The organism is Gilvimarinus agarilyticus (genome assembly GCF_000832015.1).
Lineage (GTDB): Bacteria > Pseudomonadota > Gammaproteobacteria > Pseudomonadales > Cellvibrionaceae > Gilvimarinus > Gilvimarinus agarilyticus.
In genome coordinates, this window is sequence record NZ_JXCJ01000001.1 from 227,003 (window position 1) to 457,688 (window position 230,686).

At 54.3% G+C, this 230,686-nt stretch carries 215 protein-coding genes and 1 other RNA gene (2 of these 216 cut by a window edge); 92 read left to right on the forward strand and 124 right to left on the reverse strand.

The window, feature by feature from the left end:
• A protein-coding gene (locus SD69_RS01000) for an MliC family protein (protein ID WP_041521721.1) crosses the window boundary here: on the reverse strand, positions 1–233 show its 5' end (the start). 346 nt of this gene lie to the left of the window's left edge; the window shows 233 of its 579 coding nt (coding positions 1–233); its start codon is at positions 231–233; the stop codon falls past the left edge of the window.
• A gap of 524 nt (positions 234–757) precedes the next feature.
• Between SD69_RS01000 and SD69_RS01005 the strand changes: the two genes are divergently transcribed.
• Complete coding sequence (locus SD69_RS01005) at positions 758–1,912, forward strand: AraC family transcriptional regulator (RefSeq protein ID WP_041521722.1); 1,155 nt, start codon at positions 758–760, stop codon at positions 1,910–1,912.
• 439 nt (positions 1,913–2,351) lie between these two features.
• On the opposite strand, the gene SD69_RS01010 is transcribed toward SD69_RS01005, so the two are convergent.
• The 9 genes from SD69_RS01010 to SD69_RS01050 all read right to left on the reverse strand — a co-directional run bounded on the left by SD69_RS01010 (position 2,352) and on the right by SD69_RS01050 (position 13,868).
• On the reverse strand, positions 2,352–3,494 hold the full coding sequence (locus tag SD69_RS01010) for an AraC family transcriptional regulator (protein ID WP_041521723.1): 1,143 nt from the start codon (positions 3,492–3,494) through the stop codon (positions 2,352–2,354).
• Positions 3,495–3,510: 16 nt separating this feature from the next.
• A complete protein-coding gene (locus tag SD69_RS01015; protein WP_084591448.1) occupies positions 3,511–4,320 on the reverse strand; it encodes a cupin-like domain-containing protein in 810 nt (269 codons plus the stop codon).
• Positions 4,321–4,340: 20 nt separating this feature from the next.
• Complete coding sequence (locus SD69_RS01020; RefSeq protein WP_041521724.1) at positions 4,341–5,024, reverse strand: DUF6445 family protein; 684 nt, start codon at positions 5,022–5,024, stop codon at positions 4,341–4,343.
• A 28-nt stretch (positions 5,025–5,052) separates the two neighbouring features.
• The gene (locus SD69_RS01025; RefSeq protein ID WP_041521725.1) at positions 5,053–6,537 is read right to left on the reverse strand and encodes a tryptophan halogenase family protein; all 1,485 of its coding nucleotides are present in this window, start codon (positions 6,535–6,537) and stop codon (positions 5,053–5,055) included.
• 86 nt (positions 6,538–6,623) lie between these two features.
• A complete protein-coding gene (locus tag SD69_RS01030) occupies positions 6,624–8,171 on the reverse strand; it encodes a tryptophan halogenase family protein (RefSeq protein ID WP_041521726.1) in 1,548 nt (515 codons plus the stop codon).
• Positions 8,172–8,204: 33 nt separating this feature from the next.
• Entirely contained in the window at positions 8,205–9,155 is a 951-nt protein-coding gene (locus tag SD69_RS01035) for a cupin-like domain-containing protein (RefSeq protein WP_198144038.1), read from the reverse strand.
• Positions 9,156–9,217: 62 nt separating this feature from the next.
• The gene (locus SD69_RS01040; protein WP_041521727.1) at positions 9,218–9,946 is read right to left on the reverse strand and encodes a SapC family protein; all 729 of its coding nucleotides are present in this window, start codon (positions 9,944–9,946) and stop codon (positions 9,218–9,220) included.
• 201 nt (positions 9,947–10,147) lie between these two features.
• Positions 10,148–13,180, reverse strand: coding sequence for a TonB-dependent receptor (locus SD69_RS01045; protein ID WP_052480782.1), 3,033 nt, complete (start codon positions 13,178–13,180; stop codon positions 10,148–10,150).
• Positions 13,181–13,616: 436 nt separating this feature from the next.
• On the reverse strand, positions 13,617–13,868 hold the full coding sequence (locus tag SD69_RS01050) for a GlsB/YeaQ/YmgE family stress response membrane protein (RefSeq protein ID WP_041521728.1): 252 nt from the start codon (positions 13,866–13,868) through the stop codon (positions 13,617–13,619).
• A 260-nt stretch (positions 13,869–14,128) separates the two neighbouring features.
• On the opposite strand from SD69_RS01050, the gene SD69_RS17920 reads away from it, so the two are divergent.
• Positions 14,129–15,421 carry a DUF3300 domain-containing protein gene (locus SD69_RS17920; RefSeq protein ID WP_052480783.1) on the forward strand — a complete coding sequence of 431 codons (1,293 nt, stop codon included), beginning with the start codon at positions 14,129–14,131 and terminating at the stop codon, positions 15,419–15,421.
• A gap of 11 nt (positions 15,422–15,432) precedes the next feature.
• Here SD69_RS17920 and SD69_RS01060 read toward each other — a convergent pair whose 3' ends face one another.
• The 3 genes from SD69_RS01060 to gmk form a co-directional block, all read right to left on the reverse strand.
• A complete protein-coding gene (locus SD69_RS01060; RefSeq protein ID WP_041521729.1) occupies positions 15,433–17,547 on the reverse strand; it encodes a RelA/SpoT family protein in 2,115 nt (704 codons plus the stop codon).
• Between the two features lie 39 nt (positions 17,548–17,586).
• Positions 17,587–17,847: a DNA-directed RNA polymerase subunit omega gene (rpoZ, locus tag SD69_RS01065; protein WP_041521730.1), complete on the reverse strand. Its 261-nt coding sequence runs from the start codon at positions 17,845–17,847 to the stop codon at positions 17,587–17,589.
• A 190-nt stretch (positions 17,848–18,037) separates the two neighbouring features.
• Positions 18,038–18,655 (reverse strand): guanylate kinase, encoded by a 618-nt coding sequence (gmk, locus tag SD69_RS01070; protein WP_041521731.1) that lies wholly within the window; start codon positions 18,653–18,655, stop codon positions 18,038–18,040.
• Between the two features lie 95 nt (positions 18,656–18,750).
• Between gmk and SD69_RS01075 the strand changes: the two genes are divergently transcribed.
• Both SD69_RS01075 and SD69_RS01080 read left to right on the forward strand, forming a co-directional pair.
• Positions 18,751–18,960 (forward strand): hypothetical protein, encoded by a 210-nt coding sequence (locus tag SD69_RS01075; protein ID WP_041521732.1) that lies wholly within the window; start codon positions 18,751–18,753, stop codon positions 18,958–18,960.
• A gap of 253 nt (positions 18,961–19,213) precedes the next feature.
• On the forward strand, positions 19,214–20,116 hold the full coding sequence (locus SD69_RS01080; RefSeq protein ID WP_041521733.1) for an aspartyl/asparaginyl beta-hydroxylase domain-containing protein: 903 nt from the start codon (positions 19,214–19,216) through the stop codon (positions 20,114–20,116).
• A 21-nt stretch (positions 20,117–20,137) separates the two neighbouring features.
• Here the strand turns inward: SD69_RS01080 and SD69_RS01085 are convergent, their stop codons facing one another.
• From SD69_RS01085 to SD69_RS01095, 3 genes are all read right to left on the reverse strand, one after another.
• Positions 20,138–21,067, reverse strand: coding sequence for an SMP-30/gluconolactonase/LRE family protein (locus SD69_RS01085; RefSeq protein WP_084591450.1), 930 nt, complete (start codon positions 21,065–21,067; stop codon positions 20,138–20,140).
• A gap of 63 nt (positions 21,068–21,130) precedes the next feature.
• The gene (locus SD69_RS01090; RefSeq protein ID WP_052480784.1) at positions 21,131–23,548 is read right to left on the reverse strand and encodes a beta-N-acetylhexosaminidase; all 2,418 of its coding nucleotides are present in this window, start codon (positions 23,546–23,548) and stop codon (positions 21,131–21,133) included.
• Positions 23,539–24,786, reverse strand: a complete 1,248-nt coding sequence (locus tag SD69_RS01095) for an amino acid deaminase (protein ID WP_041521734.1) — start codon at positions 24,784–24,786, stop codon at positions 23,539–23,541. Before SD69_RS01095 ends, SD69_RS01090 begins: the two co-directional genes overlap by 10 nt.
• 302 nt (positions 24,787–25,088) lie before the next feature.
• Here SD69_RS01095 and SD69_RS01100 point away from each other — a divergent pair, with 302 nt between their 5' ends.
• The 7 genes from SD69_RS01100 (at position 25,089) to SD69_RS01130 (ending at position 31,830) form a co-directional block, all read left to right on the forward strand.
• The gene (locus SD69_RS01100; RefSeq protein WP_041521735.1) at positions 25,089–25,955 is read left to right on the forward strand and encodes a MurR/RpiR family transcriptional regulator; all 867 of its coding nucleotides are present in this window, start codon (positions 25,089–25,091) and stop codon (positions 25,953–25,955) included.
• 64 nt (positions 25,956–26,019) lie between these two features.
• On the forward strand, positions 26,020–27,501 hold the full coding sequence (locus SD69_RS01105; protein ID WP_041521736.1) for an N-acyl-D-amino-acid deacylase family protein: 1,482 nt from the start codon (positions 26,020–26,022) through the stop codon (positions 27,499–27,501).
• On the forward strand, positions 27,491–27,880 hold the full coding sequence (locus tag SD69_RS01110) for a RidA family protein (protein ID WP_041521737.1): 390 nt from the start codon (positions 27,491–27,493) through the stop codon (positions 27,878–27,880). The genes SD69_RS01105 and SD69_RS01110 overlap by 11 nt, the downstream gene beginning before the upstream one ends.
• Positions 27,881–27,971: 91 nt before the next feature.
• Complete coding sequence (locus SD69_RS01115; RefSeq protein WP_052480785.1) at positions 27,972–29,417, forward strand: sodium:solute symporter family protein; 1,446 nt, start codon at positions 27,972–27,974, stop codon at positions 29,415–29,417.
• A gap of 64 nt (positions 29,418–29,481) precedes the next feature.
• Positions 29,482–29,907 (forward strand): DUF488 domain-containing protein, encoded by a 426-nt coding sequence (locus tag SD69_RS01120; RefSeq protein ID WP_041521738.1) that lies wholly within the window; start codon positions 29,482–29,484, stop codon positions 29,905–29,907.
• A 326-nt stretch (positions 29,908–30,233) separates the two neighbouring features.
• Positions 30,234–31,313, forward strand: coding sequence for a Fic family protein (locus SD69_RS01125; RefSeq protein WP_041521739.1), 1,080 nt, complete (start codon positions 30,234–30,236; stop codon positions 31,311–31,313).
• Positions 31,314–31,404: 91 nt separating this feature from the next.
• A complete protein-coding gene (locus tag SD69_RS01130; protein ID WP_041521740.1) occupies positions 31,405–31,830 on the forward strand; it encodes an FKBP-type peptidyl-prolyl cis-trans isomerase in 426 nt (141 codons plus the stop codon).
• A 40-nt stretch (positions 31,831–31,870) separates the two neighbouring features.
• Here the strand turns inward: SD69_RS01130 and SD69_RS01135 are convergent, their stop codons facing one another.
• Positions 31,871–32,764, reverse strand: a complete 894-nt coding sequence (locus SD69_RS01135; protein ID WP_041521741.1) for a LysR family transcriptional regulator — start codon at positions 32,762–32,764, stop codon at positions 31,871–31,873.
• A gap of 122 nt (positions 32,765–32,886) precedes the next feature.
• Between SD69_RS01135 and SD69_RS01140 the strand changes: the two genes are divergently transcribed.
• The 8 genes from SD69_RS01140 (at position 32,887) to SD69_RS01175 (ending at position 41,518) form a co-directional block, all read left to right on the forward strand.
• Positions 32,887–33,870 carry an LLM class oxidoreductase gene (locus SD69_RS01140; protein WP_041521742.1) on the forward strand — a complete coding sequence of 328 codons (984 nt, stop codon included), beginning with the start codon at positions 32,887–32,889 and terminating at the stop codon, positions 33,868–33,870.
• 68 nt (positions 33,871–33,938) lie between these two features.
• Positions 33,939–34,928 (forward strand): zinc-dependent alcohol dehydrogenase family protein, encoded by a 990-nt coding sequence (locus SD69_RS01145; protein WP_041521743.1) that lies wholly within the window; start codon positions 33,939–33,941, stop codon positions 34,926–34,928.
• A 24-nt stretch (positions 34,929–34,952) separates the two neighbouring features.
• A complete protein-coding gene (locus tag SD69_RS01150) occupies positions 34,953–35,753 on the forward strand; it encodes an SDR family NAD(P)-dependent oxidoreductase (protein WP_041521744.1) in 801 nt (266 codons plus the stop codon).
• A 282-nt stretch (positions 35,754–36,035) separates the two neighbouring features.
• Positions 36,036–37,082, forward strand: coding sequence for an isopenicillin N synthase family dioxygenase (locus SD69_RS01155; protein WP_041521745.1), 1,047 nt, complete (start codon positions 36,036–36,038; stop codon positions 37,080–37,082).
• A gap of 4 nt (positions 37,083–37,086) precedes the next feature.
• Complete coding sequence (locus tag SD69_RS01160) at positions 37,087–38,061, forward strand: hypothetical protein (protein WP_041521746.1); 975 nt, start codon at positions 37,087–37,089, stop codon at positions 38,059–38,061.
• 24 nt (positions 38,062–38,085) lie between these two features.
• A complete protein-coding gene (locus SD69_RS01165) occupies positions 38,086–39,159 on the forward strand; it encodes a putative urea ABC transporter substrate-binding protein (RefSeq protein ID WP_041521747.1) in 1,074 nt (357 codons plus the stop codon).
• A gap of 138 nt (positions 39,160–39,297) precedes the next feature.
• Positions 39,298–39,525: a helix-turn-helix domain-containing protein gene (locus SD69_RS01170; RefSeq protein ID WP_041521748.1), complete on the forward strand. Its 228-nt coding sequence runs from the start codon at positions 39,298–39,300 to the stop codon at positions 39,523–39,525.
• Positions 39,518–41,518 (forward strand): DUF2075 domain-containing protein, encoded by a 2,001-nt coding sequence (locus SD69_RS01175; RefSeq protein WP_052480786.1) that lies wholly within the window; start codon positions 39,518–39,520, stop codon positions 41,516–41,518. Before SD69_RS01170 ends, SD69_RS01175 begins: the two co-directional genes overlap by 8 nt.
• Positions 41,519–41,608: 90 nt before the next feature.
• Here the strand turns inward: SD69_RS01175 and SD69_RS01180 are convergent, their stop codons facing one another.
• Positions 41,609–42,475, reverse strand: coding sequence for a YicC/YloC family endoribonuclease (locus SD69_RS01180; protein WP_041521749.1), 867 nt, complete (start codon positions 42,473–42,475; stop codon positions 41,609–41,611).
• Between the two features lie 163 nt (positions 42,476–42,638).
• Here SD69_RS01180 and rph point away from each other — a divergent pair, with 163 nt between their 5' ends.
• The gene (gene rph / locus SD69_RS01185) at positions 42,639–43,358 is read left to right on the forward strand and encodes a ribonuclease PH (protein WP_041521750.1); all 720 of its coding nucleotides are present in this window, start codon (positions 42,639–42,641) and stop codon (positions 43,356–43,358) included.
• Positions 43,359–43,441: 83 nt separating this feature from the next.
• Here the strand turns inward: rph and SD69_RS01190 are convergent, their stop codons facing one another.
• Entirely contained in the window at positions 43,442–44,212 is a 771-nt protein-coding gene (locus SD69_RS01190) for an exodeoxyribonuclease III (RefSeq protein ID WP_041521751.1), read from the reverse strand.
• A 209-nt stretch (positions 44,213–44,421) separates the two neighbouring features.
• On the opposite strand from SD69_RS01190, the gene pyrE reads away from it, so the two are divergent.
• Together pyrE and SD69_RS01200 are read left to right on the forward strand one after the other, a co-directional pair.
• Positions 44,422–45,063, forward strand: a complete 642-nt coding sequence (gene pyrE / locus SD69_RS01195; RefSeq protein ID WP_041521752.1) for an orotate phosphoribosyltransferase — start codon at positions 44,422–44,424, stop codon at positions 45,061–45,063.
• A gap of 29 nt (positions 45,064–45,092) precedes the next feature.
• A complete protein-coding gene (locus SD69_RS01200) occupies positions 45,093–45,719 on the forward strand; it encodes a hypothetical protein (RefSeq protein ID WP_041521753.1) in 627 nt (208 codons plus the stop codon).
• Between the two features lie 30 nt (positions 45,720–45,749).
• Here the strand turns inward: SD69_RS01200 and slmA are convergent, their stop codons facing one another.
• The 4 genes from slmA to coaBC form a co-directional block, all read right to left on the reverse strand.
• Positions 45,750–46,364: a nucleoid occlusion factor SlmA gene (gene slmA / locus SD69_RS01205; RefSeq protein ID WP_041521754.1), complete on the reverse strand. Its 615-nt coding sequence runs from the start codon at positions 46,362–46,364 to the stop codon at positions 45,750–45,752.
• Positions 46,365–46,548: 184 nt separating this feature from the next.
• On the reverse strand, positions 46,549–47,457 hold the full coding sequence (gene argB, locus SD69_RS01210; protein ID WP_041521755.1) for an acetylglutamate kinase: 909 nt from the start codon (positions 47,455–47,457) through the stop codon (positions 46,549–46,551).
• A gap of 2 nt (positions 47,458–47,459) precedes the next feature.
• Positions 47,460–49,997 carry a phosphomannomutase/phosphoglucomutase gene (locus SD69_RS01215; RefSeq protein ID WP_041521756.1) on the reverse strand — a complete coding sequence of 846 codons (2,538 nt, stop codon included), beginning with the start codon at positions 49,995–49,997 and terminating at the stop codon, positions 47,460–47,462.
• 50 nt (positions 49,998–50,047) lie between these two features.
• Positions 50,048–51,241 carry a bifunctional phosphopantothenoylcysteine decarboxylase/phosphopantothenate--cysteine ligase CoaBC gene (coaBC, locus tag SD69_RS01220; protein WP_041521757.1) on the reverse strand — a complete coding sequence of 398 codons (1,194 nt, stop codon included), beginning with the start codon at positions 51,239–51,241 and terminating at the stop codon, positions 50,048–50,050.
• Between the two features lie 172 nt (positions 51,242–51,413).
• Between coaBC and radC the strand changes: the two genes are divergently transcribed.
• The 3 genes from radC to rpmG all read left to right on the forward strand — a co-directional run bounded on the left by radC (position 51,414) and on the right by rpmG (position 52,828).
• On the forward strand, positions 51,414–52,088 hold the full coding sequence (gene radC / locus SD69_RS01225) for a RadC family protein (protein WP_041521758.1): 675 nt from the start codon (positions 51,414–51,416) through the stop codon (positions 52,086–52,088).
• A 332-nt stretch (positions 52,089–52,420) separates the two neighbouring features.
• Positions 52,421–52,657 (forward strand): 50S ribosomal protein L28, encoded by a 237-nt coding sequence (rpmB, locus tag SD69_RS01230; RefSeq protein ID WP_041521759.1) that lies wholly within the window; start codon positions 52,421–52,423, stop codon positions 52,655–52,657.
• A gap of 15 nt (positions 52,658–52,672) precedes the next feature.
• Positions 52,673–52,828, forward strand: coding sequence for a 50S ribosomal protein L33 (rpmG, locus tag SD69_RS01235; RefSeq protein WP_041521760.1), 156 nt, complete (start codon positions 52,673–52,675; stop codon positions 52,826–52,828).
• A 136-nt stretch (positions 52,829–52,964) separates the two neighbouring features.
• On the opposite strand, the gene rpiA is transcribed toward rpmG, so the two are convergent.
• Entirely contained in the window at positions 52,965–53,639 is a 675-nt protein-coding gene (rpiA, locus tag SD69_RS01240) for a ribose-5-phosphate isomerase RpiA (RefSeq protein WP_041521761.1), read from the reverse strand.
• A gap of 197 nt (positions 53,640–53,836) precedes the next feature.
• Between rpiA and ilvA the strand changes: the two genes are divergently transcribed.
• The gene (gene ilvA / locus SD69_RS01245; RefSeq protein ID WP_041521762.1) at positions 53,837–55,351 is read left to right on the forward strand and encodes a threonine ammonia-lyase, biosynthetic; all 1,515 of its coding nucleotides are present in this window, start codon (positions 53,837–53,839) and stop codon (positions 55,349–55,351) included.
• 412 nt (positions 55,352–55,763) lie between these two features.
• On the opposite strand, the gene SD69_RS01250 is transcribed toward ilvA, so the two are convergent.
• The 4 genes from SD69_RS01250 to SD69_RS01260 all read right to left on the reverse strand — a co-directional run bounded on the left by SD69_RS01250 (position 55,764) and on the right by SD69_RS01260 (position 57,380).
• Positions 55,764–56,366 (reverse strand): 5-formyltetrahydrofolate cyclo-ligase, encoded by a 603-nt coding sequence (locus SD69_RS01250; protein WP_041521763.1) that lies wholly within the window; start codon positions 56,364–56,366, stop codon positions 55,764–55,766.
• 51 nt (positions 56,367–56,417) lie between these two features.
• Positions 56,418–56,595, reverse strand: a non-coding RNA gene (ssrS, locus tag SD69_RS18310) — 6S RNA.
• Positions 56,596–56,820: 225 nt separating this feature from the next.
• Positions 56,821–57,123 (reverse strand): cell division protein ZapA, encoded by a 303-nt coding sequence (locus SD69_RS01255; protein ID WP_041521764.1) that lies wholly within the window; start codon positions 57,121–57,123, stop codon positions 56,821–56,823.
• Positions 57,124–57,173: 50 nt separating this feature from the next.
• On the reverse strand, positions 57,174–57,380 hold the full coding sequence (locus SD69_RS01260) for a TIGR02449 family protein (protein ID WP_041521765.1): 207 nt from the start codon (positions 57,378–57,380) through the stop codon (positions 57,174–57,176).
• A gap of 207 nt (positions 57,381–57,587) precedes the next feature.
• Between SD69_RS01260 and SD69_RS01265 the strand changes: the two genes are divergently transcribed.
• The 11 genes from SD69_RS01265 to hisF all read left to right on the forward strand — a co-directional run bounded on the left by SD69_RS01265 (position 57,588) and on the right by hisF (position 66,095).
• Positions 57,588–58,178 (forward strand): UPF0149 family protein, encoded by a 591-nt coding sequence (locus SD69_RS01265; RefSeq protein ID WP_052480787.1) that lies wholly within the window; start codon positions 57,588–57,590, stop codon positions 58,176–58,178.
• Between the two features lie 21 nt (positions 58,179–58,199).
• Positions 58,200–59,534 (forward strand): Xaa-Pro aminopeptidase, encoded by a 1,335-nt coding sequence (gene pepP / locus SD69_RS01270; RefSeq protein WP_041521766.1) that lies wholly within the window; start codon positions 58,200–58,202, stop codon positions 59,532–59,534.
• Positions 59,535–59,536: 2 nt separating this feature from the next.
• The gene (gene ubiH, locus SD69_RS01275; RefSeq protein WP_041521767.1) at positions 59,537–60,763 is read left to right on the forward strand and encodes a 2-octaprenyl-6-methoxyphenyl hydroxylase; all 1,227 of its coding nucleotides are present in this window, start codon (positions 59,537–59,539) and stop codon (positions 60,761–60,763) included.
• On the forward strand, positions 60,756–61,967 hold the full coding sequence (locus SD69_RS01280; RefSeq protein ID WP_041521768.1) for a UbiH/UbiF/VisC/COQ6 family ubiquinone biosynthesis hydroxylase: 1,212 nt from the start codon (positions 60,756–60,758) through the stop codon (positions 61,965–61,967). The genes ubiH and SD69_RS01280 overlap by 8 nt, the downstream gene beginning before the upstream one ends.
• A 46-nt stretch (positions 61,968–62,013) precedes the next feature.
• The gene (locus SD69_RS01285; protein ID WP_041524294.1) at positions 62,014–62,355 is read left to right on the forward strand and encodes a hypothetical protein; all 342 of its coding nucleotides are present in this window, start codon (positions 62,014–62,016) and stop codon (positions 62,353–62,355) included.
• Positions 62,356–62,527: 172 nt separating this feature from the next.
• The gene (locus SD69_RS01290; RefSeq protein ID WP_041521769.1) at positions 62,528–62,740 is read left to right on the forward strand and encodes a cold-shock protein; all 213 of its coding nucleotides are present in this window, start codon (positions 62,528–62,530) and stop codon (positions 62,738–62,740) included.
• Positions 62,741–62,850: 110 nt separating this feature from the next.
• Complete coding sequence (locus SD69_RS01295) at positions 62,851–63,168, forward strand: DUF3301 domain-containing protein (RefSeq protein WP_052480788.1); 318 nt, start codon at positions 62,851–62,853, stop codon at positions 63,166–63,168.
• Positions 63,169–63,315: 147 nt separating this feature from the next.
• Positions 63,316–63,909 carry an imidazoleglycerol-phosphate dehydratase HisB gene (gene hisB, locus SD69_RS01300; protein WP_041521770.1) on the forward strand — a complete coding sequence of 198 codons (594 nt, stop codon included), beginning with the start codon at positions 63,316–63,318 and terminating at the stop codon, positions 63,907–63,909.
• 9 nt (positions 63,910–63,918) lie between these two features.
• Complete coding sequence (gene hisH / locus SD69_RS01305) at positions 63,919–64,563, forward strand: imidazole glycerol phosphate synthase subunit HisH (RefSeq protein WP_041521771.1); 645 nt, start codon at positions 63,919–63,921, stop codon at positions 64,561–64,563.
• A gap of 20 nt (positions 64,564–64,583) precedes the next feature.
• Positions 64,584–65,318, forward strand: coding sequence for a 1-(5-phosphoribosyl)-5-[(5-phosphoribosylamino)methylideneamino]imidazole-4-carboxamide isomerase (gene hisA, locus SD69_RS01310; RefSeq protein WP_041521772.1), 735 nt, complete (start codon positions 64,584–64,586; stop codon positions 65,316–65,318).
• 3 nt (positions 65,319–65,321) lie between these two features.
• Entirely contained in the window at positions 65,322–66,095 is a 774-nt protein-coding gene (hisF, locus tag SD69_RS01315; protein ID WP_041521773.1) for an imidazole glycerol phosphate synthase subunit HisF, read from the forward strand.
• A gap of 183 nt (positions 66,096–66,278) precedes the next feature.
• Here hisF and SD69_RS01320 read toward each other — a convergent pair whose 3' ends face one another.
• The 5 genes from SD69_RS01320 to gpmI form a co-directional block, all read right to left on the reverse strand.
• Positions 66,279–66,503 (reverse strand): DUF6316 family protein, encoded by a 225-nt coding sequence (locus tag SD69_RS01320; RefSeq protein WP_232301127.1) that lies wholly within the window; start codon positions 66,501–66,503, stop codon positions 66,279–66,281.
• Between the two features lie 116 nt (positions 66,504–66,619).
• The gene (locus SD69_RS01325; protein WP_052480789.1) at positions 66,620–67,552 is read right to left on the reverse strand and encodes a divergent polysaccharide deacetylase family protein; all 933 of its coding nucleotides are present in this window, start codon (positions 67,550–67,552) and stop codon (positions 66,620–66,622) included.
• Positions 67,549–68,964: a S41 family peptidase gene (locus SD69_RS01330; RefSeq protein ID WP_041521774.1), complete on the reverse strand. Its 1,416-nt coding sequence runs from the start codon at positions 68,962–68,964 to the stop codon at positions 67,549–67,551. Before SD69_RS01330 ends, SD69_RS01325 begins: the two co-directional genes overlap by 4 nt.
• Positions 68,965–69,017: 53 nt before the next feature.
• Complete coding sequence (locus tag SD69_RS01335) at positions 69,018–70,175, reverse strand: murein hydrolase activator EnvC family protein (protein WP_198144039.1); 1,158 nt, start codon at positions 70,173–70,175, stop codon at positions 69,018–69,020.
• Between the two features lie 59 nt (positions 70,176–70,234).
• Entirely contained in the window at positions 70,235–71,785 is a 1,551-nt protein-coding gene (gene gpmI / locus SD69_RS01340) for a 2,3-bisphosphoglycerate-independent phosphoglycerate mutase (RefSeq protein ID WP_041521775.1), read from the reverse strand.
• Between the two features lie 249 nt (positions 71,786–72,034).
• Here gpmI and SD69_RS01345 point away from each other — a divergent pair, with 249 nt between their 5' ends.
• From SD69_RS01345 to ppx, 4 genes are all read left to right on the forward strand, one after another.
• Positions 72,035–72,442 (forward strand): rhodanese-like domain-containing protein, encoded by a 408-nt coding sequence (locus SD69_RS01345; protein WP_332307903.1) that lies wholly within the window; start codon positions 72,035–72,037, stop codon positions 72,440–72,442.
• Positions 72,443–72,453: 11 nt separating this feature from the next.
• On the forward strand, positions 72,454–72,711 hold the full coding sequence (gene grxC / locus SD69_RS01350; protein ID WP_041521776.1) for a glutaredoxin 3: 258 nt from the start codon (positions 72,454–72,456) through the stop codon (positions 72,709–72,711).
• A 34-nt stretch (positions 72,712–72,745) separates the two neighbouring features.
• Positions 72,746–73,252 (forward strand): protein-export chaperone SecB, encoded by a 507-nt coding sequence (gene secB / locus SD69_RS01355; protein ID WP_041521777.1) that lies wholly within the window; start codon positions 72,746–72,748, stop codon positions 73,250–73,252.
• A 194-nt stretch (positions 73,253–73,446) separates the two neighbouring features.
• Positions 73,447–74,958, forward strand: coding sequence for an exopolyphosphatase (gene ppx, locus SD69_RS01360; RefSeq protein ID WP_041521778.1), 1,512 nt, complete (start codon positions 73,447–73,449; stop codon positions 74,956–74,958).
• Here the strand turns inward: ppx and SD69_RS01365 are convergent.
• The 8 genes from SD69_RS01365 to SD69_RS01400 form a co-directional block, all read right to left on the reverse strand.
• Complete coding sequence (locus SD69_RS01365; RefSeq protein ID WP_198144040.1) at positions 74,955–76,595, reverse strand: DUF4124 domain-containing protein; 1,641 nt, start codon at positions 76,593–76,595, stop codon at positions 74,955–74,957. The two genes, ppx and SD69_RS01365, sit on opposite strands and share 4 nt — an antisense overlap.
• Positions 76,596–76,632: 37 nt before the next feature.
• On the reverse strand, positions 76,633–78,687 hold the full coding sequence (gene ppk1, locus SD69_RS01370) for a polyphosphate kinase 1 (RefSeq protein WP_052480791.1): 2,055 nt from the start codon (positions 78,685–78,687) through the stop codon (positions 76,633–76,635).
• Positions 78,688–78,807: 120 nt separating this feature from the next.
• Entirely contained in the window at positions 78,808–79,116 is a 309-nt protein-coding gene (locus SD69_RS01375) for a DUF4156 domain-containing protein (protein ID WP_041521781.1), read from the reverse strand.
• Positions 79,117–79,157: 41 nt separating this feature from the next.
• Entirely contained in the window at positions 79,158–80,000 is an 843-nt protein-coding gene (gene metF / locus SD69_RS01380) for a methylenetetrahydrofolate reductase [NAD(P)H] (RefSeq protein ID WP_041521782.1), read from the reverse strand.
• Between the two features lie 61 nt (positions 80,001–80,061).
• A complete protein-coding gene (gene ahcY / locus SD69_RS01385) occupies positions 80,062–81,462 on the reverse strand; it encodes an adenosylhomocysteinase (RefSeq protein ID WP_041521783.1) in 1,401 nt (466 codons plus the stop codon).
• A 61-nt stretch (positions 81,463–81,523) separates the two neighbouring features.
• Positions 81,524–81,781 carry a four helix bundle protein gene (locus tag SD69_RS01390; protein WP_041521784.1) on the reverse strand — a complete coding sequence of 86 codons (258 nt, stop codon included), beginning with the start codon at positions 81,779–81,781 and terminating at the stop codon, positions 81,524–81,526.
• A gap of 147 nt (positions 81,782–81,928) precedes the next feature.
• On the reverse strand, positions 81,929–83,083 hold the full coding sequence (metK, locus tag SD69_RS01395) for a methionine adenosyltransferase (protein ID WP_041521785.1): 1,155 nt from the start codon (positions 83,081–83,083) through the stop codon (positions 81,929–81,931).
• 29 nt (positions 83,084–83,112) lie between these two features.
• Positions 83,113–84,123, reverse strand: a complete 1,011-nt coding sequence (locus tag SD69_RS01400) for an ArsR/SmtB family transcription factor (RefSeq protein WP_052480793.1) — start codon at positions 84,121–84,123, stop codon at positions 83,113–83,115.
• A 272-nt stretch (positions 84,124–84,395) separates the two neighbouring features.
• On the opposite strand from SD69_RS01400, the gene tkt reads away from it, so the two are divergent.
• The 4 genes from tkt (at position 84,396) to cspE (ending at position 89,725) form a co-directional block, all read left to right on the forward strand.
• Positions 84,396–86,396: a transketolase gene (gene tkt / locus SD69_RS01405; RefSeq protein WP_041521786.1), complete on the forward strand. Its 2,001-nt coding sequence runs from the start codon at positions 84,396–84,398 to the stop codon at positions 86,394–86,396.
• Positions 86,397–86,514: 118 nt separating this feature from the next.
• The gene (locus SD69_RS01410) at positions 86,515–87,690 is read left to right on the forward strand and encodes a phosphoglycerate kinase (protein ID WP_041521787.1); all 1,176 of its coding nucleotides are present in this window, start codon (positions 86,515–86,517) and stop codon (positions 87,688–87,690) included.
• 232 nt (positions 87,691–87,922) lie between these two features.
• Complete coding sequence (locus SD69_RS01415) at positions 87,923–89,215, forward strand: radical SAM/SPASM domain-containing protein (protein ID WP_041521788.1); 1,293 nt, start codon at positions 87,923–87,925, stop codon at positions 89,213–89,215.
• Between the two features lie 300 nt (positions 89,216–89,515).
• Positions 89,516–89,725: a transcription antiterminator/RNA stability regulator CspE gene (cspE, locus tag SD69_RS01420; RefSeq protein WP_041521789.1), complete on the forward strand. Its 210-nt coding sequence runs from the start codon at positions 89,516–89,518 to the stop codon at positions 89,723–89,725.
• 83 nt (positions 89,726–89,808) lie between these two features.
• Here the strand turns inward: cspE and SD69_RS01425 are convergent, their stop codons facing one another.
• A complete protein-coding gene (locus SD69_RS01425; protein WP_041521790.1) occupies positions 89,809–90,879 on the reverse strand; it encodes a CNNM domain-containing protein in 1,071 nt (356 codons plus the stop codon).
• A 175-nt stretch (positions 90,880–91,054) separates the two neighbouring features.
• Between SD69_RS01425 and SD69_RS01430 the strand changes: the two genes are divergently transcribed.
• A complete protein-coding gene (locus tag SD69_RS01430) occupies positions 91,055–91,609 on the forward strand; it encodes a YbhB/YbcL family Raf kinase inhibitor-like protein (RefSeq protein WP_041521791.1) in 555 nt (184 codons plus the stop codon).
• A 73-nt stretch (positions 91,610–91,682) separates the two neighbouring features.
• On the opposite strand, the gene SD69_RS01435 is transcribed toward SD69_RS01430, so the two are convergent.
• On the reverse strand, positions 91,683–93,155 hold the full coding sequence (locus SD69_RS01435; protein WP_232301128.1) for a glycosyl hydrolase: 1,473 nt from the start codon (positions 93,153–93,155) through the stop codon (positions 91,683–91,685).
• A gap of 282 nt (positions 93,156–93,437) precedes the next feature.
• Between SD69_RS01435 and SD69_RS01440 the strand changes: the two genes are divergently transcribed.
• Positions 93,438–95,507: a putative bifunctional diguanylate cyclase/phosphodiesterase gene (locus tag SD69_RS01440; RefSeq protein ID WP_041521792.1), complete on the forward strand. Its 2,070-nt coding sequence runs from the start codon at positions 93,438–93,440 to the stop codon at positions 95,505–95,507.
• 47 nt (positions 95,508–95,554) lie between these two features.
• Here SD69_RS01440 and SD69_RS01445 read toward each other — a convergent pair whose 3' ends face one another.
• Complete coding sequence (locus tag SD69_RS01445) at positions 95,555–96,238, reverse strand: HAD family hydrolase (RefSeq protein WP_052480794.1); 684 nt, start codon at positions 96,236–96,238, stop codon at positions 95,555–95,557.
• A gap of 15 nt (positions 96,239–96,253) precedes the next feature.
• Positions 96,254–97,051: an AfsA-related hotdog domain-containing protein gene (locus SD69_RS01450; RefSeq protein WP_041521793.1), complete on the reverse strand. Its 798-nt coding sequence runs from the start codon at positions 97,049–97,051 to the stop codon at positions 96,254–96,256.
• 268 nt (positions 97,052–97,319) lie between these two features.
• Between SD69_RS01450 and SD69_RS01455 the strand changes: the two genes are divergently transcribed.
• The 4 genes from SD69_RS01455 to SD69_RS01470 all read left to right on the forward strand — a co-directional run bounded on the left by SD69_RS01455 (position 97,320) and on the right by SD69_RS01470 (position 100,628).
• Positions 97,320–98,081 carry a substrate-binding periplasmic protein gene (locus tag SD69_RS01455; RefSeq protein WP_041521794.1) on the forward strand — a complete coding sequence of 254 codons (762 nt, stop codon included), beginning with the start codon at positions 97,320–97,322 and terminating at the stop codon, positions 98,079–98,081.
• 9 nt (positions 98,082–98,090) lie between these two features.
• Complete coding sequence (locus SD69_RS17925; RefSeq protein WP_052480795.1) at positions 98,091–99,638, forward strand: sensor histidine kinase; 1,548 nt, start codon at positions 98,091–98,093, stop codon at positions 99,636–99,638.
• Positions 99,616–100,035, forward strand: coding sequence for a response regulator (locus tag SD69_RS01465; RefSeq protein ID WP_041521795.1), 420 nt, complete (start codon positions 99,616–99,618; stop codon positions 100,033–100,035). Before SD69_RS17925 ends, SD69_RS01465 begins: the two co-directional genes overlap by 23 nt.
• Positions 100,036–100,238: 203 nt before the next feature.
• On the forward strand, positions 100,239–100,628 hold the full coding sequence (locus SD69_RS01470; RefSeq protein ID WP_041521796.1) for a RidA family protein: 390 nt from the start codon (positions 100,239–100,241) through the stop codon (positions 100,626–100,628).
• 18 nt (positions 100,629–100,646) lie between these two features.
• Here SD69_RS01470 and SD69_RS01475 read toward each other — a convergent pair whose 3' ends face one another.
• Complete coding sequence (locus SD69_RS01475; protein ID WP_041521797.1) at positions 100,647–101,495, reverse strand: SDR family oxidoreductase; 849 nt, start codon at positions 101,493–101,495, stop codon at positions 100,647–100,649.
• Between the two features lie 51 nt (positions 101,496–101,546).
• Between SD69_RS01475 and SD69_RS01480 the strand changes: the two genes are divergently transcribed.
• From SD69_RS01480 to SD69_RS01490, 3 genes are all read left to right on the forward strand, one after another.
• Positions 101,547–102,482, forward strand: coding sequence for a hydrogen peroxide-inducible genes activator (locus SD69_RS01480; RefSeq protein ID WP_041521798.1), 936 nt, complete (start codon positions 101,547–101,549; stop codon positions 102,480–102,482).
• A 2-nt stretch (positions 102,483–102,484) separates the two neighbouring features.
• Positions 102,485–104,575 (forward strand): ATP-dependent DNA helicase RecG, encoded by a 2,091-nt coding sequence (gene recG, locus SD69_RS01485; RefSeq protein ID WP_041521799.1) that lies wholly within the window; start codon positions 102,485–102,487, stop codon positions 104,573–104,575.
• A 142-nt stretch (positions 104,576–104,717) separates the two neighbouring features.
• Complete coding sequence (locus SD69_RS01490) at positions 104,718–106,124, forward strand: aminoacyl-tRNA deacylase and HDOD domain-containing protein (RefSeq protein ID WP_041521800.1); 1,407 nt, start codon at positions 104,718–104,720, stop codon at positions 106,122–106,124.
• A 78-nt stretch (positions 106,125–106,202) separates the two neighbouring features.
• Here SD69_RS01490 and SD69_RS01495 read toward each other — a convergent pair whose 3' ends face one another.
• Complete coding sequence (locus SD69_RS01495; RefSeq protein WP_041521801.1) at positions 106,203–107,456, reverse strand: dicarboxylate/amino acid:cation symporter; 1,254 nt, start codon at positions 107,454–107,456, stop codon at positions 106,203–106,205.
• Positions 107,457–107,596: 140 nt separating this feature from the next.
• On the opposite strand from SD69_RS01495, the gene SD69_RS01500 reads away from it, so the two are divergent.
• From SD69_RS01500 to SD69_RS01550, 11 genes are all read left to right on the forward strand, one after another.
• Positions 107,597–108,196, forward strand: a complete 600-nt coding sequence (locus tag SD69_RS01500) for a chorismate--pyruvate lyase family protein (RefSeq protein WP_041521802.1) — start codon at positions 107,597–107,599, stop codon at positions 108,194–108,196.
• A gap of 4 nt (positions 108,197–108,200) precedes the next feature.
• Complete coding sequence (gene ubiA / locus SD69_RS01505; RefSeq protein ID WP_041521803.1) at positions 108,201–109,070, forward strand: 4-hydroxybenzoate octaprenyltransferase; 870 nt, start codon at positions 108,201–108,203, stop codon at positions 109,068–109,070.
• A gap of 194 nt (positions 109,071–109,264) precedes the next feature.
• A complete protein-coding gene (phoB, locus tag SD69_RS01510; protein WP_041521804.1) occupies positions 109,265–109,963 on the forward strand; it encodes a phosphate regulon transcriptional regulator PhoB in 699 nt (232 codons plus the stop codon).
• A 30-nt stretch (positions 109,964–109,993) separates the two neighbouring features.
• On the forward strand, positions 109,994–111,280 hold the full coding sequence (gene phoR, locus SD69_RS01515) for a phosphate regulon sensor histidine kinase PhoR (RefSeq protein ID WP_041521805.1): 1,287 nt from the start codon (positions 109,994–109,996) through the stop codon (positions 111,278–111,280).
• Between the two features lie 81 nt (positions 111,281–111,361).
• The gene (locus SD69_RS01520; protein ID WP_052480796.1) at positions 111,362–112,348 is read left to right on the forward strand and encodes a cellulase family glycosylhydrolase; all 987 of its coding nucleotides are present in this window, start codon (positions 111,362–111,364) and stop codon (positions 112,346–112,348) included.
• Positions 112,349–112,378: 30 nt separating this feature from the next.
• The gene (locus tag SD69_RS01525) at positions 112,379–112,657 is read left to right on the forward strand and encodes a hypothetical protein (RefSeq protein WP_041521806.1); all 279 of its coding nucleotides are present in this window, start codon (positions 112,379–112,381) and stop codon (positions 112,655–112,657) included.
• Positions 112,658–112,665: 8 nt separating this feature from the next.
• Positions 112,666–113,094 carry a hypothetical protein gene (locus tag SD69_RS01530; protein ID WP_041521807.1) on the forward strand — a complete coding sequence of 143 codons (429 nt, stop codon included), beginning with the start codon at positions 112,666–112,668 and terminating at the stop codon, positions 113,092–113,094.
• 12 nt (positions 113,095–113,106) lie between these two features.
• The gene (locus tag SD69_RS01535; RefSeq protein WP_041521808.1) at positions 113,107–114,936 is read left to right on the forward strand and encodes a DUF885 domain-containing protein; all 1,830 of its coding nucleotides are present in this window, start codon (positions 113,107–113,109) and stop codon (positions 114,934–114,936) included.
• Positions 114,937–114,995: 59 nt separating this feature from the next.
• Positions 114,996–115,439, forward strand: coding sequence for a hypothetical protein (locus SD69_RS01540; RefSeq protein WP_041521809.1), 444 nt, complete (start codon positions 114,996–114,998; stop codon positions 115,437–115,439).
• 98 nt (positions 115,440–115,537) lie between these two features.
• The gene (locus SD69_RS01545; protein ID WP_052480797.1) at positions 115,538–116,482 is read left to right on the forward strand and encodes a GGDEF domain-containing protein; all 945 of its coding nucleotides are present in this window, start codon (positions 115,538–115,540) and stop codon (positions 116,480–116,482) included.
• A 62-nt stretch (positions 116,483–116,544) separates the two neighbouring features.
• Positions 116,545–116,997, forward strand: a complete 453-nt coding sequence (locus SD69_RS01550; protein WP_041521810.1) for a DUF2147 domain-containing protein — start codon at positions 116,545–116,547, stop codon at positions 116,995–116,997.
• A gap of 113 nt (positions 116,998–117,110) precedes the next feature.
• Here the strand turns inward: SD69_RS01550 and SD69_RS01555 are convergent, their stop codons facing one another.
• The 8 genes from SD69_RS01555 to SD69_RS01590 form a co-directional block, all read right to left on the reverse strand.
• Positions 117,111–117,962 carry a MipA/OmpV family protein gene (locus SD69_RS01555; RefSeq protein WP_041521811.1) on the reverse strand — a complete coding sequence of 284 codons (852 nt, stop codon included), beginning with the start codon at positions 117,960–117,962 and terminating at the stop codon, positions 117,111–117,113.
• The gene (gene hslO / locus SD69_RS01560; protein WP_041521812.1) at positions 117,962–118,837 is read right to left on the reverse strand and encodes an Hsp33 family molecular chaperone HslO; all 876 of its coding nucleotides are present in this window, start codon (positions 118,835–118,837) and stop codon (positions 117,962–117,964) included. The genes SD69_RS01555 and hslO overlap by 1 nt, the downstream gene beginning before the upstream one ends.
• A gap of 68 nt (positions 118,838–118,905) precedes the next feature.
• A complete protein-coding gene (locus tag SD69_RS01565) occupies positions 118,906–119,313 on the reverse strand; it encodes an RNA-binding S4 domain-containing protein (protein ID WP_041521813.1) in 408 nt (135 codons plus the stop codon).
• Complete coding sequence (gene yrfG / locus SD69_RS01570; protein WP_041521814.1) at positions 119,306–119,968, reverse strand: GMP/IMP nucleotidase; 663 nt, start codon at positions 119,966–119,968, stop codon at positions 119,306–119,308. Before yrfG ends, SD69_RS01565 begins: the two co-directional genes overlap by 8 nt.
• A 91-nt stretch (positions 119,969–120,059) precedes the next feature.
• The gene (locus tag SD69_RS01575; RefSeq protein ID WP_041521815.1) at positions 120,060–121,133 is read right to left on the reverse strand and encodes an efflux RND transporter periplasmic adaptor subunit; all 1,074 of its coding nucleotides are present in this window, start codon (positions 121,131–121,133) and stop codon (positions 120,060–120,062) included.
• Positions 121,134–121,173: 40 nt separating this feature from the next.
• Positions 121,174–122,433, reverse strand: a complete 1,260-nt coding sequence (locus SD69_RS01580; RefSeq protein WP_041521816.1) for an ABC transporter permease — start codon at positions 122,431–122,433, stop codon at positions 121,174–121,176.
• A gap of 23 nt (positions 122,434–122,456) precedes the next feature.
• Positions 122,457–123,695 carry an ABC transporter permease gene (locus SD69_RS01585; RefSeq protein ID WP_041521817.1) on the reverse strand — a complete coding sequence of 413 codons (1,239 nt, stop codon included), beginning with the start codon at positions 123,693–123,695 and terminating at the stop codon, positions 122,457–122,459.
• Positions 123,696–123,697: 2 nt separating this feature from the next.
• Positions 123,698–124,399: an ABC transporter ATP-binding protein gene (locus SD69_RS01590; RefSeq protein WP_041521818.1), complete on the reverse strand. Its 702-nt coding sequence runs from the start codon at positions 124,397–124,399 to the stop codon at positions 123,698–123,700.
• Positions 124,400–124,730: 331 nt separating this feature from the next.
• Between SD69_RS01590 and nudE the strand changes: the two genes are divergently transcribed.
• From nudE to SD69_RS01605, 3 genes are all read left to right on the forward strand, one after another.
• On the forward strand, positions 124,731–125,279 hold the full coding sequence (gene nudE / locus SD69_RS01595) for an ADP compounds hydrolase NudE (RefSeq protein ID WP_041521819.1): 549 nt from the start codon (positions 124,731–124,733) through the stop codon (positions 125,277–125,279).
• The gene (locus SD69_RS01600; protein ID WP_041521820.1) at positions 125,272–126,135 is read left to right on the forward strand and encodes a 3'(2'),5'-bisphosphate nucleotidase CysQ family protein; all 864 of its coding nucleotides are present in this window, start codon (positions 125,272–125,274) and stop codon (positions 126,133–126,135) included. The genes nudE and SD69_RS01600 overlap by 8 nt, the downstream gene beginning before the upstream one ends.
• Positions 126,136–126,321: 186 nt before the next feature.
• On the forward strand, positions 126,322–126,561 hold the full coding sequence (locus SD69_RS01605; protein WP_052480798.1) for a hypothetical protein: 240 nt from the start codon (positions 126,322–126,324) through the stop codon (positions 126,559–126,561).
• Between the two features lie 22 nt (positions 126,562–126,583).
• Here SD69_RS01605 and SD69_RS01610 read toward each other — a convergent pair whose 3' ends face one another.
• From SD69_RS01610 to moaA, 3 genes are read right to left on the reverse strand one after another with little or no spacing between them, the layout of a single operon-like run.
• Complete coding sequence (locus SD69_RS01610) at positions 126,584–127,804, reverse strand: molybdopterin molybdotransferase MoeA (RefSeq protein ID WP_041521821.1); 1,221 nt, start codon at positions 127,802–127,804, stop codon at positions 126,584–126,586.
• Positions 127,804–128,307, reverse strand: a complete 504-nt coding sequence (gene moaB / locus SD69_RS01615; protein WP_041521822.1) for a molybdenum cofactor biosynthesis protein B — start codon at positions 128,305–128,307, stop codon at positions 127,804–127,806. Before moaB ends, SD69_RS01610 begins: the two co-directional genes overlap by 1 nt.
• Positions 128,308–128,331: 24 nt before the next feature.
• A complete protein-coding gene (gene moaA, locus SD69_RS01620; RefSeq protein WP_041524307.1) occupies positions 128,332–129,369 on the reverse strand; it encodes a GTP 3',8-cyclase MoaA in 1,038 nt (345 codons plus the stop codon).
• Positions 129,370–129,907: 538 nt separating this feature from the next.
• Between moaA and cobA the strand changes: the two genes are divergently transcribed.
• The 3 genes from cobA to nirD are packed head-to-tail and all read left to right on the forward strand — an operon-like array spanning position 129,908 to position 133,699.
• Positions 129,908–130,747: a uroporphyrinogen-III C-methyltransferase gene (cobA, locus tag SD69_RS01630; RefSeq protein WP_041521824.1), complete on the forward strand. Its 840-nt coding sequence runs from the start codon at positions 129,908–129,910 to the stop codon at positions 130,745–130,747.
• Positions 130,748–130,787: 40 nt separating this feature from the next.
• Positions 130,788–133,331 carry a nitrite reductase large subunit NirB gene (gene nirB, locus SD69_RS01635; protein WP_041521825.1) on the forward strand — a complete coding sequence of 848 codons (2,544 nt, stop codon included), beginning with the start codon at positions 130,788–130,790 and terminating at the stop codon, positions 133,329–133,331.
• 14 nt (positions 133,332–133,345) lie between these two features.
• On the forward strand, positions 133,346–133,699 hold the full coding sequence (nirD, locus tag SD69_RS01640; RefSeq protein ID WP_052480799.1) for a nitrite reductase small subunit NirD: 354 nt from the start codon (positions 133,346–133,348) through the stop codon (positions 133,697–133,699).
• Positions 133,700–133,835: 136 nt separating this feature from the next.
• On the opposite strand, the gene SD69_RS01645 is transcribed toward nirD, so the two are convergent.
• The gene (locus SD69_RS01645; protein ID WP_041521826.1) at positions 133,836–134,072 is read right to left on the reverse strand and encodes a hypothetical protein; all 237 of its coding nucleotides are present in this window, start codon (positions 134,070–134,072) and stop codon (positions 133,836–133,838) included.
• 173 nt (positions 134,073–134,245) lie between these two features.
• On the opposite strand from SD69_RS01645, the gene SD69_RS01650 reads away from it, so the two are divergent.
• The 3 genes from SD69_RS01650 (at position 134,246) to SD69_RS18315 (ending at position 135,951) form a co-directional block, all read left to right on the forward strand.
• On the forward strand, positions 134,246–134,905 hold the full coding sequence (locus tag SD69_RS01650) for an HAD family hydrolase (protein ID WP_041521827.1): 660 nt from the start codon (positions 134,246–134,248) through the stop codon (positions 134,903–134,905).
• A 198-nt stretch (positions 134,906–135,103) separates the two neighbouring features.
• Complete coding sequence (locus SD69_RS01655) at positions 135,104–135,667, forward strand: type 1 glutamine amidotransferase domain-containing protein (protein ID WP_041521828.1); 564 nt, start codon at positions 135,104–135,106, stop codon at positions 135,665–135,667.
• Positions 135,668–135,792: 125 nt separating this feature from the next.
• Positions 135,793–135,951, forward strand: coding sequence for a YqaE/Pmp3 family membrane protein (locus SD69_RS18315; protein ID WP_041521829.1), 159 nt, complete (start codon positions 135,793–135,795; stop codon positions 135,949–135,951).
• Positions 135,952–136,002: 51 nt separating this feature from the next.
• Here SD69_RS18315 and SD69_RS01665 read toward each other — a convergent pair whose 3' ends face one another.
• Together SD69_RS01665 and mutM are read right to left on the reverse strand one after the other, a co-directional pair.
• Entirely contained in the window at positions 136,003–136,455 is a 453-nt protein-coding gene (locus SD69_RS01665) for a DUF2059 domain-containing protein (RefSeq protein WP_041521830.1), read from the reverse strand.
• A 193-nt stretch (positions 136,456–136,648) separates the two neighbouring features.
• Entirely contained in the window at positions 136,649–137,461 is an 813-nt protein-coding gene (gene mutM, locus SD69_RS01670) for a bifunctional DNA-formamidopyrimidine glycosylase/DNA-(apurinic or apyrimidinic site) lyase (RefSeq protein ID WP_041521831.1), read from the reverse strand.
• A gap of 180 nt (positions 137,462–137,641) precedes the next feature.
• On the opposite strand from mutM, the gene SD69_RS01675 reads away from it, so the two are divergent.
• On the forward strand, positions 137,642–139,624 hold the full coding sequence (locus tag SD69_RS01675; RefSeq protein ID WP_041521832.1) for a hydantoinase/oxoprolinase family protein: 1,983 nt from the start codon (positions 137,642–137,644) through the stop codon (positions 139,622–139,624).
• A gap of 9 nt (positions 139,625–139,633) precedes the next feature.
• Here the strand turns inward: SD69_RS01675 and SD69_RS01680 are convergent, their stop codons facing one another.
• Complete coding sequence (locus tag SD69_RS01680) at positions 139,634–140,614, reverse strand: alpha/beta hydrolase (RefSeq protein WP_052480800.1); 981 nt, start codon at positions 140,612–140,614, stop codon at positions 139,634–139,636.
• 217 nt (positions 140,615–140,831) lie between these two features.
• On the opposite strand from SD69_RS01680, the gene SD69_RS01685 reads away from it, so the two are divergent.
• Both SD69_RS01685 and SD69_RS01690 read left to right on the forward strand, forming a co-directional pair.
• Positions 140,832–141,560, forward strand: a complete 729-nt coding sequence (locus SD69_RS01685) for an SIMPL domain-containing protein (protein WP_232301129.1) — start codon at positions 140,832–140,834, stop codon at positions 141,558–141,560.
• Between the two features lie 23 nt (positions 141,561–141,583).
• The gene (locus tag SD69_RS01690; protein ID WP_041521833.1) at positions 141,584–142,018 is read left to right on the forward strand and encodes an MgtC/SapB family protein; all 435 of its coding nucleotides are present in this window, start codon (positions 141,584–141,586) and stop codon (positions 142,016–142,018) included.
• Here SD69_RS01690 and SD69_RS01695 read toward each other — a convergent pair.
• Genes SD69_RS01695 through SD69_RS01720 form a run of 6 tightly spaced genes read right to left on the reverse strand, consistent with a single transcriptional unit; the run spans position 142,015 to position 146,027 of the window.
• The gene (locus tag SD69_RS01695; protein ID WP_041521834.1) at positions 142,015–143,298 is read right to left on the reverse strand and encodes a glycosyltransferase; all 1,284 of its coding nucleotides are present in this window, start codon (positions 143,296–143,298) and stop codon (positions 142,015–142,017) included. The genes SD69_RS01690 and SD69_RS01695 overlap by 4 nt on opposite strands.
• Complete coding sequence (locus SD69_RS01700; RefSeq protein WP_041524311.1) at positions 143,299–144,288, reverse strand: lipid A deacylase LpxR family protein; 990 nt, start codon at positions 144,286–144,288, stop codon at positions 143,299–143,301.
• A gap of 17 nt (positions 144,289–144,305) precedes the next feature.
• A complete protein-coding gene (locus SD69_RS01705; protein ID WP_041521835.1) occupies positions 144,306–144,620 on the reverse strand; it encodes a DUF3144 domain-containing protein in 315 nt (104 codons plus the stop codon).
• A 27-nt stretch (positions 144,621–144,647) separates the two neighbouring features.
• Positions 144,648–145,052, reverse strand: coding sequence for a nuclear transport factor 2 family protein (locus tag SD69_RS01710; protein WP_052480802.1), 405 nt, complete (start codon positions 145,050–145,052; stop codon positions 144,648–144,650).
• Positions 145,053–145,063: 11 nt separating this feature from the next.
• Complete coding sequence (locus SD69_RS01715; protein WP_041521836.1) at positions 145,064–145,252, reverse strand: hypothetical protein; 189 nt, start codon at positions 145,250–145,252, stop codon at positions 145,064–145,066.
• Positions 145,245–146,027 (reverse strand): hypothetical protein, encoded by a 783-nt coding sequence (locus SD69_RS01720; protein ID WP_041521837.1) that lies wholly within the window; start codon positions 146,025–146,027, stop codon positions 145,245–145,247. Before SD69_RS01720 ends, SD69_RS01715 begins: the two co-directional genes overlap by 8 nt.
• 253 nt (positions 146,028–146,280) lie before the next feature.
• Here SD69_RS01720 and SD69_RS01725 point away from each other — a divergent pair, with 253 nt between their 5' ends.
• Positions 146,281–148,617, forward strand: a complete 2,337-nt coding sequence (locus tag SD69_RS01725) for a Tex family protein (protein ID WP_041521838.1) — start codon at positions 146,281–146,283, stop codon at positions 148,615–148,617.
• Positions 148,618–148,738: 121 nt separating this feature from the next.
• Here SD69_RS01725 and SD69_RS01730 read toward each other — a convergent pair whose 3' ends face one another.
• From SD69_RS01730 to SD69_RS01840, 23 genes are all read right to left on the reverse strand, one after another.
• A complete protein-coding gene (locus tag SD69_RS01730) occupies positions 148,739–149,170 on the reverse strand; it encodes an FAD-binding oxidoreductase (protein ID WP_332307904.1) in 432 nt (143 codons plus the stop codon).
• 40 nt (positions 149,171–149,210) lie between these two features.
• The gene (locus SD69_RS01735; RefSeq protein ID WP_041521839.1) at positions 149,211–149,606 is read right to left on the reverse strand and encodes a VOC family protein; all 396 of its coding nucleotides are present in this window, start codon (positions 149,604–149,606) and stop codon (positions 149,211–149,213) included.
• Between the two features lie 51 nt (positions 149,607–149,657).
• Positions 149,658–150,878 (reverse strand): nucleoside recognition domain-containing protein, encoded by a 1,221-nt coding sequence (locus SD69_RS01740; RefSeq protein ID WP_041521840.1) that lies wholly within the window; start codon positions 150,876–150,878, stop codon positions 149,658–149,660.
• Positions 150,879–151,023: 145 nt separating this feature from the next.
• On the reverse strand, positions 151,024–153,456 hold the full coding sequence (locus SD69_RS01745; RefSeq protein WP_084591453.1) for a ThuA domain-containing protein: 2,433 nt from the start codon (positions 153,454–153,456) through the stop codon (positions 151,024–151,026).
• A 246-nt stretch (positions 153,457–153,702) separates the two neighbouring features.
• On the reverse strand, positions 153,703–154,554 hold the full coding sequence (locus SD69_RS01750) for an amidohydrolase family protein (protein ID WP_052480803.1): 852 nt from the start codon (positions 154,552–154,554) through the stop codon (positions 153,703–153,705).
• A 2-nt stretch (positions 154,555–154,556) separates the two neighbouring features.
• Positions 154,557–155,600, reverse strand: coding sequence for an aldo/keto reductase (locus SD69_RS01755; RefSeq protein ID WP_041521841.1), 1,044 nt, complete (start codon positions 155,598–155,600; stop codon positions 154,557–154,559).
• A gap of 69 nt (positions 155,601–155,669) precedes the next feature.
• The gene (locus SD69_RS01760) at positions 155,670–156,341 is read right to left on the reverse strand and encodes a hypothetical protein (RefSeq protein ID WP_041521842.1); all 672 of its coding nucleotides are present in this window, start codon (positions 156,339–156,341) and stop codon (positions 155,670–155,672) included.
• A gap of 282 nt (positions 156,342–156,623) precedes the next feature.
• Positions 156,624–157,583 (reverse strand): AgmX/PglI C-terminal domain-containing protein, encoded by a 960-nt coding sequence (locus SD69_RS18665; protein WP_052480804.1) that lies wholly within the window; start codon positions 157,581–157,583, stop codon positions 156,624–156,626.
• Position 157,584: 1 nt separating this feature from the next.
• On the reverse strand, positions 157,585–158,136 hold the full coding sequence (locus tag SD69_RS01770; RefSeq protein ID WP_232301130.1) for an ExbD/TolR family protein: 552 nt from the start codon (positions 158,134–158,136) through the stop codon (positions 157,585–157,587).
• Complete coding sequence (locus tag SD69_RS01775; RefSeq protein WP_041521843.1) at positions 158,133–158,702, reverse strand: ExbD/TolR family protein; 570 nt, start codon at positions 158,700–158,702, stop codon at positions 158,133–158,135. Before SD69_RS01775 ends, SD69_RS01770 begins: the two co-directional genes overlap by 4 nt.
• A 9-nt stretch (positions 158,703–158,711) precedes the next feature.
• Entirely contained in the window at positions 158,712–159,377 is a 666-nt protein-coding gene (locus tag SD69_RS01780; RefSeq protein WP_041521844.1) for a MotA/TolQ/ExbB proton channel family protein, read from the reverse strand.
• A gap of 162 nt (positions 159,378–159,539) precedes the next feature.
• Positions 159,540–159,884: a hypothetical protein gene (locus SD69_RS01785; RefSeq protein ID WP_052480805.1), complete on the reverse strand. Its 345-nt coding sequence runs from the start codon at positions 159,882–159,884 to the stop codon at positions 159,540–159,542.
• Positions 159,881–160,609, reverse strand: coding sequence for a tetratricopeptide repeat protein (locus SD69_RS17930; RefSeq protein WP_052480806.1), 729 nt, complete (start codon positions 160,607–160,609; stop codon positions 159,881–159,883). Before SD69_RS17930 ends, SD69_RS01785 begins: the two co-directional genes overlap by 4 nt.
• Positions 160,596–163,568, reverse strand: coding sequence for a tetratricopeptide repeat protein (locus tag SD69_RS01795; RefSeq protein WP_052480807.1), 2,973 nt, complete (start codon positions 163,566–163,568; stop codon positions 160,596–160,598). The genes SD69_RS17930 and SD69_RS01795 overlap by 14 nt, the downstream gene beginning before the upstream one ends.
• On the reverse strand, positions 163,565–165,499 hold the full coding sequence (locus SD69_RS01800) for a coiled-coil domain-containing protein (protein WP_041521845.1): 1,935 nt from the start codon (positions 165,497–165,499) through the stop codon (positions 163,565–163,567). Before SD69_RS01800 ends, SD69_RS01795 begins: the two co-directional genes overlap by 4 nt.
• Positions 165,487–166,014 carry an AraC family transcriptional regulator gene (locus SD69_RS01805; protein WP_232301131.1) on the reverse strand — a complete coding sequence of 176 codons (528 nt, stop codon included), beginning with the start codon at positions 166,012–166,014 and terminating at the stop codon, positions 165,487–165,489. Before SD69_RS01805 ends, SD69_RS01800 begins: the two co-directional genes overlap by 13 nt.
• A 116-nt stretch (positions 166,015–166,130) precedes the next feature.
• The gene (locus SD69_RS01810; RefSeq protein WP_232301132.1) at positions 166,131–167,147 is read right to left on the reverse strand and encodes an FAD:protein FMN transferase; all 1,017 of its coding nucleotides are present in this window, start codon (positions 167,145–167,147) and stop codon (positions 166,131–166,133) included.
• A gap of 75 nt (positions 167,148–167,222) precedes the next feature.
• A complete protein-coding gene (locus SD69_RS01815; RefSeq protein ID WP_052480808.1) occupies positions 167,223–169,622 on the reverse strand; it encodes a putative bifunctional diguanylate cyclase/phosphodiesterase in 2,400 nt (799 codons plus the stop codon).
• Between the two features lie 127 nt (positions 169,623–169,749).
• Positions 169,750–171,258, reverse strand: a complete 1,509-nt coding sequence (locus tag SD69_RS01820; RefSeq protein WP_041521846.1) for a GGDEF domain-containing protein — start codon at positions 171,256–171,258, stop codon at positions 169,750–169,752.
• Entirely contained in the window at positions 171,258–179,789 is an 8,532-nt protein-coding gene (locus SD69_RS01825; protein WP_157471589.1) for a putative Ig domain-containing protein, read from the reverse strand. Before SD69_RS01825 ends, SD69_RS01820 begins: the two co-directional genes overlap by 1 nt.
• 106 nt (positions 179,790–179,895) lie before the next feature.
• Positions 179,896–180,747 (reverse strand): efflux RND transporter periplasmic adaptor subunit, encoded by an 852-nt coding sequence (locus SD69_RS01830; RefSeq protein ID WP_084591455.1) that lies wholly within the window; start codon positions 180,745–180,747, stop codon positions 179,896–179,898.
• Between the two features lie 176 nt (positions 180,748–180,923).
• The gene (locus SD69_RS01835; RefSeq protein ID WP_232301133.1) at positions 180,924–183,107 is read right to left on the reverse strand and encodes an HlyD family efflux transporter periplasmic adaptor subunit; all 2,184 of its coding nucleotides are present in this window, start codon (positions 183,105–183,107) and stop codon (positions 180,924–180,926) included.
• 8 nt (positions 183,108–183,115) lie between these two features.
• Positions 183,116–184,801: an efflux RND transporter periplasmic adaptor subunit gene (locus SD69_RS01840; RefSeq protein WP_041521848.1), complete on the reverse strand. Its 1,686-nt coding sequence runs from the start codon at positions 184,799–184,801 to the stop codon at positions 183,116–183,118.
• Between the two features lie 214 nt (positions 184,802–185,015).
• Between SD69_RS01840 and SD69_RS01845 the strand changes: the two genes are divergently transcribed.
• Positions 185,016–186,122, forward strand: a complete 1,107-nt coding sequence (locus SD69_RS01845) for a BamA/TamA family outer membrane protein (protein WP_041521849.1) — start codon at positions 185,016–185,018, stop codon at positions 186,120–186,122.
• A gap of 29 nt (positions 186,123–186,151) precedes the next feature.
• Here SD69_RS01845 and SD69_RS01850 read toward each other — a convergent pair whose 3' ends face one another.
• From SD69_RS01850 to gspC, 12 genes are all read right to left on the reverse strand, one after another.
• A complete protein-coding gene (locus tag SD69_RS01850) occupies positions 186,152–186,907 on the reverse strand; it encodes a type II secretion system protein N (protein WP_041521850.1) in 756 nt (251 codons plus the stop codon).
• Positions 186,908–186,964: 57 nt separating this feature from the next.
• Positions 186,965–187,450 (reverse strand): type II secretion system protein GspM, encoded by a 486-nt coding sequence (gene gspM / locus SD69_RS01855; protein WP_041521851.1) that lies wholly within the window; start codon positions 187,448–187,450, stop codon positions 186,965–186,967.
• 2 nt (positions 187,451–187,452) lie between these two features.
• Positions 187,453–188,706 (reverse strand): type II secretion system protein GspL, encoded by a 1,254-nt coding sequence (gene gspL, locus SD69_RS01860; RefSeq protein WP_052480809.1) that lies wholly within the window; start codon positions 188,704–188,706, stop codon positions 187,453–187,455.
• On the reverse strand, positions 188,699–189,784 hold the full coding sequence (gene gspK / locus SD69_RS01865; protein ID WP_052480810.1) for a type II secretion system minor pseudopilin GspK: 1,086 nt from the start codon (positions 189,782–189,784) through the stop codon (positions 188,699–188,701). The genes gspL and gspK overlap by 8 nt, the downstream gene beginning before the upstream one ends.
• On the reverse strand, positions 189,768–190,469 hold the full coding sequence (gene gspJ, locus SD69_RS01870; RefSeq protein WP_041521852.1) for a type II secretion system minor pseudopilin GspJ: 702 nt from the start codon (positions 190,467–190,469) through the stop codon (positions 189,768–189,770). The genes gspK and gspJ overlap by 17 nt, the downstream gene beginning before the upstream one ends.
• On the reverse strand, positions 190,462–190,836 hold the full coding sequence (gene gspI / locus SD69_RS01875; protein WP_041521853.1) for a type II secretion system minor pseudopilin GspI: 375 nt from the start codon (positions 190,834–190,836) through the stop codon (positions 190,462–190,464). The genes gspJ and gspI overlap by 8 nt, the downstream gene beginning before the upstream one ends.
• A complete protein-coding gene (locus tag SD69_RS01880; protein WP_041521854.1) occupies positions 190,833–191,387 on the reverse strand; it encodes a prepilin-type N-terminal cleavage/methylation domain-containing protein in 555 nt (184 codons plus the stop codon). Before SD69_RS01880 ends, gspI begins: the two co-directional genes overlap by 4 nt.
• 4 nt (positions 191,388–191,391) lie before the next feature.
• Positions 191,392–191,835, reverse strand: coding sequence for a type II secretion system major pseudopilin GspG (gene gspG / locus SD69_RS01885; RefSeq protein ID WP_041521855.1), 444 nt, complete (start codon positions 191,833–191,835; stop codon positions 191,392–191,394).
• 102 nt (positions 191,836–191,937) lie between these two features.
• Entirely contained in the window at positions 191,938–193,176 is a 1,239-nt protein-coding gene (gene gspF / locus SD69_RS01890; protein WP_041521856.1) for a type II secretion system inner membrane protein GspF, read from the reverse strand.
• Between the two features lie 15 nt (positions 193,177–193,191).
• Positions 193,192–194,718: a type II secretion system ATPase GspE gene (gene gspE, locus SD69_RS01895; RefSeq protein WP_041524328.1), complete on the reverse strand. Its 1,527-nt coding sequence runs from the start codon at positions 194,716–194,718 to the stop codon at positions 193,192–193,194.
• A gap of 33 nt (positions 194,719–194,751) precedes the next feature.
• On the reverse strand, positions 194,752–196,809 hold the full coding sequence (gene gspD, locus SD69_RS01900; RefSeq protein ID WP_232301134.1) for a type II secretion system secretin GspD: 2,058 nt from the start codon (positions 196,807–196,809) through the stop codon (positions 194,752–194,754).
• A gap of 12 nt (positions 196,810–196,821) precedes the next feature.
• The gene (gspC, locus tag SD69_RS01905) at positions 196,822–197,865 is read right to left on the reverse strand and encodes a type II secretion system protein GspC (RefSeq protein ID WP_052480812.1); all 1,044 of its coding nucleotides are present in this window, start codon (positions 197,863–197,865) and stop codon (positions 196,822–196,824) included.
• 446 nt (positions 197,866–198,311) lie between these two features.
• Here gspC and SD69_RS01910 point away from each other — a divergent pair, with 446 nt between their 5' ends.
• From SD69_RS01910 to SD69_RS01925, 4 genes are all read left to right on the forward strand, one after another.
• Positions 198,312–199,052 (forward strand): polysaccharide lyase, encoded by a 741-nt coding sequence (locus SD69_RS01910; RefSeq protein ID WP_041521857.1) that lies wholly within the window; start codon positions 198,312–198,314, stop codon positions 199,050–199,052.
• On the forward strand, positions 199,052–200,197 hold the full coding sequence (locus tag SD69_RS01915) for a GNAT family N-acetyltransferase (RefSeq protein ID WP_041521858.1): 1,146 nt from the start codon (positions 199,052–199,054) through the stop codon (positions 200,195–200,197). The genes SD69_RS01910 and SD69_RS01915 overlap by 1 nt, the downstream gene beginning before the upstream one ends.
• 2 nt (positions 200,198–200,199) lie before the next feature.
• Positions 200,200–201,039 (forward strand): CPBP family intramembrane glutamic endopeptidase, encoded by an 840-nt coding sequence (locus SD69_RS01920; RefSeq protein WP_041521859.1) that lies wholly within the window; start codon positions 200,200–200,202, stop codon positions 201,037–201,039.
• Positions 201,040–201,149: 110 nt separating this feature from the next.
• A complete protein-coding gene (locus SD69_RS01925; protein WP_041521860.1) occupies positions 201,150–201,872 on the forward strand; it encodes a YebC/PmpR family DNA-binding transcriptional regulator in 723 nt (240 codons plus the stop codon).
• 136 nt (positions 201,873–202,008) lie between these two features.
• On the opposite strand, the gene sodC is transcribed toward SD69_RS01925, so the two are convergent.
• The 8 genes from sodC to SD69_RS01965 form a co-directional block, all read right to left on the reverse strand.
• Positions 202,009–202,521 (reverse strand): superoxide dismutase family protein, encoded by a 513-nt coding sequence (gene sodC, locus SD69_RS01930; protein ID WP_084591456.1) that lies wholly within the window; start codon positions 202,519–202,521, stop codon positions 202,009–202,011.
• A gap of 327 nt (positions 202,522–202,848) precedes the next feature.
• Complete coding sequence (locus SD69_RS01935) at positions 202,849–204,315, reverse strand: MFS transporter (RefSeq protein WP_041521861.1); 1,467 nt, start codon at positions 204,313–204,315, stop codon at positions 202,849–202,851.
• Between the two features lie 292 nt (positions 204,316–204,607).
• Positions 204,608–205,540, reverse strand: coding sequence for an OmpA family protein (locus SD69_RS01940; RefSeq protein ID WP_052480813.1), 933 nt, complete (start codon positions 205,538–205,540; stop codon positions 204,608–204,610).
• A gap of 27 nt (positions 205,541–205,567) precedes the next feature.
• A complete protein-coding gene (locus SD69_RS01945) occupies positions 205,568–205,939 on the reverse strand; it encodes a DUF4398 domain-containing protein (protein ID WP_041521863.1) in 372 nt (123 codons plus the stop codon).
• A 171-nt stretch (positions 205,940–206,110) separates the two neighbouring features.
• The gene (locus tag SD69_RS01950; protein ID WP_052480814.1) at positions 206,111–207,487 is read right to left on the reverse strand and encodes a TolC family protein; all 1,377 of its coding nucleotides are present in this window, start codon (positions 207,485–207,487) and stop codon (positions 206,111–206,113) included.
• A gap of 2 nt (positions 207,488–207,489) precedes the next feature.
• A complete protein-coding gene (locus SD69_RS01955) occupies positions 207,490–209,505 on the reverse strand; it encodes a MacB family efflux pump subunit (RefSeq protein WP_084591457.1) in 2,016 nt (671 codons plus the stop codon).
• Entirely contained in the window at positions 209,417–210,616 is a 1,200-nt protein-coding gene (locus SD69_RS01960) for an efflux RND transporter periplasmic adaptor subunit (protein ID WP_232301135.1), read from the reverse strand. Before SD69_RS01960 ends, SD69_RS01955 begins: the two co-directional genes overlap by 89 nt.
• Before the next feature lie 190 nt (positions 210,617–210,806).
• Entirely contained in the window at positions 210,807–212,063 is a 1,257-nt protein-coding gene (locus tag SD69_RS01965; RefSeq protein ID WP_052480815.1) for a lytic polysaccharide monooxygenase, read from the reverse strand.
• 280 nt (positions 212,064–212,343) lie between these two features.
• Here SD69_RS01965 and SD69_RS01970 point away from each other — a divergent pair, with 280 nt between their 5' ends.
• The 3 genes from SD69_RS01970 to SD69_RS01980 all read left to right on the forward strand — a co-directional run bounded on the left by SD69_RS01970 (position 212,344) and on the right by SD69_RS01980 (position 214,732).
• Entirely contained in the window at positions 212,344–213,393 is a 1,050-nt protein-coding gene (locus SD69_RS01970) for an AraC family transcriptional regulator (protein ID WP_041521864.1), read from the forward strand.
• A 122-nt stretch (positions 213,394–213,515) separates the two neighbouring features.
• Positions 213,516–214,259: a DUF1330 domain-containing protein gene (locus tag SD69_RS01975; protein ID WP_041521865.1), complete on the forward strand. Its 744-nt coding sequence runs from the start codon at positions 213,516–213,518 to the stop codon at positions 214,257–214,259.
• Positions 214,259–214,732: a hypothetical protein gene (locus tag SD69_RS01980; protein ID WP_041521866.1), complete on the forward strand. Its 474-nt coding sequence runs from the start codon at positions 214,259–214,261 to the stop codon at positions 214,730–214,732. Before SD69_RS01975 ends, SD69_RS01980 begins: the two co-directional genes overlap by 1 nt.
• Positions 214,733–214,747: 15 nt before the next feature.
• On the opposite strand, the gene SD69_RS01985 is transcribed toward SD69_RS01980, so the two are convergent.
• The 4 genes from SD69_RS01985 to SD69_RS02000 form a co-directional block, all read right to left on the reverse strand.
• A complete protein-coding gene (locus SD69_RS01985) occupies positions 214,748–215,233 on the reverse strand; it encodes a nucleoside deaminase (protein WP_052480816.1) in 486 nt (161 codons plus the stop codon).
• 18 nt (positions 215,234–215,251) lie between these two features.
• The gene (locus SD69_RS01990; RefSeq protein ID WP_041521867.1) at positions 215,252–216,067 is read right to left on the reverse strand and encodes a response regulator; all 816 of its coding nucleotides are present in this window, start codon (positions 216,065–216,067) and stop codon (positions 215,252–215,254) included.
• Positions 216,068–216,125: 58 nt separating this feature from the next.
• On the reverse strand, positions 216,126–216,899 hold the full coding sequence (gene yaaA, locus SD69_RS01995; RefSeq protein WP_041521868.1) for a peroxide stress protein YaaA: 774 nt from the start codon (positions 216,897–216,899) through the stop codon (positions 216,126–216,128).
• Positions 216,900–216,975: 76 nt separating this feature from the next.
• The gene (locus tag SD69_RS02000) at positions 216,976–217,452 is read right to left on the reverse strand and encodes a DUF4265 domain-containing protein (protein WP_041521869.1); all 477 of its coding nucleotides are present in this window, start codon (positions 217,450–217,452) and stop codon (positions 216,976–216,978) included.
• 109 nt (positions 217,453–217,561) lie between these two features.
• Between SD69_RS02000 and SD69_RS02005 the strand changes: the two genes are divergently transcribed.
• The 6 genes from SD69_RS02005 (at position 217,562) to SD69_RS02030 (ending at position 222,822) form a co-directional block, all read left to right on the forward strand.
• Positions 217,562–218,845, forward strand: a complete 1,284-nt coding sequence (locus SD69_RS02005; RefSeq protein ID WP_041521870.1) for a M48 family metalloprotease — start codon at positions 217,562–217,564, stop codon at positions 218,843–218,845.
• Between the two features lie 95 nt (positions 218,846–218,940).
• On the forward strand, positions 218,941–219,522 hold the full coding sequence (locus tag SD69_RS02010; protein WP_052481332.1) for a TRAP transporter small permease subunit: 582 nt from the start codon (positions 218,941–218,943) through the stop codon (positions 219,520–219,522).
• Positions 219,512–220,900, forward strand: coding sequence for a TRAP transporter large permease (locus SD69_RS02015; RefSeq protein ID WP_041521871.1), 1,389 nt, complete (start codon positions 219,512–219,514; stop codon positions 220,898–220,900). Before SD69_RS02010 ends, SD69_RS02015 begins: the two co-directional genes overlap by 11 nt.
• A gap of 178 nt (positions 220,901–221,078) precedes the next feature.
• Entirely contained in the window at positions 221,079–221,474 is a 396-nt protein-coding gene (locus tag SD69_RS02020) for an acyl-CoA thioesterase (protein ID WP_041524338.1), read from the forward strand.
• 152 nt (positions 221,475–221,626) lie between these two features.
• Positions 221,627–222,190 (forward strand): cytochrome b, encoded by a 564-nt coding sequence (locus SD69_RS02025; protein ID WP_041521872.1) that lies wholly within the window; start codon positions 221,627–221,629, stop codon positions 222,188–222,190.
• A 29-nt stretch (positions 222,191–222,219) separates the two neighbouring features.
• On the forward strand, positions 222,220–222,822 hold the full coding sequence (locus SD69_RS02030) for a YceI family protein (protein WP_232301136.1): 603 nt from the start codon (positions 222,220–222,222) through the stop codon (positions 222,820–222,822).
• Positions 222,823–223,174: 352 nt separating this feature from the next.
• Here SD69_RS02030 and SD69_RS02035 read toward each other — a convergent pair whose 3' ends face one another.
• From SD69_RS02035 to SD69_RS02080, 9 genes are all read right to left on the reverse strand, one after another.
• Entirely contained in the window at positions 223,175–223,825 is a 651-nt protein-coding gene (locus tag SD69_RS02035) for a peroxiredoxin-like family protein (protein ID WP_041521873.1), read from the reverse strand.
• A 147-nt stretch (positions 223,826–223,972) separates the two neighbouring features.
• Positions 223,973–224,377, reverse strand: coding sequence for a hypothetical protein (locus SD69_RS02040; RefSeq protein WP_041521874.1), 405 nt, complete (start codon positions 224,375–224,377; stop codon positions 223,973–223,975).
• A gap of 81 nt (positions 224,378–224,458) precedes the next feature.
• On the reverse strand, positions 224,459–224,686 hold the full coding sequence (locus SD69_RS02045) for a hypothetical protein (protein ID WP_041521875.1): 228 nt from the start codon (positions 224,684–224,686) through the stop codon (positions 224,459–224,461).
• Positions 224,683–226,131 (reverse strand): FAD-dependent monooxygenase, encoded by a 1,449-nt coding sequence (locus SD69_RS02050; RefSeq protein WP_041521876.1) that lies wholly within the window; start codon positions 226,129–226,131, stop codon positions 224,683–224,685. The genes SD69_RS02045 and SD69_RS02050 overlap by 4 nt, the downstream gene beginning before the upstream one ends.
• 609 nt (positions 226,132–226,740) lie before the next feature.
• A complete protein-coding gene (locus SD69_RS02060; RefSeq protein ID WP_041521878.1) occupies positions 226,741–227,262 on the reverse strand; it encodes a hypothetical protein in 522 nt (173 codons plus the stop codon).
• Between the two features lie 60 nt (positions 227,263–227,322).
• Positions 227,323–228,021 carry a hypothetical protein gene (locus SD69_RS02065; RefSeq protein ID WP_041521879.1) on the reverse strand — a complete coding sequence of 233 codons (699 nt, stop codon included), beginning with the start codon at positions 228,019–228,021 and terminating at the stop codon, positions 227,323–227,325.
• Between the two features lie 37 nt (positions 228,022–228,058).
• Complete coding sequence (locus tag SD69_RS02070) at positions 228,059–228,430, reverse strand: hypothetical protein (protein ID WP_041521880.1); 372 nt, start codon at positions 228,428–228,430, stop codon at positions 228,059–228,061.
• A 146-nt stretch (positions 228,431–228,576) separates the two neighbouring features.
• On the reverse strand, positions 228,577–229,302 hold the full coding sequence (locus tag SD69_RS02075; RefSeq protein ID WP_041521881.1) for a TrmH family RNA methyltransferase: 726 nt from the start codon (positions 229,300–229,302) through the stop codon (positions 228,577–228,579).
• Positions 229,299–230,686 carry the 3' portion of an NAD(P)/FAD-dependent oxidoreductase gene (locus tag SD69_RS02080; protein WP_041521882.1) on the reverse strand. 274 nt of this gene lie beyond the right edge of the window, so only the last 1,388 of its 1,662 coding nucleotides appear in the window; its start codon lies off the right edge, out of view; it ends in the stop codon at positions 229,299–229,301. Before SD69_RS02080 ends, SD69_RS02075 begins: the two co-directional genes overlap by 4 nt.

Consider the following 230,686-nt stretch of genomic DNA (forward strand, 5'->3'; position numbering starts at 1 on the left):
GCCGCTTCGGCGGCGCCCGGTGCCCGGCGGCAGGTGTTACAGCCATCAAAAAAGCTGTTACAGCTTTCGGGGATTATCTCGCGCCAACTCGTGGCATCGTAGGCCGCCGCCTCTGTGGCAGTGGCAGCCTTAGGCTGGGGCGGTGGCGCAACCGCGCTGTCTTGTTCAGAGCAAGCCGCTAGCAACGCAACAACCACTAAAGTTAAGGTAAGGGGTAAAGAGAAAAACTTCATGCTCCATTCCTTCGGTTGGATATATTTCATGCTTAGCACTTGAGCAAATAGCGCACTAGCGCTTAAGCGTCGTATCGTTCGCTTAAGCGAATTTACCACCTGTGAGCTTAGCTTGTTTTGCCAGAACTGGCAGTATTTTCCATCCCCCAATGAATMCCAGCCGCCACTCAACCGTAAATGGCAGATTATTGTCTGTTATCGCGTGCCCCCTACAAGTATCTGGTTGGTTTTACCTACCTTTTACCACTGACTGCTCCGGCTAGGCTCGCTTGTGCCAGAACCCGCCATACGATGTGTCGCCAGCACTGACCGACAATAACCGCTGGCGCCGTATCGTCCCGGCCGGTGCGCACGTGCTGTAAAAGTCGTTGGCGCGACCAAGATCAGCTAAGACGGACTATAGCAGCGTTAAGCTGCTGGTTATTTGCCATTGCGAAGCCTTACATTTCACTTATACTATGACAAAACACAATAAAAGCTAGATCTACTAGACCTGACATTACTTAAAATAAGCTGCCCTCTGCATGGATACTCATATCTTTAATATTCACGACGTCGTGCTGTTAATGACGATGATCGAGTGCGTACTGCTTGCACTGTTTCAATGGGCGCTGCCTGTTACCACTAAACGTCTGGCGAGTGCGCTACTTATTAGCTTTTTACTAATCACCGGGATTCAGTCGCTCTGTATTCTGGTGTTATGGAACGATGCCGTCCATATAGGCACTTTTTTTGATCTGCATATTGTCCCTTACTTACTGACCTTTGCCGTGCTCACCAAAGGGCCCGCACTGTTCTTTTATGTTTTGTCGCTAACTCAGCACTCCTTTGTCCTTAAGCGTAAATACCTAACGCATCTGGCACCTGTCGCAGCCGCCTGGCTGTGTCTGGCGGCTTTTTCGATCGATAGCGATGATCTCCGCTGGCGCAGCGCCACTGCCACCGCGACCTCGCAGCAAATCGTTAACTACCTATGGCACGCCACTAAGCTGGTGCCCTTTATTTATGGTTTGGCGGCGATCTACGTCATCAGCCACTACTATAGCAAGCTCAAAGAGCAGTACTCCTCAATTCCTACCAGTGAGCCTAGCTGGCTGTCGGTGCTGACCATCGGTTTCTCGCTAAGCTGGGCTTTCTCAATTTTTGTGCATATCGGCGCACAGTTTGTATCGACCGAGGCCTCAGACTGGCTTGGCATATCAGAGAACTACCTGATTTTTATCTTAATCAACGGCCTGTTCACCTACAGCCTGGCCTACGCCCACAATGTGCAAACCACTAAGGCCGAGGAAGTCACCAAAGCCCCTGTGGCAGACCGCCCCGATGAGGACGCCATCCAGAAGGTTAAAGCCGGCATGGAGGAGCAACAACTGTTCTTAGAGCACAACCTCAATATTGAAGAGTTCTCGGCCCGAATTGATCTGCCCATACGAGATGTATCCGGCGTCATCAATAAGCACTTTGGCACCAACTTCTTCGAGTTTATGAACTCCTACCGGGTAGACGAGGCCAAGCGCTTGCTCGCCGACCCAGCCTCGAAAGACAAAACCATCTTAGACATTCTGCTACAGGCGGGCTTTAACAGTAAGTCGGCTTTTCACCGTTTTTTTAAGCGCTTGGTGGGAATGTCACCATCGGAGTTTCGTAAACAGGCGATACAATCCGGCAAAGCCGCTTAACTGTCTAAGTTTAAAGCTACTCTAGATTAGTAAAGGGTGGGCGAACTAGCGCGCAGAGGGGGTAAAAAGGCCCCCTCAAAGAGGGGGCAATCACATGAAGGAGAGTTGGAAATATTCACATATTGCCAAGCTCACACCGACAGCCACCTGACCTGCCGCCGGCCGAACACGAGTAAAAACCGGAGTTACCGGCTGCCCTTTCACTCGTATGAGTATAGATTGACACTCCTTTACAGCCATTTCGTCCCACCTTTAAAAATCCCTCAAGATGGGAACCTCAACCCGCCGGTGAATCGCCCGAAGCCCAGTACTGGCAAGACCAGAACCACTTTCTCCACGAGAAGTGGGATACTCAAAATCGGCCTGATTACCTACTGCGCCCCCTTAACCGGGGCGGTTCAGACAGCGCAGCGAAAAACATAGCCACAGTACGGGAAGGTTACTTAGCCGGGGGCGCCGCGCGCTGAGCACGGCGACGAAAATCGCTCGGAGAGGTGCCCACTAAACGGTTAAAAAAGCGGTGAAAAGAGGACTTATTATTAAAGCCAGACGCTAAGAGCACATCCAGAATGGTCATATCATTGGCTTTGGGGTCGGATAACAGGCGCTTGGCCTCTTCAATACGGTGCTGATTAATAAACTCAAAGAAGCGCGTGCCCAAGTGGCGGTTAATCGCGTGTGACACGGTGCGCACCGGCAAGCCTATTTTCTCAGAAAACTGATCAATATTAATACTCGGCTGTAAATGCAAACGCTGAGTTTGAATCCCCTGCTCGATCACCTGAAGTACTTCATCGGATACGGCATCCTCTTCTTCAGGGTGCGCCTCTGACTGCAACCGAATGAACCTCCCCGTATAGATAAGGCTAATAAAGATGAGGCCGTTCATCAATAAAAAGCGAATGAAATTGTGAGATGTACCTACCGTATCGGCAAACACTCCTCCCACCAAATCAGCGCTAACCACCACCACAATCGACCAGGCCCAGCTAATCAAAAAACACACGCTAAGCACCGCCATCCAGGTAATCTCGGAGCCCGGCAACTGCGACATATGTTGTTTCGCGCGATGCATATAAAAGTACAGCGTTGAAATCGACCACATAGCATAGATCACCGAGATCATGCTGGAGGAATACCACAAAAAACTCGCCAGAGTACTGATACTCGAGCCACCTAAACGCTGCTGTAAATCAGAGCTCACCAACCCCGTCGCGATCACTACGACGACTGCCATCACCGCTGGTACCGCGTGTAGCAAGTGAATTGGGCGCAGCGGCACACTGCTGTACAGGAGAGAGCGAACATAAAAGTAAAACAGCGGGCCACGCACAAAATGACTCAAACAAAAGGTCAGCGGCAGAAAGTGCTCCCGAACTAACGTCGGCATGGGGAAATACGGATTCCACATGATTAGATTAGTAATCATATCGAGCATTACCACAATCAAGAATGCCACCAGCAAATAGCTGGCGCGCTTTCCAGTACCGGGCTGGGCGTAGCGGTAAGAAGCAATTAAAATCGCTTCAAAAATAGTGATAATCAAAAATATATCGTGGACGTTAAATATACGTGCATCCATAGGGATGGGCTCATTATTATTCGTTAAAAGTAGGAGTAGCTCCTTGCCACCAAAAATTTACTAAAATATTTACGTCGCTTATTGACTCAACGTTATGCCACCAGCATTTCGGCATATATAAAGCATCGCCTGCATCCAGTTCGGCAACCTGCGCTGTCTCTATTGCTTTTCGGAATTTCGGGTATTGAGTAAAATCTGGTCTTTGCAGGTTCACCACACTAATAGGCCTACCGCCAGGCGTATCCTGCCTATGAGTGATGTATAGGTTCTCTTCTTGCTCTGGCGGAAAAAGTGTAAAACGGCGGCGCCCCACTGCAACACAAGCAACATTCTCAAAATTGTCATTATGGGTAGCCACATTGACAGAATTACCGACCCAAATATTCGGCTGTATCTGGACAGGAAGCTCGCCTATAACACACTCACGCTCTAAACCCGGCAGGTACTCTGATATTTTTTTCGAACCTATGTAAAATGCGGGGGGGTTATCCCGCCCTTCAAGCTCACGCAGAATTTTTAGAGCATCAGACAAATAGCCTTTCATATGCTCAAAGTTAAAGCGATCCATAGTGTCGCGATAAAATAACCGACCTTGCTCCTGTGGGGCAGCAATCATTGCATCGAATACCAACCCCGAGTCGAATTGCGATAGGTATTCCGCCAAGCGAGCAAAAGAGTGCTTTCCGGCCTCAACCAAGGGCCAATGCTCTACCATTTTTTTGATTATGAAGGGCTTTTCATGCAGGAGCAATGCAGCCCTTTCAGCTTCTGACAAGGAGCACCAATTATCCACCGAAGCAACACGAGCTAACTGAGTACCTGACACAGACCTGACCTATAAAACTATTACTGGAAATTAATAAATATATTTGCCGTCAACCTACCGCTGGTAGGATCAGAGTTAATGTCCGCACTTGGGTTTATCAACCCTGAATGCAGCAGGTTACCCGGGTACAGCAACATTCGACCTTGTTTATAGGGTATCGAATGAATCAACTCAAAATGATCGTTAGTCTCCTTTACATACTTACTCTCTGGCACACCAAACTGATCCATATGGCGTTTCGCTGCTTCAACAAATAACGGGTAGCGGGAGGCATTAATACGCTCAAAGCCAGTGGGGATATGCCTAAAAAATCCTGTTCCGCCGTGCTCCCCATCCGATAAATAATGCAACACGGCATAATAATGATCGAGCTTAGTATCAAAATGGGGCACACGCTGCAGCTTAGATAAATACCGCTCCGGGGTACTTACCAGCGAATACAACCCATAGTGGCCAGACTCGCTTATACCCGGCGAAAAACCATACACATTACGCATGATCGGCTCTAACGTCTCAAGTACGCTTTTGATATACAACGGCGGAAGTGGCGCCCTCACACCGGGGTAACCACCGGCGGGAGCGGCAGCGAAGGCTTTTTCCTCGGGGGCAACCTGCTTCAGCTCATCAGCGGACCAAAAAAAGTCATCAAATACAATCACCGGTGTTTTTTCTCGCCCAACATAGGTGACCGAGTAATCGCTCATACGCTACACCACTGACACAACAGCACTATTAACCCTTGGTTTTACAATAAAAATCGAGAAATTTCTGATGCGATGGCAGCTTATCGACATTGGCTCGCATCCCCTTTCTTAACGACGATAAAAAATCCTCTAGCTCTTTATCACTCATGACATCGGCGATTGGATGATACGACGCCGGCATAATCCCCTGCCCCATCATAACCTGCATCCAGGATTCCTCACCAAACAGCTCATTATCCACCTTAAATACCTTGCCCGAATCGCGAAACAACGAAATTTTTTGCTTTAATGCGGCGGGGACGTCCATGTTTTTGCAGTAACGCCAAAAAGCGGTATCTTCCCGCTCAGTGACCTTGTAATGCAAGATAATGAAATCTCTCGTTCTCTCGACCTCGATTTTATTCTGAGCATTAAACTCATCAACATCCGACTGCTGCACACCATTTGACGGAAATAGTTGCATAAACCGAATTAAGCTTCGCTGAATCATATGGATACTGGTGGACTCTAGCGGTTCTAAGAACCCACTCGCCAAACCCAGAGCCAAGCAGTTTTTATTCCAGTGTTTACGGCGCGTACCTGTGCGAAAACGAATGGGTTTTATGTCATTTAGCGTACTACCGGCAATATTACTGCGTAGCAACTCTGCCGCTGCATCGTCCTCTAAATACTTACTGCTATAGACCAGGCCATTCCCAACCCTAGTCTGAAGAGGAATGCGCCATTGCCAACCTGCATCATGAGCGATAGAGCGGGTATAGGGGATAGGCTCGTCAAGCGATTCGGTTTGTACCGCCATAGCGCGATCACAGGGCAGCCAATGCGACCAGTCTTCGAAACCGGTATTTAAGGCACCCTCAATGAGTAACGCCCTAAACCCTGTGCAATCAATAAAGAAGTCGCCGGTAACCTGCTCGCCCGAGGCAAGGCTTAAGGATGCAATGTCGCCGGTTTCCGAATTTAAATTTACCTGAGTGATCTTACCCTCTTGCCGGCTTGCACCCCAGCCTTCACTCAGTCTTCGCAAGTAGGCCGCATACCGCCCGGCGTCCATATGATATGCGTAATTCATCCCACCTTTGGGTAAAACGGCAAACTTATCTTCACGAGCGGCCAATATCTCGGCGCAGTAGTCGCCATAGGGATAATCAATACCACGGTTTTTTCCGGCCAACCAAAAATGAATAAAACTACAAGCCCAACAATCCTTACCCGCGTAGCCGAAAGAGTGTAAGTACTCGTGGTCTTTTTTTCGCCAGTTTTGAAATGATATCCCAAGCTTAAAGGTGCCGTTGACCTCAGCCATAAACTCGCGCTCATCAATGCCCAGGATATTATGAAAAGTCAATAAAGGAGGAATCGTGGCCTCGCCCACCCCCACAGTGGGTATTTCATCAGATTCAATTAATACAGTCTCGATGGTTTTCCCCATAGTTTTGGAAAGCAATGCAGCGGCCATCCAACCGGCCGTTCCACCACCTGCGATGACGACTTTTTTAACATTATTTTTCATGGCATCCTCTGAATAACCGTTCTGCCAGTTTTGTCGAGCGCATTAAAATTCGCAACAATACTGAGCAGCCACTCAATGTTTGCAAGCTAGCTCTCGGATATCTTTTCCAATAACGCTCTATTTGGCTGCAAACCACGAATTAGCTTGTTAATTTTATTTTGATTTTCTTGAAATAACGTTAGCGCTTTGGCACTTTGCTCGGGAGAGCTCCTACGCGAGTCAAGATCGACACACAAGTCAGGTCGCATACCATAAAGGATGTACTGAAAACTTGCCGAGGGAAACAACTCTGACCTGGCCAGGTCATCCCCAAGCCAAGGCGGCCGCTCGCCCCAAAGCGTTAAAAGATCGTTTAGCGAGTCTGGTATCGTTTCCTGGCTACGCTGATCGAGCCAATAGTCACTGTCGTCCCGCTTGCTTAGTGCGTAGTGCAGCTTCAAAAAGTCAACGACTCGCTCCCAGTGCCGAGTGAATTTCGTGTTAAAGCGACGGGCTACAATCCCCATAGAGTGTCGGGTGCTTGGCAGCTCTTCGGCCAGCATTTGTGCCGATCGCTCGACCAACACCAGCGCAGTAGCCTCCAAAGGCTCGATAAACCCTGCGGACAAGCCAATAGCTACACAGTTTTTATACCAAAATGTTTCTCGGTATCCTGGCTTAAACTTTATATGCCGAAGCGCAAGCTGCTCTGCACCAGCCGCACCTAAGCCAGGCTTAAGGTACGAGCGCAACGTATTTTCTGCTACAACCTCACTCGCGTGGGCACTGGAATACACATAACCTACACCTCGACGGTTTGGCAACGCAATATCCCACACCCACCCCGATGTCTGCGCCGTACCTACAGTGCAAGAGGCAATGCCATCATCCGTGTTCTGGTAGTGTGCCTGAGTAGCAATCGCACTATCGTTAATCAGCACATGACTGAGATCCCGACTAGGAATGCCACAGTGTTCACCTAATAACAACGACTTAAAACCACTGCAATCGACAAATAAGTCGCCGTTAATACTATGCTCTGTATCTAACCTTAACTCACGAATATAACCGTCTTCATCATTATTAACACAGATAACGTTGGCGTACTGGTGTTCGACACCTAACACTTTCACACAATGTTCTCGTAAAATTTCAGAAAATTTTACAGAGTCGAGGTGGTACCCGTAATTAAGAACATACGCGTAATCGGGTGTCGTCAATTGCTTGGGTGCAAGTCCCAGCTCACAAACGGCCTGCTGTGCACAGACCGCATTAGCAAAACTTGTTTGCTCTTTGAATTGGTTCCAGTATGACGCAAGGTTAATGGCGCCGTACTCGCTTGGAAGCGTAAAAGGATGAAAGTAGCTTTCACCCGCCCCATACGTCCAGCCAGTAAACTTTGAACCCTGCTTAAAACTCACGTTACAGGCCCGAATAAAATCGCCTTCTTTAATCCCTATTTTTTTTAGCGTATCACGCATAGAGGGCCAGGTTCCCTCACCAACGCCGATGGGGGCCATATTGGGCGACTCCACAACAACTATGTTGATACCATTCTCGCTATCAACATTGTGCTCTGCGGCCAGAAGCCCGGCCGTTAGCCAACCTGCTGTACCACCACCAAGAATCACAATTTTTTTTATGGAGTCGGTCATGTTATTTCTATTGCCGGGGTTATTATTAAATAACTAACGATTGAGCTTTTTGGAAAAGTTTAGCCACCCAAGTCTTGCAGCGCGCTCATTTTTGGGGTCAAGTACGCCCCTCACGCCGTCGGGGATATGATCCTGCGCTTTAGCTTCTTCGCCAAAAACATAATAATCAAACATAGCCCGCCACGCCTTCCGCTGCGACTCTGGAAGGCCTCGCAGGGCTAATATAGCATGCTCTAGTGCTAAATCTGGCGACCCTTTGTACTCCGGAACTTTACGCCACCAATAATTAACAAGCATATTTACCTTATCGACACCTTTGACATGATGCCACCAAAGCGACGGTATATATATCGCATCGCCAGGCTCTAGTACGCACTCTAGCGATTGGTTCAATGCTTCTGAAAAACCAGGAAACCTTTGCAAATCCGGACAATCAAAATCGACCAGGCTAATAGGTCGGCCAGACGGTGTTTGATCCACCGGGCCCAAATACAGATTTTTAATTTGCTCGGGCGGAAACAACGTAAATCTTCGCTTACCACTCACACAGCAGGCTATGTTATCGGGGCTGTCATTATGAGCCGCGATTGTAGTTTCATTTCCCAACCAGAAATTGACTGTTGGCTTTACCACCCCAAGATCAATGTCATTGCTTGACCTAAAACCTGGCAACCAGTGGTCCACCAAGCTCGAGCCTATATATAAAGCTCTCTCTTGCCCTATGGCCAGCTGCTTTAATATTTTCTCAAGTTGCGCCACTCCCCGGTCAAAGGTATACCCGGAAAAGTCTGCGTTATAACCAATCTTAGGCTCATCGGGATCACGCCCTGAGTAGACCGTTAGGGGCAGGTGCGCATCAAACTGCTTTAAGTAGCTGAACAGCTCCTCTGCGGAGCCACGTGCCGCCTTAACCGCTGGCCACTCACTGACTAAGCCTTTGAGCTTAACCGGCGAATCGGACGCAAAAACTTCTTGCAAGTCCACTAGCGAAAACTCGCCGGTGCAATCAATACTCGTTATTGCCTTTGGCTTATCGATCACGACAGTTAGGAGGCCAAACTTGCTTTCGTTGTCAGCTTTGACTTTCGGTTAATAAGCTTTCGAATATTGGCCACCGAGGCGATTGCCATATATAAGGGCTCAAGAAAATCTTGCTCAAAAAATGTATGAAAATCCGTTGCGTCCAGTAATTTTAGCTTGTCTTCATTGACGGCGTAAAATCCCATCAACTGACCTTGGGTGCCATTCTCCAGGGTAATATCAACCGTTACCGGCTCCAATAAATTCAACTCGCTAACGGCTGCCATAAATTTATCATTGTGCTCAACCCAGACATGAATGGCCTCAAGCATGCCAGATACTCGCTCAAGATACTCGGTTGGCGCACCATGCTCTTCGAACAAAGCCACACCATCAGAGTCACTTACTTTAGGGTGATCGAGGTCAATATTTACCAAACGCTTTTTTTCTTCTCCATATAGGCCAATCGAGAACGGAATCCGCTGCATCATTAACGGGATGTAAGCGGCGTCCCATTGCTCACTTTCGCCAAGAAATAGATTTTCACCTTGCTCTAAACCAAACAATGCGGCCGGTATAAATTTTTCACTATTGGCGTCTTTATGAAATAGGATTGGATAATCAGCTTGAACGCTGCGAAACTCTGCGGGATAGGTGGGTGACCACATGACATTATCACCCAAGGCACTTGAATAGCGAGCTTTGACTTTTAAGTGCTTATGCTTATCGGCAGTCAACAATACAGTGTTGGCCATAATGCCACTCCTTCATTATCATTTTATTTAAGCGATTTGGTAATAATTTTGGCAAAAAACTCCCAACGCCAAATAACCATTACCAAATAGCTTCACTATACATCAATACCTCATATTAAAGAAAAGCCGCTAACAAGTTAGCGGCTTTCCCTGCGCCAGAGATGCCTCGCCCAGTGGCTTAGCATCCCTATCAAGCACTATTTAGAAGGTATAACGTGCACCAATATTGTAGCGTGCATAACCTTCATAATAGCCAAGCACCTGGTCTGTAGAGCGACCATAGTTACGTCCGGCTTCTTCAGTGATATTTAACCCCTCAGCAAAAATCGACAGGTTATCGGTTAGCTCGTAGCTAATATTCATATCAATTTGACTGTATTCGTCAACATAGATCGGGTTGTTACCCGTACCTGATACCCCTGAAGCCAAAAACGAATCACGCCAATTGTATGCCACACGAGCCTGGAAACCGTGCTTCTCGTAGAAGGCGATAAAGTTAGCCGTATCACTAACACCGGTGATCGAGAACTGTGGATCATTCAACACCATGTTGTCGAAGGCGGTATCGGCATCAACCATTGTGTAGTTGGCAATCACGCCAAAACCGGTATCCCAGAAGTTGTGTTGAACGGCCAGCTCCCAGCCGTCGATGCTAACTACACGATCAGAGTTAGCCGTTTCAGTGACATCCACGGGCGTATTCATATCTTCACCCGGAATACCCACGATCACGATATTGCCACTGGCATCCAGGTAGGCGGTATCAGGGTCGGCATAATTATCGTAGATATACTCGCGAATCAGCACGGCATCACGCCCGACAGCGGCAACCGCCTCGTCGTAACGCGGGCCCATGGCAGGGTGTGGCGTGTTATCCAGCAGGCCGTTCTCTTCAACAACACGAGACCCAATAAAGTTTTCAACCTCTTTCTCGAAGTAACCTACCGACACATAGCTGGCGTCGCCGTAGTACCACTCGACCGACAAATCGATGTTATCCGCCTTGTAAGGCTCAAGCCCTGGGGCACCCCGACTTGCCTCAGCGGCATCTATACGAGGGTTATCCGCATAACTTGTACCACCGCGCATATCCAACCAATTAGGGCGGGCGATGCTCTGACCATAAGAGGCGCGCAAAATTACGTCCTCTACCACTTCTAATCTGGCGTCAATCGATGGCAGCAAGAAGTCGTATTCTCCCGTATCGATTATGCCCGAAGGCTCACCCACCATTGGCATAGAGAATTCGTTCGCCGATACCCAGCGAATAGGGCCGTAATCTTGAGCGGTAGCGGGAGTTTCAATCTCGGTGGATTCATAGCGCAAACCGGCATTTAAACCAAAAGGCATGCTGGCGATTTCGCTATCAAAGTTAATTTGTACGTATGCGGCGTCGGAGTTTTCTTTAACGCCGTTGTACTGATCAGGCGCTTTAGCACAGTACCAGGTAGAACCATCGGCACAATCGCCAGTACCGGCACCATCGTCATAGTTTGCCGCGGCAAAGTCACGCACATCGTAAAAGTCAAAAGAGAAACGTTGGTTTAACGGCATATTGTTGCTACCACCCAAAAAGGCGATATCTTCGGCGGAGGTTTCGCCGTAAGAGCCGTTAAAGCGATCGAGAATAGTCTCTGGGGTAAACCATTCGGCGGGCATATCACCCGCCTCGCCCAAACCGCCCCAGGTTTCACGCTGTACGTTTGAGAAAGCTGATTGATAATCGCTCTCGGTACGTGCCACCCCAAACTTTAAACGTAGTGAGTCGTTAAACTCCCACTCACCGTCGATTTGAATCTGGTCGATATCGTGCTTCATCTGACTGTTACGGAAGTAACTACCCGATACTTGCAAGTCTTCTGGACGAAGAGCGGTGCCACCGGCGCCATCCAGCACATCCAGAACCAACACCGGCATCTCGCCGGCCACGTTAACGGTCGAGCGATCACGCACATAAGCCGATACCGCAATACCTACGCTATTACCGAACTCATTACCCGGGCTGGCCTCTGCGGTTGAGCTATGAACATCCAGGCTCAAAGTCAGTGGATCAATGGGGTTCCACTCGATATTAAAGCCAATAGAGTCATTTTCATAAGATACTGCCTGCTCGCCCACGCCCATTGGCAAATCGCCATCGGTCATGTCTTCTGAGTACAGTAACGGGGTTTGCACACCGGGAGATTCCGCGTCGCTAAAGATGGTGCTTTGACCACCAAAGTTAAACCAACCACCGATGTCGTTATAAGTCGAGCTAATGTCGTTTTCGCTATAGGTGTAATCCAGAGTGGCCGTCAGGTTATCTGTAGGCGCAAACTGTAAAGTCAGCTGGCCGTTAATACGCTCGCGCTCAAACTCGGTAAACACGTAGCCCATTTGCTGTGGCGTCGAGTAAATATCATCGGGTGACGGCTGGTTTTGGTGGTTGCCGTTCAGGAAGTCAATACCGCCCCAGTCATGATCCACCCCTGCTTGACCACCCCAGTCCTGCACTACCGTACCGGGAAATGAGCGCCAGCCCGTACCGATTTGCGCTGCCGCCGAGCCACCTTTACGCTCTTGATAGCTACCGGTAACAGCCACACCAAACATGCCATCGTTAAACGAGTTGGAGTAAATACCAGAGATTTCCGGCGTCAGCTCTGAGTCAGTGGATGACTCATCCCACACGCCTTTAACGCCAATAGAGGCGCGAGTATCGTTTTCCAGTGGACGTGGCGTCACGATGTTGATGGTGGCACCCATACCGCCGGGAGCAACATCGGCGCGAGAGGTTTTATACACCTCTACTGCGGACACGCCCTCTGAGGCGATATTGCCAAAATCAAACGAGCGAGAGCCAGAGGCTGAAGTCGCATCGATAGTGGCACCCGGCATTTGGCGGCCATTGAGGGTCACCAGGTTAAAATCTGGCCCCAAGCCACGCACTGTGACTTTAGAGCCTTCGCCATCGCGACGATCAATCGAGACACCGGTAATCCGCTGCAGCGATTCCGCCAGGTTAGTATCGGGGAACTTACCAATATCTTCGGCCGAGATCGCATCGACAACACCACTGGCGTCGCGTTTAAGATCCATGGAGCGCTCAAGACTGGCGCGAATACCGGTGACAATCACCTCTTCGAGCATTTCGTCGTCATTTTGAGCGTGGGCAATATTTGCCATCCCGGCGAGCGTGCATGACGCAACCGCAGTGGCGATAAGATTTCTTCTAAACTTGTGTTTGGTCATCATGAAGCTGATCCTCAAATACATTTATTTTTATAGCGAGCCAACTGTTGTTAGCCTATCCCCAGCCAATATCGCGCTTTTGTCGCAAAAGCGTCGTCCCACTTTGACAGGTAGCGATAACATGGCGTGTCTCACTTTGCTAAACCCAAAGCGGGACACAATATTTCCTTTATTTTCAGCCAGTTATCTTGTACTACAATTAAAGTGAGCCGGAGAAAAATAATACATGGGACGCGGGTTAAACGGTGTAAAGTTAAGTTCGAGATAGTGTTTTTGGCGGTAAATAGCCGGCATCTGGATGATTAGACAATGTGCGCGATGCATGGGTAATAAGCAATATTTTTTCTGTTTTGCGAGCCAGTACACAGGTCAACACACCTATGCGACCAAACAAACACGCCGACAGCCGACGCCGGAGAAACCCGGCGCCAACGTAAGCCTAAGCCCTCTTTACCAAACCAACAATAAAAAGGAGCAGCACCGCACCAATGGTTGCGGTAATAATCGCACCAATTAAGCCGCCGGCCGAAATGCCCAGCAGTGAAAATACAAAGCCGCCAATAACGGCTCCGACGATCCCAACGATAATATTGCCCAGCAGACCAAAGCCGCCGCCTTTCATCAGTAGCCCAGCCAACCAGCCGGCCACTGCGCCAATCAAGAGAAAAATAATCAAACCCGTGATGTCCATAGCATTACCCTTTTATTTGTAGGATGTATAACGAGGCTGTACTAACAACACGCAACCCCAGTTGATATATAGCACAGCCATATACCGAACCTATGTCTGGGTTAAATCGATTACCTATTATGCTCGTGACCGTTATTCCCTCTGGGGATTGTTCAGCCTTTTATTATGTCCAAGCATTGCCAGGCCATTCAGGCGGTATTAAGTTAGCCGCGTTACACTGTGACTCTAGCCTGCACCTAATAGGCACCCGGAGGCCCACGATGATGTCCATAAAGCACCTTTTACAGCGCTCAGCCGCCACAGCACTGCTGTTATTCGCCACACTCGCAAGCGCTGCCGAGCCGGTGAGCGACGAGAAGCTGCAGCAGCTGCTCGCCCCCATCGCCCTCTACCCCGACACCGTGCTCACCCACGTTTTAATTGCCTCCACTTACCCGCTTGAAATTGTGCAGGCCGACCGCTGGGCCAGACAGCACGACGACTTAAGCAGCGAAGAGGCGGTTAATCGCGCTCAAAATGAGCCCTGGGATCCCAGTGTAAAAGCGCTGCTGGCCTTTCCGGACCTGCTCGCACGGCTAAGTGAAGACTTACTTTGGTCACAGGAGCTGGGGGAAGCATTTTTAGCCGATGAAGAGCGCACACTCGAGGCGGTACAGGCGCTGCGCCAACAGGCGTGGGACAACGGCAGCCTGCAGCAAATGGAGCACCAAACTGTGGTGCGCGAAGAGAAGCAAATTGTAATTCAACCGGTACAGCGCGAGGTAGTATACGTGCCGTATTACGATACCCGCACCGTGTATGGCGCCTGGCGCTGGTCCGCTTACCCACCGGTTTATTGGCCGCAACCACCGCGCTACCGCAGCGGTTTTTACTGGGGTGTATCTGCCCCGGTGGGCGATTGGTTTTATTTTAGCGGCTTTTACTGGCCCAGCCGTACGGTGGTGATTAACGTTAATCGCCCTTACTATTACGGCTCACACCGCCACTATGGTTACCACCGGGAGTACACCCAACACTGGCGACACGACCACAACCATCGCCGCAATGTGCATTACCGCCAACCGTGGGCCGGCGCTCGTGACACCCACCCGCAGCGCGGGCGCAATATAAGCGACCGCCAGCGCGAGCAGGTGACGCGCCAATTGCGACACCACTCTAGCCGGTTGAATGCGCTTGGCGGCACCAGTGCCACTCGCTCGCCCAATACCGTAAAACGCACTGCGGCGCCCCAGGCCCAGCCGCAAACCAGCGTTAGGCGCCACACTACCCAGACAAGCCGCCCCGCGGCCCGGGCGGCGGGAGACAATAGCCGCGCAGAAGCCAATCGCACAGCCACAAGCCGTGCAACGCCGCGCACCCAGTATCAGCAGCCACGGACGAGCCCGTCCACCATTCAGCGACAACCCGGCAACAGCCGCCCGGCATACAGCGGCTCGCCCCGTAACACCATCGAGCGGCGCGCCACCCCCAGCAGCGGTGGCAGCCGCGCCGCGCCACAACGGCAGGCGCCAAGCACAACGGGGGGCAATCGGGGAGGAAGGATCAGGGACTAGTACGCACCGCGCTAGTTTTTACTGCGCTGAATCCGGATGACAAAACTAAGGTTGCGGATACGGCGCATGATATTGGCCAAATGAATCCGGTTTTGCACGCCGATGCATAAACTAATCACGCTGTTGTGCGCGTCTCGTTCATTGACGTGAATATTTTCGATATTACCGCCCTGCTCGGTAATACGCGTCGCCAAGGTGGCGATAATCCCACGCTCGGACTCAACCTCCACCCTAATATCCACCAAGAACTCGCCTGACACCGTAGGCGCCCAGTTCACGTGGCTGATTTTCTCGGGGTTGTGGCGAATCTCGGCCAGGTTATGGCATGTCTCCTGATGAATCACCAGACCTTTACCCGAGCTAATATGACCGATAATCGGGTCACCGGGTATCGGTCGGCAGCAGCGGGCAAAGGTAATCAACACGCCGTCAGAGCTATCGATGGTGAGCGGCGAATAGATGCTACCGCCGCGCGGGGTAATATCGGCATCGGGCTGTAATAGCTTGGTCACCGCGTAGGCGATACGATTACCAAGGCCAATATCCTCATAAAGCGCATCGAGCGAAGCCAGGCCGGTAGAGCTAAGCAGTTTTTCAGTTTGCTCGTCGGTCAACTCATCAACGTTTAAATCGATATCCGCCAGTGCCCGGGCCAGCATACGCTTACCTAAGGTAACCGAGTGGTGATGGCGCTGATGCTTAAGGTAATGGCGAATGGCACTGCGCGCTTTACCGGAGATAGCAAAGTTTAACCAGGTTGGGTTGGGCTGAGCCCCTGAGGCAGTAATAATGGTGACTTTTTGCCCGCTTTGCAGCGGCTGAGACAGCGGCGCCAGGCGGCCGTTAATACGGCACGCGACGCAGGAGTTGCCAATATCCGTGTGTACCGCGTAGGCAAAATCCACCGCCGTGGCGCCGTGTGGCAACTCGACAATCTTGCCTTTGGGGGTAAACACGTAGACTTCGTCGGGGAATAAATCGATTTTTACATTCTCGATAAACTCCAACGAGTCACCGGCGCGGCGCTGCATCTCCAGCAGGCCTTGCACCCACTGCCGGGCGCGGTTGTGGCTACCACTCAAGGCTTCATCGCTATTCGATTTGTACAAAAAGTGCGCCGCGATGCCGGTATTGGCCATCTCGTCCATCTCTTTGGTACGAATTTGCACCTCGATGGGCACGCCGTGCATCCCCACCAACACCGTATGCAGCGACTGATAGCCGTTGGCCTTGGGGATGGCGATATAATCTTTAAACTCTCCGGCCACAGGCTTATATTGGTTGTGAATCACCCCCAGCGCCCGGTAACAGGCGTCTACGCTATCGACAATAATGCGAAACGCGTAAACGTCCATAATCTCTTTAAAAAACTTTTTCTTCTGCCGCATTTTTTGATAAATGCTGTACAGGTGCTTTTCGCGGCCAATCACCACGGCGTTGACCTTTTCGCGGCCTAAGCGCTTCTCAAGCGCCGCCTGAATTTGCTCGACCAGCTCTTTGCGGTTGCCGCGGGCCGTTTTTAGCGCCGCCTGCATGCGCGTAGCACGCAGTGGATACATGGCGTAAAACCCGCGGTCTTCAAACTCCAGGCGCAAGTCGTTCATGCCCAGGCGATGGGCAATGGGGGCGTAAATCTCGAGGGTCTCTTTGGCGATGCGGCGCTTTTTGTGGGGAGGCATCGCCCCAAGGGTACGCATGTTATGCAGGCGGTCGGCCAGTTTGACCAAAATAACCCGCAGGTCATCGGCCATGGCCAGTGCCATTTTCTGGAAGTTTTCGGCTTGTTTTTCAGCCTGAGATTCAAATTCGATCTGGGTGAGCTTACTGACACCGTCCACCAGCTCGGCAACAGCGTCGCCAAATTGCTTGGCGATGGCTTTTTTGGCAATGCCGGTATCTTCGATCACATCGTGCAGCATAGCGGCCATCAAGCTCTGATGGTCCATATGCATGCCGCTTAGGATATCCGCTACCGCAAGCGGGTGAGTAATATAGGCCTCACCCGAGCGGCGCATCTGGCCGTCGTGCGCCTGCTCGGCGTAATAGTAGGCGCGCTTGACCTGGTCAATTTGCGAGGGTTCCAAATAAGACGAAAGCCGATGGCTCAGTGCCTCAATGGTTAACAACGCTATCCTCCCAAATTTGCGGGATAACCCGCGTAATACTTAAATGTGCGATTCGAAATTGTGGTGCTCTTCAACCCGTGGGGCCGGTGCTGGCTCATCACGCTCCAGCAGGATGCTGGCATCAATAAAACCTTCTTCGATCTCGCGCAGCGCGATGACGGTAGGCTTGTCGTTTTCTTCAGCAACATGAGGCTCTTTGCCGCCCACGGCCAATTGGCGTGCGCGCTTGCTGCTTACCATCACCAGCTCAAAGCGGTTGTCTACGTGATCCAAGCAATCTTCAACAGTAATACGTGCCATAAGTTTTCCGTCGATTTCTGTCAGTCTAAAATTTCTGTCAACCTACCTAAAAGTAGGCGGGGCAGCCGGTGCACCCAACAGGGGGTATTATGCGGTACAAACGCGCCAAGAGCCAGAGTCGGCGCTAGGCGGGGGCGATATTGTACACAAAATATCCAGCGTGGGAAGCGCTAAAACCCAAACCCGCCCATTATTTCGCCAGCAGGGCGCTCAACAACTCGCCGTGGCGTTCGGCCTGAAACTGCTGGCGCAAGTGCTGGCTGGTAATTAACGCCTGAAATTGCGCCAAGGCGATGGTGAAATCGTCATTAATAATGAGGTAATCGGCCTCCACATAATGGGAGATCTCATTCATCGCCTCCTCCATACGCGCGGCAATAACCTCTGGGTCATCTTGCCCACGGCCGGTTAAACGCTGGCGCAGGCAGGGCAGCGACGGAGGCAATATAAACAAGCTCACGGTATCGGGCATCAGCCGGCGCACTTGTTCGGCGCCCTGCCAATCGATCTCCAATATCACATCGATACCGGAGTTTAAGGTCCGCTCAACCCACTGCTGGCTCGTGCCGTAAAGGTTACCAAACACTCGGGCATGTTCTAGAAAGGCGCCCTGCTCCAGCATCGCCTCAAACGCTTCGTGGCTGGTAAAGTGGTAATCGGCGCCCTCAACCTCACCGGGCCGCTTAACCCGGGTAGTGTGCGAGACCGACACACACACCTCGGGGTTAGACTCCACCAGAGCGCGAACCAAACTGGTTTTACCGGCACCAGAAGGAGCCGATACGGTGTATAAGATGCCTTTACTCATATGTCATATCCAGATTGTAACCGACGCCTACGCGTAAAAACGTTATTATGGCACAAGCCCAACGGCGCCGAACACCGCCACTTAAGGAGGTCAACATGAGCCAAACCCTAACCCTTGACGAATGTGCCGCACAGCTAGGTACCAGCCGTAACTTTGTCGACACCATGGTCGCAAAAGGTCGACTGCACCCCAACGCGAACGGCAAGGTCCCGGCGAACGAGCTAGAAGCGTTTTCTGAACTGCTCAACAAGCTACGCGGCGGCGGCATTGCCGCCATGGTGGATGCCGTCGATAACGACTTATAACCACTGCACGGTAAAGAGTTAACCTTAACTATTTTTTGCCAACCGCTACTGCCAGAGCCTCTGAGCATCGGTTATTATGGCGCTTTAGGATTTAGCGCCGCAAAGTTAAGCGCCGCCCACTGATTTTTACTGTTTAATTTCGCAACAACAATAATGATCCCCACCGCGAGCTAGGCGCCCCAACACTCTGGGCGGGCCCAATAACATCTGGCAAAAAGTACGGGGAATCACGCGAAGCAAAAGGAGATGATCCATGGGGATTATTGTTTTTGTTATTTTTGTTGTCTGCGCTTGTTACGTGCAACTGCGCGGCAGAGTGCGCCACGAAAAGCTCACCCGCCGGCTTACCGATCACTCCAATCTAATGGCGCCGCTCAACTGCCTGTTTTATGCGTTCTCCAGAGAAAAAAGCACGCCCTATCTGGATGTCAGCCACTTTCCCGAGCTGCAAAGCCTGCAAGACAACTGGCAAACCATTCGCGACGAAGCGCTGGCGCTAAACAGCGAGGCGCACATAAAAGCCTCGGACGATCTGGATGACTTAGGCTTTAACTCATTTTTTCGCACCGGCTGGAAGCGATTTTACTTAAGCTGGTATGGCGACCCGGTTAAATCCGCCGCACGCCTGTGCCCTAAAACCATAGAGTTGCTGCAAGCCCAGCCCTCCGTCAAGGGCGCCATGTTTGCCATGCTGCCACCGGGCGCCACCTTGGTAAAACACCGCGACCCGTATGCCGGCTCACTGCGTTACCACTTGGGGCTGGTGACCCCTAACGATGACAGGTGCTTTATTAACGTGGATGGTGAAAATTACAGTTGGCGCGATGGCGAAGCCGTTATGTTTGATGAGACCTACATCCACTACGCCGAAAACACCACAGACCAAAACCGTATCGTGCTTTTTTTAGATATTAAACGCCCGGTAACCTTTGCCCCCATTGACTGGATCAACCGGGGCTTTTCACGTGTGGTTATGTCGGCTTCGGCCACCAAAAACATGCCCGGCGATAAAGTCGGCTTTTTAAATCGTATTTTCGGCTCTGTGTATCAGGTGCGCATTTTAGGCAAAAAGCTAAAAGCCTATAACCGGCGCTTGTACTACGCGCTGGAATACACCTTGTATGCGTTATTGGTGTACTGGTTATTTTTTGCCTAAGTGTATATAAATACACAGCTATCACTGACGATGCATTTTTTCCCAATCGCTGCCCGGCACATCATTCACAAACGACTCAATCGTGCCGCGCTTTTGCATGGTAACAAACGCACGCTTGCCATCATGGCCGCCAAACGCAATGTTAGTCGGGTGCTGACCGGTTAAGGGGATGGTGCGCAGCAACTCACCGCTGGGTGATAAAACAGCTACCTCGCCTGCACCGTAGCGGGCGATATAAAGATTGCCAGCCACGTCCACACTCATGCCGTCCATACCAAAATCGGCAAAGCTGTAAAACAGCTGTTTATTGGTCACATCCCCCTCGGGGCTTACGTCATAACGCCATACATTGCGCTGTACACTTTCGTTTACGTATAACACTCGGCCATCGGGGCTCAGCTCAATACCGTTGGTGGTGCCCATCCCGGCCTCCAGTAATTGTGCTGTCCCATCGGTACCGATGCGCCAAAGCTGACCGGTGCTATCGGCCCAGTTGGGGTCGCTGGCGTAAATCACACCACTGTCGGCCAGCACAATATCGTTGGGCTGGTTCATGCTGGCATCGTGGGCAAAAACACTCACGCTATTATCGATAGCGCTAACTTTTAAAATATTGTGGTTAACGTAATCGGCAATAAACATATCACCGGCGGCGTTAAAGCGAATGGCATTACCAATGCTATCGCCGTTAAGACTTATAAAAACCTCGGCACTATTTTTTTCAGACATAACACCGATGGTGCCCTGGCGCTCAAGGTTTACCGCGTAGATGTTACCGGCACTATCGACGGCTGGCCCCTCTACCCCGCTGGTAAAGCTATGTTCTGGCAACCAGTCTTCGGTACCTGTAGCCGGTGGTGTAGCGGTGCAGGCCGTTTGCGTTTGCGTCACCAGCACCAGCACCAGCACCAGCACCAGCGCCAACAGTTTAAGCGTTGTTATTTTATTCATGTTAACCCTTTTACCTTATACACGCGCCAATCGGCCGCGCATTCTTATAAACCACTTTCTGCGCTAATGCGCCAACCAACCCATAACGACGCGCGCCGGCGCGACAATCATTTCATCCTGAATCTGCATCGCTTGCTGTAATTCACGGTAGGCTCGGGAGCGCTCGTCATCGCCCAGCGGTTTCCCCTCTGCTAGTGCCGTTAGTATTGTTAAACCCCACTCACTCACTTGCTGTAATGTTTGCGTTACACCTAATAAATTCGCCGGGTCGTTTTTTTCTAGCAGCTTACGCAAAGCCTTAGCATCCTTCTGCCAACTGCTCAGCTGTGCTTGTGCGGCCACCAGCGCGGCGGTGTTATCTGTATCACTCAGCCAGCGCTTGGCATCGGTGGAAAATTTTTGTGTAGCGCGGCTTTCGGCCGGTAAAACATCCACAAGGTTTTTGAGTGAGTCGCGGCGTGAATAAGTACCGTGAGTCGATTTCTCGTGGTGACGGTGATAATACTGGGCCGGCTCTAGTGCACGGCTTATGTTTAGCACCAGCGCCTGCTGGGGTTCGGGCACTACGGCTGCCAAACCGTCCCGCCACTGGGCAAAGTGTTGCAAACCGACCACCTCCGCCGACCACCCGGAGACTTTATCTAAACGCTGGTACATAAAATCCGCATCGCGTAAATCTTTACTCGACCACAAGCGCTCGGCCACCACAAAACCGCGCGGCCAAAGGCGCACATCAATGTTGTGTTCGTCCACCATCTCGGCCCACAAAGCGGCTTCTCCGCCTAGCAACAAATCGTGGTTCTCTGGGCTGATAATATCTTTGGCAATCGCTGTGGGCAGCTCACTTCCATCGCGTTCACTACTGGCAATTAACTCGCCGGTTAAGGTGTAGGGCGCGTTGGCTGCCAACACCGGTCCCGTTAGCGCATCGCCATCAATGGTTAAGTTCGCTCGCAACGGTCCCATCCAACTATCCAGCGCAAAACTCAATCGCTCGTCTTGCCACTGCAAATCTCGCACGCTGGCGCGCGACTTACCGTTAAAGTCGACAAACCCGCGCAGTGAGTCGCCGCTACTAATCACACTGACAGTACCGGCCACCGCGCTGCCGCGTTTGCGCGGCATGGTAAAGCGCCAACTGCGCCAGGGCTCTCCAGGGTGCGCTTGGGTATCAATATCGAGCGGTTGCGGCTCAAGCTGTACCCGGTAATGGTACGCCGAACTTTGCGGCTGATCGAGGTAAAAGCCCGTGGATAAAAGCGCAGGGAAGCCGGCATTAATGGCGCGCCCCAAGGCATCGGGGCCCTGCCAACTTTGCACCAAGGTACCCGCGGGTAGATCTTTGTGCAGCACTTCGTCCCAGCCGATCATGGCGCGATCAAGCCCTGTTAAAATGCTCGCCAAGCGGCCATTAAAATAAGCGTGCAAGGCGTGTTCATCCGCGAGGTTTTGCTCGGCCATAAATGCCTGAATTTTCGCGTTGTTTTGCCAGTGCTCCGGGTCGACTTCGTCGCCACCGATATGTACATAGCCAAACGGGAACAGCTCGGTTACCTCTTGCAATATGGCTTTGGCAAAGGTGTAGACGTCTTCATTGGCGGGGTTAAGCAGCGGCTTGTGCACGCCCCAGCGATCTTCCGGCAGGTAAGGTCCAGGGGCGGACATTAACTCGGGGTAGGCTACCGCAATGGCGCTGGCATGACCCGGCATATCAACCTCGGGCAGCACGTAAATACCACGGGCCTTGGCGTAAGCAATAACCTCTTTAATTTGCTGCCGGGTATAAAACTCACCATCAGAGGCAAGCTCGGTCAACTTGGGATAAGCGCGCGATTCAAAACGCCAGCCCTGATCGTCGGTAAGGTGCCAGTGCAACACATTTAATTTGGCCGCGGCCATGCCATCGATTTGGCGCTTAATGGTAGCGACAGATATAAAGTGGCGTACGGAATCCAGCAATAAGCCGCGCCAGGCAAACCGGGGCGCATCATCGATAACAACATAAGGCAAGCTAACCGAACCAGCGGCGCCCGTTAACTGTGCCAATGTAGCAAGCCCGCGCAACACCCCGACATCTGTACGTGCCGCCAGAGTAATACCGGCTCCGTTTACGGTTAACCGGTAGGCCTCATCGGCGGTATCTAACTCGGTATTTGGAGCTGTTATGGGAGCGGTATTTTCAGCCGCTAACGATTGCAGCCTAATCAGTATCGGCCTCGCCTCTGGTGCAACACCTGGGCGCTGCGCCAAAGTGGTGTTTAATCGTTGTAGCGCAGCTTTTACCCGGGGCGTTGCCCTATCAGCTACCGCAAATTGCAGCGGCGCACTAATCTTTAAGTGGCCCTCGGCATGCTCAATGGTTTGCGGGTAAGGCATTAACGGCAAAAAGTCAGGGCTATTGTCGGCCTGCGCCACTGGAGCGGCGTGTAGCAAAATCATGGCGGCCACCATTAAACCGCGCGGCAAGATTTTTAAAAGCATGTGTCTACCTGCTCCAGTAAGTTGTATTGATCATCAATCACGTTCAGCTTGCGCCATTTGTCGAAGGTTAAGCACGGGTGTGAGGTCGATAGTGCAATAATGTCACCCACCTGAAGATCCGCTTTAGGGTCAAAACGCATAGCGCTGTGCTGATCCATAATATGGAACACTTCCCAGTCGGGGTCGGCAGCTACCGGCGTTTGCTGCCCCGGCCGGTAGTGCAAACTCGGCTGCGGTAGGCCGGCATCAAACGCGGCGTCGCGCTTGCCCACGGTTAAAATGGCCAGGCCCGGCTCAGGTATCGACTGCACATACACCCAAATCTCTAAGGCCGATTGCAAATCACCACTCACCGCGCAACTATCGCCCAAGCGCTCGCGCACTTTTTGCTGGGCTTCCATATAAATGCCCTGATCGTGAATCAAGTAGCAGCCAGGGCGAATCACAGGCACAAACAGGTTCGTGTCTACCTCGGCAAAAACCTCGCACACGATGTCATACCAGGCCGAACCGGCGCCGGTTAAAATGGCTTTATCACAGTCAAACTGGCCGCGCTGCATAAGCTGCTCGGCCATGTTGCGCACCTTAAGTAAATGCTCGCGAATTTTGTTAGGCGCATCGGCGCCGCCAATAACGCCCTCATAGGTTTCAATGCCCACTAGCGCCAAATTTGGCTCGCGCGCAATAGCGGCGCTTACGGCATCTACTTGCTCCTGAGTGCGGCAGCCGCAACGGCCACCGCTAACGCCAATCTCAATCAGTACCTTTAACGTCACGTTATGTTCGGCAAAAAAGCGCCCCAGCTGAGCCACATTGGCAACCGAATCAACCAGGCAATAAAACTCAAACGAGGGGTTGGCCAGCATTGAGGCCACCAGCGCCATATTGCCACGGCCAACCAATTGATTGGCCATTAGCACCCGGCTAATACCGGCGCGATACGCCGCGGCGGCTTGATGCGCTGTTGCCAGCGTAAGCCCCCAGGCGCCGGCGTCGCGCTGGCGCTGAAAAAACGCCGGCGTCATTGTTGTTTTGCCGTGGGGGGCTAGCTGCACGCCGCGCGATGCGGCAAATTGCCGCATCCACTGGATATTGTTGTCCAACCGCGACTGATAGATAATCGCGGCAGGCAAACTAATCGCTTCGCTCAGCAGGTTAACCGCACGATCGCTGGCGAGATTAACGGACGCGCCTTTTTCGAGACCAAAGGCGGATTGGACAGCAGGATTGTCACTCATGAAAGGCCTATTTATTACTCAAGATCGCAATACATTGTCGCGGGATAAGAGGCTTAAAACACCCTCAGCACCTTATTACTTTAGTCGCTCTGAAAGGCGCCGCTCCAGTGTTTTACGTTTTGACGTCAGCCGCAATGATAATAAATATCCTTATTTTTAGTCAATCTTTGATACTTACAATCACTGCAGTTATACTTGCTTTGGCGTATTCTCATATCTAGGGCTAGTCCCTGGCACTGGCGCGCTTAATTGGCGCCCGCATGCCCCAAAGCAGCAATAAAAGATATGAAAGGATACCCAACGTGACCCATGAACCCGATATTGTCTCGCGTATTAGCACTATGTTTGGCCAGCTGCGTGGCGCCGAGCAAAAAATAGCCCGAGTGGTACTGGACGATATGACCTTTGCCGCGCACGCCAACATAAGCGAGCTGGCAGAGCGCGCTGGCGTTAGTGAGGCGACGATTACGCGTTTTGCCCGCGCGGTTGATTGCACCAATGTGCGCGATTTAAAGCTACGCTTGGCGCAGTCGCTGGCGGTAGGCCAACGCTTTTATACCGACGCCAAAATTGAGCCCAGCGCCACTCACGGCGTATACGAAGCCGTGAAAAACTCGCTGGAGCACAACGCCGGATTAATGACAGAGGGGGTTATACGCGGCGCCATCGAGCTGATATCGCCCGCCAGGCAAGTGTTGATTTTTGGTGTGGGCGGCGGCTCTACCATCATGGCGCAAGAGTTTCAGTACCGCCTGTTTCGATTAGGCTTTAGTGCAGCCGCCTACTCGGACCCAATGCTAATGCGCATGGCGGCGGCATCGGTAGACAGTAATGATGTGGTGATTTGCCTATCGGTGGGCGGTTACAGCCCCGATGTGCAAGACGCGATGGAAATCGCGCAAGAGTACGGCGCACGCGCGCTGGGTATTACCACCAAAAATTCACCGCTGGGTCGCGGCGTCGACCAGCTGGTTCCCATCGAGACGATGGAAACCGACTTTATTTTTAAACCCAGTGCTTCGCGCTACGTGATGCTGGCGGCCATCGATGTTTTGGCAACCGAGCTCGCCACCCGCCACAAACGCAAAAGCCGGGAAACGCTCAGGCGTATTAAACACACTCTGGATAACCACAAGCAGGGTCAGGATCGCTTACCGCTAGGAGACTGACCCCGCCGCCGGCGCCCCGAGTGTATCAACCAGAAGTAACCCAGGGACGGAATGTGAGTTTACTATGACACTTGATACCGTTATTCGCGGCGCCCACATTGTTGACGGCAGCGGCGGCCCTATTTACACCGCCGATGTCGGCATCCTTAATGGTCGCATCCACGACATTGCCATCAACCTTAAAAGCGACGCCCACGAGGTTATCGACGCGGCCGGCCTGCACCTGGCACCGGGCTTTATCGATGTGCACACCCACGATGACATCAACGTTATCGACGCCCCGACCATGCCCACCAAAATCAGCCAGGGCGTTACCACGGTTATTGTCGGCAACTGCGGCATCAGTGCCAGCCCGGTGCGCTTAAACCGAGCCCCGCCCGACCCGCTCAACTTACTTGGCCAGCAAGCCGACTTTTGTTACCCAAACTTTAGCGACTACGCCAGCGCCGTCACGCGTGCCCAACCCAGTATCAACGTGGGTGCGCTGGTGGGCCACACCGCCATTCGCAACAACCACATGAGTGAGCTTAACCGCAGCGCCACCGCGCAAGAGTTAACCGCCATGTGCGCCGATTTGCGTCAGGCTATGGCCGACGGCGCGCTGGGCATGAGCTCGGGGCTCGCCTACGCCAGCGCTAAACAATCGGATATCGCCGAGGTGAAAGCCATGGTGGCCGAGCTGGGCCGCGCCGGCGGTATTTACACCACTCATTTGCGCACCGAGTTTGACGGCATTCTCGAGGCCATGGACGAAGCCTTTATTACATCCGAGCACGGCAAAGTACCGCTGGTCATCTCGCACTTAAAATGCGCCGGCAAAGGCAACTGGGGCCGCAGCGAGCAACTGCTTAATACACTCGAGTACGCCGCCAAAAAACAAACCGTCGCCTGTGATTGCTACCCCTACGCCGCCAGCTCCAGCACCCTCGATTTAGCCCAGGTAACCAGCGATACGCGCATTTTTATTACCTGGTCAGAGCCTGAGCCGGAACAGGCCGGGCGCGACTTACACGAAATTGCCGAGCACTGGCAGTGCGATTTACTAAGCGCGGCCAGACGCCTGCAACCGGCCGGCGCGGTTTATTACTGCATGGACGAGCAAGACGTGCGCAACATCCTGCGTTACAAGCGCACCATGATCGGCTCGGACGGCTTACCCAAAGACCCGCACCCGCACCCGCGTTTATGGGGCACCTTCCCCCGGGTACTGGGCCACTACAGCCGCGACACAGGTTTACTACCATTAAACGAGGCGGTACACAAAATGAGCGGCTTAAGCGCAACACAATTTCAGCTTAACGAGCGCGGTGAAATTAAACCGGGCAACTGGGCCGACCTAGTGTTATTTGATTATCAAAACGTGCGCGATTTGGCCACCTTTGAAAACCCCAAACAAGCCGCCAGTGGTATCGAGCGGGTATGGGTCAACGGGGTACTAAGTTATCAGCCCGGGCAAACCGTACCCGGTCGCGCCGGACAATTTTTATTCCGTCAGCCACAGGTTGCTGACACATTTATAGCAGAGGAGAAACTTTGTGAGCATTAAACGTTATGGCGCTGAGGGCAGCACCGGTACCGGCGGGCAACACCTGCCCTTTTCTCACGCCGCTGGCGCCGATGGCTGGCTGTATGTCTCGGGGCAAACCCCGATGCTGGACGGCGAAGTGGTCGAGGGCAGCGTGGTGGAACAATCACAACTGGCCATCGACAATTGCCTAAAGATTATGCGCAACGCCGGGTACGACCGCGAACACGTGGTGCACCTGACGGTAATCTTAACCGACGCCCGTTATTTTCAATCGTTTAATAAAGTCTTTAAAGAAAACTTTGGCGACCATCCGCCCGCGCGCATTTGCTCGGTGTGCGACCTGGTCGTCGACTGTAAAGTAGAAGTGGGCGTTATCTGCTACAAAAAACCAGAATAACATTGCCACCTTAATAGGTCGGGCGCGATTTAGCGCCGACCTATTGCCACTAATAAATGATTAATCAGCGCACCCTTATGAATAAAACGCTATGAATACCACTCTATTTCTTACCGCTTTAGCCGTTTACATTCTCGCCCTTATCGCCCTGAGTATTTTTGTTTCACGACGCAATAAAAGTGGCGAGGACTTTTTACTGGCCGGACGCGGCCTGCCTATTTTTCTGACTATTGGCACCACCGTTGCCACCATGGTGGGCACCGGGTCATCCATGGGCGCCGTGGGGTTTGGCTACGCCAACGGCTGGGGCGGAACCCTTTACGGCATTGGCGGGGCGATTGGTATTTTATTGCTGGGGCTGTGGTTTGCACCGGTACGCGCGCTGCGCTTTATGACCATGAGTGAAGAGATTTGTTACTACGTGGGCGCCAACAAGCTGGTTAAAAATATCGTTGCTGTGCTTATTTTTATCGCGAGTATCGGCTGGCTGGGCGCGCATATTTTGGGTGGCGGCCTATACCTTGCCTGGATTGCGGATATCGATTTGCAGTGGGCCAAAATTATTATCGCCGTGAGCTTTGCCATTTACGTCATTATCGGCGGCTATAATGCGGTGGTCTGGACCGACACCTTACAGGCCATTATTTTATTCGTTGGCTTTATTTTAATGGCGCTGTTCGCCGTTGATCAGGTGGGCGGCTGGGACGCCCTAATGAGCGCGCAACCCGACGCCAACGTCTCGTTTTTAGCGCTAGAATCCATTGGCATGGTGCACGGTATTTCTCTTATCGCAGTAATCGCTGTGGGCGTGCTGGCCACACCGTCGTTTCGCCAACGCATTTACTCGGCGCACAACGTAAGCTCGGTGCGTAAATCGTTCTACACCTCCGGCACTTTGTATTTAGCCTTCTCGTGTGTGCCGGCCATTATCGGTATGGGCGCCTACGCCCTAAACCCCGAGCTGGATAACCGCAACTTTGCCTTCCCTTATTTAGCAGCCGAAGTATTACCACTGCCCATTGGGGTACTGGTGTTAATCGCCGGCTTGTCGGCCACCATGTCCAGCGCCAGCTCCGACGCCATCGCCGGGGTATCCATTTTACTGCGCGATATTTTTAGCCTGGTGACCGGCCGTATGCCCGCGCGCGATAAAGTGGTTGGCTACTCGCGCCTGTCGCTGGTGGTGATCATCTTTATTGCCTTGAGTTTTGCGCTACTGTCCGACGATATTATCGGCTACATCACCACCATGATCGCCACCGTTATGGCCGGCTTATTCGTTTGCGGCTTACTGGGGCGTTTTTGGCCGCGCTTTAACTGGGCCGGCGCACTGGCGGCGTTGCTGGCCGCCTCTGTCACTTCGCTGATCGTCGCCAATTTTTATCGCGACTTTTGGGGAAACCCGGTGATTCCCGCCGTTATGGCCTCGCTGCTGGCGGGCGTGATTGTTACCTTGCTAACCCCCGCCGATGCCCTCAACCGCGAGCAGGCACTGGCACAGCTCGAGCATGAACGCGAACAAATGGAGTCGGTTTGAGCCGGCACCGCCGCAGCGGTTAGACTAGGGCCTGTTAACGCACACGAGTAAACGAGGAGCCCACATGAAACCCGTCGTCGCCATTAAACGGGCATACGACAGCCCCAGCCAGCAAGACGGCATCCGCATTCTGGTGGATCGCCTCTGGCCCCGGGGCCGCCAGCGCGACGAGCTGGAGATCGACGACTGGTATCAGGACGCCGCCCCCTCGAGCGGCCTGCGCCAGTGCTGGCACCGCGACGAACTTACCCCCGAGGCCTTTGGCCACGCCTACCGCCACGAGCTGCACAGCAACCCCCAGTGCCTTACCCCGCTGCTGCGCCACACCCGAAACGGCACTCTCACGCTACTCACAGCCAGCCGCGACCCGGCCAAGTCGCACCTGCCCATACTGCGCCAATGTCTGGTGGAAGCCATCGATGAGGAAGACCAACAGTTTCAAAGCGAGGCCAGCTCGCCTACCTGTTACCGTGGCGCAACAAAGCCATAGCCCCGGCCCTACCGTTTTATTACTCAATTGCGCCAAAGTGTCCTCGGCCCCAGAACAAAGGGCAAGCTCCTGACGCAAATACGTCACGTAAAGCCAAGGCTTGCGTCTATTACCCGACATTGATGCCATTCAGCCTGGGCTCACCGACACCCCAGCCAGTCACCCAGTAATTTTTTGTAGAGAAAACCAAAAAAACTAACTCTGTCGTGCTTTATAAACATAGAAAACCAAGAAAAATATACATATCAGTACAATATGTATAGAATTTACAAAAATATATACACATTGTGCCGCCATTGCTCAATCTAACGCCGAAGGTCTCATCGATGGAGTTTCATCCACCTTTACTCCCCTTGCCCAATATCACTGAGCTGGAGACCCGGGCAGTACTAAAAAAAACCGCCGAAGCGCACCGGTTTCTGGCAGAGCTAAAAGGCGTAGCGGCCACCATTCCCAACGAAGCTATCTTGATTAATACACTGAGTTTGCAAGAGGCTAAAGACAGCTCTGAGATTGAGAACATCATCACCACTCACGATGAGCTCTACAAGGCGAGCGTGTTTGAAGAAAACCTACTCAACCCGGCAGCTAAAGAGGTGCAAGACTACGCGGTCGCCCTCAGGCAAGGATTTCAGGTGGTGCGCCACCAAAAATTGATTCGGCTGTCAGATATTCAGACCATTCAGCAAACCCTGGGAAAAAACAAAGCGGGGTTTCGTCGCCTGCCGGATACCGAACTTAAAAGCTCCAAAACCGGCGAGGTCATCTACACCCCACCGCAGCACGCCGAAGACATCGACCGGTTAATGAATAATTTGGTGGCGTATATCAACGACGACGGACTCTGCGATGCCGACCCGCTGGTTAAAATGGCGATTATTCACCACCAATTTGAAAGTATTCATCCCTTTTACGATGGCAACGGCCGGACCGGCCGTATTCTGAACATGCTTTATCTGGTAGCAAAAGACTTGCTTAACCTGCCTGTGCTGTACTTAAGCCGGTTTCTTATCCATCACAAGGCCGACTATTATCGCCATCTCCAGGCAGTGCGAGAAACCGGCCACTGGGAGCCCTGGCTACTGGATATGCTCGAGGGTGTTTCCGGTACAGCGCAAAGTACCATCGAGCTGATTACCGAAATCAAAAAGCTGATGAAGGCCTACAAGCATCGCCTACGTGAGGAGCTGCCCAAAATTTACCGACAGGAGTTGTTAAACAATGTGTTTAGCCACCCCTACACCAAGATCGAGTTTGTGGTGGAGGAGCTATCCGTTTCCCGAATCACCGCGACCAAGTACCTTGAGCAGCTTGTAGAGCACCAATTTTTGGAAAAACAAAAAATTGGCCGCGCTAACTACTACATCAACAGTCCTCTGTGCCGCCTACTAACCACGCACAGCTGACTTAAACCACCTGCAGACGACGACTGGTTCGTGCCGCTATTAATACAACCCGTAACATCAATTTTAAAACCACTTAATGAACCAATAAGTTATGAGCAAAAAGAAACTTAACAAAGGCTCCTCCGGCCAAAACCGTGCCGCCAGCGAGAACTACATAGATAAGTACCGCCAAAAAGAGGGCGTGCAAGAAACCGCCACCGGCCTTCTTTACCGTGAGCTGGAAGCAGGCGACGGCATGACCCCCACCGAAGCCGACACGGTCGAGGTCAACCAGCGCATTCAGTTAGTGGGTGGTAAAATTATTGGCGATACCTATAAAGAAGGAATCCCCGACGAGTTCACCATGAAAGAGGCCATACCCGGTATTCGCGAGGGCCTGCAACTGATGCAAGAGGGCGCCCGCTACGAGTTTGTCGTGCCGCCCGAACTGGCGTGGGGCAAAAAAGGCGTAGGTAATAAAATCGGGCCCAATGCGGTACTGATATTTGATTTGCGGTTATTGAAGGTGGTTTTTTAAGTTGTGACTCAAGAGGGGCGACGACGGCCCATAGAGATACTCACGACTCCCAATAGGGCTTCTCCCCAAACACTCCGGCAAAATAATCGATAAAGGCGCGCACTTTGGGGGCCAGCTGGCGCGAACTGGGGTAGACCGCCCAGAGTGAGGTGTTGGACACCAACGGGTAGTCTTTTAGGATGTGCACCAGCTCGCCGCTGCGCAATTGTTGGTAGGCACTCCAGCTGGAATTGATGGTGATGCCAATGCCCTGTACACAGGCGTCGCGCACGGCTTCGCCGTTGTCGGTGCGCAACTTGCCTTTAATTTTGAGCGCAATTGGCCCCTTTGGCCCGGTAAAACGCCAGGTGTCTAATCCTGCGAGTGTCAGACACTGGTGCTGTGCCAACTCGTGCGGCGTTTGCGGTATGCCAAACTCCTTTAGGTAGGCAGGCGCGGCGCAGAGTATTCGATTATCCGACGCCAGCCTGCGGGCGATAAGGCTGGAGCTTTTCAACTCGGCGTTGCGGATGGCAATATCGAAACCGCCTTCAACCAAATCCACAATCGCGTCGGAGAATCGGCAGTCGATCGTTAGGTTGGGGTAGGCTTGCATAAAACCTTTCATTTGCGGCATTAAGTGCATACGCCCGAATGAGGCCGGCGCGGTGATGCGCAAGGTGCCGCTGGGGTCGTGATTGCCTCGGCCTATGGCGGCCTCGGCGGCATCGACGCTGGCGAGCACATCTTCGGCGTGAGGTAAAAACGCTTCGCCATCTTCGGTGAGTGATACATGCCGGGTGGTGCGGTGCACTAACCGCGTTGCCAAACTCTTCTCTAGTTTGTTGATATAAGCACTGGCCACCGCCGGCGACAGATTTTGCTCTTCGCCAGCCTGACTTATGTTGTGTGTGCTCGCCACGCGAACGAACAGGCGTAAATGCTCAATATTCATAGAATTATCAACAAAATCTAAAAAGTGATTGTATAAAATACGGCATTATCAATAATTACAACAGGAAATATACTGGCCTCCATCGATAAACGCAAAGCTTTGCGAGCCGAAGGAGCCAAGCTGTGAATACGTTCAGCCCCATCGCCAACTCATTTCAGGCGCTAAACGCGGCCTATGCCCGCGTGTTTCGATCCTCGCGTTTAACCTTAGGTTTAGTAGCGCCGTTGGAGCACTACCCGGACAACCCGGTACCGGCGATGCAGGCGCATATCGAGCGTACCCGGCTGGCCGAGCAACTGGGCTTTGCCGCGCTTTGGCTGCGCGATGTGCCCTTTAATGTGCCCTCGTTTGGCGATGCCGGTCAGATCTATGACCCCTTTGTGTACCTGGGTTTTCTCGCCGCACAAACCTCTGACATCGCTTTGGGGGTATCCAGTATTGTACTGCCGCTGCGCCATCCCGCCCATGTGGCAAAAGCGGCGGCCAGTGTGGATCAGTTAAGCGGTGGCCGCCTGCTGTTGGGTGTGGCCTCGGGCGACCGGCCGCAAGAATATCCAGCAATGAATTTACCCTTCGCCGACCGCGGAGCGCGCTTTCGCGATGCTTTGCACTACATACAGAGCGCCTGGCAAAACCCCGCACACGTAAATAACCGCTACGGCCAACTGAGCCCGGAGCTGGAATTACTACCCAAGCCCGCCGCGCACGAGGTGCCATTGCTAATTACCGGCGCCAGCCAGCAGGCGCCCGAATGGATTGCGCAAAACGGCCACGGCTGGATGCTTTATCCGCGCGCCACTGACCAGCAAAAAAACATCATTGACGTGTGGCGGTCACGGGTAGATGCGACCGGCGGACCTGCCAAGCCGGTGATGCAACCGCTGTATATCGACTTGGCTGAAAACCCGGACGCAAAACCTCAGACGATGCACTTGGGCATGCACGTGGGCAGCCACCATTTAGCGGAGCACCTGCATGCACTGCAAGACATCGGTATTAATCATGTCGCGCTTAATCTGCGCTTCAACCGCACCCCTATTGAAGCGACGCTAGAGGTTTTGGCCCGCGATGTATTGCCCGAATTCCCCAGCGTGCCATCGACATAAACGGCGCAAGCCGGCACGCAACCTCTGTACACACCATGTCATTTATTAATCAATTGTAGGAGAGCACCATGCAAGCAATGACCTTAACCCAGTACGGCAGCAGTGAGCATTTTACCTTGAGCGAGATCGCCAAGCCCGACGTTAAGCCCGGCCATGTTTTGGTGAGTATCGCCGCCACCAGTGTTAACCCCGTGGACTACAAAATTCGCACCGCCGGGGACGACTTACCCTTTGCCCCGGCTCTTCCCGCCGTGCTGGGAATGGACTTTGCCGGTACCGTTGAAGCTGTCGGGGAAGGTGTGACCAATTTTGCCGTAGGGGACGAAGTTTACGGCTGCGCCGGTGGTCTGGCGGACTTACCCGGCACTCTGACCGAATACATCGTCGCCGATGCACGCCTGATGGCGCACAAGCCCAAAACTCTAAGCATGACCGAGGCTGCCGCTTTACCCTTGGTGAGCATCACCGCCTTTGAAGGGCTTGCTCGCGCCGGAGTCAGTGCCGGGCAAAAAGTATTGGTACACGGTGGCTCGGGTGGTGTCGGGCACATTGCCACTCAGCTGGCCAAGCAGTTAGGGGCCAAGGTCTACGCTACCGGTGGCGGCGATAAGCAGTTGCAGCTGATTGAATCCTTCGGCGCGATAGGCATTAACTACAAAACCCATACGGTGGATGAGTATGTCGAGCAGCACACCGCAGGAAAAGGCTTTGATGTTATTTACGACACTGTCGGCGATGCCAACCTGCTCAACTCGTTTCAGGCGATTGCGCTCAATGGCCAGATCGCGACCACCTCAACCATGTCGGAAGTCGACCTGACTCTGGCCCATATTAAAGGCGCCAGCATGCACATTGTGTTTATGTTATTGCCGATGCTGCACAACGTCGGGCGCGAGCGCCACGGTGAAATTTTAACGCGGGTAGCGCGCATTGTGGATGCCGGTGAGCTTAAGCCGGTACTAACCGAGCAGCAATTTACCCTGGCCGAAACCGCCGCCGCGCACGATTACGCCGAAAGTGGGCAAGGCATGGGGAAAGTGGTTATTACCATTTCGTAGTGACCCGTACATACGGAGAGCAGCATGAGCAAAGCGATTCTGATAACCGGAGCGACCGACGGCATTGGTTTGTTAACCGCGCAAAAGTTAGCGGCACTTGGTCACTCGCTGCTAATTCACGGGCGCAATGAGGCCAAGTTAAACGCCGCCGCAAACACCTTGCGCGAGTGTGGTGCGGTATCCATTCGCACCTACCGGGCAGACTTTTCCGATCTGGCCGAGGTAGCGGCCATGGCGCAACACATTACAAGCCAGAGCATAGCGCTGGATGTGATTATCAATAACGCCGGCGTTTACAAAATCGCCCAACCGCTTAATGCCAGCGGCCAGGATATTCGCTTTGTGGTAAACACCCTCGCCCCCTACCTATTAACCACCTGCCTGTTGCCACTAATGTCAGCCAACGCTCGGGTCATCAATTTATCATCCGCCGCACAGGCGTCGGTAGATTTACACGCGTTGACAGCCAAGACGGCGTTGAACGACGATTTTGCAGCCTACGCACAAAGCAAGCTGGCGCTCACCATGTGGTCGCGCCAGCTTGGTCTAGAGCTTAAGAACAAGGGGCCGGCGATTATTGCGGTTAACCCAGGCTCTTTTCTCGCCAGCAAAATGGTGAAAGAAGGCTTTGGTGTCGTTGGGAATAATTTAAATATAGGCGCCGATATTTTGCTAAAGGCCACTTTAAGCCCAGACTTTGCGCAGGCGTCCGGGCTTTACTTTGATAACGACACAGGCCGGTTTTCATCGCCTCATGCCGACGCGCTGGACGAGAAAAAGTGCCAAGCACTGATTCGCACAATACAGCAAATGCTTCATTCTTAGCAGGCGCTCGCCTCCCTCTTTTACACACTAAAGCCGTTAACCAACCCTTTATAGTGCACGGGCCTGTGTCCGTGCACTGCATTAGCACCAACACAAACGCCGCAGGCGTAAAGCGACGCTCATTAACTAAAAGCAGATCAATCGCTTAGGCGCATTTATGATTATTGGCACAAGCACTGCATAAACTAAAGCAACTCACTTCCGGGACGACCCGGAGCGGTAGTACCGCTTTTTTGTCTGGACGACCAGACGACATTTTGAATTATTATTCAGGAGGTTGTCGTGGCATCCAGTAACACACCCAGCTCCCATACAGCGTTTACCGAGCTGCCTAAGGTCGATATTAGTGGCTTGCGCTCTAGCGACTTGCAAGATCGCTTAACGGTTGCCGAACAGCTAGGCAAAGCAGCTCGCGAAGTAGGCTTCTTATACATTACCGGTCACGGTATCGATCCCGCCTTAAGCGAAAACCTAAAAGCACGCACACGCGACTTTTTTGCTCAGCCACTAGCGCAGAAAATGCGCTACTACATTGGTCAATCGGTTAATCACAGCGGTTATGTCCCCGAAGGAGAAGAGCAATTTGGCGACGGCAACATCGACCACAAAGAAACCTACGACGTTAATTTTGATTACCTCCCGGAGGCCGGGCGCAGACCCATGCTGGGGCCCACCCAGTGGCCCGATGACGACGCCTTTAAGCGCGATGTAAAAGCCTATTACGACGCGGCCCTTAACGTTAGCCAAAGCTTGTTTCGGGGTTTTGCCCTAGCCCTTGGCCTGCCTGAAGACACACTGACAAAGTTAGTGACAACGCCACCCAGCCAGTTGCGCTTAATCCACTACCCGTTTAACGCCAGCGCACCACAAGATCGGCCCGGCATTGGCGCCCATACCGATTACGAATGCTTTACCATTTTATTGCCCACCGCACCGGGGCTAGAGGTACTTAACGGCGCCGGTGAGTGGATTGACGTACCTCTGGTGGATAATGCCTTTGTCATTAACATTGGCGATATGCTGGAAGTACTCAGCAATGGCGAATTTGTCGCCACCTCACACCGGGTACGCAAAGTACAAGAAGAGCGTTACTCGTTTCCGCTGTTTTGCGCGTGTGATTACGACACCGTTATATCCCCGCTGCTCGCTGCCAAAGAGGCTGACGACCAAAACCGCTATGCCGCTATTAACTGTGGCGAGCACCTTTACGCGCAAACTATTCAAACTTTTCAGTACTTAAAAACCAAACTCGACCAGGGCGAAATACAAATGCCCGAGGGCTCCAAGGGTCTATCCAGTTTTGGCTACCACAGCGAAGCACAAGGATAACCCCATGCACCTACTTGAGCTCATTAAACACCATGCCACACAAGCCCAAAACGGCGTACCCGACTGGATGCTGGGCTACTACAAGCGTAGTGCCATTAGCTTTGCCGATGGCACTACCGATATAGCCACCCACGTGTGCTGGTTGCAAAGCCGCAACTTTACCATCGATTTGCGCCTACCCATTAATAACCAACAGGTTAGCGCCAAACCGCTGGAGCAATACACCGAGAATGAGCTGCGCACACTGGGTAATTATGAAGGCTGGGAGGCGCCCTGCGAATGGGACGGCACCGCCTTAAGCTGGCTTAACGACACCTCACTGCAATACCACAACCGCTGGACCGAACCCGGCATATTACATCGCATTGGCAACTGCATGATCGAGCTGTGCCCCAGCAACGCCTACGTCGAGGATTGGCGTTTACAACCCTCCGGCCCGGGCCCACTGGTTGGTCTTCGCTTAATCGATGACACCTGCCTTGACAGCAACAGCGTACTGCACCGCGGCGGTGGTTTAATTGTCTGTGGCGATTATGCCGCACTGGTACTCGGGCGGCCGGACAGCCAAGCTGACGCCGGCCACAGCGCACAACCGGCCAATCAGTTTCGCGAAGCCTTAGTCGCGGCGCAGGGCAATACCAGCGCCCTCAAACCACTGCTGCAATTTGAAACATCCGTGGCTCACGGTTCGCTGAGTGATGGTTATAAAATACAACTTACCACCTGCCCCCACCGCAACGGCCAATCGTTACTCCCACTCGACGGCTTCGAGTTCGACGAGATCGGGCAACAAGTACTGCACCGATTTACCGACGAGCACGGCCGCGCTCGCCTACGGCGTTTTAGTATCGACACGATCGAAGCCGATTGTCATTACTCGCAAGCAACCCCCACAACGCACGATGCAAAATCTTGGCTCTCGCAGGAAGCGGAAACCCTAACGCGATACACCCAACCGCTGTTCAGTCATTCACTTTAACTTTTTATTGACAGGTAACCGCTTATGACTCAGAAAAAATCATTTATCTACTCGATTATTACCGCCGTGCTACTGGTGTTTAGTGTAGCCACACACGCCGCCGAGAAAAAAACCTCATTTAAAGTCGCCTGGTCTATTTACGCCGGCTGGATGCCCTGGGCCTACGCCAACGACAAAGGCATTGTAAAAAAATGGGCCGACAAATACGGCATCGAGATCGAAGTGGTGCAGATGAACGACTACATCGAATCCATCAACCAGTTCACCGCCGGCGAGTTTGACGCCTGCGCCATGACCAATATGGATGCCCTGACCATTCCCGCCGCTTACGGTGTAGATACCACTGGCCTAATTTTGGGTGATTACTCTAACGGTAACGATGGCCTCGTGATCAAAGAAGGCGACAGTGTCGAAGATATTAAAGGCCACAACGTCAACTTGGTCGAGCTGTCCGTATCGCATTACTTTTTGGCCCGCGCGCTGGATATGCACGGCATGTCTGAGCGAGACGTTACCGTGGTAAACACCTCCGACGCCGACGCGGTTTCTACCTTTATGACAGATGACGTCACCGTAGCCGCCGTGTGGAACCCACAACTGGGTATTATTTTAGATGAAGCGCCTAAAGCCACCGAGGTGTTTACCTCCAAAGAGATCCCCGGTGAAATCATCGACATGATGGCTGCCAATACCGAGGTTCTGGAAGCCAACCCCGAATTAGGTAAAGCGCTGGTAGGCGCTTGGTTTGAAACCCTGGCCCTCATGCAGGGTGACAGCGCCGAGGCCATAGCCGCCCGCACTTACATGGCCGAGCAAGCCGGCACCGACTTAGCAGGCTACGAGGCACAGCTCGACGACACCATGCTGTTCTACACGCCGGAATCCGCTTACGAATTTGCCAGCAATAAAGACCTGATCGGCTTTATGGATAAAGTCCGCCAGTTCTCATTCGATAAAGGCCTACTGGGCGAAGGCAGCCCTAGCCCCGATGTCATCGGCATGCAATTCGGTGACGACTCCGTACTCGGCGACAAAAGCAATATCAAGCTCCGCTTTGATACCACTTACGTCAAAATGGCCGCCGACGGCGAGCTGTAAGCCCTTAAGCCGCCGGGTTCATCGGCGGCTTAGCTTCTAGCGAACTTTCCAGCTTTAACCCTAACCGAGAGAGTGTGACTTATAGTCCGTAGACTTATTGTCTACACACAAAGATGATCTGATCATAAGGAGAGACCTATGTCAGATCATCTACTCGCTGCCATTGGCGGCAAAATAAAAGAAAAGCGCCTGAATAAAAACCTCTCTCAAGAGGCATTAGCATCACGCGCTGAGCTCGATCGCACCTACATTAGCGGTGTTGAGCGCGGCAAACGCAACGTCAGCCTACTGAACCTTTTTAAAATAGCCCAAGCCCTAGAAATACAAGCCACGGAACTGATTGACATTGGTGTAACCAATGATTAATCCAGCCATGTACGCTAGTGACTTTCAGTCATTTCTCCACGAGCCCACTGACTCAATCCTAGGGAAATTAAGCACGGCCCACACTCAAACTCTGCAAAATATCGCCACCCGAGCCTGGGCGGAAGAAATTGAGGTACTGAAAGAAACACTAAAAACCTTAGAGAACAGAGACACTTACATTCTTCTCGAAATGTACATTCCAAGAATAGGCCGACGCGCCGATGTTATTTTAATTGTCAGTGGAGTGATTTTTGTTATTGAGTTTAAGGTAGGTGCCAAGAAATTTCTCCCAGAGGACCTACGGCAATGTCATGGCTATGCTCTCGATTTAAAAAACTTTCATAAGGGCAGCCACGATAAAAAAATTGTCCCGATACTAGTAGCCACACAGGCCAAAGAAAGCGAAATGATTCTTTCGCTGGACTCAGACGGCGTCGCAAGAGTTATCAGTGCACCGCCTTCACAGCTGTTAAAAGCCATTCACAGTGTGACCGAATCCGCCAAAAGCCATGACTTCAACATTCAAGACTGGGAGAGCTCGGGCTATCTTCCTACTCCCACTATTATTGAAGCCGCGCAAGCACTCTACAGCTCGCATAATGTCGCCGATATAACACGAAGCGAAGCCGATAAAACCTGCATTGTTACCACAAGCAATAAAATCAATGACATTATTCAATACAGCAAAGACAACAAGAGGAAATCCATTTGTTTTGTGACAGGCGTCCCGGGTGCCGGAAAAACTCTGGTCGGCCTAAATGTAGCCAGCCAACATTCAAACCCCAATGATTCACTCTACTCCGTATTTCTTAGCGGCAATGGACCCTTGGTATCTGTCCTGCAGGAGGCATTAGCTAGGGATCAGAAAAAGAGGGTACAAATCACCATTAAGGATGCCCGCCGAAAAACTGAACAAATGATTCAGAATATTCATCGATTTCGTGACGCACACCTCGACGGAAGTAGACCTCCAGAGCAGGTGGCGATTTTTGACGAGGCACAACGAGTATGGGACAAAAGACAAACCAGCTCGTTTATGCAGCGCAAGCGTAAAAAACCAAAATTCTCAATGTCAGAGCCGGAACTTTTAATTGAGTTTATGGATCGCCATAGAGAATGGTCAGTTATCGTGGCACTTATTGGCGGCGGACAAGAGATAAACACCGGAGAAATCGGCCTTTCAGGCTGGGTCGAAGCATTGGAAGACAGATTCAAACATTGGGATATTTACTATTCGAGCAAACTGTTCAATGGTAATTACATTACTGACGGCCTTGATAGTTCATCATTCTCTAAATCTCAATCAATTAATGACTTGCACTTGGCGACCTCAATGCGCTCATTTAGAGCCGAGCACTTGTCCAACGCAATACATCACCTTGTCGACGGTAACGCCTCAACTGCCAAGTCGGAGATAGTTCAACTAATAGACCAATACCCTGTTCGCATAACTCGAGACTTTGAGAAAGCCAAGCAATGGGTTAGAGATCAACAAAGGGGCAACGAATCGGCTGGCATGCTAGCATCTTCCGGCGCAACCCGCCTGAAATCAGAAGGCATTTATGTAAAAAATGAAATCGACCCCAGAAACTGGTTTCTAAACCCATTTGAAGATGTGCGATCTTCTAACTTTCTTGAGGACGTAGCTACCGAATTTCAAGTTCAAGGGCTAGAGCTTGACTGGTGTTTAGTCGCATGGGATGCGGACTATCGGTTCGTGAACGGCGCTTTTGAGCATTGGCAGTTCAAGGGCACAAAATGGCAAAAACGCAATAATTCTGACAGCCAACGGTACTTAAAAAATGCCTATAGAGTTCTACTTACAAGAGCGAGGCAAGGTATGGTGATTTACGTTCCCGAGGGCAATGCACAAGATGGGACTCGATGCCCTTCATACTATGACGGTATTTACGATTACCTGTTGTCGTGCGGTATTGAATCATTATGCTTAAAAGCTAACGACAAAAGCTACGAAAAAGAAGTCACTCTTTAATTTTACATTCAAGCCGTTAACTGAGGCTAAGTTACTAGATTAGCCCCTCACTCAGCCGAGGGGGCATGCCCCCCCATAAACGTCGCCCATCTACTCAATATTTTGCACCTGCTCCCGCATTTGCTCGATAAGCACTTTTAACTCTACCGCCGCCTGGGTGGTTTCACTGACGACGGATTTACTGGAGAGGGTGTTGGCCTCTCGGTTGAGCTCTTGCATTAAAAAGTCGAGCCGGCGGCCGAGGGAGTTTTTTTGTTTTAAGGTGCGGCGCACTTCGGTAATGTGCGTATCCAAACGGTCGAGTTCTTCATCGACGTCGGCCTTTTGCGCCATCAGTACGATTTCTTGCTCTAAGCGATCCGGGTCTAACTCTACATCCAATGCGGCGATTTTTGTTTGCAGTTTTTCGCGCTGGGCTTGCAGTATGCCAGGCAATTGTTCACGCACGCTAACCACTTCGGCGGCGATGGCATCCAGTCGCTGGTTAATGTAGACAGCAAGCTCGGCCCCCTCACGTTCGCGATTGTCGATAAGCTGATCGAGAGCCTCTGAGAATAAGGCGAGCGATTGCTGGTGCAGCGCGTCGCGGTCTAGCTCGCGTACGATTTGTACGCCGGGCCAACGCAATACCTCAAGTGGGTTTACTGGCGCGCAGTTATCCATTTGCGCACCGATACGACGACAGGCATCGGCCACTTGCGCCAGGCGATCGGGGTCTAACCCGATGCTGGTATCGCCGCCTTGCTCGGGCTGTAAGTGAATGGTGGCCTCTAATTTACCGCGCTGGAGTTTTTTGCGCACGGTCTCGCGCAGGGCGGTTTCGATTTCACGGAACTCTTCGGGTAGGCGCAGGTGCATTTCAAGGTAGCGGTGGTTAACGCTGCGCACCTCCCACACTAGGGTGTATTCGGGGGATTTAACTTCGGCCCGGGCAAATCCGGTCATACTGCGTGGCATGGATGATCCCTTTCTTGAGTACGACTAATCATGTGCCGCCACCAAACCTTAATAACGCGGGCGGGGCCCTTTGTCCGGCGGCGGTAAAACGTTAACATAAGCGCTGATGTTAACACATGCCATCAGGCAACCGCCTGAGTTTGCTAACCGACAGGACTATTATATGCAGCGCCCTAGTGGACGACTTCCGCACGAATTACGCCCTATCACCATTACCCGCCACTACACTAAGCACGCCGAAGGGTCGGTGCTGGTAGAGTTCGGCGACACCAAGGTGTTGTGCAACGCCAGTGTGGTGCCCGGCGTACCCCCGTTTTTGCGCGGTCAGGGCCAGGGTTGGCTGACGGCCGAGTACGGTATGCTGCCCCGCTCGACCGGCAGCCGCATGGGGCGCGAGGCGGCCCGCGGTAAGCAAGGCGGCCGCACGGTTGAGATTCAGCGCCTGATTGGCCGCTCGCTGCGCGCCGCGGTGGATTTAAACCAGCTGGGTGAAAACACCATTCATATCGATTGCGATGTGATTCAGGCCGACGGCGGCACCCGCACGGCGTCTATCACCGGTGCTTGGGTGGCGTTAGCCGATGCCATTGCCCACCTGGAGGCCAAACAACTGGTTACCGGCAAGCCAATGCTACGGGCCATTGCCTCAGTGTCTGTAGGAATTTATCAGGGCGAGCCGGTGCTGGATTTGGATTACCCAGAGGATTCAAACGCCGATACGGACATGAATGTAGTGATTGCCGATGATGGCGGTATGATCGAGATTCAAGGTACCGCAGAGGCCGAGCCATTCACCGAAGAGCAGTTCGCGGCAATGCTGAAGCTGGCCAAGCAGGGAATTGCGGAGCTGAACCGCTTACAAAAAGCGGCGCTGGAAGGATAGGGCGCTATTGGTACAAAAAGGGGAGGCGTTTATCGCCTCCCCTTTTTTGTCTGCAGTGTTCACCTAACGCGTCTTAACCACCGTTATAGCTCGATATCGTAATCGACAATCACCGGTAGATGGCTAGAGAACTGGCCGTTTTTGTAGATCGCACCATACTCGACCCGCTGCCCCAAATTGTTCGAGGCCACTTGTAGATCAGTACGCCAGCCCGGGCCGGTACCAATGGTACCGCTGGGCCACCAGCTGTACTCATCCGGGTCGCGAATCGCACGACGAAAGGCATCGACGTAGCCAATTTGGTTAAACAGCTGGCTCAACCATTGACGCTCGTGGGGTAAAAAGCCCGACTCGCTTTGCAGTACATCGGAGTCGGTAACATCGCGAGGCGTATGCGCCATCTGCCAGTTACCGCAAAAAATGTACTCGCGGCGCTTGCGGGTGATTTTATCCATGTGTGCCTGTAAGTCGTCAAAGAAGTTTATTTTAACCTCTTGCGACTCGACCTCGGAGCTTGCGCTGGGCGCCAACAACGAGCCGATACTCATGTGCTCGTAATCAACCTGCAGGTAGCGCCCTTCCATATCGACACCCGACGAAAAGCCCAACCCAAAAATCAGTGCTTTGGGTTGTTTACGGGTGTAGATCGCTACACCGTTGTAATGCGGCGTACCGGAATCGAAGAAATAGGCAAAATAGCCCTCGGGATGAAAGATGTCATCATCCAGCTCGTACTCGAGCGCCCGCAGATCCTGCAGGCAGATGACGTCCGCATCCTGATTGTCCAGCCAATCGTATAGGCCGCGCTGCGCCGCTTGAAAAATACCGTCGACGCTCAGACTGATAACTCTCATGTTAGCCCCTTTATTGCGGACTGTGTATGATACCCGAGCTTGGAACGATTGTGTTAGTTGCCGCCCGTGCAACCGCCATTATGCCGGTGTTTTTTAGCAAAACTTATTGTTGTTGGCTAAATTTTCACCAGCGCAGATTGATTCTGCACAACTCGTCCGCTCGTTTATAATAGCTTGTTTTAGCCGCTCCATCATAGGAACCTACCCATATGCACGATTATCAGCGCGAATTCATCCAGCAGGCCATCGACAATCAGGCGCTTCAATTTGGTGAGTTTACGCTCAAGTCGGGCCGGGTGAGTCCCTATTTTTTTAATGCCGGGCGGTTTTTTCAAAGCGGCGGCGGGCTGGCCAAAATGGGGCGCTTTTACGCCCAGGCACTAATCGACAGCGGGGTCGCCTACGATTTAATTTTTGGCCCCGCGTACAAAGGCATTCCACTGGCCAGCGCCACCGCAGTTGCCCTGGCGGAGCATCACGGCCAGGATGTACCTTACTGCTTTAACCGCAAAGAAGCCAAAGACCATGGTGAGGGTGGCTCGCTGGTCGGCGCACCGCTCACCGGGCGCACCGTGATTGTCGATGACGTGATCACCGCCGGCACGGCGATTCGCGAGGTGATGGACATTATCGCCCAATCCGAGGCGACGCCGGCGGCGGTGGTTATCGGGGTCGACCGCCAGGAAAAGGGCCGCTCTGAGCTATCCGCCATTCAGGAGGTCGAGCAAACCTATAACATTCCGGTGGTGAGCATTGTTAATCTGGGTGATATTATCCATTACCTAGAGCAGAAAGGCGGTGAGAATAAGCTAGACGCTATTAAGGCGTATCGCGACCAATACGGCGTTTAACCGCGCCGGGCAGCACCAAGGAGCACACTATGATTGCAACACTCGGCGGCCGAATCAGTACGGCCGTGCTGCTAGCGCTAGCGCTAGCAAGCCCCACGTTAATGGCCGCCGAGGACGACTCGGGCCCGGACAGTGTGCTGTTCCGCTATAAAAATAGTGAGGGCAACCTGGTGGTGCAACAGAGTATTCCTCCCGATGCCGCCGCCCGCGGCTACGAGATTATTACCAGCAACGGGCGCGTGCTTAACACCGTCAAGGCCTCACCTAAAGGCGCCGATGCCGTTAAAGCCGCCGAGCGGATGCGCCGCGAGGCCGAGTTGGCTGAGTGGGATGCGCGGTTAAAGCGCCGCTTTAGCACGGTAAAAGACATCGAGTCGGCCAAGCAGCGCAGCTTAACTGAGCTGCGTGGCAACCTCAGCATTTTGCGCGCAAACCTGAGCGGCGTAACCTTACAATTAGAAGAGCAACAACGACGCGCCGGCATTATGGAACGCAATGGTCAGCCCGTTTCGGAGGCTTTGGAAAACAATATTGCGGCGCTGGAAGCCGAGCTGGTTGAGATCAACAAACAAATTGCTCTGCGCACTGAGGCGCTGGAAGGGGCGTCGGATAAATACGACCGGGATATCGAACGCTTCAAAGAGATTAACTCTTAGCCAGCAGCGCCGCTGCTGGCCCTCGTTTTATCAAACGGGTGGCGTGCTCGCGCGCATTAACCCCCTGGCAATTACCGCCCACTGATCGTCCCAGTACTCGGTGGGCAAGCGGCGAAACTCGCTGCGCACAAATTGCGTAATACGGCCATCGGCCAAACTCATCAGCATATTGGCCGCCGCCGATAACGGCAGGTTAGGCCGCAGCCCCTCGCGCAATTCCGCCTCGCGAATAATCTGTTTTAACTGCGTCTCTACCCGCTCAAATAATTGCGCGATACGGTTGCGCAAGCGCTCCGTCTCGCCGGTTAAGGCATCACCGGTAAGCAAACGGGTAATGCCCGGGTTGCGCTCGGTAAAGGTCAGCAATAAATACAGGATTTTTTCCAGCCGGTGCAGCGCTTGAGGCTCTTCGCTTAAAATCAGCTTAATGCGGCTAAAGATGGTTTCTTCGATAAACTCAATCAGCCCCTCAAACATCTTCGACTTGCTGGGGAAGTGGCGGTACAGCGCCGCCTCGGACACGCCCACCTCGCGCGCCAACGCCGCGGTTGTAATGCGCGCGCCGGGGCTGGCCTCCAGCATAGCCGCTAATGACTCGAGTATCTGCTGACGCCGGGATACCTTTTGACTGTTCTTGGTGCTCATAGCGCGACTGCTCTTGTGGTTTACGCCTGCGTGAGGGCGGCTACAGGTCGGTTTTCGTTGGCCGTGCTTACGGTACTGTAAAAGCTACGGGCACTAGAGTGACTAACCGTAGGTTAGCCCCCAAGCTCTACTGCCCGTGCTGCCTGACTATTCTAGCGGCCCCCGCGGGCCGGTTTCCAGCGTTTTAGGCAGGCATGGTTTTATTGGTAATTAAGGTACCCACACCAATATCGGTAAAGATCTCCAGCAGCACGGCGTGCGAGACGCGGCCATCGACGATGTGAGCGCTGGTGACACCGCATTTAACCGCGTCGAGTGCGCAGGCAATTTTTGGCAGCATGCCGCCGTAAATGGTGCCGTCGGCAATCAGCTCGTCTACCTGAGAGGTCGACAAGCCGGTGAGAATCTCACCTTCTTTGTTCAGCAAACCGGCAACGTTGGTTAACAGCATGAGTTTTTCGGCCTGTAACACCTCGGCAATTTTGCCGGCGACTAAGTCGGCGTTGATATTGTACGAGGCTCCGTCTTTACCCACGCCAATCGGCGCAATCACCGGAATAAAGTCGCTGTTTAACAGCATGTCGATAACGGATTTATTAATCGAGGCCACTTCGCCCACGTGGCCGATATCGATAATCTCAGAGGCGGCCACCTCGGGGCTGGCGGCTTTTACTTCGAGCTTTTTGGCTCGAATCAACTGGCCGTCTTTGCCGGTTACGCCGATAGCCTCACCGCCGTTGCGGTTAATTAAGCTTACAATTTGCTTGTTAACCGTGCCGCCCAACACCATTTCAACCACATCCATGGTTTTACTATCGGTAACGCGCATGCCGTTAACAAATTCGGAATCGATGTTAAGCTTTTTTAGCAGATCGCCAATTTGTGGGCCGCCGCCGTGCACCACAATCGGGTTCATGCCTACCAGCTTCATCATAACGATATCGCGGGCAAAACTATTTTGCAGCTCTTCGTCGACCATGGCGTTGCCGCCAAATTTAACCACAATAGTTTTGCCGGTAAAACGCTGAATATAAGGCAGCGCTTCGGTCAGCACCTGGGCAATATTCATCGCCGCGTCGCGATTCAATGACATAGTTAGAAGTCCAGTTGTAGAGTGTTGTCTATTTTCTTAAGCTCGCGCTTAAACAGTAGCTTAAGTTTTTCCAGTACCGCGTCGGATTCCGCCTCAAAACGCAGGGTAATCTCGGCGCCGGTATTCGAGGCGCGCACCAACCCCCAACCTTTCGAGAAGTCGACCCGCAGGCCATCAATGGTGGTTGCCTTACCGTTTTGAAACTCGCCCTGGGCAATGAGTTTTTCCACCAGCGCAAATTTTTCGGCCTCGGGCACCGCCACCCGAATCTCGGGGGTAGACGGCAAGGTGGGGAAGGCGGCAAACACGTCGTCGATGGATTGATCCCGCAGGGTGATAATCTCTAAAAGGCGCGCGGCAGTATACAGACCATCGTCAAAGCCGTACCAGCGCTCTTTGATAAAGATATGGCCGGAGTACTCGCCCCCCAGCAATGCGCCGGTCTCGGCCATTTTTTGTTTCATGTGCGAGTGACCGGTCTTCCACATGATGGGGCGGCCACCGTAACCCGAGACGATTTGGTTGAGTTGTTTTGAGCATTTCACATCAAACAGGACATCGGCGCCCGGGTTGCGCGACAGAATGTCTTTGGCAAACAACATCAACAAATGATCGGGCCAAATAATTTTACCCGCCGGCGTTACCACCACTAAACGGTCGCCATCACCGTCAAACGCCACCCCGATATCGGCATCCGTCTCGCGCACTTTGGCCAGTAAATCTTGCAGATTGGCCTCGATACTCGGATCCGGGTTGTGATTTGGGAAGCTGCCATCGAGCTCACAGTGCAGCGGAATAACATCGCAACCGAGCTCTTCGAATAATGCCGGGGCCACCACACCGGTAACCGCATTGCCGGCATCAACCACAATGCGGATATCACCGGCGAGCGCCACATCAGAGAAAATCCGGTCGATATAATCGGCCACTATCTCTATATGCTGCTCCTGGCCATCGCCCGTCAGATATTTGCCCGCCGAGATGCGTGAGCGAATGTCTTTAATTGCTCCATCTGACAAGGTTTGGCCATTAATAACCATTTTAAAGCCGTTGTACTGCGCTGCATTATGGCTTGCGGTGACCATCACTCCGCTGCTGGTTTCATCCAGCACAAAGGTTGCAAAATGCATTAGCGGGGTGGGCACCACGCCGATATTAATAACGTTACACCCGCTGGCCAGCAAACCCTCAATTAATTGCTCGCACAACTCAGGGCTATGGCTACGGGCATCGCGGGCGACAATAATGCTGCTCTCGCCCTGCTCTTGCACCTCGGTGCCAAGGGCCATGCCGATATCGCGCGCAAGTGCCGGGGTAATTCCCTCGGGGCCTACTTTGCCGCGAATGTCATAAGCGCGAAACACCTCGTCCGGCACCTCGCGCCCTTCGGGGACGGGCGCCGGCGCCGGCGTGCGCGGAGCACTGTTATCCAGCCCGAGAATGTCTTCGTCTTCTTCAATTACTTCAATATCAAGAATATCCTGACGCAGTGCGCCGCCATCAAAGCTTTCGGGCTCGGTATCCTCTGGCGTTTTAGGCGCGGCCTGAGCATCGACGTACTGCTTGGGCAAGGTAAGTCCTTCACCGGCTGGCGCTTGTTTTGGCCGAACCAGCAAGCGGCTTAACAGCAGCGATGCCACCAGCCCCAAGGTTACCGCCAGGCTCAACACCAGTATCCACATGCCCGGCAACTCTTTGGATTGGCGCACCAGCGCCGCAGATGGGGTGTACTCTACACTTAGATAACTGCTGCCAACCTGGTGCGTGGCAGCCGGTGCCGCCTGGCCGGCGCCATCGATACGCAATGCAAAGGGTTTAGAGCTGGAGAACCGCTGATGCAACACCAGTTTACCGCTGCTGTCTTCGCCCGCATCGATTATGTTATTGATACCATCGCCCGAATAGCTCGCCAGCAATGCTCCCACCGCTTTGCCTTCACCCTCGGCGGGTACTGCACTGGCATATTGCAAATGCCAAACATCGTCGATGGGTGCAGCCTCGGGGAGCACTTCGCGTCGGCGCACCGCGCGCCGAATTAAATCTAACTCGGCGTAGCGCAGTGGCGCTTGATGCTCGGGCTGGATACTCGCCTCACCCGGCCTAAACGCCCGCAGCGCAATTAAATCCACACTGCCTGCGGCCAAACGCGAGGTAATGTTAACCACGGCTTCCGGGTCATCACCTTGCAGTGCGGCGAGTAGCTCGGGGCTTTGCGCCCATTGCTGCACCTCGGCCTTGCGCTCGGCCAAATAGTTCTCGATCGCCGAGGCAGCCTGCCGGGCGCGCTCTTCGGCCGCCTGCTGTACCCGGTCCCGCTCGGTCTGTACTACCATCGACTCGTACAGCACAAAACCCAGCAGTACATTCACGGCAATGGTAACGCCCACTAAAATAAACAGCAGCCGGTGCCGCTTTTTATAAAGCTGTTGCTGCGCCTCTTGAGCCCGCCGCTCAGCGCGAGTCATGCGTGGTTTAGCGGCGCCATCGTCGTGGGATTCGGTGGCGCTGTCAGCATGATCTGAAACCGGCTTTTTACTCATTGGAGGCGTCCTTTAACCTTTTTATTAATCTATGTCGTCGATACACCGAGCTACAAACGCTCGGCCAACCGAGAGATAAGCTCGCGCGCTAACTGCGCTTTACTTTGCTGCTCAAAGCGCGTCTCGCCCCGCCGGTCTATTAGGGTCACGGCATTGTCGTCGCTATTAAAGCCTATACCAGGGGCGCTGATATCGTTGGCAATAATACAATCGACTTTTTTACGCGCCAATTTGGCCCGAGCATAGTCTAAAACCTGCTCGGACTCTGCGGCAAATGCCACGGTAAAAGGAGCCTGCCCCTGTGCCGCCACGGCGGCAATGATGTCGGGGTTTTTCACCAGTTCGAGGGTCATGGTATCGGCATCAGACTTTTTAAGCTTTTGCTCCGCTACGGTAGCCGGACGAAAATCCGCCACCGCCGCCGCACCGATAAAAAGATCGGCTTTTGGGCTGAATTCAAGGCAAGCCTGGAGCATGTCATCGGCCGACACGACATTCACTAGCTCGACCCGCTCGGGCGCTGCCAACTGGCAAGGCCCACTGATAAGTATGGTGCGCGCGCCGGCCTCGGCTGCGGCCGCCGCAAGTGCATAGCCCATTTTGCCCGAGCTATAGTTACTTAAATAGCGCACCGGGTCGATGGCTTCGCGAGTGGGGCCGGCGGTGATCACCACAGTTTTACCGGTCAGCGCTTCGGTGCTAAACAAAAGTTCCAGATGCCCCGCCAGCTCGACAGGCTCAAGCATGCGCCCGGGGCCAAATTCACCGCAGGCCTGTTCACCACTGCCGGGGCCCAGCACGATAAAGTCACGCTGGCGCAGACGAGTCATATTGGCGACCGTGCTCGGTGCGTCCCACATGGCCTGATTCATGGCCGGGGCAATGGCAATAGGTGAACGCGTTGCCAAACATATAGTAGAGAGTAGATCATCGCCCATACCGCCACTCAAGCGCGCTAAGAAATCGGCGCTGGCCGGTGCGATGAGCGTTAAATCCGCCCATCGCGCCAGCTCAATATGCCCCATGGCGGCCTCGGCCTCAGGGTCCAGCAAAGAGGTGTGCACTGGGTTACCCGATAGCGCCTGCAGCGTCAGCGGGGTTATAAACTCGCACGCGGCCATGGTCATTACCACCCGTACACTAGCGCCCGTGCGGCGCAGCTCACGTACTAGCTCGGCGGTTTTATAGGCCGCGATACCGCCGGTCACGCCGAGCAATATACGCTTGTTCTGTAGAGTGGACATCCCAAACTCCATCGACCGGTAGGCTGTAGAAGGTATCAGTTTAGCGGGTCGATGCCGGTAAACTTGACCGCAAACGACAAAGATACCATTCTTGAGGGTAATTTCGTATATCGAGGCGCCAGGAAAGCGCCACCCGGCGCAACGCCGCAGCCAACGACAGGGAGTCAAAACGATGGCAATTCACCAGTGGCCCGAACAGGAACGCCCACGTGAGAAGCTACTGCAACGTGGCCCTGCGAGCCTTTCCGACGCCGAGCTGCTCGCTATTTTTTTACGCACTGGCTGCGCCGGCAAATCAGCGGTCGACCTTGCCCGCGAGTTATTGCAGGAATTTGGCGGCTTGCGACCACTGCTGGAGGCACCCCAAGCGGCTTTTTGCCGTGGCCTTGGGCTGGGCTCCGCCAAATATGCCCAACTGCAGGCCGTACTCGAGATGGCCCGCCGCCACCTCAGCGAAACCCTCACCACCGGCGACGCCCTGACCAGCCCCGAGCTGGTACGACGCTTTTTAGTGTCGCAGCTGCGCCACAGCCAGCGGGAGGTTTTTGCCCTGCTGATGCTCGATAACCAGCACCGGCTTATTCGCTACGAGCCTTTATTTTTTGGCACTCTCGACTCCGCCAGCGTTTACCCCCGCGAGGTAGTTAAGCTGGCGCTGGCCAATAACTGCGCCGCAGTTATATTGGCCCACAACCACCCCTCGGGAGTAGCCGAACCCAGCCAGGCCGACCGGCACATAACCGAGCGCTTAATTAAAGCCCTGGAATTGGTGGGAGTCAGGGTGTTGGATCATATGATCGTCGGCGATGGCGAGGTCAGCTCGTTTGCCGAACTGGGGCTGCTATAACCTAAGTGGCATCGCCCAATTTACGTCAGATAAGAGACGAATTCGGCCGATTGGTTAAAATTTCGCACTTTTCTGATCAAAAAAGCAACTAGGCGTTGATATTGGGGGGCGCTTTTGGTATAAAACGCGGCTCTTTGCGGCCGGGTTGTTCGGCTGACCCTAAATATCGGGATTGTGCCGGTGCCGTCACAGGTAAATGGCGCATCAAACAACCCGCACAGGCTAGCCGCGATTGGATAAAACAGGCTGCTCAATGAATTCTGCTCTGGGCTGCTGTCGGCCTGTTGAAGGCAAGCAGCTCGGCGCGATTAATCAGGTTAAGAGGCAAAACAATGTCTAAGGTATGTCAGGTTACCGGCAAGCGTCCCGTAACCGGAAACAATGTTTCTCACGCAAAGAACCACACCAAGCGTCGTTTTTTGCCAAACTTGCACTCACACCGTTTCTGGGTTGAAGCAGAAAAGCGCTTCGTGAAACTGCGTGTTTCTGCAAAAGGTATGCGAGTGATCGACAAGCGTGGTATCGAGTCAGTATTGGCCGAGCTGCGTGCTCGCGGTGAAAAAATCTAATTTAGGAGATATATCATGCGCGAGAAGATTCGTCTGAATTCGTCTGCAGGTACTGGTCACTTTTACACGACCGACAAGAACAAACGCACCATGCCCGAAAAAATGGAGATCAAAAAATACGATCCCGTTGTTCGCAAGCACGTGATGTACAAAGAAGGCAAAATCAAGTAATTCGATTTTACCTTTGCACAAAAAAGCCCGGCCAGCGATGGTCGGGCTTTTTTTGTACTTAAAGTCTGAGGTCGGACGTCTGTCGTCTGAAGCGGGCACTTTTCCCGTCAGACCCCAGACGTCAATCATCCGGCTATTATTTCGGATATATCGTCTCTACCCCTTCCGCGCGCCCCAGCAGCAGCACATCGGCACCGCGCTGAGCGAACAAGCCGCTCGCTACCACGCCGGTTATCTGATTAATGGTGGTCTCCAGCGCTTTCGGGTCAACGATCGACAGCTGGTGCACATCGAGAATGACGTTACCATTGTCGGTGACCACACCCTCGCGGTATACCGGGTTACCGCCAAGCTTAACCAACTCGCGGGCCACATAAGAGCGCGCCATAGGAATCACCTCGACCGGCAGCGGAAACTCGCCCAGCACATCCACCCACTTGCTGCCATCGGCAATACAGACAAACTCTCGGGCTACCGCCGCGACGATTTTCTCCCGTGTTAAAGCCGCGCCGCCACCTTTAATTAGCGCCAGTTGGGCGTTCGACTCGTCGGCGCCGTCGACGTAAGCGACCAACTCACTCACGCTGTTTAAATCCAGCACTTCGATGCCCAGCGTCTCAAGCCGCTTAGCCGAGGCATCGGAGCTCGCCACCGCGCCGGCAAAGTCATCTTTAAGTTCGCCCAGCATGTCGATAAAAAAGTTAGCCGTCGAGCCGGTGCCCACGCCTAAAATGCTATCGGCTTGCAGCTTGGGGGAAATGTACTCAATGGCCGCGCGGGCCACTGCTTGCTTGAGTTGATCTTGGTTCATGACAGCCTCGCGAGTGTGTATCGACGGGCGTATTATACGGGCTTTAACTTGGCTATTTCACGCTAATTCAGCCGTTGCCAGCGCTCGGCGGAGGTAGATTCGCCCACGCCTGGGTGACGGCGGATGTCAGCCACGGTTAAATTGTTTATGATGGGCGGCTTTCCACCCACTTGCTGCAACCCAACATAGACTTAGCCATGCCGGACTCTTACATAAAACGCATTCTTAATGCTCGCATTTACGATCTCGCGGTCGAGACGCCGCTGGAGCAGGCGCGCCTGTTATCACAACGCACCGATAACAACGTGTTGCTCAAGCGCGAAGATCTGCAGCCAGTGTTCTCGTTTAAAATTCGCGGCGCCTACAATAAGCTGCTGCAGCTAACCGACGAAGAGCGCAAGCGCGGCGTTATTGCCGCCTCCGCGGGCAACCACGCGCAAGGGCTGGCACTGGGCGCGCAACACCTGGGCGTAAAAGCCACGATCGTGATGCCGCGCACGACTCCGGCTATTAAAGTAGATGCCGTACGCGCCCGAGGCGCCAAGGTCGTGCTGCACGGCGATAATTTTGACGAGGCCTCCAAGCACTCGCAAAAATTGGTTGAAGAAAAAAACCTCACCTATATTCACCCGTTTGACGACGCCGATGTGATTGCCGGGCAAGGAACCGTGGCCATGGAGATTTTGCGCCAGTACCCGAAACACATAGACGCGATTTTTGTTCCGGTAGGCGGCGGCGGCCTGGGTGCTGGGGTCGCGGCTTACGTAAAATACGTGCGCCCAGATGTTAAAGTCTTTGCCGTCGAGTCGGCCGAGTCGGCCTGCCTCGCGGCCGCGCTCGAGAGCGGTCGCCGGGTAAAACTGCCGCAGGTGGGTATTTTTGCCGACGGCGTGGCCGTGGCACAAATCGGCAAAGAGACCTTTCGCGTTCTAAAAGAAACCATCGACGGCGTAATTACCGTTAATACCGACGAGATTTGCGCCGGCATTAAAGACATCTTCGAAGACACCCGCTCAATTGCCGAGCCCGCAGGCGGCGTGAGCGTGGCCGGCCTTAAAAAATACGTCGCAGAGAACAACATCAGCGGGCAAACTCTGGTGGCTATCGACAGCGGTGCCAACATCAACTTTGATCGCCTGCGCTATATCTCCGAGCGCACCGAAATTGGCGAAAAACGCGAAGCCATTTTGGCAGTGACCATCCCCGAGCGCCCCGGCGCCTACAAAGATTTTTGCCGCGCCCTGGGGCGACGCAACATCACCGAGTTTAACTACCGCTTTGCCGACTCCGACCAGGCACGTATTTTTGTCGGTATTCAAGTAGGCACCGACCCAAGCGATCGAGAAGAGTTAGTGAGTGATCTGCGGGCAAAAGGCTACGATCTTGTGGACATGACCGACAACGAAATGGCCAAGCTGCACATTCGTTACATGGTTGGCGGCCACGCGATGCAAGTGTCGGAAGAGATGGTGTTTCGCTTCGAGTTCCCCGAGCGCCCCGGCGCCCTGCTGACCTTTTTAACCGAAGTGGCCGGGCGCTGGAATATCTCGCTGTTTCACTACCGCAATCACGGCTCTGCTTACGGCCGTGTATTGGTCGGCATGCAAGTGCCCGAGGCCGAGCGCGCGCAAGTGAAAAAGTTTTTGGCCGAGATTAACTATCCGTTTTGGGATGAGACAGATAACGAAGCGTATCAGTACTTTTTGGCTTGATCGGGTTACGGGTTACGGGTTACGGGTTACGGGTTACGAATAAATTGTAGCGCTCCGTCCCCCCCCACACTACGGAGCACTAAGCCCCTGCAGTCAACCGAACGTAGGCCTATTTTAGGGGGTAAGCATGGATGCGTGCGCAAGTATCGTCAGGACAGGGAGAAGTTGAATGCAGTAGGCAGAGAGGCCGGCCTGGGCTGCGCCCTGTCGATACGGCCCGCCAAAATAGGCTGGAGTGAGAGAATCCGAAGGGCTGAGATGCCGGGGTGCGCTTTTTCGTCCCTTTTTCGTCGCATTACAAAAAGGGACTCGCCCGCCCGGCGACTGAGGGCAAACAAGCTGAAGGCTGCTCCATCAGCATATCGTCTGACACCCACCCCCGAAAAACGCGACAGTGATGCGAAACGCCCCGTCACCGAATCGCAATATACTCCCGCTCGGTGGCAATACCGTCGAGCGGCACATCCCAGCTGGCAAGCTCTAGCGCATCCACCTCTTGGCAACTGTGCGCCACCCCCACTAAACGCGGACGCTTAAAACCCTTAGCGCGGCGCTTGGCGGCAAAGGTGGTGTCATAAAAGCCACCGCCCATACCCAACCGTCCGCCTGTGCGATCAAACCCCACCAGCGGCAGTAAAACGACATCTAAATGACGGTTGTTGAGCGGCGCCCGCACCGGGCCGACGGGCTCGGGAATACCAAAACGGTTCGGCGCAAAACGGGTGCGGAGAGCAAAAGGGGTAAACCACAGGCGGCGCTTTAGCCACGGGTGGAGCACAGGTAAGTAGCAACGCTTATGATGTTGCCATGCGCGGGCCGCCACCGGGCGCGGGTCTATCTCACCGTCACTGGGCCAATACAGAGCAATTCGCTTAGCGCTATTAAACCAGGGCTGTAATTGTAGTTGGCGCAGTAAGCCCGCACTGGCTTTAGCTTGGGCTGCAGGCGATAGAGCGCGACGGCGTGCACGCAGTAGTCGGCGCAGCTCACGGCGGTTGCCGGTGGTGGCAGACATTACGGGAGCGTCAGGTGCAGAAAAATGGATGCGGGTCATAGGCAAGAAATTAAAAACCCCAAGATGCCGCTGTCAAGTTGGCCTTGAACCCTAGAGTTCAAGGGGTGGCGCCTGCGATGTTATTAGGCTTTCCGTCGTGCGGACATGCTCACAAACACCGGCGAGGCACTACCTGGTACAGCAGTATCGGCTCAAGGACTTAGTCGACTGGCGCACATCCCAGGGTGTGTATTTATTATAACGCACATTAGGGGTACAACCCAAAGACTTCTGCCGCCAGCAATACCTGGCAGGCTGTTGTAAAACCCCTTGGATGCTCCGCGTGCAGCCGCTGTGCACTGTCTCGACGGACAGGGTGGCTCTCTTTGCTAGAGACAAGCGCGGCAGATGTGCGCTTCAGACCTCGCCCTACGGGGCTTCCAGGCTGGGTACGTAAGGGGTTTTCAACAGCCTGCTAGTGTTTATCAGAGAGCTGATCCAGCTGCGCTTCGATTTTATCTTGCATACGATCGAGAGCCGCCTGATTAACCCCCGTGCTATCGCTTGCCTGCTGCGCCAACAGCAGCTCGTGGCTAAGGTTAAGCGCCGCCATCACGGCGATTCGCTCGAGGCCAACCACCCCGCCGGCGCTTTTAATCATACGCATGCGCTCATCCAGTACCTGGGCCGATTGCACCAGCGCCACACGCTCTTCGGCCGGGCAGGCCACTTGATAGTCTTTATCGAGAATTTTTACACTGACGGTTTCGTTACTCACCGGAATTACCTCTCACTGCGATCACCGTGACGCACTAGTAGCGCGACCCGCTACTGCGCCTCCAGGCTTTTTAGCCGGGTGATCATGGCTTCGACGCGGGTGCGCGCCAGCTCGTTTTTCTCTACCAGACGCACGCGCTCTTGCTGCCACTCGCTTTCGCGCGTTTTGAGGGCAGTGTTTTCCTGCTGCAGGCGACTGCACTGGCGAAGCAGTTCATCCAGCTTAGCTTCCAGGGTAAATAATAGATCTTCAGACATAGCGGCAGGKGACCAATTGGGCTTCAGGGCTTACTATATTGCGCCCTTGGCAGAGGGTCAAATGTTGTTGATGTAACTTCGAGCTATTGCACAAACAGGCCCTGTTACAGAAGGATTTTTTCACTTTTTCGGGTAATTCATCTCGCGCCAATCGGGCCGCGGGCAGCACTCGTGATAGCATGTGCGCAGTAAACAGAGGGTTTAGCCATGACAGAAATTGAACGATCGGAAAGTGAATTTGACCGCTGGGATGAATTACTCGACCCGCTGGGCGCCGTTAATAGCCCCGCCGAGTTACAGGGCATGCTGTGCGGCCGACTGTGTGGCAACCCGCTAAACGAGGCCGATTGGCTGCGTTTGGTTGAAGATTTTATGGCGCTAACCGAAACACCCGACAGCGCCACCGTAGATGAACTTATCAAGCTGCTAAAAGACACCAAAGGGCAGCTGCAGGGCGAGGGCTTTAGCTTTGCGTTGTTTTTACCCGACGACGAGCAGAGCATGTCCGAGCGGGTGGAGGCTTTATCTCAGTGGTGCCACGGCTTTTTATCGGGTTTTGGCGCCGCCGGCGTAGTGGAGCGCGGCGACCTGCCCGAAGAGGTTAACGACACCCTGAGCGACTTTGCCGCTATCGTCCAGATTGAAGCCGATGATAACGACGCCGCCAGCGGCGAGTCCGACTTTTTAGAGGTAGCCGAGTACGTGCGGTTATCATCGCTCAGTTTGTTTCAGGCGTTTGGCGAGCAGGCACCCGATGAGCCAGGAAGCGCCACCCAAAGCCCCACCACACTTCACTAATACCAGCCACCTGAGGTTTGCATGCGCATTACCAAAGCCGAATTCAGCCGTCGCCGCAAAGCGCTGATGGACGTCATGGAGCCCAACAGCATTGCCATTGTACCGGCGGCCCCCGAGTGCACCCGCTCGCGCGATACCGAGTACCCCTACCGTCCGGACAGTGACTTCTTTTACCTTAGCGGATTTCACGAGCCCGAGGCGGTGATTGCGCTAATTCCCGGGCGCGAGCACGGCGAGTTTGTGCTGTTCTGCCGTGATCGCGATCCGGAGCGAGAAATTTGGGACGGCTACCGCGCAGGCCCGGACGGCGCCTGCCGTGAGTTTGGCGCCGACGACGCTTTCCCCATCGACGATATCGACGATATTCTGCCGGGCTTACTGGAAGGGCGCGAGCGGGTTTACTACGCCATGGGCAAAGACGCTGGCTTTGACCGTCAGGTGATGGAGTGGGTTAACACCATTCGCGCCAAAGTGCGCTCGGGCGCCACGCCCCCCGGCGAGTTTTTAGACCTCTCGCACTTTTTACACGACAACCGGCTGTACAAAAGCGCCGCCGAAGCGCGCGTAATGGCCGAGGCGGGCGAGATCTCGGCCCGCGCCCACATGCGCGCCATGCGCTATTGCCAGCCAGGCGTGATGGAGTACCAACTCGAGGCCGAAATTCTGCACGAATTTGCCATGGCCGGCGCTCGCCACCCCGCTTACAGCACCATTGTCGGGGGCGGCAAAAACGGCTGTATTTTGCACTACATCGAGAACGACGCCGCCCTTAAAGCGGGTGACTTAGTCCTGATTGACGCCGGCTGCGAGCTCGAAGGCTACGCCGCCGACATTACCCGCACTTTTCCGGTAAGCGGCACTTTTAGCCCAGAGCAAAAAGCCCTGTACGAGATCGTGCTGGCCGCGCAAGACGCCGCCATGACCACCTTAAAGCCCGGCGCGCACTGGAATGAGCCCCACGAAGTATCCGTACGGGTAATTACCGAAGGTCTGTTAACGCTTGGGTTATTAGACGGCGAGTTAGACACCTTAATCGACGAGGGCGCCTACCGCCGCTTTTACATGCACCGCATCGGTCACTGGCTGGGCATGGACGTGCACGATGTGGGCGATTACAAAGTCGGCGGCGAGTGGCGGGTACTCGAACCCGGCATGGCCATGACCGTTGAGCCAGGTATTTACGTGGCGCCCGACGACGAACAAGTGGCCAAAAAATGGCGAGGTATGGGCATTCGTATCGAAGACGACGTCATTATCACCAAAGACGGCTGTGATGTACTGACCGACACCGTGCCCAAAACCATCGACGCCATCGAGGCACTGATGGCCGAGGCCAGCCGCGACCGGAGCGCCTAAACATGCGCACGCCTGAGCCCACAGTAGAGCTTGCGGTAGTCGGTGCCGGCCCCGCTGGCGCCTGCCTGGCGCTGCTGTGTGCCCGGGCTCGGCCCGACTGGCGTATCGCCATTGTCGACCCCCAGCCCAGCGTGCCAGACAACGGCCCTTACCACCCAAGCTTTGACGCCCGCGCCACCGCGCTATCGGCCGGTAGTGTGCAATTGTTCGAGCAGCTTGGCCTGTGGCAAGACTTAACAACACACAGTACCGCCATCAGCGCCGTGCATGTGTCCGATCGCGGCTACCTGCCCGGCCAATTGCTGGACGCCTCAGCCACCGGTATGGCAACTCAAGGTTATGTGGTACCCAACACCTGGCTCGGGCGCGTCTTGCTGCGCGCGCTTAACGCACAGCCCAACATCCAACTGCATCAGGCGCAGGCCACCGGGTTTCAGCCACTGGCCGGCGCCGGCCTCTTAAGCCTGGATAACCACCTAGCCCCGCTTACAGCACAACTAACCGCACTGGCCGACGGCGCCAACTCTCCCCTGCGTCAAGCACTGGGCATTACCAGCGACGACAACCCCTATTACCAAAGCGCCATTATCGCCAATGTACGCGTAGCCAAGCCTCACCAAGGCGTCGCTTACGAGCGCTTTACTGACACCGGACCGCTGGCGCTACTGCCATTGGGGCAATCCCCCCAAGCGCGCGAGATGGCTATGGTCTGGACACTGCCAACCCACAGGGCTGAGGCTATACAGCAAGCACCCGAACCCGAATTTTTAACGCGCCTGCAGCAGCACTTTGGCCACCGTCTGGGACGCTTTGAAGCGGTCAGCGAACGCCATTGCTACCCGCTGGTACTGCGTCAGGCGCGCGAGCAGGTGCGCTCAAATCTGGTATTGGTGGGTAATGCCGCGCATTTTTTGCACCCGGTGGCCGGCCAGGGCTTTAATCTAGCGCTGCGCGACTGCGCCACTCTGTCGCACACCATTAGCCAAAGCGGCACCCCGGGCTCACTTGCGTTACTACAGCATTATCTCCGCCAGCGCGCGCAAGATCAGGCTATTACCACCCGCGCCGGAGACGCCATGGTGCGACTGTTTAGCAGCAAAGCGCTGCCCGCCGTCACGCTGCGCCACCTAGGGCTGCTCAGCCTGGAGCTGGTCCCCGCGCTGCGCTCGGCGTTTGGCAAGCAGATGATGGGCCTTAACCGAGCGCCACTGGAGGCTCACAATGGCTAATGCCGAATACGACATAATTGTGGTGGGCGCCGGTGTCGTCGGCGCCAGCATGGCGGCCTATCTGAGTAAAACACTGACCGCCGATACCCGCGTTGCGCTGGTGGCACCGCCCGCCCCGGCAACCGATAACGAGCCCTTTGATGCCCGGGTAGTCGCCCTGACCGAAGCGTCGCGTCAACTATTTGAGCAACTGGATGTGTGGCGTAACGTTGCCAGTCAGCGCGCCTGCCCCTACCACGATATGCAGGTATGGGACGGTGAGGGCTCGGGCCATATTGAATTTAATGCCGCCGATGTAGCGCGCGACAGCCTGGGCCACATTGTCGAGCACCGGGTGTTAAACCAAGCGCTGGAGCGCGCTTTAGAGCTCACTCGGGTACAGCGCTGGCAGCAGCCGGTCAGCGCTTTACTGCGCGACAACCATGGTGCGGTTAGCGGGGTCGAGCTGGATTCGGGCGAGACTCTGGCCGCACCACTCACGATTGCCGCCGATGGCGCCCGCTCTAAGCTGCGCGAGTTGGCCGGCATTGCCGAGCGTCAGTGGTCTTACCAGCAAAGCGCGATCGTCGCCACTGTACGCTGCGAAAAGCCCCACAAGTTTACCGCCCGACAGCGCTTTATGAGCACCGGCCCACTGGCACTGCTACCGTTAATTGAGGCGCCCGAAGCCAACAGCGGCTATCACTGCTCGATTGTCTGGTCCGCCGACCAAGGCTTTGCCGATACTCTGATGGCGCAAGATGACGCCGCCTTTTGCGCGTCGCTCGAGCGCCACTTTGAGAGCCGCCTCGGCGCTATCGAGCATGTCAGCAAGCGCCACGCCTTTGCCCTGCATCAGCGCCATGCCAAACAGTACGTACAGCCGGGGCTTGCACTGATCGGCGATGCCGCCCACAGTATTCACCCTCTGGCGGGTCAGGGGGTAAATCTGGGGCTGCTGGATGTTGCTTGCCTCGGCCACGAGTTACAGCGCGCCGGCGCTCGCGGGTTAGCAGCCGACGAGTACAGTACCCTGCGCCGCTACGAGCGCCAGCGCATGGGCCACAATCTAACCATGATGGCCGCCATGGAGAGCTTTAAGCGAGTATTTGGCAGCCGCCAACCGGCCCTCACGCTGATGCGCAACCGGGCCTTAAGCGGGGTGAACTCGCAGCCGGCGTTAAAAAGCTTTTTAGCCCAACAGGCGATGGGCCTGTCGTTGTAACCACTCGATGTCACCACGCGATTCTTTTAGCCAAGAGCCATTCGTCATGATCAAACACAAAATCCCCCCCCTGCTTAACGCCTTACTGTTGCTGTGGTTAGTGGCCAGTGCCGGGGTGCTGGCCAGTGAGCTTGAGTTGGCCACGGTGTTTGCCGCAGCCCTGACGTTGGTGATTGCGGTATTTGTGTGGCGGCGCCAGCGCTGGGGCTACTTTGCCGCGGCGGCTTGGGGGCTGGCCTGTTACCAGCTGGCCAAAGAGGGGCTTGCGCTGGAGCAAGTGAAGCGCGCTGCCATGTTAGGGGGCTTTTTTGTGGTGCCAACCGCACTGTATTTGCACGAAATCTTTTGCCGTCGCCCCAAAACAAAACACCACTCGCCCGATTCATAATAACGCTTTTTAATCGCCGTAAAATCGCCTTTGTGGCTATTGAAACAGCCATAATGAAGTGCTTTAATTTTGAGCAGTGGCGCCAATCAAGCTCTACACACTAGGGCGGTATTGGCGCTGCGCACTTACTGTTGGGTCAGCCGGGCTGGCGAGTGAAGCAAACGAGGGCGTTATGTCAGATCAATTGGTCTCTGGTGTTGTTAAATGGTTTAATGACGCAAAAGGTTATGGATTTATCGAACGCGAAGGCGGAGCGGATGTGTTTGTACACTTTCGCGCCATTAACGGCACGGGCCGACGCACCCTGTTAGAGGGGCAAAATGTGACCTTTGAAGTGGTGCAGGGCCAAAAAGGCCCGCAGGCAGAAAACGTTACCGCGGTTTAAGCCTTAACCCACCTCTGCGTGCGTATGAGCTAGATGTACGCACACCCATAATACCAGCGCCTCGCGACTGCACCCAGTGCGGTTGCGGGGCGCCTTACTGTTTGTGAGTTATGTCCAATCTGAGTGTTGTTATCTGGTGGTTTGTCATTATTGCCGTGGGCTACTACTGGTGGCGCGCCTTGCAATCTAAGGCGGTAGCGCTCGGCTACGCACAACGTCACTGCAAAGAGATGGACGTACAGATGCTGGACCAGAGCGTGTATTTACGCCGTCTGTGGTTTAAGCGCAACCGCCGCGGGGCGCTCTCGTTATGGCGCGCCTTCTATTTTGAATTTACCTCCACCGGCGAAGATCGCTACAGCGGCCGCGTGGTGATGTTGGGCCGCCGGGTCGAGGCGGTGCAACTGGACCCGCACCGGGTGCACTAACAAACGCTAGGCGCCGGCACCATTCCCCTCAAAGACGGCTAAATTTGCCGCAAACCGTGAATTATTGGCCACTTGCCGATATAATTCGCGCTTTGTCCCCACTGCGGACAGACCTTAGCAGCCCAACTGCCATTTCGGAGAACACCCATGTCAGAGCGCCAGGCGCAAGTATCACGCGATACGCTGGAAACCCAGATCAGTGTCGAGCTCGATCTCGACGGTACCGGCTGCGGCACATTCGATACCGGCGTGCCCTTTTTGGAGCACATGATGGATCAGATCGCCCGCCACGGGATGATCGATCTTAATGTTACCTGCCGCGGCGATAATCATATTGACGATCACCACAGCGTAGAAGACATCGGCATCACCATCGGCCAGGCCATTGCCCGCGCCGTGGGTGACAAAAAAGGCATTCGCCGCTACGGCTACGCCTATGTGCCACTGGACGAGGCCCTGTCGCGGGTGGTGATCGATTTTTCCGGGCGCCCCAGCCTGATTATGAAAGTGCCTTTTACCCAGAAACGTATTGGCGCGTTTGATACCGAGCTGTTCTCTGAGTTTTTTCACGGTTTTGTCAATCACGCTCAGGTAACGCTGCACATCGATTGCCTGCGCGGCGACAACGCGCACCACCAGATCGAGACCGTGTTTAAAGCGTTTGGCCGCGCGTTGCGTATGGCACTTGAGCCAGATCCACGCATGGCCGGCATCATGCCCTCCACCAAAGGCAGTTTATAAGCAGGTTCTATGAGCGAAACAGTTGCGGTTATTGACTACGGCATGGGCAACCTGCACTCGGTTGCCAGCGCCCTGGGCAAAGTGTGCGATCACACAATCATTGTTACCAGCGATCCGGCCGAGATCGCCAGCGCCGACCGGGTGATATTCCCGGGGGTAGGCGCCATTGGCGATTGCATGGGCGAGATCAAACGCCTCGGCTTTGATGCGGTGTTGCGCGAGCAAGTCGCGAGCGGTAAACCGGTGCTGGGCATTTGCGTTGGCATGCAGGCTTTAATGAGCAATAGCGCCGAGAGCGGCGGCACCGAGTGCATCGATTTATTTCCCGGTAGCGTCGAGTTTTTTGGCAACCAGCTAAAAGGCGATCAGGGCGAAACCTTAAAAGTGCCGCACATGGGCTGGAACCAGGTGCACCACAACGATCACCCGCTGTGGGCCGACATCCCGCAAGATAGCCGCTTTTACTTTGTACACAGCTACTATGTGCAAAGCGCCAACAGCGAGCAGGTAATGGCCAGCTGCCACTACGGCGTCAGCTTTGCCGCTGCCGTGGGTTACAACAACTTATTTGCCGTGCAGTTCCACCCCGAAAAAAGCCACACCGCCGGTCTACAGTTACTTCACAATTTTGTCCGCTGGAACGGTCAGAGCTAACGTCTTAAGAGAGAGTAAACATGTTAATTATCCCCGCCATCGATTTAAAAGACGGCCAGTGTGTACGTTTGCGCCAAGGCCTGATGGACGACTCTACGGTTTTCTCTGACGACCCGGTGGCGGTTGCCGCCCAGTGGGTCGAGGCCGGCTGCCGCCGCCTGCACCTGGTGGACTTAAACGGTGCATTTGCCGGCGCGCCGGTTAACGGTGACGTGGTGACCGCCATTGCCAAAGCGTACCCCAAACTGCCCATTCAAATCGGCGGCGGCATCCGCAGCAAAGAAACGATCGAACACTACTTAAACGCCGGCGTGCAATACGTAATTATCGGTACCAAAGCGGTAAAAGAGCCCGAGTTTATTACTGATATTTGCCGTGAATTTGCCGGCCATATTATTGTTGGTCTGGACGCTAAAGACGGCTGGGTAGCGACGGATGGTTGGGCCGAAGTCTCTAACGTAAAAGCAACGGACTTAGCCAAGCGCTTTGAAGCCGACGGTGTTAGCTCGATTGTGTACACCGATATCGCCCGCGACGGCATGATGCAGGGCGTCAACGTCGAGGCCACCGTTACCATGGCACAGGCGTCGAGCATCCCGGTGATTGCCTCGGGCGGTATTACTAACATGGACGACATTCGCGCACTGAGTGCGGTTAGCGACCAAGGTATTTGCGGCGCCATTACCGGCCGCGCGATTTACGAAGGCACACTGGATGTCGCCGAAGCACAACAGTATTGCGACGGCACGGAGTAAGTTATGGGTTTGGCTAAACGCATTATCCCTTGCCTTGATGTGGACAATGGCCGCGTGGTTAAAGGCGTGCAGTTTGTCGATATTCGCGATGCCGGCGATCCGGTCGAGATCGCCAAGCGCTACAACGAGGCCGGTGCCGACGAGATTACCTTTCTCGACATTACCGCCAGCCATCAAGGCCGCGACACCACCGTACACACGGTAGAGCGCATCGCCAGTGAAGTGTTTATTCCGCTCACCGTGGGCGGCGGTATTCGCAGCAACGATGATATTCGCCGCATGCTTAACGCCGGCGCCGATAAAGTCGGCATTAACTCGGCGGCGGTACACAACCCGGATTTTGTTAAAGCCGCCAGCGACCGCTTTGGTGCCCAGTGTATTGTGGTGGCGATTGACGCGAAACAAGTGAGTGCGCCGGGCGAGCGTTTGCGCTGGGAGATTTTTACTCACGGAGGCCGCAAGCCCACCGGTATCGATGCCGTAGAGTGGGCCGCACGCATGAGCGATTATGGCGCCGGCGAAATCCTGCTTACCAGCATGGATCGCGACGGCACCAAGAATGGGTTTGATCTACCCCTCACAAGTGCCATTAGCGCGGCAGTGCCGATACCGGTTATTGCCTCCGGCGGCGTGGGCAACTTGCAACATTTAGTGGATGGCGTTACCGAAGGCCACGCCGACGCGGTATTGGCCGCGAGCATTTTTCATTTTGGTGAGTACTCGGTACTAGAGGCAAAAGAGTACATGCAAGAGCGCGGCATTGAGGTGCGTTTGTAAGCGACCTGTTGCGCTCATGACGGGGCAAAGAGAACCGTTAATGTTAAAGCCGCGCAGGATGCGCTAGCGATAGCCTTTCAAGTGCAGACTTGCAGAATGTGACACCATGCAGGCCGGCAACGAGCCTGCTAAAGGGCAAGCGCGGGGCACGGCGTAATTTAAACCTGCCGCGCCCAAAGCTTGTTAGGCGGCTCGGTAGCGCTCGATGATTTTAGCGGCCTCTGGCGCCGAGGCGCAGATATAGTCGATGAACTCGCCTACGCCTATTTCAGCATCGCGACGGTTATCGAACGGACCGATATCAACGCCCTCACGGGTTTGGTAGTACCAGTAACCTGACTTTTCTAAAAAGCGGCCGCTGCGCTCGGGAACACTACCCTGCTCACCTTCTCTGTGTATCTCGGTCATAGTTTTCACCTGCTGTTTTATTCAATCCTTGTAATGGGCCGCAAAAAGCGCGCCCGTATCGCTTACTACCTGCATTATGGTGCAAATTCATCCAAGTGTGTGTGAAATTGTACCTATCACCCCGATTTACTTATACCGTGTTTATCTAGTATTACAGCGGGCTGATAACGCCAGTTTATCAAATTTCCCCAACTCCACCAGCGGCTATTGGCTAGAACGACTGGGAAATACCGATTAGGCGGTCGATAATCGCGCAAACTATTGGGTGCCAATGGGCAACTTCCACTCCCAGCTAACGCCTGCCGCGTTAGCTGAGAAACACTGACCAAGCGTACTGATTGCCCGGCCAACAGGTTCCCCGCCTGCTCCAGCACCTCCAGTGTTTCTGGGTACGGGTGGCCAATGGCGATCGCCGAGCCGCGCTGGCGCGCCAGCTCGATGGCCCGAACCAGCTGCTGACGAATATGCTCGGGGTCGCGCACATGATCTAAAAACACGTCGCGCTCTGCGTTTCTTAGGCCGTAGCTCTTCGCCACCTCGCCGGCAACACTGGCCGAAGTGGTACGGCTATCAACAAAAAACAAATCGCGCCGCTCAAGCTCACCCATAATCCAGCCCATAGGCTGAGCATGCTCGGTAAGCGCACTGCCCATGTGATTGTTTACGCCTACCACCTCCGGCAGCGTCATCAAACTGTGGCGTAAGTTATTCAGCAACTCATCCCGGGGCATCCCCAGCTCTAGCGCTCCCGGCCCAAGTGGTAAGCCGCGCTGGTTAGCCATCGGCGCGTGCAGTATTAGCTCTTTGCCCTGTGTGTGAGCAAAAGTCGCCAGCTCGCGACTGTGAGGTGTCAGGGGGAGTAAAGCGAGGGTATAAGCACCCTTTAGCACGGCGGTACGGCGCCCAAGCGAAAGGTTATAGCCTATATCGTCGATGATAATGGCGAGCTTGGCATCAGGCTCGGCCACGGCTTGAGCACTAAAGGCCAGCGGCAGCAATAAGCTCGCCGCCATACGGGCGAGCATTGCGCCAAAGCGGGTTTCGCTCACGGCGCCTCTTGCAGGTTGCCAGAGCTTTCGGTAGCCGCTTTGGGGGGCGCGATACCGGCGCCATCTTGCGGCTCGGCCAGCGCAGGCTGACGCAAAATATTCAGCCCTTTTAGCAGGTTCAGGGCCTCGTGCAGCTGGTTGTCGTTGCTTAGCAGTGACTGCTGAGCACTGCGGGCTTCGTCGCGGGTTTTACTGTCGCTCTCTTCGGCCCCATTGTCGTTACCCAAGTGTCCGGCCAGGTCGGCCTCCGTGGTGCGCAAGCGGGGTTTTACTGCGGTGACTTTGGCGCGCTCTACCATCACATCGGGCTCTATGCCCTGAGCCTGAATCGAGCGACCACTGGGAGTGTAGTAGCGCGCGGTGGTCAGCTTAATGGCGCGGCTATCCGAGATGGGCACAACGGTTTGCACCGAGCCTTTACCAAAGCTACGCGTACCCATAATCACAGCCCGCCCCTGATCTTGCAGGGCTCCTGCGACAATTTCCGAGGCCGACGCCGAGCCGTCGTTAATCAGTACCACCACCGGCAAACCGTGGGTTAAGTCGCCGGCACTGGCTTCGTAGCGGCTGTAGCTGGATGATAAGCGCCCCTCGGTGTACACCACCAAACCGCCATCCATAAAGGCGTTGGCGACATCCACAGATGCTTGCAACACACCGCCCGGGTTGTTCCGCAAATCGAGGATGACGCCTTTAATATTACTCTGCTCACCCAGAGTTTTCGTCAGACGGCTGGTTACGTCATCGCCGGTGCCAATTTGAAACTGGGCAATGCGCAGATACAAAAAGTCGTCATCGAGAATCTTAGTGCGCACACTGCGCACTTTAATAATGTCGCGCTCGATGATGAGTTCAAAGGGTTGATCAACCCCTTCACGGACAATAGTCAGCGTTAGTGGGCTGCCTTTGGGGCCGCGCATAAGGGCCACCGCCTCGTTCAGGCTAAGGCCTTTTACGGGTTTTTCGTCCAACCGGATAATTAAATCGCCCGCCTCTATGCCGGCTTTTTGCGCGGGGGTGTCATCAATCGGGGAGATCACTTTAACAAAGCCATTCTCCATGCCCACTTCAATCCCCAAGCCACCAAACTCACCCGAGGTATTCACTTGTAAATCCTCAAACGACTCGGCGTCGAGGTACGCCGAGTGTGGGTCCAGCTCAGCCATCATGCCTTTGATGGCATACTCCAACAATTCGGAATCACTGAGCTCTTCAACATAGCTGCTGCGAATGTGGTCGTAAACGCGGGTAAACGTGCGCAAATCTTCCAGCGGCAATAACCCTTGCGGCTCGGCCTGAGTGTCCTCCGCCATGCCTAAATCAGCGGTAGACTCCTGTGCGATTGCCGGTAGCGACAAAAAACCGGTCAAAGCCAACAGGCTGACAAATCGTTGGCAACTGGCAAACAGCATGTGTTTCTCCTGCAGGTGAGCGTGTGGCTCTTTTGCGTTAATGGGTAAGCGACTCACGCCCGCGCCAGCCAGGCACTGGGGTTGGTGGGTTGGCCCTTGTGGCGTATCTCAAAGTACAGGCCGCTGTAGCTTTGCCCGCCCGTATTACCGACCCGGGCAATCACTTCGCCACCGGTCACCCGATCACCTGGACGCTTTAATAAGGTTTGATTGTGCGCGTACAGGCTCATGTAACCCTCGCCGTGATCGACGATAATAAGCAAACCCTGCCCGCGCAAATACTCGGCAAAAATAACCCGCCCGCTGTGTACTGCCAACACCGGGCTGCCGGGGCGCGCATCAATGACGACCCCTTCCCAGCTTAGCTGGTTGCCCACCCGGTCGCTGCCAAACTTGTGCCGCAGCTTACCGTCGGCCGGCCAGGGCAATTTACCACGCAAACCGCTAAATGCGGCGCCGGCGGGCGCAGCCTGACCGAAAGTGGCGGTCATCTCATCAAGCAGAGCTTGTAATCGCTGGCCATTTTGCCGCTCGGCGACCAGTTTAGCGTCTTTGCTGTCGATGATTTTGCCAAGCTTGGCCAGGGTACTGGAGCGCTCTTGCTGTTGTTGCAGCAACTGCTGCTGCTTAGCGCTTAATTGATCGCGACGCTGACGTAAGCCATCGCGCTGGGCGACAATTTTAGGTTCGAGCTCACTGAGCTCTGCCAAGGTCGCCAAATAAGATTTGAGCTTGTCGTTACGCGCTTGCAGTAAATAATCGTGGTATTTACTCAGGCGAGTAATACGCTCGGGGGACTGTTGATTTAGCAGCAGGCGCAAAGGACTTTGCGGGCCGGATTGATAGGCGCTGCGTACCTGACTGGCTATTTGACTGCGCTGCGCCTGACGGCTGCGCTCAAGTTGCCGTTGTTGTTGTTGCAGCGATTGCAAATCGGCATCCTGGGTTTCGATTTCGTCACTGATGGTCTCGACTTTTTCTTCCAGCTCGCCGATCTGAGTCTCGGATGTCTCTAACTCTTGCTGCAGCTTGCCGCGCTGCCCCTTAACATCGTCCAACTCTTTTTTTAGCGTTTCGATGTTCTCGCGCAATAACTCAAGCTTTTTTTGGTACTCGGCGGCATCATCAGCGGCCTGCACCGGAACCACGAGTGCCACCACACTGACAAGCAATAGAGATCTTAGCGCCCGGGTTACGGGCGCCAGAAACATGGTGCTCACTTTGCAGGCTTGCACAGGCATACGCACGAAACGCCGCGGTCTCAGCCGAACTACTCGGTTAGAGTAATCAGATTGCGACCGGTCATCTCCTCGGGCTGGTTCATACCCATCAGGTGCAACATGGTCGGTGCCACGTCGGCCAGTGAGCCGCCCTCAGCAATAGCACCCTTGCGCGCACTGACAAATACCAATGGTACCGGCAGCGTAGAATGCTGAGTGCTAACCTGACCCGAATCCGGGTCAAACATCTCTTCACAGTTACCGTGATCGGCGGTTAGCAGCACTTCACCGCCGGCTTTTTCGGCCGCCTCTAGCACCCGGCCCACACACTCATCCACCGCCTCTACGGCGGCCACGGCGGCTTCAAAAATACCCGAGTGGCCCACCATATCGCCGTTGGCGTAGTTACAAATTACCGCGTCATATTTACCGGACTCTATCGCCTCAACCAGCTTATCGGTTACTTCAGGGGCGCTCATTTCGGGCTTCAGATCGTACGTAGCCACATCGGGTGACGGGATCAAAATGCGGTCTTCACCTTCAAATACAGCCTCTTTACCACCGTTAAAAAAGAAGGTGACGTGAGCGTATTTTTCGGTTTCGGCAATGCGCAGCTGGGTCTTACCCTGATTTTGCATATACTCGCCAAACGAATTCACCAAATCTTGCGGCGGGAAGGCGGTGCTGGCTTTGATGTCGGCGGCATACTCGGTGGTCATCACAAAGTCGGCCAACTGCGGTACCAGCTTGCGCTCAAAGCCATCAAACTCGGGCTCGATCAAAGCGCGGGTAATCTCGCGGGCGCGATCGGGGCGGAAATTCATAAAGATAACCGAGTCGCCATCGTTGATAGTGGCAACCTCTTCACCCTCACCGCAAATAACCGTGGCGCTGACAAACTCGTCGTTTTCGTCACGGGCATAGGCCGCTTCCAGGCCGGCTACCGCTGTTTCGGCGTCGTATTCGGCATCGCCGGTAACCATCACGTTATAGCACTTCTCGACACGGTCCCAGCGGTTATCGCGGTCCATCGCAAAGTAGCGGCCGCAAATACTGGCCACGCGCCCGGTGCCCAGCTCGGCAAACAGCGCTTCGGCTTTGGCCAGCGGCTGTTCGGCGCTGCGTGGCGGCGTGTCGCGACCGTCCAAAAAGGCGTGCAGATAAACCTGTTTTGCACCGCGGCCTACAGCGGCGCGAATCATGGCGTAGATGTGATCCTCGTGCGCATGCACCCCGCCAGAAGACAGTAGACCGATAATATGCACGGCTTTATCGGCGGCCGTAGCCTTATCGATGGCGTTGGCGTAAGCGGCATTGGTGGCAAACTCGCCATCCTCGATCGCCTTATTAATACGGGTGAAGTTCTGATACACAACACGGCCGGCACCCAAGGTCATGTGGCCCACTTCACTGTTGCCCATCTGGCCTTCGGGCAAGCCCACTGCCAAACCAGAAGTGCCTATCAGGCTCTTGGGGCAATTGTTCCAAATGCGATCCCAAACGGGTGTTGTGGCGCTGTAAATCGCGTTATGTTCGGTGTTTTCCGAGTGGCCGAATCCGTCAAGGATCAGCAAAACCATGGGTTTTTTCTTGGCAGTCATAGGTAGTCGTCGCTTATGTATCGTACAAATTAGACAGGCATAAAGCTCAGTTAGCCCTGTGGGCCAGAGGCGGCACCGCGTAACAGGGCCACCTAAAGAACAATATTCTAACCGCTATGGGGCCACAACTCTATGGGGGAAGCCGCCGGATGCTGAGAAAATAGCCGATCATGGTGTATACTCCCCGCCTTTGTCGCCATAGGGCTCTGTGCTCTGGGCAAACACAGCTCAATAACCAAAGGTGGTTCGGTGGAGATAATTGCTTTTCTCAATCAGGAGTGGATGCTGGTCAGTACATTGGCAGCACTTATTCTTATTTACGGGTGGCGCGAGCGGGTCAAGAACGGCCAGCCGGTTACCACGGCGCAAGCCACAGCTTTGATTAACGCCGATAGCGCCATCTGGCTGGATGTGCGCGAGAGCAAAGAGTTTGAAGCCGGCCATATCGTCGAGGCCATTAACATCCCGCACGGCAAAGTCGCCGAGCGCTTGAACGAGCTGGACAAATACCGCGATAAAACCATTATTGTGGTCGATAAGCTCGGCCAGCACGCCGGCAGCATAGGCCGCATGCTAGGCACCAAAGAATTTGATGTACGCCGCCTCAGTGGCGGCATCAGCGAGTGGCAGAACCAAGGTCTGCCACTGGTAAAATAGTGAGGCTCGTTATGGCTAACGTTGTGATGTACACCACCGCCATTTGCCCATTTTGCGTCAATGCCAAGCGCTTACTGGCCAGCAAAGGCATTAGCAATATTACTGAAATACGCGTCGACCGCGAGCCGGCCAAACGCAAAGAAATGATGGCCAAAAGCGGCCAGCACACAGTTCCACAGATCTGGATTGGCGAGCGCCACGTCGGCGGCTTTACCGATCTCTGGGCCTTGGATAAACGCGGTGAACTGGACCCTTTACTGGCCTCCTGAAACACCCCCATTTGCAGACTAAAGAGACAGAACTATGTCAGAAGAAAACTCTACTCCAGAAGCCGCCGGCGAACAAAAAGCAAGCCCGGCATTTGCCATTAAGCGCGTCTACCTTAAAGACCTGTCGTTTGAAACCCCCATGGGGCTTGAGGCGTTTAATCAACAACACCCCCCTAAAGTTGAGCAAGAGCTGAACGTACAAGTAGCCAAAATCGATGAGGCCCACCACGAGGTTGTACTGCTGCTGACAGTGACTGCCAAGATCGAAGAACGCACCGCGTTCCTGATTGAGGTGAAACAAGCCGGAGTGTTTAACATTACCGGCCTGAGCGGCGCACAAATGGCTCAAACCATTAACTCTACGTGCCCGAATATCCTGTTCCCTTACGCCCGCGAAACCATCGATAGTATATTGTCTCGCGGCACATTTGCCGCACTGATGCTGCCGCCGATCAATTTTGACGCCGTATTTGCGCAAGCCATTGCGCAGCAACAGCAACAACAGCAGGCCGCCAGCGAAAGCGCACAGACCGACGCTTAATTGCCCGGCACAACTGTCTAAAAAACCCACAGCTTGCTGTGGGCTTTTTTTTGCCCCTGATATGTGCGGCGCTCGGCAAACGGCAACACATCTGCGTATACTCTTAACAGGAGTTTTCTGGTTACCAGGTGCGCAACGCATTCAACTGCAGCGCTCTTGCGATATTTTAATTTCTTATATAAGAGTTAGTGCCAATGTTTAACCTCTCTCGCATTTTAGAGTCCGGAGCGAGCCAAATCGCCGCCATAGACCTGGGCTCCAATAGCTTTCATATGATTATCGCGCGCTGGGAGAATCAACAACTCACGCTGCAGGACAAACTGCGTGAGCCCGTACGTATGGGCTGGGGGCTTGAGGAAGACGGCAGCCTGAGCGAGGAGGCACGCGACCGCGCACTGGCCTGTCTGGAGCGCTTTGGCGAGCGGCTGCGTAACTTTCCCTCTGGTAGCGTGCGGGCCGTGGGCACCAAGACATTGCGCTCGATTAGCGACTCCAAAGAATTTTTACGCCTCGCGCAGGAAAAGCTCGGCCACCCGGTAGAAATTATTTCGGGCGATGAAGAGGCACGCCTGATTTACCTGGGAGTCGCTCACTCGATTGCGCCGGATGAAAAGAGCCGGCTGGTAATCGACATTGGCGGCGGCAGCACCGAGGTGATTGTCGGCACTGGCATGCAGCCCACCGTCAAAGAAAGCCTGAGCATGGGCTGTGTTGCCATGACCAAACGCTTTTTTAGCGACGGCAAAGTTACCGACAAGTCGATCAAAAAGGCCCTGATTGCCGCCGGCCAGGAAATCGCCCCTGTCGCTGACGAATACAGCGAAAAGCCCTGGCAAGAAGTGCTGGGAGCGTCCGGCACTATCAAAGCGGTCGCCAATGTGTGTTTGGCCGCCGGCTGGAGCAGCGGTGAAATTAGCAAAAAATCACTCGATAAAATTATTGCCGCTTACGCCAAGCACGGCGCCACCGACCTCGCCTTGAGTGGCGTATCAGATGACCGGCAGCCGGTTTTTTTAGGGGGTGTGATTGTCTTAGCGGCACTGTTTGAAACACTCGACATCGATACCATGTTGGCCTCCGACTGGGCTCTGCGCGAAGGCTTGCTGTACGACTTAAAAGGCCGCCTGGAAGATCACGATATCCGTCAAGCCAGCATCGTCGGCTTGGCCACGCGCTTTCATGTCAATTTAGCCAAAGCTGACCGGGTGGCCTTAACCGCGCAACAGCTGTTGGCCCAAGTTAGCGACGACTGGTCACTGGAGCCGGTAGATGCCGGCAAAATGTTGAGCTGGGCCGCGCACTTAGCGCCGGTGGGCCTCGACATCTCACACAGCGACTATCACAAGCACAGCGCTTATATCGTCGAGCACGTGGATATTGCAGGCTGCTCGCGCGCCGAACAAACACAATTGTCGCTGCTCGCGCGCGCCCACCGCAAAAGCCTGCCAGGCAAACAATTGTCAGAGCACGGCGACGACCTACTGCACTTAGCTATGTTGCTGCGACTTGCGGTTATCTTTAACCGCACCCGCCGCCACAGCCTCCCTGAAGGCATTGTGTTAAGCGCCAAGAAAAAGAAAAAGCTCAGCCTCCACTTGCCACAACACTGGCTGGAAGCCAACCCCCTGGCGTTGGCCGACTTAGAGTCAGAGGCTAACTATTTAAGTAACGCCGGCTACCAGCTGCAAATCGTTAGCGATGACTAATACCGTGTAAAACTCGAAAGCTGTTGGTAAAAGTTGACGGCATTTAAATTGCCGAGCTCGGCCGATTTTTTTGCATCACGGTATGCGGCCGGATAGTCCTGCAAATGAAAGTAGGTACCCGCGCGCTCTAAGTAGGCATCCCGATGCTCTGGGTTACGGCTGATAAAATCGTCCCAATAGTCAACGATCTCGGTTAACCTTGCCTGACGAAACAAGGCAAAATCCATTAATTCGAAGTAACGAAAATTATCAGGCTTGAGCTTCATTAACGCGACAAGCAGCTGCTCTGCCTCACTGTTTTCATCAAGCGCCAAATGCGCCATGGTGGATTTAAACAACGCTTGCTCGTCATACCGCGATGGCTGACTCTGGGTGATGATTTTAGCCTGGTCTTTGTCAAAGCCGGTAAAATCCGGGCGGGTGGTCTTCCCGCAAAGCCTGACCCTAAAGCGCTCTATGTGCTCATCGATCCCGTCAAGCGCATGCGCCCGCTCCACATCAACCAGCGCATCGCTAAAGCGTCCTCCGGTGTAGTACAAAGACTTAGACCGCCAGTAAAGGTAGTCAGACGTATCGGGCTGGTAATAAGCGGCACGGGTAAAGTCATCGGCCGCCTTGCGATACAAACCCAGTCGGTATTTTGCTTTGCCGCGCATGTAAAAGACGGGCGGGTTCGGGCCAGACTCCAGCGCCAGATTAAATGCCTCTATCGCCGCCTCGTACTCATTGCTGCGATAGAGCAGATTGCCCAACACATATGGCTCAAAGCCTTGCAGCTGAAGAAGCTTAGGGTTGGCGTTGGCATCAAACTCGGACTCCGCCAGAAACGCCCGAATCTCTGCCCCCGAGCCGCCCCACTTAGGGTTTAGCAAGTTCAGGTAATAGCGCCGGGCGAGGTAATTATTGGGGTAGTACTCATTAGCGCGCGCTAAGGCCTCTTGGGCCGAAGGCATATCGCGGCCAGGCATCGCCATATTAATCTGCAAGTAGTAACCCACCAGTGCCTCTGGGTTAAGCGCTAACGCTTGGGAGATATCTTCTTGGGCCTTGGCAAAGTAGCGCTTCATTTCACGCACTTGATACTGCGTAAGATCGCGGCTCCAGCCACCACCGCGGGCCTGCCACCCTAAGTCGCCGCGATAGACGGCCCGAGCCAAATAAGCTTGATAAGCCTTCGGGCTGTGCGCCAACCATTGTTCAAACACCGCATCTATATCATCGCCGACGAGATCGCGAAATGCGTAGTAAGCCGCTCGCAGCGAGTGCTCGTAAGCAATGTCCGCTTGCACTTCTTGTAGCCTAAGGTGCAACTGCTGATTTAACTGGTCAAAGTCACGGGCACTAAACAGGCGACGCAACATCAGGACATCACTGTAACCGGGGCGGGAGTAGGTAACCGACTCGGGCGACGCTGAGGGTTTAGACGGTAGAGTGATCGCCGTGGCAGGTAAGGTATGAGGTCGGGAGGGGGTTTGTGCAGGAGTCGACTCAGCGGGTAAATCCGCACTTACTTCACCGGCTGGGGGTTTATCGCTGTAGCTTACCCGGCCATTTTCATCCGTCCATTGATAAATAGCCGCGGATGCCTGCCCCGCAAACATCCCCAGCAGTAACACCCCTAATCGTAATAACGCCATATTCATCTTCCCTGAAAGCCAAACCGGAGACTATACGCTAGGTAGCCAGCGTCCACTGCTCCAATAATTTATCTTGCGCACTGATAGGCTCTTGCCCCTCTTCAGGTTGCATATGAACATAGCTACCATCGCTTTGCAAAATCCACGAGTGAGTATTATCGGCCAAATAGAGCTTCATGTCGGCAATAATTTGGTCGCGTATCTTTTTTACTTTTACCGGAAAGCAAGTTTCTACCCGGTGAAACATATTGCGAATCATCCAGTCGGCACTGGAGCAAAACACTTGCGGGTGGCCTTGGTTTTCAAAATAGAACACCCGAGTGTGCTCTAAAAAGCGGCCTACGACTGAGCGCACCTGAATATTTTCGGATTGCCCCACAACCCCTGGGCGCAGCTGACAGACACCGCGCACAATTAAATCAATTTGCACACCGGCGTTAGACGCCTCGTACAGAGCAAGTACCAGCTGCTCTTCATAAAGAGAATTCATTTTAGCAATAATGCGCGCCGGAATACCTTTTTTGGCATTTTCGGTTTCTTGCTGAATATACTTCAGCATACCTTTATGCAAAGTAAACGGCGCGTACATCAGCTCGCTCATTTTTGACGCTTTGCCCATACTGGAGAGCTGAATAAAAATCCGGTACACATCGGCGCAAATATCGGTATCGGAAGTCATCAAGCCGTAATCGGTATAGAGCTTGGTGGTTTTGGGGTGATAGTTACCCGTACCCAAATGCACATAGTAGCGCAGTTTTTTCTCTTCGCGCCGAGCCACCAACAACATTTTGGCGTGAGTTTTATAGCCCACTACGCCGTAAATGACGTGAATGCCGTAGCGTTGCAACCGCTCTGCCAGAGCAACGTTTTGCTCTTCATCAAAACGCGCTCGCAACTCGACAATAGCGGTGACCTCTTTGCCAGCTTTGGCCGCGGCCACCAACGCATCAACCACCGGAGAATTAGAGCCCGTGCGGTACAAGGTTTGCTTAATAGCCAGTACGTGCGGGTCTACCGCGGCCTCGCGTAAAAAGTCCACCACAGATTGAAATGAATCGAACGGGTGATGCAGTAAAATGTCGTTCTTTTTAAGCGCCTGGAAATAATTGTCGGCTCGCTTAGGCAACTTGGGCATCGACTGCACAAAAGGCTTAAAAAACAGTTCGGAGTCATCCACCAAATCAAACAGGTCAGACAAGCGATTTAAGTTAACCGGGCCATCAACGCGGTATAAATCTCGTTTATGGATCTCGCAGCGACTGAGCAAAAACTCTTCGATATCAGCCGGGCAGGTGCCGGTGATCTCCAGCCTAACTTCATCGCCGTACTGGCGATAAACCAACTCACCCTGAACAGCACGCAGCAAATCATCGGTTTCCTCTTCATCGAGAAAAATATCGGAATTGCGCGTTAGGCGAAACTGGAAGCAGTCAATAACTTCCATACCGACAAAGATCTCCCCCATAAAGTGATGAATAATGGAGGACATAAACACAAACTCACGGCCGGCTTTAGCGACTCCGTCGGGAAGCGCCACCATGTTGGGAAGCGAGCGAGGTACCTGCACAATCGCCCGGCCCGAGTTACGGCCAAAAGCATCTTTACCGTCGAGCTTGACGATGAAGTTAAGCGACTTGTTTAAAATCCGCGGAAACGGGTGCGCCGGATCCAGCCCGATGGGGCTTAACAGCGGCAGAACTTCGGTAGAAAAATAGTCGCGCAAGTAGGCAACTTGCGTTTCAGTCCACTCGTCGCGACGTACAATATAAATATCGCGTTCACGCAACAGTGGGATAATTTCTTTGTTGAGTATACTGTACTGCTCGGTCACCAATTGGTGAGAGATTTGGGCAATGGCCGCCAGATTATCGGCATGACCCAGCCCGTCAGAAGGTATAGCACTGGTACCTACTTCTAACATCTGCACTAACCCACCGACCCGAACCTCAAAAAACTCATCCAGATTGGTGGAAAATATACACAAAAAACGCAGGCGCTCTAGCAGCGGTAGGGTACGATCGTAAGACTGATATAAGACCCGCCGATTAAACTCCAGCAGGCTTAACTCGCGATTGAAAAACTGCTCTGACACAACAACCTCCTGTTGGGGCCCAGGCACGCACTGGGCGCCGAAAACACATCGCCTCAGAATATGACCAAATTATGACAGAAATAAGTCAGGCAGGCGCGATTTCCCTCAATGAACCCCCGTTTATTGGCAGCGATACACGGTAAAGTGCTGGCGACCATCGACGATACTGGACGAGGGCACCACGGTATCGCCCCCCAGTTGTGCCGCCTCGTTGCGGGCCATGGTGGCCAACTCTTCGCTCATTTTTCCTTCACTGCGAGTAAAGGGCCCCATACCATCCATCACGCTGGCGGTCACGTGGCTTATTTGCTTGCACTGGGTAATATCCTGAGGCGCCGCCAGGGTAACCTGACGGGCGTCTTCTTCCAGCTCAACCCAACTGCAGCTTGCCATCAGGCAAACAGAGGCCAGCAACAACGAGTTTTTCATGGTTAGCTCCTATTCGATGACCAACATAAACGCTGTGGCGCTTAGTCTTCCAGCCCCAGGTTCGTCACTATCCGCGAGATGGGCTCGGCTTGATTCATGGTGTAAAAGTGCAAACCGGGCGCCCCGCCCTCTAATAAAGTCTCACACAACTCGGTAATCAATTCTTCACCAAAGTCGCGCAGCGCCTCGGCGTCGTGCTCGTAGCTTTCCAGTCGCTTGCGCAGCCAGCGGGGTATATCCGCGCCGCAAGAGTCGGAAAAACGCATGAGATTACGGAAGTTAATAATAGGCATTATGCCGGGATAAATCGGCTTATCGATACCCACCTTAGCGCACTGATCCATGAAATAGAAATAGGCATCAGGGTTAAAAAAGTACTGGGTAATGGCATTGTCAGCGCCGGCATCAAACTTACCCTTTAAATAACGGACATCGTCTTCATAGCTCTTGGCCTGCGGGTGTACCTCTGGGTACGCCGCTACCTCCAGCTCAAAAGTGTCGCCAAAGTGCTCGCGAATAAACGCCACCAGCTCGTTCGCGTAAACCAGCTGGTACGAGCCACCCACGCCCGAAGGCATATCGCCGCGCAAGGCCACGATACGCTCGACACCGGCGTCGCGGTACTCACTAAGCAACTGTTTAATGGTTTGCTCGTCGTCACCGCCAAAAGACAAGTGCGGCGCTACCGGCGCATCCAACGCATTAAACTGCTTTACCAGATTTTTGGTGTTATCACGGGTCGAGCCACCAGCCCCGTAAGTCACCGAAAAAAAGTCGGGTTCGAACTCGGCTAACGCATCGCGCACGCCCGCAAGCTTAACCCGCCCTTCATCGGTTTTGGGCGGGAAGAACTCAAAACTGAGGCGTAAAGAATCTTCACTCATAATCGTTTCCTATGGTTCTGCGTCAGACATCCGACGCCAGACGTCTGACGTACTTCACCAATTAATATTTATAACTCTCAGGCTTGTAGGGGCCGTTAACTGCGACACCGATGTATTCGGCCTGCTCTGGGCGCAGCTGGGTGATAACACCACCAAAACCTTCAACCATATGGCGCGCCACCTCTTCGTCGAGCTGCTTAGGCAATACTTTTACGTACACAGAGGCGGGCTTGTCAGCCACCGATAAATCGGCAAATTTGTGATCGTATAAGTAGATTTGCGCCAGCACTTGGTTGGCAAACGAGCCATCCATAATACGCGATGGGTGACCGGTGGCATTGCCCAGGTTCACTAAGCGGCCTTCGGACAACAACAATAGGTGATCGCCCGCTTTGCGGTCGCGGTAGATCTTGTGAACCTGAGGTTTCACCTCTTCCCACTCCCAGTTTTCACGCATGTAAGCGGTATCGATTTCGTTATCAAAGTGGCCGATGTTACAGACCACAGCCCCGTTTTTTAGGGTTTGCAGCATGGCCGCGTCACACACATTAGAGTTACCGGTAGTGGTGACCAACAGATCGGTTTTACCTAACACTTCAAGGTTGATGTCCGCAGCGTTGCCAGTGTTAACACCGTCATTGTAAGGGGACACCACTTCGTAGCCATCCATACACGCCTGCATGGCGCAGATCGGATCGATCTCGGTGACTTTTACAATCATGCCTTCCTGACGCAGCGATGCCGCCGAGCCTTTACCCACATCACCGTAACCAATCACCAGGGCTTTTTTACCCGACAACAAGTGATCAGTGCCGCGCTTGATGGCGTCGTTCAGGCTGTGGCGACAGCCGTATTTGTTGTCATTTTTGCTTTTGGTAACAGCATCGTTAACATTAATGGCCGGAACTTTAAGCGTGCCTTTCTTCAGCATATCTTGCAGGCGGTGCACACCGGTCGTAGTTTCTTCCGAAATGCCGTGAATGTTATCGAGCATAGCCGGGTACTTCTCGTGCACCAGCTGAGTTAAGTCGCCGCCGTCATCCAAAATGATATTGGCATCCCACACCTCGCCGTCTTTTAGTACGGTTTGCTCGATACACCACCAAAACTCTTCCTCAGTTTCGCCCTTCCAGGCAAATACCGGAATGCCGGCAGCGGCAATAGCCGCAGCGGCGTGATCTTGCGTCGAGAAAATATTACAGCTTGACCAACGGACTTCGGCACCCAAAGCGATCAGAGTTTCGATCAACACCGCCGTTTGAATGGTCATGTGAATACAACCCATGATCTTAGCGCCCGCCAGAGGCTGCTGCGCCGCATACTGCGTGCGCAGCGCCATCAGCGCAGGCATTTCGCCCTCGGCGATATCTATTTCACGGCGACCCCACAAGGCCAGTTTTTGAAATTCTTCGGCAGAGCCGGCAGCGACTTTGTAGTCGGTAAAATTGGTTGTAATAGTCATTGTTCCTCCGGTGTACGGGTTATGGAGAACGGGGAACGAACCCGAACTCCAGAAGTTTGTTTTAAAGCCTAGCTTTTCTAGCGTTTATCAATGCCGATAGTTTGGCATAGACACGCTCCATGTCTTCGCTCAGCGTGCCGGCCTGTATAAACGTCAGTTGCTCACAAATAATGTTTTGTGTTTCTAATTCGGCCAACGAGCCTCTAGCAATATAAAGAAAACGTAAAAATTCTTTATCGCCGTCGCGAGCTGAGCCCTCCGCGATATTACTAGCCACGCTAACAGCAGCGCGACGCATTTGGCCTATTAGCCCAAACAACTCTTCTTTGGGCTAATCTCCTGTCAACTCATAAACTCTCTTGACTAACGCAATGGAGTCTTGCCAAACAGTCAGCTGCGTGTGCCGCCTTTTAACACTGCGTCCCTGCATTTCCGTTCTCCCTTGGCCGTTGTCCGTTCCCCTCTCTTAAAGGTACTTCTTCAACAACCCAGCCTTATCGGTTTTCTCCCAGGTAAAGTCGGGCAGCTCGCGGCCAAAGTGGCCGTAGGCGGCAGTTTGACGATAAATAGGGCGCTTGAGGTCGAGCATTGCGATCAGCCCGCGCGGGCGCAGATCAAAATGTTCACGCACTAAAGTGGCAATTTCCGCATCGGGCAACTTGCCTGTACCAAAGGTGTTAATGGAGATAGACGTAGGCTCCGCGACACCGATGGCGTAGGAAACCTGAATTTCACAGCGGCTGGCGAGGCCCGCAGCGACAATATTTTTCGCAACATAACGGCCGGCATAGGCGGCCGAACGATCCACCTTGGAGGGGTCTTTACCAGAGAATGCACCCCCGCCGTGACGGGCCATACCACCGTAGGTATCGACGATGATTTTACGCCCTGTTAAGCCGCAATCACCTACCGGGCCGCCAATAATAAACTGGCCGGTGGGGTTAATGTGGTACAGGGTTTCATCGTGCAGCCACTCGCCGGGCAACACGGGCTTAATAATCTCTTCCCGCACCGCCTCTTGAAGGTCGGCCAGATTAACGCTCGGATCGTGCTGAGTGGATAACACCACAGCATCAACCGCCACCGGCTTACCGTTTTCATAGCGCAACGTCACCTGGCTTTTCGCATCGGGGCGCAGCCAATCGAGCTTACCGTTTTTGCGCAGCTCGGCCTGTTTTTCTACCAAGCGGTGGGCAAAATAGATAGGCGCCGGCATCAGCACGTCGGTTTCATCCGAGGCGTAGCCAAACATCAATCCCTGATCGCCCGCCCCCAAATCTTTTTGCTCAGCTTCATCCACGCCCACAGCAATATCGGCCGACTGCTTACCAATAGCATTCAGCACAGCGCACGAGGCGCCGTCAAAGCCAACGTCTGAGCTATCGTAACCGATGTCCAAAATCACCTGGCGGATCAAGTCCTCCAGGTCAACATAGGTAGAGGTGCGGACTTCACCGGCGACAATAGCCATCCCGGTTTTTACCAGAGTCTCTACCGCTACGCGGGATTCCGGGTCATCTTTTAAAATCGCATCCAGTACCGCGTCGGATATTTGATCCGCCAGCTTATCGGGATGGCCTTCCGAAACCGACTCGGAAGTAAATAGTGCGTATTCGGCCATAGCGTAGCTCCTGCCAAGCAAATAAAAAATTAAATAGAGGGTTTAAAAAATTGTCGCAGCTGTACCTGAAACCCATTGCGCAGCGCGATGTACAAACTCTGGCCTTCGTTAAGGCCGGCCTCGCGGGCCCAGCCGGTAAAATCGGCCGGTTCAAAGCCTTGCCATAAATCACCACAATTAGCGCGCGCCCAATCTTGCTCGTGTCGGCATAAATCCGTCACCAGTAGAGCGCCACCCGGGGCCAGTGCTTCACTTAAGTCTTTAAAAATATCCAACGGCGAAGGCGTGTGGTGCAACACCATATTCATCACGATGCAATCGGCCAGCACCCGATGCTCGGCCAAGCTCGCCGTGTTACCCAAAATAAACTCGACATTGACCAAACCTGCCGCCTCGGCCGAGGCGCGCGAATGCGCCAGCATTTCATCGGCGTTATCCAGGGCCACCACATGGCTAAAACGCTTTGCCAATACCGGCAAAAACTCGCCCTGCCCAGGCCCCACCTCCAGCGCCAATTGGCGACTGGGCAACGGTGTGTTGTTTAACAATTGTGACACCTGCTCACCGTACACTGGGAAGCTGGCGATCAAATCTTGCTGGGCGCGAAATTTGTCGGCATTGGCGGCAAAAAACTGCTGCGAGGCGCTGGCTCGCTCGCTGGCGATCGCGGCACACTGGGTGCGGATGTCGGCGCGCAGCGCCAGCCGGTCGACGCTGATAAACAGCGCCTGCTGCAAATCCGCCAGCGGCTGCTCGGGGGCAAGCATAGCGCGGCGGTAAAAAATCGAGTTGCCCTCGCGCCGGGTGGTGGTTAACCCCGCCCCGGTTAGCAGCTTTAAATGATGGCTCATACCCGACTGGCCCACATCAAAGATGCGCGCCAACTCGGAAACCCCATAGGAGTTTTGCGCCAATACGGCCAGAATCTCCAGCCGCAGCGGATCGGCCGCCGCCTTTAACGGCGTGACCAGCGACTCTGAGTCCAGCTCCGTGCTGGTGGGGGTATCGGCCGCGGCCGCTAATGCGAGTGAGTTTGTCATGGCGGCATAATAACAGCGCAACCAATCTATATCAAAATATTTTGATATAGATTGGCATAATTACCCCAAATTGCCGCCATAAACGCCCGCGCCTTTACTGATGGCGCCGGTTGCGAGAGAATACCGCACCATTTGTGGCGCCTCCGGACGGGATACGAGACCAACACCCCGCCCGCTAGCCCAGATAAGACAAGGTTGCGCAAAACTGATTTAGGCCCGTTAGAGGTCATTTCTGAACTCACACCAGCTACTTTTAAGGAGCCTTGACCCCTATGCCGTCTCGCTACGAACTTGCTAACGCCATCCGTGTACTTAGTATGGATGCCGTCCAAAAAGCCCAAAGTGGCCACCCAGGTGCCCCTATGGGCATGGCCGATATCGCCGAAGTCCTGTGGAACGACTTTTTACAGCACAACCCAGCCAACCCTAACTGGAACGACCGCGACCGCTTTGTGCTGTCTAACGGCCACGGCTCGATGTTGGTCTACTCGCTGCTGCATTTGTCTGGCTACGATTTGCCGATGGAAGAGCTGAAAAACTTCCGCCAGCTGCACTCAAAAACCCCGGGTCACCCAGAGCTGGGCTACACCCCCGGTGTTGAAATCACCACCGGCCCGCTGGGCCAGGGTATCAGTACCGCCGTAGGTATGGCGCTGGCCGAGCGTATGCTGGGCGCACAATTTAACCGCGATGGCCACGACATCGTCGACCACTACACCTATTGCTTTATGGGCGATGGCTGCATGATGGAAGGCGTATCACACGAAACTTGCTCGCTGGCCGGCACCCTGGGCCTTGGCAAGCTGATCGCCTTTTGGGACGACAACGGCATCTCGATCGACGGCCACGTAGAGGGCTGGTTTACCGACGACACCCCTAAGCGCTTTGAGTCGTATGGCTGGCACGTTATCTCTCACGTAGACGGCCACGACCCCGAAKCCATCAAGCTGGCCATTGAAGCGGCCCAGGCCGAAGATCAAAAGCCAACCCTGATTTGCTGCAAAACCACCATCGGTTTTGGCTCGCCTAACAAATCTGGCTCGCACGACTGTCACGGCGCCCCGCTGGGTGACGATGAAGTGGCCGCGACCCGCAAGTTCCTCAACTGGGAGCCGGGTGCGTTTGAAATCCCCGCCGATGTTTACGCCGGTTGGGACGCCAAAGAAAAAGGCGCAAGCGCCGAGAAAAGCTGGAACGAGAAGTTCGAGGCCTATAAAGCCGCCTACCCAGAAGACGCCGCCGAGTACGAGCGCCGCGTTATCAAAGGTGAGCTGCCTGCCGACTTTGCGGCAAACGCCGATGCTTTTATCCAGGAGTGTCACAAAAACCCGCAAAAACTGGCCTCGCGTAAAGCCTCGCAAAACACCATTGCCGCCTACAACAAACTGCTGCCAGAAATGGTCGGCGGCTCGGCGGATTTGGCCGGCTCTAACCTCACCATGTGGGAAGGCTCCAAGCCCGTTAGCGGCGTTAACGCCGATGGCAACTACATCTATTACGGTGTACGCGAATTCGGCATGAGCACCATCATGAACGGTATGAGCGCGCACGGCGGCTTTATCAACTACGGCGCCACCTTCTTAATGTTCCAACAGTACGCCGCCAACGCGGTGCGCATGTCGGCCCTGATGAAGCTGCGCAACGTATTTGTTTACACCCACGACTCTATTGGTCAGGGTGAAGACGGCCCCACGCACCAGCCGATTGAAGTACTCGGCACACTGCGCATGACACCAAATCTAAACACCTGGCGCCCCTGTGACGCCACCGAAACCGCGGTAGCCTGGAAATCGGCCATCGAAGAAACCGACCGTCCCAGCGCACTGGTGTTTTCCCGTCAGGGCATCGATACCGTCGAGCGTGCCGACGATCAAGTGGCCAACATCGCCAAAGGTGGCTACATTCTTAAAGATTGCGCCGGCACCCCCGACGTGATTCTGATTGCCACCGGCTCAGAAGTACCGGTTACCGTTGAAGCGGCCGATAAACTGAGCGCCAGCGGCAAAAAAGTACGTGTGGTGTCTATGCCAAGCACCAGCCTGTTTGATCAGCAAGACGCCGAGTACCGTCAGTCGGTACTACCGTTAGAAGTCTCAGCGCGAGTAGCGGTAGAAACCGCACACGTCGACTTCTGGTGGAAGTACGTGGGCATCGACGGCCGCGTTGTGGGCATGAACAGCTTCGGTGAATCCGCTAAGGGCCCAGACCTTCTGGAGTACTTTGGCTTTACCGTTGACAACATTGTTGCCACCGCAGAAGAACTGCTCGACTAAGCCTTACGGCTCGCCACACCGCACTCTGGCGGTGTGGCACTTTCCCCCCTATTGTTCTACTGACACTCTGTGCTATTTAATTTTAGTCGCGTAAGCGCATCACTATTTGGAGCTACACATGAACGTAAAATTGATGAGCGATCAGGATCTGGCTGGCAAACGCGTCCTGATTCGTCAAGACCTTAACGTCCCCCTGGAAGACGGCAACATCACCAGCACGGTGCGTATTTTAGCCTCGATTCCCACCATCAAAGCGGCACTGGATGCCGGCGCGAAAGTGATGCTGATGTCGCACCTGGGCCGCCCGGAAGAAGGCAGCTATGACGAGTCTGCCTCACTGGCACCAGTAGCCGCCGAGCTTGGCAAGCAGTTAGGCCGCGACGTACCCCTGATTAAAGATTGGGTCGATGGCGTCGACCTGGGCAGTGCCGACGTAGTACTGCTGGAAAACGTCCGCTTCAACGCCGGCGAAAAAGCCAACGATGAATCTCTGGCGAAAAAAATGGCCGCGCTATGTGACGTGTTTGTCATGGACGCTTTTGGCACGGCCCACCGCGCCCAAGCCTCGACCCACGGTGTTGCCAAATACGCGCCCATCGCCTGCGCCGGCCCGTTGCTCGCCAGCGAGCTGGACGCTTTGGGCAAAGCGCTGGATAACCCAGCTCGCCCGCTGGTCGCCATCGTCGGCGGCTCTAAAGTATCAAGCAAATTAAGCGTGCTGGATGCGCTGTCTAAAATTGCCGACACCCTCGTAGTTGGCGGCGGCATCTCTAACACGTTTGTTGCCTCGGCCGGCAACGAAGTGGGCAACTCTTTGTACGAGGAAGACTTGATCCCCGAAGCCAAGCGCCTGCGCGAAACCACCGACGTGATTTTTGCCACCGACGTGCGCACCACCAAAGACGGCTTTAGCGACTGGAGCCACGACAGCAAAACCGAAGTCAAAGACGCCAGCGAAATCCAGGCCGACGAAGAGATCATCGATTACGGTCCGGAGACGGCGGCACGGGTTGCCGAGATTATCAAAAACGCCAAAACCGTTTTGTGGAATGGCCCCTGCGGCGTATTTGAATACGACGCCTTTGCCAAAGGCACCGAAGTGATCTCACGCGCCATTGCCGAGAGCGAAGCCTTCTCGGTCGCCGGCGGTGGCGATACGCTGGCCGCGATCGACAAGTGGAACCTGGCCGACAAAATCAGCTACGTCTCTACCGGCGGCGGCGCGTTTTTAGAATTCGTCGAAGGCAAAAAACTGCCGGCGGTTGAAATTTTAGAAGAGCGTGCTAAAGGTTAAGCGTTCACCAGCCCGCATAAAAAGGCGAGCCCAATGGCTCGCCTTTTTATTGCCCGCGCACCATGCGCGTTGCAACATTAAGCGGCCATATGCGCGCGTTCACAACTTTGCAGCTTATTTGAGCGTAATATATCCCCATTGAGAGATATGAAGAGTCCGATAGCGACTAGCCGGCGTGAATGACTGGTACGGCCTCACGCTCACTACACCGCAAAACACAAGGACGACAGGTATGAGCAACGCCACTCCAGCGTTAAACGAAACCGTATTCAAGCTTAAATCGTTAAATGCCCACCTTAACGAGCTAGAAACTTTACTCGGCAAAGAACATTTGCTGTCTGTCCCTACCCACCTCGAAATAGACTTTTTGAGTGAGTGTAACTTACGCTGCCAAATGTGCCATCAAGCCAAATATGTCATGCCACACGGTAAACTCACAGAGCTCCAGCTCAACAAACTCATTGATCGGCTACCCTATATAGAAACTGCCATGATTGCCGGACTTGGCGAACCACTACTCTATAAGAAGATAGGAGATTTTTTGCCATTCTTAAGAAGGTACGCGGTACAGTCTCATTTGTTCACCAACGGCATGCTAATCGATAAACACCTAGACACCCTAAAAAACCTTAACAAGATAAGCATTAGTTTTGACGGAGACAACAAAGACACATTTGAATTTCTACGCAGCCGGGCAGATTTCGATAAGATAGTTAAGAATATGGCGGCCCTTCGGTCGACCTCAAGCGACCTATGCCTGGCAACCAGTACCGTCATCTCCAGCAAAAATATCAATGAGATTGTTGGGATCGTAAAAATTGCGATAGAGGTAGGCCTTAACGAAGTCCATTTAAGCCCAGTGGATCACACCCCGTCGTTAGAATTAAAGAAGACGGACATTGCCAACTTTACAGCGCAAATAGAACAAGCGCAGCAACTTGCTCAAAGCGCTAATTTAACAATATTCAATAATATTAAAACAGAAGATTTTCGCGAAGACAGAAATTCAGAGATATCAAAAGAAGACAAACAAAACGTTAGCGAACTGTTTCCTGACTCTCCGCCCACACCACAAAATCCCCAAGAGAAGGACGAGGATCTGGACGCTATCAAAATACTAAGTTCAAACGGCGTCTTCGTACACGAGTTACCTGCTGCCGAGGAGCGCATTGAGCTAGAGCATCGTTACCGCAAGCTCAAAACCCGTTATAACGAGCTGTTTAAAGTCGCATTAAGCGAACCGAATCGCCTAAAAATACCCGACTGTTCAGCTCCCTGGAAATACACCTTTGCACGCAGCAACGGACAAGCCAGGCTTTGTCCGTACGCGGATATTGATGTGGGAAAAGTAGAAGATGTCCTGGGAGCTGACTATAACTCACCACTATTAGAAAAAATAAGGCGCTCGTTGGCTGACAAGCGTCCTCTTTTAGCCGTCTGTCAAAACTGTACCGACGACCACCGCAAGTTTCGCGGCAAAGAGACAAAATCTTACTTAAATAGCTTAATTGCGAGTATCAAATAGCGACCAAAGGACACATCTAACAGAATGTTTTGCGGTAGGTGGGCTCTACTACCTATATAACTCACCTGCGACCGTGGCCCGACAACGCTATCACACTAATTTATTTTGTAAAAATAAGACTAGACAACCCGGAATAATCGCTATACAGTGCTCACCAGCTAGAGATCGACCTTGCGTTTAGTTCTACATTTCGACGTTTTATTCGTAACACCTCGTCCTGCAGTTTTAAATATCAGTCTACCTTTTATGCTATTCAAGCCTCTTATGGGCACTTTTATATCTAAATTTCAGGATGTTGTTATGTCTACTACTCAAGGAACCGTTAAGTGGTTCAACGAAGCAAAAGGTTTTGGTTTTATCGAGCAGAGCTCGGGCGGCCCAGATGTATTTGCTCACTTTAGCGCCATTTCTGGCTCGGGCTTTAAAACTCTGGCCGAAGGCCAGCGCGTTGAGTTCACCGTAACTCAAGGCCAAAAAGGTCCTCAAGCTGAGAACATTGTTGCGGTATAAGTAACTCTGTCGCGCTAGAGCAAAAAAGCAAACCGCGAGGTTTGCTTTTTTTATGCCTGTCGTTTGGGTAATACCCCAAGAGCTTAATCATCCAGGCTTGGGTCGGTTTCGATATCGGCGTCGCTTTTGCGTGCCTGCCGACGCCAGTGCCTTCTGGCCAACTCCTGCATGTCGCGCGTTTTATCATTCTCGTCGACGATCTCGCGCCCCAACAGTGCCTCCAACACATCCTCCAGGGTGATAATCCCCTGCACATCACCAAACTCGGTGACCACCAGCACCATATGGGTCTTTTTGCGTAAAAACTCCTCCAGCGCCTGAGTCAATTGCATACCCCCTAACAGCGCCGGCAGCTCGCGGCGATACTGTGTAAGCGGGGTATCCGTTTCATTGCGCGCTTGCGCCAAGAGTAAGTCACTAAGCAACACCAAACCGGTTATGTTATCGGCCGTTTCGGCGTAAATAGGAATACGCGAAAAAGGGATACTATTGTGACGGGTCAGCACATCGCCCACGCTGTCCGCTTCGTTCTCACTGAACAGCACCGTGCGCGGTGTCATGACTTCGCGAATGCTGGTTTGACGCAGCGCTAACAGATTTTTAACCACCATGCTTTCACTTTCATCCAGGTGTCCTTCGGCGCTACTAATGTCTGCGGCAATCGCCAGCTCCTGTCGGTTAAGCCCGCTACCGGAGCGCTCGCCCCGGGTGATCAAGCGAGTTAACTTTTCTGACAATACAATAAAGGGATAGAGCAACTTGATAAGATAATGCAAGCCAAAAGCGGTAACGGGAGCGAGCGAGCGCCAGTAGTATGCCCCCAGTGTTTTGGGAATAATTTCCGATAGTACTAAAATCAGCAGCGTTAACACCGCCGAAAAGGCACCCAGATAGGCACTGCCGAACACAATCGTGGCCTGAGCACCAGCCCCGGCAGCACCAATGGTGTGAGCAATTGTGTTAAGCGTCAGAATAGCGGCTAGCGGGCGCTCTACGTCTTCGCTTAATTTGCTCAGTAACTGCCCCGAGCGGCGTCCCTCTTGGGCCATTAAAGCCGTGTACGAAGGCGTAACACTTAACAAGACAGCCTCGGCGACTGAGCATAAGAATGACACGCCCAGCGCCAGGGCGATGTATAACAGCAGCAGCGTCATGCCGGAGCCTCGGTGAGTTATAGAGGAGCTTAGCCTAGCAGCCGCCGTGCGCAGTGAAAAGCGCGAGGGCTATTGAGATCGTGTTTTATGAGCAGGATAATAACCCAGACAACTTCAGGGCCTGGCGGGAAGCTTGCGCAAAGCCCCACACTCGCGATAACACATAGAGGTGATTATGCAAACACGACAACTACTAACGGGCGCGACGGCGCTGTTATTGAGCGCCACTGCACTGGCCGACTCGTTTACTTTGAGTAGCCCTACTATCAGCGATGGCGACACCTTGAGCACAGCTCAGGTCTTTAATGGCTTTGGCTGCAGCGGCGAGAATACCTCTCCGGCACTACAGTGGAGCGGCGCACCCGAGGGCACCAAAAGCTTCGCGCTCACGGTATACGACCCGGATGCACCTACAGGCTCAGGCTGGTGGCACTGGCAGGTGATTAATATTCCCGCCGAAGTTGACTCGCTGGCCGCCAATGCCGGGAGCGCCGATGGCGAGATGCTGCCCGAAGGGGCACGCCAGGGGCCATCGGATTACGGCGTAAAAGCGTTTGGCGGTGCCTGCCCGCCCGAGGGGGACGAACCCCACCGCTACCAGTTTACCCTCTACGCGCTGGGCACCGAGACTTTGCAAGTGCCAGACAACGCCAGCGCCGCCTTGATTGGCTTTATGATTAACGCTAACACGTTAGGCGAGGCAAGCTTTACCGCGAAGTATGGAAGGTAAATTTCGGGGAACGGGGAACGGCCTGCGGGGGTGTTTATCGTTCCCCGTAGACCGTCCCCCGTCAGCCGGCTAATCAAAACTCCGGCAGCTCATCCAGCGTCACTACCTGTTCATGCCCATACACATGTCGCTTGTGGGCGTCGGTATTGTAATACTCGCCCGTCCAAAAGTTGCTGGAGTGATCGTCGGTAGTGTCGAGGGCGCCGTCGTTCCAGACCATAAACCACAGCCACCACGCACCGTCCGCCTGCATTTGATCCGGGTCGGGGATGTTGCTGTTCTCGCTCAGAGCCACCATCTTTGCTTGCTGCGGATAGGCTTTGGTTACCGTGTAATAACCTATTTGCGATTCGGTATTGCGTTCACCGTCGTAAATATCGGTGCTGACAATATCCACCACGTCATCGCCGGGGTACCAAATGGCATTTTGCCCATTCCACACCCAAATTAAATTGTTTAGGCCGTGGTGGCGAGTGAGGCGATCGTACAAATAGCGCCACAATAGCGTTTGCGCATAGGCCGCCGGCACACCATCGGTACGCTCGCGCCCCCACCAAAACCAACCCCCGGCGGCTTCGTGCAGTGGCCGCCACAGGACCGGGACTCCGGCGTTAGCTAACGTTTGTAATTCGCCGGCGATTAAATCTACGTCTCGCGCTATCGCTTCAAAAGCGTCACTCTGGGTATCCAGCTCACCGTTTTTAACCGGTATTTCAAAGCGGGTGTTTTTGCTAGCGTCACTCTGGCCAACGTAAAAGCTATTTGTCTCACCGGAAGGATCCCGCCAATGCCAGGCAAAAGTGACAATACCGCCATTATTCCAGTGCTCGATAGCCTCTTGAGTCTGCGACAAACCCGAAACATTGTCCTGAGCGCCATAATTCATAAAGTCGTAACCCATAATCGCCGGGGCTTTACCGGTAACGTCAATAACCCGCTGGCGCATATCGATGCGGTCGTCCCAGGTTAAATCCATCTGGCCTGAGAGCATTTTGTTACCCCACATACTGTTTAAATAGGTAAACACGGCCTGAGCTTTGGCACTTGCGTCGGCGGTAACCAATCTTGGTGATAGTTCGGTTTGTTGCCGGCTGGTATTGCCGGGGCAAAAGTCACGCGCGATACAATAACTACCCTCTGTGTCACCCCAGTCACTCAGCTCAGAGGCGCAATAGGTGATCTCCTCTTTACCGACTTTACAGTGATTAAAGCTACCCACACCCGGATCCGCAGAAGACTGATACACAATGCAGCTACGGCCATTTTCCCAGCCCCAGCCGCTGGCAGCGTCATCGTAGCGACAATAAGGTGAGCCATCGCTGGCGGCATTCGGTATCACCCCCGGGACAACCGTCGCAGAGCTAACCGATGAAGCACTGCTGGCCGTCTCACTCGCCTGGTCGCTGGAGCTTGTCGCCAGGCTGCTGGATGACGCCTGCCGGGACGCTGCACTGGAGGCGGCCGTCCCTCCACTGCTGCCGCAGGCTGTGATAAAACTACCGGATAAAAAGACGAGTAAAACCGAAAAGCGGATTATCATGGGCATGAGATCTCTTAGCGCAACCCAAGGTGTAGCTCCTACACCGATTTGGCTGCATTCATTATTGTTGGGCGCTCGATAACGGAGCAAAAGCCACACCGATTGTAACCGATTACATTTGTATTTCAAGCCCTACACTGGCTAGCCGGTCAGGCTCTCCCTCCTAACCCACTCCCTTTATGACACCCTTGCCCGGCGGCAAAATTACCCTCTCGATGGTCGCAATTTAACGCGTAAGCCGCTACATTACACATACGCTGCTTGGCTTGTTTTAACGTGAGACGCTGCATGGGAACACCTCTTAAAGTACTGTTTGTCGAAGACTCAGAGCTCGACACTGAGCTAACCACCGCCGAGTTAACTCGCGGAGGGTTTTCCCCGCAGGTACTGCAAGTAGAAACGCGCGATGAAATGCACTCAGCGTTAAACGATCGGCAGTGGGACCTTATAATCTGCGATTACCGCATGCCCCGCTTTAGTGCAGAGGCGGCCCTCGACACTCTTAAAGCCAGCGGCCAAGATTTACCTTTTATTATTACCTCGGGGGCGGTTACCGCCGAAGATGTAGTGAGCCTGCTCAAGCAGGGCGCTCACGATTTTATGGACAAAAGCGCACTGGCGCGTTTAGTCCCCGCCATCGAGCGCGAACTGCGCGACGCCAATGTGCGCAAACAACGCCGCCAAGCAGAGGCGCGGGTGCGCATTTTATCTCAGGCCGTTGAACAGAGCCCGGTGTCGGTGGTCATTACCGACCCCAAGGGTAAAATTGAGTACGTAAACCCGTGCTTCGAAAACACCACGGGCTACAGCGCCAGTGAATCGCTGGGGCGTCCATTCGACTTCACGTTTCTCGATGACGAGCGCGAGCAGCTAATTCAGCAGCTTTGTAATACCGTCAGTCAAGGTGAACAGTGGCGCCAGGAAATATGCAGTGTCAGAGCCAACGGCGAATTAATTTGGGAGAATGTTAAAGTATCCCCGCTCACCGATATCGATAACAACCTAACTCATTACATCGCGGTAAAAGAAGACATCACCGTGCGCCGCAATTACGAGCAACAATTGCTGCGCCAGGCCCGCTACGACGATTTGACCGATTTACCCAACCGAACTCTGATGATTGAAAATATCATCCGGGCACTGCAAGAGGCTGAGCAACACCAGCGGCAAGTTGCTATTTTAGGCATTGATCTCGATCATTTTAAAAATGTCAACGACAGCGTCGGCCATAGTATTGGTGATTTTTTACTCAAAGAAGCCGCCAACCGTCTGAGTCGCTGTATCCGGCCCGGCGACACACTGGCCCGAATGGGCGGTGATGAATATGTGGTTTTACTTCCCGACCTTGAGAATAAAGACACCGCCGCCCACATTGCGCAGCAGATAGTGGCGCAGTTTACCGAGCCGTTTTTTATTATCGGCCGCAACTACTATGTTACTTGCAGCGTCGGAATTGCCTTATACCCCAATGACGCCAGCAACCCTCACCTACTGTTACGCAACGCCGACCTGGCCATGTATCAGTGCAAAGACAACGGCCGCAACCAGTTTCAATTTTTTACTCAGGATATTAACGATCAATTAGTAGAGCGGCTTGAGCTTGAAAATCAATTGCGCAGTGTTGTAAACCGCAACGAGTTAGTGTTGCACTATCAACCTATTTACAACCTGAAAAACAATACTATTATCGGCTTTGAAGCATTGGTTCGCTGGCATCAGCCCAATGGCACGCTACGCATGCCGAACAACTTTATTCCCGCCGCCGAAAGAATCGGCGTTATTGAAGAGATTGATGGCTGGGTATTGCAAAACGCCTGCCGGGAAGTCGGCAAGTTGTTAAGAGAACACCAACCGCCATTAAGGCTCGCCATCAATATTTCGTCTCGGCAATTAGAGCTGCCAGATTTTGCGCAGTTTGTGCGCGAGCAGCTCCATATCAATCGCATACCGGCCGATCAACTAGAGCTAGAGATTACCGAGCGAGTACTAATTAACGATGATAAGGCGACCAACGATAATATCAACGCCCTGGCTGAGCTCGGGGTACGCTTTTCCGTCGACGATTTTGGCACCGGCTACTCCTCGCTCGGGTACCTACAACGCTACCCTTTAAGCACCTTAAAAATAGACCGCAGCTTTGTTTCAGGCATCAACCAAAACGACAACGCCTTACAATTAGTAAAAACCATACTGGTGCTCGCACAGGGACTAGGTATGTCCACTGTCGCTGAGGGCATAGAGGATGAACAGCAGCGCGCCCTGCTGTTGCAGGTCGGCTGCGAACAGGCGCAAGGATTCCTACTCAGCATCCCTGAAGCCATAGATGAAATAAAACAAAAAATTGATCAACAACTATAATCAATCGAGCCTCTACACCAAAGTGCAAAGACCCGATTGGCTAACGCTTACACATCAGCGATTAAACGCCATCCCAGTTTTTTAGTTTGAGCCGGCGATAAACGACCACCGGCCACTACCACCGGATTCCCCACGACACTGAGCATTGGGATATCAGACACATCGTCACCGTAAGCATAACTGACTTCAGCGATCCCCTGACTAGCAAGCAAAGACCGTATCGCATCACGCTTTCCGGCTCCCACCATTGGCGGCGCCGTTAGATAACCTGTTACGACACCCTCCTGCTGCTCAAGTTGTGTGGCCAATATTTGCGTTACCCCCAGCTCGCGGGCAATGGGGCTCAACACAGCTGGAAACGACCCCGAAACGAACACGACTTGATAACCGGCACGTTGGTGCTGGCGGAGCTCATCAAGCACAGGCTGACAATAAAACTCCGAAGCCGATCGACAATGCCGAAACCAGCGCTCGCCCGCCTGAGAGAGGGCCGTCACCGAACGTCCGGCAAAATGCCGATAGTAGAGTTTATTGACTGTTTCCCAACACGCATGCGAGTGAAGGTGCGTGTGTAAATCGGCCCGATAACTGGACTCTGCATTCAGATCTGGATATAAGTCGTACCAAAAATCCTGAAAGCTCAACATGCTGTTGATTCTAATAAGCGTATTGTCTACATCAAAAAAGGCGTAACCACGCTTGGGATTAACGAACGTTTGACTATTACTCATAACAATTCCCTCACGCTATAGTGATGTATGGCCAGCTAAAATCTCAGCTTGTTCTAACTCCGCGGCTATCGCAGCAACAAACTGACGATGGGTTTTTACCGATTGCATCCGCTCCTGTTTAACCAGCCGTGCTTTCTCCATGGCCGAAAACGACATCGTAAACTCGGCCACGGTACGGCCCGACTGCTCAACTGAGGTGACCGCTGCAAACTTCAAAAACTTTGGGTTATCAACCGAACACTCGGTAATGTGAGTTCGAATCGTGGCGTTAACGGGGAACGCATAATGGCTATAAGCCACCGACAACGCGTTAAAAACAAAACTGTAATCGATGACTGACTTAGGCATAAGGTACGCCTCGGTAACCACCAGCATCGCCTGACGCGCCGCTTCAATAATCACCATTCCCTGTACGTGCTGGCCACTCAAATGGTCCTGCATTAATTCACAGTCTTCATCAATCATCAGCGCCAACTCATACTCAGTTGCCGATACCGGGCGTGGCATAGACACCAAGATATTGCACACCTCAGCTTTATGCGACATCGCCGTACTGGCGCGTACAGGTAAGTTATGCCAGAGCGAAAAATCAAATCCAGAAACATTGCTTGATTGGCTAGCGGCTGCCAATAAGCGCTCACGGCTTAGCTCGCCAATCCCTTGCCCCGGAACCAAGACCGTTCGCTCCTGGTTACCTAAGATATGCACCGGCAAGCTCAGCAAGCCGTGCAGTTGCGAAACCGTAATGGCCTCTTTTTGTGCGATATAAGGAGTAAACTTGTCACCAACCACTAATAAAATACGATCGTTCATGGTATTACCTCATTCATATAAAGGGACGAACTTCAAGGAACGGCCTATTCACGCCGGTATGGCGTGGCCGCTTTTTGATCGTAGCTAGAGCTGTGCCGCTTCAGTATTAACACCGGCTAATACCGCGCAGGGCTGCTGAGAAAGTACAAATGAATAGATCGGGGTTGGGGTGATTTAGCGTGGGAACTGACGGACTGGAAAAGTCGCGTTATACTGGGAAGATGACAGTACAAGAGCCCTTCAACCCGCAACATACAGGCACAAGCTAATGAATAATAATGATTTTTTTCAAGTGGTTAAGCACCTGCTGGGCTTTATCCTGAGTGCCTTTTTGGTACTGATAGCACCACACGCACAAGCCGACAGTGAGCCCAGAGCCGCCATTAAAATCGTCACTATTGCGGCACCACCCTGGGCCTCAGCAACACCGTCGACCGGCGAGATGAACGGCGCGTTTATCGATATTGTCAAAGCATTGACTGAGCGCACCGGTTATCAGTTTGATATTACGCTCGCCCCTTTTGCCCGGGCCGCGCGAGAAATCGAGCGAGGCACGCAAGACTGCACCATCCTGGCCCCCCTCGATACAGATAAAGTGGTTGCCGGAGAACTAACGTTTCATCACCCTTTAGGCGCTATTCCAAACAAGAGTGTTTCACTTAAGGAATACGAGGATCTAGCGGGGCAAAGAATTTCGGTATTGCGTGGAGGCTCACTCAACGAGCGCTTTGATAACGATAACGACTTAGAGAAAGTCTTTGATACCGATTATGCCACCGGTTTACGTAAAGTTGCCCGTCACCGGGTAGATGTCGTCGTCGGTGCGATTCCAACTCTGATGTATATTGCGCGCTTAGAGGGTATTACCGACTCTCTCGGCCCCCCTTTAGTCATGCAAACTATTCCGCTGATTTTTCAGTGTTCTAAAGCGTCAGAACGGCTAAATGCTATGCCGGCCATTAATCAGGCACTTATCGACATGCGCACAGAGGGCGCTCTTGTCACCATTCAAAAACAACACGAATTGTAACCATTTATAATGGTTAAACAGCCACATCATAACCCGCCGTTAACTGGTGATCGTATTGGCCGACGCCTGTTGTTTGCCATTGTGTTGTTTAGCTCGTTCGTCACACTGGTAGCGACAGCCTTTCAGTTGTTTGTCGATTTTCAGCGTGACGTAGGACAAATTAAAACTCGCTTGGATGACGTACAAAGCAGTTATTTGGCCAGCATCAGTGCCAGCATGTGGAATCTCGATCCGCATCAGCTAAAAATACAAATGGAGGGAATTCGGCAACTGCCCGGGGTGGTGGCGGTTGCCATTTACGAAGACCCGACAGGCGTGTCTCAGCCCTTAACTATTGTACTGGGCGAGTTCACTCGGCACAGGGTTATTAATCGTGACTATAAGATTATTCATCACGGACAGAGTGGCGAGAGAGTGATTGGCACGCTGCGGGTACAGGCATCACTCAAAGAGGTCTATTCTCGTCTTTGGGAAAAGTTAATTGTAATACTCTTCACACAGGGCATTAAAACTTTTTTAGTGTCACTGTTTATTTTGTTTATCGTCCATCGGCTTATTACTAAACATCTGGTGCGAATAGCGCAACATGTGAATCAATTTACTGTAGATAATTCAACCTCACCGCTCACGCTAAAACGTACCGATAAGCATCGTAACGATGAGCTCGATCAAGTGGCTAGCGCATTCAACCGATTGAGCGAAAACTTAACCCAAGCCTATGATCGTATGCGTCAAGCCAATGATGCTTTGGCCCGCGATGTACTGGCCCGCCGAAAAGCGGAAGAAGAAGTAAGGTACCTCAATACCATTTTGGAAGATCGCGTTAAACAACGCACCTCAGAGCTGCAAGCCGCCAACGAAGAGCTAGCCAGTTTTTGCTATTCCGTATCACACGATTTACGCGCGCCCCTGAGACGAATAGAAGGGTTTCGTCGCATGCTGGTAAACGATTGCTGTGATTTATTACCCGAGCAAAGTCAGCATTACCTAGGCCGTATAGAGGCCGGCACGCGAGAAATGGCCGAAATGATCGATAGTTTTTTACGATTATCCCGCGCCACTCTCGGTGAGCTGCAACGCGAACCGATCGATGTAAGCTCGCAAACCCGCCAGCTATTTACCGAGTTACGAGAGCGCGAAACCGAGCGAGATATCAGCCTGATTATTCAACCTAACCTGCAAACGCTGGCCGACCGACGTTTTTTTACCATGTTAATGGCAAACTTATTAGAGAACGCCATTAAATACACACGCTTTAAAGCACATGCGCAAATAGAAGTTGGCCAATGTCTTTATCGAGGGCGAGAGGTATTTTATATTCGCGATAATGGCGCAGGCTTCGATATGGACTATGCTGAACGGTTATTCGCGCCCTTCTCCCGCCTGCACAAAGCCGATGAATTTGAAGGCACGGGTGTTGGGTTGGCCACGGTACAGCGGATTATTAGCCGTCACGGTGGGCAGATCTGGGCAGAAGCCGCTCCCGATAAAGGCGCTACGTTTTATTTTTGTTTCACGGAGGAAGACAAACACTATGAGCACAATACTACTGGTTGAAGATAATGCTGACGACGCCGAGCTGGCGCTTATAGGACTCAAACATGTTAGCGACCGGTACCATATCGAGCTGGCAACCGATGGCAAACAGGCGCTTGAATTTCTTTACGCCGAGGGCCGCTATAGCCACAGGTCAGGCGAAGACGCGCCCGTTTTGGTTCTGCTGGATATAAACCTCCCCAACGGCAACGGCTTGAGCATTTTACAGCGGATGCGCGCCTCCAAGGAGTACCACAACACGCCCGTGTTGATTTTGACCAGCTCTGACGACTTAATCGATATTGCCCAAACCCGTCAGTTTGGCGCCAACAGTTACCTGCAAAAATCCGTCGACTTTGGGCATTTCACCTCTCGCCTTCATCAAGAGCTTGATCACTGGTTAACGCGCGCTCATTAACCAATGGCAGCATTAAGTGTCATGCAGCGCAGCGAACGCTGTTGTTTCATGCAAAATTCAACCATCAATTAACAGACTCTGGCTTTGGCGACAGCGAAGAGCAACACCTCAGTAATGCCCGCCTTTACCTACCCTATACCCTTGGCCCCTGGCAAGCTCACGGTTTATACTTACTGGCTTTCTCCTATACAGCAAGGATCATCATGCCTAACAAAGCAATCATCCACACAGACCAGGCACCCGAGGCAATTGGGACTTACTCACAGGCCGTCAAGGTCAATGGAACCGTCTATTTGTCCGGCCAGATTCCATTGATCCCGGAGACCATGGAGATGGTACAGGGTGATTTTGCCGCCGAGGCCAATCAGGTTTTTAAAAACCTCGCCGCCGTCTGCGAGGCCGCCGGTGGCAGTTTACAAGACATTGTTAAACTCAACATTTACCTCACCGATTTGAGCAACTTCCCTATCGTCAACGAGGTAATGGCAAGCTACTTCGACGAGCCCTACCCGGCTCGCGCCGCCATCGGCATCAGCCAGTTGCCTAAAGGCGCTCAAGTTGAAGCCGACGGCATTATGGTAACGGCGGGCTAAACAGGCAAAGGGCTTCGTTTAACCACCCACGGTATCCGGCGCGCCTAACAGCTCGGCAAACCCTTCGCGATAATCCCGATAACGCAATTGGTAACCGCTGGCACACAGCCGCCGGTTATCGATGCGCTTATTCATACCATCGGCCGGCACGGCACCGGGCAAGCTCACCCCCACACGCTGTGCAATGTAAGTCACCACCTCTGAATAAGGGGTCGGCTCGCTATCGCTCACCAGGTATAGCGGTTGCGGCACGGCTGTACTCAGCAGCAAATGCGCCATAAACCCGGCGGCATCGTCGGCGTGAATGCGATTGGTCCACGAAGGCTTCGGAGCCGCTCGCCCTTCACGCACATTATCAATAAGCCGACTGCGCCCCGGCCCGTAAATGCCCGATAAACGCAACACGCTCAGGGGTAATTCGGCGTGGCGCAGGACATTCTCGGCCGCCAGCACTTGCTCGCCGTTATAGCGCACAGGATGAGGCGCTGTAGCTTCATCAACCCACTCGCCTGCGTTTTCGCCGTAAACGGCCGTGCTGGATACAAACAACACACGACGAGGGCACTGTTTTGCCGCAGCCAGAGCCCGCACCAGCGTTTTACACGGCTGTACGTAGCCTTGGCGGTAGCCGGCCTCGCTGCGAGCGGCGGGCGTTAAGGTGAGCACAATATGGTCAAACCCCTCCGCCACCAGCTCGGTCATAGCTTGCTCATCGGCTGCATCCAGTGCGCGGTACTGCAGAGCGCCGGCCGACGCGGGCGGGTGTCGGCGCACCCCGGTAGTGGCAATGTGGCTGTCGCTCAGAGCGTCCGCCAAACGCCGCCCTAAATCACCACAACCGATTATTAATAGTTTTTCGCTATCCATTTTGCTAGTGTACCCATCACGATGACTTTTGCAGCCCACAGGACCTGAACCATGACTCTGACAGAATTGCGCTATATCGTCACCCTGGCTCAGGAGCAACACTTCGGCCGTGCCGCCGAACGCTGCTTTGTCAGCCAGCCCACCTTGAGTATTGCCGTTAAAAAGCTTGAGGAGGAACTCGGTGTATCGCTGTTTGAGCGCTCCAAATCGCGGGTTTCCGCCACACCTCTAGGCGAGAAGATCGTCGCCCAGGCCAATCTAGTACTCGAGCAGTCAGCCGCCATTAAGGACATTGCTAACGAGGGCAAAGACCAGCTATCCAGCCCCCTCAGCATTGGCGCGATTTTTACCATTGGGCCTTACTTACTGCCAAGCTTTATCCCCGAGCTGCAAAAAGAAGTAAGCAAAATGCCCCTGTACGTCGAGGAGAGCTACACCGGCACTCTGCGCACTAAGCTGCGCAAAGGTGAGCTAGACGTAATTATCGTCGCGCTGCCCTTTACCGAGGCCGACGTGGTTACCCAGCCATTGTACGACGAGCCTTTTGTGGTGCTGATGCGCAAAGATCACCCGCTGGCGCAACACGACAGCATCGACCCCACAGCACTGGACTCCGAAGAGGTGTTACTGCTGGGCGAAGGCCACTGCTTTCGCGATCAGGTGCTGGAAACGTGCCCACATCTTAAGGCCTCGGTAGAGGGGCACAGCGGTGGAGTGCACACCGCCGCCGAGGGCAGCTCGCTCGAGACGCTGCGCCACATGGTCGCCTCGGGTCTGGGCATCACCATCTTACCTGTATCCGCCGCCGGCATTAGCCGCTACAGCGAAGAGGTACTGGTTACCCGCCCCTTTAACGACCCGGCCCCGAGCCGCACCGTCGCGTTAGCGTGGCGCGCCAGCTTTCCGCGCTTTAAAGCGGTGGATGCGTTGCGCACCGCCATTCGCCACTGTCAGCGCGACAACCCGCTCATCACCCTGCGTAACTGAGCATGAACGGCTCTGCGGATACTCTGGCGAATCTGCCGGTAACCAGCCTCTCGGGGGTTGGACCGGCGCTGGCCGAAAAACTCGCCAAACTCGGCATTCGCACCGTCCAGCAACTGCTGTTTCATCTGCCGTCGCGCTATCTCGACCGCACACGGGTACAACCCATTGGCGCGTTGCAACCGGGTGTTAGCGCTGTTATTGAGGCCGAAGTGCGCGCCGCTGACGTGGTGTACGGACGGCGTCGCTCGCTGGTGTGCCGGGTACAAGACAACACCGGCACCCTCACCTTGCGTTTTTTTCACTTTACCGGCGCGCAAAAGCAGCGTTTAACCAGCGGCGCGCGGTTGCGCTGCTTTGCCGAGGCCCGCCGCGGTGCCAGCGGTCTGGAGATGGTGCACCCAGAATATGAGCTATTAGCCGAAGGCGATCACAAACCCCTCGCCCAGAGCTTAACGCCCCATTACCCCACCACTGACGGCCTAACTCAGCCGCGCCTGCGCAGCCTGACGCAACAGGCTCTGACCATGCTGGAGCGCTATCAGCTAGAAGAGCTCCTGCCCGAGCGCGTGCGTAAAACTCTCGACCAAATACCGCTGGCCGAGGCCCTGAGCTTGCTGCATAACCCACCCAAAGACGTCGACCTACATCGGCTGGCCGAGGGCATCCACCCCTTTCAGCAGCGTTTGGCGTTTGAAGAGCTACTCGCCCATCAACTGAGTATGTTGCAGTTTCGCCAGGGCATTCGCAGCCAAAAGGCGCTGCCACTACACCCGACCCCAGAGCTGCAACAAGCGTTTCTCGCCCAACTCCCCTTCGATTTAACAGGTGCTCAGGAAAGAGTAAGTACTGACATACAAAACGACTTAGCGCGTGCCGAGCCGATGCTGCGGCTGGTTCAGGGGGATGTCGGCTCGGGCAAGACCGTGGTTGCCGCACTGGCCGCATTAGCGGCCGTGGCTGCCGGCAAACAGGCGGCAATAATGGCTCCCACCGAGATTTTGGCCGAGCAGCACCGGGTTAACTTTAGCGCCTGGCTCGCGCCTTTGGGTATTCACGTTGGCTGGCTGAGCGGCAAACTTGGGCAAAAGGCCCGTCGCGAACAGCTGGCCAACATCGCCAGCGGCGAAGCGCAGGTGGTGGTGGGCACCCACGCGCTATTTCAGGAAGAGGTGGTTTTTGCTCAGCTGGCGCTGGCGATTATCGATGAGCAACACCGCTTTGGCGTCCACCAGCGCCTGGCATTGGGCGAGAAGGGCGCCCATGGCGAATGCACCCCGCACCAGCTGATCATGACCGCCACCCCCATCCCGCGCACTCTGGCCATGAGCGCTTATGCCGACTTAGACTGCTCGGTCATCGACGAGCTACCCCCGGGCCGCACCCCGGTTACCACGGCGGTTATCTCAGATCAGCGGCGCGAGCAAATTATCGAGCGGGTGCGCGCCGCCTGCGGCGAGGGCCGCCAAGCGTATTGGGTGTGCACGCTTATTGAAGAATCTGAGTCACTGGAGGCTCAAGCGGCCGAGGCAACGGCCGATAACCTAAAAGAGCAACTGCGCGAACTGCGCATAGGGTTGGTGCACGGACGCTTAAAAGCCGCCGAAAAAGAGGCCGTTATGGGCGCCTTTAAAGCCGGTGAGTTGGATTTATTGGTGGCCACAACCGTGATTGAAGTAGGCGTAGATGTGCCCAACGCCAGCCTGATGATAATCGAGAACCCTGAGCGGCTGGGACTATCGCAGCTGCACCAGCTACGCGGCCGGGTAGGGCGCGGGCAAGATGCCAGCCACTGTGTGCTGCTGTACGGCACACCGCTGTCGCGCAATAGCAAAGCGCGCCTTAAAGTCATGCGCGAGAGCTCCGATGGCTTTTATATCGCCGAGCAAGATCTAGAGCTGCGCGGTCCAGGCGAGGTTTTAGGCACCCGCCAAACCGGGCAGATGGAATTTCGGGTGGCTGATTTACAACGCGACAGCCACTTATTAGATGCCGTGCGAAAAACCGGCGAGCTTATTATTAATCGCGATCCGGCACGTGCCAGTGCCATTATCGAGCGCTGGCTGGGCGGCCGCGAGCGCTATCTTGGCGCCTAAGATTACCGCCAAAAAAGGTGACCTAAGTCACAGTTTTAACGCAGTCGTAGCCGTTGGCGCCATTAGGCTTTATATTGTCAGTTAGGGCGTCAAAACAAAACGATGATACGCCCAATGAGCACCACGACCAGGAGATTATTCAGTGCCAGTACCTACCAGTGTCGAAACACTGCTCAGTAGCCAAAATATTAACTATGACCTTGCTGCGACCACACCAGAGGGTAACGACACGGTCATTTGGTATCAGCAACACTTACGCCAGCAGGGCGCGGCACGCTCGATTTTGCTACAGGATGAAATCGGGCGGGTTCAAGTGGTATTGGGGGCAGATCGCCTACTCGATTTAACCGCCGTAAACCGACACCTAAGCCGTGAATTGCGCGCCGCGGAGCCCGATGCTTTAAAACAGTTTTGTGAAGCCAACCAATTCCAGTCGGTGCCGGCACTGCCGCAAGTCGCCGGCTTACTCACACTGGTAGACCAACAACTGTTAAAGCGCGACAGCTTACTGCTGGACTCGGGCGACGACGGCCAACTGATTCGGGTACACAGCAACGAGTTTCAGCAAATATTAAAAGACGCTATCGTCTGTGAGCTATCTGTAGCACTAGCACCTCTTGAGACGGACGACAGCGGCGCGGATGATGGCGCACAAATTGAGGTCGCTATCCGCAACTTCACCCAGCTGCGGGTGCGCCAACGGCTGGAAGAAACCCTCGAGCTGCCCCCGCTATCGGACACCGCACAGCGCATTATTAAATTGCGGGTCGACCCCAACGCCGACATCTCTGATTTAGCGCAAATCGTCGAGACCGACCCGAGCTTGGCCGCGCAGGTCGTCAGCTGGGCGGCCTCGCCTTACTATTCAGCGCCGGGTAAAATTAAGTCGATTCACGACGCCATTGTGCGGGTGCTGGGCTTTGACATGGTGCTTAACCTGGCCTTGGGGCTAGCGCTGGGCAAAACATTACACCTGCCCAAAGACAGCCCCAATGGCGAGCTACCCTACTGGCAGCAAGCCGTGTATATGGCCGCCACCATCGAGGGACTAGTCACCGCCATTCCCCGCGATGCCCGCCCAAGCTTTGGCATGGCTTACCTGACCGGTCTGCTGCACAACTTTGGCGCCTTGATTATGGCCGAGGTATTCCCCCCGTATTACCGGCAGTTTTGCCTCATAAGTGAGGCCAACCCACACGTTACACCGCAAGCTATCGAGCGCCACCTGCTAGACATTAGCCGCGATCAAATTGCCAGCCAGTTAATGGACTTGTGGGGCATGCCAGAGGAAGTGGTGGTTGGCCTGCGCCAGCAAAACAACCCAAATTATCAAGGCGAGTACGCAGTTTACGCCAAGCTGGTATACCTCGCCCGCATGCTACTGCGCCAACATAACATTGGTACCGGCCCATGCGAGGCCATACCCGAGGCGCTATTTGCTGAGCTGCAACTCACCCGGGACAAGGCGGAGGCCACCGTGGCCAATGTGATTGAGTCGTCCGACGATTTAGAGCATATCGCCAGCGCCCTTAACCCCAGCGGCAATTAACCAAACCTGTAACCATACTAGTTGAGCGGCTTTACCAAATCGAAGCCGCCGGTGCGCCCAGGTCACACCGGCGGTGCCCTAAGCGGCTTGATCGCGGTAGCGCTCTTCGTCTAGCAACTGTTCACTTTTTGCCACCACCGTGGTCACCGCCGCATCGCCGGTGATATTCACGGCGGTGCGAATCATATCCAGCAACCGATCCACCCCGATAATCAGCGCAATGCCTTCCTCTACCGGCAGGCCCGCCTGTTGCAACACCATCGCCAGGGTCACCATCCCCACGCCCGGTACGCCGGCGGTACCAATAGACGCTAAAGTGGCGGTTAACACCACCATCAAATAGCCCATAATGCCCACATCGATACCGTAGGCCTGAGCGATAAAGACCGTCGCCACGCCCTGCATAATCGAGGTGCCATCCATATTAATGGTCGCCCCCAACGGCAAGGTAAAAGAGGCCGCTTTGTTATCCACGCCGAGCTTGCCCTCCACCGTGCTCATGGTAACCGGCAAGGTGGCGTTACTGGAGGCCGTGGAAAAACCAAACACCATCACCGGGTACATTTTACGCAAGAAAATCAACGGGTTAAGGCCGGACAACAGCTTAAGTAGGCTCGGGTATACGACAACCGCCTGCAGCAGTAACACCCCGGCGACGGTAAAAAAGTAAAACAGTAGATCCTGAAACACCCCAAACCCCATAGAGGCAAACAGCTTCGCCAACAGGCAAAACACGCCGTAGGGTGCCAGCTGCACCAGCATCATAATCATGCGCAGCACCACATGATTTAAATTCTCAAAAAAGCTCGCGACCGGTGCGCCCTGCTCGCCACTTTTGGCGATCGCCACCCCCAGCAAAACCGAGAACACAATTACCTGCAGCATATTCCCTTCGGCCATCGCGGCCACCGGGTTGCTGGGAAATATGTTGATGATGGTCTGCTTGAGCGACAAATCGGTATCCATACTGGCCGAACCACTCGCCTCCAGGTTAAGCCCTAGGCCCGGCCCCAATAGGCTGGCGATACTGATCGCCAAAGTGATCGCAATGGCAGTAGTAAGTAAATAGAGGCCAATGGTTTTTATCGCCAGCCCGCCCATGCGCGATTGATTGCCCAAATTGGCCGTGCCGCACACCAGTGAGACAAACACCAACGGCACCACCAACAGTTTGAGCGAGGCGACAAACACCGCGCCCACTGTATCGAACAAACCATCGACCAAGTACACCTGTACCCAACTGTCGGCTTCGCGCCCGGTAAACAGGTTTAACAGCAGGCCAATAACAATGCCGAGCACCATGGCGACTAGTATTTTTTTTGTCAGACTCATAAACAATCTCTTACCGCACGGGCTGCATGCCCCCAATCTTGAATGTGCGAGGGTAACTCAGCGACGGGCAATTGTCCTGTGCTGATGCTCACCACTGCTGTTAAAATGCCGCACCTAACCCCAGCATATCGAGGTATCGTTTGACCCAATCGCGTGCGCTACAACCTCGCCCGGCGCTATCGTCTGGCGCCCCTGGTCGCTTTGCCCGGCGCGGGCTAGGGCTCTGGCAGCCAGCCGCACACGCGCTCAACCTGCCGCCGGCGATAAAACCATGGCTGTTTGACGACGGCTCGCTCACCGCCAAGTTGCGCAAACGCAGCGCGGGGCAACTGCAGGTGCAGGTGCTGCGCCAATACTGGGGGCAACCGACCCTGTCAGAGCGCCGCACCCTGCAACTCGGCCGGGGTAGGGCGCTGATACGCGAGGTGCTGCTACTGGGGCCTAACGCGACTGCTTGGGTGTATGCCCGCAGCGTGTTTCCCGCCGCGAGCCTGACTGGGCGCCTGCGACATTTGCGCAAGCTCGCCAACCGCCCGCTGGGAGGCTTTTTGTTTAGCCACCGGCAGCTGGGCCGATCTCCCATGCAAATCGCCCAGCTGCCGCCCCATGAGCGGCTCATCCCCCCCAGCGTTCAAGGAGATGATATGCTCTGGGGCCGACGTTCAAAATTTTTTCTGTTCGGTAAATCCCTGCTCGTCAGTGAGGTTTTTTTACCGGCGCTGCTCGACTCCCGGACCTAACACCATGACTAATCTCATTCTCGGCCGCTTAACACTCTACGCCCAGCTGACCCGCTTAAACCGCCCCATAGGCTGGCTGTTGGTGTTGTGGCCGACACTGTGGGGGCTGTGGCTGGCCGCCGACGGCACACCACCGCTGCATTTAGTGATTATTTATACCCTGGGCGCCATCGCCATGCGCTCGGCCGGCTGCGTCATCAACGACTTTGCCGATCGCAACCTCGACGGCCACGTCGAGCGCACCAAAAATCGCGTACTCGCCACCGGCAAGGTCAGTGTTAAAGAGGCCTGGGGGGTATTTGCCACGCTGGTACTGCTGTCGTTTATTTTGGTGCTCTTTACCAACACTCTGACGCTTTACCTCGCCTTTGGCGGCCTGGCACTGGCGTGCTGCTACCCCTTTATGAAGCGCTATACCCACTTGCCGCAAGTGGTGCTGGGAGCCGCCTTTGCCTGGGGAATACCCATGGCTTTTGCCAGTGTGCGCAACGAGGTACCACAACAGGCCTGGCTGATTTATTTTACGGTGCTGCTGTGGACCATCGTCTATGACACCTTCTACGCCATGGTCGATCGCGATGACGACCTGCGTATCGGCATCAAGTCCACCGCCGTGCTGTTTGGCGATCAGGACCGCGTCATTACCGCCAGCTTGCAGGTGTTAGTCGTCATAGGCTTACTGTTAATGGGTTCACGGTTTGAGCTAAACGCTCTGTACTACGTCGGGGTCGCCGCTGCGGCCGGCTTGTTCGTCTATCAACAGCGGCTTATTCGCTACCGCCAGCGGGGGCCGTGTTTTGCCGCATTTCTTAACAATAATTGGGTAGGTTTGGTTGTTTTCGGCGGAATTGTCGCCGGTTTAGTCGAGTGGTAAGTATCGCTCGCCTGACGCCAAATCGCCCCCCCAATCACTTGCTGGGTAAAATTTACCGCCAAGCTGTCATAAATATGCAACAATTTATACATTAAATACGCTTGCAAAGAAGGGGACGCACCCGGCTGATAATGCCATCCGTTACCGCCGCTTCACTGATTATCCGCAATTGATGGAACATACAGGCAGGCACTATGACAAGTCGCACCATCCTTATCGTTGACGACGAATCCGCAATCCGCGATATGCTGCGTATCGCCCTCGAAATGGCCGAGTACCGCTGCTTAGAGGCAAGTAATGCGCAGGACGCACACGGGCTTATTGTCGATGAGAAACCCGACTTGATTCTGCTTGACTGGATGATGCCTGGCACCAGCGGTATTGAACTGGCACGGCGTTTAAAGCGCGACGAAGTGACCGCCAACATCCCTATTATTATGCTCACCGCCAAAGGCGAAGAGGACAATAAAATTCAGGGGCTGGAAGTGGGCGCCGATGACTACATCACCAAACCGTTCTCGCCACGTGAGTTGGTCGCCCGCTTAAAAGCGGTATTGCGCCGCGCCGACCCCCACGCCAACAGCCATCAGCCTATTCAGGTTCAAGGTCTGTGCCTCGACCCCTCCAGCCACCGCGTGACCATCAATGATCGCGAAGTGGATATGGGGCCCACCGAGTTTCGCCTGCTGCAGTTTTTCTTGACCCACCAAGAACGCGCTTACACCCGCAGCCAATTGTTAGATCACGTCTGGGGTGGTAACGTCTATGTCGAAGAGCGCACCGTCGATGTCCATATTCGCCGCCTGCGTAAAGCACTTACGGTGGATCAACACGAAAATTTGGTTCAGACCGTCCGCGGCACAGGCTATCGCTTTTCGACCAAGGCCAGCTAACGCCCCACGCCGATACAGGACTGAACGATTTTGTTACAGGGATTCAATGCCGAGCTGAAACGCTTGGCGGTTATCTTTAGTATTGCCGTTATCATCGGCCTACTGGTCGACCAGCTCGCCTGGACCTTGGCGCTATTTGCCTTTTGGTACATCGGCTGGAGCCTCTGGCAAATGCTGCGCCTGAATATTTGGCTCACGGGCAACCGCAAGCGTCAACCACCCGAGGCCACGGGCCTGTGGGGCGAAGTGTTTGACGCGATCTACCACCTTCAGCGGCGCCAAAAACGCGAGAAAAAAAACCTGCAGGCCGTTATTAATCGCGTTCAGGAAACCACCTCAGCCCTCAAAGACGGCGTGATTCTGCTCGACTGGCGTGGCTACCTCGATTGGTGGAACCCAGCCGCCCAGCGCCTACTGGGGTTTTACAACTCCGACCAAGGCCAGTCGGTTATTAACTTTATTCGCCACCCGCGCTTTGTCGATTACTTTGAAGCCGGTGACTACGCCGAGCCGCTGGATATTCCCTCACCGCGCTTTCCCGATAAACGCCTGCAGTTTCAAATTACCCGTTTTGGTAAAAACGAGCGTTTGATCGTGGTCCGTGACATCACCCAAATTTACCATTTAGAGCAGATGCGCAAAGACTTTGTCGCCAACGTCTCGCACGAGCTGCGCACCCCACTGACTGTCATTAGCGGCTATTTAGAAACCATGGCCGACAATAACAGCACACCGGCCTGGAGCAAGCCGCTGGAGCAAATGCAGCAGCAATCCAAGCGCATGTCGCTGCTGATCAACGACTTAATCATGCTCTCTAAGCTCGAGACCGCCGATACCGGCTTTAATCAAAAACGCGTCGAGCTAGAGCCGTTGCTGCAAACCGTTAAATCGGAGGCGGCCATACTCAGCGCCGAGAAGCACCAAACTCTAACCCTCGAATGCACCGCCAAGCTCAGTATTCTGGGCAATGAAAAAGAGCTGCACAGCGCTTTTTCAAACCTGGTGATCAACGCCGTTAAATACACCCCCGAAGGCGGCAAAATCGCCATGCGCCTGTGGCGCAGCGGCCCGCGTATTTACTATTCCGTGAGTGATAACGGCGTAGGCTTTGACGCCAAACACATCCCACATCTCACCGAGCGCTTTTACCGCGTGGATGCCAGCCGCAACAGCGGTACCGGCGGCACAGGGCTTGGCTTGGCCATTGTTAAACATGTGCTCTTGCGCCACGACGCCGAATTGCAAATCAGCAGCGAAGTGGGCAAGGGCAGTGTCTTCACCTGTGTTCTGCCCGTCAACGATCCCCCGCTGTCATAATTTTTTAACCCTGGGCATCAATCGCCCTTTATTCGGGTTAAACTGTAGCCAATACGATATCAATGGATACAGACAGGCAATATGAAACTAGCGGCTATACTCGTCATTTCTTTTTTGCTCAGCAGCGCTCAGGCCGCCGATCAGGACGCGTCCGGCACGTTTACCCTGGATGGACGGCAGCTGCTCGACGCCTGCGGTGAACCCTTTGTTCCTATGGGGCCCAACCGCATGGTGTATTGGCTCGATCGCACCGGCCTGTCGAGCTTTAGCGAGATCGCCAAAACCGGCGCCAATACCGTGCGTATCGTCTGGACTACTGAGGGCAAGCCTGCCGAGCTCAACGCGGTGCTCAAAAATGCCTTTAAACAACAACTGTTTCCGATCATTGAGCTGCACGATGCCACAGGCGACTGGTCTAAGCTCGATCTGCTGATCAACTACTGGACGCAACCCGAAATAGCCGCCACTATCGCCAAGCATCAGCGCTATACCATTGTTAACATTGGCAACGAGGTCGGCGATAAGGTACCGCTTGATGAGTACACCAAAGGCTATGTACGCGCTATTACACGGCTGCGCGAAGCCGGCTACCGGGTGCCTCTGATGATCGACGCGCCCGGCTGGGGTAAAGATATCGACACTCTGCAAGCGGCCGGGCCGGCGCTGATGGCAGCCGACCCACAAAAAAACATTTTACTGTCAGTGCATATGTGGTGGCCCAAGATGTGGGGCTACGATGACGCAAGGGTACGGGCCGAGCTGCAGGAATCGGTGGACGCCGGTTTGCCTTTAATTATCGGCGAGTTTGGCGATCGTTGGGACGACAGTGAAGGGGGCGCCATTCCTTATCGCACCATCATTAAAACCGCTCTGGAGCTGGACATCGGCTTTTTGCCATGGTCGTGGGGCCCCGGCAACAAACCCCAAAAGCATCTGGATATGAGCGATGACGGCACTGTCGAAGGCTTAACCGGCTGGGGGCGCGAGGTCATGCTCGATGAGACTTACGCCATTGCCCGCAACGCCAAGCGTACCCATTTACAAACCACTGGCGAGTGCGCACCTTAACCCGTCGTCGCGCTCGCCCTCGGAGCAACTATGAGCTTACCGGAAAACCAGTTGCGCGAAGATAAACGCAGTAACCTGCTGCGCCGCAACTACGAGAAAGTAAAACGCAAATACGCCGGCAAGATTCGTCACAAGGCGATCGAGCGAGCGCGCACCCGTATTTATCTGCACGGGCGTAAACCGGAAGATTACGAGCCAGACGTCTTAGAAGTGATCGTCAAAGAAGAAGAAGATAAAATCATCAGCGAATACAAATCCCGCGGTATTGTCGCCCTGATTGCCGCGCTGGGTTTGAGCTTGTTTCCGTAGGGGCTGATATGTTTCGGTTTCTTGCTAAGTCGGCGTTAGCCACCGTTATCTGGAAGCGTTATCGACGCCCGATTGTGTCGACGCTGATCCTTTTTATCAGTTATTTTTTTATCGCCATGGTGCACGGCGACTATGTCTCCTGGGCCACCACCACCGCCGAGCATCAGCACCTGTGGATCTCGTTTGTACTGAAGTGGCTGGCGCTGATCGGTGTGACACTGCTGTATTATTGGTACAACTCGCGCGCGATTGCGCACATCGATAAACAAGACGAAACCGAGGCCGAGCGCCATACGAGCAAAAAGTCGCGCCGCCCGCAAACCCCACCGCCAGAATCCGATGCCCCCGACCCGTTTGCGGCCATCCGCCAAAAAGACAAACTTCGCAGCCGCGCCGATGTAGCCATGGCGCAACACAAACAAAATCATAAACCCTAAATAAGGACATTTATGCGCTTCGTTAACGTCGCCCTTGTGGCTACGCTATTATTTTTTGTGTCTCCAGCCGCTCTGGCACAGTCACAAACAGAAGACGCCAAAGCCCGCGCCCTGTTTGAAACATTTTTTGAAGAGCAGGTATCGCTTAGCCCCATGTTTCAAACCCACCTCGGGCGCAAAACTCACTACGGCGAATGGGACGATATCAGCCCCGCGCAAACCGAGCTGTACTACCGACTCTATCAAGATCAGCTGGCTCGCTTAGAGTCTCTCGATCTGGACAAGCTCAACCCGGACAACCAACTCAGCGCCGAGCTCATGCGCTTTGATTTAGAGCAGGACATCGATGGCTATCAATGGCGCGATTACGGCTACCCGGTGAATCAAATGTTTGGCTGGCACGCCAGCGTTGCGTCGTTTTTAATTAACTCGCACCAAATTACCCAGCTGAGCGATGCTACCGCTTATATTTCCAGGCTACAGGGGGTAGAGCCACTGCTGAAACAGTTGGCCAAAAACCTAAATCGCCGCGCCCAACAAGGCATCTTGGCCCCCGCCTTTGTCTACCCGCAAGTGCGCCGCGACATCACCAATATCATCAGCGGTAAACCTTTTACCCCCGATAGCGACACGCAAAGCCCGTTGCTGGCCGATTTTAGCCGCAAAGTTGAGGCGTTAGACATAGCCGCCGAGCAGCGCCAGCAACTAATCGACAGCGCCAGTGAGGCGCTGCTTAACAGTGTCAAACCGGGCTACCAAGAGCTATTAAGTGTTTGGGATGAGCTGGCCAAAAAAGCCGATAACCGTGACGGGGTATGGAAGTTGCCAAACGGCGAGGCCTACTACCAATACACGCTGGCCAAAAACACCACCACCGATATGAGCGCAAGGGAAATTCATCAACTGGGGCTGGAAGAGGTCGCCCGTTTACACAAGGCCATGGAGACGGTAAAAAAATCCGTCGGCTTTACCGGCAGCCTGAATGAGTTTTTCAGCGCACTGCAACAAGACCCGGCGCAGTACTATCACCCGGACGATAGCGCCGACAGCTCCAATGCCAGTGCGCGCGAGCAGTATTTGGCGGACACCCAGGCGCTGATCGATGCCATGCGCGAGCGGCTGCCGGAGCTGTTTGACCATCTACCCCAAGCCACACTTAAGGTCAAAGCGGTGGAGCCGTTTCGCGAAAAATCCGCCGGCAAAGCGTTTTACCAAGCCCCCGCCGCCGATGGCTCGCGCCCGGGTATTTACTACGTCAACCTGCACGACTTAAGTGCGATGCCGCGCTACCAGATGGAGGCGCTGGCTTATCACGAGGCTTTGCCCGGCCATCACATGCAAATCGCCATTGCCCAGGAGCTAACCGACCTGCCGGCGTTTCGGCGCCACGGCGGTTACACCGCTTACGTCGAGGGCTGGGGGCTTTACGCCGAGCAAGTACCTAAAGAGATTGGCCTGTACGCCGACCCTTACTCCGACTTTGGCCGTCTAAGCTTTGAGCTGTGGCGCGCCGTGAGGCTGGTAGTGGACACCGGCATCCATCAGTTTAAGTGGAGCCGGGAGCAGGCCATCGATTATTTTGTCGCCAATACACCATTAACCCGTGACGATGCCCGGCGCGAGGTAGAGCGCTATATTGTGATGCCCGGCCAGGCTACCAGTTACAAAATCGGTATGAACACTATTTTAGCGCTGCGCACTGAGGCGCAAAAGGAACTCGGCCCTGGGTTTTCGCTCAAAGCCTTCCACGATCAGGTTCTGGGCGCGGGCTCGCTGCCCCTGACCGTGTTACAGCGCCGCATCCGGCAGTGGCTGGCGGTGCAGTCGGACGCCACCCAGTGACAGTGGTACAATTGCGCCGCGCACCGCAACGATACTTTTTTGTTAGATTAAGAGGCTCTATGCATAAGATCATTCGCCCCGCACTCTCTGTGCTGCTCGCCACGGCTGCCCTCAATGCGCACGCCGACTTACGCCAGTTGGGTACCGACTTTCGTACCATGATGTCGAATTACACAATCAACGGCGCTATTCAGCAGCGCTGCAAAAACATAGAGCTGCCCGAAATTGAGCCCCGCCATGTGGTGGAAAAAGAAATGCAAAATAAGCTGGGCATTCAGAATTACATCCAACTGATGATCAGCATGAACAAATCCGATGACAAAAAGAATGCTCTCGCGACCGTGGACAAGCTTTGGGAGAACATCGATGGCTGTGACGACCCCAAGCTCACAGCTGCTTTGGGCCGTATTGCCGATGCCCATGCGGCGGCCTACAGCCGCTTTAGTGAGGAGCCCGGAATGGTGAAGCCCAAAGATATTCCGGTGCCTATGCGCCGTAATTAAGCACCGTACAAACGATCCTGCCACAGGAATTTATTTGCCCTTGCGCTTAACTGGCATCTAAACTCACCTTAATAACGGCTCTTAACACCGGACCCGCCATGAGTGATGCCCACGACCTGCTGTTGGATATGATTGCAGCGCTGCCGGACCCGGCATTTGTGTTAACCGAGTCCGGCCGCTATGCCGCGATTCTGGGTGGACACGATCGCCAGTACTATCACGATGGCTCGCATCTGGTTGATTTCGCTCTACAGGATGTACTCACCCGCGAGAAAGCCGACTGGTTTTTGCAAGAAATCCGCCTCACCTTAGAGCAAAATTGTTTACGCATCGTAGAGTACAGCCTGGCTGGACGCGACGTCGATGGGCTGCCCATCGATACAGGCCCCACAGGCGACATCTGGTTTGAGGGGCGTATCCAACCGCTACCTAACCAGATTAACGGCGAGCGAGCCGTGGTGTGGGTGGCGTCAAATATTACCGAGCGACACAACCTGCAAGGCCAACTACAGATACTGAGCGAGACCGATGAACTAACCGGCCGCTATAACCGGCGCAAATTACTGGCCGAGCTCGCGCAGCACTTTAGCGAGTTTCAACGCTACCAAACGCCACTGGCGCTGATGATCTTTGATATCGACTACTTTAAGCGCATTAACGATCAGCACGGTCACCTCTTTGGCGATCACGTTTTGCATGAGCTGGCGCAGCAGTGCCAAACACAACTTCGCTCGGCTGACATCCTGGGCCGCTTTGGTGGTGAAGAGTTCGCAGTGGTTCTCCCCAGTACCCAACTAAACTCTGCACTTCAGCTGGCCGAGCGCCTGCGCCATCACTGCCAGCAGCTGACTTTTACGGGGCCCGCCGGCACCGCGCAAATCACCATCAGCATTGGTGTGGGCACCGCGAGCGGCATCGATACCACCTTCACCGACCTGCTCCGGCGCGCCGATGATGCGCTTTATAGCGCAAAGCACGCCGGCCGTAACTGTGTGCAACACCAATCGGACGATACTGGCAGCAAGCCGACGGTACTTCTATAGTTTATAACGATGCTTTTAAGATTCTTTTAGCTCTAAGCTACCGATAACGACGAGGCACTTATATGCGACAACTCCTTCATTTGCGCCTGTTTTTGTTATGTTTAACAGCACTTAGCAGCACGTTTAGCCATGCCGCCGCCGTCGAAGGGAGCTGGATTACCATTGACGATCGCGATGGCAGCCGAAAAAGCATTGTGCAACTTGAGGTGGACAATGCCGGTGAGCTCAGCGGGACGATTACCGAGCTGCTGCGCGAAGAGGCTAAAGGTTCTCGCTGTGAAAAGTGCCCCGACGACTTTAAAGATCAGCCCCTCAAAGGGCTGACGTTTATGTGGGGCTTAACCCGCGAGGCCGAAGGTGAATGGGCGGGAGGCAGTATCCTCGACCCCAAAACGGGGAAAGTTTACAAAGCCAAGCTAGAGCTTAACGAAGGGGGCAACAGCCTAACGGTGCGTGGCTTTATTGGTATCTCGTTATTTGGCCGCAGCCAGACCTGGGAGCGCTACACTCCCTAAGCTCGGCGACTAGCCACTGTAAATAACGAAGCAAACGATGTCATCCTCAAGTGGTTATCTAGCACTGGATGAATAATCGTATGGCGGCTTAACAACGCTGCCTTTTACAGCGGTTAAAAAATCACCCAGCTAATAGCAAAGCCGCCCATCACATTGTGCTCGGTCTCGACCAGCGGACTATCGCGGAAGTTGGTGCCCTGCAAGTTTGAATAGCGCAAATAAAACGCAAACCAATAATCACTAAAGCGCCGGCTGAGAGCCGTTTGGGCATTAAAGCCATTGTAGCCGCTACTGGCTTCGTAAGCGGGGCGCTCTGGCAGGGCGTACTCGGGTTTTACGGTGTAGTAGTAATCGTGATATTTGCCCGAGGCAAATACCGGGCCGGTGCGCGCCGTCCACTTCCAGCCGCCATTAATTGCCTGCCGGTAAATCAGTGAGGGGGTCGTCACCATCCCAATATACTCTGGCGAGCCGTCACCTAGCGCCACCACAGCCCGCACCGGAAACGAGAGCGAAAACCCCTGAGAAAAATCTGGTCCGGTTAAATTAACATTAATCGCAGGGCCCGCCTCAAGGGTGGAGCCCAGCTCTTCCATGCCCTCGCGCAGCTCGTTTTTATCGCTGTCCGGGGTCACCGATACCGCCATGCTGGCGGTTAGCTCGAGTGCTTCGGTGCGTAAAAAATCTCCGCGCAAGCCGTCACCGTCAGTGCGAAACACCGGGCCCCGGTACACCAGGTACGGAATCGGCGCGATATAATCGCGATAAGACTCGGAGCCACGGTAATCCGGCCCATAGAGGCCGCCGACACCGATGCCGGCTTCCCAGCGCTTTTCTGGCTGCTGCTTGACTAAGCCGGTGCCCGACTCGTCATCGGCATCCGAGGGCGCTTGAGCGAACGCCTGCAGCGAAATAGTCAGAGCCAGCAGGCCACTCAAGACATTGAGGTTTTTGCGGCTTATCATCAGTGGAGTGTCCCCTGACCAAACAGAGCGCGGATATCGGCGGCATTGTAGCGATACAACTGATTGCAAAACTGGCAATCAATGGTAATTTCACCTTTTTCTACCAGTAATTGCTCGACGTCCTCTTGCCCCAGCGACTTTAGCGCTTCGGCGCTGCGCTCGCGCGAGCAGCTGCAGGCAAAGCGCAACTCACTGGGGTTAAACAGCCGCAGCGATTGCTCGTGAAACAGGCGGTACAACAGCTGATGGTGATCGATCCGCAAAAGCTCTTCGGCAGAAACAGTGTCGGCCAACGCTATGGTTGTGCGCCACTGATCGGCGTTGGCCTCGGCGCTGGCCGACAATTGTTGCGGCAGCGCTTGTACTAATAAGCCCGACGCCGTGCTGTCATCCGCCGCCAACCAAAAGCGTGTCTCAAGCTGCTCACTTTGACGAAAATAATGCTCTAAGCAGCCGGCCAGATTATCGGCATCCAGCGGTACCACGCCTTGATAGCGCTCGCCCTTGGCCGGGTCGAGGGTAATGGCTAACACGCCGTGGCCCAGTAAGTCAGGCAGGCTGGCGGCATCGGCGTCGATTTCGCCCTCGGGTGCCGGGCGTACAATCGCGCGAATCTCGTTGTGATGGCTACACTCGGCCATCACCAGTGAGAGGGCGCCTTCACCGCGTGCCTGCAACGTCACCACGCCATCAAATTTAAGCGTGCTGGATAACAGCGCTACCGCGGCGACAAACTCGCCCAACAACGACTGCACCACCTCTGGGTAATCATTGTGGCTGAGGATTTCACGGTAACTGGTGCCTAGCGTGACAATTTCACCGCGGATATCACAGTCGTCAAAAATAAAGCGGTGGAGTAAATCGTTGCTGATCATAGAGGGTTCCAAAACTGGCAATAACAGGCGCATACGCGCGATGGGACATAGATAAAAGCGGCGCAGAATTACTCTGGCTCATCCATAGCGCGGCGAAACCGGTGAATCTGGCGCCGCTCTTTTTTGTTGGGGCGGTGATCACTGATAATAAAGCTGCCAAGCCCGGCCTTGCGCTCGGCGGCGCGCTGTTCGCGCAGCACGATGCTGGCCTCGGTCTCGCGGTAAAGCAACTGCGCCTCGGGGGCACCGCGGCGCTTATCCGATAAGGCCAACACCTCGACGGTTTTATCGTCCCAGCCCTGACGAATGGTGAGCACCATGCCAACCTCTAATTCGCGGCTGGGCTTGATGCGCTGGCCGTCGAGCTGAATCTTACCACCTTCGATGGCGGTTTTGGCGAGGCTGCGGGTTTTAAAAAAGCGCGCCGCCCACAGCCATTTATCGACCCGCACCCGGGTGCTGACAGGCTCACCCACGGGGCACCTCCGGCATAATCTCGCTAAAGTGCTCAATAGCCGGGTAGCCCTCAATACGCCGCGCGATCTGGCTGTCGGGTTGATGAATCGCCAACAAATGAGCAATGCCGTAATCGCGGGCCGAATCCAGCACCCGCAAAGTGTCATCCACAAACAGCGTGCGGGCCGGATCAAACGGCTCGCGCGCGGCCAAGGCGTGCCAAAACTCCTGGGCCTCTTTGGCGTGGGAGAATTCATGAGAGGAGACAATCAAGTCAAAGCGTTTATCGATCTCGGTGACTTCAAACTTTAACGACATGCTCTGCGGGTGGGCATTGGTGACCAACATGACTTGTTTGCCGGCAGCGCGCAGCCGGTCAAGAAACTCTTCGGTGTGCGGGCGTATTTGAATCTTATGCTTGATTTCTTCTTTCAGCCCCCGGATGTCCAACTCCAAAGCGTCGGACCAAAACTCCAGACAATACCACTGCAAGCTTCCTAGGTGCTCATCGATGCGCTCGGCGAGCTTGGCTCGGGCGATTTCAAAGTCGACGCCGTGAATTTCACTGTAACGGGCGGGCAAGTGGTGCAGCCAAAAGTAGTTATCAAAATGCAGATCGAGCAAGGTGCCGTCCATATCCAACATAACGGTATCAATAGCTTGCCAATCGATCATGGTATACCTCTAACATCGAGCAGGGCTGTAAAAGTGAGGACGCAAGCGCCGCTCGCGACGCTCCGGGACTAACGCTCAACTGCGCCAAGCGTTACTGTTTTTTGATTTTATCACTTTCAGCCAGCCCAGATACAACCTCAATGTTTATACCATCAGACAAGCCCACCTCAATCTCGCGGCGCTGAAACTGCTGGGGTGCGGTTTGCACCTCCACGAAGTAGCTATCCTCTTCGATCAAGAGGTTACTTTCATTGATCGCCAGCACATCTTCGCGCTTATCTAACACGATGTCAGCGTTGGCGCTGTAGTTAGCACGCAAAAACAGCTTATCGGACAAGGTCACCGCTGCGCGGATCTCAAATTTAATGGTGCCCTGATCGTCCTCCCCCTGCGGGGAGATATACTCAAGCTCGGCCGAAAATGGCTCGCCCGCGAGTGCGCCCACGTCCAGAACGAGCTCCATGCCCTCGCGAATCTTGCCCACCTCGGCCTCGTCCACCAGGCCCTCAAAAATCATATCGGTCATATCGGCCAGCGTGGCCACCGTGGTACCCGCACCATAAGTGCTCGACTCGACAATAAACGCTCCCTCTTTATTGGGTACATCCAGAATCATGCCGTCCGCCGTGGCCCGAATACGGTTGGACACCAAATCCGACTGGCGGGTCGCCCCCTCACGAATCAGCAACAAATTGTTTTCCGCCGAGTGCATGGCCTCTTTGGCCAGCTGATAATCAAGCCGGTATTTATTGTAAGCCGAAACCGACACCAGCTCTTGTTGCAATAAATTCTTTTGTCGATTGAGCTCGTCCTCGGCGTTTTCAAAGCTAATGCGGGCGCTTTCTAGCTGCGACTCCGCGTGGTTTAGGGTAACCATATTCGGCGCCAGAGTGATCTTTGCGACCAAATCGCCTTTGCTAACGGTTTCGCCCGCCGTTACGTACAGCTCATCCACCACGCCGGATACCTGCGAGGTGACATTCACTTGCTTGCGCGGAATCACCTTACCAGTAGCCACCGTCTTTTTCACAATATCGGTAACAAAAGGCGAAGCCGTTTCATACACCACGGGAGACTCCTGTGATTTTTGGTACAAAAAAACGGCCGTGCCGATAAACAGTACCGCCACAAATAACAGTAAAACAATTGCAAAAAATTTCTTCATGACACTCGGCTCATTAAAAAGTAATTAAATTTATAATCTATTATTCGTCTTGAAGGGCGATAATGGGGTTGACCGCGGCCGCCTTGGCCGCGGGCAGCAAGGACGCCAGCACACCCGAGACGATCAACACCAGCACCGCTATCAAGGCGGTAGTAAAATCCACCGAGGGCCGGGCAAACATATCCGATCCGCCCGTTGCCTCCAGCACACTGGATACGCCTGCCAACAGTAGCACTCCCACCACTAAACCAAAGTATCCGGCCACAGCGGTTATCACCACAGACTCCTGTACAATCATCGATACAATCGACAACGGCGTTGCCCCCAGCGCTTTTCGTACGCCAATTTCCCGGGTTCGCTCTTTAACCACAATCAACATAATATTACCGACGCCAATAGCGCCGGCGGTAATGGTGCCCACCGCCACCAACCAGCTAAAAAAGTTAATGCCGGTAAACAATCCCTGAATCTTGTCGTACTCCACCTGCAAGTTAAAACTGCCAAACACACCGACATCATCCGGGTGTACATCTTTGCGCTGATGCAGATATTGTTTAACGTCTTGTTCCGCTTGGCTGGCATGAACCCCGGGCTTAGGCTGAATCACAAAACTGCCAATCCAGCCAGACTGATTAAAAGCGTGACGCAGAGTATCGTTAGAAATGTGAATTTTTTCTTCGTCTTGCGAGTTATTACCGCGCTGCTGAGATTCAAAGGTTCCCACCACCTGAAAGTTAATACCCGCCACGCGAATATCCGCACCGATAACTGGCTCACCTGGATCAAACAACTGCTCTTTCACCCGAGCACCGATAACGGCAACTTTGCGTTTTTGTCGGTCGTCGATTTCATTTAAATAGCGCCCTTCGGTAATCGTTACCGAGTGTATTGCCGCCATACCAGCGTGCGAACCCTGCACAAAAAAAGTCCCACTGTTGTTTTTATGCACGGTGTATGGCGGTGTGCCCGACCAGACACCAATACTGTTCTGACCATACACCTCGGCAACACTGGGCACGTCGCGTTTGATCGCCGCTACATCCTCCGGTTTTAGAGTCACCCGGCGCCCAATGGGCAGGCCCTTGTAGGGAAGCTGAGTGGTACTGCCGCTCCAGATGAAAATATTATTGGGCGATGCCGGAAACCCATCCATAACGCCATTGCGTAAACCAGTGCCCGCTCCCAACAAAACGGCCAACATAAAAATGCCCCAGAACACACCAAAGGCCGTCAAAGCGGTACGCAGCTTATGCTGTGTTAGCGAAGTGAAAATTTCCCGCCACTTATCAAAATCAATCACACGTCTAATCCTTGTTGTTTGCCCTACTCGGCCTTCATGGCCTCGACCGGCATAATTCGCGCCGCACGCATAGCCGGCACCAGACCCGCCAGTGCACCGACAATAATAAGCAGCATCACAGCCGTTACCGCCGCTTGAAAATTAACCTCGGGTCGGCGAAAAAACTCGAGCTCGGCGCCGGATACCTGTAAACCATACGCCATCAACTCAACCAGCCCCACCCCAAGCACCAAACCGCAATAACCGGCAATACTGGTCACCAGAATGGACTCCATTAATAACGTACTGACAATACTAAAAGGTGTGGCGCCCAGCGCTTTGCGAATGCCAATCTCGCGGGTGCGCTCTTTGACCGTGATAATCATGATATTGCTAATACCCACAATGCCCGCCGTAAGCGTGCCAAGGCCCACAAACCAAATGAATCCGTTAATCGCGACAAACAGCCCTTTAATCATTTTGGCCGGCTCGGCAAAGTTAAACGATTGAATCGCGCGACGATCATCCGGCGATACTGCGTGGCGTTGTTTCAATAACTTGATCATTTGCTCTTGCACCGCAAAACCATCGGCATTTTCATCGGGGCGCGCCCAAATGGTGTGAACCTCATTGCCCCGCCCAAAGGTTTTGGCAAAAGTGCTGTAAGGCACATACACCCGCTCGGAGTCGCGGCCGTTATTGCCGCGATCATTAAAAACGCCCACCACAATCAAATGCACGTTATTTACTTTAATCCACTCGCCCACCGGGTCCGTCGTCGCGCCAAATAAACGGTCGCGCACGGTGGTACCAATCACCGCAATTTTACGCGTTTGCGCATCGTCCAATACATTCACCGTGCGGCCGGCGCGAAAGGGCACCTTATCGCGGATTTTAAAAAAACGGTCGTCGATGCCGTAAGTCTCAAACATGCCCTGCTTATTGTTGTACACCACCGAGCCCTGCCCCATAGAGTTGGCGCCGGTGACATAACGCAATCCCTCAACATGATGCCGCAGCGCCTCGATGTCTTCATCGGTGTACAGGATTTTTCGGCCAAGGCCGCGACCTTGATAGGCCACAGAAGTGGTTCCAGTCCAGATCACAATCGAATCCAGCGATTCATCACCAAAGGTATTCATGACGCCGTTTTGCATACCGCGACCAGCGCCAAGTAACAAAATCAGCATAAAAATACCCCAAAACACACCAAAGGCCGTCAGGGCTGTGCGCAGCTTATTTTGTCGCAGGGTAAACAGAATTTCCTGCAGGCCATCCCACATGTTTAAGCCTCCATGGGCACGGGGTGTATAGGTTCACCCGCGGCGTTTACCACCCGCCCATCGCGCAAAATAATCTGGCGTTGCGTCTGATCGGCGATATCCTGCTCGTGCGTGACAATCACGATGGTGTTGCCCAGGCTGTGCACTTTATGCATCACCCCCATGACTTCATCGGTGGTTTTGCTATCGAGCGCACCGGTGGGCTCATCGGCCAAAATTACTTTAGGTTGGGTCACCAGCGCGCGCGCCATGGCCACCCGTTGTTTTTGCCCGCCGGATAACTGATAGGGCATGTGTTCGGCGCGATCGGCGAGCCCCACCATATCCAAATATTCCAAAGCGCGGGCATTGCGCACTTTGCGGTTCACTTTTTGGTAGTACAAAGGCAGCGCGACATTCTCTAGCGCGTTTTTAAACGGCAGCAAGTTAAACGACTGAAACACAAAGCCAATAAACTCGTTGCGCAGGGCCGCCGCCTGACGCTCTTTAATATGGTTGATAGGGTGGCCAGCCAAGGTGTACTCGCCACTGTCGTAGTGATCCAACACCCCCAGAATGTTCAGTAAGGTTGACTTGCCGGAGCCGGACGAACCCATAATCGACACCAGCTCACCTTCGGCGATGGTTAAGTCGATTCCCTTCAGCACATGCAGCGACTGCTCGCCAGTGCGGTAGTATTTATGAATATTATGTAACCTGATCATGGCTATTCCTGTTGATCTTTCCCGCGGGCAAGCATACCTACTTGTCAATCTGACGTACGGGCCGGCGATTTAGTTGCACAGCTTAATCAGTTATGCCGACGTTAGTTGGGGTGACGTAACGCTGAAACCTTGTTTACCAAACCTCATCAGCGATGCCTGACCGAGCGCCAGCGGCACTCGCGCATTTGCGTTATGGGTCGTGTTTATAGGGCCCTTCTTGTTACTATTAGGTTATTGGGCATCGACGGGGCTACGCCCTTACGTCGAGCGCCAGTGTAACCCATTTCAAGGGCGATATTCGCCCGCTAATCGCAAGCCCACGGACCGTCACATGCCCGACAAACCACAGATACTTCAGCGCCAAACGGTGGCCCAAAGCCGCCTGTTTCGTGCCGAACAGCTCGATTTGCGCTTTAGCAACGGCGTTGAGCGTCGCTACGAAAAACTCTGCAGCGGTGGGCCCGGCGCGGTATTGATGGTACCCATGCTAGACCCCCATACTGTGCTTATGGTGCGCGAGTACGCCGGCGGGCTGGAGGACTACCATTTATCCCTGCCCAAAGGGGCCATGGATCAAGGCGAAACGCCCGAGCAATCGGCCAATCGCGAATTAAAAGAAGAGGTCGGCTACGGCGCAGGGCAAATCGATTATCTCAAGTGCGTGCATTTATCTCCGTCTTATATGGAGCACAAAATACACGTGCTACTGGCACGCGGACTATACCCAGAGCAACTGCCCGGTGATGAGCCCGAGCCCCTCGAAGTCGTGCCCTGCGACATAACAGACCTGCTGGCACTGTCGATGCGCGACGACGTTATAGAAGGGCGCACCATTGCCGCGCTGTTTCTGGCCCGGGCCTGGCTGGAGCAACATGGATAACGACTCCTGCTTAAACCGCTTAGGTGCGCTTGCCATAGACGCAGGCGAAGCGATTGTTGCCGTCGCCCGTGACGCGCGCTGGGAGGTTACCGAAAAAACCGACTTATCGCCGGTAACGCAAGCTGACCTCGCCGCCCATGACATTATCAACGCGGCCCTGCCCGCCATTATCGATGTGCCTATTATCTCGGAGGAGGCCCAACTCGCGCCCTATACCACCCGCCGCGACTGGGAGCACTACTGGCTTATCGACCCACTGGACGGCACCCGCGAGTTTATTCGCGGCCGTCCCGAGTACACCGTTAATATTGCTTTAATTGGCGCCGGCAAAGCCGAGCTCGGAATTGTCTACTGCCCGGCCAGCGGGCGTCTGTACCTAGGCAACCATCAGCCAGAACATGGCCCGGTGGGCAGTTTTAAATCAACTCATACCAGCCCCTGGCAGCGATTGTCCTCACGCCCGCTGCCGGCGCAGCCGAGGTTGATTTGTGGCCACCGTCAGGACGCGGCCACCGAGGCACACCTTCGCCGGGCGCTGCGCCAGCTAACCGGTCAGTGCGAGGCACCGGCTCGTTTAGGCAGCTCGATGAAGTTTTGCCTATTGGCCGAGGGCTTATACGATTTATACCCACGCCTTGGCCCCACCAGTGAGTGGGATACCGCCGCCGGCCAAGTCGTGCTGGAGGCCGCCGGCGGTGCCGTACTCAATGCCAGCAGCTTAGCACCGCTGCAATACAACACCCGCGAGAGCATCCTCAATCCGCCGTTTTGGGCGGTGGCCGATGGCCGAGCTGACAGCCTCGGTTTTTGGCGCCGCCTGCAGCAGTTAAGTCACTCAGAAACCGAGACCAAATAAGCCGGCGGGCGGGCGATATAACAACTCGCCACCGTGGCCGGGTTGGCAAACGGTAAAAAAATCTAACGAGGTTGCGCCAGTGACACGCTGACAGCCTCAGCGCGTGCTAAGCTCAAACAGTGAACCAATCACAGGACGATTGTGCGCCACGCTTATGCCGCACAGCTGAAACATACGGAGAAAACCATGGCCGCACGCCACTCGCAAAAACATTCAGGCAGCGCCTTTGGCGTATCTATCAATATCAACCACACCGGGGCCTTACGCCGTCAGTTGATATCCGAAATTACCGACTTAGAGCGTCAGGTACACGAGCTTAAAGTCCTTGGTAAAGCGGTCGATTTATCGTTAATGGCCTCTTATACCGAGCTTATTAGCAGCCGTCGCAACTACCTTAAAAAGCTGCCAAACTCCTGGTGCTGGTAACCCCCAGAGCTCACTCTAGACGTTAAACCATGGCGGCGCGCCACTGGCGCAGCGGCAACACCTGCACGAGCGCGCCCTCGGCTACTGTCTCGCCCGCCTTTAGCCACACCAAGCAGTCGGCCCAATTCACAGATGATAACGCGCCCGAACTCTGCTGTGGGTGCAGCGTTACGCCCGCATCCGTCATACGCCCGCGCAGATACTCATCCCGCCTACCGGCTTTGCGCCGATCAAACTGCGCCGGCCGCTGATGTATCTCTAACGCGGCCGCTTGCGCGCCCTGCATAGTGTGCACATAGGGCTCCAGCAGCAGTACAAAGGTGACAAACGCCGACACAGGGTTGCCCGGCAAACCAAAAAATGGGGTGGTGCCCACCCGGCCAAACGCCAGTGGCTTACCGGGTTTAAGCGCTATCTTCCAAATATCCAATGCCCCCAGCGATTCCACCGCCGGTTTAATATAATCGGCATCACCCACCGAGACGCCGCCGGTACTGACCACAATATCGGCGCCGCTGGCGGCCTGGCGTAGCGCCTCGGTGGTCGCCTCAAGGGTGTCGGCCACCGCCGGCAGGTACGTTACCTCAACCCCCAACTCGCCCAACATGGCCGCCAGCAAATAACGGTTGGAGTTATAAATTTGGCCAGCACCGAGCGGCTGGCCCGGCTCCACCAGTTCATCCCCGGTGGCCAGCACCGCCACCTTTAACAGCGGCTGCACCGCCACCTCGGCACAACCAATACTCGCCAGCAGCGCAACATCTTGCGCACGCAAGCGCTGACCGGCCGTTAACACCACACTGCCGGCGGCGATATCCTGCCCCTGGGGGCGGATATTGTCGCCGCGCTGCGCGGCTTGTTTTAGGGTGACCTGATCGCCGCTGCGCTCACAGTTTTCTTGAATAATGACCGTATCGGCCCCTGCAGGCAGCTCAGCGCCGGTAAGAATACGGGCGCAGGTGCCCGCGGCCAGCGGTTGCGCCACGCTGCCGGCAGCCACTTGCTGACTGACGGGTAAAACCGCTCCGGCGCAAGCGTCAACACTGGCTAACGCGTAACCGTCCATGGCGCTATTGGCCGCCGGCGGCACATCGACCCCGGCCACCACATCCTGTGCGAGCACGCGCCCGCAGGCCTGCACCAAGGGCACCGTTTGCCGGCTGGCAGCGCGTTTGTTAAATCGCTCCCGTGCGTCGGCACACAGGCGCTCGCGGGCCTCGGCGACAGATAACGGCCCCGCCATTAACGCAGCTGCCCAACAAAATTACAGGGTTTATGCCGCGCATCCAGCTGATCACGAATAATCGACCACGCCGTTTTGCAGGCACCGGTAGAGCCAGGCAAGCAAAAAATCAAGGTGCGGTTGGCAAGCCCGGCGGTGGCGCGGGATTGAATCGTCGAAGTGCCTATCTCCTCATAGGAAACTTGGCGAAACAACTCGCCAAAGCCCACCACCGTCTTATCAAACAGAGGGGTGACCGCCTCTACCGTGCTATCGCGACCGGCAAACCCGGTACCGCCGGTAATCAGCACCACTTGTGGCTCGCGCTGGGCGATCCAGTGCGACAAAGTAGCGCGAATTTGATAAATATCGTCGGGCACCAACTCGCGCGCAAACAATTGATGGCCCGCCTCACTAAGTAACTCGGCCAAAGCCTGGCCCGAGGTGTCGTTGGCCTCGGTGCGGGTGTCGGAAACGGTTAAAACACAGACTTTCAGAGGAATGAATTCACTGGAACTGGTCATTGGGGTACTCGATGCTCAAGCGGGTTAACCGCCGGTGGTATTCATAAAGCGCACAATCTGCGGCGCGTCGGCGGCCAGATCAAAGGTGTGCTCTTTGGGTTTAATGGCAATCGCCTCAACAATCGCCTGCTGCAGGCTGGCGCTGTCAAAGCCCGGAGAGCGCAGCACGGCACGCAAGTCTTTACTGTGCTCTTGCCCTAAGCACAAAAGTAAGCGACCGGTAGCCGTCAGGCGCACCCGGTTGCAGCTGGCGCAAAAATTATTGCTATGCGGCGAGATAAAACCAATACGCGAGTCGTAGCCGGCATGGCGCCAATAGCGCGCTGGCCCGCCTGAACTCTCGCTACTGGGCGTTAGTGGATAGCACTGCTCGATGCTCGCGCGCACCTCGGCACTGGTGACAAACTCCTCAGCGCGGCCATGCTCGGTAATCGCCCCCAGCGGCATCTCTTCAATAAAGCTGATATCCAACCCATGCTCTAAAGCAAAGCCCACCAGCGCATCGGCTTCATCGGCATTGCGATTTTTTAACGCCACGCAGTTTAGCTTAATGCGCTTAAAACCGGCCGCCTTAGCCGCCTTGATACCATCAAGCACAGTGTTTAGATCGCCAAAGCGGGTCAAACTGCGAAAGCGCTCGGGCTTTAGGGTATCCAGCGAGATATTAATACGGTCAACGCCCGCCTCTTTAAGCGCCCCGGCGTGTTGCGCCAAATGGGTGCCGTTGGTCGTCAGGCACAACTCATCCAGCCCCTGCAGCGAGCCCAGATTCTGCATCAAGGTCAAAATACCTTTGCGAATCAGGGGTTCGCCACCGGTAATACGTAACTTGCGTACCCCCATGGCCACAAAGGTGCGGCCTAACTCGGTCAGCTCTTCAATACTCAGAACTTCACTGCGCGGTAAAAAGGTCATGTCCTCCGCCATGCAATAAACACAGCGTAAATCGCAGCGATCGGTAACAGACATACGCAGGTACGTGATCTCGCGACCGAAATTATCCACCAGCGGCGCCTCAGGGGTAGCGGCGGGTGGTGCTTGTGAAGTGCGGGTATCGATCATAAAACCTTGGCTGTTAACGGTAAGTGGGCGAAGAGGCATGTGCTCAATGAGCAACCTCGGCGTCAGCCATATCTTCTAGCATAGACGCTGTAGCTAAAACAGATAGTGCCCCAACCCGATAAAGCAACGGGCGAACCAACTATAGAACCAGCTCTAAATGATACGCACAATCGCCGCAGACGTCAGCCAGCGCCGTGCAGCGGCGCCTTCACGCCCCAACACCAAGCAAAAGCGTGCACCACTTCTGACGCGCGCCACCCGAGAACACACACCAACGCACCATTAATGACCACAAGCAACACACCCGTATCGCTCAGGCATCGTGCATTTTTGCGTGCACAGGGCGCCACCGTGGGGCACAGGCTATTTTTTAACAATATGTCTGCCCGACCCAAAAGCGCATATAAGCAACTGTTTTTAAACATTAAAATGTACATTCTCAACTTTTTATCCGGCTTTGGCATCCTCTTTGCTCCTACCCATATCAGACAGCGCCACAAGACGCTCAAAACCCGTGAATTAGCCAAGAGTAAGCGCCATGCACAAAAACCAGACATCGACACGCGCTCAGATACATACCCTGACGCCGGCCAAAAGCCGCCGCGCCCCGGGTAAGGTCTGGCTGGTAGGCGCCGGCCCCGGCGACGCCGATCTATTAACCGTAAAAGCACTGCGTCTGATCCAAACCGCGGACATCATTTTCTATGATCAATTGGTCAGCGGTGAGATTCGCGCGCTTTTCCCCGAAGGCACCCCAGCGGTGTACGTGGGCAAGGTTAAAAACCACCACTCAGTGGCGCAGGAAGATCTCAACCAAATGCTGGTAGATCACGCCCTGACTGGCTTAAACGTGTGCCGTATTAAGGGCGGTGACCCATTTGTGTTTGGCCGCGGCGGCGAAGAGCTGCTGACCCTGCGTCAGGCCGGTATCGATGCCGACGTAGTGCCGGGCATTACCGCCGCCTCTGGCTGCTCGAGCTCTGCCGACATCCCCCTAACCCATCGCGGTATCGCCCAAGGCTGCACGCTGGTCACCGGGCACGGCGAGACCACCCTTAACCTGGACTGGAAAGCCCTGGCCGCGCTCGATCACACCCTGGTGTTTTATATGGGGGTCAGCCGCGCCGGGCTTATCAGCACCCAGTTAACCGCAGCGGGACTGGCGGGCAATACCCCGGCGGCCCTTATCGAGAACGGCTGTCGCAGCAACCAGCGCGTGGTCACCACCACCGTGGCCGAGCTGGAACAAGCCGTTGCCGAACATCAGGTTAAATCACCAGCCATCATTATGGTGGGGCATGTGGTCGACCTGCACAGCCAACTCAACGCGCAATCGCTGGTTAACAGCCACGCAATAGTCAACAGCCTAAGCGCTTAACGCATCGCCCCGCGCAACCCATTACGAGTAGAGGACAGTCATGAGCAAGCAAAGAATCATCGTGGTAGGAAACGGCATGGTCGGCCACAAATTTATCGACGACGTCGTTAAAAGTGAAAACGCCGATCAGTACGAAGTCATCACCTTTTCGGAAGAGCCTCGCCTGGCCTACGACCGGGTAAAGCTTTCCAGTTACTTCTCGGGCTCCAGTGTCGACGACCTGATGCTGACTTCGGAAGAGGCCTACCAAAACAACGGTGTGGTTTACACCCTGAGCGATAAAGTGGTCAAAATCGATCACGACGCGCAAACCGTAACCACCGCTTCGGGCCGGGTAGAGGGTTACGACAAACTGATTCTGGCCACCGGCTCTTACCCGTTTGTGCCGCCCATTCCCGGCAAAGATCAGCCCCACTGCCTGGTGTATCGCACCATTGAAGATTTAGAGGCGATTACTGAGTCGGCCAAGCAAAGTAAAACCGGCGTGGTCGTCGGCGGCGGCCTATTGGGCCTCGAGGCGGCCAACGCGCTGCAAAACTTAGGGCTCGACACTCACGTCATTGAGTTTGCCCCGCGCCTGATGGCCGTGCAACTAGACGAGGGCGGCGGCAACCTGCTGCGTCGCAAAATCGAAGCCATGGGTGTATCGGTACACACCGAGAAAAACACCCAGCAAATCGTTGCCGGTGATGAGTGCCGCTACCGCATGGAGTTTGCCGACGGCAGCCATTTAGACACCGACATGATTGTGTTCTCGGCCGGTATCCGTCCGCAGGACGAAATCGCCCGTAACAACGGCATCGATATTGGCGAGCGCGGCGGCATTGTGATCGACAACTTTTGCCGCACCTCAGTCGAAGACATTTACGCGATCGGTGAATGCGCCCTGTGGGACAGCAAAATTTTTGGCCTGGTGGCACCCGGCTACCAAATGGCCAAAGTCGCGCTGTCGCACATTCAGGGAGGCGACGAACAATTCACCGGCGCCGACATGAGCACCAAGCTCAAGTTACTGGGCGTCGACGTAGCCAGTATTGGCGATGCTCACGCCCGCACGCCGGGCGCGCAAACGTACACCTACGAAGACGGTGTCAAAGAAGTTTACAAGCGCATGATCGTTTCGGAAGACGGTAAAAAACTGCTGGGGGCGGTACTGGTAGGCGAGGCCGAAGCCTACGGCACCTTGCAGCAAATCTGCGTCAACAATATGGATTTACCCGCCGACCCCGAGCAAATGATTTTACCGCAAGTGGAAGGCGGCGCCAGCGTGGGCATGGGCGTTGATGCGCTGCCCGATACCGCGCAATTGTGTAGCTGTTTGGACGTCAGCAAAGGCGACATCGTCGAGGCAGTGCAGGGCGGCTGCACCGACATGGGCGGCATTAAATCTTGCACCGGTGCCACCACCGGCTGCGGTGGTTGTACCGCGCTGGTTAAACAGGTAATGGACAACGAGCTGGAAAACTTAGGTATCGAAGTTAAAAACGATATCTGCGAGCACTTTGCCTACAGCCGGGTTGAGCTGGCCGACATTATCCGCGTTAAAAAAATCGAATCCTTTGATGAATTGCTGCAAAGCCACGGCACCGGCTTGGGCTGTGAGATTTGTAAGCCAACGGTGGGCTCCATTTTGGCGTCTTACTGGAACGAGTATGTCTTAAGCAACAACTTAGTGGGCCTGCAGGACACCAACGATATTTACTTGGGCAACATGCAAAAAGACGGCACTTACTCAGTCGTGCCACGGGTTGCCGGCGGCGAGATCACCCCCGACAAACTGATCGTGTTGGGTGAAGTAGCCAAAGAGTACGACCTGTACACCAAAATCACCGGCGGCCAGCGCATCGACTTGTTTGGCGCTCAGTTACATCAGCTGCCCGAGATCTGGCGCAAGCTGGTGGATGCGGGCTTTGAAACTGGCCACGCCTACGGCAAATCATTGCGTACGGTTAAATCCTGCGTGGGCAACACCTGGTGTCGCTACGGCGTGCAAGACAGTGTCGGCATGGCCATCGCCCTGGAAGATCGTTACAAAGGGTTGCGCTCGCCACACAAAATTAAATTTGCGGTATCCGGCTGTACCCGCGAGTGTGCCGAGGCGCAATCCAAAGACATCGGCGTAATCGCCACCGAAAACGGCTGGAACCTGTACGTATGTGGTAACGGCGGTATGCGTCCGCGTCACGGCGACTTATTTGCCACCGACCTCGACGACGAGACGCTGGTGAAATACATTGACCGCGTGCTGATGTTTTACATTCGCACCGCCGATCGTTTGCAGCGTACCTCGGTGTGGTTAGAGAACTTAGAGGGCGGCCTGGATTACCTGCGTGACGTTGTCATCAACGACAAGCTCAACCTTGGCCAAGAGCTGGAAGACGAGATGACGCACAACATTGGCAAGTACCAATGCGAGTGGAAAACCACTATCGAGAGCCCAGAAAAACTCAAGCGCTTTAGCCACTTCATTAACGCGGCGGAGCCTGACAGCAGCCTCGCCTACGTTGCCGAGCGCGGTCAAAAGCGCCCAGCCCGCGAGGAAGAGCGTAAAAACCAAATCCCGGCCGTAGAATTAGCGCAGTAAGAGTGGAGAATACAATGAGTACAGCAACTGCAGAAAACACCGAAGCCACTTGGGTAAAAGTGTGCGAGAAAAACTCGATTGCCCCCGATACCGGCGTCTGCGCTTTGGTTAACGGTCATCAGGTCGCTATTTTTTACTCGCGCCAGCTGGATGAACTGTTTGCCGTGGGTAACTACGACCCGCTGGGCAAAGCCTATGTCTTGTCGCGCGGTTTAATCGGCTCACAGGGCGAGCGATTTTGTGTCGCATCGCCTTTGTACAAACAGCATTTTGATCTGCGCACCGGCGAGTGCTTAGAAGAGGAGGGCGTTAGCATCCCCACCTACGAGCTAAAACTCGAAGGCGACTGGATCAGCGTGCGAGCCTAGAACCCAATAACGAGCGCAAGCTTTACCGCCTGTGCTCAATCATCTTCCCCCGATAGCTTCATGAAATCGGATTTGGGGTAGCTTAAGGCTACCCCTTTTTTATTTTGTGTCTGCGATCTTTGCAGAGTTTAACCGGTTAATCACCACCACCGTCCGAGCCACCACTCCCATCAAAAAAATCTGGCCCCGGCGACGGCTGATTGCCATCCGAGCGCCGCGCAGCCAAAGCAAAGGCGACCCATATAGCAAGGGCGATCGAAAAAACCACTACCCCGAGCGGGGCAATCACATTAAATAAGCTATTGTCTGAGCGCACGTCAGTCAAAAACCAACAGCTCAGCAACAGCGCGAGTATCACGATTAACGATTTCATGGGCAGCTCCGGCATCCCAGGGGGTGCGGTGGTTATCATCCTCTCAATAGCGCTTGTTATACCTTAATTGTGCAATGCAAAACGGACTTTGTACACATACCCGTGTCCTAGCCACCACTTCCAGAGAGCCAAAGCCGTGGTAACATGGCGGCCCAACAGGTATTGAGGTAGTTATGTTACAAGGTGTCATTTTTGATCACGACGGTACTCTGGTCGACTCCGAGCGCAAGCATTACTTACTTTGGGTTCAGCTACTTGCCGAGTACGGCTGTGACTTTCCGGAGGACGAATACAAAGCACACCTCGCCGGTGTTCCGACACACTTTAATGCCGAGTATTTAGTCGCCCACTACCCACTGCCATTAAGCGCCGAGGAATTATTTGCCAAGCGCGAGTTATTAACCCTAGATGCCTTTGGCAAAGAAGCCTGCCCATTAATACCCGGCGCGCAAACTCTGGTGGAGTGGGTAGCGGCCCGTTCCCTTAAAATGGCCATCGCCACCGGTGCCGCCGCACTCGAGGTGCAGCCCACGCTCACGCAACACGGCTTTGCGCAGTACTTTCCTATTGTCGCCACCCGCGACGATGTCACCCACGCCAAACCCGCACCCGATGTTTATTTACACGCGCTACAACAAATGCAGCTTAACGCCGACGCCTGTATCGCCATCGAAGATAGCCCTACAGGGTTACGCTCGGCACTGGCTGCCGGGCTACCTTGTATTGTTGTGCTTAACGAGTACTCTCGCGGGTTGGATTTCAGCGGTGCGACGGTTGTGGTCGAGTCGATGCAAGCGGCGCAACAGTGGCTAACCGAGCACTACGGCTTGTAAACTTTTCAAGTAAAATCTTAAAAGTGGCGCCGCGAAGACGCCACCGGGCATTAAAGTGTGCACCATTACTCGTACTCACCGCTCTCTTAGCTGTTTTACGGCGTTTTTTTAAAGCTGGTTCAACCTTTGCAACAAACCGGTTAAGCGGTACCCACCGCTAACAGCTAACCCCGTTTATATAGAGTATGGAGGTTTTGTATGAGTTATTCAGTAAAAGGTAAACGCGTTGCCATTTTAGCCGCAAACGGCTTTGAAGAATCCGAGCTGCAATCGCCACGGCAAACGCTAAAAGCCGCCGGCGCAGAAGTCGAGATTGTCTCAGCTGAAGAAAACACGGTTAAAGCGTGGGCAAAGACCGACTGGGGCGATGATTATCCAGTCGATCGCGCACTTGCCGAAGCCAGTGCCGACGATTACGATATGCTTATTATTCCAGGTGGCCTGTTTAATCCCGATTCGCTGCGTAGCGACGCCGATGCCCTGAACTTTACCCGGCGGTTTTTTGAGCAACACAAACCCGTAGGTGCCATCTGCCACGGGCCATGGGTGCTGATCAGCGCAGGTGTTATCAATGACCGGGATGTCACGTCCTATCCATCCATTAAAGATGACTTGGTTAACGCCGGCGCCAATTGGCACGATCAGGAAGTGGTATGCGAAAACGGCCTAGTAACCAGCCGTAGCCCAGAGGATTTAGAAGCCTTCAATAACAAACTGATTGAAGAGCTCGCCGAAGGCAAACACAAACAACAAGTTGCGTAACGCATCGTACCGAGTGCGATGCTTAACCAGGCATGCACGTGCGACATTGACCAACAGGCCCACTCAGCCTACCACCAGGTGTCGTACGTGCATTTTTAATGTGGAATAGTAAAAAGGGAAGATGTATGGATATTATTCGTTTGATACTGTCGATTTTATTGCCGCCCGTTGGCGTTTTTTTACAGGTAGGTTTTGGGCTGCATTTTTGGCTGAATATTTTGCTGACTTTATGCGGCTATATCCCCGGCATTATTCACGCCGTTTGGATTATTGCCCGGCGCTAGCGCTTTAACTCAGGCGGGCTTAAAGAAACAAGCCCGCCTGAGTAAAGATGACTACTGGGCCTCGGGCTCAGCGGGCTGACTCTCTTGCTGAGCTTTTTCTAAAATCTCCTGCAGCTCGGCCTGATGCTCTTGGGCAATACGCATACCCACCTGGCTTCCTTCCTGAAACAACTGCGGCATGACATTAATCGCTTTTTGCCCTACCGGGGTTTTGTAAAAGTCGATTAACTTTTTAATCTCGTCTTCGGTAAAGTATTTACGATAGATCTCGGCCATATCACCTTTCATGGCGTCCCAGGTAAAGTACTTGTTAGTCCACGCGCTAATTTCATCACTGTAGGGCGCCAGCGCCGGGTTAGATGACGTAATCATGGTAACCATTTGCGACGAGACCTGCTCCATTTGCTCTTTGCTGCCCACTAAGTCCATCAATTCGTAAACGGGCTCAGCCGCTTGGGTAGACATACATAGGGTCATTAACGACGCGGCGAGTAGTTTTTTCATTGCATTCTGTCCATAAGTTGCGAACGACTCGATATCATTGGTATCTCGTACCCAGTTTCCAACTGTTGGGGCGAGCGTTATCGGTCATTTATCATGATTACCGCGAGCCGCAAAAGCCCGCAGCGGTTAAAAGCCCCTGCATTTATAGCATATTTAATTCGTCGATGCGCTACGAGTGAGGGCAAAAAAGAAGCTAGCGCTGGCAGGCGGTACAATACACAGTGGTGCGCTGCCCCAACCTTACTTCTTTTAAAAGCTTTTGGCAGTGCACGCAAGGCTCCCCGCCACGGCCATACACCAAAAGCTGTTGTTTAAAATAGCCGGGCTTACCGTCGCTGCCAACAAAGTCGCGCAAGGTGGTGCCCCCTTGCTCGATAGAGCGGGCTAAAACAAATTTTACCCGTGACACCAGTTCGTCACATTCGCGCCGGGTAAGGGTGCCGGCTTTACGGATCGGTTTTATACCGGCCATAAAGAGCGCCTCATTGGCGTAAATATTACCCGCGCCGACAACGACTTTACTGTCCATTAAAAACTGTTTGATATTTTGTGTGCGCTTGCGAGCGCGGCGAAACAAATACTCGCCCGAAAACTCTTCACTGAGTGGCTCCGGCCCGAGATGCGCCAGTAATGCGTGGCGGTATACATCCCCCGGCTGCCACAAGATCGAGCCAAAGCGGCGCGGGTCGTGGTAGCGCAGCAAGTTATCACCAAACTGAATATCCACATGATCGTGAGGAGCCGCCGCTGTGCCCGGCGGGACAATGCGTAAGCTGCCCGACATACCCAAGTGAATAAGCACAGTGCCCTCGGTAAAACCCAGTAACAAATATTTACCGCGCCGCGCCGCGTGCACTAACGTTTGCCCCTTAATGCGACGCTCCAGCTCAGGCGGCACTGGCCAACGCAAACGCGGTTGACGCACCGTTAGCGCGATCACTTGATGGCCGACAATGTGCGGCGCAACACCGCGCAAGGTGGTTTCAACTTCGGGTAATTCTGGCATTAGTAGCGGTCTCGGGTGCGAAGCGCACAGTGTTTTGTCAGGCGCTATTGGGCCAAAAAAATGGCCCGCCGTAAACACTCGTTCAATACGACCCCAGCAAACAAGTATCAAATCACCTCTTACCCCGCGGCTGCGGGCCCCTTACAATAGCGCTTTTACAATTAATCAACTGGACGAATAATGCTGCTAGGTGTTGATACCGGAGGAACCTTTACCGACTTTGTGCTGGCACACGGCGGGACACTCCGCATTCACAAGGCGCTTTCAACCCCCGACGCTCCAGAGCGCGCCATACTGCAGGGTATCGCCGAGCTTGGGCTCGAGCAGGCGTTGGCCCGGGGCGAGTTAACGGTGATTCACGGCAGCACAGTGGCCACCAACGCAGCACTAGAGCGCAAAGGTGCTCACACCTTATACATTACCAATCGTGGCTGTGCCGATTTACTCAGCATTGGCCGGCAAACCCGCGAGCAACTGTATAACCTGCAGCCCGAACCGCGCCCAGTGCCTGTAGCACCTGAGGATTGTATCGAGGTGGGCTGCCGCTTAAGCGCCTCAGGGGAGCGTATCAGCGAGCTGAGCGAGGCCGATATGACGCATCTACAGGCGGTAATAGCCGAGCGTCAACCCGCTGCCATTGCCATCAACTTGCTGTACTCGTTTCTCGATGACGGTGACGAGAAGCGCTTGCAGGCAGCTTGCCCCAACAGCGTGTTTAGCTGCCGCTCCTCGTTTGTACTACCGGAGTACCGCGAGTACGAGCGCGGCATCGCCACCTGGCTAAACGCCTACCTTGGGCCGAAGGTACAGGGCTACCTGACTCGCCTACAACAAGGCATCAGCCCCAGCCCGCTAGGCGTCATGCAATCATCCGGCGGCACCATTGATGCCGCCCAGGCCGGCGACCGGGCCGTTAACCTGTTGCTCTCGGGGCCCGCTGGCGGGCTGGCTGCAGCGGCACACTTTGCGCGCTTAGTTGGCAGCGAGGGCGAGCCCGAAAAGCTGCTGACCTTTGACATGGGGGGCACCTCGACCGATGTCGCCTTGATCGATGGTGAGCTGCAGCTGACCAGTGAAGGGCGCCTGGGCCCTTACCCTGTAGCCGTGCCCATGGTTGATATGCATACCATCGGCGCTGGCGGCGGCTCAGAGGCGAGCATCGATGCCGGCGGTTTGTTACAAGTAGGGCCCGAATCCGCCGGGGCCCACCCGGGGCCCGCCTGCTATGGCAAAGGCGGTTTACGCGCCACCGTGACCGACGCCAACGCCGTGCTAGGGCGCTTGCGGCCGGAGTATTTCTTAGGCGGCGCCATGGCGCTGGATACCCCAGCCGCCGAGCAAGCGGTTGACGCCATAGCCAGGCCTCTGGGGCTGACACGGCAGGCCGCGGCGGCCGGTATTATCCAGCTCGCCAACGAGCATATGGTGAGCGCTTTGCGGGTTATGTCCGTCCAGCGCGGCCGCAACCCGCGCGAATTTAGCTTGTGCTGCTTTGGTGGCGCCGGCGGCCTGCACGTGTGCGCCGTGGCGGACGAGTTAGGTATGAGCCGCGCACTGGTGCCCATACACGGCGGCGTATTATCGGCACTGGGAATGTTGGTGGCGCCTCGCGAGCGGCAGCTATCACGCACCATAGGCACCCGGGTTAACGAGTGCGACGCCAGTCATATTGACCAGTTAATCGCTGAGCTCAGCGCCGAAGGCATGCAACAGCTATTAAACGAAGGCGTTGCCCGCGAGCAGATTCAAACTCAAATCAACCTAGATTTACGCTATTACGGCCAGAGCTTCACCCTAAACTGCCCCTTTACCCGACTTACGGCCGCCACTGAGGATTTTCATCGCGCCCACACTCAACGTTATGGGCATCAGCTGGATATACCGGTAGAGCTGGTGAATGTACGAGTAAGAGTGAGCGCCGCCGGCCAGGTGCCACCGCTGCCACCCCTTAACCCGCTCGCGCAATGCACGCCGGAGTACGTCGCCCAGCTGCCTGATATTGGCGCTACCCCGGTGTATTGGCGGGATAAACTGGGGGCTTATGCCAAGCTCGCGGGGCCTGCTTTGATTTGCGAGCAAGTATCCACCACGTTACTGGCGCCTGGGTGGCAAGCCGAGGTAGACGGGCTAGGCAATTTACGGCTGCACAAACCCACCGGATAAAGGCATGGGCTAGCGTGCCGCGTGCTCGCCCAGCACTTGTCCGAGCCACAGGAACTTAACCGTTAATACCTCGGCCCGGGCCGCACTGGGCGACAGCGCCAGATCGTGCATGCCCCCTTCAATTTCCGCCAGTGCTACCTGCTTACCCAGCTTGGGGCCGTAGCGGCGGATATGGTCGACGTTGAGCACCGTATCAACCGCCAGCAGGTCGTCGCTCCACTCGGTGGCACGCATCGATCGCGCCGCGTGCATCACCAACACCGGACACGCAATATCCAGCCCCTGGTGTAACCGCTGCTGGGCAAAGTACACAGCCCGAGCCCAACCGGCCGTTATAGGAAACCCATCGGTTGGCTTAAGGGCAATGTTGTAGTGCCACTCGCCGTGAAAATCACGGTGAATACTTTTGGCGTACATCGAGGGCATACCGTGGTGATAGGCAATATGCGGAAACCAACGGCCCAAAGCCACTACCGTACGCAGCGCCAAACGCTCCCAGCCGTGAAGTGGGAACTCAAAGAACGGGCTGTTTAAATACAGGGCATCGACCGCCTCGCGATAGCGCCCCTCGTGGGCGTAAAGCGAGGCAATCAACCCCCCGGTAGAGTGAGCATTTATCAGCAGATTTTCGGCGCCATCGCTTTTAATTTGCGCAATGGCGGCATCAATTTCGGGGTAGTATTCGGCGATGTCTTCACAGTAGTTAGGGCGTTCATCCGGGCGCAACGAGCGCCCGTAACCGTGTAAATCGAGTGCGTAAAAGGCGTAGCCCTCAGCGCGATAAGCATCGGCCAGGTGCGCCTGAAAAAAGTAATCTGTTAAGCCGTGAATATACAACACGGCGCGCTGCGCCGCTTTGGGATTATCCTCCGCCCGCACCAGCGTGGCGCTAAAGGCGCGGTTTTTATAGTTTACGGTTAATCGGGTTTGCTCAAAATGTTCGAGCTCCGTATCGGCCACCCACTGGCTACCGGCTTGTGCGTTCACCATTACGCTCCTTTATACCATTACTTAATTCGGCTACGGCAACTCGCCCGTGGCGAGCTCTATAGCGCGCGATCCTTCGCGATCGTGCTGCTGCATCACTATAGTGCCACAGTTACATGACACTTCGCTTATCTGAGGATAGACTATATCGTCTAGGTTAAATGATTGCCGTGCGCCACATCTTTTAACTGTCGCTTTCACCGATGCAAGGGGCTTTACTGTGACTAAGCCATCAATAGGTTCCAACACACCCGCGGCCTTGTTACTGGGCCTGTGTTTGTTCGCGGGCGCCGCGCTGTTAGGGTATCAGTTACACAATACCGCTATTGCGGTAAAAGATTATGAGCGTTCCGTGACCGTCAAAGGTCTGGCCGAACAAGAACTTCCCGCCAATATCGTGATATGGCCGGTTAGCTACGCCCTTGCCAACAATGATTTGGCGGCTTTGTATCGTGACATCGATAACAACAGCGAAGCCATTCGCCAATTTTTATTGGCGCACGGTATCGCCTCCGACGACATCAGCGTTAACGTCCCAACCGTGACCGATAAAACCGCGCAATCTTACGGCGGCCCAGAGCCCACGCTCCGCTACTCGGCCACCCAAGTAGTAACGGTCTACAGTACCGATATTAATACCGTGCGCCGTACCATGAACGACGTGGGAGAGCTGGGCAAACAAGGCATCGTACTCACCGCCGGCAACTACGACAGCCAGACAGAGTATTTGTTTACCGGGCTAAACGACATTAAGCCGGCGATGATCGAGCAAGCCACCAACAATGCCCGCGAAGTGGCCAATAAATTTGCCGCCGACTCCAACAGCCGTCTGGGTAAAATTAAACGCGCTTCACAGGGTCAGTTTTCGATCAGTGCGCGCGACGCCAACAACCCACACATCAAAAAAATTCGCGTCGTCTCTACCGTTGAATACTACTTGGCCGACTAAACCATCTGCACCGGGCACACCTTATGACATTTGATTTAAGCTTACAGGAAATTTTCGAGAATTTGGTACGCCTTGGCATCGCTTTGCTGTTGGCCTTGCCGATGGCGTTTAACCGCGAAAAAAGCTCGCGCGGCGCCGGCTTGCGCACCTTCCCACTGGTGGCGCTGGCCGCCTGTGCTTATATGCTGGTGGGAATGGAAGTCTACTCCGGCTCAGATGCCGAAGCGCGAGTCATGTACGGTATTATTACCGGTATCGGCTTTATCGGCGGCGGCGCAATTTTAAAAAATAGCGACCACACGGTGGGCACGGCAACGGCGGCCAGTATTTGGAATACCGGCGCCATTGGTGTATCGGTGGCCTATAACCGCTATGAAATTGCACTGGTGTTATCACTGACTAATTTTATTATTTTGCAGTTTGCCAGCCCACTTAAAAAACATCACAACGGCGACTAACGGTTTATCTTAGCCAGCTGAGTTTTTACCTCAATCCAGCGCGACATAAACTCGGTGCTGCGCACGCTGTGGTAATTAAATAAAGCCCCCAAAATATTGTCGCGGCGCCACTGCTCCAGGTGGCGGTAGCGCTCTCGCAGCTGTGCCATCAGCGCGGGCGCCAGCCGATTGCGTTGATAGTATTTTGCCAGTAGCGGCGCGCAGGCGTCACTAGCACTCTGCCAATCAGCCTCGCTCTGATACAAACGCACCGCCTGTGCGGCAAGCGCCGCCGAACTATTGGCCACCGCTCCCGGCCAGTCGCTATCACCGTGCATACTTTCGGCGCCGATGGCGGTGGTGACACTCGGGGTTGCCGTTAACATGGCATCGAGCAATTTACCCTTAATCCCCGCACCTACGCGCAGCGGCGCCAACAACACACGATACTCAGCGACGGTAGCCAAGGCATCATCGGCCCAGCCCTTCACTAAAAAACCCTGTTGCTTATTGTGTAAGGCGGTGGCCTTGGGCGGCGGGTAGGCGCCGTAAATATGCAGCTCGGCGCGGGGCAACTCACGGCGTATGGCAGGCCACACATGTTGTTTTAACCACAGCACAGCATCCCAATTAGGGCGATGCCGAAAGTTGCCAATACTGACAAAATGCTGCCGCGCGGTAAATTCGGGTGTCCCCGATGATGGCGTGTCAACGGTAAAAGGCAGGTGATACAGAAGCTCTTGCGGCACCTGGCAAAACTCAACCAATAATGAAATCTCAAAACTCGAAATCATCAAGCTGAGGTCGCAGCGGAAAATAGCCGCCAACTCGCGCAGTAACATGTCGTCTTCACGCATTAAGGCAAACAACTCGGCCCCGGTTGCAGCCACCGGGGCAACATCCGCCCCAGCGCGTCCGGCAAGCGAGCGCTTTAAAGCCAATTCGCGAGCGGCGCGCAAGCTGTGTAAATCTTCGGTATCCAATACCCGCAATGCATTTGGCACTGTGGTGGCAACACGCCAGCCAAACTGCTCTTCAGTCACAAAGCGGTCAAACACCACTAGATCGGGTGCCAGCTCAAGCAGCCAGTGCTCAAAGCTGTCGCAGTTAAGAGCGATGGAATGACTGGTGACATGTAGCGCGGCTAAATCACACTGATGCTCTGTGGGCGAGGCGGCCGAGGCAAAATGTACCTGCACACCATCGGCCTGAAAAGCGTCAATCAGGTCGAGAATACGACGACCAGCGGCGGATGAATTGGGCTCGGGCCAGACATAGCCAATGATTAATGCTGTTTGCATCTATTGTTTCCAGGCGAGACTTAGCGTACCAAAATTGTCGCGGGATGAGTCGTGAGTATCTATTTTGGTGCCGGACTTGTAACCAAACGTCAGGCTAACGGCATCCCAGGCATAACTGACACCGGTGGTAAAACTCATTTGCTCATGACGCAAATCAGCTGACGGGCTATCACGGTAGGTATTGCCATTCACCAATATATTATTAAACACATAATCGGCTTCAAAACCCGCGTATACATACCAACCACGCTCAACCGCCGCTGGGCTACTGGTGCGTCCCTGTTGCAATAAAGTGGTTGCAAAGCTGCGCTGTAAACCTCGACCAAAGCGCACAATTGCACCGCCGCCCACGGCGGACTCTAAATTGCCTGCACGCGCCTGCGCGAGCAATACCACATCGGTCATACTGGTTAATTCTTGGCGCCACACCCGGGCCCTACGCAAGGCAAAAACGGGCTCGTTTTCTAGCTGATAATCCCAACCTTTCGGCTCCGTTGAGCCCACTACCTTATGAATAAACTTTTGCGATTGCTCAGCCAATGATATCGGCCCGACCATCCCCGCTGTGGTGCGGATCATGTCGGCAACATTGCCATCCACCACTACACGACTGGCTCGATAAATCAACAGACCGGCGTAAGGAACATCATTGGGATCGGGCACCGGCTTGCTAATATCGGCCGGCGTCACCATCGCCTGCCCGATAGAGTGTTCGTTAAACGCCAGCTCAAAGCTATCATTTAACATCCAGCTTAGGGGCTTAGTCAGCACTGGCTCGTCGATCGGCTCGGAGTCTGCAACCTGGTATAGCGAAGCAAAAATGCCATTGGTATAACCGCCGCCGTCTCGACCTGTAAATACATCATTTTGCCAAACCAATGATACCCAGTCGGTCGCCTCAGCGTGTTCAACAAGCGCTAAGCCCGCCAGCAATACCACCGCTAATGAACAACGGCGTGAACGAGAATTATCCTTTGTGCCTGCGGTCACCTTAGCAACACCCAATCTCATTCGTTGCTGTTTGGTTCGTCGTCTTCAGTGCGGGTATAAACCTTAAAGTTTTCCCGATAGTCTTCGAGGTTATCGCGCAAGTAATCCCGGTACTGATTGGTCAAATAACGCAGCGAAGCATCCAACTCTTCTGTGTATTCTTTGCGGTCAACCGATGAGCTTGCCACGATAAAAGCATTAAAACGCGAAGCGGCCTGCAGCATGGCAGCACTGACCATGCTCGGGTCAATGCTGTCGCAGTGTTCGTTAGCGCGGGAGATAAAGTCATCCACCAGATCCCAGTACTGGCGTTCGTCGTCGGTCAGTGCCATAAGCTCTCTACTTAAGTTAATTCTTGATTAATTCATAAACGTCATGCGGCGTATCAGGCCATTTTGGAACTGATAAATTTTTATGACCTTGGCACTTTGGCGCATCCCGCCCACACTAAAGCTGGCCAACTCCCGTGTGACCACTTTGTCGCCCAGCACAATAACTTTCTCGACCACGGCTTGCGGCTTGCGCTCTTTAAAGGTTTTTCCGGTGGCTTCAATCAGTGCGCCTTTCCCGGCGGTAATGGGGTGGTCGGGGTAGTTGTACACCTCAACGTCCGGGTGAAAGTAACCCGAGTAAGCGGTGACATCGTGATTGTTGTAGGCGCGGGTTTGCTCTTCGATCAGAGTTTCAAGCGGTGCAGCTAACACCGTAACACTGCAACACAATAACCAGACAACAACCGCCAAGCGGTTTACGAAATAGCCCATAGCTGACTCTTTTATCCAAAGGGACGATTGGGTTTACCCAGCAGTACCAACACCAAGGTGGCAATGGGGCCGAGCAACAACGACAATAAAAACCACGCGAGGCCGCTGCGATTTTTGCCCTGCGCCAGACCGGCGTTAATTAACGCCAGGGTACCCCAGCCAACCACATAACCACCGCTTAGCACGACTGTGTCATTCATCGATTACCTCCAGGGTTTTGTTCACCAAACGTTCGGAGCGCTCACCGGCGCCGCTCGATAATTGATAATCCGCGCGGCGGGTTGTGATCAGACGACCGTCATGAACCCGGTAATGGCTGTCGGATTCTATTGTAATGGTAAAACTGATCACGATAAACGCCCGCCCTCGAGCACTCATGCGAGTCCGGCTGGCCAACGGGTTACCCTGCTCATCGGTCCAGACGGTATAAGCGCCGTCGTAGTCTTTAACGTATTTGCGCTGACGCTTGGTTAGGCGCTCGTCGCTTAGCGTAAATTCCAACCGTCGGGCGCGATTGCCTTGATACGTATCCTCCTCGGCGCCGAGATACTCAGCCGTTTGCAGCTCTTGCCTGATGGCGGCCGCGGCCCGCAACATCGGTTGCACATTAGCCAGTGTCAGCTCATCCACCCCGTCTAGCGCTGGGGTTGCCGCATCCGCGTCAGCCGCTCGTTGCTGCGTCTCAAGCGTCATCTGTTGCAACAACTCACTTGAGTAATTCAGGCTAAGCCCTTTATCGCTGTCTTTAACCGTTGCCCAGGCCCGGCCGGTGCGCGAGATCATATCCTCGTCCTCCCCGGCGTTGTGGGCCGAGCTTAACGCCACCTGCGTCGTTAAGCTGCCCGTGGGCTTCAGCCGCGCCAAGGCACGATTTAATTGCTGTAAGCTCGCCTGAGCAAACTCTGGGTCATGTACCTCCTTATCGGCAGCCACAGCCAACATAGCGCCCCCGCCTGCCAATAACATCAGAGCCATACAGCATTGTTTGATCACCTGCACCCACCTCTTTTTGCCGTCGTAGTAGTTGTCGACCCTATGGAACGGGTGGGGTTCATTGCCCAGTACACTCTATTTAACCACCTTAAGGGTACCGACACTCTGTGCGCTTGCGCAAAATGCACAAACCCCACTGCAATTCAAGACTGTTATCATGGCAGGTTTTACGCATAATGCTGAAAACGCCGCGCAGGTGGCCCACAAGACTCCTTGAATTAAATAGGCAAGATCCATGAGCAGTATTTTTCAACGTATCGCCGACGAGCTGAGTGTACGCGAACAGCAGGTAGACGCCGCCGTCGCACTGTTGGACGAAGGGGCCACGGTGCCGTTTATCTCCCGCTACCGCAAAGAGGTCACCGGCGGCCTGGACGACACCCAGATGCGCAACCTGGAAGAGCGTTTGCGCTATTTGCGCGAGCTGGAAGATCGCCGCGAAGCCATCTTGAAAAGCGTCGCCGAGCAAGAAAAACTCACGCCGGCACTCGAGAGCGAGATTCGCGCGGCCGACACCAAAACCCGGCTGGAAGATTTATACCTTCCCTACAAACCCAAGCGTCGCACCAAGGGCCAGATTGCCATTGAGGCCGGGCTCGAGCCACTGGCCGAGGGCTTACTGGCCGACCCGACCCTCGACCCCGAAATCGAGGCCGCAAAGTACCTCAACCCCGAGCACAAAATTGAAGACACCAAGGCCGCGCTGGATGGCGCCAAGTTTATCCTGATGGAGAAGTTCAGCGAAGATGCCGACCTTTTGGCTAAATTGCGCGACTTTTTGCAGAAAGAAGCCAACATCAGTGCTCGTGTTGCCAGCGGTAAAGACACCGACACCTCGCAAGAAGTACAAAAGTTTCGCGACTACTTTGAGCACGACGAACCCCTTAAATCGACCCCCTCACACCGGGCGCTGGCCATGTTCCGCGGGCGCAACGAGGGCGTACTGACCATTGCCATTACCGTCGGCGACCCCAACGAGCCCGCCAGCTCGCACCCGTGCGAAGCCATGGTGGCCGACCACTGGCGCATCCGCGACAATGGCCGGGCGGCGGACAAATGGCTATCTGAAGTAGTGCGCTGGGCCTGGCGCGTTAAGCTGCTTACTCACCTCGAGACCGACTTGCTGGGCGAGCTGCGCGATCGCGCCGAAGAGGGCGCTATTAAGGTGTTTGCCTCAAACCTTAACGACTTACTGCTGGCCGCGCCCGCCGGGCAGAAAGCCACCATTGGCCTCGACCCCGGGCTGCGTACCGGGGTTAAGGTGGCGGTGGTAGACGCCACCGGTAAAGTGCTGGATCACTGTGCGATATTCCCCACTATGCCGCAAAACCGCACCGCCGAGTCGGAGAAGATCCTCTCGGCCCTGTGCCAAAAACACAATGTCGATCTGATCGCCATCGGCAACGGTACCGCCAGCCGCGAGACCGAAAAGTTTGTGAAGGATATGCTGAAAAAGTACCCCGAGCTAAACGCCAAACCGGTGATGGTGAACGAGGCTGGCGCCTCGGTGTACTCGGCCTCGGAATTTGCCGCCAAAGAATTTCCCGATTTAGACGTCACCATTCGCGGTGCGATCTCCATTGCTCGCCGGCTACAAGACCCGCTGGCCGAGCTGGTAAAAATCGACCCCAAATCCATCGGCGTAGGGCAGTACCAACACGATGTATCGCAAACTCAGCTGGCACGCTCACTGGACGCGGTGGTCGAGGACTGTGTAAACGCCGTAGGGGTTGAAGTGAACACCGCATCGGCCGCACTGCTGGCACGGGTTTCTGGCTTAAACACCACACTTGCCAACAATATCGTTGATTTTCGCAACACAAACGGCGCTTTTAGCTCACGCGAACAACTGAAAAAGGTCACTCGCTTTGGCGCCAAGACCTTTGAACAGGCAGCGGGCTTTTTGCGCGTCGCCGGTGGCGACAATCCGCTGGACGCCTCCGCGGTTCACCCCGAGTCGTACGCCGTAGTAGAGACCATTGCCAGCAAAAACGAACGCCATATTGCGGGCATTATTGGCGACTCGGCCTTTTTGGGCAGCCTGAAAGCGGCCGACTACACCAGTGAGCAATTTGGCTTACCCACCATTACCGACATCCTAAAAGAGCTGGATAAGCCCGGCCGCGATCCCCGCCCCGAGTTTCGTACTGCCAAGTTTCAGGAAGGGGTGGAAACCCTAAAAGATCTGGAGCCTGGCATGATTTTGGAGGGCACCGTCACTAACGTCACCAACTTTGGTGCCTTTGTGGATATCGGCGTGCATCAAGACGGCTTGGTGCATATCTCGGCGCTGTCTAACACTTTTGTTAAAGACCCGCGAGAGGTGGTGAAAGCCGGCGACATCGCCAAAGTGAAAGTGATGGAGGTGGACGTAGACCGCAAGCGCATTGGCCTATCGATGCGCTTGGATGACACCCCCGGTGAGAAAACCGGCGGTGGCGATACGCCGCGCCGTGCGCGCAACAACAAGCGTGACAGCGGGCGCAACCAAGGCTCGCAAGGCGGCAACAACAAAGCCGCGCTAGGCAGTATGGGGGCTTTGCTACAGCAGGCCATGAAAAACAAGAACTAGCGCACAAAATAGGGTTGGATGGCGCTCAAGTTTTCGTAGCGGCCGCCGCCAACCCTAATACCGGGGACCCTTGTGTTTCTTGCCCGTATTGTACGGCACGAGGGAACCCGGAATTCCCCCCTTATTCGTTTTTCAAACCCAGCGCAGGCATTAGGCGCAGCACTTCGCGCTGCTCGGCCTCATTAAGCTCACCGTACCAACGCGGATAGGGCCAGCCATAACCCCAGCGGTAGTTGGTGTTAAACAAAGGGCTGCCCCCCACACGCACACCGGCAAGCATCAGCAAGGCAATTTCCGACTCACCCACCTCAGCAACACAAGCCTCCAGGGCCAGGTCGGCGTCTAGTCGCTGCTGATAGGTGCCGCCTTGCCAGTAAGCCAAATCGTGCGCCTCACAGCAGCCCAGCCACAATTGCTCCTGCGCCCAGGTGCCATCAGGGAACGAGCTGCAGCCGTCACTGGCAAACGGCAACAGTACCTGCGCGCTCGTCAGTGGCGCCCAAGCAAGGGTTAACACCGCCACCAGCGCGGCTTTAGGGGCAAGCGTTAACACAACAATCTCTTTATGCTTTTAGCGGGTTTCAGCAATACACTTATTCCACATTCAGCTGCCAGCTTACGCCATAGCGATCGTCCACCCAGGCAAACAGCTCGCTAAAGCCGTAGTCATCCACCGGCATACGGGCTTCACCACCGTCTAATAATTGCCCGTAGGCCGCCCTAAGCTGCTCGGCATTGTCGCAGGTCACAAACAGCGACAATGCCGGGGTAAAACTAAACTCATGCTTAATAGGGCTATCCATGGCCATCAGGGCCTGACCCGCCACAATAAACGATGCTTTTTTTACTGTGCCTTCGGGGCCAGGTTCATCAGCACCGTAATATTCCATCGATAACACGCCAGAATCTTCAAACAGCGAGACATAAAAGCCAATTGCCTCATCGGCGTCGCCCTCAAACATCAACATCGGAACCATTGCCTGTGCCATATAGCCTCCTTAATTGTTACACCATAAATAGCGAGCTGCGGTTTACCGGCGCTAGCCAAAAAACCAATAGGCGATTAATGTTGCCGCAAGCATGCCGGCGCCATCGGCCAGCAAACCGCAGGCCAACGCATACCGGGTGCGCGTAATGGCTACCGCACCGCAGTATACGGCCAACACATAAAAGGTGGTCTCGGTGCTGCCCTGATACACCGCCGCTAAGCGGCCGGCAAACGAGTCCGCGCCGTAAACCTCCATCGTCTCGATCATAAGCGCGCGAGAGCCCGAGCCCGAAAACGGTTTCATTAGAGCGGTCGGTAGGGCATCCACAAAGCGAGTGTCGCCACCCATAAATGCCACCATAAAGCGCAACTGCTCGAGCATAAACTCAAACACGCCAGAAGCGCGCAACAAGCCCAGGGCAAACAACATGGCCACCAAATAGGGGATGATACCAATGGCGATGCCAAAGCCCTCTTTAGCGCCATCGATAAACGCATCGTACATGCGTACCCGGCGCTTAAAGCCGTACAAAAACAACCCCGCGATGAGCGAAATTAGCGTTAAATTACCCACCAATGCCGAGCGTTTGCCTATTTCGCCGTTATCGACACTGGCCGCTAATAAGCCACCGACTATCACCGCCGCGCCAACAAAATACGCCAGCACCACAGGCGACCACAATTTGAGCTTTTGCAGCCAGGCCACCGCTAGCAAACCCACAAGTGTCGAGCAGCTGGTGGCCAGTAAGATGGGCAAAAATACGTCGGTAGGAGTCGCCGCACCCAGCTGCGCGCGATAGACAAAAACCGTGGTGGGTATCAGCGTGACCGAAGAGGTGTTAAGCACCAAAAATAAAATTTGTGCGTTGCTTAAGACACTGGGGGTTTGGTTATGCACCTGTAAATCGCGCATCGCCTGAATACCGGCTGGGGTGGCCGCGTTATCCAGCCCCAGCATGTTTGCCGCCATATTCATGCTGATACTGCTAATAGCTTTGTCGCCGCGGGGCACTTCGGGCATTAACCGGCTAAACAGCGGCGCTAAGCCGCGTGCCAGCTTGGCGCTCAGGCCACTGACATTGGCGATTTGCATCAGCCCCAGCCAAAAACACATAACGCCAATCAAGCCGAGGCAAATAGTGGTAGCAAGTTCAGCCATTTCAAACAAAGAGGCAACCAGCGCATCGGCCACCTCGTGGTGCCCCAACACGCTGGCACTAATGCCCCACAGCAACGAGATAACAATCAGACTGGCCCAGATACGATTGAGCAATGCAAACCCTACTTAATGATGTATGTGCCTATATCACTACACTATAAGCTATAGGGTCACATAAGCACTAGCAAGGTCGGGCTGAGGTGGGAGGGTATCGCCGAGGTAGAGCCCTCACACCCGCCGGCGGATGTGAGGGCAAAGCTTACTCGGCGCTAACCGAGAGGATATAAGCGGCAATTTTATCGCGTGTAGCCTGATCCAAAAAGCTATGAGCCGGCATTACATGGTCGCCCCACTTTCCGCGGCTCCCCTGGGCAATGGTATTGGCGATATAGGCTTTCGGATCCTCTAGGGTGCTGTATTTTTGCTTCACCTGTAAAAAGCTCGGCCCCACCGATGCGGCGTTTTCTTTATGGCAGGCAATACAGCTGGTGCTTTCCGTTAGATCTTTCCCCTGGGCAATTTCCAGCTGAACCTCGTGACCCACACCACCGACCGCATCGCTGGTCTCAATGTCGGCGACTACAGGGTCGACCAACTCGGCATCCGGATCGTAGGTAATAAAGCTAAGCTTGGCGTCTTTACCACCCGCCCACCACTGGGTGCCGTACTCTAACACCCACAGGCGGCCGTCTTTGGTGAAACGCATGTCCAGCGGGCCGGCAAATTTAACGGTCGGAGCAAAGTTATCAATTTTTACGACGTTATCGTCATCGTTTAGGGTGACGACTTTGATCCAGCTGCGCATAAAATCGCCAATAAACAATTTGTTTTGATAGTAGCGCGGGTACGCCAACTCATCATTCCCTTTCGGATAGATACCGGCGACCAGCGCGTTGCGGCCGCCCTGACCCAGCTCGGGGAAGCGGTCAGAGCTGGCATAGGGATACCACATGAGCGCCGGTTGCGCCGGCGGTAAAACATCTAACCCGGTGTTGCGCGGTGAGAAGTTCTGCGCAGCCAGCGGATCAAAAAATTTACCGCTTTTCCCGGCTTGATAATCGTACATACGGTACGGTTTATTGTTGGCCAACATCGTCGGCCAGCCAAAAAAGCCCGGCTCGGTCACCTTGTTTATCTCGTCGTAACCGCGCGGGCCAAACTCTTCGCTATCGGCTTTTGCATCCGGCCCAATGTCACCGTAATACAAATCCCCGGTGCTTTCATCAATCGCAATGGTGTAAGGGTTACGCGTACCCATCACGTAAATTTCAGGGCGCCCTTGCTCTGGCGAGCTGAATAAATTTCCGTCAGGAATTCGGTACCCCCCTTTCTGGTCGGGGTGAATACGCAAAATTTTCCCGCGCAAATCCTGGCTATTGGCTGAGCTGCGCAGCGCATCGTGATAAGTGCCGTCGGGCTTATTATTCATGGGGCCAGAGTCATTCGACTCAAACGGGTTGCTATTGTCGCCAATCGCGATAAATAAATTGCCCGCGTTATCAAACTCCAGATTACCGCCTGTGTGACAACAGGTGTTATCCATGGGGATATCCAGCAGCACCTGCTCCGAGGCCAAGTCTACCTTTTTATTGTTAACACTAAACTGCGCTACACGTTGCAGTAGTTCGGCCTCACCGCTCTCGTCTTCGAGGTTGTACATCACATAGATCTGGTTGTTGTGCGCAAAGCCCGGATCAAACGCCACAGCTATTAACCCAAACTCAATTTTCTTTTTCGGCGCAAACACATCAAATTCCGCCATTGTCTGCAACTCGCGGCTGGCTACATCCAGCCAAAACAGTTTTCCCTGACGCTGAGCAATCATGGCGCCGGCGTAGTCGGTGGTCACATCAAAGCTCACCGGCTCGTCTAAATTATCGACCAATACCTCGCGGGAAAACCGCCGCGGATCCGGCCGCGCGGCTGAATAATCTAGCGGTTGCCGCTCGCCCACGGCGTAATCAAGGCCACCAGCCAAATGCTGTAAAAAACGTGGGTCGCTAAAGGTTTGCTTAGTGTGCCCAAGGCCTGTGTAAAACGAGCGGCCCCCGTCAAACGCCTGATACCAGGCAATGGGGTGATAAGCACCGTGAGTGCCCCCTTGATAGCTGCGCTCATCCACTACCAGTAGATCTTGGCGCAAATCCGATAGCCCGCTAAAGTCATACCATTCATCGGCGATGGTAAACTCATGGGGCATTGTCTGGGTGGCAGGGTGGTGCGAATCCACCACCTTGAGCTTAGCCCGCTGTACATTAGTCGGGTCGCTAGGGTGCGACTCAAAAGCCGCCCCGACCAAACGCCGGTACCAATGCCAGCCACCCTCGCGCTCGGTATCAGCCGCGGCATGAATCCCCACAAAACCGCCACCCGCCTGGATATAACGCTCCATGGCCAGCTGCTGCTGATCATTCAGAATGTCGCCCGTGGTATTAACAAAAACCACGGCCGCCATCTGGCGCAACGTTTCGTCGGTAAACAGGCTGGCATCGTCACTCGCCACCGGCGTTAAGCCTTGCGCCTCAACCAGCTCAGTCACGCTGGCAACCCCATCGGGTATCGATTCGTGTACCCAACCGGCGGTTTTTGAGAAAATCAACACCGACTGTAAACGTTCGTCAGCAGCTTGAACTAAGGGGGCAAGCGGTACGGTCAAAAGACAGACAAAGGCAAAAAAGCGAGAAATCATCATAAGTATGGGCACTTCTGGTTAATCGAATATTTTTATTCTGTCTCAGCTATTTATTCTGTTGCTACGCGTACGAACATAAGCCGATCAAAAAACAATCAAAGCAGTCTAACCCAGCGCCCGCTAATCGTCATTGGGATTATCAATTATTAGGACTACTTTATACTCTTCTTAACAATTACCTAGCGCAATTAACGCCTTCGTTACCCGTTTTTTTACTGATAGAAAAACCTCAAGGATTACACCTACTCAAAAGGCATAAAAACTCTGCGCGGTCCGCCCCCAAACCCACGACTGATCCTCCTCGCTTAAGCCTGCAAAGTAGGCTCCGCAATCTGCTACCCAAGCATCGTAGCTACCCGCCAGGTTCAGCACAGGCCAGTCGCTGCCCCACATGACACGTTTCGGACCAAAGCACTCGAGTAAGTACTCCAGAGCGGGGACTACTGACTGAAAGTTAGGCTGCGACCCCGACTCGGTGAGCAAGCCAGAGAGCTTACAAAATACGTTGTCGCACATCGCCAGCTTAGAAATATCACGGCGCCACTGGCTCAAATTGCCCTGGGCGAGATTAGGCTTGGCGCCATGATCGATAACGATCTTTAACTCCGGGTGCTGCCGCGCCAGCGTGTGTAAATTAGGTAAATGCTGCGGGGTGACTAGCGCATCAAAGCTGAGCTCAAGTTTTGCCAGAAGCTTAAACAACGCAAAAAACGGCGGCTGTAATATCCAGGCAGGATCGGGGATATCCTGCAGCATTGGCCGTACGCCTTTAAAAACTCGCTTCTGGGTCAGGTATCGCAATCGCGCCATCACTTCAGGTGATTCAAAATTTACCCAACCCACTACAGCGGCGACAAAACTATTGTTGTCTGCTAGCGACAATAAAAAATCTGTTTCTGAGTCTGTTGCAGCAGCCTGAACCAGAACTGTTTTACAAATTTGGTTTCTGAGCAATATATCGTTTAAGTGTTCGGGTAAAAAGTCCCGATCTAACGGTTTTAACTCTGGTGTTAGCCAATCGTAATCACCGCGCTCGCGCAGCCAAAAGTGTTGGTGGCTATCCACTTTCACCATAGAGTAACCCAATGGCTGAGTCATACTCAGCCCGCCTTAACCCGAGTAACCGGTAGCGGAGCCGACTCATCAATTAAATGATTAGATTTTAGTGACTGCCAAAACGCATGGGGGATATCTTCATTGAAAAACTCCAGCGTTTTCTTTATATGCTGATCGCTCCCCAGCCCGGGAATAACCGACGCGACACTTGGATGCGCCAATGGAAACTGTAAAGCCGCCGCTGCCAGTGTAACACCGTAATCGGCACACACGGACTCGATGCGCGATACCTTATCGATAATACGTTTAGGGGCAGGGCTATAATTGTACATAGGCGTGTGGCTCGTGTTGACGCCAGAGGCCAATATGCCAGAGTTGTATGGCCCACCCACAATAACCGAGGTGTTGCGCTTTTCGCATTTGGGTAACAGAGTTTTCAGCGAGTCTTGCTCTAGCAAGGTGTAGCGCCCAGCCAATAAAAAGCAATCCCAATCACCGCAATCCAGTGCGGTTTCGCACACCTCACTCTCGTTGACTCCCAAGCCTATTGCTTTTACAGCCCCGCTCGAGCGCAGCTCATCCAGTGCTTTATAGCCACCATCCATAGCGATCTTAAAATACTCATCGTGTTTATCGCCGTGAGTCAAACGCCCGATGTCATGGATATACAAAATATCGACCCGGTCCAGCCCCAAACGCATCAGGCTATCTTCATACGATCGCATTACCCCGTCGTAACTGTAATCGTACTCAAAATCAAAAGGCATCGGCGAAACAAAACCGTGACGCTCGTGACGATAGCCTGAGGGCTTAAGCAGGCGGCCCACTTTGGTCGACAAAATATAGTCGCGCCCTTTTAACGCGCGCAATGCGTCCCCCGTGCGACGCTCACTTAAGCCCTGCCCATAGTGAGGAGCGGTATCAAAATAACGCAACCCCACATCCCACGCTGCGGCTAATATCTGCGCCGCTTGCGTATCAGAAACTGCATGGTAGAGATTACCCACCGGAGCGCAGCCAAAACCCAACTCATTCACTCTTAGGGTAGTATTAGCAATCGTTCGCTTAGCAATAACAGTGGGGCTCATGGGGCATCTCTTATCGTTATAATAATGATTCAAATGCAGTTGGGCAGTAGGGCCAGTAGCGTTAAAATTCTACTGCGTCTGCGAGTTATCCTCAATGCCTTCACTTTGTACAATCAATAGATACGCCATCGAGAGCATAGCCACGGTAAACACCAGTCCGACAGGCCATAGCAATAATCCCAAGATGTAGGCGTAAGGCACAAGTCCAACCAGATAACTTAACGTGCCAACAAGTACAGGCACTATTATTACCACCAACAGCATAAGTTTTTGGTGCTGTTGGGTACGCTGCCACGATGCTGCAAAGCTAATGGGTTGATCAACCGCGATGGCGGGAAACACCAGACTCAACCTGCTAAGCAGATATAGCGCCGCCAATAGCCACAGGACAACACCAATTACCGGGATAGTTACCAACATGCCAACCAACCCCATCAGTACGGTTAAACCCAATAGGTACAACAAAAACCACCACTCGCGCGCCGTAGGCACAAAAATTCCCCACGCGGGCACCGAGCCTGCCCCCAGTAAGACAATCCGATGAGTCGTAACGGCGATCAAAACCTCGACAACCGTACTCAGTAACCACACGAACACTTGCAGCATAATGCCAGCCTCTAAATAGCTGACAAAACCTAACACCAGATAGGCAACCATAGGCAGCAACAACGCTTTAGCCAACACTAAGCGCTGCTGCAACAGACTAAAGACCGCGCCTGCAAATACTTTTTTAAAATCCATTTTTTATCCTTATCGAAAAGAGCGGAACATAGATATCATCAGGCAGCTCCTTAGCTCAGATACGAGACAATATCCATCAGGCTCAAAGTAATGACTTTTAAGCTCTGGCGCAAATAAAGGAGTATGAGGTGGGCAGGAACAACTTAAAATGGAGAAGCGGACCTCACCCCCGATTAAAACCAAGGGGTGACAATCTTTCGCGGTGTGATAAAAGTCCAACCATATTCTAGGCGTGAATATGGCACAAGCGAGGGCACCGGCACCACCTCAACCGCAACTTACTTACAGTTGCGGTAGGAAGTTGAGGGTATAGTTACGCGTGGTGACCACTACGTCGGTTTTGGGCTCGAAGGTAATGAGTTTAACCCGCGCCAGCACTTTTGACTCTAAATCCGCATCACGCAAATCCGAACTGACAATACTCACCGAGGCCAACGAGCCGTCGGGGTTAATCACCAGTTTCAGCACGACTTTACCCTGCAGCGCTGGGTTTTCGCGCAGGGCGCGGCGGTAGTAGCGATCCAGCGCGCTAGCGTGCTGGCTCATCACCCGGCGAATTTCTTCGTCGCTGCGCTCGCCGGCTTTACGGTTATTTTGCGCGGCACTTGCTGTGGCATCGGCGCCACCCAGAGCGCTCTCTACCTGGGTAGTTTCGCGGCCCGAGAGCGCCACACCACCGGTGTCTTGCGACAGAGCAGAAGTATTGATGCCGCCGCTATCGGCCTCGGCGCCACTGGTAATTAAGTTACGCTCGGTGCGTTCGGCCTCGGCTTGGCCGCGGGTAATTTCTTCGCTGGCCACAGCTTCGGTGTCAATCGCCTCGCGCATATCCGCCAGCGTATCCTGAAACTGCAGCACACCACTGACCTTGGCTTTTTCGCGCGCCTGATCGACCTGTGTGACCGGCTCGGGTTCGGGCTCAGGTTCTACTTCTGGTTCTGGCTCCGGTTCCTCTTCGGGCTCAGGCTCCTCTTCCGGTTCGGGTTCGGGTTCCGGTTCAGGCTCTGGCTCCGGTTCGGGCTCGGGTTGCTTAATCTCTTCTTTTTCGAGCAATACGCGCGCAAGCTGAGGCGGCAGTTTTTCTTTTTCTTCGCGTTCAACTTCAGGCAGGTTAATCAGCGGGACAATAATACCTACCAAAGCGAACAGCCCGAGAGCAATCGCCACCAATCTAATAAAACGTTTATCGTCGCTCTGGCCTTGGCCAAATAAACGGTAGTTCTCTGAGTCACGCAGGGCCATATCAGCTATCGGCTCCTGTGCCCGGTTGCTCCGCAGAGTCTGAGGTTTTGTTCACCGCCAACGAGATATCGCGATACCCGGCTTGAGCGCAGGTGTTCATAATGCGTTTAAGCAGTGTATAGGGAATGGCTTTGTCACCCATGATGGTAATCGGGCGGCCCGTTTGCTGTTGCTCCTCGGTAAGCTCGCGCGCTTTGCCAGCCAAGTACTCAAGCTCTTTGGTAAGCTCGGCAATATTGTTGGCCTCTTCGTCCGCGCCAGCCTCAGCCGCTTGTGCGATATCGCTTATGGCAACAATGGCACGGCCACCCACTAAAATTTGCTCGTTGTTCACTTTAACCACCACTGTGGTCTCGGGCACAGTGTCGGCTACCGAGGCGGGCAGCTCGATGGTTTTATCGTTGGTGAGCACTTCAACATCGGAGGAGTTCACCAACAAAAAGAATACCAAAATGGTAAAGATGTCCATCAGCGACACAAGGTTTAGCTTGGGAGCGCTGTTGTGGCGGCGATGATGTTTTGCCATGCGTTTGGCGCGCAGTGACTGCTTCACGATTCACCCCCAACGCCTGGCAGGCAGGTAATTTTTTCTTTATCGACCAGCGGGTCGTTAACCGGTGCGTCGCCCAGTGACACTTTGGGGAACAAGACGGCGTCAACTTCGTCAGCGGCTACCACGGCTTTAAAGGAACGCACAGTATCCATGGTGCTCACGATGGTTTGATAATCAGTATCTGGCTGTGCCAGTAGTACGATGTCGTCTTTCTCCATTTGGTACTCGTCTTCCAAACGGATTTTGATTTGCTGCAACGCTTGAGAAAGCAGCGCAAAATCGTAGCTGCCATCGTCCTTAGTGCAAATGCTCGCGGCGCGGTTACCCGCCGGATGATTCACGCCGAGGTAGTCGGGGTAAATCACCACTTCCAGAAAATCGAGTTTATCTTGCTCATCGTCCGACGAGCTGGATGAAGCCGAATCGGGAAGATTCAGCTCCAACACAGTAATGCGTGAGAACACCATGCTAAGCAACAATACCGGCACCAATACGATCATCAGATTCATAAAGGAGGTAATGTTTAGCTCGGCATCCTCGCTTTGGCGTCGCCTTCTAAAGCGCATGATCTTCCCTTATGCGTTTGCGTTAGCTTTGGGCGCTGCGGGGCGAGCGGTATTGGTCAGCAGATTTAAGCAACGTACGCCGGTCATCTCCAGCGAGTCGACCAGCTCAGTGGTTTTGGTTTGTAACATGGCGTGAAACAGCAACAGCGGAATGGCGGCAATCAAACCAAAGGCGGTAGTGTTCATGGCAACCGAAATGCTGTTAGACAACAGCGTGGCTTTCTCGGCCGGGTCGGCCTCGGCCACCGCGGTAAAGGCCGCAATCAGACCGATAATGGTACCCAGCAGCCCCAGCAGCGTGGCGATGTTGGCCAGCGTTGCCAAGTAGGGGGTGCGTTTTTCGAGGCGCGGCATAGCCTCTAGCACACCTTCTTCCATGGCCAACTCGATTTCGTTGCGACCACCTGAACCGCCCATGCGCGACACACCGGCCGCGACAATTTTAGCAATGGGGGCTTCATCACTGCGGCCCATATTGACGACCGCTTGATAATCCCGTTTTTTTAACAGCGGCATAACCCGGCCAAAGGCTTGCTGGTTGGCGCGCTTGGCTTGGCTAAGCACCACAAAGCGCTCGATGGCGATTACCAAACCAATCACCAACACGATGGCGATGGGATACATAAACGGCCCGCCATTTTGAAAAAAGCGCACCACTGTCGAGAAAAAGTCCATAGTTGTCTACCTTACAAATGCCGCGAGTTGTCTGTTAGTTAATCACGCACACGCTGCGCGTGCGCTTGCCAAAGCTAATAATAAAACGCCGAGTGTACACTGAGGCGTATTGGCCGCGCTACGCTGGCGCTGCCTGTTATGCAATTTGCGCCGTATTATGCCTTAATTTTCCGGCGCCGGTTGTGACGATTGCGATTCGCCCTGCTGCTCGCTGGCCGTTTCTACAAGTTTGGTCAAATCGGGCTCGGCCAGCGGGGGCAAATACTTTAGCTCGCGCAATAATTCCGAACGCTCTATGTGCTCAAACACTACGTGGGCCTGATTGTTAATCACATCGTATTTTAGGGTCGGGCTGTCGGGTGTTTGCCAGGGCACCAAATACAACACCTGGGGCTGCTCCTGGTTGCCGGTAATAATACTTTCGAGCCGCGAGTCGCCCTGCCCCAAAGCCGCCGCACTTACCATTAATAACGCACCAAGCAGTGTTGTCTGAGTCGAGTGTTTCATCCGTTTGCCTCCCGCGCCGCAATGCGCCGCTTGAGATCGATAATCCAGCCATTCACGGTGTTGTCTAGCTCACCGGTTTGTTGCTCGCGCAAATAACCGCAGGCTTCATAGTGCGCCAGCGCATCGGACCAGCGGCCCATATACAAATCGTACAACATGCCCTGGTTGCAGTGAGTATCTGCAGAATAAGGCCACACCGTCAGCGCCTCAGTGTACAGAGAGTCGGCTTGAGCAAAGTTACCGGCGCGGCGCTCTAGCGCCGCCAGTTGATTGTAGGCGTCCACGTTTAACGAGTTGGCCGCCAAGGCCCGCTCAAAAGCCGCCCGCGCCTGCCCCGGCTTGTCGAGGTGCAACCAGACGATGCCCAAATTCAGCCAGGGGCCCGATACGTTGGGTGCCTCCACAACTAACGCTTGCAAAGTATGGCGTGCATCGCCCCAGCGCTGCGTACGCATTTGCTCGCGGGCGCGCTTAAAAGTCTCGCGCGCCTCGGGCGAAATAGCCGGTGCAGGCGCCGTCAGATACGGGTTTTGCGTAATCGGGCCCGGCGGTAAAATCGCCGGCCTGGGCGCCGCCTCGGCACCGGGCATTGGGGCATCCGTCAGGTTTATCTCATCCGGCGCGTTAGCCGCAGGCTCGGGGGATTGACTGGCACAGCCAATCAGCCCCAGCAACAGGCTCGCCCACAGTAAGCGTGCCAAAGCCGCCTTGTTAGCGAATCTCATCGGCGACCTCCACGGTAAATTCGGTCTTGTTATAGCGCGCCGGTAAGATACTCGCCAAAGACGTTAAGCTGGCTTTTACCCAATCGTCGTAAATGCCACCCCAAGCGCGCTGGGCGTTGGCCTCGTGCAAGTCAATGGCCTTTTCTTCAAAGGGGTAAGCCTGCTCTTCCAGCAAAATGTCGTACTGCTCCAGCTCCAACACATTGAGGTTGTCGGGCCGCTCGGAATCCATTAAGTCGCGTGCCAACTGCAGGTAGATTTCGCCAATGTAGTAATTGGCGCGGGTGGTAAAGTCGGCCACTTTAAAGTCCAGTACACGCTGCTGGGCTTTGAGCGCCTTATCAAGGGCATCGCGTTTTTTGCCCAGACTATTTTTTATCGGCAAGGTCAAACGCAACTGACTAAAGCGCTGGTAGGGCGCCTCGGCCAGTGTGGTGGCGGCGCTGGCGGCCAGATAGTTACTGCGCTCAGTGGGCGCTTTGCTGGCGCTTTTGATTACCCGCGCCAGCCAAAAATCACGGCTGCTGATATCGTCTTTGTCGCTATAGAGCTCGACCAAACGTTGCTCTACCTCAATCAACTCACCTACAGGCTTCGGGTAGGCGTGGGCGTACTCGCGATAGTGATTGCGCGCCTGCTCCCAGTTATCGGCTTTGTCGTAATACTCCGCCGCCGTTAATAACGACTGACGCGCCAACTCTGGGTCGGCACTGCTCGCGGCTTGATTGCTCAGTAGACCGGCGGCCTGATCCCAGGCGCCCATGGCCTCGTAAATCACAATCAACTTAGCGGGTAGGCGGGCATTAAGCTCATGGTTGGGGTAGCTCGCGGCAAACTCGTTTAGCAAGGTTTCGGCGCGGCTCCAGTCACCGGCCATTTGTGCGGTGTGGCCGGCATCAAACAGTGCCTGGCTGGCAATGGTGCTGTCAGGTAGCTCGGCGTGAATCCGCAGCAGCAACTCGATGGCCGCATCGCTGTCCCCGGCGGCCAGCTGCGCTTGTGCCTGCTGATAAATACTGGCGGCTATGCGCTCGCGAATTTCACCGGCGCTGGGCGAGCCCGGCATTTGCCCGTATTCGGGATGCAGATCCAGAGCGCGCCAGTAAGCCAGCTCGGCATCGGCGTATGCTTCCTGCTCAAACTGCGCATGGCCCAAAGTGAGCCAGGCGGTATACAGTAAGTCGCCCGAGGCGGTAGGTTGCCAGGCGATGACTTGCTGAGAGACCGCCGCCGCACGCACCAGATCGCCCTGATACAATAGCTCCGGGGCGGTTTGCGTGAGTACTTTAATGGCCCGTGGATCGGCCGCGTAATACTCGGCAAACTTTATGGCATCGTCAATTTTGCGCTGCTGCCATTGCCACACGCTGCTTTGTACCGGCTCTAGTGCCAGCGCGCTGGGCTCAAGTAACTCGCCCGACTCGGAGCGACGCACCAACTCGCCCGCCAGCAAAACCGCGCTGTAGCCGGCTTCGGCGCCAAACTCCGGGTCGCGTTTTTCAAAGGCAACATTTTCGTAGGCCACCAAGGCATCAATGGTGCGCCCACCTTCGCTAAGAGCCTCACCCATCAGGAAGGTAATCTCAGGCACTGCCTCGTCGGCCGGAAAGGTAAGCACTAATTCCAGATACAGGTCGGCGGCGTCGCTAAAGCTGCGGTTGATATCGGCGCGACTCGGTGCAGCCGCGCCGCCCTCGGCCAGCAGCCGCTCTAAACGCTGCGCCTCGCTGTGGTGGTGACGCGCCAGCTGCTCGAGATACAGACGCAGCTTAGCCAGCGCATTGCTGCTCATATTGCGCGGTTTTTTGGTGCGCACCACCTGCTTAGCTTGCATGGCGGTGGGCGGCGCACTGATCCCGGCGCGGGCCTGCCAATAGCTGCTGTAAATACCGTAGCGATCGACATAAGCCTGTTTAGCGGGAAACACCAGTGACGGAAACTCCCCCGCCTGATACACCTCGATCTCGCGAATTGAAAAGTCCGGGGCCATATCGGCGTCGGGGTTGTGATTCACAAAGCGCGCAAAGGTATCGGCACTATCCAGGTAGCGCTGCTGCGCTAGGTATAAATCCCCCAGCTGCTGATAGAGTAAAAACTGATAGGGACGCCCGCCGATGCTCTCTTGCTGCTCGGCAATAGTCTGAGCACCATCGAGGTTGGCGTAAGTAAAGCTCAGCACCCGCAGGGTATCCTCGACCAGATTGCGATCGGTGGCGCCCATTTGCTCGATGATACCGGCCACGTCAGCGGCCAGCTGAGCCTCGCCCAACTTTTGGTCAAGCAACTCGGTAAAGCGCGCCATAGCAATATCGTACTGGCTTTGCTTGTAAGCCGACCAGCCCTCCATATAGAGCGAGTTGTCGGCAAAGGCCGAGGTCTCGCTGGCGGCCACTTCGCGGTAAAGCTCTTCAGAGAGTAAGTACTTACCCTCAGCAAAGGCGCGCTCGGCGCGGCGAAACTGCGCCTCTTGAATATAGGGCGACTCGGGAAAGCGCTTGGCCAGCGCGTTTAACGTAGCCGCTGCCTCGGCGTCGCGGCCATCCAGCGCATAGGCCTTAGAGAGCTTGTAATAGAGCGCGTCGGGCTCACTGGCTACGGAGTTTTCCGGGGCGGCGCGGTAATCGTCTACCAGCGCCTCGTAGTGGGCGATGGGCTCGGCAAAAAAGGCGGTTAAGGTTCGCGCCTGTTGCTGGGCCGCCTCGGAGCGGGCCATTTGCAAATCGGCCAGGCGCACCTGAATGTGATGGCGCATCTCAGGGTTGGTGGCCATTTGCAGCGCCGCCCGGTAATTGGCCTCGATCTGAGCTAAATCCTGGCGCTCAATCTCTTGCTCACCCAGAGGCACGGTTGGGTCCGGTAAATCGGCCAGTGTGCTGTGCTGCTCCAGCGGGCTGGTGCTGCAACCCTGCAGCACCATTGCCACGGCCAGCGCTAGCGGTAATCGGTGCCGGTAGATCACTGTTGCACCTCCGGCAGCCTGGGCGCATTGATGTCGGCGTCGCCCGCCGCGCGGTAAGCGTCATCGTACAGGCGGGCAATACTCAGGCGGGTTTGCGCGAGATAATCTTGCAGCCGGTCGCGGTGCCCCTCAAGGGTTTCTCGTAGGGCGCCCAGCAGCGCAGCGGTATCGGCGTCGATGGCCGCATTAAGCTCGGTCAGCTGTGCATCGTTACGCGCTTGTAGGCCGGTGATTCCCATGGCCTGAGCGTCTAGATCCGGGTCGGTGGCTAAAATAGTGGCCACGCGATCGCTGCGCTCGGCGCTCTCGGCTAACGCCTTATCTAATTGCGCCAGGGTGTTACGCGCGCGCCAGTGGTTCTCGGCAAACGCCTCGGCGGCACGCCAGCGGACAACCCCGTCGTAAAAAGCTAAGCGCTCAGCGGCATTAGCGGCCACCTCGCCGGTGCCGGCTAATGCCGCCGCGTGGTCGCGGGCGCGGGCAATTCGCTCGGCCAGCGCGCGAGTCTCCTCGCCGGCCAGCGCCACGGCGTTATGCTCTTGCTCTATAAGCGCAAGCTCGGCCGCCAGCGCATCGCGCTGTTGGCGCAGCATCTGATGCTGTTGCAATAGCTGGGTTTGGTCGATCTCGGTGGCGCGCTCGATGCGCAGCTGGCGTTTATCGACAATAAGTTGCTGGTAGATGTCGAGCTTGCGCTGCCACTGATTAAGCAGCGTTTGCAGCCGCAGTAAATCGCGCAACTGCTGCGCGCTGTCTTGCAGGGCATCGCGCTTAAGCAGCGCCTGCAGATAACGCGAGTTGCTGGCGAGTACATCCACCTCGTGCAGGGTCAGCCAGCTCTGTAGCTCACGGCCATCGCCGGCGCTGAGCAAAGCATCCAGCTCGGCACTGTGGCGCAGGCTCACGGTTAACGTCTCGCGGTCTAGCCCGGCCAGCACTTGCTTAATACGGCTAAACTCGTCGGTTAAAATCTGCTCGGATTCACGGTAGGCCTTCAGCGCCGAGCGCGGCGCTTGCAGCTGCTCGTAAGCCCAGGGCACCGCGAGCAACGTCTCTTGTACGGCGGGCTCCAGTAGCGAGCGCCGGCGCAATGCCTGCCAGGGTTTAAGCGCCAATACGTAATCGTGGTAACTGGCGGCGGCCCAGCCGTAACCTAACAGTGCGCTATTGGCGAGGTTGCTGTCGAGCCGCACATCGCGAAACGCTGCTTTGGCCGAGGCAAAACTGCCTTGCTGCAAAAAGCTGTAACCGATCGCGGTGAGGGTTTTATCGCGAATGGCCAGCGCCTCATCGATCCGGGCTTCATCTTCGGGCAACTCGGTGCCAAGCCCGGCGCGATAATAATTTTGCGCCCGGGTAGTATCGCCGGCGCGAGAGGCGGCATTCCCCAAATTGAGCAAGGCCAGCGCGCGGTTATGCTGCAGCGGGCTGAGCGTTGTCTCGGCCTCTTGCAGGCTGGGCAGTGGGCCAGTTTTGATCAGTAGATGGGCGTTTAGCAGAGCGATGTTATCCATCAGCGGATCGCTTAAGGTGTCGCCAATGGTGCTCGCCGAGGCCGCGGCTTCGGCGTAATCCCCGGTGCGATAATCAAGCCGCGCCAAATAGTAGTGGGCGGTATCGCGCACATGCTGGGTTTCGCTTTGGCCCAAGTGAGCGGTAAATTCATGGCGGGCGTGATCGTCCATGCCGTACGCCAAATACATACCGGCGCGCATTAGCTCGGGGTAGTGTTGATGCCCGTCGATACCGCCACTGGTGTCGGCGCGCAACAGCACGCTCAGCGCCTCGGGAAAGTCACCGATATAATAGTGGTACAAGCTCTCACCGTAGCGCAGATCCTGCGCCGCGGGGTGGGGGGCCGTTTCAGCCGCTACCGCCGCGCTACCAACTGCCAGCAGGGCGCAGAGCCCGGTGGTTGTTAGAGCTCCCATTGCTTAATATCAAAGACCGGTTGCAGCTTACTGGTAGAGTCAACAATGCGCAGCTCTAGCACCAGCGGGGCGGTGGTTTTGTCCACCGTCACCGAGGCGGCGCGCTTGTAGGGTTGGCCCTGCGGACCAATGCCGGTAAAAAAGGCGCTTATTTCATGCTGGCCGCTTTTGATATTACCCAAATAGAGCTTTTGGATACCGCCGCGCATAAGCGCATCGACCTGCTTAGGGGTGTACAGCTCGCTGGCGACAAACTCATCATCGAGCTTAAGCTTTACTGCATCCAGCGCAAAGTACTCACCTACATCCAGTGATAAATACACGGCCACCTGGCTGTTGGCGGGGTAGAGCAGTTCTTCTTCTAAAATCAGCAGGTCGCGGTTTAACTCCAGCACCTGTTGCTTCAGGGCCTCGGTTTCATCCGTTGTAGTCGGCTGCGCTTGCACGGGGCTGACAAGTAGTAACAGGCACACGAAAAGTCCATGTAAAGCCATCTGGGGGTAACGCTGGGTCATTGTGACGTCCTGTTTCTCGCTTGTGCCTGCTTGTTGTAAAGGGGGAGTTTAATCAATCAGCGCCCAAAGTGCAGTTATTGTATGGTTTTGTCGCACTGTTAGCTGTGATTGCCGTATCACTCAGGCGGCGCCAAACCACGGCTATAACGCACTTTGCCCGCCCGAGTGATTAGTATCGCATCAAATGCCGGTAATTGGTCAATCAGCGCTAAACCTTTATCGGGCCCCAGTACAAAAACACTGGTCGATAGGGCGTCTGTGTCAAAGCCATCGGGGCCGATAATAGACACACTGGCCAGCTCGTCGCTGCTTTTGCCCGTGCGCGGATTAATAATGTGGTGAATCCACTCGCCGTCGGCATCGATAAAATAGCGCTCGTAATCACCCGAGGTAGAAATGGCTGCATCGCTCAAGGGCACTTTAATCGCCACACCATCTTCACCCCGGGGCTGCTTAATGCCCACTATCCAGGGGCGACCACGGCGGTCGCCCAGCACCCGGCTGTCACCACCGGCACTGACGCTGGCGTGCTGCACACCCGCCTCGCGCAGCAGTAAAATAGCGCGATCCACCGCGTAGCCTTTGGCAATACCGCCTAAATCCACGTACACCTCGGGCGCGGTGTAGTAAACGGTTTGGGCGGTTTTATTGAGCTTAACGTGTTGATAATCAATGGCCGGCAGCAACTGTTTACGCTGCGCCTCACTCGGTTGTTGGCCGGCGCGGTAATCGTAGTAGCGCGCCAGCGAGGCAAAGGTAATGTCGAAGGCACCCTCGGTAAGCCGGCCATAGTAGAGGGATTTGTCCAGTAGGCGGGTCATCTCGGGGGTGATGCTCAGGGGCGTGGCCGCATCGCGCTCGGGGGCCAGGCGGTTCATCCGCGACAGCTCGGAGGTTTCTTGGTAGGGGCTGTAGCTGGCGTCGATGCGGCGCATCTCGCTCATCACCTCGGCGGCCAGCTGCTCGGCGCGCGCAACATCGGCATGCCAGAGGGTGACACTCACCCTGGTGCCCATAATTGCCTGTTGCTCACTCACCCAAGCGGCATGGGCGGTGCAGGCACCAAGCAGCAAAGCCAGCAATGTCACTATTCGGCTGATAGGGGCGTTAGACCGCTGTACGACTTTGGCCACAATGATTTATCCAGTCATCGGTAAAAACGACATACTAAACACTGGGCCGCTAAAGGTCACCCCCGGGCTTGCGAGCTACTGTGGTGGTATCTGTACCAATGTGAGCGGATCGGGCGTCGCCAGCAATTTGCTAAAACGACAGGGTTTATGCACCCCAAAGCCCTGTACAAAGTCGACTCCCATCTCCATTAGCAGGGTAAAAATTGCCTGGTTCTCGACAAATTCGGCAATGGTTTTTTTGTGCAGGGTTTGCCCGATTTCATTAATCGCCCGCACCATCGCCAGATCCGTCTCATCGCGGTCAATATCGCGCACAAATACGCCGTCAATTTTTAAATCATCAATCGGCAAGCGACGCAGGTAACTAAACGATGATAACCCGGTGCCAAAGTCATCCAGGCCAAAGTGACAGCCTTTTTGCCCCAATTGCTCCATAAATTTAATAGCCTCGGCCAGGTTGTTAACCGCGGCGGTCTCGGTCACCTCAAAACAAATTTTCTCGGCCGGTATGGCGTACTGTTCCAACATACCCACGATAAAATCATATAAATCGGACTGATCGAGAGACACTCCCGACAAATTGATATGACAGGACTCCAGCTGATAGAGGTGCTCCGGGTGACTCGCCAACTGGCTAAACGTGTGCTCGATAACCCACCGATCAATGGCGTAGGCGGCCCCAAATCGCTCGGCCGCTGGTAGAAAAACTCCCGGCGGTACGACTTCGCCCTGTTCGCTTTTTAGCCGCACTAACACCTCGTAGCGCAAACCTCCGAGGCCTGGGCGGGTGGGCACAATAAGCTGAGCATCCAAAAACAAACGGCTCTCGGCGATGGCACCCCGTATGCGGTTAAGCCACTCCATCTCGCCCTGACGGGCCTTATGCTGCTGATCGTCCAGCTCCGAAATATACACCCGGTTGCGGCCCTGCTCTTTGGCTAGATAGCAAGCGATGTCAGCGGCACTCAGTAAATGCTCGGTATCCGGGGTAGCGGCTGACACTGGTATGACACCGATGCTGCAGGTTAAATCGTAGCGGCGCTGCTCCCATACGAATGTCATGCCGCTTAGCTCGCTGCGCAACTTATCGGCCACGCGCGCGGCGACATCCAGGCCGCAGTTCTCCAAAATCACAGCAAACTCGTCGCCCCCCAAGCGGGCCAGCATGTCGTGCTCGCGCAAGGTACGGCGTAATAAGTCGACCACCTGCTGCAACAGCCGGTCACCGGCGTGATGCCCGGAGGTATCATTGACCACCTTGAACTGATCGAGGTCAATTAAAAGCAGCGCATGCTGCAGCTGCTCGGCGCGGGCTTCAGCCAGCACAATGGACAGCCGCCGCTCAAAGGCGCGGCGGTTATGAATTCCGGTGAGAGCATCATGAGTGGCCTGGTAGCTCAATTCGACCGATAAACGCCGCGACTCGGAAACGTCTTCAATAATGGCAAATAATCGCTCGCCGTCCATATCGCTGGTAATCCGCGAAACTGTCATTCGCGCCCACACAACACCACCAACCCCCTTAACCAGCCTTTGCTCAATCGTGTAGCTATCAATATCGCCCGTGCGCATTTGCTCGCGACGCTCAGCCCCCAGCCCCCAATCCTCCGGGTAAACCAAGTCGACCCGGTTCAGGCGTGTTAGCTGCTCGCGGGAGTAGTTAAGGGTTTTACAGATAGCCGGATTAACATCGAGGATATTGCCGTGTTCATCAAGTTGAATCATGCCCACTTCGGCTTGCTCAAAAATAGCTTGGAAGCTTTCTTGCGTGCGCTGTAAAGTGCGCATCAGTATCCAGCCAAGCCACCAGACTAACAGCGCGATAAACAGAAAAAACAATAAGCTGGCTAACGATAAGAACGTCGTCATCCAGCGCGCCGCATGACTCATAGCACCGCGAAATTCTTCAGTGAGCCGGTTGAGTTGAACGTTCAAAAAGCTCAACTGCTTACGCAGCGCAACCTGCGCCTGCATATCCGTGTTACCCGATTGCCACTGGCGCTCTAACCGATTGGCAACCTGCTCTAAGGCCGCTACGTGTGCGTCGGACTCGCGCCAAATCTCAGCTGCACGCCGCAAGTGGCCCACGTCATTACAACAGCGGTACAACCAAATCATTGAAGGTATATCGTCGGGGTGGTTGCGTCCGGCAATAAACGCCTGGGTTATCTGCGCATTTGTTAACGCGTCAGTTTCAATACCCTCACGGGCACGCTGATCAGCCTGAATAACGGCAAGCCATTGTCGGGCACGCTGCAATTGCTCGGGCTCGCCTTCGCGCGAGTAGCGCTCAAGCTCGTATACGGTACCCAGCTGCGCCCGGGACCAAATACTTTGGCCAGCCAAGTAGGCGGCAGCAGCGGCCTGCACCTGTACCACCAACAAGCTAAAACACACCGCTAAGGCCAGTAACCCAACCAGCGCCAAAACCAGCCCAAGCAGCTTTAAACGTACGTTGTTTGCCCAAAACTTCATGGTTTTTATAGGAGCCTCCCGCGCCTATGTCCGACGTCAAATGTCAGTCACCTACCTTGCAGTTAAGCATCAAACTCGGGTTAATACCATAAACCTTTGAGCTCCTGCCTGCGGCAACTTTTTAAATTTAAGTGCCACCCCCGGCGGTAACGGCATTGGCCATTGAGCTCTGCCAACGATTGGCTTGATTTCGGCCGTGTTGCTTAGAGTAATAAAGCGCTTCATCGGCCTGATTCACTAACTCCCCCGCACTGGACATACCTATTTGTAATGATGCCAAGCCAAAACTAGAGGTAACTTTCACCCCTTTATGCTCGCTTTGCTCTATGGCCTGACGGCAGCGCTGCGCAATCTGCTCGGCATGCTCAATATCGGTATCCGGTAAGATTATGCAAAACTCTTCGCCACCAAAGCGGGCTACAAAATCACTGCCGCGCACTTGTTCGTGCAACACATCGGCCACCAATTTAATCACCTCATCGCCCATTGTATGGCCATACGTATCATTGATACGTTTAAAATGGTCGATATCCAACATAATACAGCTCAAAGGGCTGCGTTTAACACTGGCAACCTCAAACACCTCATCTAACTTTTCCCGCATCGCACGCCGGTTAAAACAGCCCGTTAACGGATCGTGTGCCGCCATGTGCTCCAGCGAGCGATTCTTTTCTTCGATGGCGGCCTGCACACTCGCCAGCTCCGTTAACATAATTTCTAACTGGCTGTTTTTTTCTTCAAGCTCTGAAACGTCATCAAAACTCGCAATAACGCCCTGACTGTGGCCTTTATTATCAAAGATCGGCACGGCGTTGACACGGAATACACAGATACGGCCATCGGGCGCCGCATAGGTCAGCCGCACACCAACCATTTTTTCTCCGGTTTCCAAAGCTTGCGACCAAGGCAGGTGTTCGACATTAGAGTCGTCCGCCCGCCAACCCAAGGTTGCGGCTTTGCGCCCCAGCAGGCGTTTTTCGTCAACCCCTAAGCGGTCCGACAATATCGTGTTAACCAACACAATATGCTCCCGGCGATCGAGGATAAACACCCCTTCTGCCAGCACATTCAGTGCATTGCGAACACGGGCCGGTACCACTGAGCTTGGGTCTAAGTAACGCAGGGCGCGGCCGATAAAAAGCCGGTAACTAATAAACGCAGCAACCACCAAAAAAATGAACAACAACCACTGTCGCGGCAACCCGAAGTAGCTAATATCGGATTGACCAAGTGGCTCAAAAGCCAGCTCCAACGTCCCTATAGTAGCGCCCCCAAGCAATAGCGGCACCGTGACGAACCGCGGCGTCGATTCACTGCTGGTATCGTTTGGCCAAAGTGCAGCGTGAGCCTTGGTACGATAAAAAAAATCCCCCTCGGCACGGCGTACAGCGGCTGATAACAAATCCGTATTTGAGGTAACAGCATTACCCAACACCTGCTCAACTAAGACCCGGTCATTGCGCGAGTAACCCACCAAGGCCTGAAACGCCAAGGTCTGAGATAACGCTTGGCGCGCCTGCAATTGATTTTTGTCGGTATTGGGGGTCAACCCAAGCGCCGAGGCAAACAGCAAAATGGAAAGTGTTAACACCATCAAGCCAAAACTTAAGCGCACCGCGGGTGAAATAGATAGCATTATGAATTGTCCTGTGGCTTAGCCGATACATCGTGATCAAATAGGTAGCCCACTTCTCCAGCACTGCTGTCTTCCGTTTTGCGGTCTTTTTTCTGTTTTGCCAACTGTTTCTTTTTCTTTTCGACATTCTCTAAGATAGGTAATGGATCAACACCGCGCCACAGCGGCAACACTGAAAACAGCGCAAACAATAAGCTACTCGCCCTGAGCGCCCACAAGATCAAACCCGTACCGAGCGATAGCGATACCGCGGCGATCATTTCCTGTTGTTTTTGCTGCTCCAAAAAGGCCTGCTCAACTTGTTTGCGCGACTCATCCACCGCGCGACTAAAGTCGGCAATATCCTGCAAGCTTAAATGGGTATTGGCCGACGGATCCAAGCCTATTAACTCAAATTGCTGACTACTCTGTTCACGCAACTGAGCCTGGCGATCAACATGATCATTGACCACCTCGGCGGTATCGCGATCATCATCACGCCCTGTATCGTACCGAAACAGATCGTCAGCATCCGGCAGCACAATTAAGGGTTCTCGATCAAGCGTTTGCGTTTCCAGAACATCGGTATCGGGGCCACCCGTTTGGGTCACGATCGGTTCGCGCTCTGGCTCGAGCTCCGGTATCACTGGTGTCGGATCGGGGCGCTCGGGCGAGGCTACCACATTAGTATTGTCCAGGTCTGTGGATTCGTCTTCGTCCTCGCCCGAAGCACCATCCGGCTCGACGGCACGAATATCAATAAGCAGTGTGTGCTCTTGCCAGGCACCCTCGCTGTCGGTCGCGCGCACGGTAAGCGAGCTAGTACCGCCGTTAGCGCTGGTAGATAAAATCAAAACTCCTGTATCCGAATCGACGGCTGTCACCTGAGCCACGGCCGGATTACTATTAGCACTAATCGAGTAACTGAGGTTTTTCCCGTCCTCTACATCAAAAAAACTGCCCCACAGGCTAACGGGATAAGCGTGAGTATCGGCCGTGGTAACCACCGTGGTTTGCGCGTCCGACGTTACCACCGGTGTGTCATTGACCGGCAATACCACCACCGTCAGCGCAGCGTTAATCGTTTCGCCTGTGATACTTTGCGCCTGAATGTGCAATTCACTTTGGCCAAAGGCATCGCGAGCATACTCAAGCCTTAACTCGCCGGTTTGCGTATCGATACTGATATCATTAAACAGCGATTGGTTGCTGTTACTGATCACACTAAAGCTCAACGCCTCGCTATTGAGCGCGCGATAGAACTGATCGGCGAGGCTCACATGGTGCGCCGGCGCGTCTTCGTCAACAGTAACCGGTTCTAAGGCTAGATCGCCGCGAACGGTTCCGGCAACGGTTAGTATAAAGTGATCGAGCGCGTGCGCCTGAGCGTCGCTGGCGCGAACCACAACCTCCAACGCGCCAACATCTCCGGCTCCTGGCGTACCGCTAAAAGTTTGACTGATAGGATCAAAGCTCAACCAATCGGGCAGGGGTTGGTCGCCGGCTAAACTGGCAAAAACCGTTAACTCATCGCCGTCTGGGTCGAAAAAGGTATTACCCGGCAGCTGAAACAGAAACTCAGAGCCCTCACTGACAAATTGATCGGCCAGTGGGCTGCTCAGTAATGGCCCGTCATTTTGATCCAGCACGGTTAACGTAAACGGCCCGCTCGCCACGCCGCCATTGCCGTCATCGGCGCTGACCACAACACTGAGTACACCGCTGTCACCCTGTGCAGGCATACCGCTAAAGGTTAAGGTTGTCGCATCAAAACTCAGCCAAGCCGGGAGCGCGTCGCCACCGGCAAGCTGCGCCACGTAGCGCAGCACATCATTATCGTCATCGCTGAAGCTATCGGCGACGAGTTGATAGCGAAACGCGTTGTCTTCCAGTGCCGTCTGATCACTAAGCGATACATTTAAGCGCGGTGCATCGTTGCTGTTTAGCACCTGCAGCGTAAACGAGTCGGTGCCACTGGCAACACCATCCGAAGCGGTTACCTCCAGCTGTAAAGTCGCCACATCATTATTGTCGGGAGTGCCGCTAAACGTGCGCGTTAACACATCAAAGTGAAGCCAATCGGGTAGAGCCGCTCCGCCCACCTGCTGCGCCGAATAGCTCAACGCAGTGCCATCGGCATCATAAAAACTGTCAGCCGCAAACTGGTAGTAAAATGGACTGTCTTCCCGAGCGGTTTGGTCCTGCAAAGGCTCCACGACTGTCGGCCCGTCGTTGCTATTAATGACAGTAAGTTGAAAACTGTCGCTAGCCACTGCGCCACCGTTGTTATCGCTGGAGTAAACGTCGATTCGAATCACGCCCACGTCGTCGTTGCCCGGTGTTCCGCTAAAGGTGCGACTTATGGCATCAAAGCTTAACCACGCCGGCAGCGGATCGCCACCGGCGCTAAAGGCACTGTAATGCAGCGAGTCGCCGTCGTCATCAGTAAAAGTATCAAGCGGTAGCTGATAGCTAAAAGCAGAGTCTTCTGTAGCAAACTGATCGGCGAGAGGGTTAGTTAATTGTGGATCATCGTTGCTGTTGGCCACGACAATCGCAAAACTGGCACTGGCATCAATACCGCCGTAACCGTCACTCGCTTGCAGGGTTACCGTCACTGTACCCACGTCAGCGTTGCCCGGTGTCCCGCTAAAGGTTTGTGTAGTGCTGTCAAAATGTAACCAGCCCGGCAGAGATTCGCCTCCGGCAAGCTGAGCACTGTAGCGCAGCGTATCTCCATCGGCATCGCTAAAGCTGCCCGCTGGAACTTGATAGCTGAACCACTGATCTTCTTGCGCCGACTGATCGTTTAGTGCCTGCGCCAACACCGGATCGTCATTGGTATTGAGTACCCGTATATCAAAGGTATCACTGACCAAGCTGTTGCCATCAAACGCCAGCACCTCGATACTAAGATTTCCCACATGCTCATTGCCGGGTATACCGCTAAAAGTGCGGCTACCGGCGTCAAACTGTAGCCAAGCGGGCAACGCAGCGCCGCCCACCAAGCGGGCGCTATAACTGAGTGTGTCACCATCGGCGTCGGCAAAGGTGTCCGCCGCAAACTGAAAGTTAAACGGCGTATCTTCAATGGCGTTTTGATCAGCAATAGCCTTGTCGACGACTGGGTCATCATTGGTGTTGAGTACCCGTAACTCAAAGGTAGCACTCACAGAGGTTTCACCGTCTGCGGCCACCACCTCAATACTTACCGAACCAACATCGGCATTGGTTGGGGTACCACTAAAGGTGGCGCTGCTGGCATCGAAGCTAAGCCACACCGGCAAGGCACCGCCGCCGACCAGCTGTGCGCTGTACAACAGTGTATCGCCATCAACATCCGTAAAGGTATCGGCTGGCAACTGAAAGTTAAATGCGCTGCCCTCTGTCGCGCTCTGATCGCCAATGGCACGAGCAAGCTCCGGCGCATCGTTGGTGTTGTCGATCGTGAGTGTAAAGGTATCACTGGCACTGGCGCCGGAACTATCAAAAGCGCTAACGGTAATGTTCAGGCTGCCCACATCGGCGTTAAGCGGTGTGCCACTAAACGTTCTGGTCGCCGCATCAAAATTAAGCCACGCGGGCAGTGCTGCGCCGCCAAGGCTCGCACTGTAAAACAGCGTATCTCCGTCCTCATCGCTAAAGGTATTGTCTGGCAGTTGAAAACTAAAGACGCTGTCTTCCGTGGCGTTTTGATCAGCGATTGAATTAACCAGCAACGGCTCGTCATTGGTGTTGGTGGTATTGATATCAAAGCTATCGGTGATACTCGCGGAGCCGTCGGAGGCGGTTACGGCGATGCTGACGCTACCCACATCGGCGTTTGTAGGGGTGCCGCTAAAGGTGCGGGTAAGCTCGTCATAGCGCAGCCAGCCAGGCAGCGCGCCGCCACCAAGCTGGGCTACCGTATAGCTCAGTGTATTACCATCTACGTCAAAAAACGTGTCTTCGGCAAACTGATAACTAAAGGGTGTATCCTCAGTGGCGTTTTGGTCGGCAATAGCATTGGCAACTACCGGCCCATCGTTGGTATTGTTGACGACAATATCAAATACATCTTGCGCGCTCGCGCCGCCATGATTATCGCTGGCACTAACCACAACGCTCACTACACCAACATCGGCATTCGCGGGAGTACCGCTAAATGTTCTACTGGCGGCATCAAAGCTTAACCATGCCGGTAACGCACCCCCGCCCACTAAGGTGGCGCTGTAGGTTAAGGCATCGCCGTCGTCATCGGTAAAGCTCGTGCTGGCAAACTGAAAACTAAACGCCGAGTCTTCATGGGCTACCTGATCGGCAATGGCGCTAGTTAACACCGGGTCGTCGTTGCTGTTGGCAACTTGAATCGCAAAACTTGTTTGTGCCGCTTGCCCACCCTGACCGTCATCCGCCATTACCTGTACGATAATACTCCCCACGTCGGCATTGGTTGGCGTACCACTAAAGGTGCGACTGGCGTTATCAAACTGCAACCAGGCGGGTAAGCTTGCGCCACCGGCCAGCTGCGCACTGTAGCTTAGAGCGTTGCCATCGTCGTCATGAAAGGTATTGTCGGCAAACTGAAAACTAAACGCGGCGTCCTCGGTGGCATTTTGGTTGGCAATAGCATTGGCGACAACGGGGTCATCGTTTGTATTAGTGACTTCAAGAGTAAACGTTTCGCTCGCGGGTGTGCCGCCTTGACCATCGTCGGCAAACACAGTCACCGAAATGGTGCCAATATCAGCCCCACCCGGCGTGCCGCTAAAGGTACGGCTTGCTGCATCGAAGTATAACCAGGCGGGCAGTGCTCCCGCGCCTGTTAGCTCGGCACTGTACGTTAACGCATCGCCATCAAGGTCACTGAAGGTGTTAGCTGAAAACTGAAATGAATAATAGGCATCTTCAGGCGCGGTCTGATTGGCAATGCTGCTGCTAAGCTGTGGGTCATCGTTAGTATCAACAACTGTCAGCGTAAAGGTATCGGTTGCCGGAGTACCACCGTTGCCATCATCCGCCGTTACCTGAATCTCGAGGCTACCAATATCGGGAGTCGAGGGCGTGCCGCTAAAGGTTCGGCTGCCCGCGTCAAAACTTAACCAGCTGGGGAGCGCTGCGCCACCCAAGAGACGGGCACTGTAAGTAAGGCTGTCGAGATCTGAATCGCCAAAGGTATTCTCGGCGAAAGTAAAACTAAAGGCTTCGTTGTCGTTGGCGGTTTGATCGGGCAGCGGGTGTTCTAAATGCGGGTCATCATTGGTATTGACAATGATGATACTAAAAGAACTCTGAGCTATGCCACCGTTCCCGTCATCGGCAAATACATCAATGTTCCAGGTCACCGAGTCGGACTCACCGGGTGTTCCGTAAAATCGGCGATTTTCCGCGTCGAACAATAGCCAAGGTGGCAGGCTTGCGCCACTCGCTAGCCGCGCACTATAGCTTAGGCTATCGCCATCGATATCACTGAAGCTATTTGCGGCAAAGGTAAAATCAAAGAAACTATCCTCGGCCCCATATTGATCGACAATCGGATTTTCAGTGGTTGGCTCGTCATTGGTATTGGCAATCACGAGGTTAAATGACTCGTCGGTAATACCACCGCGCCCATCACTAGCGAACACATCAATGACTAAGGTACCGGCATCGCCCTCGCCCGAAGTACCATAAAAGCGTCGGTTATCGGCATCAAAGGTTAACCACGCAGGTAAGTTGTCGCCGTTCGCCAATTTTGCCGTATAGGTGAGTGGATCACCATCGGCATCACTAAACGTATCGGCGGCAAATGTAAAATCGAAAAAACTATGCTCAGCGGTATTTTGATCTGATATCGGATTCGCGATCTCCGGAGCGGCGTTAGATGCCGCTACTTGCACGGTAAATACATCCGAGGTGGACTTACCATGATTATCAGTGGCAATCACTTCGATATTAGTAACACCGACATCGTGCGCCGCTGGTGTGCCTGAAAGGGTTTGTGTTGCCGCATTGTAGCTAATCCAACCCATGTGCCCTCCGCCCTCGCGCTGTACCGTATAGGTCAAGGTATCGCCCGCATCCGGGTCGGTAAACATATTGGCAGGCAGGGTGTATTGAAACGGTTGGTCTTGCTCGGTTAGCTGATCCTCAGCCGGATTCAAAAGTGCTGGCGCTTGATTAAAAGTGTGGCTGACCTGAAACGCGAGATCCCGTGTCGTATCGGCCACTTGATTATGATTCAGATAGGAGCCATTGGGGTATACATTGCTATCGTGAATACCCACAAAAACAAGCGGATCGGCTGCACCGCCGCTGGCGGTTAACTTAATGTAATAGGTCTGACCATAGTTTAACGTCACGTCCGGCAGGGTAAAACTTTCCCACGTAAATGAGTCGGTCAGCCCCGCCGAAGAGCGCGACGCCGCTGCCAGGGCGACACCGTTAATATCCTCTAGTATCTCTATGTTTAACGTTTGCGGGGTTTGATCAGCCGCCGCCGTATTCACTCGCAATTGTACGGCCAAAGTGTCAATAACATAGCTGCCACTGCCGTCAATGTCGGAAAAGCTTTGATAGACATCCATGCCCGCCGCCACTCCAGTGCCAGTGGCTGTAGGGCCGGTAGCCTCGTAGACATCATGGCTGTCATCAGTTTGGTTGGTAACAACAATTTCAAAGTTATCTTGTGCCGGCGTGCCGCCCTCACCATCATCCGCGGTAACATTAATGGTGACAGAGCCAACATCTGAAGCAGCGGGTGTCCCACTGAAAGTGCGCGACGCTTCGTCAAACATCAACCAGCTCGGCAGCGCACCACCGCCAGACAATTCTGCATGATAAGTGAGACTGGCACCCGGGTCTTCATCACCAAAGGCGTCTGCCGGGATAGTAAAGCTAAAAGGGGTATCTTGGGTGGCGGCTTGATCCTTTAACGGAAACCGAACAAACGGATCGTCGTTGGTGTTGTTGATGGTTATATCAAAAAACTCGGAGGTTGAGGCGCCATGATTATCCGTCGCAATAACTTCTACTGACATTACGCCAACGTCATCGGCACGCGGCGTACCAGAGAACTCTCGCGTGATCGGGTTAAACACTAACCAGTCGAGATCACCGCCACCGGCAAGCTGTGCGCGATACCGCAGCGTATCGTTACTGTCGGCATCCGAGAATGTATTTGAAGGCACGGTAAAAGAGTAGGCAACATCTTCGTAACGGGTCTGGTTGGCGATATTGTTGCTGACTATTGGCGCCGCATTGTTACCGTCTTCCTCACTCACCTTGAATGCCAGGTCCCACCCTTCGGTATTTTCCACGCCTGCTTCTAGTAACGTTGCGTTATTGTAACGGTTGCTGCTATGAGCGCTAACCAGAATATTGCTATCGGGATCATCTGAGCCAGAGTCGGTACTGATACGGATATAGTAAGACTGATTGTCGTTAAGTGGTGTATCCCCTAAATCGAAGCTGTGCCACTCGTAACCTACGTCGCTAATTTGGCTTGAGGCAATACTCCCGCTGCCCAGTACCGCGCCGTCCCAACTGTCACTAATGTGTACCGTAATCGTCTGATCTACAGTACTGGCATAGCGCGCTAACATGAGCGAAATTTCATTGACGTTATAAGTGGAGTTTGCGCTATCGTAGATAAACTGCTGGCCAATATCATTATTGGCCAACACATTAAGCTCAGTATTGCCGGCGGTTACATGTATGTAATGGGTATCGGCCAAACGACCTTGCCATACTTGTTGTGTTGTCTGACTGATAACAACGTTACTTTCGATGTCGCCGCGCTGATACTCCAGTATCCAATCACCGCCTTTGTCACTGTGCCCGGTGAGATTGTCACTGGCCGCAACATCCGCGCCGGTTAAATCACCTAAACGCGAGAGCATGGCAACGCCGGCACTGGTGGCCGCCAAGTCGCAGCCGTACAACAGTATATCGGCGTCGCCCCCCAGCGCATCCCGCCAGGTTTGCAGCTCGCTATGGTAGCCTTCTATCGTGGCATCATTGAGCTGACTACTGCCCAATTGCACGGCGCCAGCGTTGCCGTGAGAGAGGATGTGCACCGACTCGATGTTTTGATACTGACTCAGCGCAGCTGTGATTTGCGCCACACCATCGTCCGCCGCCTCCAGCTTGATCACCACCGCCTCGCTGCTCAACCCGGCCAATAGTGTGTCCGGGTTTTCGACCCGAGCATCGATAAAAATAATGTTCGCTAGGTCCTGACGTGCGGGAGACTCTGAGCCGGCCAAAGGTGCAATCGCCGGTTCGTCACCGGTTAGCTCCGCATAGTATTGCTTACCCGTATCGTAAACCTGAGTTAAGTCGACACTGCTCGCGCTGTTTTGCAGCAGCAGGTCGTCCAGAGGAGCCTCATCCAGCAAGACGGCATCAAGCGTGGCGGAAAACAACAACCGCGGCTCGAGTGGCTCAATCAAGGGCCGTCGTTGCTTGTGTACCTTGTCAGGCATGGATGAATTCCCCTGAGGAATTAACGGCGAATAACGATCCTTCAGGTAAATACCGACACGATTATCGGCAAGGCAAGGTCCAGCGCCAAACGTTGATTTTAGCGTCACAGGCGACGCCCAAACAGCTCTTCAGTAGATCAAATCTTCACTAAAACTGCGCGCTTATAAGCTAGCATGCAGATCTTATCTGCCCTTCGTGCTTACTTCGTCATTATTATGGTGTCGCCTGCACGCTGGCAAAACGTACCGTGCAACGCTGGCCACTGGGCAAAGCTTGCTCGGGGTTAGGTATAGTCAAGCGAACTCCAAAGGTATTACTCGGACCATCGATAACCCGATCGACTAAACTCACCTGGGCGGTATAAAACTCTTGGCCGCTATTGATATCTGGCTTAACACGGGCGCTTGAGCCCTCACGAATTTGGCCATACAAATTAGCCGGAGCGTAAACCTCTACCCGCAGCGGGTCCAGCTGCACCAAGCGCATCACGGGCTCGTTGTCGACGTGCTCGCCGGGTTGTTTATAACGCTCGGTTACCACCGCATCCACCGGACTGACAATGGTGTAACGTTTTAGGTTCTCAACAGCACGCTTTAACTCTAACTCGGCTTGGCGCTGCCGGTCTTTGGCCTGCTCTAAGCGCTGCAAAGCCAGTGCATGCTCGGTTTTAGCCTTATCCAACTCGGCAAAAGAAGCCACTTTTTTACCGTACAGATCCTCCACCCGCTTGAGGGCTCGCTCGGCAAACTCCAGCGCTAGCTGTTGCGACGAAATATCACTCTCGAGGCTTGCCTGCACCCGGCGTAAATCGACGGTAGCAGCCTCGAGCCCCGATTCCAGCTTGGCCAGAGTGTCGCCCTTTTTAACCACAGCGTTCTTATCGACCAACATCTGTGCAATTACCCCCTCGACCGCCGAGCTCACCTCGACTTGCATATAGGGTTCAATGCGGCAATTTAACGCAAGGCCGGGCTCTGCTTGCTGCGCCCAAAGCACAGGCGAACCACCACCGAGTAGGGCGATTAACGACCAGAAGCCAATATTTGCGGGGGATTTACAGCTCATACCTTAAGATCACTCGTGTATTTATTATAAGTATTATCGGCACCGCGATCGCTCACTTTAGAACTGTGAGATGTATCACGTTTTTCGAGTCTAGCATGACACCCCGTCACATTGGCAGTACACAAAAAACCAAGATAGAAAAATATAATTAACCCAATAAAATCAATATTAAATAGCTATTGACCGAGCTGACGAATAAACAACTGGCGCAATTGACGATACCAGCGGCGGGCCACCGGCTCGGGGGGATGAGAAAAATGCACATAAGCTCGCTGACCATAGAAGGGGGCGGGCACCTCCTCTGTGAGGGCCACATCCAATAAAAAAATCTGCTGTACACTCTGCTGTTGGCCATTCTCAGACGTTTTAGTCGCCAAGCGCCCGCCGCCTTGCGTTCCCAGCACTGGGCTAGGCAGGCGATAGGTTCCCCCCGGCACTTGCCGAACAACGCTCCCCTGGTATTGCCGCTTTAGATCGCCGGCTAAGCGCACGCTCACGTGGCTCGTAGCCTGACGCACTCCGCCCACCTCTTCTTGCGTCAGTGCCACACGCACCTTCACCACCTCAGGTGCTACCACGTAGGCCGCTATATCACCCTGAGATAAAAAGCGACCGGGCAACTGCTCGGCGCCGGCCAAATATACCCGACCAGTCATCGGGCTGGTGACGTTAAGCCGTGCCACCTGCCGCTCTAGGTCGGTGACTTCTTCGGCCAGCACCGCTAAATCCTCGCGCAAAACATTAGCGCGGACACGGTTAGAGGCAAAAAACTGCTCATAGCGCAACTGATACTCTTTTAGCTCCGCCTGCTTTAAGTGATAGCGATTAACCAGTGCCGGATTATGCAATTGCATAATCGGTGTACCGGCCCCGACGGTTTGGTCTTCGTTTACGTCGATCGTCGCAATGACGCCATCGGTACCGGCACGTATCTGGCTCTCTTGCGGTAGCCAAACCACACCTTCCGCTTGGGTGCTAAGCGGCAGCGGCACCACAAACAACAAACCAAACACCGTAATCACCGTCACACACACCACCGCCATAGCCCGCCCGCGATGTGATTTAAGAGCCTCGCCCCGCCATAAATAGTGAATATATTTAAGCAGTGGCCAAAACAACTGAAAGCCCAAGACCCAGCCAAGTAGCACCACAGCCAACCACAGCGACACCTGAGCCAGAATAAAAAAGATAACCGCCAGAATTAAAAACCGGTAGGCGTAAGCGGCCAATGCATAACCGATTAACCCCACCGACTCGGCCGCGCTGCGCGCCTCTCCTCGATCGTCGCTTACGCCATAGCCAAAGCGCTCGACAAAGTAGCGCCATTGCAACTTCGCCCGCGACGCTAAATTGGGCGTTTCCAGCAGATCACAAAGCAAATGATAGCCGTCAAATTTAAGCAACGGGTTACCATTAAACAGCAGCGTTGACACACTGCCGAGTAGAGCCACGTTAAATAGAATGGCTTTTGCCAGGGTGTTTTCCACCACTAACCACAACAACAGCGCCACGGCGGCAAGCAATAACTCAACGGCCATTCCCGCAGCGCTAACCATTAGCCGTTGGCTTTTAGCATCAAAGCCGGTGGCCGCCGTCGCGTCTACGTAAGGCAAAGGCACACCCAAAATAAACACAATGCCGCACTCGTAAACGTCCCCACCAAACGCTTTGGTATACAGTGCATGGCCGAGCTCATGTATTATTTTTAATAGCGGGTAGGTTAGCCATAGTAATATTAGGTTGCCGGGCGAGAGCAGGGTGTCCATCGATACCGCGCTCAGCTGCGGCCAATGCAACAGCGCTTGTAACACTGCGGTGACTACAAGCACTACCCACAGCAACGCCACCGGCCATGTTGTTAGCGCGCGTGCAAAGCCCCTGCAGCGATCTAATACGCGGTTGGGATTACCCAGCACAATACGCCAGGACAAAGGGTTCGCCCACAGTCGGCGCCAGCGCTGTTTGCGTTTTTCCCCCTGCCGCACAAACAGCGATTGTGTGCTCGGCGGAATATCACAGATTAATAAGTCTGCGACGAATAAATATTGCAGCAGCTCGATAACATCCTGCGGCCCGGGAATTTCATTGAACCCCTGCTGACCCAGCTGGATGCTTGCAACCCTTAACACCTCTGACAAGTCACGCCGGCCATTCATGGCGCCAATGAGCTCATAGGCGGGCGGGCTAAGTTTGTGAAAGCGGGCACTGTTTATATCGTGTAACACATAAAACAGTTCACCGCGATAATTTCGGGGCTTACAACTGGCGTGGCTGGCTAACATGGGGCGTAAAGACTGCAGTTGCTGCCACATAGGGTTGGCCGTATCGGTGCCGGTCGGGGTTAACGCTGGAGACGACATACCAGCGACTACCACCACAGCCGCAGGCGAAACCAATCGATCAGTCGGTGCAATGCAATCCAGCCAAGCGGTTGCCGGCCCACTAGCACTTTTGCTGTCCCGGTCATTCCTGGTTGTACCAGCGACGAGGGTCCTTGCAGGCTGGCTTCTACCCTAAACCTGTTGAGCCCGTCGCGCACTGCGCTGACAGGGGTTATTCGTTCAACCAAAAAAGTAAAACGCTCGCTCGGTAAACTCGACAGCACCAGCGTGCCGGTTTGCTGCGGTTGTACCTGAACAATATCCCGTTCATCGACGTACAAAATAACCCGAAATTGATCAGTGGAGGAAATTTCAAACAACACCTCTCCCATACGTAAAGGCTTGCCGGTTGACTGGGTAATATCATCGGATACCACGACCCCGGCAATCGGTGCGAGTACCTGGGTGCGCTTTAATTGCTGCTCCAGCAGCTGCAGCTTTATATCGGCCTGATCTATTTGTGCGGCGGCGATCGCCGCTTTGGCGCGCTCGGAATTAGCCAGAGCATTATTATATTCCTGCCGTAGCTGCTGTAATTGGGCGGCGAGCTTACGGCGCTCCAGGCGCAATTCGCGCTCGTCCAGTCGCGCCAAAGGCTCGCCCTGCTCGACACGGTCTCCGGGTCGCGCCATCACCTCGGCCAAAAACCCTTCTTGTTTTGCCACCACCATATTTTTTTCAGCGCCCTGCAGCTGGGCATCGGCGGCGATACGGTAATCTACCGGCAGAAACCCCACCAGTAACAACAGCGAGAATCCTGCCGTAGCAACAATCCACGACGCTCTTTTTTTGCCTTGCCATTGATGCCTTATAGACTTGCGCAGTGAGCGCTGCTCGGCCAAGCGCTTAAAGTGCATTACAGAGGCAATGTTTGCTAGCTGCGCGCGCAGCGCTGCTAACCGTTCCACATCTGGCGACTGGTGCCACTGTAGTGTTACGATCGCCACCAGTTCTCGCCCAAACATCAGCGGCAGCGAATCAATCGCTAACGCACCCGTTTGCGTCAGCAGCTCCCAATGTTGCGGATGATGTTGGTCTTCTTTTGTCGCTTTAACGCCTATCTCTTGACGCTGCTGGACAATCTCTTGCATCGCACGCTTTAAGGTATCGTTAGCGCGGGTGCGCGGATCAATATCGGCGCTATTGGATACCGCCTGTAATAGCACCGAGCGCGAATCGACCAAACCCACGGCCACCCGTTCGCAACCAAGCCAATGCGACAGTTGATTCACCAGCGTTAAACAAGACTCGACAACACTCGCCTCGTGCAACACTGCGGTAAAAAGGCTGTATAGCGCTTCCGGGCCCAGCGGTTGTACCTGATTTGTCACGAGCTCAAACCAACGAGCATCGGCTTTTAGGCGCCGGGACACCGCACTCACGGTCTCCCGATCGCTCTGTTTAAGAGTCACCACCAGAGCCTGCTGTTGCACCAGCGGTTGCGCCAACAACAGCTGGTGCTCGCCATGCTCCAGCAAACTGATGCGCTGTTCGCTTAACGCTTGTCTGGCAATCTGTCCCAATGTGTCATGCCAACCGCCCGATGCCGGCCAACTGGCCACTGGCGTAACGTTGTTATCGCCACCCAGACGAACCAGTACAGCGCTCGCAATTGGCGGCAGGGCCTGACACTGCAATCGCAGCCATAGCTGGTACGGAATTAAACTCTGCATAACGGTAACTATAGGGTAATTATAATATGGCTGACGAGTGTTATTTATGTATTGGCACTCAGCAACTATGGCGGTTAAAGGCCCGATATATTGGCTGTTAGCGCACAGATTTGCCAGCGCAGCTCATCATATAACGACTATACTTGATCGGCGACCAGACGCAGGCATAAGCCGCGGTACACCTTTTATTGACTGTAAAAACCAGGATGTTGTTATGTTTACGCCCAAGCAGTGGCAATCTTTAGCGCTTGCCTGCACCTTCGCGATACCCGGCTACTTGCACGCCAGCTCTGAGGCCAGCAACGCGGAGGGTGACACAGCCGCCGCTGAAACCGCTGCGCCTGCAAAAAAACCTTCGCCCTGGTTGCTGGTGCCAACGGTAAGCAGTAACCCCAAAGTAGGCAGTTCGGTGGGCTTTTTAGGTGGCTATTTATACAAGATAGACCCAGCCTCGACCTCCTCGATGGTCGCACTAAACGCCACATACAGCGATACCGATGCGGTCATCGCCAGCCTGTTTGGTCGCACCTATTGGGACGGCGACCGCAAACGCCTCATCGCCTTACTGTCAAACGGCAAAATTCCCAACGATTACGATGATTACCTGGGCAGCGGACAGGAAGTTTCGACGACCGACAATATGAAGTTCGCCTTTTTGCGTTATTTGCACAACATTCATAGCGACTGGTTTATTGGGGCGCAGGCCGCCTACACCAATTATTTTATTGATGTTGATAACGCTATTGCCGGAGAAATTCTATCCGAGCTGGGCCTTGCCGGTTACACCTCCGGCGCGGTGGGCCTCGCCACCACCTTTGATAGTCGCGACAATCAAAATTCGCCACAAGCCGGTATGTTGTTTAACGCCAGCAACTTAGCCTATCGCGAAAGCCTGGGCGGCGAACAAGACTTCGACACTTACCGCGCCCAGTTTAAGCACTACATTAGTGTGTCCAAGCGAGGGCTACTGGCGTACCGGGTTCAAGGCCGCTGGACCGACGATGCGCCAGCCAGCGCCTACTCCAGTATTGGCTTGCGTGGTTACACCCGGGGGCAGTATCTGGCTCCCAACTCTACCACCATCGAGGGCGAGTACCGCTGGCATTTGAAAGAGCGATTCGGCATCAATGTGTTTGCCGGCGTTACGTGCCTATATGGTGATAAAAAACACTGTGACGACAGTGAAAACCTTTACACCAGTGTTGGCGTCGGCGGGCAATATTTGCTAAAGCCGTCCGAGCAAATCGTGATTTCGTTTGATATCGCGAAAGGTGAGGGGGAGAACCACGGGCTCTATGTTCGCTTTGGCCACTCGTTTTAAGCATCGGTGGCCAGCATCAAGTGAGCGGCTTACAGCTGCATTTGGATTTTTTGCCGACCGTTATCCAGCGGCGTGGCAACCATTGGCAGCCACTGCTCGGCCTGAACATCGCGGCTAAAAGCGTCGGTCATAGTAAAGTCCACATCAATCTTCACACCACCGGTAAGCGGCATAGTGACATTGCCTTGTAAATCAATCGGCCCGTCAAGCGAGAACACGTTAGCGTAAATCTCGCCGGCGTCGGTGGCCGATAGCTCGGCGGCAAAAGCGCCTAAATTTAACCAGCGCTGACCGTTGTTTAAACGCGCTCCACTCCAGCTTAAATTACCCTCTAACGCTTGCAGATTTTGTTGCTTGATATTGAGTTGTTTAATGTGTGCCGATAACTGACCTGACAACTCTATGTTGTCGGGTAAATCCTGTACCAACGAGGCCGGTACGCTAATATCGGTATCGCGCAAGGTGACTTTGTTGCCCAGACCCGCGCAGGCGGTGCCCGAGACCTGCTGCCGCTCGAGGTTGGTTGTTAAATCCGCACAGGGGCGCAGCGTGAGCAAGCTCATGGGGTGCAACTGCCAATCTAACTCGCCGAGCGAGTAATCGCGACCATCGATGGTTACCGAGGCCATACTGGCACGACCGTGCCACAAGGTGCCCGAAATTCCCGTCAGCGCCAGCGCGCCATTGCGGGTCATCATATAACCACCCCAACTGGCGGGAATCTGTACGATCACAAACACCAGCCAGAAAACAACGGCCAGTAAAATCCAAATAATTTTCGACATGGTTGCTGTCACTTATCCCATAAAAAACTGATTGGTCCGCCGGTTGTTCCTGCCGGCCTATTGACTGCGCAGGCGCACATTGGCGGTCACTTTACCCGCGCTGCTACTGGCTGCGATAGACAGGTCGAGAATACTCACGTTGTGCTGATACTCGATGTCATACAACCACTGCATCATTGCACTGTAGCTAACGTCGTCTAAACGCACCCGGACTTCACCCCGGGTACCGGGCTGAAAACCGCTCATACGCAAGCCATTGGCCTGCAAGGTGGTATCAATTAACTGACTAATGTTGCCGCCGCTATTGTTCGATTGCGCGGCGCTGTCGCGCTTTCCCTGCTGAATTTTAGCCGCCATCACTTTTACCCGCTCGAGAGCGGCGCTGGTAGAGGCGTTGGTCAGCAATTGTTGCTCGCGTTTGGCTTGCAAAGGCGACAGTATTGCCATCCACAAGACGTACAAAATAATTGCGAGCGCCCCTACCAATAAAATGGTTTGTTCGCGACGGTTGTAACGTGCCAGAGCTTCAAAGAGTTTATTCATGATTAATTCCGTCTTACTTTAAGCCGCGCCGAGTGATTGTCACCCTGAGCATTGGCCGACAGCAATTCGGCCGTCAAACCATTGGACTCCAGCGCACCGCGCAACGACTCAATTGCATTAAACGTACTGGCCTGCAAATTCAGCGATAGATCACCCGCCTCGGCGGTGTAATAAATACCTTTAAGGCTAATCTCATCACGGGTATCCAGCTCGGGTAATACCGCCGCCAACAGAGCAACGGTTTGTCCGCTTTGTGCTTTGGGCGCTAAGTCGCTAGCCATAATGCGCAAGCGCCGCTCGGGATCATTCGCCGGGCCGTTGGGTACCACGGTGCGAAACACCTTTTCGATATCGCGGCGTACTTCTAAGTTTTCGTTCTGCAATTGATTTAGCGATAACAGCAACACGGCAACGTACACAATCAGCGCCGCCGCGGCGGCGTAACTTACCCACTGCCAGCTGCGCCACCAGCGCTCGATAGGCAAGCGCTGCGAGAATTCCGCCTGACACAAATCCACCATATGGGCATCGGGCTCGTAATCCCATATGCCGGCAATGCGGGTTTCTCCGGTGGCAGCCTCGAGCGAGGCGGGCAACGCTTGCTCAAGCGCGGCCAGTTGGTTTTCATCGGGCGCACTCAAACTTAGCATCGGCAAGGTATCGATGCGGTTTTCGGCGTTTAACAGCATGGTTAACGCCGTCCCCAGGCTGGTACTGGTAACAGTAAAGCCCGCGCTTTCGCCGTAGCGCACATTCACCAACCCGTCTTGCCAGTGCAGCGCCCAAACATCCTGCGCTGCCTCGTCCTCTTGCTCGGTGGTTATCAAGCTGGGCAACAGGGCCGCCGGTAAACATTCGGTTACCTCAATGCCCACTTCAGCCAACTCGGCAAATATCTCGCTCAGGCGGGCTTTTTCGGTGTAGGCCAAACTCACTTCACCATCGACGGCCTTACCTAGAGCGAAGTGAAACTGACTGATATCACCAATCACTTCTTCTTCAAGCTGAAACGGCATCAAACGGCGCAAATGACGTTTTTCGGCCTCGGCGTATTTCAGCCTGCGTACCACCACTTGCGGCCCACCAACAATCAAGCGCGCATTAATGGCGGCGCCACTGTGCGGCCGGTCGCCAAGTTGCTCGGCGAGCTGGGCGCTGCTGCCACTGCCCAGCTCATCGGGCAAGCCTTCTCGCCGGCGCAGCCAAGTGTAGTCGCCGCCGTAATGGGCGATGTAGATTGTCAGATGATCACTCATTGTCTGTCGTCTGTCCGATAGTCGTGGGCGTTGCCGCCCGTTCTAAGTCGAGTATGTAGTCGTACACGTCGCGCCGTGCGATGACTTTAATGTCACCGTCAGTGCGTTGCAGCAAGCTTTGCATACTGCGGCGCTGATCGCCCAACTGTACCCGGGTCGTCACGCGAAAATAGTTACTCGCGTGAGTCGCCATCTCGGTATTTACACCACCTTCACCACTCACCACTGAGCTCCAGGCCGGGTTGTCGGCAAAAGGGTTTTCCGGCCCGTATTCTAGCTCGGCGTCCTGCATCACTCGCCCTACTTGCTCGGGCGTTAACGGCGCCAACACATTATCGGCGTTGAACGTGCGCAGTAACTGTGGGTGCATAGTATTAGCGTTTAACTTGCTCCCCGGGTCCAGCACCGTAATAAACGGCCGCAGCAGTGTCATTAATTCTCCGGTCATGTAACGCACCAAACGCAGCTCTTCTACGCTGGTAAACATGCCGGCGTTGGGCGGCAAATACATAGGGTCGAGGGACTGATAATAATCGCGCTCGGCGCCGTTATAGCCGGTAATGTCATCGTCGGTATCGGCCCAATCCACCATGGCCTCTACAATACTAATGGCTTGCTCTTCGGTAACCGGGTACTGCTCTTCAAAGCTTTGCAGCAAACGCAAAAAATGTTTTTGTTCTGTACTAAAACGTGTGGGGTCATTGGGCGCGCCGTCGGTTTGCTTCACCTCGGCGGCAACCACATCGTTTATATTTAATTTGGCCGAGGCATCCTCTATTTGTGCCAAAATCACCCCGCCCTCGACGGGAAAAGGCGGCAGCTCTTGTGCCCAGGGCTCGAGCAAACTGTCGACCTCAAGCTCTTCGTCCAGCTCTAAAAAATAAATGGCTAAACTCTCGGCGCCCGATAAATAGGCCCGCGCCTGAGAGCCGTGCCAGCGGGCTTCGGCCCGGGCCATACTCAACTGGTAATCGCGCGAGGCCTTAATGGCAAACGCCGATACCATGGCCACGATTAAGATAGCCAAAATCAGTACTGAGCCGCGCTGGCGCCGTGGCAGGTTAGTGGGCCATGTCATACAAGCGCTCACTTACCAATCCGTCGTCTAGCTCGATTCTTACCAACACCGCCAGCGGCGTACTGGTGTCTAACTGGCTCTGGTTGTTCGTGGGCCAGCTCTCGTCCCAGTCGCGGGAATAATCATCGCCTTCTAACACGCCTTGGGCCTCTCGCTCAGCGCGCTGACCGGATAAAAACTTTAGCTCCATCTCACTGATGCCGGTGAGCATTTGCTGTTGGATCATGTCTTCGGCAAACAGCCAGTCTTCGATCACCAGGTTGCGCTCGGGGCGATAGTCACGCCACAAAGTACCGTCTTTCATGCGGTACACCACTTGTTGTAAATCGCTGCGCGGACGGTTCATCGGGTTGAGCCAGTTGTCGCGGGTAAACTGCAACACCAACTGCTCGCCCGAGGTATTGTCGTACACACTCGCACCGCGAAACGGCCGGCGTATCCCCCCCGGCACATTGGGGTCTTCGCTGGCGTTAACCGGGCTTAAAATATTGCGTAAATCCTGCCCCAGAATTTGCCAGGTGCGGTCTAACTCATTAATGCGCGCCATTACCTCGGCGCTGGCCGTGGCGCTGCGCTCGGCGGTGGTAAAGGCCTGAAAACTAAAAGTCATAATCACTGCGGTAATCGCCAGCGCAATGACCACTTCAATCAGGGTAAAGCCTGCTTGCGTTTGCCGGCTACTCACTGATAAACCCCGTCAAAGTCGCCAGATAACTCTCTTTGTCGTCGGCCAGCGCGACACGAATATCCAAACGCTTAAAATCTTCCACCTCGGTGTCCTGGGTTTCGAGCTCCCAGTACCAGGTTTGTCCGCCGCGCTCTAACTCGCCATTTTGCGTGTCGGGCAAGGTAAAGTTATCAATTAAATTGCGCCGCATTTGCAAGCGCGTTAGCTGGTTTTCGGCAATCCAAAACGCCTGTGTTTTCTCTCGGGTAAACCCCGCGCCCTGCAGCTGGCTGGTGATTAACATCATCAGCGCCGGCAAGGCCGTCGCGACAATCGCCAGCGCCACCATGACTTCAATCAAGGTAAAACCGCGCAGCTTGTTCACAGCTCGCGCTCCCGCTCGGCCAGCTCTTGCTCGCGATTAAGCCAGCGCACATCGCCCATCATATCGATTTGCACGCGCTCGACTTCGTCGCTTTCAAAGCGCGTAAACAAGGCCATCTCTAGCCGGCTGGCCTCGCCACTGGGGTAAAACATCAACACCGGCTTGGGGGTTGTTTCGCGCTCTTCATATTCGTAGGGCTCGCCCTCGACCACCAGCTCCAACTCCACCTCTGGGCGCAAGCATTGGTCGGGTAAAAAATCACTGACTGGCTGCCAGGCACTATTGCGAAAGCGGCGCCACTGATAACACCACGTATCGCCTTCGCGCGCCGAGCGGGGCTCGACAAACAACCCTACCACCTCACCGGTTAACACGGTTTGCTCGCTGACAAACTCGGCCTGCAGCATAAACTTATCCACCGCTTGCTCGAGCTCGGTGGTGTCATCCGGGGCAAAGGCTAAGGTTGCCATACCCGCGCTCAAGCCGATGATCATGACCACAATCATGATCTCGATCAGGGTAAAGCCCTGTTGGCTCAAGCGTCGGCGCATAAAATTACTGCTCTTCGGGCTGATCCCAAACACTGATATCGGTATTGGGGCCGTCGCCACCAGCCACACCGTCCGCACCTTGGGTGTAGATGTCGTACTCACGGGTTTCGCCCGGGCTGATGTACAAATACTTACTGCCCCATGGGTCCGTGGGCAGCTGATCCAGGTAACCGCTGGAGCGCCAGTTGCGCGGCACCGGGCTCAGGGCAGGCTTGGTTACCAGAGCCTCGAGGCCTTGCTCGCTAGAGGGATAAACGTAGTTATCGATGCGGTACAAATTCAGCGCGGTTTGAATGTTTTTAAAATCGGCTTTCACTTTATTGATGCGCGCTTCATCGGCGCGATCCAATACCATGGGCGCCACAATACTGGCCAGCAGGCCAATAATTACGACCACCACCATAATTTCAATCAAGCTGAAGCCTGTTTGACGGTTGGTTTGTTTCATTTGCTTACTCCGTTGTGTCTAGCGCCCAGCGTTACGCTTGGCGACATTAATAAATGTCTGAGGTTTACGGCAAAAGCGTCCGACCGTAAGCCGAAGGCCCCATCAAACCATCTTGTTCATTTCAAAAATGGGCTGCAAAATCGCCAACACGATTACCAGCACGGCACCACCGAGCAGCACAATAGTGGCCGGCTCCATTAAACCCAGCGACACCGCCAGTACCATTTCCAGCTCGCGCTGCTGATCGCGCGCGGCGTGCTCCAACTGGGTGGGCAGGGTGCCGTTGGTTTCACCACTGGCCACCATTTGCACCAACAGCGGTGGAAAACAATCGGCTTTTTCCATGGCGCGGTTAAGGCTGGTGCCCTCGTGCACTTGGTTGGCGATATCTTCGCAGGCCTCTTGCAGTACCCGGTTGGTCATTACCTGTCCAGCGATACGCAGCGCCTGCAACAGCGGCACGCCACTGGACATTAGCAAGCTTAAGGTAGAGGCAAAACGGGCCGAATTTGACTGATTCACCACATTACCAATCACCGGCAACCTAAGCTGGATTTTGTGCCAGCGGCGCTGACGCGATTTGTTTTTAAGCAACCGCTTAATACCGTACATCACACCGATCCCGGCCAAAAATACCCAGATCCCGTAACCCACAATAAAATCGCTGGTGGCAATCAGCGCCTCGGTCAAAAAGGGCAAATCGCGCTTGGAGTGGGCAAACAGCTTCACCAAATCCGGCACCACAAACGTCATTAGGGCGACGATGACCGCCAAGCTGATAACCAACAAAACAATCGGGTAGATCATGGCGGTTTTTAAGCGCGACTGCAGCTGTTGCGCGTTTAGGGTGTAATCGGCCAACCGATCCAGTACCGGCCCCAAAAAGCCCGAGCTTTCGCCGGCGCGCACCATGGCGCGGTACATATCGTCAAACGAGCCGGGGTGCTCAGCCAGTGCCTGGGCCAGACTAAAGCCCTCCAGCACTTTGGTGCGAATTTGCAGCATCACCTGCTTTACCGCCGGCTTTTGCGCCTGCTTGGCGGTGGCTTGCAGCGCTTCGTCCAAGGGCAGCCCAGAGCTAATTAGAGAGGCTAACTGGCGTGTCACCAAACTTAAATCGCGGCTCTTTAACTTGGGCTGACCGGTTGGCAGAAAACTAAAACGGCCACTGGGCTTGGCGCTGCCCGAACGCACCTTGGCGTTGCCGGCATCGCTTACCTCCAGTGGCTTAAGCTTTTTGGCCCGCAGCTGGGCGCGAACCTGGCGCTCGGAATCGCCCTCAAGCATACCTTTTACGGTTTTGCCGGACTCGTTTAACGCGCGATAACTGTAAGCTCCCATACGGTAACTCCCGGCTTAGCCTGCGGTGGTAACCCGCAGGACCTCTTCCAGGCTGGTGATGCCTTCAATAACCAGGCGGCGGCCGTCGGCACTGATGGAGTCCGAATGTTTACGTGCTTCGGAGATCAGCTCTTGCTCGCCCGCCTCCTCGTGGATGAGGTGTCGCATGTGTTCGTTGATTTCGATCAGCTCGTAAATACCTTTACGGCCGCGATACCCCATTTGGTTACACTTGTTACAACCGGCCGGGCGGTACACCATTTGCCCGGCGGGCAACTGCAGCATCTCGCGCTCGGCCTCGACCGGCTCGTAAGGCTCTTTGCACTCTTGGCACAGCTTGCGCACCAGCCGCTGCGCCATCACCACCTCAACACTCGAGGCCAGCAGGAAGGGCTCCACCCCCATGTCTTTAAGCCGCATAATGGCGCCAATGGCGGTGTTGGTGTGCAGGGTAGAGAGCACCAAGTGGCCGGTCAAACTGGCCTGAATGGCAATATCGGCGGTCTCGGAGTCGCGAATCTCACCGATCATCACCACGTCCGGGTCTTGCCGCAAAATCGCGCGCAGACCACGGGCAAAGGTCATATCGACTTTGGTGTTTACCTGGGTTTGACCAATCCCCTGCAGCAGATACTCGATAGGGTCTTCGATGGTCAGAATATTGCGGCTGGGGTGGTTAATGTGGCTGAGGCCCGAGTAGAGCGTCGTGGTTTTACCCGAGCCGGTGGGGCCGGTGACCAGAATAATACCGTGGGGGCGGCCCAGCGCTTTGGCAAAGCGGTCTCGCACCTGCTCGGGCATTTGCAAATCGTTGAGCGACAATGCCCCTGCGGCCTGATCGAGCAGACGCAATACAATGCGCTCACCGTGGGCCGAAGGAATCGTCGAGACACGAATATCCACCGCGTGTCCGGCCAGCCGCACCGTAATACGGCCATCCTGCGGCAGGCGTTTTTCGGCGATATCGAGCCGCGCCATCACTTTTAAACGCGACACCAGTACCGGGGCCAATTCAGCCTTGGGCGAGAGCACCTCGCTCAATACGCCGTCGATCCGAAAGCGCACCGAAACGCGATCCTCAAATGACTCCAGGTGTATATCCGAGGCCTCTTCACGCACCGCTTGCGAGAGAATGGCGTTGATCAGCCGGATAATCGGCGCGTCGTCGTCACCGGCCAGCAGGTCGGTGCGATCGGCCAGATCATCGGCCATGGAGGACAAATCAAACTCGTTGCCCAAATCTTCGGCGGCGCGCTGGGCGGCACCGTCGCTGCTTTGGTACTCGCGGGTTAAGCGCTGCTGAAACACATCGGCCGGCAACTCTTCAAGACTCATATCGCCGTCAAAATAGCGCGCCAGCTCGGTCAACACATCGAGCCTTAAACCGGGTTTGTGCAACACCGTGTGTGGCTGCTCGGGGTCGATCATCACGCCGTGGTCCGAGGCGTAGCTAAACGGCAGGCGCGGGCTCTCGCCGGCGCTGGCGGCCAGCTCTTCCTCTTCGTCCTCCAGAATGGCGCTCTCTTCAAACTCCTCGGGCATTTCGGCCGGTTCAGAAATCTCGCTATTCACCGCTTACTCCTTGGCCTTGGCGCGGCCTTCGGCAGGCGGGATTTTGTCTTCGTTGCCACCGGTGGCGTTATCCGGCTCGGTGGCCTCTTCCTGATATTGGTACTGAGCCTGAACGCGACGCAGCTGCTCCTCCCACACCGGCAACATCGGCATCTCATCTTTGCTGGTAACTAAATTAGTATGGCTGCGGCGCTCTATCAACTCATCGCGAATATGGCGGTACTTATCCGCGGTAGCCCCCATAAGCATGGCATCGTCGGGCATCACACTGGCACGGATAAACACCATCAAATTGGTTTTGCGCTTGGTGCTGCTCTGACTTTTAAACAGGTTTCCCAAAATAGGGAGATCCCCTAAAAAAGGCACCTTAGTTTCGCTCATACTAACATCGTCTTTGATCAAACCACCCAGTACGACGATTTCGCCCGAGGCAGCCATCACTTGGGTATTGATCTTACGCGAGTTAGTCACCAAGCCCGAGGTGCCAGTGGAGGAATCATCGACACTGGAAATCTCTTGCGCGATATCCATTACCACCGTATCGCCATCGTTAACGTGGGGCGTCACCGTCAACAAAATCCCCACATCTTTACGCTCAACAGTCTGAAAGGGGTTTGTGGGATTACTGGCACCTGTACCCGTGCCCGTGTAAGAACCCGTCACAAACGGCACATTTTGACCCACGGAGATTTCAGCTTCATGGTTATCGGTGGTCAACAAGCTCGGCGTGGATAGAATATTGCTCGAGCCGTTGGCTTTAAGCATTTTTAACACAGCCAACATATCGGTCCCACCACCTAAGCGGCCCACACCAAACACTTGCCCGGCGATACCAGCAAGACTCCCTGCTAGTGCCGCGGTGGCACCATCACCCTCGGACAAAGCACCAGTAGCTACACCAGCTAAGGTGCCGTCCCCCCCCAGTGTCGAACTTCCAAACCCAGAGTCGCCACCATTGTACATCCACTCAATACCCAGCTCGGCGTTATCGGTGTCCTCTAGCTCGACAATAATCGCCTCAACCAGCACTTGCGCACGACGAATATCCAAACTCTCGACCAGCACCATCAACGACTGCAAAGTGTCGCCATCGGCCGTAATTAAAATCGCGTTGGTGTCTTCATCGGCCTGCACGCTGGCCTTAATTTGATTACTGCCGCTCGAGCCGCCTTCAGCGGTTTCCATTTTCTGCATGTTTTGCAGCACGCCGTTTAACACGGTGGCCACTTGCTCGGCCTTGGCGTATTTAAGGTATTCAACGCGCACATTGGAGTTGGTAATTTGCGGCCGGTCGAGGCGGCGAATCAGCATCTTAATACGCTCGCGCTGCATGTCGTCGCCATTGACCAAAACCCCGTTTATACGGGTGTCGGCCACCACGGTGGCCGGGGCGGTGGCGTTGCCGCGTTGGGCGTCGGGTTTTTCAAGCTGCTGAATCACTTTAACGATGGCATCGGCCTGAGCGTAGCGCAGCTCGACCAGCTCGGTGCTAACCACCGCGGCCTTGTCGATTTGTGCAATCACTTTCAGTAAGCGATCAATATTGGCGCGGGTGTCGGTAACGATAATGGCGTTGCTGGGGTCGTAGGCCGAGATATGACCATGCTGGGGCACCAATGGGCGCAATACCGGCAGCAGTTTAGCGGCGCTGATATTGTCCAGCTGTACCACTTGGGTCATGTAGGTGTCTTGAGCGCTGGCGTTAGAGCTTGGCTCCTGCGTCGGAATGGCCAGTGAGCGGGCATCGCGGTTGGGCACAATGCGCACCACTTCGCCGTTTTCGACCGCGGTAAAGCCGTGTACATCCAAAATCGACAAAAACAGGCCGTACAACTCGTCGCCATTAACCGGCGCGTTAGAGATCACTTTAACCTGACCGCGCACTTTGGGGTCGATAACAATGGTTTTGCCGGTAGCCTCGGCGATAAATTTTATGACCTCCTGAATATCGGAGTCTTTAAAATTAACCGTCCAGGTTTGCTCGGCACTCATGACCGCCGTGGGCAGCGCCAGGCTGACCACCAACAGGGCGACTTTGATTCGCTTGACGCTCGCTCTCACTACTAACCTCACTTATTGCAGCTCTACATCAATGGTCACGATTTCACCATCGCGCTCAATCTCGAGGCTGGCTGACGTGGTTTGACCTAAATTTCGGTAAATTTCCATAATCTTGCCGGGGTTATCCAGCGCCGTGCCATTTACCCCGGTAACGATATCTCCGGCCTGTAAACCGGCGGCGTTAAAGGCGTCGGGGTTGCGCCCCGGGCGAATGCGGTAACCCTTGATCTGGCCGTTCTCACGGTGAATATTAAAGGCCACGACATCAGACAAGTTTTGGCTGATTTGCTCCACCGAGTCCGGCGCTTCGCTGCTGGACTGATTCACTTGGTCCGCCTCAAGCGGGCCCTGCACAGCCGGCTCTTCGGCTGCTTGTTGTGTTAGTTGTTCTTCGTCGCCTTCCCAGCTGCGGCTAGCAGTGGGGGGCGGGTCGTAGCGCACCTGACGGCGGGGCGCGTTGGGGTCGTCTTTGTACAGCCAAAGGGATTCATACTGGCCATTGTTATCCAAAATTACCCGCTGATTAAGCACCTTGGCGACTTTCACACCGCGCTGGTTTTCGATCTCATCCCCCGGGCCGTAGATCGCCTGAGTCTTGGCATCGGCGATAATCGCCCGGGCCGAGGCATCAACACTCGAGCCTATAATGCCGCTTAAGACCAGCGACAACTTAGTATCCACCGCCTGATCTTCAATTTGTGGCTCCAGCGGTTGAGCCGGCTCGTTGGCAAGCTCGGCTTCGGGGTCGCCACCACCGGCGCCAAACAGGGTTAAGCTACGCAGCTGCTCGACGTCTACATCCTGCGCCTGGCTGTTAGCCTCGGTGCTGGCCAGGGCGTTGGCTGAAATTTCGGCAGCGGGGATCTCGGGAGTCGGCACCAACAGCCAAAATAGCTGTGCCAGCGAATGGGTGAGCCACAGCAGAATCAATAGACCTGCAAGCTGTTTCCAGCGGCGCTCAGGGACACGGCGAAACGCTTGGGAGACACGGCGCTGGGCGTTGCCAAGCCGATCACCACCCGCCATGCCGGGGTCTTGCGTTGTAAGATTCTGCATAAAATAGTCGTTGTATTTGAGCCTGTTTAACTCGTTACTGTCGTACTTCGCAGGCTAACCTACATACAGCGGTATGTACTGGGGATACAGGCTTTTTATTCGGCCTCCGTCCATTGGAGCCGACCGATTGTACTGCAACACTTAATGAAAAGCGAAGCCTGCAAATGGCCCGAGTTCACAAAGGGCGCAAGCTAACGTTGTCACCGGAGCCACTGGGCTGGCTAGGCTACGCGGCCATTGTGACAGTTTTTTTGCAGTTGGGGTTCAACTCAGTGCCGCCTCAGCGTTAGCGCGGCCCCGCTCACCCTGCTTGGACGCTGAATAACTCGCTTGCTATATTGCAACACTTATAAAATTTCGCAAGCGGCGACGTCATATTTTTACGTGTTGGAGATTAATCGATGCCGCCAGTGCGATACAAAAGCTGCTATAAAAGGAAAACCACCATGCCCCTACCACGTCTGGCCACTCTTGCGAGCCTGATGTTATTGGCCTCCAGCGCCCGGGCCGAGCTGCTTTGGCAGGCCGACTTTGAAACCGGCGACCTTTCCCAGTGGCCCTACATCACCAACCCGGTAGGGGCCAGCATTACCAGTGACTGCACTTACGAGGGGCAATACGCCGGGCAAATTGCCATTACCGGCGATGAAAAGTACCTGTGGCACGGTAACGAGGCACTCAATCGCAGCGAATTTAACTACCAGCCCGCGGCGACAGGCGAGGGCGACACGACTTATATTGGCTGGAGCTTTTATTTACCCGCGCCGCTGCTGTCGGTAAAACACGAGATAGGGTACTGGGAGTCGGGTAACAGCTGGCAGCAGCAAATGCGCTTTAACCTGATCGGCGAAACCTTAAGCTTTACGCGCTCTGATGCCACCGAGCCCTATTGGAGCAAACCCGGCTTTGCCAGCGCCGGCGTTTGGCACGATGTCGCCATGGCCGTACACTGGTCGACGGACCCGGCTCAGGGCTATGTCGATATCTGGCTGGACGGCAAGGCGATGGGCCGCACCCAAATGCAAACCCGGGTGAACAATACCGACCCAATGTTTACCCAGATCGGCTTGTTGCGTCACCGGGTCGCCCAGCGAGAGGTGATTTTAATCGACAATGTCCGCGCCGCCGATAACATCGACGACGTACTGGCCGCCTTTAACCCCCAAGAGCCTAAAACCTGCCCCTAATGCACCTTGAATTCGTTTCATCCATTCACGCGGTAAACGCCTCTCAGTGGAACGCACTGCTCGGGAGTGACTACCCGTTTGCGCGCCACGAGTTTCTCGCCTCGCTAGAAGATAGCCACGCCGTAAGCGAGGACAGCGGCTGGCAGCCCCGGCACCTACTGGTGCGCGATAACGGCACCTTAGTAGCCGCGCTGCCGGGCTACCTTAAAGCGCACTCTTACGGTGAGTACGTGTTTGACTGGGCCTGGGCTGACGCCTACCAGCGCTACGGTCAACGTTATTACCCCAAGTGGATCAACGCTATTCCTTTTACCCCGTGCCGAGGCCCGCGCCTACTGGGACAACCCGACAGCGCCACCCTCGCCGCCATTAGCCAGGGGCTGAGTGATTACTGCCAACGCGAGGGACTGTCGGGCTGGCACTGTCTGTTTCCCGAGCAGAGCGTCAGCGAGGCATTAAGCCAGACGGGAAGCACCCAACGGCTGGGCTGTCAGTTTCATTGGTTTAACCGCGAGTACCGCACATTCGACGATTTTGTCGCCACGTTTGCCTCCCGCAAGCGTAAGAACGTACTAAAAGAGCGGCGCCGGGTACACGAGCAAGGCTTTCGTTTTACCACCCTGACCGGCAGCGCCATCGAGCCGCACCACTGGCAATTTTTTTATCAGCTGTATCAGCGCACCTACTTAAAGCGCAGCGGCCACGGCGGCTATTTGAACGAGGCTTTTTTTCAGTCCCTGGGTAAAAACCTTGCCGAGCACTGCGTACTGGTGCTGGCCGAGCGAGAGCAACAAACCGTAGCCGCAGCGCTGTATTTACGCGATCAACACACCCTCTATGGGCGCTACTGGGGCTGTCTGGCCGAGTTCGACAACCTGCACTTCGAGACCTGTTATTATCAGGGGATCGACTACGCCATTGCCCAGGGGCTGACGCGCTTTGACGGTGGCGCACAGGGCGAGCACAAGCTAGCGCGCGGCTTTGAACCGGTATTAACCTACTCCAACCACCACCTGTGTGACCCGCGCTTTGCCGCCGCGATAGAAGACTTTGTGCGCGAGGAGGGCGAGATGACCCAAGGCTACTTTAACGACGCCGCCGCGCACTTACCCTACGCGCAAGCCGCTACACTTAATAAGGATTAACCTTGCACAAGCTTCTGGCCCGCGCCAACCTATTTGCCATTCTCGATCAAATCGACCGCGAACCACCCTCCTACGAGCTGGGTCGGCCCCAGGCCTTGCGTCGGGTGTTTATCACCCTGGCCACGGTCTGTGTTTGCCTGCTGCTGGTGCACTACGGTAAATACTCCACCAACCTAAACACCCTGTTGCGCGCCGTGGCCGAGCTCTCCGGCCAGCCGGCCAACGAACTGGTACGCCAGCTGGAGCAATCCGGTTGGCGGCAACTGGCCGGTTACGCCTGGTGGAGCTTTATACATTTGGTGGGCTACGTGCTGCTGCCCTGGCTGGTTATTAGCCGCCTGTTAAAGCTGCGCATGGCCGATATGGGCTGGCGCCTGGGCGACACCCGCGAGCACTGGTTAGGCTATGTGCTGCTGGTCAGCCCCATTTTGTTTTTTGTTTATTTGGTAAGCCTGGGCGACGACTTCGTCAACCACTACCCGTTTTATCATTTGGCTCAGCGCAGCTGGGTGGATCTAATCGCCTGGGAGTGCCTCTATATTGGCCAGTTTATTTTCTTAGAGTTCTTCTTTCGCGGCTTTTTACTCAACGCCCTGCGCCCGGCACTGGGGGCGAACGCCATTTGGGTAATGTGCGTGCCCTACCTGATGATTCACTTTCCAAAGCTGTGGCTAGAGGCCACCGGCGCCATTTTATTTGGCCTGTTTTTAGGTATCTTGGCGCTGCGCTCACGCTCCGTCTGGGGCGGGGTAGCGGTGCACGTCGCCATTGCGCTAGCGATGGATTTTGCCGCACTACTGCGTAAAAGCGGGCTGCCCGAGCAGTGGTGGCCCACGCTATAACCTGCGTTTTAATCAGGCCATTCCCTGCAAGGTCGTTTACCGGTAGAATTTGCCTCTTTCAAGAATCGCCAGCGCCGAGCCACGGCGGGCACCAAGCAAGAGATAGGGCAATGGGAAGAGCATTCCAAAACCGCAAAGAATCCATGGCAAAAACCTCGGACGCTAAAGCCAAGGTTTACAGCAAGTACGGCCGCGAGATTTACGTCTGCGCCAAACAGGGCGGGGTAGAGCCTGCCGGTAACCTGGCGCTACGCAGCTTAATCGACCGCGCGAAAAAAGATCAGGTACCCAGCCACGTTATCGAAAAAGCGCTGGATAAAGCCAAAGGCGGCGCTGGCGAAGATTTCTCGCCGGCGCGCTACGAAGGCTTTGGCCCGGGCAATGTAATGGTGATTGTCGACTGCCTAACCGACAACCCCAACCGCACCATCGGTGATGTGCGTACCTGCTTTAACAAAACCAAAAGTAAGCTGGGCACCTCTGGCACCGTAAGCCATATGTTCGATCACAGCGCCATTTTTGTGTTTGCCGGTGAAGACGAAGAGGCCGTTTTGGAGGTCTTGATGATGGCCGAAGTGGACGTTACCGACATTGAAACCGAAGACGGTAAAATTACCGTGTTTGCCCCCAACACCGAGTACGCCAAGGCGCGCAACGCCTTAACCGAAGCGTACGAAGGCTTGGATTTTGAAGTGGACGAGATCCAGTTTGTGCCGCAAACCATCACCGAAATTTCGGGCGACGATGTAGAGATGTTTGAAAAGCTGCTGGACATGCTCAACGACGCCGACGATGTACAGCGGGTCTATCACAACGCCGAAATTCAAGGGTAAAAAAATGGGGCGCAAGCGATTGCCTGCGCCCCACACTGCTTTTGCTTTTTTAGATCTTACTTTTGCTGCTCCTGTCGTACCTTCTTTTTAACTCATGCTTTGCTCAAAACCGTTTTGTGGCGGCTTAGTGCTTTCATTACTCAATAACACCACACGCTACCCGCATGCCACCGCCGCCCAACTTCTCAGGTGAATCAGAGTAGTTGTCACCACCTTGGTGAATCATCAGCGCTCTACCCTCCAGATCTTGTAAGGTTAGACGCGGTGCTAATACCGGGCTCTCTGCCACACCTCGATCCGACACATACAACGCCGGCAGATCACCCAAGTGGCCTTCGCCCCAAGGCGCGCCGTGCTGCCCGACACCCATCGGATCGTAGTGGCCACCGGCAGCCGCCGCCGGGGTACCATCTTCGCCCGCCTTACAACTGCCATTCGCGTGTAAATGAAACCCGTGCACACCGGGCACCAACCCCTCTAACTCAGGGGTAAACACCAAACCATAATCACTTTGTTCAACTTCAATTTGCCCCAACGCTTGTGAGGCGCCTGCCGCATCCACGCGATACATTGTGACGCTTTCGGCTATCGAGTGAGTAGCCAGTGTAGAGCACAGGATGGCGGCTGCCAGAGAACTAATTCGCAACATAACAAACTCCCATTCGCTTACGCATAATAAGATTGTTAAAAGTTGTACGGCTGTTAAGCCCTACCTTTACCGCATCTAAAGCAATGACGATGCCACACATTAAAAGCGCGCATAAAAGTGATCAAAATTAAGCGTTGGCGCACAGGAAGGGGAGAGCAATGCGCACTGGCACACAGTACGCAACGTTAGTTTACCCAAAGCAAAAAAACCGGCGGCGCAGTCACCGGGTTATGCCTTGTAAATTAAGCAACGCGCCGTAAAACACACAAATATAACCGCACATAAAGTTCAGGCGCGAGTTTAATGAATAGGCACATAGGTGCGAGTTTAATGAATAGACACATGTTGCACCGAGCCATCAGGCAACACCTCTACCATGGTTTCGGCTGGCTCATCCAGTAACATAGCGGCAGCGGCAGCCACACCAATGGTAGCGGCAATCACCATAAAAAATACCGATGTCTCGACAAACGAGAATACCGTTAACAACAACACCGCACCGATATTACCGTAAGCACCCACGATGCCGGCGATTTGCCCAGTCAGGCTACGACGAATCAGCGGCACCATGGCAAACACACAACCGGCCGCCGAGCCTAAAAAGAATGAGCTAACCATCATGACAGCGACCGCCAGTGCAATGGGCCACTGCGAGCCAATGGTCGACATCGCCACAAAACCAAGCGCCGCGCCCGAGAGCAACACCACCAGTGAGCGCTTGCGACCAAAGCTGTCACTTATCCAGCCACCGGATGGGCACGAGGCCATATCGACAGCAGCAAAGCAGGCACCCAATAAACCCGCTAACGCGACAGGCAGCGCAAAAGTCGTTTTAAAAAACATGGGCAGCATAGAAACCACCGCCAATTCAGAGCCGAACGTCGCCGCATAAGCCAGGCTTAAAATCATCACTTGCTTAAACTTGTAACGCTGCAGCTGATTGACCGTACCCTGAAACACCTCGGTGTTTACCGCGTAAATTTTACGGCACTGGTACCCATACAAAATCACCAGTGCAGCCCAAATACCCAACAGCGCATTAAACGACACCAAATCTAGCTGCTCAACCTTCCAGGCCAGCAAGGCCAGTGCCCCATACATGGGAATATTAGTCAGAAAGTAAAGTGCAAAATCGAGTTTACTGGTGACCTCTAAACCGCCGGATTTATTGGGCTTAAAGTAGGTCGAGCCCGCCGGAGTGTCGCGCACACCCAGGTAGTAAATACCGGCATAGACAATGGCAATAACCCCGGTAATGCCTGTGGCGTAACGCCAGCCATCATCGCCGCCAACCCACAGCGCCAGCGCCGGCAAACTAACCGCCGCCATCGCCGAGCCAATATTACCCAGGCCTTTATAGATACCCTCGGCCAAACCCAGCTGACGCGCCGGAAACCATTCGCTGATCATGCGAATACCAATCACAAAACCCGCGCCGGCAAAGCCCAGTAAAAACCGCGCCAGAGCCAAAGCTTCAAAGCTGGTCGCCAATGAGAAAAAGAAACAGAGGCCGCCGGTTATTAGCAGCAACAGCGAATAAATAAGACGCGGGCCGTAGGAGTCCACCAACATGCCCACCACAATACGGGCCGGAATGGTCAGGGCAACATTAAGGATTAGTAAGGTTTTAAGCTGCTGATCGGTGAGCGCTAATTGCTCTTGAATCACCAGCATCAGCGGGGCGTGGTTAAACCACACCAAAAAGCTAACAAAAAATGCCAGCCAGGTTAAATGCAGTACCCGAAACTTACCCGCGAAAGAAAAAAACGAAAACTCTGCACCACCGCTGCCCATGAATCACCTTGCTTATTTTAAGATGACCAGCCAGACAGCAAAGTTCAAGCCACAAAATAGCGCCCCATCAGAAAGCAGCCATATTTATGCGCCATTCTCGTGCACTGGGTACTATATTACCCAAACACGGGCTATCCCGTACAATTTATGATCAATAGATACGTTTATAACACCGCAGAGGAAAGCATGAAGGAGGGGAGAGTGATCTTTACTGCCTCTGGCGCGTGCAACGCCCAACTATCTCGCCCAGAAATAGGGCGCCGGATAAACCGGCGCCCACCTCGACAACAGGTTAGCTGTCGCGCTCGACAACCTCTTCACCCTCGTCGGCAATAATGATCTCGACCCGGCGGTTTTGTAAACGCCCGGCTTGCGAGTCATTACTGGCCACGGGATGAGATTCACCGTAACCGCGAGCCCGAATCCGGCTGCTGTCCACACCGGCGTCTACCAGTGATTGCTGCACCGAAGCGGCACGACGCTCGGACAAATTCTGATTATAACTATCGGCCCCGGTATTATCCGTAAAACCTTCGATAAGCACTTTGCGTTTGGGATACTCGTTTAAAAAGTCCGCTACCCGCTCCAGAGTGCGCTCGGAGCCGTCCTTTATTTCGGCTTTGTCGACTTCAAACAAAATATTACCCAGCGTCAGCACCAAGCCGCGTTCGGTTTGCTCGGTACTGATATTTTGCAAATCACTTTCGAGCTTTTTCGCCCGGTTTGCCATCTGTTGTGCGTAAGCCTCGGCAGCCAATGCACGCTCTTCCGCCAGTCGAGCCCGCTCGCTGGCTTCTTCAGCCTGCTGGTTCATCCTTTGCGCTCGCATCGTCGCACTCTGTGCCTCCGCTTCACGGGCGGCAATAATCAAGTTGCGGCGTCTTTCATCCGCTTGCTCAACCGTTTCGTCAGCCGCTTTCATACGCGCTGTTTGCGCGGCGACATCAATTTTTCGATCGGCCAGATAAACCTGATGGCTTACGACATCCGGCTTGGCATCGGCGTTAAGCAAACTTTCGAGCTGCTCTACCGACTCCTCGGCTTCGCGCAATTTAACCGGTGCGTAGCGATTGGCTTCATCAATGGTCGAGACATTGTCCAGCTCGGCGCGCAGACGAACCAAGCGCTCATCCGGCTCTTCCGGCGTGGTTGCACAACCGGTCGCCAACAATGCCGCTAACGTAGTACCTAACAATGCCTTTTTGTGATGTTTTATACCGTACATAATTCTATCCTCTGAGTGAGCGGTCGGTTACTGTTGGTTCTTTTTGACTTCCTGCTCTAACGCGCGCAGGTTCTCTTCCACCTGATCGGCCGCTTGTTCGGATTTTTTGGCGTGAGATTGAGCAATGGCAAGTTCCGAGTCGGCCACCGACTTTTCTAGCCATTCACGCGCCTCGGCGTTTTCCTTTTTAGCCAGTGCCGCTTGCGCCTTCTCTAAGTTTTTCTGCGCATCGCGAAAGGCTAAGGGCGCGAACTTTTCTGCGTTTAGGCTGCGCGCCTGCTCGACGTTACCTTCAGCTTGCGTCAACAAAGTACTAGGCACTGGCGCGTTATTAGCACACGCGGTAAGCGTGAAAACCGCCATTAATACAGTGAGTAAGCCAATTTTGATCCGTTGCATAGTTATCTCCAGTGCGTTTGTAAGTGCTACAAAATTCTGTAACAACACCAGCCAAACAGCGATTAATAGCGCTTAAATGACCAATTCATTGGAGATGTAGCAAAGTAGGTGCCAGCCCATGAGCTTAGAGGGGAAAGTTTCAGGCCGCGTCGATGGCGGCCTGAACAACATTTAAGAGGAGGGAGCCAAAGACTCCAGGGCCGGCGCGGACCCCATTGATTCGAACACATTTACCAAGGTTAAAAAGTAGTCCCGCTTAGCAACAACAATCGATTCGTTGGCACTAAACCATGACTGCTGCGCCAACAGTAAGTTGATAAAATCTATATCGCCCGCGTCGTAACGAACCTTGGACAAATCATACAGCGCCTGATTGTTATCAAATTTTTGTTCGCTGATATCTAACTGCTGTACCCGCATTTGATAATCCTGAAGCTGATCGAGCACATCGCGGTACGCGTCTGCCACTGTGTATAAATAGCTGGCCCGGTTAATATCCGCGTCGAGCTCGGCAATACGAATCTGTGCATTCGTCTGGCCGCCATCAAATAACAACAGCGATACGGTCTCACCTAAACTGCCAGCCCAATCAGATCCGCCGGATAACACGCCGCTTAACCCCCACCCGGCACTGATGGATAAATCGGGCCAACGCGCCACCCGTGCCTGATGCAGTAAACTTTGATCTTCCCGCAGTGCCAACTGCGCTAACTGAATGTCGGGGCGCTGCTGCAAAAGCTCGGCAGGCTGTAACGCGGCGATCTTGGGTGCGCGCAGCTGCGAAAAATCCGTACTCAGGGTAAGCGTCGTTAAGCTGGTATCGCCTAGCAGTAACGCCAATGCCCGCTTGTTTACCGCATAACTTTTTTCGATGTCAACCAATTGGCTTTGGGCGTTGTACACAACGTTTTTTTGCTGGCGTAACTCAATACCCGAGGCAGAGCCGGCATCAAAGGTCAATTGAAACAGCTCTAACAACTGCACGCTGGCATCGTAGTTTTGCTTTGCAACCCGATACAACTCGCTAAGGGCCAAAGTTTGCACGTAGGTGCGAATAAACTCCGCTTGCAATGAGATCATTAAACTTCGTTGTTGCCAGCGCTGCGCCTCAACTTGTACTTCGCGCTGATCAATACGTGCGGCGCGCTCGCCCCACAAATCAACGGTGTAGCTTGCGCTAAAATTTAGGTTGCTGCTGTCAGAGGTTTTGCCATATTCATCGTAGCTATCGCTGTTGCTAAGCGAGCTGGTTAAGCCAGGCCAGCGCTCGGACTCCGCCGAGCGCTGCAACTGGCGCGCGCGTTCAATGCGCAAGCGCGCCGCACTTAAATCCAAATTATTTTCGCGCAAACGCGCCAGTAGATCGTTTAACTCATCCGGTAGTACACGGCTCCACTCGCCGAGCGCCTCGGCCTGAGTCGACTCGATGGCCTGCTCATCGAGCTGCTGTTGATAGGTTGGTGCGGTGTTGGTACCGGGCACCTCCAACTCTGGGTTATATGCACAGCCGGCCGCACACAATGCGATCAATAATATTGATTTTTGCATAATTAATCCTCCGCCAGCGCGGCAATAGGACTGAGGGAGGCCGCTTTACGGGCGGGAATGTAGCCGAATACCAGGCCCACCAATATGGAGGTGGCAAAGGCCAACACCGCCGGCAGTGCGGTAAAAGCAATCGCCACTGAAAAGTACTGCACGATCAAAGCCGCCCCAAAGCCGATCAATACGCCCAACACACCACCGCAACTGCACACCACCAACGCCTCAATATTAAACTGTCGTAAAATATCACCGGGCTTGGCGCCCGTGGCGATACGCAAGCCAATTTCCCGACGCCGTTCGGTGACGTTAACCAACATAATATTCATCACACCGATACCACCGACCAACAGCGAGATCGCCGCGATGGAACCGAGCAGTAACGTTAAAGTATTTTGTGCAGCGGTAACGGCCTGCACCAATGATTCGGTCGAGCGCACCATAACGTCCTCGGCACTGTGCCGATCTATCAAAAGTTCGAGAATTTCGTCCTCTAAACGCGCCGCCGCCTCGGTATTTTCAGCTTGTACCGTAATGCTGCTTAGGTGTTCACGGCCAAACATTTTTAACCGGGCAGTGGTCAAGGGAATTAGCACTTCGTCATCCATATCCTCCCCCGACGGGTCGGCGCCTTTTGCCTTTAACACTCCGATAATTTGATAGGGCACTTTGCTCACCAGCACATAGCGACCGATGGGATCCTCGTGGCTTTCAAAGAGGCTCTCGGCAATTGTCGCGCCCACCACCATGACCGATGCGTAACCTGCAACATCGTCATCAGAGAAGAATACCCCTTGCGACAGCTCCCAATCGCGGACAGTAAAGTACTCGGGCGTAGAGCCTTTAATACGGCCGGAGTAATCTTTATTACCGTAACGCAGTGTCGCGCGAATATTGCGCTCGGGCGCCACTGCTGCGACACCGGGCAACGCTGCGATCGCGTCTGCATCCGACACCACTAAGGTGGCGATGTTACCCCGGTCGCGTCGCAAGTTAGCGCCGCCCGGGCGAACCGAAATCAAATTAGTGCCGATCGATTCAATGCGATCGAGTACCTCTGCCTTGCCGCCTTCACCAATGGCAATCATCACGACCACGCTGGCCACGCCGATAATAATACCGAGCAAGGTTAACAGGGTACGAAACAAATTAACTCTCAGTGAAGACAGCGCGATATGAGCCGACTCAAAAAAGCTGATGCTGGGAAACACCTTTATCGTTTTAGGCGTATCGCTAGCGTCAGGGGCCGCCGCCTCTGACGCTCCGGTGTCATCGATTAAGCGACCGTCTTTGAACGAGATAATACGCTCGGCATGCTCGGCGATACCGCGATCATGAGTGATCAAGATAACCGTGACACCTTCGCGATTAAGCTCTTGCAGCAGCGCCAAAACCTGCTCGCCACTTTGGCTGTCTAACGCTCCGGTGGGTTCGTCTGCGAGAATAACCTCAGCGCCGTTTATCAGCGCGCGCGCAATGGACACGCGCTGCTGCTGCCCCCCGGAAAGCTCCGTGGGTTTATGATGGGCGCGCTCGCCCATGCCGAGTTTTTGCAGCAACTGCTCGGCGCGCTCGCTGCGCTGTGCACGATCCTGCCCCTGGTAAATACCGGGCATAGCGACGTTATCGACGGCGTCGATGTTAGCCAACAATTGATAGCGCTGAAACACAAAACCAAACGTACTCAAGCGCAACGCTGAGAGCTCATCGGCGGCGAGCCCCGCGACCGAGATGCCGTCAACAAAATACTCGCCACTGCTGGGCTGATCTAAACAGCCGAGGATGTTCATCAGCGTGGATTTACCTGAGCCCGACTGCCCCATAATGGCGACAAACTCACCGCGCCTGATGGTCAACGAGATATCTTTTAGCGCATCTACTCGTGTTTCACCCAGCTGATAATAACGGCCGACGTTGTGTAGCTCGATCAGTGCATTAGAAGCCACCGCGGCGCCCCCCACGCAGTTCGCCGGGCGGGCCACCCGGGCCGCCTTCTCGGGCCCGGCCCGCGCCTGCGGGGCCATTGCGCACCCCGGCCACTACCTCATCGCCCTCTTGCAAGCCGGCGATAATTTCTACCTGGGTGCGAGTGCGCATACCGATCTTTACCGGCACGCGCTCGATGCCCGCGGGGGTTTGCTTGCGCACCGAGGGGCCGTTGGGGCCGGGACGCAACGCCCCTAACGGTACGGTTAACACATTCTCGGCTTGCTCCTCGATAAAGAATACCTGCGCCGTCATGGCGTCCATCAAGCGCGAGCCTTTGTTCTCGATGTCGATTAAAACCTGATACAAGACCACGTCACTGACCACTTCCGGGCTTGGTAGCACTTGCCTAACGGTGGAGTACCAGCGCTCATCAGGTGCGCCGAGTGTCGAGAAGTACACGGGCATGCCGGGGTAAATACGGGTTACATCCGCCTCGGATACTTCGGTGCGAAGTGTGAGTACCGACAGGTCGGCAATCTTCATAATCAGCGGGGCGTTTTGATTGGCGTTGAGTGTCTGGCCTTCGCGCACCGCAATAGACACAACCGTACCGTCCATGGGCGCGTAAATTTTGGCGTAGTTCAGAGTCGCCTTGTCTCCCTCAAGCGACGCGGTATCAGCTTTAATCTGCGCCTGCATGGCCCGAATGCTGGCTTTTAAACTTTTAACGTCGGTTTCGCTGGCGGTGAGTGAATCGCGGCTAATGGCGTTTTGTTTAAACAAGTTGCGGTTGCGCTCTAACCGCTCTTCGGCCAAAAACTCTTCGGCGTAAAGTTTTTCTAGTTGTGCCCGTATGTTTTCTAAGCCAGCGGTGGCGCCCATCACTTTGGTTTCAAATACCGTGGCATCGATCTCAGCCAGAAGTTGATCGCGCTTAACTATATCGCCCACCTCGACGGCTAAGGTTTCTAGCTGACCGGATACCTGGGCACCGACTTCCACATAGTCTTTGGGCTCCAGCGTGCCACTGGCGGCAATAACGTTTTCAATGGTATCGAGGCGCACCTCGTGGATTAAATAATCCTCGCTGGCGCTCGGTTTAAAATATGCCTGCACCCCGTAGCCAATTACCAGCAACAGCGCAATGAGCATAAATAAAAATAACCACGCCCTGCGCCGGCGCGTCCAGGAAAAAGAAGTTTTCATATTGAGAGACACTAGATGAATGTACGCCGTAAAAGTGAATAATGGCGTATTGTACGCATCCAGTGTGAAGGAGCGGGACTTTATACAATAGTTTACGTTGACTTGATAATGCGCTACACAACGGCGGAGCGGATAAGATCAGAGGATAAAATGCCCCGCCTAAAGGCGAGGCATTTTGACGTGGCGCGGCTTAACAGTCGCCAGTTTTTTTCCACACTTCCCACTGGCCTGAAAAATCAGCGGGGTTTTGTCCCTGAGTCCACCATTTGGCTTCATACAGACCGCCATTGTGCTGCACGGTATTGCCACCGGTATAAACACTGGATGCATCCCACGTCGCAGTAGAGGAGCACAAGCCGGTGCTGGAGCTACTGGATGAGCTCGACGAACTCACCGACGACGAACTGCTAGAGCTGGAGCTGGACGAGTTACCCGCTTCTAAATCCATTTGATAGGTGTAGTTACTGTTTAATACGTAAACGCGGTTCGCGTACAAGTCATTGCTGTTATAGCTCACGGAGCCATTGTTTAACACACCCACCTGTACCGCCGTTTCACTACTGTTAATGTCGGCGGCAAGTTCAGCCGTCCAGGTATTAAGTGCCTGGTTGCTGGCGGTAATATCAAACTGATTAAACACAACTTCGCTACCACTGCCGTCAAACACGCGAAACCAAATCTGGTCGCCCGCGCTGGGGTTAATGCCTTGGTTTACGTAATTGCCGGCATTGCTCCAGGTGGGAGGCGTCACATCACCCAGCACCACATCGCTACAGTTGTAAAAACCTTCGCCGGCTACATCCTGGCGCTGCCAGCGGGTATAAAGAATGGCGTTACCACTGCGATTAGTGGGCAAGCTTACATCCATCACGTAATAACGCTTGCCATTAATGGTTTGTAGATTAGCGCTGGATTTTTCGTCTACCAGTTCTAAGTCGGACCAGCGTAAAGTATCGGTGGCCGGGTTAAACCCCGGCTTACTCAGGTAAAACTTCCAAAAGCTAGGGTCGTGAGGAGTAGACGCGTAGAAGCGGTACTCAAACTCCCCGGCGCCGTTTAAGCTAATTTGCTGCGCAGGCCAATCTGGGTGAGGCACATCGATACCGGCTTTGCTGGCGTCACCTGCCGCACACAGGCTGCCATCGGGCACGCCGGCCTCGACCGCCGCCTGGCTGTTATAGTTGGCAACATTTTTTGAGAACTCGATAGCCTGCACAAACTGATAGGTGCCAGCCTCTAAAAAAGCGGCGCGGCACGCCGCATTGGGGATACCCGAGCCATCGGAGGGCGACCAGTAGCCGCCATCTTCTTCGCAGTAGGCTTGGCGGGCTTTGGGGTAATCGGCGTAGCCGTGAGCAAAACTTTGCTGAGAGCCTAGTGCCAGTAAGGTGCTGGCGCTTACCAGGCCAGCGGTGATGGAGCGGGTCAGGAATTTTTGTGTCTTCATGCTGAAACCTTCTGTGTTGGTTAAAAAAACATCACAGATCGCGGGCACCAGTTCTGCGAGACTGGTAGATCGCAAGCGGCTCTCGATTTATTATTATGTGCTCAATATGACGGCGACAATGGTACTAGGTAACACTTATTATTATAAATAAAGATATTTAATATCAATCACGCTGGTTATTTCGATTTCGCAAGCCGGCCGTAGTGCACCCCCACAATCGTTAGCTGACAAGGAGTTCGTTATTCAGCCTCTCGACGAATGGATCAAGCTATTACTCGCCATGACACTGGCGCTGGGTGTTTGGGTATGTCTGTCACTGGCGCTTAACCGCAGCGGCAATCGCCTGGCCAACCGCCTCTTGCTGTCGATGGTGGCATTAATGCTACTGCCCCCTATTAATGTCTATGCGCAGCTCGCGTTTGGCACCATCGATTGGTGCTGGACGCTTACCACCAACTTAACCTGGCTATATGGGCCGTTGCTGCTGGGGTTTGTACAGGCATTGCGCGGCTTTAGCTTGCCGCGACATTGGTGGCTGCACTTAATGCCTTTTGCCGTATCGCTGTTGTGGCGCTTAAGCGCTGAAGCTGTGCCCATCAACGCCGTCGCCACGGTTTTAATCTTGCACATCGCGGTTTACTTAGGGCTTAGCGTGACCTTAACCCTGCGCCATCGCGCCGCCTTAACCGAGCGGGTCAGCAACCATAAAACCGCTTACTTTTACTGGCTGCTGTACGTGGTGGTGGGTATTGCCGGTTTAATGCTCATCGACGCCTTTTTGATTATTCGCGTTGTGTGGTTTGAGCCCCTGGCCGTTTGGCCCTGGCGTTTTTTAGTGATGTTGATATCGCTGTATTTAAACGGCTTGGCATTTGTCTGTGTTTACCGCCCCAAAATGCTGCTTAATGAGGCCGAGTCGGCGGTACAGCAACTGGTGACACGCATCACACCGGCCCGCGAGCCAGCACTGCCGAGCTCGACCGCCAGCGAGCTTGGCTCCCAGCTTGAGCAGCTAATGCGCGACGCCAAACCCTATTTAAACAACGACTTATCCTTGGCTGTGCTCGCGCGACTTCTTGATGTAAGCACTCACCAACTTTCCAGCCTTCTCAACGATCACCTAAAACTCAGCTTTTACGATTACATCAACCGCTTTCGGTTAGACGAGGCCCTGCGCCTGCTGCGCGATCAGCCCACCATGCCTATCGTTGAGCTAAGTTACGAGGCGGGCTTTAACAACAAAAACTCGTTTTACCGTCTGTTTAAAGCTCGCACCGGGCTCACCCCCTCACAATTTCGCAAAMCCCCCGCCGAGTCAATGTCGGCCTAACCCGACACCCTAAGCCCGGCCTTACTCTTTTTTCGCTCAGGGCGTCATTTTCTATCGAGAGTGACGCGTAAAGGCGTCCGGGCAAGCATTCTAGAGGCTGTTCACACACAAGGAGAACGCACGTGATCTTGTCTCATTACAGCAGCTTATTGGCCAGCAGCTGCCTCTGCGCACAGCTACTGGCAAGCCCGGTGGCGGCACAGCCGTCGGTCACCGATATCGAACTAACACCGGGGCAACGCTTAACCTTGGTACTGCCCGACGCGGACCCGTCGGCCGAGGCCCAGCAAGAGCAGTACCTGGCGGGCACCTTTGCCATTGCCGGGCAACAGGGCTTTACCGAGCAGCACAGCTTTGCCGTGGGAGAGGTATTAATAGGCGAGCACCAACCCGAGGCACTGGGCATTTACAGCTGGCCCAGTATCCAGAGCGCACAGACAATGCGCAACCATCCGGAGGTACAGCGGTTAGCGCCGCTGCGAGAGCAGGGTTGGCATGAGATGCACATTATTGACGTGGATATAGAGCAACCTCTGCAGATGCAATTTGATGCCCGCAAACGATACACCCTTGCAGTGTTATGGCTGGATGATGAAGCGGCGTACCAGCGGTACCTCAAAGCGACTGACCCGCAACGGGACGCTATGGGTGCCAAAGTAGTGTTGATAGCACCGGTGGCAGCGTTCGACTCCATCGATGCTCCGGATTTAGGCGACCCTAGCCGCATCGCCATTGTTGAGTGGCCCGCCGATGTAGCGCCAAAATCCTACGTGCAGAGCCCCCTGTTTACCGCCAGCGAGGCCATAGTGCAACAGGCCATCGGCCGTATCGACTGGTACGAACTGCGCCACTGGGGAGGTTACTAATGGGACCTTTTACAACCCGCCCTCGACCAACCCTTAAGCGCAGGTTTCAGCTGCCACTGGTCATTTTACTGGCGGCACTGTGGGGGCTGACCATTGGCTCAGACGCCTACGCTGCGCCAGCCAACGCGGTAAGCAACGCTGAGCAGCTAATCGCACAATACACCGCGCTGTGGCACGAGCCAGACCCGGCCCGGCGCCTTAAAACAATAGAGCAGATATGGTCTGTGAGTGGTCAGCACCAAACACCCAGATCTTACTCGGCGGGCTCCAGAGCCCTTAACACCGAAATTACCGAGTTTCAGGCACAGTTTCCCGGCGCCACGGTCACGGCTCACGGAGTCATGCGCACCCATAATCACCTGCTGTTTAACTTTACGTTAAGGGGTATCAGCGGGGCGATTATTGTCGAGGGCGTAGACTATATGCGATTGGACGATAGCGGAAAAATATCGCACGTTGTGGGGTTTTTCTAAGACGTTGACGGGCAACTAATAGCTATGTCGCGCAGCAAACGCCAACCACTGCCGAAAGGGCGCGTCGGCGTCATCCAGCGCGCCATGGTAAAAGGGGATTTGCCGCTTGGGGCCGGGAATGTTCACTTCGCGATACACCAGCGAATCGTCAAACCCCGCCCCGGAGGCCTGCTCGCGGGTGGCGGCAAAAATCACTTTATCGGCCCGGGCCCAGTAAATGGCCCCTAAACACATGGGGCAGGGCTCGCAGCTAGCGTAAATTGTACAGCCGTTGAGCTGATGATCGCCCAGCGCTTGGCACGCCTTGCGAATGGCCGCCACCTCGGCGTGGGCGGTAGGATCGTGATCGCGGGTAACACTGTTACAGGCCTCGGCAATCACACGGCCGTCTTTTACCACAATGGCCGAAAACGGCCCGCCGCCGGTACGCGCCGACTCGCTCGCCAGCGCTATACAGCGCTGTAACACTTGGCGATCGGCTTGGGTTAATACATCGCTCATGGGCCTCCCCGTCAAACGCTACTGGATTAAACGCGATAGCAACTCAAACTTATCCGCTTCGGTATCAACAAAGCGCAAGATCACTTTCACCGCGCGACTCTCGGGCCGGGGCTCTGCGGCCTGCAGCGAGTGCACATAGGCATTGAGCTGCACTTGCTCAGACTCATTGCCAATATCCACCACCACCTGGTCAAACAGCGCCGGCAAGTGGCCATCACGCGCCACCAATGCGCTAAACGCCTGTAGCGAGACCTCGCGCACCACGCAGCCCACTGGTGCCTGGTTGCTATCAAAACGCAGTTGCGCCTTGAGCTTATCGGGCCTGGACGCTTTCTCGGCGGGCGCCTCTTTGGCAGCGGCAGCGGCGCCAGGCCCGGCCGTTAGTACATCCACCGATGACTTTGGCGCCTGGGCCCCTGAACCGCCGGCCACCGCACCCGTGCGCGAGGGAAACTTGTTGATTTTTTTCAGCTGCTTTGTGACTTTGCCAAGCAGCTCTTCCGGGGTAAAGGGCTTGCTTAAGTAGTCCGACACGCCCGCCTGCACTGCTTTTAGTACGTGGGTGCGATCACCGCGACTGGAGATCATAATAAACGGCGTGCTCTGGTATTGCTCGTGAGCGCGCAAGCTTTGCAGCAATTGCTCGCCGTTCATATTAGGCATTTCCCAGTCGGACAACACCAGATCGATCGCCTGCGCTTTAAGCTGGGCCAAGGCGCGGTTGCCGTCGGTGGCCTCGTACACCTCAACGCCCGGCAAGCGCTCGCGCAGATGCTTTTTTACCATATCGCGAATAAAGCTGGCATCGTCCACCACCAGTATGCGTAATGCCATAGGGCACTCCCTTTGTTATAGCGGGTTAAACGTTAGCCCATGGCGCCGGTCCGGCCGTTTAATCCTGTTTGCGGGTAAACACCCAGTCGCGCTCCGAAGACATCTCTGGGTTAAACCCGTAACCGTCAACGTCAAAGCTCTTTAGGTCTTCGGCCGATGTCAGACGACTTTTAATGGCATAAGCACTCATTAGGCCGCGCGCCTTTTTAGCGTAAAAGCTAATGATCTTATATTGACCGTTTTTCCAGTCTTTAAACACCGGCGTAATTACCTCGCCCGCCAGCTGCTTGGGCTTGATCGCTTTAAAGTACTCGTTTGAGGCCAGGTTAACCACGGTAGTGCTTTTTAGCGCCGATAGCTGTTCATTAACAGCATCTGTAAGCTTTTCACCCCAAAATTGATAGAGGTTAGCGCCGCGGCTATTGTTAAATTTGGTGCCCATTTCCAGTCGGTAGGGCTGAATCAGATCCAGTGGCCGCAGCAGGCCGTATAAACCCGACAGAATTCGTAAATGCTTTTGCGCAAAGTCGAAATCCCGCGCTTTAAATGTCTCGGCGGCGAGGCCGGTGTACACATCGCCCTGAAACGCCAGCACGGCCTGCTTGGCATTACTGGGCTTAAAGGGGGTCTTCCAGGCCTGAAACCGATCAAAATTAAGCACACCGAGCTTGTCGGAGATGTGCATCAGGCCCGAAATATCCGCCGGCGATAGCGCTTGTAGCTCTTTAATTAACGCGCGTGAGTCGGTTAAAAAGTCGCTGTCGGTGTGCTTTTCGGTCACCGGGGCCGACTCAAAATCCAGGGTTTTAGCAGGGGAGATCAGTATCAGCATGGTTCTCTCGATTAGATGGTTCTCTCAATTAGTTAGAAGCGCCATTAGTTATCAGCGGGCATTGCCCGGGCTTAGGTTATTCAGGTTTAAGGATGTCTAACCACCAATTAAGCGGGGTAGTGCCATCGGCTGGATCGTACACATTGCCGTATTGCCAGGCGCTGTCGTCACCAGTAATGGCGTTAAACACCGCCTCGATCTCGGTAAACCCACAGCTAACGTGCAGGGTGTATACCAGCATGCGCGGGGTCTCGATGTCTAAATCACCACCGAGTTTGGCCACCGGGCCACTCAGCTGATCGGTCAGCGTCTGAATATCGCCTTTGCAAAAAACCTGTACGGCAATGTTGCCGCTGTGCTTTAAAATTTCAAACTCACGCTTGTCCGGCTGGCAGCGAATCACATCGCCACTGGCAATGCCTTTGACAAAAGCCGGTGAACGCACCAGCTGCACAGAGTTGTCCTCCAGTACTTTTACCGGAAGTCGCTCGACCATGGGCTGGCCATCGGGACGCAGGCCGGCAAACAGCTCGACCGCCTGAAGTGTTTGCATGAATACCTCGTTCGGTTAAATTTGTGACATTATAACCGGCAAAACCCGCGCAACGATGAATAATGCTTAATTGCGTAATAGCGCAGCGCAATGACTAATGGAGGCACCTGTGACTTACTGGAAACAACTTACCCTGCTGCTATCGCTGACCCTACTTGCAACCGGCTGCAGCGTTAATCCGGTTACCGGACAAAACGAACTATCGTTTATGTCGGCCGAGCAAGAGGTGGCCATCGGCGCCCAGCAGTACGAGCCCAGCCAACAATCTCAGGGGGGCCGCTACGTCGTCGACCCAGACCTCAACCAATACGTGAGTGAGGTGGGGCAAAAGCTGGCGGCCGTGAGCGACCGACGCGAGCTTCCTTACGAGTTTGTGGTGCTAAACAACAATGTGCCCAACGCCTGGGCCTTGCCCGGTGGCAAAATCGCCATTAACCGCGGCCTGTTAGTGCTGCTGGACGATGAGGCCGAGCTGGCCGCGGTGCTCGGCCACGAGATTGTCCACGCAGCCGCTCGCCACGGGGCCAAACAACAAACCAGCAGCACCATCTTAAATGTCGGCCTAATGGCCGCCGGTGTGGCACTGGCGACGCAAGATCACGAGGCCGCCGGTATTGCCGTGGGCGCTTTAGGCGTTGGCGCGCAGGCCTGGCAGGCGCGTTATGGCCGCGACCAAGAGTTACAATCGGACAAATACGGCATCGAGTATATGGTGCGCGCCGGCTACGACCCACAGGGCGCCGTAGAGCTGCAAAAAACCTTTGTTAAGCTCTCCGAGGGGCAGCAAGCCAGCTGGATGGACAGTTTTTTTGCCAGCCACCCACCGTCACAACAGCGGGTTGAAGCCAACAAAAAAATGGCCGCGGAGCACCCCGGCGGCGTGCGCAACCGCGCCGAATACCAGCGCGCTATTGCGCAGCTGAAAAAAGATCAAGACGCGTATGCCGATTACCAGAAAGCGCTTAAAGCCTTTAGCGAGGAAGACGTCGCCAGTGCCAACAAACTGGTGGACAGCGCCATCGCCAAACAGCCTAAAGAAAACCTGTTTTGGGAACTTAAAGGCCGGGTAGAGGCCAGTGAAAAGGACTTTGATGGCTCCGCTAAAGCGTTTGGCAAAGCAATCTCTGCCAACCCGGAGTTTTTTCGCCCCTATGTGTACCGCGCGCTGGCTTACCGCCAGTTAGATAAGCCCGATGCCGCCGCGCAAGATCTGCAAAAAAGCATGCAGCTGTTGCCCACCCAAATCGCCAGCTATTATTTAGGCGAGTACGCCCTGCAAAACGGCGATACGCAAAAAGCCGTTAGTTACTTCCAGCAGGCGGCGCAAGGTGGCGGCGAGATTGGTGAGGCCGCCAAAGCACAACTGCAAAAACTGCAACAACCCCAGGGTTAACCGGTATAATGCCCGCCCATTAGCCAGCGGCAGCGCCGCTGGCCTCTCACTTTGCAACAATAATAACGCTGGCGCCTGTGATGCGTCCGGATTTTATGGCCACACCCGCAGCATCCACTAACACTGACAACACAGCGCCACCGCGCCTGTTGCGCGCCCTCGATGCGATTACCGAAACGACCGGCCGCGCCACCGCCTGGCTCACTCTCATTATGGTACTGGCGACGGTAGCCGTGGTGGTTTTGCGCCGCCTGCTGGGGGTGGGGTCTATCGGCCTGCAGGAGTCCGTCACTTACATGCACGCGGCGGTGTTTTTGCTCGGCGCCGGTTACGCCTTAAAGCACGGCGCCCAGGTGCGGGTGGATGTGTTGTATCGGCGCTTTTCGGCCCGCACCCAAGCCTGGATTGACGCCATAGGCGCCATTGCTTTTACCTTGCCGTTTGCGCTGTTTATCGGCTGGATTAGCCTCGACTTTGTCACCGGCTCGTGGGCGGTAGCCGAGCGCTCTACCGACGCCGGCGGCCTGGCATATGTGTATTTGTTAAAAACTCTGGTGTTGGTGTTTGCCGCGTCGTTAACCATTGCCGCGCTGGCCGAGCTGCTGCGCGCCGGCTGGGTGCTCATCACCCGCCCAGAAACCGCTTTACCCACTCCCGGGAGCAACCATGCTGATTGAGTTTTTGCCCCTGTGGATGTTTGCCGCCGTTTGCCTGTTGCTTATGCTGGGCTATCCGGTCGCCTTTACGCTAGCCGGGGTGGCGCTGCTCTTTGCCGGCGGCGGTATTATTGCCGGGGTATTTGACCCGGCACTGATGCACACCTTCCCCAGCCGTATTTTCGGCATTATGAGCAACTACACACTGGTGGCGGTGCCCCTGTTTGTGTTTATGGGGGTGATGCTCGAAAAATCCCGCCTCGCCGAAACTCTACTGAGCAATATGGCCCGCGCCTGTGGCCGCTTGCCGGGTGGGCTGGGTCTATCAGTGATCTTAGTGGGCGCGATGCTCGCCGCCAGCACTGGCATTGTCGGCGCCACAGTAGTCACCATGGGGCTAATGTCGTTGCCCACCATGCTGCGCCACGGTTATAACCCATCGCTGGCGACCGGCACCATCTGCGCCACCGGCACTCTGGGGCAAATCATTCCGCCTTCTATCGCACTGGTGTTGTTGGGCGATGTACTCTCTAACGCTTACCAGCAAGCGCAACTGCGCCTCGGCGTACTCAACTTACAAACCGTATCTGTGGGTGATTTATTTGTCGGCGCTGTAATACCGGGGCTTATTTTGGTGTTGCTGTATATCGCTTATCTGTTGGCCGTCGCCCGTTTTGCTCCTGCCAAAGCCCCTAACGTCACCCAGGCGCTAGAGGATGACAGCGACAATGCGATTCCCACCGGGGGCCGTTTGTGGCTCTCACTGGTGCCTGTATTGGTGCTTATTGCTCTGGTGCTAGGCTCGATACTGACCGGGGTTGCTACCCCCACTGAAGCGGCGGGCGTTGGCGCCATGGGCGCGCTGGTACTGGCCGCCGGCCAGCGTCAGCTCAATCGCGAGCGCCTGTTGGAGGTTATGCGCTCCACCGTGCGCATCAGTGCCATGATTTTTACCATTTTGCTCGGTGCCTCGCTGTTCTCGCTGGTGTTTCGCGGCTTTGGTGGCGAAGAGCTCGTGCACGAGCTGTTTAGCAACTTGCCAGGCGGCCATATAGGCGCCTTGCTGGTGGTGATGCTGGTTATATTTTTGCTGGGCTTTATTCTGGATTTTATCGAGATCACCTTCGTGGTGGTACCGATTGTGGGCCCGGTGCTGCTGGCCATGGGCATCGACCCTATCTGGCTGGGTATTATGATCGCCATTAACCTGCAAACGTCTTTTTTAACCCCTCCGTTCGGCTTTGCCCTGTTTTATCTGCGCGGCGTCGCGCCCGACTCGGTAGCCACCGCCGATATTTACCGTGGGGTTGCGCCCTTTATCGCTTTACAATTGAGCTTGCTGGCCGCATTAGCCGTTTGGCCCGAGCTGGTAACCTGGCTGCCATCAGTGATGCGCTAGCGCTCTGGTTGCGCCAAAGCTGCGTACTCGCGCACACGTATCACCGTTAAAACTAATTACTTGATCGGCGGTCCGTTACTTCACACAATAGTAAGGGCGGCTCTGCTATATTTAACAATCTTTAGGCGCGCGCCGCGATCCCTCACACGCAACACACAAGGTACTTCTGATTATGGCCATGCACGGTCTCGATGACGATCCAACCCCCAACGGCGAGTTAACGCTGCAAACCCTATCAATGCCCGCCGATACCAACCCGTACGGCGATATTTTTGGCGGTTGGCTGATGTCGCAAATGGACATTGGCGGCGCCATTATGGCGCAGCAGATCGCCCGTGGCCGGATCACCACCGTTGCCGTTGGCAATATGGCCTTTTTGCGCCCAGTGCCCATCGGCGCCACCGTCAGCGTTTACGCCGATGCCACTGATGTGGGCCGCTCGTCGATTCACATCACCATCGAGGTGTGGATCAAAATAGCCAACACCGGTGAGGTGGCCAAGGTCACCGAGGGCGAGTTTGTCTATGTGGCGATTGACGATAACGGCCGCACCCGCCCCGTGCCGCGCGATTAGGGCAAGATTTGTAAATAGCCGGCGCTTCAGCGGCAAAGTGACAATTATTGTTGGCTTTTGCGGCCGCACCGCCATTTTCGAACAAATCTTAACCGCGCCACACCGCCAGCTTTGATAGCGTAACAACATGAAACCGCTAAGGATTTGGCAACATGCTTAAAGACAACCGCAGTGGATTTGGCTTAATCAGTATCGCGATTCACTGGGTCAGCGCAATCGCCATCTTTTTTATGTTCGGCCTCGGCTTTTACATGGTCGATTTAGGCTACTACGACCCTTGGTACCACAAAGGCCCTGCGCTGCACGTTAGCATCGGTTTATTGTTGCTGTTGTTAACGCTGGTCCGGCTCGGCTGGCGACTGATTAACCCAAAACCTAAACCCGTACCCGGCGTCGGCAAATGGCAACACTGGGCCGCCGAGGCGATGAAAATCGTCCTGTATGCGCTGCTGCTTACGCTGTTGATCTCCGGCTACCTGATCAACAGCGCCGAGGGCAAAGGCCCAATGCTGTTTGACTGGGTAAGCTTCCCGGTGTTTATCCAGATAGACCCGGCACAGGTAGATCTGGCCGGTTTTATCCACCGTATTTTTGGCTGGCTTATTGTTATTCTGGCCGGCGTTCACGGTCTTGCCGCCGTCGCGCACCATTTTATATTTCGCGATCGCACCCTGGTGCGAATGCTCAAACCCGTTAAACCTGAACACACACAGTAACGCTTTTACGCAAACTCAAGGAGACCGCAATGAAAGCAGCAAATGGTTGGATGAAAAAAACACTGGCTAGTGTTGTATTGGCGAGCAGCGCCGTCGCTGCCAGCTCGGCCATGGCCGCCGATTACGTGATCGACACCAAAGGTGTCCACGCCTCAATCAATTTTCAGGTGCAGCACTTAGGCTACAGCTGGTTGCTCGGCCGCTTTAACAACTTTAGCGGTAACTTCAGCTACGATCCGCAAGATGTGGCGGCCAGCAGCATCAATGTCACCATCGATACCACCAGTGTTGACAGTAACCACGCCGAACGCGACAAGCACTTGCGCAGCGGTGACTTTTTAGAAGTTGATAAATACCCCGAGGCGACATTCGTCAGCAAACGCATCAGCGATATTGATGACGACGGTGAAGAGTTTGATATCGTCGGCGACTTAACCCTGCACGGCGTCACCAAAGAAATCACCATCGAGGTGGAGAAAGTTGGCGAAGGTAAAGACCCCTGGGGTGGATACCGCGTAGGCTTTGAGGGCGAAACCGAAATCCGCATGTCCGACTTTGGCATTACCAAGGATTTAGGCCCAGCCTCACAAGTGGTTGAGCTTACGCTACATGTTGAAGGTATTAAGCAATAAGTTAGAAGTTCTGACACCCAATGTCAGATTACAACCGGCGCGCCGAACGGCGTGCTGCTCAAATCGGGCCGGCCGTGATGCGCGGCCCGATTTGCTCGATAAAGTCCTTTGTTGACTCACACGCAAGCAGCACGGCAGCCCTCCCCAGGTACTTGCTCACCCCAACTGTTTAACCTGATGATATGCGCAGAGCCCCTCAAGCCTGTTAGCCAACCCCGTTGTTTCACATTACAAATGGGAATTACGCCGTCAATGCCCAAACGCCTGCTCGTCGTTTTGGCCGTATACTCCACGCTCGTTGCTTGGGCTTGTAGGGTTCAGCGCGGCATTTAGTACTGGAGCTCAGGGTGTCCTAATGCAAGGCTTTTAGCGCTCGGACAATGTCCTCTGGCTCGGCGCGGGTGCGATAATCTACGTCCACATAGCGCCAAACCACCTCACCCGATGTATCGAGTACAAAAGTCGCCGGGATGGGTAGTACATTGGCGTTGCCGTTATTTATGGATTCGAGATCAAGCTTGCGGTCGACTCGCATATGTTCGATTAAAAAGTCGGGGACTTGCCAGGCTACTCCATAGCGTGCGGCCTCATTGGCATCCTGATCAGACAACACAACAAAATCCAGTGCACTGACCTCATCGGGACTTAACGTACCGTCAGGCACTTGAGGGCTAATAGCCACTAACTGTGCTCCGAGCGCGTGAATTTCTGGTAAACGCTGCTGCAAGGCATTGAGTTGCAGGTTGCAGTAGGGGCACCAACTACCACGGTAAAAAGTAAGCACCACCGGGCCCTCGCGCAGCAACGCATCAAGCTCTACTCGCGTACCGACTTGATTAGGCAGATTAAACCGTGGCGCTTGCTGTCCAACCGCAAGCGCCTGGCCGCCTTGCTGAAACTCTTTTGCCTTGGCGATAATGTCATCCACGCCTTGCATGAATTCGGGGTTCGCCGATCGGCCTGCAGCGATCTTAGCCTCGGTTTTCGCTTTAAGCGTGCTCATAGAGCTTTTCTCGCGTCGAAGGTATTGTAAAAGTGCATGATACTATCGTACCGGCGTATCACATCCGTTAAGAGCGAAAAAATAGGTAAAGTTAGAGCGCCAAAAGTCGGCACATTAGGGCACGCCAGAGTAAAAGAAAATAATTGATTAGCCCGGCGTGTAGTATACGCTACAGATAATTAACAACATAACGAGCGTATCCATTACTAAATGTGTGGCAACGGTCGTACGTGCGCGATTTTTAATAAAGGTGCTTTTCAAAGTGCTTGATACGTCAGAGCTGATGTTATCGTCTTGCGTTATCTGCAGCAAAAACTGACGCTCAAACACACTAACTCGCTGGGTCACGGGGTGTAGAACTGCCAGGTTCATAAAAAAGAATAGGCCCATGCCAATCGCCAATATGAGCCCCTCCTCGTGGGCGACATGGCCAACTCCACGCGATATGATCCAACCCACCAGTGCCACTATGGCTACCAGATAAAAGTTCCAATAATTATTAATACGCGCTTCTAGTTTTTCAATAACGTCGATAATGTCTGTGGTGTTCATGAGCACATCCTGCGCAAGCATAGAAAAACAATGGTAGTATGTTTCTTTAAATCACGAGTATTTGTTAGCGCTTGTTCGAGCTTAGCGCGTAATGTCGCCATGAGTTAAAACCGCGACGCCCGTCACCCCCATCAACGATCCGACAACATCAAAAATTATTATTTTTTCACCCTCAAATTCCGCCTCATCACCTACATTCATTACTACAATCAACTCCTTGGCTCGCTCATAGTTAGCATTGGTAACGATAACGCAATCAAGTGCCCTTTTTAATTTAATAGCCAAAGTGCAGGCGATACCCTCTGTCAATCTCGCTTTCGGGTTAAACAGCGGCCCCGTGGCTCGTCACCTTCGTGCAGTACGGTATCGGAATGTAAAAACTGTGCGGCGGCGGCCGAATCTTTAACTTTGACGGCGCTGCGCGTCAGCATCTCTGACTCAAATTCCATTAATACACTTTGCCGTAAGCCGGCCTCACGCCATTGCGATTGTGGCCTACAGCCTGCAGCGATGGCACGGGCCAGTGCCAACGCATCCAGCAACGCTTGATTCGCGCCCTGGCCTTTAAACGGGCTCATAGGGTGTGCCGCATCGCCAATCAAGGTGACTTGTTTACCCTTCGCCAACAATTCAGGTTCAAGTAGCTCCCGGTCATACACCGGGTAGCCCGACACTAACGCCGTTTTTGTGGCCGTTAAAATGTGTGGAATCGGGGCATGCCACTGGGTTCTGCGACAGGCCTCCTCTTTTAGTGCCTGAGCCCCTTGGCGGCTCAACGCAATTGCCTCACCCTCGGGCATCGGGAAACTCAGCTGCCACATCACCGAGTCAGCGGTGTAGGGCATTACGTAAAGTCGCTCGTTACCATTGGCCGTTTGAAACACCGTAGCCGAGTCCAGTAAATCATGGGTAAGGTCGTTTAAATCCGCCAGCGGGCAAATACCCAAAATCACAATGCACCCCAAATAACGCAAGGGGGTCACATCTTCGCCAATTAATAGTTGGCGCACCGCGCTGCGAATGCCGTCGGCCCCCACCACCAAGTCGGCTTTTGCGTGCTCCACCGTACCACGCACCTGAAAGTTTAAATCGACACTGCCATCCTCACTCTCTTTAAAACCAATAAGCCGGTGCCCCCAACGCACGGCGTCGCGGCCGCCGAGTTCATCCAGCAATGCTAAACGTAGATACTGCCGGGCGATATGCACATTGGTTCGCTTAGTTCCTGCACTCGCGTTCTCGGCGTTCCACTTGCGTACGCCCCATTCACCCAGCACTTTGCCGTTTGTCGTATGCACCAGGTGCCGGGTAGAGACCACACCGTCTTTTAAGTCAAACAGCCCCAGCCCGGCAATCGCTTTACTCGCTTGCTGCAGCGTTAAACCATAACCCTGCGAGCGAGTATCAAAGTCGCTGTCGCGCTCATACAACGTAAAAGGGATTCGGCGGTGCAAACAAGCCAGCGCCAACGCTACCCCGCCAATGCCACCGCCAATAATGGCTACGTGAGGGAAGTTATCGGTATCCGCCAACGGGCGGCTCGCGGAGTACACCAGACCCGAGCCGCCACACTGGGCGCAGTCATCCAAGTGCGCCTTAGGGCGAACAGGGGCCAACCCCTCGCGGTTAAGTCGGACAAATTCTTCCAGCTCCCGCTGGTAGCGCAGACGCACTTTTTTGCGCAGCCGGCGGCTTTTTTGGCCGCGGCCCTGACACTCAGGGCAAATCGTCCAGCTACTTGATGAGGTGTTCAATGTTCATTCTTCTTGAGTGGCTCTGCCAGTGGCGGCTAATGATAGGGGTATAACAACTATTCAACCGGCTAAATGGTAAATCTAATAGCGGCCGAACTTGCGTAATCAGGCGTTCGGACCGGTTAATGACAGGCATTATGCATTGGCCGCCAAGAGAACACCAATAACGGCCAGCACAAACCCGAAACATAAAATAGCGGACGGGAGATTATTTTTTGCCAGCTCACTGAGCTTGGCTCGCATCATCTGCTTTTCTTTATCGCAAATATAATCGCCACAACCCCGGCAATACTGATCGTTTATACAAATAAACTCTAAACAATGCACACATCGGTAGCGATCTCTGGTATTCCAGGGTAGTGCGCCAAACACTGAGCTAACATTAGCCCGCATTTGCCTAACGTCATCCACAGAGAATTTATTGCCACAGGAGCGGCAAAATGAATTTCCGTTAGCCGCCACCCCGTAGCACTTAGGGCACCGATAAATATCTTCTAATGTTTTAATTGTATTTCTCCAGACCCGCAGAAAGAGGGAAGATCACACAAAACAAAACTTATAACTCCAGAATAAAATAGTACAATCATCTATTAAAAACTTATTGTTCACCTACCCTCTTATTTTGTATAGCAAGTGACTCAACCCCGATGCTTGCAAGCAAAGGTAAATGCCAATGCACACTTGTACTAAAGTAACAACTAACTCTGTAAGAAACTGACTTTGACTGTTTTGTCCGTAGAAAGCAGTTTCCCCCGATGCATGCCACAGCAAAACAATAGCCCGCAACAACTCAGGCACCGAATAGGAGAGTATATATACGCCAATGATCGTGAATCCCGCGATTTGGATATCTTGGGCGCTACCCTTGAATATCGGATCCTTGTCTTGCGATGCGGGAAGAAGCTTAGTGGCAACCCGAGTTGGTTTGCTTATGAGGAAGTAAACAACCATAAAATATACAGCGACTGAGAATCCGAACGTTAAATACCAGCCGATAAAACTTTCGTCTTCCATTGTATAGGTGATCTGTTGAATAGAGCCGTAGGCCAGCACAATAAATTGAACACCTTTAAGAATCCCGTAGATACCGACAAGCCGCAGCCCGAGGGATAGAATTTCGATGCTTTTCATATATTAACCAATCGCTTTGTTAACTAAGTAACCGAAGCCTAGTGGATAAATTTATAACAACTACTTAACTTTATTAACGACAGTATACAACCCTGGAAAAGGGGAGCCTTCCTGATATATCCCTGGGTCAACGTTACTATTGTAAAAAGCACCATTCAGTTGCGTGTATTGGTAGGAATAAATATTGTTAATAACAGCTACATCGGTAAACCCGTAAACCTGTATTGACGCCATAGCCCCATCTCCTTCATTAGGGTACATTTTACCGCTGAAATCGCCATGGACAACAACGTTGGTCGTAGGGCTTCCTGTGGTTATCACCCCTGACTGGCTTCCCATTACATACAACGAGTAAGACGATTTCGCGATTATTTTCCCTTTAAAATCGCCACCTACAAATATTCCGGCAAGGCCGTTCACGTGTATTTTTACATCTGGCATAACGTCTTTACCCACAATCAATTCGCTGTGATCACCTAATATTATGTCTGATGCTAGATTTCCTTTAATATGAACAACCTCCGACCCTTGGATCTCATCAAGAGAATCACCATTGATAACTTTGCAACCTGGATCTGAATATGGATATCTTTCTTTCGTAAAGGCATCAACAGACTGATAAAATCGGCCTCCGATGCCAGTAATGGAGGCAACCTGAATTTGTATGTCGTGCCACTCCTTATCTTTCGAGTCTGCTATAGCGACAATGCACCAAGCGAGAGAAAATATAGTAAGTGGTACAACGGCTGTGTTTTTCATACGTCATCCTTGTGTTTCATTTGATCATATTTTAATTTTATGTGGCATCCAGCTTAGCTTGCCGGTCAACGAAAGTATGCCTTACAAACCTAAAACCATTAACGGCTGCAAATAGAGCAAACAAACTTGAGAAAAATTGGCAGCCATAATAAAGCACGGCCTCATTAACACCGACAAGCCCTACATTCAGACTTAACCCCATGGGTAACAGCGAAAATATGATGGATAGATAAACACAAATCAGCATGCTCACACCGCCAACGGCTCTGCTCCGGGAAATGTAATGAGCTATGATCACAACAGTCAATACAGACAGGATATCGAGTATTTCTATTGCCGAGACTACCCAAAGCGGCAGCATCATTAAGTCATGTATGTTATCACTGATAGCAACAGCTTGATTTTCCATATACGTTTCCTTGTACTATTAAAGATTCCGTAAAGCATATGAGGCTCATGGCAGGCGCCCACTCCCGTAAGGTATCAGTTAGCGCTGACCCCAGCCACACCTGCAATAGCGCATGATTAGCTATTGTATTTATTATTTCGTGTCAATTAGCGATTTAACTCATATGCACACATGTTAACGGCTGTGGCGAGATTGAGTGATTCTAGAATACCACTGCCCTGGATAGAAAACGACTCTACCGGTAACGCTGCCAGCTGCTCACGTGGCACGCCTCGCGCCTCGTTGCCAAATATAAAACAGTGATGATTACTAAATTGCGGCTCTGATAGCGCAGCACCTGCGATGTCCAAACACGCAAAAGAGTCGAAGCGAGTTTTCATGGTACTGAGGGGCACATCCACCTCAATCGGCACATGAAAAATTGCGCCCATACTGGCGCGCACGACCTTGGGGTTGTAGGGGTCGACGCTATTGGGGCTAAGCACACACTTAAATCCACCAAACCACGCAAGGGTGCGTAAGATGGTGCCCAGATTGCCAGGGTCTTGTATCTCGTGCAGATAAATTGTGCGCTCAACATTAACCTTTTGCGCCGAAGCCGCGGGGCTAAAGGGCACTACGGCAACGATACCTTGCGGGGATTTGGTATCGGAGATTTTTTGCATCTGCTTGTCAGAAATCCGCACCAGCTCAAAGTCAGTTTGCACATCACCATAGCTGTCGCTGACGTAAACCGTGGCCGAGGCTAGCAACGGATTATTCTTTGCGGCTTTTTCTAGCTCTAAAATAAGATGTTCGCCCTCTACCAAAAAAAAGCCGAGCTCGGTGCGGTATTTTTTTTGATGGAGCTTTTTAATATCGTCGAGCTTCATGGGGCTTTGCCTTCGCTTGCGAGATCGCTCAACATCGCTTTCGCCAGCTCTTCGGCAATCTTTATACCGTCGACCCCGGCGGATAGAATACCACCGGCGTAGCCGGCGCCCTCACCGGCGGGGTATAAGCCCCGGGTATTTAGGCTTTGCAGCGTGTCCCGGTCGCGGGTGATGCGCACCGGGGATGAGGTGCGGGTTTCGATACCGGTTAATATCGCATCAGGGCGATCAAAACCGCGGATCTGTTTGGCAAACGCCGGCAAGGCCTCACGGATTGCGTCGATCGCATAACTGGGTAAGGTCGACGACAAATCCCCCAGCGTCACGCCTGGCTTATAAGAGGGCTCTACCTCACCAAACTCGGTAGAGGCTTTGGCGTTAATAAAATCGCCCACCAGCTGGCCCGGCGCACAATAGTTTTTGCCGCCGGCCACATACGCGTAAGACTCCAACGCCTCTTGTAGCTCAATACCGGCCAACGGGCCGCCGGGGAAGTCTTCGGCTGGATTAATGCTCACAACGATACCGGCGTTCGCGTTGCGCTCATTGCGTGAGTACTGACTCATACCGTTGGTCACAACGCGGCCTTCCTCGGAGGTGGCCGCCACTACGGTGCCGCCGGGGCACATACAAAAGCTGTATACAGCACGGCCGTTTTTAGCGTGGTGCACCAATTTATAATCCGCCGCGCCCAAATCCGGGTGCCCGGCGTATTTACCCAAGCGCGCGTGATCGATGAGCGATTGCGGATGCTCAATCCGAAAGCCAATGGCAAACGGTTTCGCCTCTACATACACGCCAACCTTGTGGAGCATACGAAAGGTATCGCGGGCGCTGTGCCCAACGGCCAGTACCACGTAGCGTGTTTTAATCTGCTCGCCGTTTTCCAGGGTGATGCCTTTAATGCGGTTGCTTTGCTCGCCATCGTTGCTATGCGCTTTATCAAGGTCGAGAGTCGCCACTTTGCTCTCAAAGCGCACCTCGCCCCCCAGGGCGATAATCTCCTCGCGCATGGCGGCCACGACACCCGTTAATCGAAAGGTGCCAATATGCGGTTTGCTAACGTACATAATTTCATCCGGCGCGCCGGCGCGAACAAACTCGTACATGACTTTTCGGCCATAAAACTTAGGGTCTTTAATTTGGCTATAGAGCTTACCGTCCGAGAATAGGCCCGCGCCACCTTCTCCAAACTGCACATTGGACTCAGGCGTAAGCACGTTATTGCGCCACAGCGCCCAGGTATCTTTGGTGCGGGTGCGCACATTGCGGCCGCGCTCAAGCACGATGGGCTTAAACCCCATTTGCGCCAAAATCAAAGCGGCAAATAAACCACAGGGACCAAAGCCAATCACCACCGGCCGCTCGATTAGTTCTGCGGGGG

What these genes read in the sequence shown, in the direction of transcription:
- SD69_RS01675 (WP_041521832.1), top strand. Translation starts at nt 137,642, where the DNA reads ATGCTGCTAGGTGTTGATACCGGAGGAACCTTTACCGACTTTGTGCTG.
- phoB (WP_041521804.1), top strand. Translation starts at nt 109,265, where the DNA reads ATGACAAGTCGCACCATCCTTATCGTTGACGACGAATCCGCAATCCGC.
- SD69_RS01655 (WP_041521828.1), top strand. Translation starts at nt 135,104, where the DNA reads ATGAGTTATTCAGTAAAAGGTAAACGCGTTGCCATTTTAGCCGCAAAC.
- SD69_RS01150 (WP_041521744.1), top strand. Translation starts at nt 34,953, where the DNA reads ATGAGCAAAGCGATTCTGATAACCGGAGCGACCGACGGCATTGGTTTG.
- nirB (WP_041521825.1), top strand. Translation starts at nt 130,788, where the DNA reads ATGAGCAAGCAAAGAATCATCGTGGTAGGAAACGGCATGGTCGGCCAC.
- SD69_RS01785 (WP_052480805.1), bottom strand. Translation starts at nt 159,884, where the DNA reads ATGAAACACTCGACTCAGACAACACTGCTTGGTGCGTTATTAATGGTA.
- SD69_RS01950 (WP_052480814.1), bottom strand. Translation starts at nt 207,487, where the DNA reads ATGCAAAAATCAATATTATTGATCGCATTGTGTGCGGCCGGCTGTGCA.
- cspE (WP_041521789.1), top strand. Translation starts at nt 89,516, where the DNA reads ATGTCTACTACTCAAGGAACCGTTAAGTGGTTCAACGAAGCAAAAGGT.
- SD69_RS01530 (WP_041521807.1), top strand. Translation starts at nt 112,666, where the DNA reads ATGTTTCGGTTTCTTGCTAAGTCGGCGTTAGCCACCGTTATCTGGAAG.
- SD69_RS01050 (WP_041521728.1), bottom strand. Translation starts at nt 13,868, where the DNA reads ATGGACATCACGGGTTTGATTATTTTTCTCTTGATTGGCGCAGTGGCC.
- SD69_RS01645 (WP_041521826.1), bottom strand. Translation starts at nt 134,072, where the DNA reads ATGAAATCGTTAATCGTGATACTCGCGCTGTTGCTGAGCTGTTGGTTT.
- SD69_RS01830 (WP_084591455.1), bottom strand. Translation starts at nt 180,747, where the DNA reads ATGAGCTGTAAATCCCCCGCAAATATTGGCTTCTGGTCGTTAATCGCC.
- SD69_RS01840 (WP_041521848.1), bottom strand. Translation starts at nt 184,801, where the DNA reads ATGCAGAGTTTAATTCCGTACCAGCTATGGCTGCGATTGCAGTGTCAG.
- SD69_RS01985 (WP_052480816.1), bottom strand. Translation starts at nt 215,233, where the DNA reads ATGAGCGATGTATTAACCCAAGCCGATCGCCAAGTGTTACAGCGCTGT.
- SD69_RS01780 (WP_041521844.1), bottom strand. Translation starts at nt 159,377, where the DNA reads ATGGACTTTTTCTCGACAGTGGTGCGCTTTTTTCAAAATGGCGGGCCG.
- rpmG (WP_041521760.1), top strand. Translation starts at nt 52,673, where the DNA reads ATGCGCGAGAAGATTCGTCTGAATTCGTCTGCAGGTACTGGTCACTTT.
- SD69_RS01965 (WP_052480815.1), bottom strand. Translation starts at nt 212,063, where the DNA reads ATGAAGACACAAAAATTCCTGACCCGCTCCATCACCGCTGGCCTGGTA.
- SD69_RS01280 (WP_041521768.1), top strand. Translation starts at nt 60,756, where the DNA reads ATGGCTAATGCCGAATACGACATAATTGTGGTGGGCGCCGGTGTCGTC.
- SD69_RS01375 (WP_041521781.1), bottom strand. Translation starts at nt 79,116, where the DNA reads ATGAAAAACTCGTTGTTGCTGGCCTCTGTTTGCCTGATGGCAAGCTGC.
- SD69_RS01170 (WP_041521748.1), top strand. Translation starts at nt 39,298, where the DNA reads ATGTCAGATCATCTACTCGCTGCCATTGGCGGCAAAATAAAAGAAAAG.
- SD69_RS17930 (WP_052480806.1), bottom strand. Translation starts at nt 160,609, where the DNA reads ATGAGATTCGCTAACAAGGCGGCTTTGGCACGCTTACTGTGGGCGAGC.
- SD69_RS01090 (WP_052480784.1), bottom strand. Translation starts at nt 23,548, where the DNA reads ATGCTTTTAAAAATCTTGCCGCGCGGTTTAATGGTGGCCGCCATGATT.
- ahcY (WP_041521783.1), bottom strand. Translation starts at nt 81,462, where the DNA reads ATGACTATTACAACCAATTTTACCGACTACAAAGTCGCTGCCGGCTCT.
- SD69_RS01520 (WP_052480796.1), top strand. Translation starts at nt 111,362, where the DNA reads ATGAAACTAGCGGCTATACTCGTCATTTCTTTTTTGCTCAGCAGCGCT.
- SD69_RS01250 (WP_041521763.1), bottom strand. Translation starts at nt 56,366, where the DNA reads ATGTCTGCCACCACCGGCAACCGCCGTGAGCTGCGCCGACTACTGCGT.
- SD69_RS01715 (WP_041521836.1), bottom strand. Translation starts at nt 145,252, where the DNA reads ATGAATGACACAGTCGTGCTAAGCGGTGGTTATGTGGTTGGCTGGGGT.
- SD69_RS01145 (WP_041521743.1), top strand. Translation starts at nt 33,939, where the DNA reads ATGCAAGCAATGACCTTAACCCAGTACGGCAGCAGTGAGCATTTTACC.
- argB (WP_041521755.1), bottom strand. Translation starts at nt 47,457, where the DNA reads ATGTCATTGAATCGCGACGCGGCGATGAATATTGCCCAGGTGCTGACC.
- SD69_RS01480 (WP_041521798.1), top strand. Translation starts at nt 101,547, where the DNA reads ATGACTCTGACAGAATTGCGCTATATCGTCACCCTGGCTCAGGAGCAA.
- SD69_RS01335 (WP_198144039.1), bottom strand. Translation starts at nt 70,175, where the DNA reads ATGTTTCTGGCGCCCGTAACCCGGGCGCTAAGATCTCTATTGCTTGTC.
- ppx (WP_041521778.1), top strand. Translation starts at nt 73,447, where the DNA reads ATGTTTAACCTCTCTCGCATTTTAGAGTCCGGAGCGAGCCAAATCGCC.
- SD69_RS01265 (WP_052480787.1), top strand. Translation starts at nt 57,588, where the DNA reads ATGACAGAAATTGAACGATCGGAAAGTGAATTTGACCGCTGGGATGAA.
- SD69_RS01925 (WP_041521860.1), top strand. Translation starts at nt 201,150, where the DNA reads ATGGGAAGAGCATTCCAAAACCGCAAAGAATCCATGGCAAAAACCTCG.
- SD69_RS01800 (WP_041521845.1), bottom strand. Translation starts at nt 165,499, where the DNA reads ATGGGAGCTCTAACAACCACCGGGCTCTGCGCCCTGCTGGCAGTTGGT.
- SD69_RS01710 (WP_052480802.1), bottom strand. Translation starts at nt 145,052, where the DNA reads ATGGGCTATTTCGTAAACCGCTTGGCGGTTGTTGTCTGGTTATTGTGT.
- SD69_RS01805 (WP_232301131.1), bottom strand. Translation starts at nt 166,014, where the DNA reads ATGACCCAGCGTTACCCCCAGATGGCTTTACATGGACTTTTCGTGTGC.
- SD69_RS01590 (WP_041521818.1), bottom strand. Translation starts at nt 124,399, where the DNA reads ATGATCAGGTTACATAATATTCATAAATACTACCGCACTGGCGAGCAG.
- SD69_RS01020 (WP_041521724.1), bottom strand. Translation starts at nt 5,024, where the DNA reads ATGAGCGATTACTCGGTCACCTATGTTGGGCGAGAAAAAACACCGGTG.
- SD69_RS01135 (WP_041521741.1), bottom strand. Translation starts at nt 32,764, where the DNA reads ATGAATATTGAGCATTTACGCCTGTTCGTTCGCGTGGCGAGCACACAC.
- gmk (WP_041521731.1), bottom strand. Translation starts at nt 18,655, where the DNA reads ATGAGTAAAGGCATCTTATACACCGTATCGGCTCCTTCTGGTGCCGGT.
- SD69_RS01605 (WP_052480798.1), top strand. Translation starts at nt 126,322, where the DNA reads ATGGCCGCACGCCACTCGCAAAAACATTCAGGCAGCGCCTTTGGCGTA.
- SD69_RS01610 (WP_041521821.1), bottom strand. Translation starts at nt 127,804, where the DNA reads ATGGCGGGGCCGTTATCTGTCGCCGAGGCCCGCGAGCGCCTGTGTGCC.
- recG (WP_041521799.1), top strand. Translation starts at nt 102,485, where the DNA reads ATGAACGGCTCTGCGGATACTCTGGCGAATCTGCCGGTAACCAGCCTC.
- SD69_RS02040 (WP_041521874.1), bottom strand. Translation starts at nt 224,377, where the DNA reads ATGAACACCACAGACATTATCGACGTTATTGAAAAACTAGAAGCGCGT.
- SD69_RS01445 (WP_052480794.1), bottom strand. Translation starts at nt 96,238, where the DNA reads ATGAGTAATAGTCAAACGTTCGTTAATCCCAAGCGTGGTTACGCCTTT.
- SD69_RS01705 (WP_041521835.1), bottom strand. Translation starts at nt 144,620, where the DNA reads ATGGCACTGACCGACGACGAACGCCAGTACTGGGATCTGGTGGATGAC.
- SD69_RS01720 (WP_041521837.1), bottom strand. Translation starts at nt 146,027, where the DNA reads ATGGCTCTGATGTTATTGGCAGGCGGGGGCGCTATGTTGGCTGTGGCT.
- SD69_RS01665 (WP_041521830.1), bottom strand. Translation starts at nt 136,455, where the DNA reads ATGAAAAAACTACTCGCCGCGTCGTTAATGACCCTATGTATGTCTACC.
- yrfG (WP_041521814.1), bottom strand. Translation starts at nt 119,968, where the DNA reads ATGATCGATTGGCAAGCTATTGATACCGTTATGTTGGATATGGACGGC.
- SD69_RS01960 (WP_232301135.1), bottom strand. Translation starts at nt 210,616, where the DNA reads ATGAAAACTTCTTTTTCCTGGACGCGCCGGCGCAGGGCGTGGTTATTT.
- SD69_RS01295 (WP_052480788.1), top strand. Translation starts at nt 62,851, where the DNA reads ATGTCCAATCTGAGTGTTGTTATCTGGTGGTTTGTCATTATTGCCGTG.
- ilvA (WP_041521762.1), top strand. Translation starts at nt 53,837, where the DNA reads ATGCCGGACTCTTACATAAAACGCATTCTTAATGCTCGCATTTACGAT.
- ubiH (WP_041521767.1), top strand. Translation starts at nt 59,537, where the DNA reads ATGCGCACGCCTGAGCCCACAGTAGAGCTTGCGGTAGTCGGTGCCGGC.
- SD69_RS01880 (WP_041521854.1), bottom strand. Translation starts at nt 191,387, where the DNA reads ATGCGCCGACGCTTGAGCCAACAGGGCTTTACCCTGATCGAGATCATG.
- SD69_RS01690 (WP_041521833.1), top strand. Translation starts at nt 141,584, where the DNA reads ATGACATTTGATTTAAGCTTACAGGAAATTTTCGAGAATTTGGTACGC.
- SD69_RS02025 (WP_041521872.1), top strand. Translation starts at nt 221,627, where the DNA reads ATGCTTAAAGACAACCGCAGTGGATTTGGCTTAATCAGTATCGCGATT.
- SD69_RS01575 (WP_041521815.1), bottom strand. Translation starts at nt 121,133, where the DNA reads ATGAAGAAATTTTTTGCAATTGTTTTACTGTTATTTGTGGCGGTACTG.
- hisA (WP_041521772.1), top strand. Translation starts at nt 64,584, where the DNA reads ATGTTAATTATCCCCGCCATCGATTTAAAAGACGGCCAGTGTGTACGT.
- SD69_RS01440 (WP_041521792.1), top strand. Translation starts at nt 93,438, where the DNA reads ATGGGAACACCTCTTAAAGTACTGTTTGTCGAAGACTCAGAGCTCGAC.
- SD69_RS01095 (WP_041521734.1), bottom strand. Translation starts at nt 24,786, where the DNA reads ATGAGTGACAATCCTGCTGTCCAATCCGCCTTTGGTCTCGAAAAAGGC.
- hisH (WP_041521771.1), top strand. Translation starts at nt 63,919, where the DNA reads ATGAGCGAAACAGTTGCGGTTATTGACTACGGCATGGGCAACCTGCAC.
- SD69_RS01980 (WP_041521866.1), top strand. Translation starts at nt 214,259, where the DNA reads ATGGGACCTTTTACAACCCGCCCTCGACCAACCCTTAAGCGCAGGTTT.
- SD69_RS01955 (WP_084591457.1), bottom strand. Translation starts at nt 209,505, where the DNA reads ATGGCCCCGCAGGCGCGGGCCGGGCCCGAGAAGGCGGCCCGGGTGGCC.
- SD69_RS01525 (WP_041521806.1), top strand. Translation starts at nt 112,379, where the DNA reads ATGAGCTTACCGGAAAACCAGTTGCGCGAAGATAAACGCAGTAACCTG.
- SD69_RS02070 (WP_041521880.1), bottom strand. Translation starts at nt 228,430, where the DNA reads ATGGAAAATCAAGCTGTTGCTATCAGTGATAACATACATGACTTAATG.
- SD69_RS01045 (WP_052480782.1), bottom strand. Translation starts at nt 13,180, where the DNA reads ATGATGACCAAACACAAGTTTAGAAGAAATCTTATCGCCACTGCGGTT.
- SD69_RS01165 (WP_041521747.1), top strand. Translation starts at nt 38,086, where the DNA reads ATGACTCAGAAAAAATCATTTATCTACTCGATTATTACCGCCGTGCTA.
- SD69_RS02020 (WP_041524338.1), top strand. Translation starts at nt 221,079, where the DNA reads ATGCACGGTCTCGATGACGATCCAACCCCCAACGGCGAGTTAACGCTG.
- SD69_RS01190 (WP_041521751.1), bottom strand. Translation starts at nt 44,212, where the DNA reads ATGAGAGTTATCAGTCTGAGCGTCGACGGTATTTTTCAAGCGGCGCAG.
- SD69_RS01115 (WP_052480785.1), top strand. Translation starts at nt 27,972, where the DNA reads ATGAATACCACTCTATTTCTTACCGCTTTAGCCGTTTACATTCTCGCC.
- rph (WP_041521750.1), top strand. Translation starts at nt 42,639, where the DNA reads ATGCAGCGCCCTAGTGGACGACTTCCGCACGAATTACGCCCTATCACC.
- SD69_RS01320 (WP_232301127.1), bottom strand. Translation starts at nt 66,503, where the DNA reads ATGACCGAGATACACAGAGAAGGTGAGCAGGGTAGTGTTCCCGAGCGC.
- SD69_RS02060 (WP_041521878.1), bottom strand. Translation starts at nt 227,262, where the DNA reads ATGAAAAGCATCGAAATTCTATCCCTCGGGCTGCGGCTTGTCGGTATC.
- gspC (WP_052480812.1), bottom strand. Translation starts at nt 197,865, where the DNA reads ATGCAGAATCTTACAACGCAAGACCCCGGCATGGCGGGTGGTGATCGG.
- SD69_RS01400 (WP_052480793.1), bottom strand. Translation starts at nt 84,123, where the DNA reads ATGACAAACTCACTCGCATTAGCGGCCGCGGCCGATACCCCCACCAGC.
- SD69_RS01495 (WP_041521801.1), bottom strand. Translation starts at nt 107,456, where the DNA reads ATGAGTCTGACAAAAAAAATACTAGTCGCCATGGTGCTCGGCATTGTT.
- cobA (WP_041521824.1), top strand. Translation starts at nt 129,908, where the DNA reads ATGCACAAAAACCAGACATCGACACGCGCTCAGATACATACCCTGACG.
- SD69_RS01005 (WP_041521722.1), top strand. Translation starts at nt 758, where the DNA reads ATGGATACTCATATCTTTAATATTCACGACGTCGTGCTGTTAATGACG.
- radC (WP_041521758.1), top strand. Translation starts at nt 51,414, where the DNA reads ATGGCAATTCACCAGTGGCCCGAACAGGAACGCCCACGTGAGAAGCTA.
- SD69_RS01285 (WP_041524294.1), top strand. Translation starts at nt 62,014, where the DNA reads ATGATCAAACACAAAATCCCCCCCCTGCTTAACGCCTTACTGTTGCTG.
- SD69_RS01835 (WP_232301133.1), bottom strand. Translation starts at nt 183,107, where the DNA reads ATGTCGTCTCCAGCGTTAACCCCGACCGGCACCGATACGGCCAACCCT.
- SD69_RS01105 (WP_041521736.1), top strand. Translation starts at nt 26,020, where the DNA reads ATGACACTTGATACCGTTATTCGCGGCGCCCACATTGTTGACGGCAGC.
- coaBC (WP_041521757.1), bottom strand. Translation starts at nt 51,241, where the DNA reads ATGTCCACTCTACAGAACAAGCGTATATTGCTCGGCGTGACCGGCGGT.
- SD69_RS01425 (WP_041521790.1), bottom strand. Translation starts at nt 90,879, where the DNA reads ATGACGCTGCTGCTGTTATACATCGCCCTGGCGCTGGGCGTGTCATTC.
- moaB (WP_041521822.1), bottom strand. Translation starts at nt 128,307, where the DNA reads ATGACCAGTTCCAGTGAATTCATTCCTCTGAAAGTCTGTGTTTTAACC.
- pyrE (WP_041521752.1), top strand. Translation starts at nt 44,422, where the DNA reads ATGCACGATTATCAGCGCGAATTCATCCAGCAGGCCATCGACAATCAG.
- yaaA (WP_041521868.1), bottom strand. Translation starts at nt 216,899, where the DNA reads ATGCTGATACTGATCTCCCCTGCTAAAACCCTGGATTTTGAGTCGGCC.
- SD69_RS01215 (WP_041521756.1), bottom strand. Translation starts at nt 49,997, where the DNA reads ATGAGTAAAAAGCCGGTTTCAGATCATGCTGACAGCGCCACCGAATCC.
- rpiA (WP_041521761.1), bottom strand. Translation starts at nt 53,639, where the DNA reads ATGAACCAAGATCAACTCAAGCAAGCAGTGGCCCGCGCGGCCATTGAG.
- SD69_RS01130 (WP_041521740.1), top strand. Translation starts at nt 31,405, where the DNA reads ATGAGCAAAAAGAAACTTAACAAAGGCTCCTCCGGCCAAAACCGTGCC.
- SD69_RS01365 (WP_198144040.1), bottom strand. Translation starts at nt 76,595, where the DNA reads ATGGCGTTATTACGATTAGGGGTGTTACTGCTGGGGATGTTTGCGGGG.
- gspG (WP_041521855.1), bottom strand. Translation starts at nt 191,835, where the DNA reads ATGAAACAAACCAACCGTCAAACAGGCTTCAGCTTGATTGAAATTATG.
- SD69_RS01030 (WP_041521726.1), bottom strand. Translation starts at nt 8,171, where the DNA reads ATGACCGACTCCATAAAAAAAATTGTGATTCTTGGTGGTGGTACAGCA.
- SD69_RS01430 (WP_041521791.1), top strand. Translation starts at nt 91,055, where the DNA reads ATGCAAACACGACAACTACTAACGGGCGCGACGGCGCTGTTATTGAGC.
- SD69_RS01120 (WP_041521738.1), top strand. Translation starts at nt 29,482, where the DNA reads ATGAAACCCGTCGTCGCCATTAAACGGGCATACGACAGCCCCAGCCAG.
- SD69_RS01850 (WP_041521850.1), bottom strand. Translation starts at nt 186,907, where the DNA reads ATGTCGAAAATTATTTGGATTTTACTGGCCGTTGTTTTCTGGCTGGTG.
- SD69_RS01600 (WP_041521820.1), top strand. Translation starts at nt 125,272, where the DNA reads ATGGATAACGACTCCTGCTTAAACCGCTTAGGTGCGCTTGCCATAGAC.
- SD69_RS01820 (WP_041521846.1), bottom strand. Translation starts at nt 171,258, where the DNA reads ATGCTATCTATTTCACCCGCGGTGCGCTTAAGTTTTGGCTTGATGGTG.
- SD69_RS01545 (WP_052480797.1), top strand. Translation starts at nt 115,538, where the DNA reads ATGAGTGATGCCCACGACCTGCTGTTGGATATGATTGCAGCGCTGCCG.
- gspM (WP_041521851.1), bottom strand. Translation starts at nt 187,450, where the DNA reads ATGAATAAACTCTTTGAAGCTCTGGCACGTTACAACCGTCGCGAACAA.
- SD69_RS01735 (WP_041521839.1), bottom strand. Translation starts at nt 149,606, where the DNA reads ATGGCACAGGCAATGGTTCCGATGTTGATGTTTGAGGGCGACGCCGAT.
- pepP (WP_041521766.1), top strand. Translation starts at nt 58,200, where the DNA reads ATGCGCATTACCAAAGCCGAATTCAGCCGTCGCCGCAAAGCGCTGATG.
- SD69_RS01775 (WP_041521843.1), bottom strand. Translation starts at nt 158,702, where the DNA reads ATGCGCTTTAGAAGGCGACGCCAAAGCGAGGATGCCGAGCTAAACATT.
- SD69_RS01650 (WP_041521827.1), top strand. Translation starts at nt 134,246, where the DNA reads ATGTTACAAGGTGTCATTTTTGATCACGACGGTACTCTGGTCGACTCC.
- nudE (WP_041521819.1), top strand. Translation starts at nt 124,731, where the DNA reads ATGCCCGACAAACCACAGATACTTCAGCGCCAAACGGTGGCCCAAAGC.
- SD69_RS01085 (WP_084591450.1), bottom strand. Translation starts at nt 21,067, where the DNA reads ATGAATAAAATAACAACGCTTAAACTGTTGGCGCTGGTGCTGGTGCTG.
- SD69_RS01040 (WP_041521727.1), bottom strand. Translation starts at nt 9,946, where the DNA reads ATGGCCAACACTGTATTGTTGACTGCCGATAAGCATAAGCACTTAAAA.
- hisF (WP_041521773.1), top strand. Translation starts at nt 65,322, where the DNA reads ATGGGTTTGGCTAAACGCATTATCCCTTGCCTTGATGTGGACAATGGC.
- SD69_RS01915 (WP_041521858.1), top strand. Translation starts at nt 199,052, where the DNA reads ATGCACCTTGAATTCGTTTCATCCATTCACGCGGTAAACGCCTCTCAG.
- SD69_RS01260 (WP_041521765.1), bottom strand. Translation starts at nt 57,380, where the DNA reads ATGTCTGAAGATCTATTATTTACCCTGGAAGCTAAGCTGGATGAACTG.
- gspK (WP_052480810.1), bottom strand. Translation starts at nt 189,784, where the DNA reads ATGACATGGCCCACTAACCTGCCACGGCGCCAGCGCGGCTCAGTACTG.
- nirD (WP_052480799.1), top strand. Translation starts at nt 133,346, where the DNA reads ATGAGTACAGCAACTGCAGAAAACACCGAAGCCACTTGGGTAAAAGTG.
- SD69_RS01080 (WP_041521733.1), top strand. Translation starts at nt 19,214, where the DNA reads ATGGGGATTATTGTTTTTGTTATTTTTGTTGTCTGCGCTTGTTACGTG.
- SD69_RS01680 (WP_052480800.1), bottom strand. Translation starts at nt 140,614, where the DNA reads ATGGTGAACGCACAAGCCGGTAGCCAGTGGGTGGCCGATACGGAGCTC.
- SD69_RS01025 (WP_041521725.1), bottom strand. Translation starts at nt 6,537, where the DNA reads ATGAAAAATAATGTTAAAAAAGTCGTCATCGCAGGTGGTGGAACGGCC.
- rpmB (WP_041521759.1), top strand. Translation starts at nt 52,421, where the DNA reads ATGTCTAAGGTATGTCAGGTTACCGGCAAGCGTCCCGTAACCGGAAAC.
- SD69_RS01695 (WP_041521834.1), bottom strand. Translation starts at nt 143,298, where the DNA reads ATGCAAACAGCATTAATCATTGGCTATGTCTGGCCCGAGCCCAATTCA.
- SD69_RS18315 (WP_041521829.1), top strand. Translation starts at nt 135,793, where the DNA reads ATGGATATTATTCGTTTGATACTGTCGATTTTATTGCCGCCCGTTGGC.
- SD69_RS01470 (WP_041521796.1), top strand. Translation starts at nt 100,239, where the DNA reads ATGCCTAACAAAGCAATCATCCACACAGACCAGGCACCCGAGGCAATT.
- gspE (WP_041524328.1), bottom strand. Translation starts at nt 194,718, where the DNA reads ATGCCCGAGGAGTTTGAAGAGAGCGCCATTCTGGAGGACGAAGAGGAA.
- SD69_RS01465 (WP_041521795.1), top strand. Translation starts at nt 99,616, where the DNA reads ATGAGCACAATACTACTGGTTGAAGATAATGCTGACGACGCCGAGCTG.
- SD69_RS01845 (WP_041521849.1), top strand. Translation starts at nt 185,016, where the DNA reads ATGTTTACGCCCAAGCAGTGGCAATCTTTAGCGCTTGCCTGCACCTTC.
- slmA (WP_041521754.1), bottom strand. Translation starts at nt 46,364, where the DNA reads ATGAGCACCAAGAACAGTCAAAAGGTATCCCGGCGTCAGCAGATACTC.
- hslO (WP_041521812.1), bottom strand. Translation starts at nt 118,837, where the DNA reads ATGATCAGCAACGATTTACTCCACCGCTTTATTTTTGACGACTGTGAT.
- SD69_RS01935 (WP_041521861.1), bottom strand. Translation starts at nt 204,315, where the DNA reads ATGGGCAGCGGTGGTGCAGAGTTTTCGTTTTTTTCTTTCGCGGGTAAG.
- gspF (WP_041521856.1), bottom strand. Translation starts at nt 193,176, where the DNA reads ATGGGAGCTTACAGTTATCGCGCGTTAAACGAGTCCGGCAAAACCGTA.
- secB (WP_041521777.1), top strand. Translation starts at nt 72,746, where the DNA reads ATGTCAGAAGAAAACTCTACTCCAGAAGCCGCCGGCGAACAAAAAGCA.
- SD69_RS18665 (WP_052480804.1), bottom strand. Translation starts at nt 157,583, where the DNA reads ATGGCCCTGCGTGACTCAGAGAACTACCGTTTATTTGGCCAAGGCCAG.
- SD69_RS01455 (WP_041521794.1), top strand. Translation starts at nt 97,320, where the DNA reads ATGAATAATAATGATTTTTTTCAAGTGGTTAAGCACCTGCTGGGCTTT.
- SD69_RS02015 (WP_041521871.1), top strand. Translation starts at nt 219,512, where the DNA reads ATGCTGATTGAGTTTTTGCCCCTGTGGATGTTTGCCGCCGTTTGCCTG.
- moaA (WP_041524307.1), bottom strand. Translation starts at nt 129,369, where the DNA reads ATGATCGATACCCGCACTTCACAAGCACCACCCGCCGCTACCCCTGAG.
- SD69_RS01585 (WP_041521817.1), bottom strand. Translation starts at nt 123,695, where the DNA reads ATGTGGGATGGCCTGCAGGAAATTCTGTTTACCCTGCGACAAAATAAG.
- SD69_RS01755 (WP_041521841.1), bottom strand. Translation starts at nt 155,600, where the DNA reads ATGAGCCCCACTGTTATTGCTAAGCGAACGATTGCTAATACTACCCTA.
- SD69_RS01910 (WP_041521857.1), top strand. Translation starts at nt 198,312, where the DNA reads ATGCCCCTACCACGTCTGGCCACTCTTGCGAGCCTGATGTTATTGGCC.
- SD69_RS01075 (WP_041521732.1), top strand. Translation starts at nt 18,751, where the DNA reads ATGAGCCAAACCCTAACCCTTGACGAATGTGCCGCACAGCTAGGTACC.
- SD69_RS01330 (WP_041521774.1), bottom strand. Translation starts at nt 68,964, where the DNA reads ATGCTGTTTGCCAGTTGCCAACGATTTGTCAGCCTGTTGGCTTTGACC.
- grxC (WP_041521776.1), top strand. Translation starts at nt 72,454, where the DNA reads ATGGCTAACGTTGTGATGTACACCACCGCCATTTGCCCATTTTGCGTC.
- ubiA (WP_041521803.1), top strand. Translation starts at nt 108,201, where the DNA reads ATGACTAATCTCATTCTCGGCCGCTTAACACTCTACGCCCAGCTGACC.
- SD69_RS01475 (WP_041521797.1), bottom strand. Translation starts at nt 101,495, where the DNA reads ATGGATAGCGAAAAACTATTAATAATCGGTTGTGGTGATTTAGGGCGG.
- SD69_RS01200 (WP_041521753.1), top strand. Translation starts at nt 45,093, where the DNA reads ATGATTGCAACACTCGGCGGCCGAATCAGTACGGCCGTGCTGCTAGCG.
- SD69_RS01725 (WP_041521838.1), top strand. Translation starts at nt 146,281, where the DNA reads ATGAGCAGTATTTTTCAACGTATCGCCGACGAGCTGAGTGTACGCGAA.
- SD69_RS02065 (WP_041521879.1), bottom strand. Translation starts at nt 228,021, where the DNA reads ATGAAAAACACAGCCGTTGTACCACTTACTATATTTTCTCTCGCTTGG.
- SD69_RS02000 (WP_041521869.1), bottom strand. Translation starts at nt 217,452, where the DNA reads ATGCAAACACTTCAGGCGGTCGAGCTGTTTGCCGGCCTGCGTCCCGAT.
- SD69_RS01175 (WP_052480786.1), top strand. Translation starts at nt 39,518, where the DNA reads ATGATTAATCCAGCCATGTACGCTAGTGACTTTCAGTCATTTCTCCAC.
- SD69_RS01180 (WP_041521749.1), bottom strand. Translation starts at nt 42,475, where the DNA reads ATGCCACGCAGTATGACCGGATTTGCCCGGGCCGAAGTTAAATCCCCC.
- gpmI (WP_041521775.1), bottom strand. Translation starts at nt 71,785, where the DNA reads ATGACTGCCAAGAAAAAACCCATGGTTTTGCTGATCCTTGACGGATTC.
- SD69_RS01410 (WP_041521787.1), top strand. Translation starts at nt 86,515, where the DNA reads ATGAACGTAAAATTGATGAGCGATCAGGATCTGGCTGGCAAACGCGTC.
- SD69_RS01550 (WP_041521810.1), top strand. Translation starts at nt 116,545, where the DNA reads ATGCGACAACTCCTTCATTTGCGCCTGTTTTTGTTATGTTTAACAGCA.
- SD69_RS01415 (WP_041521788.1), top strand. Translation starts at nt 87,923, where the DNA reads ATGAGCAACGCCACTCCAGCGTTAAACGAAACCGTATTCAAGCTTAAA.
- SD69_RS01990 (WP_041521867.1), bottom strand. Translation starts at nt 216,067, where the DNA reads ATGGCATTACGCATACTGGTGGTGGACGATGCCAGCTTTATTCGCGAT.
- SD69_RS01760 (WP_041521842.1), bottom strand. Translation starts at nt 156,341, where the DNA reads ATGGATTTTAAAAAAGTATTTGCAGGCGCGGTCTTTAGTCTGTTGCAG.
- SD69_RS02035 (WP_041521873.1), bottom strand. Translation starts at nt 223,825, where the DNA reads ATGAGCACGCTTAAAGCGAAAACCGAGGCTAAGATCGCTGCAGGCCGA.
- metF (WP_041521782.1), bottom strand. Translation starts at nt 80,000, where the DNA reads ATGAGTGAAGATTCTTTACGCCTCAGTTTTGAGTTCTTCCCGCCCAAA.
- SD69_RS01540 (WP_041521809.1), top strand. Translation starts at nt 114,996, where the DNA reads ATGCATAAGATCATTCGCCCCGCACTCTCTGTGCTGCTCGCCACGGCT.
- SD69_RS01745 (WP_084591453.1), bottom strand. Translation starts at nt 153,456, where the DNA reads ATGATGATTTCTCGCTTTTTTGCCTTTGTCTGTCTTTTGACCGTACCG.
- SD69_RS02030 (WP_232301136.1), top strand. Translation starts at nt 222,220, where the DNA reads ATGAAAGCAGCAAATGGTTGGATGAAAAAAACACTGGCTAGTGTTGTA.
- SD69_RS01535 (WP_041521808.1), top strand. Translation starts at nt 113,107, where the DNA reads ATGCGCTTCGTTAACGTCGCCCTTGTGGCTACGCTATTATTTTTTGTG.
- SD69_RS01815 (WP_052480808.1), bottom strand. Translation starts at nt 169,622, where the DNA reads ATGAAGTTTTGGGCAAACAACGTACGTTTAAAGCTGCTTGGGCTGGTT.
- SD69_RS01160 (WP_041521746.1), top strand. Translation starts at nt 37,087, where the DNA reads ATGCACCTACTTGAGCTCATTAAACACCATGCCACACAAGCCCAAAAC.
- gspL (WP_052480809.1), bottom strand. Translation starts at nt 188,706, where the DNA reads ATGAGTGATCATCTGACAATCTACATCGCCCATTACGGCGGCGACTAC.
- SD69_RS01010 (WP_041521723.1), bottom strand. Translation starts at nt 3,494, where the DNA reads ATGGATGCACGTATATTTAACGTCCACGATATATTTTTGATTATCACT.
- SD69_RS01555 (WP_041521811.1), bottom strand. Translation starts at nt 117,962, where the DNA reads ATGATAAGCCGCAAAAACCTCAATGTCTTGAGTGGCCTGCTGGCTCTG.
- metK (WP_041521785.1), bottom strand. Translation starts at nt 83,083, where the DNA reads ATGGCCGAATACGCACTATTTACTTCCGAGTCGGTTTCGGAAGGCCAT.
- SD69_RS01450 (WP_041521793.1), bottom strand. Translation starts at nt 97,051, where the DNA reads ATGAACGATCGTATTTTATTAGTGGTTGGTGACAAGTTTACTCCTTAT.
- rpoZ (WP_041521730.1), bottom strand. Translation starts at nt 17,847, where the DNA reads ATGGCACGTATTACTGTTGAAGATTGCTTGGATCACGTAGACAACCGC.
- hisB (WP_041521770.1), top strand. Translation starts at nt 63,316, where the DNA reads ATGTCAGAGCGCCAGGCGCAAGTATCACGCGATACGCTGGAAACCCAG.
- SD69_RS01290 (WP_041521769.1), top strand. Translation starts at nt 62,528, where the DNA reads ATGTCAGATCAATTGGTCTCTGGTGTTGTTAAATGGTTTAATGACGCA.
- SD69_RS01125 (WP_041521739.1), top strand. Translation starts at nt 30,234, where the DNA reads ATGGAGTTTCATCCACCTTTACTCCCCTTGCCCAATATCACTGAGCTG.
- SD69_RS17920 (WP_052480783.1), top strand. Translation starts at nt 14,129, where the DNA reads ATGATGTCCATAAAGCACCTTTTACAGCGCTCAGCCGCCACAGCACTG.
- SD69_RS01750 (WP_052480803.1), bottom strand. Translation starts at nt 154,554, where the DNA reads ATGACTCAGCCATTGGGTTACTCTATGGTGAAAGTGGATAGCCACCAA.
- SD69_RS01945 (WP_041521863.1), bottom strand. Translation starts at nt 205,939, where the DNA reads ATGCAACGGATCAAAATTGGCTTACTCACTGTATTAATGGCGGTTTTC.
- SD69_RS01940 (WP_052480813.1), bottom strand. Translation starts at nt 205,540, where the DNA reads ATGTACGGTATAAAACATCACAAAAAGGCATTGTTAGGTACTACGTTA.
- SD69_RS02010 (WP_052481332.1), top strand. Translation starts at nt 218,941, where the DNA reads ATGGCCACACCCGCAGCATCCACTAACACTGACAACACAGCGCCACCG.
- sodC (WP_084591456.1), bottom strand. Translation starts at nt 202,521, where the DNA reads ATGTTGCGAATTAGTTCTCTGGCAGCCGCCATCCTGTGCTCTACACTG.
- SD69_RS02075 (WP_041521881.1), bottom strand. Translation starts at nt 229,302, where the DNA reads ATGAAGCTCGACGATATTAAAAAGCTCCATCAAAAAAAATACCGCACC.
- SD69_RS17925 (WP_052480795.1), top strand. Translation starts at nt 98,091, where the DNA reads ATGGTTAAACAGCCACATCATAACCCGCCGTTAACTGGTGATCGTATT.
- SD69_RS01435 (WP_232301128.1), bottom strand. Translation starts at nt 93,155, where the DNA reads ATGCCCATGATAATCCGCTTTTCGGTTTTACTCGTCTTTTTATCCGGT.
- mutM (WP_041521831.1), bottom strand. Translation starts at nt 137,461, where the DNA reads ATGCCAGAATTACCCGAAGTTGAAACCACCTTGCGCGGTGTTGCGCCG.